Origin of the sequence: Paenibacillus sp. UMB7766-LJ446, from assembly GCF_030226665.1 — a bacterium.
GTDB classification, from domain to species: Bacteria; Bacillota; Bacilli; order Paenibacillales; family Paenibacillaceae; genus Paenibacillus; species Paenibacillus vandeheii.
The window spans coordinates 173,014-403,699 of record NZ_JASOYM010000006.1 but is presented as its reverse complement, the minus strand read 5'-3'; the positions used below and the strand labels follow the sequence as shown (position 1 = coordinate 403,699).

Below are 230,686 nucleotides of genomic sequence, written 5' to 3'. Positions count from 1 at the left end.
CGATTATCAATTGTTCTTGTCTGTGCTTTGGTATTCACATCAAGAGAGCGCTTACTGAAATTCTTATGATTTGCTCGAAGAAGGGTTTCAATGTGCTCTTCTGTTTCAGCGATGTAACGTCCGGCTAACGGCCCGCATATTAATTTGGACAATTTGTTTATGTTTCTCATTGTCTTAGAAGAAGTTTCGATGACTAAAGGATATTCGTCTAGATCAGTAAACGAATAATTAAAAGTAATTTTGCGAATCTCTGCAGAAGAAGAACCTAAGTTCCGCAAACTGAAATTTTTACCGACAAGTGTGCTCATTTTATTTATAAGTAGCTCATTCCCATCATAAGATACGAAAGTCGAAGAAGGAACAATGATTGCGTAAGCTTGATGGTGTACAGAGGAACAAAATATTTCGTTCTTAGGCAAAAGATGTTCGACACTATATGCAGAAACCGTAACAAACTTCATACATGGGTACTCCTTTACAAGTTTAATAGACCTAAGAATCCGCAACATTATTCAAATCACATCTACATAATTTTAAAAAATCAATTGCCAATCATAGATTCATATAAGATTAAAATAACATATCTTAAATTATGTATCCAATTTTACATAAAAGCAAAAAAAGCAATTTTTTTTGAAAAAAGTTGGTTTATAATATCTCCTATAGAAGAAAAATGGGAGTTATTATTCCATTATAATCAATTTTACGACAAATAACACCATTATCTGATTATAATAACAACAAGTTTTAATTAATAACTGTATATAAATAAGGGGTGTTTATATTGCTATATCCATTGTCTCATCCACAAAAAAGAGTATGGATCATAGAGAATATATATTCAAAGAGTTCTCTGTATAACTTGGGCGGCGCATTTTATTTCAAACAAGCGATGGATCTGACATTACTTAAAGATAGCATTAAGGAACTGATTGATAACAATGCTAACTTGCGTATTCGTCTGAAGCGAAGTTCTAATAACGTATATCAATATGTTGATGAAACTGAACATGAAGTCTCCTTTATCGATTTTAGAGAGAGGCAGATAGATTCTGAAACGTGGTTTACCAATCACTTTAACGAACCTTTTGAATTGATTGAAAGTTCACTCTTTTGTTTTATCGTTTTCATTGATCAGTCTGGAAATGCCGGATGTTATTTTAAAGTGCATCATCTGATTGGCGATGGTTGGTCTGTGAAGCTAATCGCAGAGTCAGTCGTTGATATATATCAAAGCAAATTTTCTGGAAAAGAAGTTAAATCAGATCAATTATTATTTACTGATTATCTACATAGGGAAGAAAAATACAAGAACTCTTCGAGATTTTTAAAGGACAAAACCTTTTGGACGAAACGTTTCGATGATTTGACCAAGGTTGCTCAATCTAAAAGCAGCGAGAACACGCAAGCTCGTAGGTTAACGACGATCATTGATGCTAACCGTTCAAACAGCATTAGGAACTATATCCAAAATCAAGCCATAACAAATGCAGCATTTTTCACCGGTGTATTGTTTCTTCACTTGTCCAAAATGGATAAGACTGAGGAGATCATATTGGGGACTCCTGTGTTTAATCGTTCTGGACGCAAGGAGAGGGCAAGCTTTGGGATGTATACCAGCACAATGCCCTTAAAAATGAACATTGATCCAGAAATTCAAGATTCGACATTTATGATTCAGGTCCACAAAGAATTAAATGATTGTTATTTTCATCAGAAATATCCTTACGATATTTTAATTGAAGATATTTTGCTCAAGCAACAAGGTAAGGATCAACTATTTCAACATTGTATCAATTACAGCAATGCAGCACTTCCTGAGCATTGTGCCGGAATTGACATTAAAACGTTGGACTTTTTCTCCGGTCATCAGATTTATTCACTTCAAGTTTTTGTTAAAGACTGGTACCAGGATGGGCATATCCGACTCGACTTTGAGTATAAGACGGACGACTATACAGATGCTCAGATTCAACACTTCTCATCTGTCTATCTATATTTGATAGAGCAGATCATCATAGATAATGGGGCAAAGGTAAAAGATTTAAGAATTATGGAGCCAGAGCTTGAAAAAGAGATTATTCATCAATGGAATGATACTGAGGATCACAAGACAGAAGGAAATAGTATTGTTGAATTATTCTACAAGCAAGCGGCACTTCATCCAGGACGAATTGCGCTTGAGTACGGTGAGACCAGGTTAACATATGAGGAGCTTAATCTAAAATCCAATGCATTAGCACGTAACCTTTCCAGATATGGCATTGGATCAGAGAAGGTTGTAGCTATTATCTCAGAGCATTCTCTGGAAGCCATTATAGCGATTTGGGCTGTATTGAAAGCTGGAGCGACATTTTTACCCATCGATCCTAAACTTCCTTCAAAAAGAAAAAGATATATGCTTGAGGATAGTAATGTTAGCGCTATCTTAACTAATTTAGGTGGAATTTATGAATGTAGTAATAATATCAATGTGATTGATATTTCTTTAGAAACAACATATGAGGGAACAACAACAAATAATTTAATGGTAATTCCAGCCAAAAACCAACTTGCTTACATTATATATACTTCTGGTTCAACGGGTGTTCCTAAAGGAGTCATGGTGGAACATGGTGGATTGTTTAATTACACGACGTGGGCTTGCTCAACATATGTAGACGAAATTGAAGTGTTTCCAGTCTATTCGTCATTTTCTTTTGATTTAACTTTAACTTCGATTTTTACACCGTTAATTTGCGGAAGCAAAGCTATTATTTACAGTGAATCTGATAGTGGATTTGTGTTGGATAAAGTCATAACGGATAACCAATCCACCGTAATTAAGCTTACTCCATCTCACTTAAGACTGCTGATTGAACATGGGCGCTATGGAAATTCACTCAGAACGTTAATCGTTGGAGGAGAAGATTTAAAAGTACAGCTTGCCGAAAATGCGCTTGGAATTTTTGGTCGGGATATCAATATATTTAATGAATATGGGCCGACAGAGACTGTAGTGGGATGTATGATTTACCGATACGATAGTGTTTCGGTTAGAGGCGGATCCGTAAGTATTGGAAAACCTATACAAAACACTCAAATCTATATTCTGGATGGTGAGTTACAACCGGTTCCTTTGTATACAAAAGGTGAAATTTTTGTTTCGGGAGCTGGTGTTGCTAGGGGGTATTTAAATCAAGGTGATTTAACAAATGAAAAGTTTCTACTTAATCCATTCTTACTCGGTCAAAGAATGTATAAAACGGGGGATATAGGTTATTACGTCGAAGACGGAAACTTATTTTATGTAGGCCGGGCAGACGATCAAGTGAAAATTAATGGTTATCGGATCGAAGTGTTGGAAATTGAAAACATCATTTGTGGACTTGAAGGCGTTAAAGAAGCGGTAGTAACGAAACATTCGTTACCCAATGGCTCAGATATGCTGATTGCACATTTGGAGTTGCTAGAATCCATTTCTACTAGTCAGTTAAAGAGATCGTTATCGCTTCTCTTGCCAAGTTATATGATTCCTTCACATTTTGAGATAATGGAACGTTTGCCTGTCACGACAAATGGAAAGATAAATCGTTCACAACTACCAATGCCTAAGTTATCACAGGGTGTTGAGAATCGCAGTGACCCATCTGAAATCGCAAAACAGGTATTGAGCGCATTGGAAGAAATCTTAAAAACAGAAAATATATCTCTGGATGACAATTTCTTTTTTATCGGAGGAGACTCCATCAAAGCCATACAAGTTTCCTCCCTGCTCAACACGCAAGGAATTGAATTGAAGGCCAAGGATATACTCTTATATCCAGTTGTTGGAGAGCATGCTGAAATGGCAGAGAAGCGTGTTACTGAAAAAACATCTCAACCAGCCCAGTGTAAGGGAAGCATTCCTCCTGCGCCGATTAATCAATGGTTTCTTAAAGGCAGAATAAGTAACAAGAATTATTACTTGCAATCCGTCCATATCAATATTAAGGAAGATATTTCTTACAACCAATTTTGCCATGCTATTTCTCAATTGGTTGATGTTCATGATTCTTTGAGAATAACGATAGACAAAGAAACAATGCAGTTAAAATATCAAGATGTTTTTCCCTTGACATCTGTGATGAAATACATGGATTTGCGATTAGAAGAAGAGGGAGATTATCTGGAAAGTATAATCAAATACGATAAGGAGATCAAAGAGAGTATTTCAATGGATTCACCCTCCTTATTTTATTGCGTTTATTACGATACTCCACAAGGTATTAAGGTATCATTCATTGCACATCATCTGATTGTAGACGGAATATCGTGGAGAATTCTATTGGAGGATCTGGATTCATTGATTAGGGAGGGGGAACAATCTCATATTTCTCAGATCTCCAAAGGAAGCTCTTATCAAGAATGGGCTGGTAAACTATCGGAATACGCTGAGAGTCCTGCTGCCAGGAAAGATAGAGAGTATTGGAACAAAGTTGTTTCCCAAGTTCACTATATAAATCTAAAAGATAAGCTACAGCCCGAACGATCTAACTCTCCAAGTGTTCAGGAACAAAGGATAGTTCAAGAAAATATAACAAAACTCATCATGTCCACGGTGAACAAAAATCTGCAGACAACATCAAAAGATTTAATTGTTGCAGCTGTTGTTCTCACCATATGGGAGCTAACGAAGGAGAGCAACATCTCTGTAATGCTGGAAGGCCATGGCAGGGAAATGTTCGATCATACGCTCGACATTAATCGTACAGTCGGATGGTTCACCAGTTTGTTTCCCGTTAATTTCTTTGTTGAATCGGGAGATTTAACAGATCAGATTATTGCTATTTCCAATGAACTGAACAGTATACCTCTCAATGGAATGGGTTACGGAATACATTATTACTTAAAAGATGTATCAGGGGTGGAAGAGAGACGATTAGTCCGACTGAACTATCTTGGTGAGATGGACAATGGCCTTGCTGGTACGTGGTTTACACCCTCAGATACAAATACTAGCGCCGATGTTTGTCCCTACAATGATTTAAACTGTTTGCTGGACATCAATATTTATGTCATGAGTGGACAATTGTATATTCAAATCAACTATAAAGAAGATGATTTTTCTGTAAATACCATTCAACTATGGATGAATAAAATACAAAATAAACTAACAGAGATTTCTCTCATCCGTTCAGTTGTAAGCGACCCTATTGTAGATCTTACAGAACATAAATTAAACCAGGAGGACTTGGATGCATTATTTTCTTGATGAGCCAATAAAAAGAGAGAGGTTCTATATATGAAATTCCGTCGTATGTTTACCTTACTAATTCTAGTTGTATTTTTGAGTAATAACTATGTTGGGTATGCTGAATCCTCAACACATAATCTTGAAAAATCTATTGATATGTTTATTAATAGGGAAATGAAAAAAATGAAAATTCCTGGATTATCAGCTTCTATTGTTCAAGATAAGTTTGAATATAGTGCAGGTTATGGATTTCGTAGTTCCGGGAACAAAGCCGTTGATGAAAGGACGCTTTTTGAACTTGGTTCCAATTCCAAAGCTTTTACCGGGCTTGCATTACTCCACATGGTTAAACAGGGCAAGCTTAGCCTGGATGATAACGTAACAGCACATTTGCCTTGGTTCACGGCCGTTTTGGATGGCACCGAATCAGACATTAACATTCGGCAATTGTTACACCATACAAGCGGAATTCCTACGGATTCCATAACTCTAATCCCTGAAAGCAATGATGCTGATGCCTTGAAGCAAATGCTGATGGAAATGGTACCTGTACAACTTGTCAACAAGCCAGGACAAATGTTCGAATACGCAACCTTGAATTACGATATTATCGGTCTCATTGTAGCAGAAGTTTCGGGGGTGAGTTACGAAGAATACATGATAGAAAATATATTCAATCCGTTGGGATTATTGAATACTTTTCCTAAGGCACAAGTTCAGTCAGAGGAAAATATGGCTTCTGGACATAAGTTAGGTTTTTTCGGTGCAGCATCCTATGACGGACCATCCTATCGCGGGAATACGCCATCTGGATACATTGTGTCCAATGCTGAGGATATGCGTCAGTGGATGAAGATCCAATTGGGGATAATCAATGTACCTGGTTTTGGTGAAGTCATTTTGGAATCACACATGAAGGATAACACTCTGGAGGGGATACAAGAAGGAGTGCCATATGCCGCTGGATGGGAGATTTATTCATTTGAAGGTGAGCAACTTGAACATTCAGGAGCAAATCCGGGATTTTCATCTTACATGTTATTGAATAAAGGAAAAAAAATAGGGGTAACCGTGATGGCCAACCTGAATTCAGAGGCTGTATTTTCAATAGCTATGGGAATTGAGCAAATTTTATTAGGGAACACGCCGACTCCATCCGAAGTAGATCTATTTCTGATATTGAATAATGTGATGAGAGTGCTTCTTGTATTGAGCTTGCTTGTGATCGCGCTGTCATTATTCTTCTGTTCTCGAATGTATAAGGACAAGCATAGATCTTTCCAAAAACCATCCTTGAATGCGGGAATTAAACTGACGTTGTTATCTGTTGGATATGCAATTTTCACTGTGGCCATCTACTTATCTCCTACTGTTTTATATCACGGGTATCCCTGGAGTTTCCTGAGCGTTTGGGCTCCTTCAAGCTTGGTTGTGGGTGCAATCTTCATGGTCGTAGCTGCAGGGGGATGTTTCCTTTGCGGGGGATATAGCATTCTATTTCCAAAAAGAAAAGATTAAGTTCTCCAAAAACGTATGAAATCAGGAGGTTTATCATTATGAAAAACATTGGTAATTCCATATTAAATTACACTGCAGGATCGCTCTACACATATACTCCCATTGATAAAGAAATCAAATTGAATCAATGGGTTACAGAGAACAAGAAGGAATTAGAAGAGGTATTGCTACAAAGAGGAGGCCTTTTGTTTCGGAATTTCCCCAAAGCATCGATATCAGAGTTTAGTGAAATCACGCAAATCTTCAGTTCAGAATTGTTAGAGTATAAGGAACGATCTACACCACGAACTGAGGTTCAGGATAATATCTATACTTCTACTGAATATCCTAAGGACCAGTGTATACCTATGCATAATGAAAGCTCTTATTCAAAAGTATGGCCTATGAAGATATGGTTTTCTTGCCAGATCAATGCCGAGGTAGGTGGGGAAACGCCGATTGCAGACAGTAGAGAGTTATTGCAGAAGCTAGATGCATCCATAAAAAAACAATTTATCGAAAAGAAAGTAATGTATGTAAGGAATTTCGACGGTATCTTGGATTTGTCTTGGCAAAATGTTTTCCAGACAGAAGACCAAAAGATCGTAGAACAGTATTGCCAAAAAAATGGGATTGCATTCGAATGGATATCTAAAGATCATTTGCGGACGCGAACCGTTCGTGATTCAGTAGCCATTCACCCCCTCACTAAGGAAAAGGTCTGGTTCAATCAAGCTAATTTATTTCATGTCTCTAGTCTGCCTTTAGAGGCCAGAGAATGGCTTATAGAAGAACGGGGTTATGACAATCTTCCTCGCAATACGTATTTCGGAGATGGTAGCAAAATTCCGGACTCTTTAATTGATGAAATCCAAGGACTGTACGAGGAAATCAGTATAGTCTTTCCATGGCAAGAGGGAGATGTCCTCATGTTGGACAATATGCTCATGGCGCACGGCAGAAAAACATTTAAGGGAGATAGAAAAATTGTCGTTGCGATGGCTGAACCCTATAACGTATAAATCCAGGACCTAATCAAAGGAGAGATGATAACAATGAACAGGTATGTTCTTTCGGCTAGTGAGCTCAATGAGATCTATGAACTCGTTGAATCTATTCCCGCAGACACGGATCTTGAGACGGACCGTTACTTAATGGAGGCAGCTCTATGGGGATATAATTTACCTTCTGAACTAAAGAAGAAATTAATCGATTTTAAACAATCGGAACAACAATCTCATCTCGTTATATCCGGATTCCCAGTTAATGATGATGATATCGGTCTGACACCCTCCCATTGGAGAGAACGGCCAGATCCTAAATTGACACGAAAGGTAGAAATCTTTTTTTCGTTATGTGGGTCAATTCTAGGAGATTTGTTTGGATGGGGGACCCAGCAACAAGGATATTACATTCACAATATACTTCCTGTAAAGGGAGATGAGAATGAGCAGTTGGGCTCAGGGAGTAATTCGTTACTTTGGTGGCATACAGAAGAAGCCTTTCATGAATATCGGGCTGATTATCTCGGTTTGTTTTGTTTACGGAATCCGGATTCAGTTGCAACAACTTATGCATCTATAGATATGTTAAATCTGGAAAAGAAGTACAAGAATGTTTTGTTTGAGCCGAGATTTTATATTTTGCCTGATGAATCTCACTTTAGCAAAAATAATGTGGGACAAGATTCATCAGAGATTTTTGATCAATTTGAAGCTAATTATTCATCGAAGCAGCCTTTGTCTATTTTATTCGGTAACTACGACTCTCCCTATATAAGGCTAGACCCGTTTTTTATGGGAGTTATAGATGAGAAAGATGACTTAGCCAGAGAAGCTATGGCACATATCGTATCCCAGATAGAAGATTCAATTATGGATATTACACTGAAACCGGGAGACATGTTGTTTGTTGATAATTATCGTGCTGTCCATGGAAGAAAACCATTCAGCCCCAAATATGCGGGCAGAGATCGTTGGCTCAAACGAATCAATATTACACGAGACCTTCGAAAGTCGAGAGATAGTAGAAAGAGTGCTGAATCTAGGTTGATACAGCCTAAAATGAAAAATAATGTAGGTGTTTCGACATGGACATGAAGATTTCCAAGCAAAATGTGGAAGCGGTCACAGATCTATCCCCTCTGCAAGAAGGGATGCTTTTTGAGCATATGATTAATCCACAGCAGCATCATGTAATATACCATTATCACATCAAAGCTACATTCCTAGACGAAGAGATTCTTCGCAGGGCATTAGATCATGTAACAGTTCAAAATGACACGTTGAGAACCGTTTTTCGATGGGGAAAAATAGAAAGACCTATACGTATAGTGTTAAAGGAGTATCATGTGCCGTTCCATTTCACCAATGTATGGAGTGACCAACTCGGTTCTCAAGATCCACAAGGTGTTGATGAACTATTAGGGTCATTGCGCGAAAAAATTGATATTATGCATGCTCCTCTTCATATAGGTCTGTTAAAAACCTGTGAGGAAGAATGGCATATCGTCGTCGCATTTCATCATATTCTGATGGATGGTTGGTCCAATATGCTCTTTATGGAGCAATGGTTAGAAATATATAAACATCTGTTAAAAGACGACACCTATTCCGTAGTTCAAGAAAAAGCAAAATACAGCCAGTTCATTGAAGCCTTAAGACATACGAGCAGTCATTCAGAAAGCGTTTACTGGACGAGCTATTTAGATGGAGCAGTTAAGACCTCTTTGTTTAAGAAACATAATCAGAATATAGATTCCTTCACAAACTACAAAATCAATCTTGGCGAAAATAATAAAGATTCGATTATGCATAACATTTCTACCATTCAAAGTACACTGGCCATGGCTGTTTATTCTACATGGGGAATCTTGCTTCAGAAATATGCACAAAGTGAAGATGTGCTGTTTGGGGTGGCTGTTTCCGGAAGAAATATGGAAGTCGAAGCTATTGATGAAACAATAGGACTTTTTATCAATACAATCCCTTTTAGGTTCAAACACAGTTCTGATGCTAATGTACAGCAGGTATTACAGGAGTGTGCCGGTCGCTTCCATGATGGCATTGCATTTGAACACACACCTTTGACTCGAATTCATGAATGGTCAGGTTTTGGGAAGATAAATCGTTTGTTTGACACCGTTGTGGTCATTGAAAACTACCCTATGAATATAGAAAGTATGGAGAAAAATCATAACATTTCTATCCTGAATTATGAGGTTCATGAGACTAATCCATACGATATTACACTAACGGTTACGCCATCGGAAAGAGATGTTGAGTTTAATTTCAGCTACAATAGAGAGATTTTTGAAGATGAATTCATAAAAGGATTATCAGATCAGTTTATCCATATATTAAACCGGATGTTGAGCAACCCTCAGATGAAGTTGGAGAAGCTCTGGTATTTACCTGATGTGACAGCAGAGAATCTGGATCAGAAACCTTTATCAGACCTAGAGTCGATTCGTGCTTACAAGGAGAAGACACTAGATACAATCTTCGATGAAATTTGCGTGGAGAAATCAGGGGATGTAGCGTTGGTATATAAGAACCATATTCTTACCTACGCAGAATTAAAAGTAAGGGTCGATTCATTTGCTAACTTTCTTCACAATCAATTGGATATTAGAGCAGATGACAGGGTAGGAATATGTTTACCACGTTCGGCTGAGTTAATTATTGCTATTTTGGGTGTGCTAAGAGCCGGTGCAGCTTATGTACCAATTGACCCGACATTGCCCGAAGAGCGCATTCAATACCTTGTTGAGGATAGTGGTATGATCGCCTTGGTAACGGATACAATCCCTGAAAATTATGACTTCCCCATGAGGCTTATTACATTAGAAGACTGGCATTCTTCTTCGAGTTCGAGTTCTATAATCATGGATTCAAGAATCCATGATGCCAGCTCACTAGCTTATGTCATCTATACGTCTGGTTCAACAGGAAAACCAAAAGGCGTTATGGTCGAGCACCGAAACGTTATTCAGTTTTTTGAGAGTTTAAATGATTACTTTAAACCGAGTACGAAGGATGCTTTACTATCGGTTACGACCGTTTCATTTGACATTTCCGTTCTGGAGTTGTTATGGACTTTATGTAACGGGATACAGGTTGTATTAAAAGTAGATGACCATGAACAATTAGAAAGTTACGACGCTTACTTAAATACGTCCCGCAAACTAGATTTCAGCCTCTACTTTTTTGGTAATGCCAATCGGGATAAGCAGCCTGAAAACGAGTATCAATTGTTACTTGAATCTTCCATTTTTGCAGATAAACATGATTTTGAAGCAGTATGGACGCCTGAACGTCACTTTCATGAGTTCGGTGGGAAGTTTCCTAATCCTGCGATAACCAGTGCTGCTATAGCAGCTGTCACTCAAAAAATCCATATTCGAGCGGGCAGCATTGTCTCCCCTTTACAAGACAGTTTGCATATCGCTGAAGACTGGGCCATGATTGACCAGCTTTCCTCTGGTCGAGTAGGAGTATCTTTTGCATCAGGATGGCATGTAGACGATTTTAGCTTGGCACCGGAACGATTTGAGAACAAAGAGGAACACATGTACAAACAAATAAAAGAAGTCAAAACATTATGGTGTGGTGGAGAGATTAGTAGAATCAATGGATTAGGTCAAACCACATCACTGCGTGTATATCCCAAGCCTGTTCAGGAAAACTTGCCGATCTGGATCACATCTGCAGGAAATCCAGATACATTTCAGAAGGCTGGGCAAATAGGTGCTAACGTACTTACACATCTACTAGGACAAGACTTGGAAACGTTAAGGAGTAATATCGATATTTACAGGAAATCCCTGTTGGAATCGGGGTTTTCTCCAGATACAGGCAAGGTAACTCTGATGATCCATACTTACTTGGGTGATGAACTTGAGGAAGTAAAGAAAATAGTTAAAGAGCCGTTTTGTAACTATTTGCGTTCTAGTGCCGGACTTGTTCAAAGATTGATTGATAAACTCCACGAGGATTTTAACATTGAGTCAGAAGATGAAATGTATGAATTTGCTTTTGAACGATATTGGAATAAAGCAGCATTGTTTGGAACGGTAGAGACATGTCGAGTCATGGTAGACGAGCTTGTTCATATCGGAGTCAATGAAATTGCAAGCCTGATTGATTTTGGAATTGATTCTGTAAAAGTCTTGGAAGGGTTAGAACGATTAAACGAATTAAGGATGAAGAGTTTCAAAGAATACGAGAAGCTTCAAGTTCATAAGGAGAAGATGAGACCCATTAATTATTTTCAAACCACTCCTTCTCGGCTACAACATATTATAAATGATTCATCATCACACGAATTTTTAAAATCTCTGACAACAATCATTATTGGCGGAGAAGCATTTCCAGTGGAAATGTTCCACAAGCTCCGCCATATTACGGATGCAAGAATCGTAAATGCTTATGGCCCTACGGAGACAACAATCTGGTCGGCGTTACTGGATGTGGAGCAGAATAAGCGTGATTTTATACCGATCGGGGACCCATTACCCGGCGAAATGATCTATGTGGTAGATGAAAAACTCAGACCTTTGCCCCCTTACATTCAAGGTGAAATTGTAATTGGTGGAGGTGGAGTTTCGAGAGGTTACTTGAACAGAGAGCAACTAACGAACGAAAAATTTATTTACCTTCCTTCTGACCTGCGACAACAACAAGGAAAGGTCTTTAGAACTGGAGATCTTGGAGTCATACGGTCCGATGGATCGCTTGAATACCTCGGAAGAAAAGATAATCAAGTGAAAATTTCTGGATATCGCATCGAGTTGGAGGAAATAGAAGCTTTCATCCGTGCGATTGAGGGAGTTGTGAAAACCGTTGTGTTCGAAGGTGAATTCCAGGAAGGATCAGATGCAGTGTTGCACGCCCTAATTGTTGTTCAACCACCTCTTAACAAAGACTATATTCGTGAAATATTATATCGGCAGTTACCACGGTATATGGTTCCAAGGAACATTGTTCTCGTTGATGATATCCCCCTCAACACAAGTGGCAAAATTGATCGGGGTGCAGCAAAAAAAATGGATTTGCGGCAATTTTATGTGGAGGAAGAGAACGTTCTTCCCCAAAGTGAGGAAGAAATATTAGTCGCTGAAGTCTGGAAGCAGGTTCTTGCCCGTGATGAAATCAGTATTTCTGATGACTTTTTCTCACTCGGTGGAGATTCTATCAAAGCTATGCGTGTTGTAGCACTATTGAAGAAAAAAGATTATGAGATTGATGTGAAAGATATATTCCAACGCTCTACCATTAAAAGTCTCATTGCGAGCAAAAACAGTATTGGACGGAGTACGATACCTAGCGTAGATACTGGCAAAAAAGTGCCTTCCAGCAAGCGGAGAAGTCATTATCAATATGGTCAATTAAATAATGAGCAATTGCAACAGGTGGAACATATCATTCAAGAAAATAAAAAAATGGGAGGTTCACATCCATGAGTGATGTTCAAAGAATAGATGTTGTCCCCCCAATACAGGCAGGATTGATGTTCCATCTTATTAACGATGAACTCCTGATGGGACATATATTGAACAGTTTGTTGTTCAGATCGAGGGACTGTTCCAATACGATAAATTTATAGAGGCTTTGCACGGCATCACGAAACGGTGTGAAGTAATGCGAACTACTTTCTTACATGAAGATCTTGATCAAGTGGTAAGGATAATCAGGAAGGAAGGATTCACAAGAGTGAATCACATGGATGCTTCCAAACTGGAGGGAGACGATGTTGAAAACCTCTTATGTAAGCTGCTGGTTGAAGACCGTACAAAGCCTTTTGTGGTATCAGAAGAAGCGCCCATACGATTTTCTATCCTCTCGACTAGCGACAACTCATTTAAACTGATTTGCAGTTATCATCATATACTCATTGATGGTTATTCCTTCAAAATTTTGTTGAGGGATCTTTTGGTTAATTATGACAATGTGTTGCATGCCCGTGGAACGGATATCCAGCTGTTGGGTATGCCAGATGCCCATTTCATTCAATGGTTGAATGAGCAAGATTGGATGGGAGCATCCGATTATTGGAATTCTTATTTGGCCAATTACGATTCCAATTATTCAATTCCAAAGAGAAATTATCAAGATGTTATATCCGAGTATAAAGAATTGAAACTTGTAGTTGATCCAGAATTGTTCAAGAACTTAAAAACCGTTGCTGCTGCATATCGTGTAACGATTAACGTAGTGTTCCAAGGAATATGGGCAATGATGTTACAACGATACGCTAATTCGGAGGACGTTGTATACGGATTGGTCACTTCACTTAGAGATCCCGGAATTGAGAATATCGAACATGCCTTAGGGGTATTCTTAAACACGATTCCAATGCGAGTGATATCAACCTCAAATACAACTCTGGTAGATTTGCTTAGAAACATTCAAAATGACATGTTCAAATCGAGAGAGTTTTCATATTATCCGCTGCACCAAATCCAGGGGGAAAGCGAAATTTCTCAGGATTTAATTGATCACATCTTAATTTTTAATAATCATGGGGATATTCCTGCTGAGGATCAACTTTCTTATGATCTGAACGATCAAATTACAGGAATGAATGTGAGTAATGTGACATTTGCTTCAAAATCACACTATCCATTAGAAATGATATTTGATATATATACTAACCATGCTGAGCTATCCATTATTTATGATCATAACCGTTATGATTCGGAGTTGCTCAACTTGTTTAAAGGCCACTTCCTTCGAATTGTCCAATTGGTAGCTGACCAAAAAACGGAATTGATCAGAGATTTTGATATGTTGACTGCTGAGGAAAAAGGGAAGTTATTGAGTAGGCAGGAGCTTACTAGCATGCCGGAGTTCTCATCCGTTTTTCATATGTTTGAACAACAGGCTAATGCTCATCCTAATGAAACTGCTGTAGTCAGTATACAACGGACTATGACCTATAGAGAACTTCTAAGGGAATCAACCAATCTCTCCAATGAAATGATTTCAATGGGGTTGCCTAAGGGAACGGCAGTGGGTTTGTTGTTTGATCGTAATGAATGGTTCATCATTGGTGCTCTGGCAATATTAAGATCTAACTTACGTTATGTTCCTTTGGATCCGGAAGCGCCTGAAGATCGAAATCTATATATTATGCAGGATAGCGGTATTCAATTATTGCTTTCGGAGAAGAAACTATGGGAAGCACAAGACAGGAATTATGAAGGAATGAACTGTCTGTTTATTGACAAAGCTTCCCTTTCCGATTCGGACCAAAAACCGAGCGCTTTAACTTATCCAGTTCTGTCTGATGACGGAGCTTACATTATCTACACTTCCGGAACAACAGGAAGGCCCAAAGGGGTTGAGATGCAGCATAAGAGTATTATCAACCTAGTAAGAGGTCTATCTCTTGAAATATATGCACCCTTTGAGAAGAAACTAAATGTGGCTCAGCTTGCGCCATTTTTCTTCGACCAATCCATAGAGGAGATTTTCGGTTCTTTATTGCTTGGTCACACCCTATTCGTTGCGACAAACGAAGAACGTTTGAATCAGGAGCAATTACTTCACTTCCTTGATAATCATGCAATTCAAATGATGAATGGCAGTCCTAGTTATATCAGATCTGTTCTTTTTGAAAACAAACAACCACGATTTTTGCGCCGCTTATTAATTGGTGGTGAAAAGGTGCCTCATCAGTTGCTGGAGGACTTGTTTCAATTATACGGGCAGGAAGATCTGGAAGTATTTAATGTATATGGTCCAACGGAATGTTGTGTGGATGCAACGTACTACAAAGTAAACCTGAATGAGATCAAGAGTTGGCAAACTACGCCTATCGGTAAACCAATGATGAATAAAACGGCATATATTCTGGACAAATATGATCGTTTGCAGCCAGTTGGCATTTCAGGAGAACTCGTAATTGGAGGAGAGGGCCTCTCCACGGGTTATATACGCTTGCCGGATATGAGCCGGTCCAGATTTGTGCCGAATCCTTTTTTGCATAATGAACACATGTATCGTACAGGAGACCAAGCTAAATGGTTATCGAGCGGTTATATTGATTTTTTAGGCCGTAACGATCGAATGGTAAAGCTGCATGGTTATCGAATTGAATTGGAAGAAATCGAAAAATGTCTGTTATCTCATAATGCTATAGAAGAAGTCGCTGTCTTATTGAAAGATACCGAAGATCGAAAATTTCTATGTGCATTTGTTGTTGTTGTTGTAACTGAGGGGAAAAAGATATTGGACCATGACTTGAAACTATGGGCCTCACGGACTTTACCTCCTTATATGGTGCCAACAAAAATAGTCTTTTTAGAGGAGTTTCCTCTCTCTGATCGTGGTAAGGTGGAACATCATCTACTAGAGCGAATGAATGTAACGGGTGGTAGTTCAGAACAAGTTACTCGAGATCCTGAAGTGATGAAAATCATTCATCTATGGGAGGGGATTTTTAAGTTTGAGGGCATTGGGCCACAGGATCACTTTTTCGAGCTTGGAGGGCATTCTCTATATGCGGCTAACTTCATTTCTAAGTTGAAAAAAGAAATGGGAATCAATGCAACACTCAAAGAGTTATTTCTATATCCTACACCCGCCGATTTTGCAAAATTAATCAAACACAAACTTGTTCAGGGTTCCTCTGTTGAAGAACTCGAACCGATGTTTGAAGCAACGTCTACGCAATATTCGTTGACACCTGCTCAGACACGTATGTTCCTAATGCACCAAATGAACATGAACAGTACAAAGTACAATATCTCTGGGAAATTTAGGATTAATAAACCGTTGGATACTAGTAGGCTTCGGACTTGTTTTCATCGTTTGTTGAAAGAACACGAGATTCTAAGAACACGCTTTTCGGTCGAGGATGGGACCATCATGGCAAGCATATTGCAGGAGTGGAATTTCAATGTACATGTGTGGCAATCTGAGCCAGCTGATGACGAATGGATAACAAGTTTTGATTTGAATGATGCTCCTTTGCTGCGAGTCTCTGTTTTTGAAGTAACCGAAGAGTGCTTTGACTTATTTATTGATATGCATCATATCATAACTGATGGCATATCAAACTTGAATTTAATCAATCAATTCATTCTTTTATATGATGGCAAGCCTGTAGAAGCAAATTACAGCTCTTATAAATATTATGCCTTATGGTTTGAAAGTTATATGAAATCGCAGAAATCTCGGGACGATCAGGCGTACTGGTATGGAAAACTAGAGGCTGAACGAACAGATTTTACTTTATTACCTGACTACTCAAGAACATCGGAACAAGATGGAAAAGCCGAGACTGTTTGGATTGAACTGAACGCTGCGATGACTGCTTCACTTCGAGAATTGGCGAAGGGTCAAGACGCGACCTTATTTAGTGTATTGCTGGCCGCTTATAACGTGATGATATACAAGTATAACGGACAAGAAGATGTATTATTGGGTACAGCTGTGTCAGGACGGACTCAGCCCGGCTTTGAAGAAAGTGTGGGCTTATTTGTAAACACCATCGCTTTAAGGAATTACCCATCTGGTGGGAAGACATTTACCGATTTTTTGAATGAAGTAACGGATTCATTAATGAATGATCTTGAACACCAGGATTATCCGTTTGATCAGCTTGTTGACGATCTCTCAATCAAGAGGGAGCGATCCCGCAATCCTATTTTTGACGTCATGTTTATTATGCAAAATAGGACACATGCAGACAATCAAATGAATGAACATGATGATATTGTTGAACACGTCGTTCCGAGCGGTGATGCCAAATTCGACTTACTGATCGAAGTGTTCGAACATACAGATGACATGTTAATTAAACTTGAGTTTAATAGCAGTCTGTATACAAAAAATACGATTGAAAAACACGGTGAATATCTCGTTCATTTAATTGCAGATATCTTGTCAAAGCCTCATGAGAAAATTGCTAATCTTAACTTTATGAGACAAGTAGAGGTGGACGAGATCATCCATGCGTTTGATCGTACACAGATGGAATTCCCTGTTGGCAAGACGATTCAGCATCTTTTTGAACAACAGGTTGCAACAGTACCTGACCATATTGCTGTTAACGATCAAGTAGAAGCGCTTACGTATCGTCAACTGAATGAACGTAGCAACCAAGTGGCCAATGCTTTACTAAACAGGGGCGTATCTGCTGGGCATTTCGTTGCCTTGCATATGGACAGATCTATCCATGCGATCGTCAGCATATTAGCCATCCTAAAGGTCGGGGCAGCATATGTCCCCATTAATACGAAGTATTCCGATGATTTGATTCGTTACATTATGGAAGATTGCGGAGCAGAATTTGTTATCGCTGACTTACCATCTGACGTATGGGATGCACTCGATACATCCGGAAAGAAAATAAGCTTGAGTGATCTGGTTGAGATCTATGAGACCGGAGATACAACAAATCCGGGGATAGCCCTTACACCTGAACATCTCGCATACCTAATCTATACATCTGGAACTACAGGCAAGCCTAAAGGAGTTATGATCACGCACGCCAATATCGTTAGATTGTTTGAGAATGAAGCGCCGTTCTTCCCATTTCATGAGCAGGAAGTCTGGACCCTTTTTCATGCATTGAGCTTTGATTACTCAGTATGGGAAATGTACGGGGCTCTTCTAAAAGGTGCCAGATTGGTCATTGTTCCAAACGAGGCTGTGTACGATAATCGTGAATTTTTGGAGTTGCTAATTCGGGAGAAGGTAACCGTGCTTAACCAGACCCCGGGAGCATTGTATGCATTAATTAAGGTCATTTTGGAGCAAGACGTGGATCTGCCTTTGAGATATGTTATTTCTTCAGCAGAAGCGGTTCACCCGATAAGATTGCTTGCTTTTCATGAAGCTTATCCCGAAATAAATATCTTAAATATTTACGGGATCACGGAAACAACCATTTTTACAACATATAAGGAACTTCGACATGAGGAGATGGCTAAGGATAATCGGAGTGTTGGAAGACCAATTCCTACTCTAAGCACGTATTTGCTGAATAAAGATGGACAGCTTTCTCCACAAGGTGGAATAGGCGAACTTTATGTGGGTGGAGCAGGTGTGGCAAGAGGTTATTTGAACCGAGAAGAACTGAACCAAGAGAGGTTCCTGGACAACCCATTCGCTGCGAACCAAAAAATGTACAGGTCCGGAGATTTAATGCGTATGTCGTCTGCGAAGGAGCTTGAGTATGTTGGTAGAATTGACGATCAAGTGAAAATAAGAGGATACCGCATAGAGTTATCAGACGTTGAAGAAAATTTAATGACGTATCCTGATATTGACGAAGCTTCGGTTCTGTCCTTGGGAGAACACCCAAATAACTACTTGTGTGCTTTTTATGTTTCGCAGAGCCAGCTGCCAATCGAGGAGCTGAAAAGTCACCTTAACCAAAAACTTCCTTCTTATAGTGTGCCCTATAAATACGTACATCTAAATACCTTTCCCCTTACATTAAACGGGAAAATAGATCGTCGAAAGCTGATTGAGTTAGCCGAATGTATGGAAGCGAATCCCATAACTCTACCAAGGAACGAAATGGAAATGAAGATATCCGTTTATTGGTCTGATCTCTTGGAGAAGCAGGGATTCGGGATTGAGGATGATTTCTTTGAATTAGGCGGAAATTCGTTACAAGCTATGCAGTTGGCGGATTTCTTGCAGAAGGAATATCAGATCTACTTCACAATCAAAGATGTATTTGATAATCCAACGATTGCTTCGTTATCAAATGAAGTTGCTAAATCGTCCAGAAGGAACAGAGAGAATCTTATAGCGACGAATGTAATTACCGGAGCTCGGTATCCATTATCTTTAGCCCAAAACAGAATATTTCTACTGAGTCAACATCCTAACATCGGGATGTCGTATAACATTGTAAGTAAGTTCGATTTGTTTGGGGCATTTGATTTTTCACGCCTTGAATCTGCTCTCAAAACAATCATAGAGCGGCATTCCGTATTGCGTTACCGTTTTGGATATCACAAAGGCATGCCTGTGCAGTTTATGGGAGATTACGATAATTTTTTATACTGGTTTGATTCGACAATCGAAACGCGAGATCAGTTGATGGCTCAGTTTTTGCAGCCTTTCGATGTTGTTGGGGAAGAACCACTCTTCTCGGTAGCAGTAATACGGATAGAGAATCATCATCATGTATTGGTTATAAATATTCACCATCTGATCAGTGATGGAATCTCTATGGGGATTTTGGAACGTGAGCTGGTGGCGTTGCTTAGGGGAGAAACATTGCCATCCATTGAATACCAGTATCATGATTATGTGAATTGGGAAACGGATCGTTACAAGCGACAAATGTTGGACATTGACAAAAACTATTGGCTTACGACCTTCAGCGATTTTAAGCCTACCATTGCCTTGAATACAAATACTCATGTTCAGTCCTTTAGAGGCGGAGCGGTTTCATATAGCCTGCCCCAATCCCTCCTCGAAGACTTGACAGCTTTATCAAACGACAAGAAAACAACCTTATTTAATGTACTGCTTACCTTATACAAATGTACCTTGCATTTGCTATGGGGATCTGAGGATATCGTTGTAGGAACACCAGTCTCAGGCAGGGTGGAGCAGGAATTTTCCGATACCATGGGCATGTTTGTTAATACATTACCTGTACGCAGCAAGCCACATGGAAGTATGAACTATAATGACTATTTGAATCAAATAAAAATGATTATGCAGGAGGCATTGAAACATCAGCTCTATCCGTTGGATAAGTTGGTGGAAGAGCTTGGGATTGCTACTGTTCCGGGACGATCACCTTTATTCCGTTTCATGTTTGCTTATGAAGTGTGTCGGCCTTCTGTGTTCTATATTGACGAATTGAAGATCGTCGCTAATGAGACTATGGATGATGGCAGCGCCATGATGGATCTTACATTTGGAATCTTGGAGAGCCCTACAGGGACGGAAATTCAGGTCGAATATGATACCTCCCAATTCAGCAAGGATATGGTCCAATATGTAGTTGAAACTTTTGTTGAGATTGCGAGCCAGGTTCGAGATGATCATGATATTAAATTGAATCAGATTAAAATTAAGCAGCAGAACGAGAGTGAAGGCGAATGGAATACGCAGCAATTCGAGTTTGATTTTTGATCAACTGACCTACTGTAATGTAACAGTCGTCGGCAATATGATTGTCGACGACTAATCAAATGGGAGAAAGCGAGTGATAATGGTGCCTACTGAAAAGAACGTAGATGAAGCAAAACAGTTTTGGGATAACGTGCTGGGGAACGAATCATATCCAGCTACGGATATAACCATGCGAGTACACCCGTATGCCTTGTCAGAAGGACAAGGATTGGTTCGAAGAACAATGGATCAACAGACAGTCGAGCTTTTGAAACAAAAATGTAAACATAATGATTCATTAATATTTACTTATCTTCTAACCATATGGAATACGATGTTTGGTCAGTATACAAGAAGTAGACGTACCGCCGTTGGTATTCCTAATATGAAATCTAATTACAGAATCCCTCAAGTGAGCCTGACGTTACCTTACTTTCAAGAATGGAAGGCCGAGACTAGTTTAAAAGAAATGTTGATCGAGGCCAAAAGTAAACTGGATACTTTGTATGAACATGCGTCAATTCCTCCATTCGTTGAAAAAAATAATCAGCCAATGGACACACTGTACAACGTAATTATCGGCTATGAACCTCTTCATGGAAGCAACAGCATAAATAGTCTCTCACAACAGTATCCGATCGTTCTTTGGATGAGTAGCGCGTTGGATGAATTCGCAATAAGCGCAGCTTATCAAGCCGATTTTAGTGAAGAGCAAGTGCGAGCGATGTTGCGTCATTATGAACAACTACTTTGTAATTCACTTAAAGGTTCATCGGACGTCAGAATAAGTGAACTGTCAATGTTATCGCAGGAAGAACATACACAAATAGCATATGTGTTCAACGAAAGAAAAATAGTGGAGGAACCAGAATTACCACTACATAAGTTGTTTGAGAAGTATGCTCTTAGGTTTTCTCAGCGGAGAGCCGTACAAGATTCAAATGAAGCATTAACTTACGAACAGCTGGCTGAACGCTCAGATCATATCGCTTATGCTTTGCTGGCTCAAGGCTTGAGACCAGGAGAGGTAGTTGCTTGTATCTGTGAACGATCTGTTAATACCGTTTCCAGTTTGTTGGGGATACTTAAAGCGGGTGGCGTTTTCTTACCCATTGACCCGTCATCTCCAGCAGGAAGAGTGGAATACATGTATAAAGATAGTGGGGCTAGAATGGCTCTTGTCTCGGCAAAAATGGTCTCCAAAACGGAGCAATTTGAATCTAAGATCCTAATCATAGAGGATGTAATACAGTTTGCTTGTGAAAAAAATCAAGAATTCCCCTCTGTTCCTGTTCATCAAGGTGCATGCATTATATACACATCTGGAACTACAGGAGAGCCGAAGGGCATTTTGTTTGAACATCAGATGTTAATACATCACACTAGTGCTTATGGTAAATATGTTGTTTCATACGAAGAGCCTAAACATATTGGTTTGATTGCACCTTACTTTTTTGATGCTTTTTTGGAAGCTGTATTCTATGGTTTGTTTAACGGACATACCCTCATTGTCATATCTGAAGAAACTCAACGAGACGGTAGATTATTAATGGAATACTTAGGGGATAACGAAGTTCATATGTTGAATTGTACACCTACACATATTCGCATATTAATGTCTTGTCCTCCTCATTTATTTCAGAATTCCCATTTAGAATTACTTTTAATTGGGGGAGAGCCTTTAAAGGAATCTTTAGTTCATGAGATTCGAGAAAATTTTAGACAAAATGCGCCAAACATTATTAATTGTTATGGACCAACAGAATGCTGCATTGAGGTAACGGCTTATAACGTGGTTGAGACATCAGACTTACCGGGGAACGCCATCCCTATAGGTAAGCCTATCAAAAACGTTGGTGCATACATTCTTGGGCCGAACAATGAAATTTTGCCTGTTGGGGTCATAGGTGAACTCTGCTTTAGTGGAGACAAACTGGCTAAAGGGTATATCGGAAAACCTGCGGAATCTGACAGGGTCTTCATGCCTTCGCCATTTGTATCAGGTGAATCATTGTACAAAACCGGTGATTTAGCGATGTGGCTCGCTGACGGTAACATTGTATTTATTAAACGCATAGATTCACAAGTCAAGGTCCGGGGTAATCGAGTTGAACTCAACGAAATTGAATGGGTTCTTCAACAGCATAGCCAGGTTAATGAAGCGGTGGTATTACATCAGAATGAGGAACTTTTTGCGTTCCTTGTTATGAAAGATAACTCTGCATTGATGGAGCTTGAAAAGGGAATTAAAGGAAAACTTCCATCATATATGCAACCTAAAAGCTTTACATTGTTAGAGTCTTTCCCCACAAATGCCAATGGAAAGTTAGATAAAAAGGCGTTATACCCGTTGGTGAAATCAGAAGTTTCGGATAATGGGCGTTCAGAACTCATAACAAATACCGAGAAAGTGCTTGGAACGATATGGAAGAATGTACTGGATATCGAAACCGTAGGCAGAGAGGATCACTTCTTTGAGCGGGGTGGACATTCTCTAAGTGCAGCTGTATTGAGCGGTCAAATATATAAACAATTTCAGACAAATGTATCGATTAAACAATTGTTTGCGACACCTGAGCTGTATCATTTGGCCAAGTTTATTGATGACAGCGAAAAGGAGCAGAATACCCCAATATTGCCGGCTCCTGTGGCAGCGTTCTATCCATTATCGCTGGTCCAAGAGAGACTATTCACCTTACACTCAGCCCATCCTGATAGTACGGCATACAATATGCCAGGGATCATTGAAATAAAAGGTGCTTTGGATCGTCAGCGGTTGGATATGGCCTTGGAAAGAATAATTCAGAAGAATGAAATACTCCGAACCAAGTTTGAGGTGCATGATTACGAACCTGTTCAGCGTATCTTGGATATTACCAAGTTCAGTTTAGACTGGCATCAGCTTAACTATGATAAGCTTCAATCTTTCATTGATTCATTTGTGAAGCCCTTCGATTTGGCGAATGCTCCGCTATTCAAGGTAAGTGTGGTCGAGTTGGATAAAGATTGGTTCTATGTACTGTTTGACATGCACCATATTATCGCAGATGGACGAACCTTCGAGATTTTAGTTCAAGAAATATTTGATTTTTATAATGGCACAGATGTTCCAGAAAAAACGATCCAATACAAAGACTTTGCATATTGGGAGAAAGAGCATACGAATAGCTCCGAGTACGTCCATTTGAAGGATTTTTGGATGAAATACATGGGTGGAGTTCTTCCCCAATTGTCTTTACCTTATGATTATGATCGTAGCGAACATCAAACGTTCACAGGCTCCGTATGTTTCAAGGAGATCAAAGGCGAGACCGTACACATGCTTAAACAGCTTTCCAAGAAAAATGAGACCACGATGTTTATGAATATCCTTGCTGCTTACTATGTATTATTGAACAAATATTCAGGAGATCAGGAATTTATCGTAGGAACAACTTCATCTATACGCGATGATAGCAATCTGGATATGGTTATGGGACCGATGATTAATGCCATACCTATTCGGCAAAACGTTGATCCCGAGGTTACATTCTCGAAGTTGCTAGATCAGGTGAAGGAAAACGTGGTGAATGTATATGAGCATAAGAGCTATCCATTCCACCAACTGGTAGAAAATATTTCATTTGATCGGATGAACAATCAGAATCCTATATTTAATACCATGGTCATTATGCATCAGTTTAAGGAAGACTTTGATACCGTAGTCGAAGAGATGACGATCAAACCTGTAGCATTCGAAAATAAAACTTCAAAGATGGATCTTTCATTGGAGTTAACAGAACATCAAGATAGCATGACAATTTGCTTTGAATATAACACGCAGTTATTTGCTCAAAGCACTATAGAGAGATTAGCCAATCATTTTATTGAACTTTTAGATCGTATTGCGCAAAAACCTGATGAATGTATCAAAACATATAGCCTTCTTTCTACAGATGAGCAAAATTGGCAAATCTACGAATTGAACCGTAACGAAGTTTCATTATCATTCGAGAGACCAATACATCATCTGATTAGAGAGCAGGCAAGGATAAATCCTGAACGAATTGCAATACGAGAAGGAAATGAAACATGGAATTACAGGGAACTGATGCAGCAAGCTGATGCTTTAACCAATCATTTGGTAATGAGGGGCGCTAGTGCTGGGAAAATTGTCGGCATCATGATGGAAAGATCCTCTGCATTGATTGCAAGTATTTTGGCGGTGCTTCAAACGGGAGCAGCCTATTTACCAATAGATCCAATGTATCCTGAAGAGAGAATCAGTTACATTTTGGAAGATAGTCAATGTTTTGCATTAATTAGCGATAAACCTGTTGAGAAATTAGTAGGTGAGTGCAAATTCAACTTGATTGTAAATTCAGAATTGGAACCTTTCGTGGAAACTCAGTGTGATGCTATACCCGAAATTAACATTCTCGAACCAGCGTACATCATTTATACATCAGGTTCTACTGGACAACCCAAAGGCGTAATGATTAGTCACCGGTCATTGTTGAATTATTCTTTATGGGCTGCCAAGGTGTATGTAAGCGGAGAAAAGGATATCGCCTTCCCTTTATATTCTTCAATCGCTTTTGATTTGACGATTACCACTTTATTTACACCATTGATCACAGGAAATAGCATTGTCGTATACAACGATCCACCCGAGGAGTCTCTCAAACGGATCATTCAGGATAACTTGGTCGATATTATCAAATTAACTCCGTCCCATCTGCGGCTAATGAAAGAAATGGAACTTGAGGGCAATCGCATTAAACGTTTCATTGTCGGGGGAGAAGCTCTGGAAACCAAGCTAGCTCGTGATATTGAGTCGATATATGGTAAGGGTACAATCAAAATATATAACGAATATGGTCCAACCGAAACAACCGTAGGTTGCATGATCTGTGAGTTGGAGTCTGATTACGATTCACCATTCGTTTCTATAGGTGTGCCAGCGGACAATACAAAAGTCTATGTTTTGGATAAGTATCTCAATCCTTGTCCTTTAAGCGTGATTGGAGAATTGTATATCTCCGGATTGGGAGTTGGGATGGGGTATATTGGAAAAGAAGAACTCACAAGAGAGCGCTTCATTCCAAATCCATTTGAAAACGGAGAATGGATGTATAGAACGGGGGATTTGGCCAAGTTAATGCCGGATGGCAATCTTGCATATGTGGGTAGGATAGATACCCAGGTCAAAGTAAGAGGATATCGGATTGAACTAGGCGAAGTGGAGCATTATTTGAATCAGAACCCAAATATTAAGGAGTCAGTAGTATTCGTTGAGAATGATTCTATTGGTGGATATGCATTAATAGCTTGTGTAGTACCGACTAAATCGAACTCTCCCGATGTACTGAAAAACGTTGAAGAAGAGTTGCAATTGTATTTACCCCGGTACATGATACCGGACCAAATATATATTATGGATGAAATTCCGTACACTTTAAATGGAAAAGTGGATCGTAAAGCTCTCGCCAGAAAACAGATTTCCACCAATCTTAAAACGAAGGAAAGCACAGATATCTCTGATCCAGAACGTATGGATACGTTGACAACAGCATTATCTGAAATGTGGGCTCCTTTATTAAATATTTCGGAGATAAGCATCAATGATAATTTCTTTGATCTAGGGGGGCACTCGCTTAAAGCAATCATGCTCCTTTCCAGAATCAAAAAGAAATTCGAAGTTGAGATTAGTTTGGAATCGTTCTTTGCCAATCCAACGATTGAGATGTTATCGGAACTTGTTGTGAGCCGCCAAAAACCAGTTATTCCAGCAATTAAACCTGTCGAGAACCAAGGTCATTACCCGTTGACATCTGCACAAGTGAGATTATATTTTCTTCAACAATTCAATAATGGAACCGTTTATAACATCGTTGAAAGCTTTGTTATTGAAGGTAACTTAGAGAAGGAAAAGTTCGAGTTTGCCTTGAGAAAAATGATTGAACGACACGAAATTTTACGAACCAGTTTTCATTTTACAGAACAGGATGGTTTGGTACAAATTGTTCATGATCCAGATCGTGTTCAACCACTTTTGGAATGGTGCAACTCGGCGTTGGATATCTCTGAATATGTACAACCGTTCGATTTGTCTGCTGCGCCATTATTTAGAACAAGAGTGGTCCGATTGGGAATTGAGCGCCATGAAATAAAATATGATTTCCATCATATTATTTTTGATGGCATTTCTATGGAATATTTCATCCGTGACTTTGTGAGTTTTTACAATGCAAAACATGAACTTCCTCCACTTAGCATTCAATATCGAGATTATTCCGTATGGCAGGAAGCGTTTTTACAAACGGAAACCTATGCTCAACAGGAGAAGTATTGGTTGGAACAATTGTCTGGAGAACTGCCTGTTCTTGCTTTTCCGACAGATTTTCCAAGGCCAATTGTAAAAAGCTTCAAAGGATCAGCTTTTCGATTCGAGGTAGATTCGTCAGTATCATCCCAGTTTTCACAGTTGTGTAAACGGAACGGAATTACATTATATATGGGACTGATTAGCCTCTTTGGATCGACCCTGTACCGCTACACTCAACAAGAAGATATTTTAATAGGGACACCTCTAGCTGGAAGAAAGCAGCAGGAATTGGAAGGCCTTATAGGGATGTTCGTAAATACGACGGTACTTCGTCTTGCACTTACAGGAGAAATGACCTTTACACAACTGATAGAAGCAGTCAAAAAAAATACTGTTCAGATGTTAGAGTACCAGGATGTTCCTTTTGAACAATTGGTTGAACGTCTCCATGTGGAGAGAGATACTTCGCGTAACCCCATTTTTGATGTTATGTTTGCTTTGCAAAATTATGATGATGGGGGCCTTGCAATTCAAGACTCCATAACGATTGTACCCATAAGTCCAGAAATGGGAAGTTCAAAATTTGATTTGACACTGTTTGCTTGGGAAGAAAATGAACAGATCTCGTTCTGTTTTGAATACAGTACTGATCTTTTCGAAGAACAAACGATTAAACGTCTCTCGACGCATTTTATGAATTTAATGCTTGATGTTATTGAACAGCCCATTGCGCCTATAGCACATTTAAATATGCTTGCAGATCATGAAAAGAGACATTTGAATGTGGATATTCTTTCTAGTGGGAAAGAAACCCAACCAATGACACTCTATCACTGGTTTGAACAGCAGTGTGAGCAGACGCCAGAGGCTGTTGCATTAATTCACGATGACATTCAACTTACGTATTCCGAATTACATCGGCGTACTCAGACGGTGGCCGGAGCGCTTGCTTTAAAAGGAGCTGAAGCAGGAACGATTGTGGGTGTGATGATGGAGCGTTCCTCAGAAATGATTATCTCGATTCTGGCGGTGCTTCAAACGGGAGCAGCTTACTTGCCATTAGATCCCGAATATCCCGATCAGCGTCTGCAATACATGCTGGATGATAGCATGACGGATGTGTTGATGACGGATAATCAAACCAGCACAAAGATGCTTGCAGATTTTCAAGGACAGCGCTTTAACGTGCAGGATATCGAATACGATTATGTATCGGAGACTCTCTCTGGAAGTTATCCGGACACCGAAGCATTAGCCTATGTCATCTATACTTCTGGATCAACAGGAAATCCAAAGGGAGTAAAAGTAAGCCATGCAGCCATTTTTAATACGCTGAAATGGAGAATAAACCATTATTCGTTTGGATTAGGTGATAATACACTTCAAGTACCTTCTTTATCCTTTGATAGTTCTGTAGAAGATATTTTCTGTGCATTATTGTCAGGAGCAACGTTGACATTAATGTCGTCGAAGGATCGATTGGATGTTACAGCACTAACCAAAATTGCAGAACGACATAAAATTACTCATTTTCTGATGGTACCTAGTATGTATGCCGCTATATTGGAAACTAAGCCGGATTTCAATTATCTTAAATCGGTAACTGTAGCTGGAGAATCAGTTCATGCGCATCTCGTAAACAATCATTTTGCATTATTCCCTGACGTGAGGTTGTTTAATGAATATGGGCCAACCGAATGCAGTGTTTGTACTACAGTTCATGAATTCAAGGCAGAAGATACACAAATTCGCATTGGAAAACCTATCGACAACATGGAAGTTTATATCCTGGATAACCATGAAAGAATAGTACCCATTGGAGTACCTGGAGAACTGTATGTAACAGGAAAGGGCCTTTCCAAAGGTTATTTGAATGACGATGTAAAAACGAGTCAACGTTTTGTTCATGTAACCGAATTGCCAAATCAATTATTGTATCGTTCGGGTGACCGGGGGAGATGGTTATCAGATGGTACACTGGAATATTGGGGTAGAACTGACAATCAGGTGAAAATCAGGGGGTATCGGGTTGAACTTGAAGAGATTGAACGCAGTGCAATGCAGATGGACTGTGTTACACAAGCTGCTGCAGTAATGAAGAAAACCGATGACAGCCAACGTCTTGTTCTTTATGTCATCATGGATGCGAGCCAACCAATAGAAGATTCACAATTAAAGAAAGAACTTGCTCAGAAATTACCTCCATTTATGACACCCGAAGATGTGATATTCCTGAATGAATTCCCTCGAACGGCTAATGGGAAGATTGATAAGTTGGAATTGTCCTTACGTGAGGATCTTACGGGTTTGATTGATCGTCAAATGGAGAATGAGTCCTTGAACCAAACGGAGGCTGTTTTGTTTGATGCATGGAATATTGTATTAAGACATCATCATATAAGTAGACACGACAACTTCTTTGAGGTTGGTGGTAACTCGCTCCTGCTAATACAGTTGCATGCCACACTAAATGAAGCATTCTCGGGATTGTTGACGATTACGGATTATTTCACTTATCCAACCATTCGAGAATTGGCTCAATATCTGGATGACACAGTTACGGGTAAGGAAAAGTCCCTAACCAATGTGGCAAGCAGAGTTACTTTGGGAAGCGACCTTGTCGCTATGGGATTATCGGATGGAGCAATGTATCGGGTGATTTTGGCCGAGGAGAAAGTAAGCATTTTGAATGAAATGGCTAAAGGCATGGCTGTGGATATTCAAGATATTACGTTTGCTGTTTGGGTATATATACTGAATCAGTATGCTCAATTGGAGAATATCTCCATTGATTTGGGGGTTTCCGAAGATTCTATCGTGCATTGTGATATTCACTTGCCTGAATTTGAAAGCTTGGAGGAATTGGTGAGCTATCTCTATGAAAAAAGACATGATTCGAAGTCAAACAAACATGACTTTGAGATGCATTATCCAGATGGAGAAGCCAGTATTTTATATACATGGAAATCGTCCAGTTCCTTGTATCAAAAATACGATATTACATTGTTAGCACAAGAAAATGAAGAAGGACTAACCATTCAATTTATCGGCAACTCCAGAATACGTGAGCAAACAATACAAGAGATTACCGAACTGTACGTCGCTATGATATCGGCTGTTTGTGACCAGGTTTCTAACAACACAACAGTTTGAGGAGGGGTTATATTGACAATTGCAGAAGAGAACACTCGTAAGTTAGTGATTACATCGACTTTTGAATCGGACCCTATTGTGCCGCATATGGAATGGTGGGCAGAAAGAATGTTACCTTTCAAACTGAACGTTACGCTCCATAAGCAGCGGATGTTGCCTGATTTGTTATACCCTAGAAGTCAGTTCATGAACTCATTCGATTATCGCGTTGTTTTTAATAGATTTGAGGATTGGATTCGTGACGATGACCACATGATGGAACCACAAAAATGCGAAAAGTTAGAGTATGCCTTTAAAGAAACATTAAATGCTATTGAGAGTGCCTCCCAAAAGGAGGCGCTCATCGTAGCCATCTTCCCTATATCCACCGAAGCAGGTTTAAGTAACACGCTATTTAGCTATATTACAGAGTTGAACCAACGATGGAGAGATGCTCTAAGTGGCATTTCCGGTGTTCACCTTGTGGATTTTGAACGCAGCCAAAAATTGTATGTCATTGAGAATCCGTTCGATTATGTCAAGGATAATCTGGCGCAGATGCCATTCTCCCAGTCGTTTGATGCAGTAATGGGGGCTTATCTCATAAGACAATTGCACGCTTTGAATAATCAGAAATTCAAAGTCATTGTCCTAGACTGTGATAATACATTATGGGAAGGTATATGTGGTGAAAACCAGTTAAATGTAGGAATAGATATGCCGTTCCAATCACTTCAGCAGACCATGATTTCCAAAATGGAAGAAGGCATGCTCTTGTGCATAACCAGCAAAAATAACGAATCAGATGTGTGGAATGTGTTCGAAAACCATAAGGATATGTTACTGCAAAAAAAACATTTCGTAAGTTGGAGGATTAACTGGAAGAGCAAGGCAGAAAATATTCGCGAGATTGCCCAAGAGTTGAACCTAGGAATGGACAGCATCATTTTCATAGATGATAGTCCACATGAGTGTTTAGAAGTTATGAATCAACTGCCTGAAGTTTTGACTCTAAAACTGCCAAAAGATAAAATGCAAATTCCTGCGTTTTTATCCCATGTATGGGCATTAGACAAGTTGTTAATTACAAATGAAGACCGAAAACGCACCCAAATGCAGCTGACCAATGTACAGCGGAAAACATTGGAAACAAAGTCGCCAGAAGATTATCTGAATGAACTGGGTCTCCAATTGTATATGGATGTGGCCGACTCTAGTATGATTCCAAGACTGGCACAATTGACTCAACGAACCAATCAGTTCAACTCAACCATTATCCGAAGGTCGGAAAAGGAAATGTATGAATTGATGCAAGATCGGAATTATGTCTGTTGGGCGATTGAAGTTACAGACCGTTTTGGATCATACGGCCTTACGGGGTTAATCATTACTAAAATGATGCATGAAGCATTGATTATTGATACCTTTTTGCTGAGTTGCCGAGTCCTTGGAAGAGGTGTCGAGGTTGCAGTATTCTCTTTGTTGAAAAAGTTTTGCTTGGAACGGCAACTAACCAAAATTGAACTTGTATTGATTAACGGAGATAAAAATAAGGCCATCCATCAATTTATACGAGATAACGATTGGATGGAACATGAGGTAGTGCATGAAGGAGAGCGAGTGATTACGATACCAGTGTCACGTATACCCGATGAAGTAAGCCATATCGTTTGTGTATATGGACAAGGTTTGGACGACGAATACTTGGAGAATGTGGAGCCAGCAAAGGAAACTGAAAGCAAAAGCGAGTGTATCGAATCTGTGGGTGAGTGGGATATATTCATTAATAATGAGAAGGAACTAACTCATGCTGAACAATATATCCCGCTCCTACATAGTCAACCAACTGAGTTGAAATTTTTGCCTATGGAATCCAGGAGAGTAGAGCACGTTCAGCAAGAGGGACTTTCTGAACTTGAAAAATTTGTAGAAAATGCCATGTACAACGTTTGGGGAGAAAATGCTGTTTCTTGGAATGACAGACTTAATCTGAATAGTGAGGAAGTTTGGCATAAGTTTGCATTCCTATCCGAAATCTATCAAAAATTCGGTGTTGTCTTGCCAGAAGAAAAATGGGAAGAGTTCATCACGCGAGGTGATATCATCGATTTTCTCAAATTGGAATTGAGAGGAATGGACCCGTATTATGTATAAAACAATGATTCTTTTTCCCGGTCAAGGAGCACAGTTTACCGGTATGGGGAGAGCCCTTTATGACCATTACCCCATTATAAAAAGAACATTTGATGAAGCAAGTGATATCCTGGATTTTTCAGTGTCTAATCTATGTTTTAGTGGAACGTCAGAACAATTAAAGAGAACAATAAATGCCCAAATTGCTATTTTTGTGTTAAGTGTCGCAGCATACCGTCAACTTCAGAACATGCATCAATTGGCCCCCGAAATTATGGGGGGCCATAGTTTAGGTGAGTATTCTGCGCTTGCATCTTCTGGAGCCGCATCGTTCGAAGACTTACTTCGCGTTGTACATTATCGCGCGCAAGTCATGGAGGAAGTAGCCGACTCGGGGAACGGAGCCATGTTTGCCTTAGAGTACGAAGCAAAAGACTTGCAGCATATTGAACAGGAGTGCGCTGATTTACGCTTAAACGATATGCAGATTTGGATTGGGGCGTACAATTCGGCTAATCAGATTGTGCTGACAGGTAAGAGAAGTGATCTTATGAGTGCAGAGACAAAATGGAAAGAGAGAGGTTATAAGGTGATTCCTCTTCAGGTTTCGGGTGCTTTTCACAGTCCATTGATGCACGAGGCAGGAGAACTTCTTGGAAGGCGTTTAAGAACAATAGAATGGAGCCCTCCACGATGCACAATTATCTCTAATGTAACGGGTCAAGCTTATACGGGCGCTGATTGTATCGTGGAAAACTTGGAAATGCAACTGACCAAACCTGTGTTATGGACAAAATCGATGGAAATGGCCGTTAGGCATGGTGTTACACACCTAACGAGTATGCCGCCTAAAAATATCTTTCAGAAGATGCTTCAATATATGGAAGGTGTAAACGTACATGCACTATCTAGCGTGGATGATTTCGAAAATTATCAAAAGAATGATGAATCAGAAATGTATAACCATCTATTGTCTATTGCAGCTGGTACTCGGAATTACAATAAAGATGTAGCTGAATATGATCGGACAGTTGTGCGAGCATACAAAGAGTTAGAGGCCATAAAATACAGCTTTTCAAGTGCACCGGGAACTGCTGAAGATCGAATCCATCGAGCGGGTCTATTGTTCTTAACGATTCTTGAAAATAAGAAGATACCTATGGAGAGGAAAACAACGATCCTCCATGCCCTCCATCGCAAATATAACTTGAGAATAGAAAGCCAGGGTTAAACATCGAGCCAGAGGAGGAAGCCACGATGATCAAATTGACTGACCTTAATATAAAACCAGCTAACGCCCCACTCAATGAAATGACCATTCAGAAAATGGACAATAAAGACATTGCGATTATTGGGATGGATGGATATTTCCCAGGCGCGGATTCCTTAGATGAATTCTGGGCAAACCTTCGTGAAGGCAAAGATCTGATCGGTGAGTTGCCGGAATGCAGAAAGAAAGATGTAGACGACTATTTAAAGTATAAGGACATCGAGAATCCCCAGTATGTAAAAGCTGGGTTTTTAAATCAAATCGATAAGTTCGATTATCCCTTTTTTGGACTATCGCCAGCTGAAGCAAAAGCAATGGACCCCAATCAACGATTGTTTCTGGAGGTAGCATGGAGAGCTATAGAAGATGCGGGGTATGGAGGAAGGAAGTTGAGAGGAAGCGAAACCGGAGTGTATCTCGGTTTTAGCGGCAACGCTGGAGGGCTATATCAAGATTTTGTGCAGGATATCGCTCCTGAATTAGAAAATGTCGCAGGTAGCCTGAATGCGATCATCGCCAGCCGAATTTCCTACGTTTTGGATTTGAAGGGACCGAGTATGGTAATTGATACCTCTTGTTCATCTTCACTAGTTGCAATTCATACTGCAGTTCGAGCGATAAGAAACGGGGATTGTACGGCCGCTATATGCGGCGGAGTGAATCTGAGTATTTTACCGACAGAAAGTCAAAGCCAGATCGGTATAGAATCCTCTACGTCCCGGGTTCGTGCTTTCGCGGAGGGGGCAGATGGAACCGTGAGTGGGGAAGGAGTAGCTGCCCTTATATTAAAGCCGTTACTTGCAGCTAAAAATGACGGTGACCATATCTATGCGATTATCAAGGGAAGCGCAACAAACCAAGATGGTAGATCCGCTGGAATAACGACGCCTAATGTAACAGCGCAGGAAGAAGTGCTGATTAAAGCGTGGAAAGATGCTCGAATCGATCCGAGTACCCTATCTTATATTGAAACTCATGGGACAGGTACAAAGATCGGAGATCCTATTGAAGTTGAAGCTTTGACAAAAGCAATGAGAAGATTCACAGATCAAAAACAATTTTGCGCCATAGGATCTTTAAAATCTAATATTGGTCATTTGGATGGAACGGCCGGAATTGCAGGAGTTATTAAAAGTGTGTTGTCTTTGAAAAGGAGAGCGATTCCTTCTTCTCTACACTTTGATTCTCCTAATGAACTGATTGATTTTATTAATTCTCCCTTCTACGTGAATCGGGATTTCTCTTTATGGGAAGCAGGTTCCGGCATCCGGCGTTGTGGAATCAGTGCCTTTGGTATGAGTGGGACGAATTGTCATCTTGTCCTTGAAGAGTATGTGGAGAACGAACAAAAGAGTGCAATTATCGAAAAAACAAGTCAAACCTCGTTTGAGTTTTTAACTATTTCTGCTCACAATTACAGTACACTAGTTGAACTGATGAACGCCTATGCTTTGTTTTTGTCTTTAAATCCAGATGTTGACTTGAAAGCGCTGTGTTATACAATTAATACGGGCAGGGGACAGTATGCGGAGCGAGTATTAATTATGTTCCATAATTATGAAGATCTTATCCAGAAATTGGAGTCGATCCGCTTAAATCCGCAAAACAACGAGATGGAGCATGTGTACTATACTAATCCTGCGGCGGAAACGCCGTTACTGTTTCATCCGTTAGCGTTATCTGACTCAGTAAGTACGCTATTGCATAGCTACTTGCAAGGTGACCAGGTTCAGCTTGAAAGTCTGTATGAGAAACCAGTGCATAAAATATCATTGCCTGTGTACCCATTTGAAAGAATTCGATGTTGGTTGGATGTAACAAACCAGCATCCACGGAATAATTCTTCCAATGCAGGAGACGCCGATACGATTCAACAAAAGGTGATCCAAATTTGGAAAGAGGTCTTAGGATACAGCGAAATCAATGTAGATGCAAATTTTTACGATTTGGGTGGAGACTCTATAATTGCTTTGAAAATCATCAATAAATTAAGAGACCAACTTCATATAGATCTTGAAATTAGCCAATTATTAGTGAGTCCGACACTTTACGAGTTCGCAAGTTATATAGAATCACAATGGGACAAGAAACAGATGGTATCCCTCGACCATATTCATCGAACCCATAAAAAAGAAGAATTTATATCTCTTACGTATGCACAGAGAGGGATATACTACGCCCTTCAAAGAACAAAGATCAATACAAGCTACAATATGCCTGGCTCCCTGGACATTTATGGGACCTTGGATGTAGAGAGAGTGGAGCGCTCTCTTCAAGAACTGGTTCTTCGACACAGCCAAATACATGCATCGTTCCACTATATTAATGATATGGCTATGCAAAGGATCGAAAAACACGATTTGGTCATTGAATACTTACATTTGGAAACCCAATCAACCATGGAGTCATTATATAGAAATTTTGTACGTCCATTTGATATTACGAGCGATTTTTTGTTTCGGGTGGCTATAGTAGAATGTGCGGAGACACATCATTGCCTCTTTTTCGATGTACATCACCTTGTATCAGACGGTGTTTCTATGAATATTCTAATGGAGGATTTTGTTGATTTATATCATGGTCGTCCGATTGAATTTAGCAGGTATACCTATGAGGATTATATAAACTGGCAGAAAGGTGAAGAAGGGAAACAGACGCTAAGGAAACAACAGCAGTTTTGGAGAGAACAATTCAAGGACGGAGTCCCTCTTCTTGATATGCCCACAGACTTTAGCCGTCCGAATGTAAGAAAGGGTACCGGGCAAGATTTACGAATGGATATACCCACCTCTTTAATTAGAAAAATTAAGGACATTGCCCATGAGGAGCAAACGACCTCGTATACTGTGTTGCTCTCAATATATGTATTGTTATTGCACAAGTACGCAGGGCAAGAAGACTTGGTTGTAGGTACACCGACTTCAGGGCGATTCCGTAGTGAGTGGGATAGAATTGTTGGAATGTTCGTTAACACGCTTGCACTTCGAATGAAAATAAATAAAGAGAATACATTTAGGGTGTTTTTGCAATCTGTTCGTAAAACAGTTCATGATGCACTCAATAATCAGAGTTACCCTTTTGAACTCTTGGTTGAAGAGATTGATTACTCTACTCCATTAAATCGAAACCCGCTATTCGATACGATGTTCATCATGCAAAACAATAAGTCTAGCATTGGAGATATCGAGGATTTATCATTCATAAGCAAACCTTTTGTCAATAATACTGCTAAATTTGATTTCAAAATGGAAATCTATGAACAAGATGAGCAGATGACGATTGTATTTGATTACAGCACAGAGTTATATCACGAAGCTACTGTGAAAGCATGGTTAGATGATTATATTTTCTTAATAAATCAAACATGCGGAAATATGGATCAACGCATTGTTGAGCTTGAGCTAACGGGAAGTGAGAAAAGTAAACAGACCATGATCAATTTTAATGACGATCTGACCTAGTCATGGGTCATAAGCAGCTACATTGGATTAGAATTCACTTCTGATTGAATCGTTCTCATTGATGTGGAAGTCTCATCGAAGAAACTATGCAGAATGTGTGGAGGGTCATATGTGCGGAATATGTGGAGTATATAACATGCGTTTTAAAGAACAAGTCATCGTTCCAGGTACGTTGGAACAAATGACGCAAGTTCTTCATCATCGGGGCCCTGACGATCATGCTAAATATATTGGGAATCGAGTTGCTTTTGGATTCACTCGCCTTAGTTTGATGGATTGGGAACATGGTCAGCAACCGTTTTTTAATGAAGACGGCACAGTTATTGCTATATGCAATGGTGAAATTTTTAACTATGAGAGCTTGAAAAGCTCCTTACAATCTGAGGGGCACGTTTTACACACAAAATGTGATATGGAAATTATTCCTCATCTATATGAAAAATATGGTATGAAGTTTATGCAATATATAAACGGGCAATTTGCTATTGCATTATATGATTCAGTTCGAGAAGAGATGTATTTGATTAGAGATCAGGCAGGAATATGCCCTGTGTTCTACACGGTGAATAACGATGACTTTATTTTTGGATCGGAGATCAAATCCATCCTCCATCACCCATCTGTGGAAAGAAAAGTAGACTTGGTTGCTTTAGATCAATTACTGACTTTTCCCAGTATTATAGCTCCCAGAACATTATTTCATGGAATTTCCAGCTTGGAAAGCGGACACTATTTACATATTACTGGTAACCGCATGGAGAAGGTTCAATATTGGGATCTCGTTTATCCCAAGTCGCACGAAATAGAAGATTCATTGTGCGAGGAGCAGGATTACATTGAAGAACTGGACCATATTTTTTCCGAGGCTGTTGGAACTCGGCTAACGGCTGACTTCCCGGTAGGACTTTATGTCAGTGGGGGGTTGGATTCTTCCATGATTGCTTTGAAAGCTTCTCAACTTTCACCATCGCCAAGGAAGTCGTTCTCCGTTACATTTGCTGATAAAAGTATGAATGAGTCTATCTATCAGAAGTTAGTTGTCGATGAGATTAAATCGGAACATTTCCAACACGAATTCGATATTCGTGATATCACTAAACATTTGAAAAGTGTGGTTTGGCATTCGGAAACAGCACTTAAGGAGAGTTATAATACAGCGTCCTATATGCTGTCCAAGCTGGTGAACCGTGAAGGTATTAAAGCGGTCTTAACCGGTGAAGGAGCAGATGAACTTTTTGCAGGCTATGTAGGCTATCGGTTTGATCAATTTAATGCCAAAAAGGGGACTCATTCCATCGCTGAAGAGGAGGTTGCCATACGAGAAAGGTTATGGGGGGATGGCAGCTTTTTCTATGAACGGGACTATAGTCAACTGAGACAATTGAAGTTAAGGCTATATGGGGAGAAAATACTTCCTGACATTGAATCCATAGATTGTCTCCGGTATCCTGTAATCTCTAAAGAGAAGATTGCGGATATCCACTTGCTGCATAAACGTTCCTACATCGATTTCAAGTTGAGACTACCGGAACATCTATTGGCAGGTCATGGCGATCGCATGGCATATGCGCATTCGGTTGAAGCACGTTACCCGTTTCTGGATTATAAGTTGATGGAATTTGTCTCCCGAAACTTGCCACCTCACTTAAAGCTTAAAGGGTTTAATGAAAAATATATTCTCAAAGAAATAGCACGAAGTATGGTTCCTAACGAGATTATCAAACGGCCGAAATTCGCTTTTGTCGCCCCCGGAAGTCCCGACTTAATTAGAGAGGCAGACGAGTATTTGATTAACCTCCTCTCTAAAGAGCGATTAACGAAGCAAGGCTACTTCAATCCAGATTTTGTGCATGAATTGGTGGAGCAGTATAGTCGTAATGATTTCAAATTAAACCTCCCTTACGAAAGTGACATACTTATCATTATAATTACTTTTTGTGTATTTTTAGATGTGTTTGATATGCCTGACTTATAAAAGAAATGGGTGATCGGATTGGATGACAAGGTTCGGAATACGATTCAGAACAGAATATCAGAAAGTTTCGCACAATATAAGGACTACTGTGCGGTGGAATATTTAAGTCGTCATATCACGTATTCAGAGTTATATAAGGACATGAATCGAATCACACAGTGGCTACACGTGAACAATGTTGAGAAAGGCACATTTGTTGGTGTGTGCTTCCAGGATCGTTATATGGTAATTGCATCTATGCTTGGAATCTGGCAAGCCGGTTGTGTATTTGTGCCGCTTGATGCAGACTATCCAGACCAAAGATTGTTGTCGATGGCGGTCGCTTCCGATTTGAAATTGGTCATTACAGATTCTATGCTTGGACTTGTTTCACTGGAGCAAGCCGGGCTTAGGGTTCTAACGCTAAATCGAAAGCAATTGGACGATTTGTTATTTTCCGAACCATTGGAATCCGTTCAATATGATGAGGATGATGCAATATATATTTACTTCACATCGGGAACAAGCGGAACTCCCCATGCCATACTCGGTAGAAACAAAGGGCTCACTCATTATGTAGAGTGGGAAACTAGTGAATTCGAGTTATATAGAAAAAAGGTAAGTCAACTCACTTCTCCAGGTCATGATCCATTCTTTAGAGATATTTTAGTGCCCTTGTTATCAGGGGGGACAATCTGCATTCCCGAATCTAGGATGACTCTTCTGAACACGAATCAGTTAATGGATTGGCTAGAAAATAGCGGAGTTCAGTTAATTCATTGTACACCAAGTTTGTTTAAGAACCTGACTGCTTTCAAGCCCAACAGAGAGCATTATAAGAATTTGGAATATATCTTTTTGGCAGGAGAAGAGATCGTTCCGCAAAAGCTGAAATCTTGGTATGAGGCCATTGGAGATCGGGTACAGCTTATTAATCTGTATGGACCTACTGAAACGACCTTGGCTAAATTGTTTTATAGAATCAAACCCCAAGATGTGTATCGAGCTAGTATACCCGTCGGTCAACCTATATCCGGAACTCGTGTCATTATATTGAATGATGATTTGCAGATTTGTCCAGTTGGAACAAAAGGTGAAATCATTATACGTACTCCGTATCGAAGTTTAGGGTATCTCCATGAGGAAGGTCTCAATCGCGAAAAATTTATACAGAATCCTTTTTCAGAGCGCGACAACGATTTGGTTTACAAAACTGGAGATATTGGAAGATCATTACCCGACGGGAATATTGAGTTTTTAGGGCGAAAAGATAGACAAGTCAAAATTAGAGGGCATCGGGTTGAATTAGCTGAGGTTGAGCGAGTGATCATGGCTTCCGGTCTTGTGAAAGACGTCGCTGTTATAGTGAAAGAAGCACCTTCCGAGGAGTTAGTTCTCATTGCTTACGTTATTCCGAATACGGAAATTAGAGCAAATGACGAACCTGTGTATCCATACGAAACCTATATCAGAAAAGTTGAGAACCATTTATTAGAACCAATGATTCCTTCGTACTTTATTGAGCTTTCTAAATTTCCTATTAACGCGAATGGAAAGATTGAGTATTCAGCTTTGCCTGAGCCTGAGATGGTCGAATATGTTTCGCCAGTCGGTCGCTTTGAACAAGAAATCTCCGAGATCTGGACGGAAATTTTGGGGGTTGAATTCATTGGAAGAGAGCATCACTTTTTACATTTGGGCGGAAACTCTATCAATATTATGAATATGATCGCTAAAGTATACGAAAAATACGAGGTGGATTTAACACTGGAAGTTATTTTTGAAAATTCTCGCCTCTCTGATATTGCTCGGTATGTAGAAGCGGAATATGTGGAAAGAAAAGAGGCGGGAGAGGAAGTTAATGGCATTAAAAATCATTAAGGAGATTAAGCCGTTCAACCAATTTTTTTACAAAAGCTGTTTTTATAACGCCCTTTTCTCCGTGCTGGAATGGATGGATAGAAGCATCTATCCACATATTTCTAATGATATTATGTTTTATAGTCAGAACGAAGAAGTGCCTGGCATGCTGGATATGACATATTATCCTTTTCGAGATCCGGAATTAATATTTAAGGAAGAAAACTATGAAGTCTGCACAAGCCGGCAACAAGAAAATATTATAGAATACCTTGTCAGTTCAATACATCAGAATAAACCTGTTATTATATGGGTCGATTGTTTTTATGAAGATATTCGATTGGATATGTATCACAAGGAACATTGGGCCCACACGTTATTGATTGTTGGTTACAACGATGATACGAGGCAGTTTGCTATTATGGAACACTCCAACAAAGAATCCCTAAATTATGGATTGAAATGGATTTCTTATGCCAGTCTTAAAGAAAGCTACGATGCTTTTTTTCAACTGGATCATGCGGATGAGAATCTTATTTCCACCTATAGGTTTGAATCGAAGCAAGAGCCTTTTGTCTCTGATTGGATCGAAACATATGAATACAACATATTTAAACATCGCGCTAAGTACACAGAGGGTATCAAACAAATGGAACAATATTCGGCTTGGTTTGGAGAAAAATGTCTAGAAGAGGGTGAGATACAGGTATATGCCGAGTCCATATTTCTAGGATTTAATCGCATTGTTGCAGCCAAACAAGTAGAGTGTGCGAGGTACTTTTATTTTGATAGTAAAGCAGATCGGCTTCAGACAATAGGAGAAATATTGGACGCATGGAAGAATATCCGGGCAATTTGGGGCAAATTATATTTTTCCGATATGTACTCTCCCAATCAATTGATGGCTTCCAAAGACATCTTAAACAGAATCGTGGAAATGGAGACGAGACTGATTAAAATTAATGGATGGGAGCACATCAATGAATACTGAAATGAAACCAATATTATTTTGCATTCCTTATGCCGGTGGAAGCTCCTCTATTTATTATAAATGGAAAAAGGAATTAGAGAGCAGTATAAAGGTTATTCCGCTGGAAATGAGTGGTCACGGAAGCCGTCTAAACGAACCACTGTATTCCAATATTGATGAAGGTGCGCAAGATTTGTTAAGCCAATTAAAGAGAGGGGATATAGATACACCTTATATTATATTTGGCCATAGTTTGGGAGGAATGTTGGCTTACGAAGTTTCTAGAAAAATTCAAATGAATGGTGATCCTCCACCAACTCGCATCATCATATCAGGATGTTTGCCACCAGGTAAATTCGGGACTTCCAGGCAAGAAAGAGTTAAAGATATGGACGACGGTCAACTAATAGAAACACTAAGGGATTTGGGAGGCACTTCGGAAATGTTGCTTGAGGAACCAGAGCTCCTTCGTTTGTTTTTACCCATTATCCGAAATGATTTCCATATAGTTGACAACTATCAGCATATACCAACAGATCCTCTTAATATTCCATTGTCGGTGTATATTGGAGAGCGGGATGCACCTTGTGACCTGAAGTCGGTGATGGAATGGCAACATTTTACTACTCTTCCTTGCACGGATGTTAAGGTTTTTCGAGGTGGTCACTTCTTCATTCATGAAGATGAGCAGTCAGTTCTCCAGCAAATCTCAGTTGAAACGAATAACTTATCATGTACAGGGAGTGAATAAATATGAAGAACATAGAGCAACGTTTTTTAAATGTGATCCAAAAAGAATTTCCGGAGGCAGATATTGAATTTTCCATGGATACTAACTTGATCGAGGCAGGAGTAAATTCAATCAGTTTTATTAAGCTTGTAATTCTCATCGAAAATGAATTTGATATTCAATTCGAAGAAACCAAATTAGACTTAAATTACTTTCCAACCATTAGAGAAATCTTAGAGTATATTGAACAACAATCCAAAAGTGAAGATACGAACTAGAGGAGCCGAGATGGGAAAGACAGCCGTGTATTCGACACGTAAAACGTTTGTCAGACTAATCAAACATTCTAAAGCCTATGTTTTTCATTACCTCTGTTTATTGCTTATCATCTCATGTTTAGCCTTTGTTAACATAGGATACCTTGAATCTATCCGTAGAATCATATCAGGTGCAACTACAAAATCCCTTGATAGCGTTTATATGGGTGCCATTTTGGCGATAGGTGCAACAATTGTACAAGTTTTGTTAGGTCTTTTACAGGGCAGAGTCATGATTCGAGTAAAAAATAAATCTGTAACCGCTATGCAACATAGTGTCCTGAATCAATTGCACGGTAAACAGCATGAATCCTTAGAAGGCTATCATAGTAGCGATCTTGTGGGTAGACTACTTCATTCTGTCGATAAAGCTCAATCAGGTGTAAATGAAAAATTTCTGGTTTTTTTCCAAAATGGCTTACAAGTAATTTTAAGCTTAGCCTATTTCAGTTGGCTTAACCTTCCACTGACGATTGGATTGATTGGCTTTACTTTACTCTACCCGATCATCACGTATCCCATTTCACGTGTTCTGCGAAAGAATTACGACCATCAGGGTGATGAGATTGCTCAAAGAGATGTAGTTTTGCAGGAAGCGGTTCAGGGAGTTGAAGAAGTTCGGACATATCAATTGCAAAATTATTTTCAAAATGTACTAGAAGGCAGGTTAAACAAGGTTCTAATGCGGACCCTTAAAATCTCCTTGTACGAGAGATCTGTCGATTCTCTGAATCGATTTGCTACCTTTGGTGGTATGATTTTCACGTTGGGTTTTGGTGGGTATCAAGTCATTCAAGGGGAGTTACTTGCAGGGACATTAGCTACATTTGTGGTCACCAGCGGTCAACTTATCAATCCTCTATTGTCCATATCCAGTTTGTGGACTGAGATGATTCAATCTATTACACAAGCACAACGAGTTTTCACCATTAGTGATCTGCCAGAGGAAAATAATAAAACTTTCACTGGAAATTCGAGCTCCGTTTCTCAAACTTCCCACTCTATTATGTTTAGTAACGTAGGTTATCGTTATTCGAACGGAAATAATGGGGTGAAGAATATATCTTTTCAAATAGAAGCAGGTCAGATGCTGGCCATTGTCGGACCAAGTGGAGCAGGAAAATCGACTTTGATGAAGTTAATGTTACGACTGTATACTCCTTCAGAAGGCGTAATAAAAAGTGGTCAAGTGTCCATAACAGATATGGATCTTAACGAATGGAGATCTAGTCTGGGTTATGTCTCCCAGGATGCAATCGTTTTTAGTGGTTCTGTTAGAGAGAATATCTGCTTTGGACTAAGCGATATATCTATGACCGAAGTGGAGAATGCAGCGAAGCTTGCACATTTGCATGATCGAATTTCAATGCTCCCTCAAGGTTATGAGACATGTATTGGAGAGCGTGGAGTTCAGCTATCTGGAGGAGAGGTTCAGCGGCTTGCACTTGCAAGGGTATATTTACGGAAATCACCTATCCTGTTATTGGATGAACCGACTTCCGCATTAGACCTTGAAAATGGAATAAAGTTCAGGGAATCACTGGATCGTTTAGTTCAAAGCTGTACAACGATTGTCATAGCTCATAATTTGGATACAATACGCTCTGCGAACAAAATTGTCTACATGAACGAAGGAACTATTGAAGAAATGGGGAGCCATGAAGAACTGATGAATAATAAAGGGAAGTATTATCGACTTATACAGAGCAAGGTTTTGTGAGGGGGAAGGTACTTGGAACTTCGTTTTAGCACACGACAGACCGTATCTCTTATATGGTCTTACACTAAGAAATACGGAATTTTGCTTGTGTTTCTTCCTTTTTTAATGTTAGTTGATGTCATTTTTGAATTAGGCGTTGCGAAAATCCAGGGATTATTTATCGACACGGCAACCAGCAGTACTAAAGAGCACTTATTTTATCTTGTTCAAATTGTGGTCGCTTTATTAGTTGCAGGTATCCTGTTATTGGCTGTGCATCGTCATATTATTGTCAAAATTTTGGGCTATGTCCATCGTGATTTAACGTTGAAGTTGTTTGCAGTACTAAATCATATGCCTTATGAAGAAATAAAGAAATATCATTCTGGCGAGCTCACTTCACGCTTAAAAGAAGATATTGAACATGGTTCGCAAATTATTGAAGCTATAATTGAATTTATCACCGTGTTGTTGCTCATTATCTTATCTTTTGTTTACTTGATTCGGATTGATCTGGTATTGGCATTGTTGGGGGCAGTGGGTTCCCCGGTTCTTTTTCTGATTGGTCGTATATTTGATCAGAGGATTCGATATCAGGCTAGTCGTGTACAGGAAGATGAAACAAAGTTAAGAGAAACATCACAAGAATTTATTCAAGGTTTGCCAGTCATCAGAATGTATGGTGCAAAATCTCTTTACCTCAACCAGTTTATGGAACAAAGAGGAACACTTAACCAATCCCAAACGAAGCTTGCCATGTCCAACGCAATGAGTCGGATTTTTACGGAAAGAAGTTTTCAGCTCGTGTATGTAACCGCTCTGATCTTTATAGCTATTGCGGCTTCCAGAAATACGTTAACGCCAGGAGCCATAGTGACATTCAGCGTTCTATTTGAATTAGTGATATGGCCCGTAATCGGGTTGTCTGATCAGTATAGTCGTTTACAAGAAGGAGTAGGAGCCTTTCAACGCATTAATAAGTTTTTAAATACAAAAACAAGCACAAATGAGAACGAAACCGTTCACTCGGATGATAGGAAACCAATTCATGAAGATACGATAATCTTTATGAGAGATGTCTCTTATCAGCCTCAAAATAGTGAACAAACGATTCTAGAACACATCAATTTTGAGTTGAAAAAAAGAGAAAAAGTTATTGTTATAGGAAGTAGTGGCTCGGGTAAATCGACATTCTCGAAAATATGCTCTGGACTTTACCAACCTACCAGTGGCGAATTCAGATCAGCAATTGATAAGTCCGTTTACGTTGGTCAATCAATATTCTTGTTCTCAGGTACAGTAGGCGAGAATATTAAATTAGCTATGGACGAAGCCACGGAACTGGATATTCTCCATGCAGCCTCCTTGGCGGGAATGAACGAAGATATTGAACGTTTGCCTCTGTCTTATGATACATCCTTAAGTGAGAAGGGAGACAATTTCTCTGGTGGGCAGAAACAGCGTTTAGGCTTGGCGAGGGCATTTATTCATCAGAATAGTCCGTTGGTAATTATGGACGAACCCACCTCAGCATTGGATCAAGGGAAAGAACAAATCATAATAAATGCCCTGGAGACTTTCCTGCAAAATAAAGCTGCAATACTGATTACCCATCGTTTGAATCTAATTCCTTTGGCAGATCGCATTATCCTCATGGAGGATGGTCGAATTGCTGAGGATGGGACTCACGACGAACTAATGAAGTTAAATGGAAAGTATCGAACACTCCATGATTTGCACCATAGTCTCGAAGATTTTATAGAGGAATGAGGATGGAAATGGGGAAAATAGAATTACCTGTTAAACCTTACAACGAATTATGGATAGATTGTGTTTCCAACAACATGTTAAGTGTTTTGAGCGCACATAACGAAGAATGGACCTATTTACCTTGCTTTTCAAAAGCTTATTATGCCAAGCGAATGTTGATTCCAGAAGTAGCGAGTGAAGAAGACTTCAAGCTTTACATGCATGAAGGATGGCTTACATTGCAGGTACAGTATCTTTTGCCAGATCTCCAGAATTTTTTTGAATTCAATAATTTACAGGTGGAATCGCAAATTGAAACATTCAATACGATAAAACGAAAATTGAATCAAGGCTACTATGTATCTATCGAACTGGATCGTTTTTATTTTTCTGGCGGTATTGAATATAACAAGAAACATTTAGTCCATCCTACTTTAATCTACGGATATGATGAAAAACAACATTCTTTCTTGCTATTAGAGGATTGTGTGCAACTCGGCCATTTACAAGAATATCGTCTATCTTATTCCGATTTCACGTTGTCTTACCAAGCTTTGGAGGTCGAACTTCAACAGAACAAGACGGTTTTTCATGCTTTTAAAATAAAGCCATTCGAGCAATCTGAATTTTTGCTAAATAATATAAGGGAGACAACTATTGAAAACTTAAACTTCTATTTGTCAGGTTGCCGTCAAGATTATGAGGATATTTTCTATGATGAATATGGTATTAATGCGATTCGATGTTATGCGGATTACGTCGAAGATATCGTTTACGCAGCACATCACAAAGAACATTTATATCATATTAGTAAAATGCCGTTTAACATGCAGAAAAGGAACTTGCTCTTAATTGAGTTAATGCATCAGTTCAATATTATTAACGACGAACAAAATAGTTTATTGAAAAAAAAATATGAAGATCTTAAAGTGCAGTGGCAACTGCTAAAGAATAAAATTTTGTATTATAGAGAGTCAACTGGTTGCAACTCCCCTACAATTATGGATTTCAGAGAAAGATTGCTTGTATTGTACCTCAAGGAGAAGGAGGCTGGTTTGATTTTTCTAGCTTGCTTAGAGAAGAATGAAATCATTTCTGGAAAAGGAGCACAACAATAATGAATAAACAACCTATTGCTATGCGATCCATACTTAATCCTAATTATCTTAAAGATGTATTAGAAAGCCAATACAACTTGGGACCATGGCTTTCCTGTGTGTATTGGTTAAGGGGGCTAAATGATACTTATCGGATACAAACGGATACTGATACTTATATTTTGAGAATTTATCGTACAGAAGTTACAGAGGACGATGTTATATATGAATTGTCGGTACTGGCTCAGTTAAAAGATATTCTACATCATTCAACACACGCGGACATCGCTGAACCCATTTGCAAAATAAATAATATGGCATATAGTGTTCTGAGAGCACCTGAGGGCGCGAGAATGGCTGTTATTTTACGATATATAGATGGGGTAGAAAATATATTAAATGATGAAGAATCCTGTTATATATTTGGTCGATCTGCTGCAGTCATTCACAACGCATTAGATCAAATCGTTGTCCCAAAAGAACGTTCAAGCCTTGATATGGGTGCTTTAATATGGAAGCCCCTTGAAAATATCATTCAGTATATTGGAGAGGACCATCCAGAGGTCGCGTTTCTCAAAGCTTATGCTGATGCATTAAGTCAGCGTGTGAAGTCAATCTCTTCACAAGGATTAGATTGGGGATTGTGTCATGGGGATATGCACGGTAATAACAATGCTTTTCAACAGGGCCAATCATTCGTACATTATGACTTCGAATGGGTCGCAACAGGATGGCGTGCATACGACCTTGCACAAGTACGTATTCGTAAGAGACAGTCAGAGGATAGGAAAGACTTGCTTTGGCAAAGATTATTGGAAGGTTATCGTTCAAAGAGACCGTTATCTGTCGGAGATGAAGAAGCTGTAGAAGTGTTCGTTTTGGTAAGACGCTTTTGGGTTATGGCTCTCGATGTCATGTTTATTCCAAGCGATGCGGGGGCATTGGATTATGGGGATGATTGGTTAAATGAGTTTATAGAAGAATTTAGAAACAATGTTATAGGTTCGTCCATTTGTACTGACAATTTTTGATTTTTTAATAAATTGTAATTTGTTCATTTTTTCTTCGGGTTATTCGGTGGTAGTGCATAATTGTTAAAACACCTACAGTTTTGTACCGCTGGCGTTTCGTGAAGCCTACTGTTTCCGTTTCCGAGAACCCTAAGGTGAACCTGATGCTTCGCCTGACAGGTATGAGCAAAGGAACCATTCACCTGAACGGACATCATCTGGGCCGACACTTGAAGATTGGTCCGCAGGAGGATTACAAGATTCCAGTAGCCTGGCTACAGGAAGAGAATGAACTACTTTTTATTCGAAGAAGAAGGTAGAATACCAGAACGGGTACGATTCGCTATCCTGGGTTATCGTGGAGAAGATCATGCATTGGACGTAGCCGTCGCACCGATTCTAGCCATGCTTGGGAAAGATAATTGAATCGAGATTGAGTTGGAGCTGCATTTTATAGGAATGAGTCCTAGTACAACCAATTCACATTAGCATGCCAGAGATAAATCAACGAGAGATGGATTAGGACTCGAAAATAGCATCATACAACGAAAAAATGTACCTTTTACCGCAGGCATATCACCTCATTTTCTTAGTCAAAATAATTCGGGTCATGAACCTTCGGATTCAATCTTGTGAGTGATTTGGGCTAAGAAAATGGGGGGACTGTGGTGAATAGATCAGTAATGAGCAGATATACGGTTTTCAGTTCATTTATTGTAATCGTTTATATAAAGAACAATTGTTCATCCCATGATCTATGAAGGGAATATTCTGATCCGTGATCCCAGCATTATGAAGCATACGGATGGGCTGTATTATGTCGTTTATACTACGAACTGGTCAGGCAATACGATCGGCATCGCATCCAGCCCGGATAAGGTGAACTGGACGTTTGTCCGCAATATTACGCTATCTGCACCCACCACGATTGCACATACCTGGGCACCGGAATGGTTCAAAGACAGCAATGGCAGTCTGAACATCATCGTGTCCATCTCCCCAGGCAACTATGAGAACTTCAAACCTTATGTCATCACGGCAACCAATGCAACGCTGTCTTCCACAACATGGTCTGCTGCCACAGAGCTTGCAGGCATTGCACCCAACTACATCGATACCTTCATCGTTAAGACCGGATCAACCTATCACGCATTTACGAAGAATGAGACCACCAAATATATCGAATATGCTACAGCTACTTCTCTCACCGGACCTTACACGTTCAAAGGAACAGGCGATTGGGCCGGCTGGGGCTCATGGGTAGAGGGACCTGCGCTCGTCCAGCTGGATAACGGTTCCTGGCGAATCTATTTTGATGCTTATTCCACGCAAAAATATTATTACAGCGACTCTGCCGAAGGGTTCCAGACCTGGAGTACAAAGCAGGAGCTTGCCGGTCTGACTGGATTGGTTCGGCACATGACTGTGTTGAAGGAGACAGGACAGCCAGGCGATATTCGAAGGTTGGAATCGTACAATGTGCCCGGCAGCTATATCCGCCATTACAACTATCAGGCCCAAATTGACACCAATGTCAGCCCCGCGGTGGATTCACAGTTTCGCATCGTTCCTGGATTGGCTGATTCATCAGGGGTATCGTTCGAGTCCATCAATTATCCGGGCTACTTCTTGAGGCATTACAACTATGACATTGTACTTGTGAAAAATGATGGCAGTGCAACCTTCAAAAGTGATGCCACGTTCAAGCGTGTTAATGGTCTTGCCAACTCTTCCTGGACTTCTTATGCATCCTTGAATTACCCTGACCGTTACTTGAGACATGTGAACAGCGTGCTTCGATTGGAACCGATCGTAACGGCAGTTGACAAGTCGGACGCCACCTTCAGGGAGATTGCACAGTAAAGCGTGAAAAGGTTCAATTAAACTCATTTTACTTCTGAAGGAGTGAATCGAATGAAATGGTTGAAACGAATGGCGGCTCTGTTGATGACAGGCAGTTTGCTCACAGGAAGTCTGGGCTTGGGTACGGAAGCATCCGCTGCGGGTTCTTATACAGCCACGGCTGATCCTTCGAAGCAATATCAGACGATCGAAGGTTGGGGAACGTCCCTTGCCTGGTGGGGGAAGGTGGTTGGAGAGTACTCCAATCGGGATGAATATGCGGAAAAGATGTTTAGCCCTACCAACGGGCTCGGTCTGAATGTTCTTCGTTATAACATTGGAGGCGGCGATAATCCTATATCGAATGTTCTGGAATATCGCAAAGCCGTGCCGGGATATCAGCCTTCCCCGGGCGTGTATGACTGGAATGCAGATGCCAATCAGAGGTATATGCTGCAAGCAGCCAAATCATATGGAGTTAACGTCGTTGAAGCCTTTGCGAACTCTGCTCCCTACTGGATGACGATTAGCGGAAGTGTATCTGGTGCGGCGAATGGCGGCAATAATCTCAAACCGGATTATTATGATGATTTTGCTGATTATCTCACAGAGGTCGTGAAGCATTTCCGGGATAACTGGGGCATCACGTTCGATACGGTAACCCCGCTTAATGAACCGATCTCCACTTGGTGGAAGCTGGGCAATAATCAGGAGGGCATGCACTTTGATCGGGCAGATCAGAACAAGATTCTGAGCCAGGTGCAATCTTCACTTACAGCAAAGGGATTGTCAACAAAGCTGAGCGCGCCGGAAGAATACAGTCTGGATGACACAACCACTTCATTCAACAGTTACAGCAGTGCTGTGAAGTCTGCGATCAGTCAGATTAACACACATACCTATGGGGGAAGTAATCGGGCAACGTTACGGAATACAGCGACTTCAGCGGGAAAACATCTCTGGACCTCAGAATATGGAGACGGGGATGCCAGTGGACTAACGATGTCACGCACGATTCTCAAGGATATACGCAACATGGGAGCGAGTGCGTGGGTGTATTGGCAGGCTGTAGATAGTGCGGATGGATGGGGATTTTTCAAAAACGTACTGAATAACACGCAAACGACCAGCTACACCGTGAATCAGAAATATTATGTCATGGGCAACTACAGCAAGTTTATTCGTCCCGGAACCAAGATCATCGGCATGAGTGATGCCAATACACTTGCCGCCTATGATGCTGCTTCCGGAAAAGTTGTGCTGGTGACTACCAATTCGGATTCGAGTGATACAGCGGTGACGTATGATTTGAGTCAGTTTACAAGTGTTGGATCGTCTGCTCAAGTGTATCGGACATCCTCTACGGAGAAGTTGCAGCAATTGACCAACATCAACATTCAGAATAAAAAGTTTACAGTGACCGCCAAGGCGGGCTCGGTTACGACCTATGTCATATCCGGTGCGACGTATAATGGCGGCACAGGATATGAATCCGGGGCGATCTATAAGCTGATCAACCGGAACAGTAGTCTCGCTCTGGATGTGAATGGGGCTTCCACTGCTGGGGGTGCAACGATTATCCAGTGGAACGACAATGGTGCAGCGAACCAGCAATGGAAGTTGGAGTCTGCGGGCAACCGTTATTATAAAATCCGTAACGTAGGCAGTGGTCTGCTGCTGGACGTGAATCAGAGCTCTACTCAAGGAGGAGCAGCCTTGATTCAGTGGCAGGATAACGGTGGCAACAATCAACAGTGGTTACCGGTGGATGTTGGAGGATATCTTGTGCTTGTGAACCGCAATAGCGGCTTAACCGTTGACATCAATCAGAGCTCTACGACCGCAGGTGCTTTAACTATCCAATGGGCGGACAATGGTGGAGCTAATCAGCAATGGAGCTTGGTCAAGGTGAATTAGAAATGAGTGTGCGGAGTGCTGAATTGAATTAAACTTTGTTAATGGTACTCCTTTCTTGATCATGGTGCTCTATCCTCACTGCATGGTTCAAGAAAGGAGTTCACCCGCTACATGGAATCGGGTTAGTTCACTTTTAATATATAACAAAGCCGGATTCCATCAGGAGTGCCGGCTTTGTGACGCTCTCAATAGGTTCTACTGTAGGGACCGGTGCTAATAAAAGGGACCTTAAGTTGTATAAGTAATTTACTTTTGATATGTTATTCAAAAGTGCAACAAATCCTACAAAAGGAAGGGGTTATTTATGTCAGTAGTTATAGCAACAGACGATTTGGAGCTCCCTTGTCCTAACTGCAATAGAGAAAAATATGTTATTACTAATGATAAAAAAGAACCTTGCACGAAATGTGATGGTAAGGGAGTTATACTAACTGCACTTGGGCAAACGTTACTTCACTTTTTCAAAAAACATTCTCAGTCATAAAGTTCTCATAGACAGAGAACGAATGTCGTATCGCAGCAAAAGGACTAGCACAACAGCGAGTCCTTTTTGTTATGCTTCAGCATAATTATGGGAATACCATAAGCCTTGGTTACCATGGTCACAAGAAAGCCGGACGATGATCTGGCTTTGTGGTGATGCGTTCTTCAAAACGGTGCATTTTCCATATGGAAATAGGTGATTCATCCATGGAAGGCAGAACCGACCTTGGATATAATCGGATACTAAAGCCGCAGCAACGAGGAGGAATACTTCATTGAGACAAGTGACGAGACATGACGGAATAGAACCGGAGGTAACTTTGCCGGGAACAGCCTTTTACCGCACGCGTGCAGAACACACTGAAAGAGAGTACGAAATCAGAGTTTGGGTGCCGGATAGCGCTCCGCCAGCTTCCGGGTATCCCGTGATCTACCTGCTGGATGCGAATGCGGTGTTTGGTACAATGGTTGAAGCCATGCGCGCACAGTCTTTGCGTCCAGAGAAGACCGGGGTTGTACCGTCAGTGATTGTTGGGATCGGGTATACAGCCAGCGAGCCCTTCCCACCGGACAGGCACTATGATTTTATGATGTCGGTTCCCGAAGAGGAATTACCCCGAAGGCCGGATGGAGCAACCTGGCCGGAGCATGGCGGCGCTGAAGCATTTACCCAATTTATCGAAGCGCAATTGAAGCCAGATATTGAACGACGATATGCCATTGACCGGAGCAGACAGTCTGTTGTGGGACACTCGCTGGGCGGGTTATTTGTTTTACAATTATTACTGGATCATCCGGGAACATTCCGAAATTATGTTGCAGGTAGTCCATCTCTTCATTGGAACTTGGCATGGATCGCCCGACAGCAAGAGACGTTTGTTTCCCGTATGACGGATAAACATTCGGAAATTCACGTTTTTCTTGCAGCAGGAGAGCTGGAGGGGAGTCATCCCAGCGGGGTTATTGAACGTTCCCGAGCTTTTACCCAATGGTTGAACCGTACTGATTCAAGGGTAGTCCGAGCTGATTTTATCTGTTTTGAAGATGAAGGTCACGTTTCTGTATTACCTGTGTTTATAGGCAGGGCACTGCGATTTGTATCCACCGATTGAATAGGTTAGTGGCATCATGAAAGAACTGGTGGATATGAGGGCCTCCGAAAATTTGATATACTGAAAATAGGTATTGAGAATGATTATCAAATGGAGGCCTATAAATAGATGATTACCCCTTACTTATACTCTAATCAAGAAGTGAATACCTCGTATCCACTCGACAGATTGACCATAAAATTACGTGATGTGGAGAAAATGAAATCCACGTCCGACTGGAATATTCCCCAGCAACATACCTCATCTTATGTGCTTGTCATGGTCACAGGTGGTGAAGCCTTATTGACATTGGATCGGGGTTCTATCCATATCCATGCACAAGGCGTATATTCCTGTGTACCCGAATCCACTTTTGGACTGACCTCTTTCGGAGATGAAGGAGCCGAAGTAACAATTGTGCGGTTTGACCTTTATCAAGAGCTTCATGATGATCCTGACATCCTGCATGTGGTTAAAGATACCCCGATGTTCAGATCTGGCAAGGAGCTTGCCGTGTCACCAACCGTTCAGCTCTCATTTATGTGCGAAGAAATACACAATATGTGGAATAGTGGCAGAGCCATGGGGCATTTTCAGGCACATGTACAGTTTCTCCAATTGCTTGCAAGCCTTACGGAAGCATCACCTCCGATCAAGGAAGATTCCCAGATGTTGATTCAGCGAACCAAAGATTATATTGATGAGCATTCCAATGAGAATCTAACTGTGGAATATCTGGCAGGCATGGCCGGACTGAGTCCGAAATACTATGTGGATCTGTTCAAGCGAAGATATGCAATGAGTACAACCGATTATATCTCTTCACTGCGCATGAACCGGGCAAAGCAACTGATGGCCGGTACTGAAATGCGTCTGCGAGACATTGCCCATCAGGTTGGATACCAGGACGAATTTTATTTCAGCCGCAAATTCAAAAAAGCCATGGGAATATCGCCTTCGGTATATATGAACAGCCGCCGCCGTAAAATTGCCGCCTATCACATTGCAATTACAGGACATTTACTGGCTCTAAACATGATTCCTTATGCGGCACCACTGCACCCGAAATGGACATCGTATTATTATCGAATGTATGGCAAGGACATCCCTGTACATCTGAGTGCCTATCGAATTGATTTGGAGTGGCAATCCAAAATTCAGGCTCTGCAAGAGCATCAGCCGGATCTGATTATTAGTTACGACCATTTACGACCTGAGGAGAAAGAAATGCTTGAAGGTATTGCGCCGGTTCATTACCTCACAGTCTCAGATCACAACTGGCGATCACAGCTTCAGATTCTGGCTGAACATCTGGGGGCACAGCAAGATGCCAAGAGTTGGCTGGAAACTTATGATCATAAGGCGGATCAGGTCAAAATGATGATGCAGCAGAAGCTTGGCAACGAAAAGGCTGTCGTTGTCCGTTTGTTAAAACATCAGTTCACCCGTTATTGTTCACCTTCCATGCTGGAAGTGTTATATGGTGATTTGGCAGTCCAACCAGCACACACCAGTGAAGAAGGGGAAATATATAACGAGCCGATTACGCTGGAACAGTTAAATGAAATGCAGACGGATTGGATATTTCTGATGGTATGTCAGGAGAGTGAGACGTTGTCCTTCTGGGAGGATGTGCAGAAAACATCCTTGTGGCAAAATATAAAGTCCGTTCAGAATAACCGCTTGTTCATCATTACGGCTGATCCCTGGCTTGAGAACTCGCCTCTCGCCAACGAACGCATCCTGGATGATCTGATGAATCGCTATCGGTGAAAAATCCATAGAGATTCAGGACAGAGTCCATGGTTCTGTCGTTCATTCTTGTTTATCATTCAATAATGATTATTATTCTCAATTAGAATAATCGAACTATTGAAGGGGGATCACCAGAGATGAAAAAGAAATTGGGGTTATGGTTGACAATGATATGTATGCTCGCTGTATTGGGAGCGTGCGGCAATAAAGAGGACACGTCAGGAAATGTGGAGAATTCGGCTTCGACCGGAAGCACGGCGACGACCAATCAAGGGGATACAGCTGAGGCAGCTGAAGGCACACGAACCATTCAATACCTTGATAAAGAATACACAGTTCCAACAGAGGTTAAACGTATTGTTATTACAGGTTCCATGGAAGCGATGGAGGATGCATTGGTTCTGGACGTACACCCGGTAGGGGCGATTACTTTTGGCGGTGAATTCCCGGAGATGTACACTTCTATCACCGATCAGGCTGAGTCCATTGGGCAGAAAATTGAGCCTAACTTTGAGACCATTCTGTCCCTGAAACCGGATATTATCCTGGGTTCCACCAAGTTCAAGCCTGAAGTGGCCGAGCAGTTAAGCAAAATCGCACCATTTATCCAGGTGTCTCATATCGCTACGGATTGGGAGGCCAACCTGAATCTGCTGGCTGAGCTGACAGGTAAGCAGGAACAGGCCAAACAGGAGATTGAACAGTATAAGGCCGCTCTGACCACTGCCCAAGCTGAACTGGGAGACAAACTGGAAAACAAAAAAGTACTGGCCGTACGTATTCGTAACGGACAAATGTATGTGTATCCAGAGTCTGTATTTGTGAATCCGATTCTGTACGGAGATCTTGGATTCCAGGCTCCGGCCGAGATCCAGGCAGCAAAAGCACAGGAAGCACTTTCGGTGGAGAAGTTTGCAGAGATGAACCCGGATTATGTGTTTGTACAATTTGAAACAACTGAGAACTCCGACACCCCGAATGCTCTGACGGACCTGCAGAACAACCCGATTATCCAGAAGACAACTGCGCTGAAGGAAAATCACGCTTTTGTGAATGTCATTGATCCATTGGCTGAGGGTGGCCCGGCATGGAGCCGTATTGAATTCCTGAAGGCAGCCGTTGAGCAATTATCCAAATAATTAGAGCAAGGCGTGTATACACCTATGCAAAAGAGAAGATTGAATCCGGTGGTGCTGTTCGCAGCAGCACCTCTGTTCATTGCTGTAACTATTCTGGCTTCCGTCATGTACGGAGCCAAGAGCATTGACGTTTCGACCATCACGGCAGCCATTTTTCATTTTGATACAGACAGCATCGATCATCAGATCATCGTGTCATCCCGGCTCCCGCGTGTTATTGGCGCTCTGTTGATCGGGGCTTTTCTGGCGGTGTCAGGTGCGCTCATGCAGGGGATGACAAGAAATTATCTTGCATCCCCTTCCATTATGGGGGTATCCGATGGGTCGGTAGTGGTCATCACCTTATGTATGGTATTTATGCCGAATACCTCATCGCTTGGTCTTATATTTTACTCTTTGGCGGGATCTGCACTTGGAGCAGGGCTGGTATTTTTCATCGCCTGGTTATTGCCGGGTGGCATGTCGCCTGTTCGGCTTGCCATTCTGGGGACAATTATCGGTACATTCCTTGGCGGTGTATCTCAGGCCGTGGCTACCTATTATCAGGTGTCCCAAACGATCAGTTTCTGGTATAACGCCAGATTGCATCAGATGGACCCGGGCATGATCAAGCTGATTATTCCATTTGCTGTGGTGGGCTTGGCGCTGGCAATCATCCTTTCGAAGTCCATTACCATTCTGTCGATGGGTGATGATGTCGCAACAAGCCTGGGGCAGCGAACGGGATGGGTTAAGGCCTTATCCATTTTGAGCGTGGTCATCCTGACGGGAATATCCGTGGCTCTGGCAGGCAAAATCGCTTTTGTCGGTTTGTTGGTTCCGCATATTGCACGATTCCTCTTCGGGGTGGATTACCGCTGGATTATTCCGTGTTCCGCTCTGCTGGGCGGGTTCTTTTTGGCCTGGTGTGACATCCTGAGCCGTTTCATTAACTCTCCGTTTGAAACGCCAATCGGAGTGGTCACCGCCTTGTTCGGCGTTCCTTTCTTCCTTTATCTGATCAAAACCAAAGGAGGGGGAAAACATGCCTGAACCTAAGCGGGGAAGATTATGGGCGGTTTTTTTCATAAGTGCAGTAATCATCGCAACAGCCGTTTATATCAGTCTGACCAACGGTGCCTTTGATATATCCGTGATGGATGTCGTCAAAACGTTATTGCGGCTGGACCCTGTCCATGAGCATGATCTGGTCATTTTTGATTTCAGGCTGCCGCGTATTGTCATTGCACTACTTCTTGGTCTGGGACTCGGGATCGCCGGAGCTGTGATTCAGGGCATTGCGCGCAATCCGCTGGCGGATCCCGGCATGCTTGGCATTAATGCAGGTGCGGGAACGGCCATGGTGCTGTTTATGCTTCTGTTTCAGGGGTCCATAACAGGTACAGGATGGTTATCCATTATGGCGATGCCGCTGTTTGGCCTGGTGGGTGGATTAACCGCAGTCGTTCTCATTTTGTGGTTTGCACAGGAGCGCGGGCAATTGGATTCCCAGAGGCTCATTCTGGTGGGGATTGCCATTGGCTCGGGATTTAGTGCAATTACGCTCTATCTTTCCCTGAAGATGAACCCCTCCGATTTTGAGATGGCAACGGTATGGCTGACAGGCAGCATCTATAATGCCAACTGGCGATATATATCAGCAATGATTCCATGGCTGGTCCTGCTGATTCCGTTGCTGTGGGCTAAATCCCGTGTACTGGATGTAATGCAACTGCAAGAGGCCAGCAGCATGGGACTCGGTGTGGATGTTCATCGGGAGAGAAAAATATTGTTGCTGGGCAGTGTTGGGCTCGTCAGTGCCTGTGTTGCCGTGTCCGGAAGTATCGGATTTGTTGGGTTAATTGCACCTCATATTGCACGGCGGCTGGTAGGGCTTCACCATAAACGGGTCATTCCGGTATCCGGCTTGGTGGGCATGGCGATGGTTGTTGTAGGGGATTTGATTGGCAAAACGGTATTTGCCCCCGCAGAGCTGCCTGTGGGCATCGTCATCTCCATCATTGGCGTTCCTTATTTCATCTTTTTGCTGCTCAAAAACCGGATGTAACAAGTCAGATCTGAAACAGGAGGGAAGGGTTCCATACATGAATAAATGGGTACAGGAGTCCGTTAATGGCTGGACGCTCCATCTGCTGCTTCCGCCATCTTACACAGAGGGAGATCGTCATTACCCGGTCGTTTATATTCAGGATGGAGGTGCGGTAGCCAAAGCCTGCAGCAATCTGCTGGATCATTCCTTTCGCTCCGGCAAACTGCCTGAATTGATTTTGGTCGGTATTGAACCTCACAATCGCAACGATGATTATACACCATGGCCTGTATCAGCGCTGAATGCATCCTTTTCGGCTTTTGGCGGTCAGGGAGGCATGTATTTGAAGGCGATCACTGAGCAGCTGAAACCATATGTGGACTCGTCTTACCGTACTCTTGCAGATGCAGAGAATACAGGTATACTCGGCTGTTCGCTCGGCGGGCTAATTTCTCTGTTTGCGGCGATGGAGTTCCCTCATGTCTTTGGGAAGGTGGGGGCGTTATCGGCCTCTATGTGGTATGAAGGCTTCCTCGATTATATGAGTGATTATTCCTGGGCTGAACGCCGCAGGTTGAAGCTGTACATGTATGTGGGTAGCCTGGAAGGTGTGTACAAAAAGAATACCCAAGCCATGATGCTGGAAAATACACGTTCAGCGTGTCGCATGATTCTGGCCCAGGGCTATCCTGCCGAACGGCTGAATTACGTGGAGGAAGAGGGCGGGACACATGATCTTTTGTTTTTTGCCAAGCATCTCCCCGAAGCGTTATCCTGGCTGTATCAGTGAGCGTATGGCTTAGAAAGCCCCAATCTGTTTGCATATCGTCACACCTCAGCTTGTCCTTCCGAATTGGCCCATGCTATATTGGGGAGATGTGAGGAGATGAGGATATGAAGCTGGTGTCCTGGAATGTGAATGGATTGCGGGCATGTGTTACGAAAGGATTCATGGATTATTATCACGAGACCCAGGCCGATATTTTCTGTGTGCAGGAGACCAAGCTGCAGGCAGGACAGATCGAGATGGATCTGGGAGAAGACGTATATCAATACTGGAATTATGCTGTTAAAAAAGGATACTCCGGCACAGCCGTATTTACCCGGATCAAGCCTTTATCTGTCTGGTACGGGATAGAGGAAGACAGCGAACCGGAAGGCCGGATGATTACGCTGGAGTTTGATCATTTTTATCTAATCAACGTATATACTCCCAATGCCAAGCGGGATCTGACTAGGCTTCCTTACCGTCTGGAATGGGAGGATCGGTTCAGGGGCTATATCCTGCAATTGGAGCAGACCAAGCCGGTTATCGTATGTGGCGACCTGAATGTAGCCCATCAGGAGATCGACCTGAAGAATCCGAAGCCCAATCTGGGCAACTCGGGATTCACGCTGGAAGAGCGAGGCAAGATGACCGATCTGCTGGCTGCCGGATATGTGGATAGCTTTCGCCATCTGTACCCGGATCGCACGGATGTGTATAGTTGGTGGTCTTATATGCCCAAGGTAAGAGAGCGTAATGTTGGATGGCGCATTGATTACTTCCTTGTATCCAATCAACTGGCTCCGACGGTGTCGGATGCGCATATTGACTGTCATGTCATGGGCAGTGACCATTGTCCGGTGGGACTTACGTTGCAACTGTAGATTGCAGCGGGGTATTTGCCTTTTTACAAAATGAATATCATCAAAACCGCAGGTTTCCGTTATCGGAGATTTGCGGTTACTTTACGTTGTCTGGACGGTTGTCTTCCCTTTGGTACAGGTCTCAATGGTATTTTTCATGCTAGGGGTGGAGGAACAGAACTAGACTTAGGTTGGGGAAAGAACTGGACCCGGGATTGTTCCGTTTCCGCTCGTACTTGGGTAGGATTGAAGAATACATATAGAAGATGATGCGGGTAAGGGGTAGAGAGTGATGAATAAGGGGTTACGGAGAGGATTAAAGGGGCTGGGAGGCCTGATGCTGGCAACGGGACTTCTGCTGCTGGCAGGTACCGCATACGAGGCGTATCAGTCGACACAAGATATGAAATCTTATACTGCACCGGGCAAGATGTATGAGGTGAGCGGACGTAATATGCATCTCTATACTACGGGAAGAGGAAATGCGACAGTCGTTCTCGCTTCAGGCTGGGGGACGCCGAATCCGTATGTTGATTTCAGCCCACTGTATAACAAGTTGAAATCCCAGGTGAAAATTGCGGTGTATGATCGGTTCGGTTACGGGTATAGCGATTATACGGATCGGCCACGTGATATCGATACCATAACGGAGGAAATCCATCAATTGTTGCGAGTATCCGGCCAACGTCCGCCATATATCATGGTAGGTCATTCTCTCGGATCGCTGGAGACCGTGCGATTTGCACAGATGTATCCTGATGAGGTAGCTGGCATGGTCATGATTGATGGAGGGAGTCCCGAATATTACAGCACTGTGGCTATGGAGCCACCGGATTGGTATTTCGATTCAGCCCGTTTTCTGGTGAAAACAGGAATTGCGCGTACATTGCTGCATTCGGATCGGATAACGGAATCTTTGGTCGTTAACCCGGATATCGTTACGGAGTCAATGAGAAAGGCAGCCACCATTTCCACCCTCAAGCATGCTTACAATGACAACGTGATTGGAGAGTTGCGCAATTCCAAGATGAACGCAGCCCATATTCTGGAGCAAAAAAAGGAATTCTCCTTCCCGCTGACCATTCTGACAGCCGGTTCAGAGAAACCAAGCGAAGGCAGCCGGGCATGGCAGGCAGATCAAGCCGATTTTGCTACATGGTCCAGTCAAGGAACACAGATCACTGTGGCACACGCCAAACACGATATTCATAACAGTCAGCCGGATATTGTCGCCAATGAAATTTTGGAGTTGGTGAAGCGGTCCGGTGAACTATGAAGAACATGATCCAGCCAAAATATAGCAAACAGGATGAGGAGGCAGGATGGATGAAAAAGCTCAGAACCGCATCAAGATTTCTTTCCATACTCCTGGCAAGTTGTCTGTTGTCTCTAACAGTGTTGTCCGTTTCCGTCTTGTTTGCTACCTCTTCCGTGGATGCCATACCTTTTATCCATTCGGTTGGACATGATTAGAATAAAAGGAATATATCAAGCCTTGCTGCTCTGCATGCAAGGTATTTTTATTTCAAACTGGAAACCTGACAATTTACATGTTATGTTATATCATTATACTAGATAAAGTAGGCAACTATAGATGAAGACAGGAGAGGATTGAACATGGTCAAAGTTGGTATCGTAGGTTACGGAAATCTGGGCAAAGGTGTAGAGAAAGCGATTACTCAAAACCCGGATATGGAGCTTGTTGCTGTATTTACACGTCGTAACCCGGAGCAAATGGTTGCAGAAGGTACAGAGGTTCGTTTCGAGCATATCTCTGCTGCTGAGCAATACATAGGCAAAATTGATGTGATGATTCTGTGTGGGGGTTCGGCGACTGATCTTCCGGAGCAAACACCTGCAATTGCAAAATGGTTCAATACGGTGGATAGCTTCGATACACATGCCAAAATCCCTGAATTCTATAAAGAAGTTAACGCTGCGGCAGAGCAAGGTGGCCACGTAAGCGTCATTTCCACAGGTTGGGACCCGGGCTTGTTCTCCATGAACCGACTGCTTGCCCAATCGATCCTGCCAGAAGGTAAAGAGTACACGTTCTGGGGTAAAGGGGTCAGCCAAGGTCACTCGGATGCCATCCGTCGTGTTCCAGGCGTTAAGGCTGGTGTACAGTACACTGTACCTGTTGAAGAAGTAATCAACAGCATTCGTGCAGGGGAGACACCAGAATTGACCACACGTGAGAAGCATCTGCGTCAATGTTATGTGGTGGCAGAAGCTGGTGCGAACCAAGACGAGATTCGTGAAACGATTGTATCCATGCCGAACTATTTCTCCGACTACGATACAACGGTAACGTTCATTACGGAAGAGCAATTGAAGGCTGAGCATGAAGGCATGCCACACGGTGGGTTTGTCATTCGCAGTGGAGTTACAGGTGCAGGCCAGAAACAAATTATTGAGTTTGGTCTGAAGCTCGACAGCAATCCTGAATTTACTGCTAGTGTACTGGTAGCTTACGCAAGAGCCGCGCAGCGTTTGAGTGTGGAAGGACATAAAGGGGCCAAGACGGTATTTGATATTCCACTCGGACACCTGTCTCCTAAATCGGCTGAGGACCTGCGTCGCGACTTGCTGTAGTCCGTTAATTCATTACCGCAGTTATAAGGCTTGATTATTCATATCTAAAATGTGATACAACACAAACAGCTCGTCCTTCTAAACAGTGGGACGAGCTGTTTGTTGTATAGACGGAATTAGTGCATATTTAATGCATATACATGGGCCATTCATATTCACTCTTACTCATTCATACGGGGATAGTTTTCCCTACAGCCAGTGTTCAGGAATGTTTAAATGACCTGACAACTTGGTAGCAGCGCTGCCTTTTGCCGAGTTGAGCTGGGATTGTGTCAGAAAGATGCTGCCTCTCAGATCCGCCCCACTCAGATCCGCATCCCGCAAATCGGCGCCGATCAGATCGGTGCTTCTCATATCTGCGTTTTGTAGGTTTGCCGCAATCATTAAGGCACCTCTGAAGCTCGCTCCCCGAAGGTCGGCCCCTTTTAGATTGGCACCCAGAAAATCTCTTCCGGTACGCTTTTTGGACTTCGAGGTGGATGGGGCCTTATCTGAAACCTTGGCTTTCGCTCGCACCATTTCGCTTGCCTGTACAAGCAGTTCGTTCACCACCGCCCGATGTGCGGGAATATCCAGATGTAATATGGCGGATGGCTCCAGATCGGTTAGTCGTTCCGTTTCCCGGTATACGTTCTGCAAAGCCAAATGGATGGATGATGTTTCCGGCAGCTGCAGCATTTCATTAACATAGCTCAACATCTCATGAAGCTGCTTCATGACAGGTAAACAATCGAACATCTCAGCAGCAGATTCGGGATGATCACGCCAATCCTTACCTCCATATGTAACTTGTGATAGTTTCTGTCCTGCCCCAAAACAGTCGTATACCGTGCATCCCTTAAAGCCCTTCTGTCGCAGCTGTGTATGGATGCCACAGCGGTTATCGGTACGGAGATTGGGACAGGGGGTGCCACTGGATTTATCAAAAGCAAAGTCAGATGACTTGCCATACGGCAAGGCGACACAGCATAGACCAAAACATTGCTCGCAGTCTGCACTTAAATGAAGGGCAGCCTGGTTGCTGCTGAATGCTTGGTTAGACATTTTTGCACACTTCCTTTAATTAAAAAACTTGCTATTTTAAGGTCATTACAACTTTACCATCACACTGGAATTCGATCAATTCCTATACTAATGTGCCGGGAACAACTCATTGGGTCGAAATGATCATAAAGCTAAATTGAATCCATAGATAATAGGAATATAAATAAACCGCCTCCCCTGATGGAAGGCGGTTAAATTTAGTTAGTTAGCAACTGTAACACAATTAGACGATACCTTGCGCGAGCATGGCATCTGCCACCTTCAGGAAGCCAGCGATGTTCGCTCCGGCAAGCAGGTTACCTGCACAGCCATACTCATCCGCTGCCTGAACACAGCTGGTGTAGATGTTAGACATAATGTCATGCAATTTGGCGTCCACTTCTTCAAATGACCAGGACAACCGCATGCTGTTCTGCGACATTTCAAGTGCGGACACGGCAACTCCGCCAGCATTAGCCGCCTTGGCTGGTCCAAACAGAACGCCTTCTTTGTGGAACACATCAATCGCCGCCAAAGTGGAAGGCATATTCGCTCCTTCACCGATCGCTTTAACTCCGCCTTGCACGAGCAATGCAGCAGCCTGTTTGTCGATTTCGTTTTGCGTTGCACAAGGCAGCGCGATATCACAAGGGATAGACCAGATGCCTTCACAGCCTTCGGTATACACGGCATGTGGATGCTCTTTGACATATTCGCTGATCCGCAGACGATCAACCTCTTTTAATCTTTTTACGGTATCCAGATTGATTCCTTGAGCATCATAAATGTAACCACCGGAGTCACTACACGCCACAACATTGGCTCCAAGCTCCTGAGCCTTCTGAATGGCATAGATGGATACATTACCCGAACCGGAGACAACCACCGTGCTGTCCTTGAAGCTCAGTCCTTTGGATGCCAGCATTTCCTTCACAAAGTACACGCATCCGAATCCGGTTGCTTCCTTACGTGCAAGACTTCCTCCGTATAGGAGCCCTTTACCTGTGAGTACGCCAGCTTCGTGTCCACCGCTGATACGTTTGTACTGTCCGAACATGTAACCGATTTCCCGTGCACCTACACCGATGTCGCCGGCAGGTACGTCCGCATCGGAACCGATATATTTGTACAGCTCGGTCATGAAGCTTTGAGTGAAACGCATGACTTCCAGATCTGATTTTCCTTTTGGATCGAAGTCGGAACCACCTTTACCACCGCCGATTGGCAGGCCAGTCAGGGCATTTTTGAAAATCTGCTCGAACCCAAGGAACTTAACAATTCCCGAGTAAACGGAAGGATGGAAGCGAAGTCCGCCTTTGTACGGACCGATTGCGCTGTTGAATTGAACACGGAATCCACGGTTTACTTGTACCTTACCTTGATCATCTACCCAAGGCACGCGGAACGTAATAACACGTTCTGGCTCAACAAGCTGTTCAAGCAAGCCATTCTCCCGATATTTCGGGTGAGCTGCAATGACAGGAATAAGCGAGTCCAGAATCTCTTTGACAGCCTGATGGAATTCACTTTCCTGTGGATTTCTGGCGATAACCGATTCGTAAACGGAATGAACATAATCTGCGGCAGATACTTGAGTTGAATCTTTAGTTATAGTCGACACTTTTTCAATGCACTCCTTTATTGTGTTAAAGTCTTGGGATGGCTATTTGTATAAATTGCATAAAAGTTTGTAGTTAAATATACAGGAAACAAAATAAAAATACGAGATGAAAATCCATAAAATGTTTTTTATGACGTTATTAAAATCTTCTATGGATCTGTCATAAGATGTAAAGGTTAAGTTTGGAAGCCGGGTAGGCTGCCCTTTTTTTGTTATACAACGTAAAGTTAACGGAATAGCTGGATTAAAAAATTAGTTTTGGTAAGATGGTAGTAAGACCGCGGGATCCGTGGTTTTTTTATCTATATGAAGGAGGAGAACAACATGATGAAGAAAAACATGCGAATCAACATGGAGAACAGGGCTTGTATAGGAGGTGAGATCTATTATGAACCATAGGTCCTCCTTTCAAAACTGCAGAGAAATGCTGGTGAACCAGCTCATTATATTCGGTGAAGAGAAAAGAACATTTCTCGACGCCTATTTTGACGTACGTGATCCGGAACGCTCACAGATGGAACGGCTGCTCGTGAATTATACGACGTGTGTGGAGAAGCTGCTTCTCGGTTCGGATGAAGCTCTGGACTCGGTGGTACTCATCGGTAGCTTGATCCGGTTTGAATACGCTGATTTTCACACATCGGATTCATTCACCATTGGTATGCCGGATGACGCGGACCCGGATGCGGGGCGTATTTCCTTCCTCTCCCCTGTGGGCCGGCAATTACTGCTTGGACTTAAGGGAGAAGTGAGGTCGATTAATATACCAGCTGGCTCCATGCGGGTACGTATTACGGATATTACGTTGAACAATGAATCCTTGAACCGGATGTCTACTGGGGGTGCAGATCATGCACTTTAAAGAAACGGATTTGCCGGGAATTGGACGCAAATACTGGCTGCACACACGCAGCGGTGAGCATTTGGTCATCGTCATCCATAATGATGAGCGACGTGACCTGTTTCACATGGAGTCAGGTGATTCGCCTGAAGAACTGGGAGACATGGTGTCACTGGTCACACTGGATGATGATGAGGCACGTGCGGTAGCGGCTATTGTTGGCGGCATGACGTACAAACCAACGTTTCAGGATGAGCGTGAAGTGATGCTGGAGGGGCTGTTAATTGAATGGCTCCGTATTGAACCGCATTCAGAGAGCATAGGAAGAACGATCGGAGAACTGAATATTCGCCAGACAACAGGTGCGGTTATTCTGGCTGTAGTGGAGAAGAACAGGACGAAGCAGTTTAATCCGGGTCCGGAATATACCTTTACTGCGGGGGCTACGGTTGTTGTGGCTGGGGAACGCGATCAGATCAAACTGTTAAAACGGTTGTTTTCCAATGGACGGCTCTAGCCTATGGATATGCTCATATTCGAAGTGGGAATTGCCGTTGCGCTGATTACACTTACGGGGCTAATATCTGCACGATTACGATTTTCAGTTATACCTTTCTATATCCTGATTGGCATGGCTGTTGGACCGCATGCACCACAGATCGGCATTGTGGATTTGCGTTTTATCGAAAGCTCGTCATTTATTGAATTTATGGGCAGGCTGGGCATTCTGTTTTTACTTTTTTATCTGGGGCTTGAATTCTCGGTATCCCGTCTGCTGAAATCAGGCAAGGCTATTCTGACCGGAGGCATGTTCTACGTTGGACTAAATTTTGCTTCCGGACTTCTACTGGGCTGGTTTATGGAGCTGCCACTCAAGGAGACGTTGGTAGTCTGTGGCATTATGACGAGTTCTTCCACAGCTATTGTGGCTAAAGTACTCGTAGATTTGAAGCGCACGGCGAACCCCGAGACGGAGATTATTATGGGTATGATCATGTTTGATGATCTGTTCATCGCCATTCATATCTCGATCCTGACGGGACTTGTACTGAGTGGGGCTACCTCATTCCTCAGCGTCTTTCTTGTATCCCTGTCTGCGCTGCTATTCATTGTACTATTTCTGATTATCGGCAGGAAATGCATCAAGTATATCGATAAAGCACTCAACATCAAATCATCGGAGTTATTTCTGCTCACGGTTATGACGCTGCTCTTTCTGGTGGCGGGTTTCTCGGAAACGCTGCATGTAGCCGAGGCGATTGGGGCTTTGATGATGGGGCTGGTTCTGGGGGAATCGAGACATGCCAGCCGAATTGAGCATCAGATTTTGCCGTTCAAAGATTTCTTTGGTGCCATTTTCTTTTTCAGCTTTGGTCTGACCATTGAACCTTCATCCCTCGGGGGTGCCGTTGGCATGACCGTGATTGCCGTTATTCTGACCATTGCCAGCAACTATGGTGCGGGCATGATCGCTGGAAGACTCTCCGGGATGTCTACACGCGCCTCTCTTAATGTGGGATTCACACTGGTGTCCCGTGGAGAGTTCTCCATCATTATGGCGAACATCGGCAAGGCCGGAGGTCTGATGGCATCCATTCAGTCTTTTGCCGTGTTATATGTGTTGATTCTGGCAGTCCTTGGCCCGATTCTGACCAAAGAATCACCCTGGATTTACAGTCAATATGCTCGCTTAAGGAAAAGAATGAAACGAAAGGAGACGGGATGAATTGTGCATCTGTTTGCCACGTCTTTACAGCGTAGGTTCGTACACAGATGCAAACACGTATTGAATCCTAATCCACTGATAAACCGTACACGCTACACTGCTTGGAGTAAATTCTCTCCTTGGTGTGGCGTTTATTGTATCGGGGAATGTACCATCCCTTTATTGACAGATGTATGAAGGCTGTTATACAAAGAAGTATACTTATGGACGTATGTTTTAATGAAGGTCGTGCAATGCACGGCCTTTTTTTTGGATATATAGGATCACGCTAATGCAATCTGAATGGGACTGATCTATGACAAGAGGAGAATGTACCGCATGGATAATCTGCCTTCATATCATTCAACATATCATTATTGGAAACAGTATCAAGCCTTCTTTCCGGAAGAATTCAGGCTAGGAGATCATGCGAATCCTGAAGAGGAGTGGTGGGAATCGAACGGGGTTCATCTGCACATCGATCGTCTTCCCGTGCCCGAGTCGCCGATCAAAATTCTGTTCATTCACGGAGCCGGAGGCAATGGCAGGTTGCTCGCTCCTTATGCCCGAATGCTGCAGCTCCAAGGCTATGAGGTAGTATCGCCAGATCTTCCACCGTATGGGTTAAGCTATGCGTCGTCTGGGACACGTCTCAATTATGACCTGTGGATCAAGCTGCTTGTTTCACTCGCTGATCGTGAATATAAGAAAGACGGCAAGCCGATCGTGGCGTTGGGAAGCAGCATCGGGGGTATGCTGGCGTATCACACGAGTGCACGCAGTGAGTACGTACAAGGCTTGATCGTAACAACATTTGTGGACACGAGTGATGCTGATATGCGTGACCAGCTTGCGCCAAACCGTGTGTTAGCCGATGGGGCAAACGCATGATGGACCAGTTCCCCGGCCTGCTTGATCGTATCCGCATCTCCGTCAAACAGGTATCGCGAATGCAACTGATTACCAATAATTCGGATTTAACCCGACTTATTATGAATGATCCACAAGCGGCAGCGACGCGTGTCCCATTGGAACTGTTAAGAACATTCCTGAATAAGAAGCCGGAGGTAGACCCGGAACAGTTTGATCAATGTCCTGTCCTGCTGGTTCACCCCGAACTGGACCCGATGACACCATTACGGTTCAGCCAATCTTTTTTTGATCGATTGAAAGTGGAGAAGGAATGTGTAGTGTTGGAAGGAGCGGGCCACTTCCCTATAGAACAGCCAGGGCTGAATCAATTGGAGGAAGCGGTGTTACGATTTTTACATAAGATTCAAGCAAAACATTCATGAAAGTTGGATTCGAATGTTCTCTATATGCACCGCGACTCCGCCCACTTGAATTTCTGTAATTTCATTGGAAATGTCCAGCGTTAATTTGGCTCGGATCTTCGAGGGACGGTTCATGGTGTATCCTTGTCTAATCGTATAGATTGTATCGTTGGGATCTGAAAGCTGGTTGTATTTATGTAAATAACAGAGTAAAGCACCGTTAGATGTACCTGTTGCGCTCTCTTCCGGAATATCGTAAAGGGGAGCAAAATTCCGGCATTCTGCCAGAGCGACCTCTGCATTTGGTTCGAGTGCAAACACGTGATAACCTACGACATGGTTAGCTTTGCTAATTTCAGCGATAAGCTGAAAGTCAGGAATGATTTTTGGCAGAACATCAACATGTTTAACCGCAATCAAGATATCTCGTAATCCGGTAGACACGATCTGCACAGGTAATTCGGCGTGCAAATCTTCTGTAGGAATACCCAGAGAATCCGCAATGGTTTGTCGTTCAACAATCTCTCCAAACTCTGGTAGCGCCTGAGACAGATAGACTTCACCATTATTCTGGACAACCACTTCGAGTATTCCGGCCAGTGTCTCCAGTGTGTACACACCTACCTCAACGATATGCTGTGCTTTCATTAAATAAAATAAAGCAATCGTTGCATGCCCGCATAGATTAACTTCATCACTAGGGGTGAAGTAACGAACTTTAAAATCAGCCTGATCCGATGGCATAACAAATGCCGTCTCTGAAAATCCAACTTGTCTGGCAATCTCCTGCATCTGGGATTCGGATAAGTGTCCTGCTTGTAAAACAACTCCTGCAGGGTTTCCGCCTAGAGGTTTATCGGAAAATGCATGTAACGTACTTACTTCAATGTCCACAATGCTACCTCGCTTGTTCGGTTATTTAGGTTCAACAGTTCTACATTATATCATGGTTCGTGATCAGGATTGTGACCCCAAACCTGCTGCGAATTCGTGAATATAGGTCAAGTGCACGATCGGGAAGGGTAATGAAGAAGGAGAGCATAACGATAATCCTATGGAAAGGCTGGTATCTCTAATGAAAGCAATTGTAATTGAAGAGTTCGGTGGAGCAGAACAATTGAAGGAAAAGGAAATGACCAAGCCGACATGTGGAGTGAATCAGGTGCTGATCCGCATTCATGCTACTTCTGTGAACCCGGTGGATTTTAAAATCAGACAAGGTCATATGAAAGAGGCTGCGGATTCTTTCCCACTCATATTGGGCGGGGATGTCGCCGGTACGGTAGAAGAAGCGGGTTCCAATGTGGCGAGGTTCAGAGCGGGAGATCGTGTATTTGCCCGTCCTCGTCATTTCGGAACCTATGCAGAATATGTGGCCGTGGATGCGGACATCATTGCCCGTATTCCAGAGAAACTGAGCTTCGAGGAAGCAGCTGCTATACCATTAGCTGCCATGACGGCCTGGCAGGCACTTGTTGACCATGGACGGCTTGCCAAAGGACAGAAGGTTCTCATTCACGCGGGAGCAGGTGGTGTAGGAACCTATGCCATTCAGATCGCCAAATATCTTGGCGCTGAAGTGGCTTCCACCGCAAGTGAATCGAATGAGGAATTGCTCCGTTCGCTGGGTGTGGATCATTTTATCAATTATAAAAAAGAAGACTTCTCGGAGATTCTCTCCGGTTATGATGTCGTGCTGGACACGATGGGTGGCGACATTCAACGTGATAGCTTCAAGGTATTAAAGCCCGGTGCACGTCTGGTATCGCTTGTGGAACAACCGGATGAAACGCTGGCTAAGGAAGCAGGTGTAACCGCCAACGTGTTCATGATGGAACCCAAAGGAGACCAACTCGATCAGTTGGCTGAGCTCGCTGCTGAGGGCAAGCTGAGACCCATTATTGATGAGACATACCCCTTGAGTGAACAAGGTCTGCGTGAAGCACACGAAAAAAGCGAAACCCATCATACACGCGGGAAACTGGTCATTCGAGTAGAATAGATGAGGATTACCGTTGAATGTTTAAGTTAGCTTTTTGTTCTGATGTACACCTCCTAAAATTGACAATGGACATACCTATATGGGGAACCGGTGAGATTTTAGGAGGTGTATTTTTTATGCGTAAAGAGAGCACACGAATAATATAATTTGAAAGAATGGAATATTACGGTATATACTTGATGTAAGTGTTGAAAGGAATGAGAACGATGTAGTCTATGGAGACTTAGATCCCAAGGCCAGATCTCCGCCTTAATTCAGATATGAGTGAGGTAGGAGTAAATAAACCTTAGGAGGATCTATAATGAAAAATAATATTTGGACAGGTCATAAAGTTAGATTACGTGCAATTCTCCCAACTGATTGGGATAAGTTCAACAATAATGATTCTGATTCTGACTGTGCTAGACTTTGCGATGTAATAAATTTCCCAAGATCGGAAGAGGGTACCAAGGCTTGGGCTGAATTCCAGGCATCTCGTGGTTCTGATGGGGATAAAATTATGCTCGCGGTCGAGACTATAGATGGAGTATTAGTAGGAAGTATAAGTTCGAATAACTGTGATACCCGAAATGGAACTTTTACGTACGGTGTTGCTATCTTCAGAGAATTCTGGCGCAATGGTTATGCTTCAGAAGCTGTAAAAATATTGTTGCGATATTACTTTGAGGAGTTACGCTATCAGAAAGTTACCGCACATGTTTATGCTTTTAATGAAGGTTCACTAGAACTTCATGAGCGTCTTGGATTTGTCCAAGAAGGGAAACTCAGAAATATGGTATTCACTAATGGACAGCATTACGATGAATATCTCTATGGTTTGACTAAAAGTGAATACTCGAAAATGAAGATATGAGAGTAGGCTACCCTAGTGGTAGCCTTTTTTCAAATAACGGGAAACGATAAATTAAATCTGAGGCGGATGTAGGCTGAATGATTTCTTCAGTTAGTGCCCCGTTTTGATGATGTTCCTTTTCAAATGCAAATCAAGTAGACAATCTGATATTGAAATACAATGGGAGGTTATCTGATGGTTGATGTTTTTGCTGTATCAGACATTATTGTTAAACATATTAAGAACCATTACCCTCAAGACGTTGCAATTGTCGGCTATTACGGATCATATTTGCAGGGGCGAGCGACTGAACGTTCGGATTTGGATTTCTTCTTCATTCCAGCGACGGCCAAGGGTAGAGAAGCGGAGTGCCAGTTTATGATCGACGGTATCAGTTTTGATTTCTGGCCCATCGGATGGGATCGTGCTGAACGGATGGCAACATCTGAAGAATGGAATACGACGATTATAGCAGACTGTGAATTGTTATATGTCCGATCAGATGATGATCTAGTCAGGTTCATGGAACTTCGCGAAACAATATCGAACATGGGGAGTAAATCCAAAACATCGGATATGATCAGCAAAGCTGAATCCGTATTAAAGGAATGCTTTATCAGCATAGCTAAAATGCGTCTTTCCAAAAATGCCAAGGATCTTTCCTATTGTCGAACCCAGGCTCAAGAGATTGCGGGAAACATTTTCATGTCGCTTGGATTTTTAAACCAAATTTACTATAAGCGCAGTTGGGGTCACTATCGTGAGCAAGTTAGCAATCTCCCCATTAAACCGGATCAACTGGACCTATACCTTGATACCATTATGTTCAGCCTTTCTCCAGATGAAATAATATCAGCGTGCGAGAAGCTGACAGCGGATACACTTTGTCTCATATCGGAGCGACAAAACAGCCAAGAAGATCTTCGCTCTTATAAAGAGCAACTGCGGGGGTACTACGAAGAGGAAAAAGGTATGATGAATAAACTGTTAACCGCGTGCGAAAAAGGCCATTACGAAACAGCTTTCTTCGTTGCTATTGGGGTGCAAGACGGGTTATCCCAAATATTGTACGCGGCAGAAAAGGGACGCTGGCCTGGCATTATTGACATGGGTGAGCATCGCGAGTTTTACGTTAATTATGGGTATCCTGATCTGGTTGCACTGTTAAATCCAAACGATTTTGAACCGTTGCGATTAGCCGTCCTGCAGCTTATAGATCAGTTGGAGAATCAGCTTAAAAGAGAAGGCTTATCTATCAACCAGTTCGACTCTGTTGCTGAGTTCGAATTATTTTACATAAACAGAGTTTGAGGACAGGGAATAATGAGGCGGAATGAATTCCAAAATAGATAATAAGAAGGCAAGTCTGTGTTTAATTATTATCAAATTTAAAAACTTTACTGACGGAAGATGTCAGTAAAGTTTTTTTATAATAGGGGTATCAAATAGAAGGGGAGTGCATTATGCATACCAAAAAAGTGTATCTTTATGTATTTAATACGATGTCAGACTGGGAGGTAGGTTATTTAATTGCTGAACTAAACTCGGGAAGATATTTTAGAAAAGGGATGGCGCCGATAGAAGTGGTTACCGTGGGTGTTGATAAAAGTCCGGTGACTACCATGGGAGGGATGGACATATTGCCTCGCGTTTCTGTGGATGAGTGTATGTTAGAAAGCACGGATGTGTTGGTTCTTCCGGGTGGAGATACTTGGATGGAAACCATTCACGAACCGATATTGAAAAAAGCTGCGACATCATTAGAACAGGGTCATATTGTTGCGGCAATTTGTGGGGCAACCGTTGGACTCGCAAGGATGGGATTGTTAGACTCCAGAAGTCATACAAGCAACGATCTGGACTATTTGAAAATGATTTGTCCACATTACATGGGAGAAAAATACTATAAGAGGGTTCCGGCCGTAACGGATGACAATTTGGTCACTGCATCAGGCATAGCACCGTTGGAGTTCGCGATGCATGTATTGAAGGTACTGGATGTATTTACACCGGAGACTTTAGATTCATGGTTCAATCTATATCAGACTCATGATCCAAAATACTTTTTCGAGTTAATGAATTCTATCAAATAGTTGGTATTTCGATATTTTCGCATAGGGTGGAATAAGATATAATAGGAGGAATTTATTCCATTCTATGTATGAGGTGATTCGGATGTCCAATGAGCTCATTCAAGCGATTCAATTATTAAAAGAAAAGAAGTGGGTGGATCTGACTCATACGTTTGGTCCGGAATCTCCACATTTCTCAGCTTTTGCTGCGGCACAATTTGATACGTTGTTTAATCACGATCAAGGTTTCTTTGCCCAGAGTTTCAGGTTTCCCGGACAATATGGTACGCATCTCGATGCGCCGATTCACTTTGTGCGTGATACTAGGTATCTGGATGAACTGGGGTTAAAGGAGCTTGTGCTACCGCTGGTTGTCATTGATCAATCTGTAGCTGTAGAGCGCAATCCGGATTTCACGCTGGATGTCGAGCATATTCTTGAGTTTGAAAAAGAGCATGGCGTTATTGAAGCTGGCAGCTTTGTAGCTCTGCGTACCGATTGGAGCAAACGCTGGCCCAGTCATGAAGCCTTCGACAACAAGGATGCTGAGGGAAATAGTCATGCACCCGGATGGTCAGTCAGTGCGCTAATGTTTTTATTCGAGGAAAGAAAAATACAGGCGATTGGTCATGAAACCTTCGATACCGATTCAGCCGTGGATTATCAAAAGAACGGGTCGCTTCTGGCGGAATATTATGTACTTGCCCAGGATACATATCAGGTAGAGCTGTTAACGAATCTGGATCAGGTACCGGCTAAAGGTGCCGTGATCTTCAATATCGTACCCAAGGCTGAAAGGGCGTCCGGTTTTCCAGTCCGTTCATTTGCCATACTGCCGTAAAATAAGGTTGAACATAGACATATCGCAATTACTCAGATGCAGTTCCTTCCGAACGATTCACATATGAGATTTTAAAAAACAGAACGCTCAGATAAATAATAAAGGAGGCATATTCCGCCTCCTTTTTATGTGGTTACTTTTGATCCGATGAGGGATCCTGATTAAACCGTTGTGAAATTTTCTTCTCTGTTTTCTTACGCCGTATCCAGCGCTTGAAAATACCTTCTTCTTTTCTTCCCTGCAGTGTTTCTTTCATGCCTTGGATCATAAATTCGGATCTTCGTCTGTCATCCCGACCAATCTCGCGCAATTCCTTAATAAATTTGTCGTCCATATCTGCCTCTCGCTCATTAAGTATATCTTCATTATACCGAACGTACGTTCTTTTATCAAGTTTTACCAAAATCGAATTTTTGGGGACGATTTAAGTGAGAAAGAGCACAGGATTCAGCCTTCTCCATATGTGAAAATGGAATAGAACTTTCAGTAAAATTTGTATAACATGTCTGGAGGGTGAGGGATGAGGAAGGGTGATGAAGGTGAAAGGAAGCTTGAATGTGGACCTGGAAGGTCGTGGGTGCTCATTATTATGCAAGGGTTACTGGGCATTGGTGCGATCATTGGAGGGGGAACACTCATTATCGATCCATCGGGAAATCTTGTCCATATGCCGGATTCATTGTTAGAGCATTCTCCGTTTGGCAGTTTTTTGATCCCGGGAATTATACTAATGTTGGTTCTTGGCATTGTGCCACTGATCATAGCCGTTTCACTCATTCGCCACACTCACTGGAAAATAGGTGAGAAAATGAATATTTACTCGAATCAATACTGGGCATGGACGTACTCGTTATATACGGGATTTGCTCTGATCATCTGGATTATGGCTCAGGTATACTGGATACAGCATGTATCTATCATCCATCTAGTCTTTTTTGCTTGGGGAGTGGGTATCCAGATCGTCACTCTGCTGCCTGGCGTACAGCGAAAATATCAAGCAGATTGCTCAACAAAAACATTCTCCTTATAAAATAAAACGGCTGTCATCCGGATCTTGGATTGATCCGGGAGGACAGCCGTTTATCAGTATTGTTACTTGGAAGCCTGATAGGCGTTCAAGAATTCTTTCACTTTTGACGGATCGGACTTCAATTCATTTCCGGTCTGAACTAGTGGGCTTACTGTGGAGTACGCTTTAAGTTTATTATTTTTGTAGAACTGCAGTATGTCATCCTGATTAATGGAGTACAGTACGGATTTTCTCAGGTCACTGCTCTTGGCAACTTCCCGATTGGCAGTGTTGAACAGCAGATAGGAAACCGCATTGCTCGGAATGCTCTGCAATTGCAATTTGCTGTCACCTTTGATGATGTCATATTTCGTTTCAGGCACCCCGTAGTATAAGTGAATTTCGCTACTGCGAAGAGCAGATAGCGCACTGTCGGCATCCGAGATGAATCGTACATTCACCTGAGAAATCTTGGGTGCATATTCAGAGCCTTTACGGTAGCCGGGATTCTGATAGAATACACCTTCATAATCATTTTTATATGCCAAGATATATGGGCCGCTGGCATACAGGGTGTTGTTGTACGAAGCACCTTCAGTCACGGTATTCTGATCGCCGTAAGGAATGTCTTTATTCACGTCAAACGAAGCTACATCATACGTATTGATGCTCTCGACCTGCTTTTTGGATACAATGCCAGCAGATTGGTGAGCCAGATAGTTCAATACTTGCGGGAAGGGTTCCGTGGTTGTGAGTTTCACAACTTGATACTTCCCGGCAGCGTTATTGGCTTTGTTTTTGTCCGTGACCAGTTCCGTAATTTTAGTGCCAAGCCCTTGTTCCAATGCTTCTTTAACCGTACCGCTGCCACTGGATTGCTGAATGGATTCCAAGGCGCCCAGATCGGTTACCAACTCGGCCTCCTTGATATGTTCGTGAAGGCTGTATGTCCGGTGATCCGGTACGGAATCTTTGTTTTTGGCGCGATCGAGAGAGAAGATGACGTCATCTGCACCGACACGTTCACCCGTATCTACAGCCTTTTTATTATCAATCTTCGCAAAGTTGATATCGTCTCTGAGAATGAAATAATACTCCGAGTTCCCCTCCGCAATGCTGAAATTGTGAGAGAGCGATCCCTCTGCTGTGAGCTGATCGTCATCTGTCAGGTTAACGAGACGTACATACATGTTGGTATTCAATTGGTTGATGGAACCGTCGTTTCCTTTGATCGGGTCAAGGGAAGTCAGGACAGAAGAACTTTGTGTCAGAATTAAGGGTTCTTTTGTATTTTTGGAGCTGTCTTTGAATTCAATAGGTTCCCATGCCATGGCGCGGGATTTGGACAAGCGAACCGTATCTACATTCAGAATGTCTTTGTTCACAGCCTGACTTTTCAGGGAAATGTACAGCGGAGCGATATAGGCTTGATCCGTTACCAAGCGGTCCTCCAATTGTTTATACGTATCCTTGTAGTCATCCGGAGTCTGAGTAGCGGCTTGGTCAATAAGTTTATCGATTTCCTCATCTGCGAGAATGCTGTAATCCCCACCCGTTTTGAAAAGAGAACGGACCGCATAATCCGGGTTTCCAGTTACGGTTGTCCAGCTGGACAACGCAATATCATAATTCCCTGCATCCTGCTGGGATTTGTAGCTGCCGTAATCCGGCTGCAGATTCAGCTTTACATTGAAGCCGTTCTTGGTGAGCTGGTCGCGGATAATATTCACGTCATTTTCGGAAGAGCTCTGAGCCAGTAATTCGATGTCTACCGGTTTTTGGTTTTGCGTGTTCTCCGATGTATCGGATGGCGCAGTCTCGGACTGCGATTCCGTCTTGGTCTTCACATTGCAACCTGAGATTACAAGGACGAGAATCAATAGTAGTGCGATCAACGTACGTTTTTTCATGAAAATACCTCCAGATAAGTTCATAGTTCATAATTATTGTTCCGAATTGAGTTGAAGGCGGTAAGTTAAGCCTTTTCCAGCTTTGGATCAAGCGCATCGCGCAGTCCGTCTCCCAGAAAGTTGAACGAGAGCACGAGCAGAATGATTGCCAGACCTGGATAGATGGCCAGATATGAATGGGTTTCCAGATACGTGCTGCCCAGCTTGAGAATGTTGCCCCATTCGGGAATATGCGGCTCCACGCCGAGCCCCAGATAACTTAAACTGCTGGTGGCGATGACCGCCCCGCCGATGGTGAGCGTGGACTTAATAATCATGGGTGCGAGTGAGTTCGGAATAATATGTTTGAAAATAATAGACCGATTGTTGTAACCCAGCGCACGTGCGGCTTCAACAAATTCAAAAGTAGATACATAGAGTACACTGGCTCTCATGGTTCGTGCATAGGTTGGGATCGAGCCCAGACTGAGCGCCAGAATAAGATTGACCGTATTGGCCCCGAACGCCGCAATGATGGCGATAGCGAGCAAAATACCCGGAATGGCATAGAGAATATCCAGCAATCGCATGATAATATTGTCTGTATGTCTTCCATAGAATCCCGAGAATGCTCCGAGAATACCGCCAATGAATACCGGAATCAGAGTTGACATGAAACCCACGATTAACGATATACGGGCACCGAATACAATCCGGGAAAATAAACACCGTCCAAAGTCATCTGTTCCCAAGGGATAGGCGAGCGATGGGGACTGAAGCAAGGCCGAGTAGTTATTTTCTACAGCCATGCTGTAATCAAAAGTAAAGAAGCTGCAAATCGATATCGAGAACAGGAAAATGATAAAAAACAAACCGGACATTGCTGTGACATTCGGAGCGAGACGCTCCCACAGATCATTCCAGAAGTTGGATTTTTGTTTGCCCTGTCTGCGAATTCGTCCAATGATGGAAATACCCAGCAGCAGTGCGAACACATTGCCTGTGACCGAAGTCAGGATGAGTATCGTACTTACGCCCAGCATCCAGCGCGGGATGATCGAGGCTGAGGTATATCGGGATACGATAAACAGCACAACCAAATCAATCACCAGGATAAACAGAAGCGCCGCCATGGCTGGCAAAAACGTATCCGCAACATACGGTTTGAATATATTGAGTGCCGAGACCCCAATAACGAACAGCTGGGTCAGCAGCATATACACCGCAAATGTATACTCAATGCTCTTTGTCTTTTTGATCAGGTGAAAAGCGGCCGTTACGATAAAGATATTGCCGGAAACGATACCCAGCAGCTGAACCCAGGCGAGTCTGCGAGTCAGCACAGAGATTGTGCCCTGCCGAATCAGGTCTCTCCGAATTCGGAGCGTCAGCACACTCTGGACCAGCGTGAAAAATAGATAGATTCCGAGTGCTGTCAGCAGAAATGGCCTGAACACCTGGAGGCTCCAGTCATAGATGTTGAATAACAGTAACATCGACAAGAGAAGGGAAGTGACCCAGGCGAAGCTCGCCTGACTGTACTCCTGTGAAGACTTAAGTCGAAAACGCATTTCCTGTGTGAGTGAACCCGATTTTGTCATCATGCACCTGCTTTAATATTGTTTCATCTTGGAACGTACCCGTGGGTCAATAAAAGCGTAGAGAAGATCTACCACCACATTAATAATGGAGATTGTAATCGCTGTGTACACTACTCCGCCCATAATACTCGGAATATCGGGTATAAATTGTTTATCCACAATGTAGCTGCCGAGCCCGCTAATATTAAACACTTTCTCTGTTACTGCCGCCCCTCCAAGCATGCCTCCGAATTGCAGGCCAACCACGGTTACAATTGGAATTAATGCATTACGTACCGCATGTTTCAGCATGACATGTCGTTCGCTTAACCCTTTTGCACGGGCAGTCATCACGTAGTCCTCATGAATAACTTCCAGCGTGGAAGAACGGGTCATACGGGCTACTGCAGCGGTTAATCCGGTTCCGAGAACTATCGTTGGCATAATAATAGAGAGCCAGTTCTGCGGATTGAAGGTAGCGGGAAGCCACTGCAGCTTGATCGAGAAATTCAGGATGAAAATAAGTCCTTGCCAGAAATTCGGAATCGATAATCCAATCAATGCAATAAACATGAATGTGTAATCAAACAGTGAATTGGGCTTGATCGCCGAGATAATCCCAATTGGCAATGCAATGACAAGGGCAAGCAGCAAGGAGATAACGGCCAGTGTTAATGTGATTGGGAACTTTCTGGCGATCGTAGCCGTGACATCTTCATTCCCTGAAAAAGATTTGCCGAGATCAAACAGTGCTATGCCCTTGATATTGTTCCAGAGTTGGACAAGGTAGGGCTGATCCAGGCCATACACATGGTTGAAAGCCGCGATCTGTTCCTGTGTCGCCGTCTCTCCGAGAATGTTGGCTGCCGGATTGAATGGAGACAGGTATAAGATGGTGAAGACAAGTGTAGCTACACCCAAGATGACGAATACCGTCATCAGAATTCTTTCAAATATGTACTTTAGATAAGGATTGCCATACAACAGCATCATGGCGTACATCAGACAGCCCGGAATAACCGATGCCGCAAGAAACCACGGTTTATCAATCAGGGATTGGAACGTATCCGCCATCGTCAGGCGCTGTTTCCCCTGTTCCTGAAGCTTGCTGAACGTTCGTTCCTTTAACTCCTTCTGAACGGATTCCTCCAGCCACTCCTCCGTCTGACGCTCAAACTCAGCCTTACTAACTTGCTGCTGAAAGAAACGGTGTTTACGCCTCAACTGTTCTTCCACGTCCGTCCGAAGTTTATCCCGATAAGAACTGGATAGCATATCACGCTCAACAGCCTGTTGAACCAAGGCCCAGCCTTCCTTTTTTTTTCTAGATTGCCAGACCAGAAGCACAATCAGATTAACGGGCAGTCCGAGAATAAATAGAACATATCGATAGGAGGGATGAAGCAGCATTTTGCCATAAATAAAACCCAGGGTGTATACAAGCTGTGACATTTTGCTGCCTTTTGCAAGATTCAAACCATGCGAGCCTCCTTTCATGTGATTTTAAATTGCATTATTCCGATTGATATAGTATATATTATTTAGAGTCTATTCAATTGTCAAGGTATGGAAGAGTATACATATGAGCACATGTGAAAATATGGATGAGGGCTGGTGATCACATGCAACCTTTGCTGAAAGTAAATGAGTTGTCTGTTTCTTTTCATTCCGGAGAGAGTGAATTTCAGGCGGTGAAGGAAGTCAGTTTTGAAGTGCGGAAAGGGGAAACCCTTGGCATTGTAGGGGAATCCGGCAGTGGGAAGAGTGTGACGGCACGTTCCATTATGAGACTGCTTGCATCTCCTCCTTCGCAGATGAAAAAGGGTGAGATTCTGTTTAAAGGGGTAGATCTGGTCCATAAAACGCAAAAAGAGATGGAGAGCATCCGTGGCCGTGACATCGGCATGATCTTTCAGGACCCTATGAGCTCTCTTAATCCGACCATTAAAATAGGGAAACAGATTACCGAAAGTTTGATTAAACATCAGAAGCTATCCAGAGGAGAAGCGAAGAAGCAGGCGATCGCCATGCTGGAGCTGGTTGGTATCACCCGGAGTGAAATACGTTTCAATCAGTATCCACATGAATTTTCCGGAGGTATGCGTCAGCGGGTGATGATTGCCATTGCTCTTGCTTGCCGGCCTGAATTGCTGATCGCAGATGAACCCACAACTGCGCTTGATGTAACCATTCAGGCCCAAATTCTTAATTTGATGAAAGATATGCAAGCACGGCTGGGCACTTCCATTATTCTGATTACCCATGATCTCGGCGTAGTGGCAGGCATGTGTGATCGGGTCGTGGTCATGAAAGATGGGCAGATTGTGGAATCCGGGACAACTACAGAGATTTTTGCAAATCCAAAGCATCCATATACATCCAGACTGCTAAATGCATTGCCTCGATTAGATGAGAAGAAAAAGCCGAAACTCGTTTCGTTGGTGCCACGCGATCTGGAGGATGATCAGCCTCTGTTGGAGGTGAAGTCGCTCAGACAGCATTTTAATCTGGGCAAAGGCAACACCTTAAAAGCTGTGAACGATATCAGTTTCGAGATTCGCCAGGGGGAGACACTTGGGGTCGTGGGCGAATCGGGCAGCGGGAAATCGACTACAGGTCGAGCCATTCTGCGACTGCATGAGCCTACAGGTGGGGATGTCCTGTTTAAGGGAGTACCACTCAATCGCCTTTCTGCCTCAGAGATGAAAACGATGAGGCGGCATATGCAGATTATTTTCCAGGACCCGTATGCGTCGCTTAATCCGAAATTTAGAATCATGGACATTATTGGGGAAGCCTTGGATATTCACGGTCTTGCCGGCAGTCCCGCTGAACGGGAAAAGCGTGTGGAGGAATTACTGGAGATGGTCGGCCTCGATCCGGCTCATGCCCAGCGTTATCCTCATGAATTTTCAGGTGGACAACGGCAGCGGATCGGAATCGCTCGTGCGCTGGCCGTGGAACCTGAATTTATTGTATGTGACGAGCCGTTGTCTGCGCTGGATGTGTCCATTCAGGCCCAGATTGTACAGCTGCTTGAAGAGTTGCAGCAGCGACTTGGTCTTACATACCTGTTCATCGCACATGACCTGTCCATGGTGAAACATATCAGTGATCGTGTTGCTGTCATGTATAACGGGAAGATTGTGGAGTTAGCAGAAAGTGAAGAGCTCTATTCGAACCCTCAGCATGCATACACAAAGGCATTGTTGTCGGCCATCCCGGTTCCGGACCCGGCTGTGGAGGCGATGAAAAAACGTCATCCTGTGAGTGAAACACCGAGAGAAACGGTAGAAGTAGAAGATCGCTATAATCTGGAACAGTCCAGGTGGGTAGAAGTAAAAGAGGGACATTGGGTGGCGATTTCCGGATAAGGTGAAACATTCAACTTCACTACAAAATGAACCCCGGCAGTGATCTGTGGAAGATCATTGCGCGGGGTTCTATTCCATGCCCGGCAGGCACGGTGGATATATTACTTGAACTGAACAGATTTTTTAATGGTATCGATCTCGGCCTTCGTTGTATCATCCAGATATGTGAAGATGAAGTTAAACGCATAGCCTTCGATAATCGTACTGTAGTAATCTTGCGTAATGGTTGAACCATTGCCCGCATCCATCGTGATTTGCATCAGGTCCATCTCTTTGCCACCGATGGTTTCGGTTGTAAATTCTTTGTATTCATAAGGGAACTGGCTGTCCACCATGAATTTCTTCGTTGCTTCTAGATAATCTTTACCTGTGCGAATGCCTTGCAGCAGGCTCACTTTTTCAGCAATCGCCATAGCGGAAGGACCAACCTGTCCTCCATCCAATGGATATTGTGAAGCCATTAACAGGTTCAATGTTTTGGTCTGAGACAGTTCAATTTGTTTTTTCTTCGTTTCATCGTCTCCAGCTATAGCCTCGGAGGAAGCGCTCGTCAGCTCGTTCATGCCGTCTGCATCCTGGAACTCCCAAGCTTTCGGGAATTTCAGTGATACCCCGAAATAGTCATTGTTATAAGAGCCTTTTTCCGTAGTTCCCAATTCAACTTCTTTGGAGTTATCTGTTTCCTTGGACTTGGAAGTGGATGCTTCAGTGCTTTCTGTGTTTTCCGTATCTTCCGTCTTGGCTGTGTCTGTATCTGTGCCGGCAGTGGTTTCCGTTGTAGTGGATTCATTCGTTTTGGCGTTGTTATCCGCTTTGTCGCCGCAAGCTGCAGCAACCAACAAAATCATAATCAACATGGCAAACAATGAAGCTTTTTTTGGAATAGACATAGTACCCTCCTGAAAATGTGTGTGTGTTCTCTTTTTCTCTCTCTAATCGTGCGTACCTAAAAAGCATAGCACAGATGTTCGTGTTTTTACCACCTATAGGAATCTATAGGGGTACCTTTATAGATAAGACAGACGGCTGGCAATTGAAACAGCTTCGGTGCTAGATTGTACACCTAATTTGTTAAAAATCACTTTTTTATGATGATTTACGGTACATTCCTTGATTTTCAATTTCAAAGCAATCGCTTTAACCGTTAGTCCGTTAGAGATCATTTTCAGGATGGTTAACTGGCGTTTGGTGAACTCTACCGATTGATGTTCTTCGACCGACGCGGCAAGGTTACACTGATAACGATTTTGCATATGAGCCGGGATCAACTTGGCGATTGCAATCAGTTCGCTCTGCATGTCCGCATTAATCGTCGAGACGTCCAGATAGCCGACATGTTGAAGTCCAACAGACAAAGGTGCAGCATAACAGTGCCAGCTACGAAAAAGAGGGTTCTCATGCTGCTCAGGTTGCAGCTGGACAGCTCCATGTGTGTCCATTGATTCGGATATGGCATTGACGCCACAGCTTCTGGCCGTAAAGATCATACCCGGACGGATGGGTAACTGCTTCACCACCTGTTTCAAATCAGGGCTGTAATCCATGGCAAGCAGGACCCCATGCGAGTCGGTGAGCAGAAAGAGATACGTGCTGGACAGATTTTCTTTGATATCCGATAGACTTTGCTGGAAGGCACTAATCAGAAAATGATTGATTTTACGAATCCTGTCCAGATTGGCTTTCGTTACATATTGGATATGTGCCGTACCGGGAGCGACTCGTTCGCTCTCGGACCAGCTCTTTCGTAAGGCAGATGTTCGTGCAGACATAAGGTGTCCTCCTTGGCTATCCATTTTCCCAATAAACATTTAAAATTAAGTCTACCTTTTCCAGAATCGGTTTCAAGCGGCTTAAGGATGAATTGCTTATCGTAGGACTTGGGGGTTACGATGTCTATTTCAGGGCGGGAATTTACATGAGTATGAAAGAGTTATATCGAACGCCCTAAGAGCAGCGATTATATGTATGCCTCAATAAGTTCAAACGGGTCAGTGAGTGGATGGAGCGGAAAGTTGATTTTGCAAAATAGATATGTTACGCTTACATTACAAAAGAAAAACAACAGAATACGCAATAACATCTTTTGATGGATTGTAACTGTGAAGACAGGCAAAACCTAAACTGATGGTGAAATGAAGGCTCTTTTTTTGCGAGCTATTTTACCTTGAGTTTAGGTTTTTCTTGTTTTTTGGCTTGAAATACAGCTGCTGTATACGGGAAAAACCCAAATAAAATTCGAAAAGAGGTTGTTCGTTATGACCACGGCAAAAAAAGGATTCCCCGAAAACTTCCTGTGGGGAGGCGCTACAGCTGCCAACCAATTGGAAGGTGCATTCGATCAGGACGGCAAAGGTCTCTCTACTGCGGATATGATTGCGCATGTTCCCAAAGAGAAGCGTACAGGTGGACATGCCATGGAAATCTCCTCTACACGAATTGAAGAGATCCTCTCCGGCGAAATTGAAGAACGTTTCCCTAAACGTTTTGGTATTGATTTCTATCATCACTATAAAGAAGATATCGCATTGTTTGCTGAAATGGGCTTTAAGGTATTCCGTTTGTCCATTCACTGGGCACGTATCTTCCCGAACGGTTATGATCAAGAGCCGAACGAAGCTGGCCTGAAATTCTATGACAACGTCTTCGACGAACTGTTGAAATACGGAATCGAACCGCTTGTGACGTTGTCTCACTATGAAACTCCGCTGGGTCTGACACAGAAATACAATGGCTGGGCAGGTCGTGAAGTGATCGGGCATTATGTGAGATATGCAGAAACCGTGTTCAATCGTTATAAAAATAAAGTGAAATACTGGCTGACGTTCAATGAAATTAACGTTATGCTGTTTAGCCCATACACTGGCGGCGGTATCCTGATCGATAAAGTGGACAACCAATTGCAAACGACGTATCAAGCGCTGCATCACCAATTTGTAGCAAGTGCACTGGTAACCAAGCTTGCCCATGAGATTGTTCCTGGTTCCCAAGTGGGCTGTATGCTCGCACGTATGGAAACGTACCCGGCGACCTGTAACCCGGTAGATGTTCGACTGGCGCAACATGAGAATCAGATTAACCTCTTCTTCACGGATATGCATGCTCGTGGTCAATACCCGAACTACATGGCTCGTTATTTTGAAGAAAACAACATCGTGATTCAGAAAGAAGCAGGCGATGATGAAATTTTGCTCAATAACACAGTGGATTTCATCTCCTTCAGCTATTACATGTCCGTAACTAAATCTGCATCCGCAGACAAAGAAGAAACAACGGGTAACCTGACTGGTGGCGTCAAAAACCCTTATCTCGAAGCTTCCGATTGGGGTTGGGAGATTGATCCAATTGGTCTGCGTGTAACGTTGAATAACTTCTGGGATCGTTACCAAAAACCACTGTTTATTGTTGAGAATGGCCTGGGCGCATATGATCGTGTGGAAGAGGATGGTTCCATTCATGACTCCTACCGCGTGGATTATCTGAAAAAACACATTGAACAAATGAAAGAAGCGATCAAAGACGGTGTAGATCTGATTGGATTTACAGCATGGGGCCCGATTGACCTCGTGAGCATGTCCACGTCAGAAATGTCCAAACGTTATGGATTCATCTATGTGGATCTGGATGACGAAGGTAACGGAACACTTAAACGTTCGAAGAAAGATTCGTTTGACTGGTACAAAAATGTAATCGCCAGCAATGGTGAGCAGCTGTAATTGGCCTGATTCCTGTATCTTATCTTGAACCCGGATTGCTTCATATCATTAGGCTATTCGGGATTGTTACCGCATAAGCGGGCAAAACCCAACATTCAAAGCAGGCTATCGGTGGAGCTCATCTGATCTGAAGCCCTTTAAGTTGGTGCATTGTCCGCTTTTTGATGTGATCACGGGCATAGGGGCAACTGTTTTAACAAAGAATGAACATAACGTAACCAGAGAGGATGACAGAGATGACAACACCATTTCCGAAGGATTTTCTATGGGGCGGCGCAGTCGCAGCCAATCAGCTCGAAGGAGCTTACAATACGGATGGCAAAGGGCTGTCTGTTCAGGATGTAATGCCGCATGGGATTACGACGCCAAGAACGGAAGGACCGACAGAGGATAACCTGAAATTGATCGGTATCGATTTCTACAACCGTTACAAAGAGGACGTTAAGCTGTTTGCTGAGATGGGATTCAAAGTGTTCCGTACCTCCATCGCCTGGTCCCGTATTTTCCCTAAAGGTGATGAGTTGGAGCCAAACGAAAAAGGTTTGCAGTTCTACGATGATCTGTTTGACGAGTGCCACAAATACGGGATTGAACCGCTCGTAACGATCTCTCATTATGAGACACCACTGCACTTGTCCAAAACATATGACGGCTGGGTTAACCGTAAAATGATCGAGTTCTACGAGCGTTATGTAACCGTCCTGTTTAACCGTTTCAAAGGCAAAGTGAAGTATTGGCTGACGTTCAATGAAATTAACTCTATTCTGGAAGAACCATTCATGAGCGGCGGGATTTACACACCCAAATCCGAACTCTCCAAACAGGATCTGTATCAGGCAATCCACCATGAGCTGGTGGCAAGTGCGCTGGCCGTCAAACTGGGACATGAGATCATGCCTGGAGCGAAAATTGGCTGTATGGTACTCAGCATGCCAACCTATCCGCTGACACCAAATCCGGATGATGTGGTAGCTGCAATGCATGCGGAACAGCGCAATGACATCTTTGCCGATATTCATGCACGTGGCTATTATCCGAAATACATCAATCGTTACTTCAAAGCGAATAATATCAACATCAAGTTTGAAGATGGCGATGCTGAAATCCTGAAACATACGGTGGACTTCATCTCGTTCAGTTACTATGTAAGTATTTGTGAGACAGGTGACCTACAGAAGCGTGTTGAAGGCAAAGGAAATCTGTTTGCAGGTGTACAGAACCCTTATCTCAAAGCAAGTGAATGGGGTTGGCAGATTGATCCGCAAGGCCTGCGCGTGACGCTGAATAAATACTGGGACCGTTATCAAAAACCGTTGTTTATTGTCGAAAATGGTTTGGGTGCAGCAGATGAGCTGATCACAGACGAAAATGGCAATAAAACGGTGAATGATGATTACCGGATTCAATATCTGAATGATCACTTGGTACAAGTGGGAGAAGCGATTGAAGACGGCGTTGAAGTTATGGGTTATACCTCATGGGGCTGCATCGATCTGGTGAGTGCATCCACAGCAGAGATGAAGAAACGTTATGGCTTTATCTATGTGGATCGCAATAACGATGGAACGGGTACACTGGTTCGTTACAAGAAAAAATCATTCCATTGGTACAAAGAAGTTATTGGTACAAACGGCGCAAGTCTAAAATCCGATAACCATTAATTTTTGGTTCTAAAGACATATGTGGGTAGCATCTTCTTGTGTCCTATTGAAGCACATTAACCGCTTTCACAAAAACATTGTCAGATAGATATTTATATGGTAAGATAGGCCTAAGGCTAATGAATACTGGATTGTTACTGTTCAATCAGGCAAAACCAGAAGCGGGCATGTATTTTATGACCTGTTTTGGTTTTGCCTTTTACTACTTTGACGGTGCAAGGTGATGTGAAGAAATGAAAATTGAGAAGGTGCTGAACAACAACGTAGTTACTGTGATTGATCCGGGAGGAAACGAACTGGTCGTCATGGGACGAGGCATAGCCTTCAAAAAGCATACTGGTGAAACGATAGACGACAGTCTGGTCGAAAAAATATTCTCATTGGAAAGCAAGGAAGTATCGCAGAAACTGAAAACGCTTCTGTCTGATATTCCAGTTGAATATGTTGAATGCTCGGATGAGATTATCCGTTACGCCGAGACCGTGTTGGGTGAGAAGCTTCATGAGAGCATCTACATTTCACTAACGGATCATATTCATTTTGCCATTGACCGGCATCGTCAGGGCTTGCAGATTCGTAACGCATTGTTCTGGGAGATTAAGCGCATGTACCGCAAGGAATATGCGATTGGACTCAAGGCGCTGCAGATTATTGAAGAAACATTGGGCGTCCTGCTTCCCGAAGACGAATGCGCATTCATCGCCATGCATCTGGTAAATGCACAGATGAATGGTGAGATGAGGGAAACCATCAGTATTACGAATATCGTTAAAGATATACTCAACATCGTACGACGCAGCTTTGTCATTGAACTGGATGAGGATTCACTGAGTTATTATCGATTCCTGACGCATTTGAAGTTCTTTGCTCAGCGCGTATTGCATGGTACAGCGATTGAAGATAAGGAAGCAGATAATCCGCTTCATGATCTGGTGAGCAAACAATATCCTGAGGCACATGCTTGTGCTGTTAAGATTAACGATTACACCCGCAAGATCTATAACCGGATCTTGTCCAAGGAAGAAATTCTATATCTGACGATTCACATTGAACGTGTTGTCAGAACGGAACAAACAATCGAATAGTATGGGATTGTTACTGCAAAAAAGGCAAAACCTAAACGTTGAATAATGATAAGCTGAAACTGCTTTGTCATTATTCAGTGTTTAGGTTTTTTTTTAACCTTCATTACACATAAAAGGAGCAAAACACAATGGATAAACAACAATTGTCCAAGGATATTCTGAAGCTTGTTGGTGGCGAAGAGAACATCGATCAAGTCACACACTGTATGACAAGACTCCGGTTCAACCTGAATGACAACAAAAAAGCGGACAAAGCGACGCTGAAAAATACACCTGGCGTTATGGGCGTTATGGAGAATGGCGGTCAGTTCCAGGTTATTATCGGGAACGATGTGCCTGTTGTATATAATGCGCTTGTAGGCAACATGTCCAAATCACCGAATGCAAACGCTGAATCAACTGGTGCTTCGGCTGAGAAGAAAAAGAAAAATCCGATAAGTGCATTGTTTGACTTTATTTCTGGAGTGTTTACGCCAATCCTGCCTGCGATTACGGGTGCAGGTATGATCAAAGGGATCGTTGCGATTCTGGTAGCTCTGAAGTGGTTGTCTGATACAAGCTCAACCTATATCATTTTGTCTGCGATCGGTGATGGCGCATTCTACTTCCTGCCGATCATCCTGGCAATCAGTGCCGCACGTAAGCTCGGTAGCAATATGTATATTGCTGCAGCGCTTGCTGCGGGGATTATGCATCCGACGATTACGGCGTTGCTGCTCAAAGGTGACACTACATTTGTAGGAATTAAGGTTATAGCAGCAACCTATTCTTCTACGGTTATTCCGATTATTCTCGCCATCTGGATTGCTTCCTATGTAGAGAAAGCGGTTGATCGTGTTACACATGCTTCGCTTAAGCTTTTGATTGTTCCAACGGTTACCCTGTTAGTTATGGTTCCTCTGACCTTGATGACGGTTGGACCATTGGGTACAGTGCTTGGTAATGGCTTGTCAGGTGGTATTTCCTGGTTGTTCGACAATATGTCTATATTCGCAAGTATCTTGATTGGTGGTACGATGTCACTACTGATTATTACAGGTATGCACTATGCACTGTTGCCAATCATCGTTGGTTCGATGACTTCACTCGGTTACGATTTTATTATTCCACTGATGTTTGCAGCTAACCTGGCACAAGGGGGTGCAGCACTTGGTGTTGGTCTGAGATCGAAAAATGCTAAAACTAAATCCCTTGCTTATTCCACAGGCCTTACGGCTGTTATGGGGATTACGGAACCGGCAATGTACGGGATCAATATGAAATTCAAAAAACCATTTATTGCAGCCCTGATCGGTGGAGCTGTTGCAGGTGGATTCATGGGGATCGTCAATGTTAAAGCTTATGTACTTACAGGTCTGGTGGGTCTGCCAAGTATCGCAGCATTTATCAGTCCGGCAATTAGCACGCTCATCTATGCTTTGGTTGGTGGTGCGATTGCAATCATCGCTGCAGCAGTACTGACGTATATCCTTGGTTTCCAAGAAGACGGTGCTCCACAATCGGCTGAAGCCGCACCAGCTGCTGAGCCTGCAGCACCAGCAGCAACGACTTCTGCTTCCGCAGTAACGGCTATTGAAGAAACCAAAGCATTGGATCAAGACGTATTTAGCCCAATTACTGGTGAAGTTAAATCGCTGAGCGAAGTTCCAGACCCTGCATTCTCGGAAGAGATTATGGGTAGAGGTTTTGCAATTCAGCCATCCGAAGGCCGTGTGGTTTCTCCAATCAACGGAACGGTATTCTCGCTGTCGAAGAGTGGACACGCTATCGGTTTGGTCAGCGACAATGGTGCTGAGATGCTGATTCATATCGGGATTGATACCGTGAAACTGAAAGGTCAATTCTTCTCCCCTAAAGTTCAAGCTGGAGCGAAGGTTGCCGTCGGTGATGTACTCATGGAATTCGATCGGGAAGAAATTGAAAAAGCTGGCTACACAACGATCACTCCGGTAATCGTTACGAACATGCATCAATACAATTCAATTGAATCTGCCGGACGTACAGCGATTAAAGAACAAGAATTGTTGTTCACGGCAAAAGCTTAACGAGCATCGAAACAAAGCAGCAGTCTCTCCGGAAGGAATTCCGGTAAGGCTGCTGCTTTGTTATGGGTATAGGCGATATTTCCATCGCTGATATCTGCTGTATCCTAAACCGAGCGGGAAGGCAGAAGCTCCCGAACCAATTGCACAAAGTGCTGCGCAGGTTTGGACAGATGACGATTGCGATGCCATACAAGCGCAGAATCTACAGTGGATTGCGCATCCTGGATACGATAAACATGGAACGGATGCTCATGATATAACTGCAATACCGTATGGGGCACGATAGAGCTTGCAAAACCGAGTCTTACCAGTTCCAGCAACATGTTAATATCCGAGCATTCGCCCGCGATGGAAGGATTTACGTGATGCTCACGGAATTTCTGCAGTATCAGTTCGAACATCCCGAGTCCTTCCGTACTGGGAAGTAAGAGATGGATGTCAGCCAGCTTTTGAAAATAAATTCCGCTCTCTTCCGCTGATTTCAGCGGTGTGGAAGAAATATAAAAGAGAGCTTCCTGCGGTAGATGCAGCACTTCATATTGCTCAGTATGGACAGGCATTCGTACACAAGCGAGCTCAATTTTGCCTTCGCTCAAGAGCTGGCAGAGCTGCGCAGATTCATTTTGCTGAATTTTATAGGTCACTTGGGGGTGTGTTGTCCGAAATTGCTGGAGCGCTTGCGGAATCAAACGATCTGAAATGGTATTAATGCCAAGCGACAGCTTACCGCGAATGCCATAGCGGAAGCTCTGCATCTCCATGACAGCTTCCTCCATGTATTTGGTCATCGTCACCGCATAATCATAGAAGCTTCGACCGGCCTGCGTCAGCTCCATACTGCGTCCTTTGCGTTCAAACAAAGCCACGCCAAGCTCATCTTCCATCAGCTTGAGCTGCTGGCTTAGAGGAGGCTGGGCCATGTGTAATCTGCGCGCTGCCGCCGTGATCTGTCTCTCCTCGGCAATCGCGATGAAATAGCGACATTGTTTGATATCCACGTGTGTTCTCCTTATGTGCAGCGATATGTTTTTCGTATGGGAAACCAACAAAACATGTATTTTTATTATACTTCCATCCTATGTTACCATACATAAGATTTAAACACTTCAAATCACACATTTGGATTATGATCTAATTAATAAATGCCGTTTGGATGACGACGAATTGGGGGTCAAGGTGCGATGCTGAACACAATACATGCAGCTGCGGAAGCTGGACATACAGATGATGTGCTGCGATTTATCTCACAAGGAGCCGGATTAAATGACCGGGATACACGCGGACGGACGGCTCTGCTGGCGGCGGTACATGGCAACAAGCCAGAAACCGCAAGGTTGCTTATTGAAGCCGGAGCGGATGTCAACATCCAGGATCAGCGACTGGACAACATGTTACTGTATGCCAGTGCGGAAGGCTTGCGGGAACTGGTGGAACTGGCTATAAAAGCTGGTGCCGATACCCGGCTTACGAATCGCTTTGGAGGTACAGCATTGATTCCTGCTGCAGATCGAGGCCATGTCGATATTGTGGAAATACTACTGACAAGCACGGATGTGGATGTAAATCATATCAACAATCTGGGCTGGACAGCCTTGCTGGAAGCGGTCATTCTGGGGGATGGCGGAACTCGTCACCAGCAGATTGTAGCATTGCTTTTGCAATATGGTGCAGATCCTCTCATTGCTGACCGGGATGGAGTTACAGCACTTGCGCATGCCCGCAGGAATCATTATATAGAAATGGAGCCAATGTTAACCCAATCATGAACAGACATCAAGAGCAATCTTTGCAAAATCATATAAAGGGCGCGTCATCGCTTGCATTGGCAGGCATTCAGTGGTTCTTCTTCCTGTTTACCAACACGGTGGTGGTGCCGTTATCTATCGGACATAATTTTCAACTTTCACCGGAGGTTATTGCTGCATCGATGCAGCATGCCTTTTTGCTTACCGGGGCGGTGTGTATATTACAGGCGTTCTTCGGACATCGTTATGCCGTAATGGATGGTCCCTCGGGATTATGGTGGGGACTGACGCTAAGCTTAACGGCCTCAGCTTCATCGGCTGGCATGAGCTTGGAGCGTATTGGAGGAGGATTGGCTGCGGGTTTTCTGTTAGCTGGTCTGACGATGATGATCCTTGGCTGGCTTGGAGCGGCGCATGTGCTTCAGAAGCTGTTTACACCTATGGTCAAGAGTGCGATGTTATTCCTGATGACGATTCAATTGACCATGAATTTCTTCAAAGGCATGATTGGATATACTGAGTTTGGCACATTCAACCTGCCTGTAGCGGCGTTGTCCGTTGCGATTGCGTTTCTTGTAGCCTTGATTCAGCTTAAGGGAAGAGGCAAGCTTGGGAACTACTCTATCCTGATTGGTATTGTGACGGGGTGGATTGCCTACAGTCTTGTGTTCCCTGGGCAGCATACGAGCGTATCCGGGCATCATGAGGTAAGCCTGTTTTCCTGGTTTCCTTGGGGGATGCCAAAGTGGGAGCCGGGCATTGTCATCACGGCTTTTTTTGTCGGGCTGGTGAATATGACGAACTCCATTACCACGTTAAGCTCCGTCGAAAAGATATATGGAGTGCAGACGACCAACCAACAATATAAACGATCATACACACTCACGGGATTGTTCACCATGTTATCTTCTTGTGTAGGGGTGCTGCCTTTCGGTTTATTTGCTTCTTCGATTGGTTTTCTGGAGAGCACCCGTATTCTGAAACGGGCTGCGTTTGTGGTTGGAGCAGGCATGTTATGTATTTTGGGACTCACACCTTCAGTGACCGCCTTTTTCGCACAAATTCCTCCAAGTGTAGGGAGTGCCGTGCTATTTGTAGCTTATTTGCAAATGTTCGGGACGGCTCTGAGAACACTTGAAGGCACCACCTTTAATTCGAAAACAATCTATCGTGTGGCGCTTCCGGTTCTAACTGGTGTTGCTGTAATGAACATTCCTGCTGAAGCCTTTCATGCTTTGCCTATGTATCTTATTCCGATCATTAGCAATGGACTCGTCATCGGGGTCGTGGTGTCACTTTTGCTCGAAACTACGGTAGATTGGTCCAAGATGGACAATACAACTCCTGCTTCCAAAGCAGCCTGAATACTTGAAATATGGAAACAGTCCGGTTTGTCGGGCTGTTTTTTTGTTAGGTTGGTTCTCCCCGGTTACTTCACCATAATTTTGCCTTGCCCCGCCAGCATCCTCATTTCTCTGAATAAACGCTCATGATTGCCTTGCTGGATCTCCAGCTGTACGCCGTAGTGCCATTGGTTATTCTCTTCATTGCCCCAACGCAGTGTTCCTTCCAAATACAAGGGGTCTTCAAAAAGCAGCAAATTCATGCCGATTCGGATGGTATTGGACTCCACATGCAGATTTAACGGAAATGAAAGCTGACAGCCGGATCGGCTGATATCGCATAATTCAGCTTGAATGGGTTTGGGTGGTGCAGAGGCGCCGTTAATGCTGAGAATAAAAATTTCGAACGATATTGGTTCCTTTAAAGTATAGCGAAAGGGTTCTCTTCTAAGGTTAATTGCCATGGTTTCCTCCACAAAATAACAAAAAGTCAGTTATGATTATATCGTCATTTTTGCTAAAAAAATGAAGAGATTAACCCTGTTGTTATCGTCTTAATTATCTACAAGTGCAGCAGGATCACAGATAGCCCTGAAGTTCCTTTAACCCATGTGTATGGCTTGATATAATGGTTGGATATGGTTCTGATCTTCTCTGCTGGATGAGAGGGGAAAGGGTGCGGGATTTATTTGAAATAAGAAAGGAAGACGGAAAATGAACGGGAAATTCCAAGTGGTTACGGATACAGCAGCACTGTGCTTGTATGATCTGGCGGCACTGAAGCATCGAATGGAAGATACACCGGACTGGTGGTCCATTCCCGAAGATGAACTGGCGGAAGTGAATGCAGGCAACGGTTTATTTCTGAACTTGGGTGAAGATGGACAGTATGAGGTGCATTGGAGTCTGGATGATTCGGTGAAGGAAGTGGAGACAGCATGGGTGTATCATTTACGTGTTCCCTCTGGTACCGTGTATCTGGGAGCTGCCGATGATGTCACCGGAGGCGAGCTGGAGCCTGATGAGTCATGCGGAGGTATGCTGCTCCAGTTGGAACCCGGAAACTACGCGTGCAGGGTGACGAAGGAAGATAAACAAATATGGATTGTCATGAAGCCCAGTTTACAAAGCGAGAACAGTTTAAGTGATTTAATTCGAATTTAGCGTTATAGATATGCGATTGAGTGAGGGTGATGGACTTGTACAAGGCCCAGTTGGAACGCATACAGGAAAAGCTGGACAAGCTCCAAGCTCTGGACCCGGAACGGAATCTGTTTGGGGCGGAAAATCATCAATATGAGTTGGCTCCCGTATGGACATTGGACGAGATTAAGGTTGGGATGTTGACTGGTACGATGACAGCAAGGAAGAGGACGAGTGGGCAGCGCTTGAACATGAGTATTATGATCCGAACTGGGAGGTGCCGTGTGGGCTGGGAATATGGCATTAGAACAACCAAACCTGCAATTTTACCTGGGGTTGTGAAGAGACTGGCGGACGCCTTAACTTTCTCCGAAATGTATAAGCTGGAGCATTATGAAGATGGTTTTGTATTGCTTCAGGAGGGTTCTTCCTGGCCTGAAGCTCTACAAGTCTCGATTGAAGTGGCATCGGGAATGGATGAGATTGTAGAGGGAGAGTTATACATATATTGTCTGTTTCATGTAGGAGGTGAATTCGCAGCAGATTGGCTGAGAGAGATGAAAACGGCTGCGAACAGGGATGACTGCGCATTGGAATGGTTTGAACTTTAACAGAGATTTGGATTGTCAATACAGAGCCTCTTCGTGATTAGATGGGGCTTTTTTTGCTGAGAAATAAATAAAACCGTTTGGATTGTTCGCCCGTCTTATACCACAGAACGAGAGAGAGGGAGGGGGTTGCGGGGTGGAAACCAAAGCCGAGATGAAAAAGATGCTGTTCGTACAGAGCGAAGATGAGACGGCATTTGTTCAGTCCATTATGGAGCATCAGGACACACTGATCTCCATTGCCTACAGTTATCTGCGCAATCGTCATGATGCACTCGAAGCGGTGCAGGAAATGACATGCCGGGCCTGGATTAAGCGTCGTTCTCTGAAAAATGAGAAGGCGTTCAAATCGTGGATTATTCGTATTCTGATCTACGTGTGCATTGATGAACAAAGGCGTCGTAAGCGGGCGACACCACTGCCCAACGAAGGGCTGGAGGAGAATATATCCGAGTCAGCAATTACAGGATTCAATGATAACAAACTTGCGATGTGGTCCATGCTTGAGAAAATCAAACCGAAATACCGCCATGTGCTACTGTTGAAATACTATAACGACATGACATTGATTGAGATCGCCTCCATTCTCGGCAAACCGGAAGGCACCATCAAGACCTGGCAGCATAAAGGGTTGGAACTGTTACGGAAGCAAATGAAGAACAGGGGGGATTGGCATGAGAACTAGTCCGGAGGAACAGGCACTTTTGGCAGATGCTTCCCAGGCTAAGCTGGAGAGACAGCAGCTGAATCCGGCGGACACGGCATTTGCGATTCAGCGAGGTCTGGCACAGGCCAGAACCCGGCGAATGACAAGTCATGTACAATTAAAGTGGATTACGGCAGTGTTGGTAACGGCTTTGGCTGCCGGATGGCTCCTGCTTGGTCCGCTTGGTAATTCTACATCACAACAGGCAATGTACAGCCCGCCTGCACAGAATTGGGGAGTTCTTGAACCTTTTCGAGAGTTGGCTGGAAAAAATGTAGACGGCAATACGATTTCATCCGCAATTAACAATGGTTATGTGCAGCTCGTGAATCGTTCTGTGAAATCAGGAATATATCAGTTAACCGTCAATGCAGTGATGGCGGATGAATACAAGATGATCGTATTGTACACAGCCCAGACGGAAGCTTCCCAGGAGATATATTCAGTTCCCAAAACGAATATGCTCAATGGCATGACGAACCAATCGCTTGGCAATGGCGGTATAAGCAGCCTGTACACCCCAAATGGTAAGTATACACTTTACGGAAGTAGCACCGTTGAAATGGATGGGAATACACCGCTTCCTGAACAAGTGAAGTTCGATTTTCGCATTTCATCTGTAGTTCCTGATCTGTTGGCTGACACGAATAAGGTTAAAAAAGATACCAAATACCAATTTTCGAAACCGATGGAAGTGAGCTTCGATCTGGACCCTAAATTTTCGCTGGCTAAGACGGAGAAGATTAAACCTAATCAGTTATTTACGATTGGGGGGTATGAGGTGATGTTATCTGAAGTAGAGATATCACCATTGGTAATACGAGCAAAATTTATCTATGAACCTAATCAAAAGATTGATTATAAAACCAAAGTCTCCATCAGTGATGTGGTCAACCCTACCGAGATTGTGTCTACAACCAAGGATGGGAAGCAAACAAAACTATCCTCAGTGTCAGGTAGTGGAACGGAAGACGGTATGATCTATTCCTTCAGCAGTAATCTGCTGGATGACCCACAATCTCTGGTATTAAAACTTCGCGGTGAACCGGGCAAAGTATATGATGATTTACAGGAAGCCGAGAAACATAAGCTGGAGCTGAAAATTAAATAGCATTCACAAGGAAAGGCGATATAAAGTCATGGTTTATGCAGATGACTTTGTGTCGTCTTTTCATTTTTCTCATACGGGGCCTGATGTTGCAAAAAAAAGAAAATCAAGACTAAAATGCAATTTTTGTATTGTCACATCCGATGTTACACGATATAATCTACTTGTCTTGCAGGATAAAATTATAAAGGATGGTGAAATTTTGAAGAAATCCTCGATTCTTTTACTCGCTGTAACGCTGTTATTGTTGACAGTCTCCACAGTCTCTACGGTGCCCGCTACATATGGTGCGGCCAGTTATCCCAACACAGGTTCGAATGGTTTAACGGGTTTTGCAGGTAACGCCAAAAATGAAAGTGGGGTGTCCAAATCAGCCACGACCGGTGGCAAAAATGGTCAGGTCATCTACATCAGCAATTTGAACGATCTGAGAACACATATGGCTGGCACTACGTCAAAAATACTGGTCATTGAACAAAATATTTCTTCCTCTACATTGCAAAAAGTCGAATTTGGATCGAACAAAACGTTGGTAGGCTCCTTTGATAAACACACGCTAACGAACATTCATTTCAGATCCACATCCAGCTCAAGCAATGTCATTTTTCAGAATCTGACTTTTGAACACGCTTCCAATATTAACGCCAACGATGATATCCAGATGTATATTACATCAGGCTCCAACTACTGGATCGATCATGTGACGTTCTCCGGCCACAGCTATAGCTCCAGCGGTAGTGATCTGGACAAGCTTCTGTATATTGGGGATCGCGCAGATTATATTACGATTAGTAATTCCAAATTTGCAAACCACAAATACGGAATTATTCTCGGGTATCCGAATGATGGCAACAGCAGCTATAATGGTGTACCTCATGTAACCATGGCAAATAACTATTTTGAAAACCTGTATGTACGTGGTCCTGGTCTCATGAGATACGGTTATTTCCATATCAAAAACAATTACGCCAACAACTTTAACCAGGCCATTACGATAGGTGAAAAAGCACGCATTTATTCTGAAAACAATTACTTTGGTGCAGGCGCTGAAAAAGGCGGCATTCTGGATGATAAAGGGAACGGTGAATTTACGGATACAGGCAGTATACCTGCGTTAAGCAGTCCATCCTCTCCTCAAACAAGCTGGAGACCAAGCACCAACTACAGCTATGAAGTTCAGACAGCCAGTTATGCACGTGAGTTTGTCACCAAGTATTCAGGTTCGTCTAACAACACGCTTGTATTCGGAAAATAAGCTGGATTGTCCAAAAAAGCCCGTATCAGTGATACGGGCTTTTTTGGACAGGCTCGTGAGAACGGCTATCTGCTGCATGAGAGTGCTGGTGCTGCGCAGTTCAAGCGCAACCGTGGCGCTGTGTCGGATTTCGAATGTTCCGCCGTGTATGAGCGCCATCTACCCTTGGGCAGACGCTGGTGCTGGATGCTGCTTGATCGGCTTTTGAACCGTGTGGGTGTGCCGATGATTCGTCGGATGAAGTTGTAAACATGTACAATCAGCGCACGGATGCTGTCTTATACGGGGGGTGCGTGCAGAGTTGTCTCCCCACACAACTGGTCAGTCATCGTGAAGCGTACACTTAATTAGACTCGCCTTCCTACATAAAGGTGCCTGATCAGATATGTTCGGCCAGCTGCACTTCGAAGCCATCGGGGTCGGTAATGTAAATAAACCGCAGATGCGGATTAGGTTGGACGGGGCCACGTGCAATCGGGATGCCTAATGCGGCGAGCTGCTCCATGGCTTCGTCCAATGACCTTACCTCATAGCCGATGGACACACCAGCGTCTGGCTTGAGGAGGGTATCGCTGCCTTCGATTAGTTCCAGCTTCGTTTCATTTTCCGGACCTAGCATGGCAATCTGCCGCCCCCGGCTTTCGAATCTGCGCTGGATCGGAAGTCCGAGCATGCCGTGGTAGAAACGGAGCGATGCTTCCAGATCGCGTACCCGCAGTGTAATCCAGTTTAATCTGATCAACATAGGTGAATCTCTCCTTTTTGCCGTCATATTCATTAACGTTATGTTTATTATACGATAAGCTTGTGTATGGGCCTATAATGGCAATGAAAGGTTTAAGCAGTTGAGTTCTTCCACGCAATGAGGATTACGAGCGGCCAGAATCAGAACTTCCCGAGAGAAGTTGCATGTAAAAGTGAATTCGAAAAAAACTGCCCGAGAATATTCTCGGGCAGTTTTACGGAGCGTACCGTTCAATGAACGGGCTCTTTTTTTATTTAATCAGGTCAATCGCATCCTGTGGAACAAAGGCTTCTACGCCATTGTAGACAATTACGCCATCCAGGGTAGTCTTTTTGCCATTAACGAGCGCGACATTTTTGTAGATTTGCAGTTCAAGCTTGGTGCTGCCCTTGGTTACGAGGATTTTCGGATTTTTGGCATCCGTCAAATCCAGCTTGTACGTTGCCCCTTTGGCAGTGAAAGCCTTTTTCGCGGGTACAAACAATTGTTTGCTCACGCTATCGAGATCAAGGTTCATCACACGTGCCATGTATTTGGCTACGTCCGTATTGTCGATGACACCGAAAGGTCGATCATTATTTGGAGCGTACGTATACAGGACAACATCTCCGCCTGTGTGACCGCCAGTGGTCCAGCCAATTCCGGAACGTTTGCTGATCATCGGTCCAACCGTATAATTGAGGCTGCCCGGGCTGGCCGCTTTAATGGCAGCGATTTCCTCCGAAGTCAGGTCGGTAATGCCATAGTATTGCTTCATCACCGCTTTGATGTTGGTACGTTTGGCATTCAGCTTGGATTCCAAACCTTCGCCTGTTAGCTTGGCCTTTTTCAGAGGTCCGATAAAGGTAGACAGCTGCTCTTTATCATAAGTGCCTGTAGTTGAGGCGTTACCAATAGTCAATCCACCGTTTTGGTGGTCCGTAACAGCGACAACGACGGTTTCTTTATCTTTTTTGGCAAAATCCATGGCTACTTTAACAGCATCGTCAAATGCCAGCACATCACTGATAATGCCGACTGGATCGTTGGCATGCGCTGCCCAGTCCACTTTGCTGCCTTCGACCATCAGGAAGAAGCCGTCTTCGTCTTTGGAGAGAACTTCAATGGCTTTAGAAGTCATCTCGGCGAGGCTTGGTTGCTTCGCTGGATCACGATCCATGTTATAGGCCATGCCTGCCGGTGCAAACATACCCCACAGCTTGCCTGATGTGGAAGCTTTCATCGCTGCCGGAGTCGTTACGTAATCATAGCCCAGTGCTTTGATAGATGAGACGAGATTCTCGCCATCCTTGCGTCCCGCAGGCTCCAAATAACTGCTTCCTCCGCCAAGCACAACATCCATACCGTTATAAACCTGTTGTTTGCTCAGTGCATCATAGTTTTTGCGATCCGGATAGTGAGCCGAGAAGTCAGCTGGTGTGGCGTGCATAATTTCGGATGTCGCAATAATACCCGTTGCTTTGCCTGCCAGTCTGGATGCTTCCAGGATGGAAGCGACCGGTTTCTTGGCATCTCCCGGAGCGATGGCCTTTTGTCCAGGCATTGTCGCTTTATCCGGCAGTACGCCGACATATCCTGTATGTGATTTGTGACCTGTAGCAAAGGCTGTTCCCGCAGGTGCCGAGTCCGCAATCGGCGCATCCGCAGAGTGTGTACGAACCATGCCACTGGCCATGGAGTCCAATGTCAGAGAGGATCCCTTATACCAGCGAGCCAAAGCTGTTGCGTCGTTCGCCATACCGTCCGGGATCAGGATGATAACATTTTTGATCGGTGAAGCAGATGAGGTGGTGTCTTCCACAGCCCAAGCTGCACTACTGCCTCCCAGCGTAGCCGTAACAATCGTCGTTACCGCGAGCATCATTTTGGCTGCACGGGTATTGAATCGGTTTAACATGAACACATCCTCCTAAATAATATGTATAGTTTGGTATCCAAGACCAGTGTATACAATGAATGCTAAACGAGCGTATGTATTGCATTAACTAAATGTAAATTTTACGATTAGAGAAGAACTGGACAGACTGCAGCATCCTCTTGTATGTTAGGGGAAAATCAGGCGGCACAGGTAGTTCATTATTCCATTGATCAGAATAAGTTCTAGAGTGGTCAGCTTATCCTATTGTTAGGTGGGTGAAGATGCTTGGAGCAGGATCGGATGAAACATAGACAGGTTCGAACATTTCAACCTCAAACGCTGCAACAGACAACATATGGGCCAATTGACGGCAGAACCTACGAGCAATTCGGTACGCTCGGTTGGCTTGGTGTTCCTTATGCCTCTCCTCCGGTAGGTGAATTGCGCTGGAAAGCTCCGCGTGAACCGGAGGCATGGATGGAAACAAGATCAGCCAAGGAATTCGCTGCAAGCAGTTTGCAATTATCCGGTATAGATACTACAGGCAGTGAGGACTCGCTATATCTGAACATTTGGCGTCCGGATACAATCAGTTCTAAGCTTCCGGTTATGGTGTTTCTGCATGGCGGCGGAAATATGACGGGATCAGGCAAAGATTTTCAGGGGGAACAGCTTGCGCGTAACACGAACAGCATTATTGTTTCGGTAAACTATCGATTGGGAGCCCTTGGATTCTTTCAACATGCTGCATTGAAAACTGGAAATGCCCTAGATGATTCGGGCAATTATGGTTTGCTGGATGCATTACGTGCCTTACAGTGGGTTCAGGATAATATAGAAGGTTTCGGTGGAGATACTGCCAATGTTACGTTGGCCGGACAGTCTGCGGGAGCACGTGACGTCCTGGCAGCGATGATCTCACCGCTTAGTAAAGGGCTGTTTCAGAAGGCAGCTGCTTTCAGCGGCGGCCTGACCACTGCTGGCCCAGAAAAAGGAGAGCAGAAATCCGAGGATGCCCTCGTTAAAATACTCGTGGGAGAAGGGATAGCGACTTCTGTGCAAGAAGCGAAAACATGGGTCGGCATTCAGTCTAAGTCACAGCTGGAGAGTTATCTGCGTGAATTGCCTGCGGACAAACTTGTCACTGCATTTGGTTCAACGGCAATCCGGATGGAGTCATTCCCGCATCTGTTTCGTGATGGGTCGGTCATTCCAAAAGAAGGTTTCGAGGCTATTGACAGCGGCAACTATGTACAAGTGCCTGTATTGCTCGGCAGTCTGGAAACGGAGTTCTCCAGCTTTGCTTTAGGTGATGAGAACTTTACACCCTCGATTAACGATGAAACGCTGTTCACCGATGAGACCAAGGCAGAGCAGTATGCTGCAGCCCTGAAATACGGTAGTGAGGTTTATGCTGGTTTTAATGCAGAGCGGGTGGCTGAACGCTTGACAAGTAAAGCAGGGCAGCCGCCAGTATATGCCTATCATTTTGCTTGGGGTACACAGCCAAGAGTTATCTCGGAAAGACTGCAAACGTTGCTGGGCGCACCCCATGGAGCGGACATGGATTTCTACACAGGACACGCAGACGGGGTAGCCGCCTCTTTCTCTGAAGGCTATTTTAGCGAAACCAATAAACCAGGCCGTGAGGCGTTGTCTGCCGCGATGACAGCATATCTGAAACAGTTTCTGTACACTGGTAACCCAGGCAATGGCGGATCTTCGGAACTAGCGACATGGACACCTTGGACCAAAGATGCCAAAACACCAATCATGCGTTTGGACGCAAGCAATACTACTACAGAGATTGGAATGTCCACACAGTACAATGGAGGCAAAGAAGCCGTGATGGCAAAAATGAAGAATGAATTGTCTGATGAGACTTACTAGCTGCTGACAGAGAGTGTATTTGCGGGACGTTTCTTCTGGGAATAAAGGCTGCATAGCTAGATATGTCTATCGTTAAAAGGATTGGTGTCCTACAGTAGTTGAGTCACGTAAAAGGACGCGAGAGAATGATCTCTCGCGTCCTTTTCTAGTTCTAGGAGAATACCTAATTTAGTTGTTCAGAAGACATCTGATCTATTTTTTTGCAAAAAAACTAAGTGTTCCCGTACTCTCATCTGCACTCACAAACAGGTCGCGTCCATGGACACGATGAATTCCTTCCGGTGACTCTCCAGCAGTGGGGATAAGCCCCAGATATGCAGGATTTACTGGATCAGCAAGATCGAAGAACAAAATGGCATCTGCTCGTTCGGAAGCGACCGCTGCATAAGTTTTGCCTTTAATCGTAGCAACCGTCAGATTCTCGACTTCACTACCTTTGTTTGGACTGCGATCATCCGGGTATAAGCCAACCTGGGCTGTTGCTTCATCGATAAGGTTCTGGCTGTCATACAGCCGTTTGCCCTGCAAATCCCACACAGCGATGTTGCGTCCGCCTGCTTTTACACCATCATCAAATTCATTTTTACCCAAATCACCTTCATTGGCGGTCAGCAGATATTTACCGTCAGCAGAGAAAGCAATGCCATCCGGTTCGTAACGAGCAGTCAATTTCTCGGTAAACTTGACTACGCCATCATCTTTCAAATCGGCAAGATGTGAAGTAGTCCCCAGCGCAAAGATGGAGGTAATCTGCTTCGTTTGCAGATCGACGATGGCAATGGCATTGTTTTCCTGTAACGTAATGGCCGCTGTTTTGCTGTCCGGACTAATTGCAACATACTCCGGTTGTGGATCATGCGGATAACTGACTCCAGCTACATGATCCAGAGAAACGGGCAAGTTGGTGATCTCACCTTCCAATACGTTTCCGCCTGCAAAAGAGACAATCATAATGCTGCCTGGACGTTTCGCATTCGCATAATCAATTTCATCGGCTGCTTTGTTAATCTCTTCATCTTCAATGGCGATAACCGCATGCAGGCCATCAGGGGACAGGGCAATGGAGTCAGGTCCTATACCAAGTTCATACGTCTTGACTGTTTTGTAAGTTGTGAGGTCGACAACCGCCAGCAATCCCTGACTTGCTTCCGTGTCTGTATCACCTGTACGTATGACCGCCAGTCCATATTTGCCATCCTTGGATACCGTTACGCTCGTTACTTCCGCTTTGGCGGAGAGTTCATGGAAGCTGATAGTACGCAGTACGTGGATATTATTCAAATCGGCAATATCCACGACGGAAATGCTGCCATTGTCCGCTTCGGTTACGAGCAGCCGTTGTCCATCCGGAGTGGATGCTGATATTTCAGCTTTGCCGCCGGGCATTTGAAAGGAAGCTGTACGTTCAAATCCGGTTTTATTTTGTTCGAGGATCAATTGATCCGTAATCAGCTTTATTGTTTTTGGAGATACATAGGTTGTTCCTTTGGTGATGTAGCTTTTACTATCGAGGGAAGTGTTCACACCATTAATGGTAGCTGAGGATGTCCCTACTGGGATTTGTACTTTAGTGCTTCCAACCTGAATATCGACACTGCGACGTTTTCCGTCCCAAGTGACCGTTCCTTGCATATTTTCGATAGCGGTACGTAAAATCACATGATCGTTGACGGGTCCAGATGCGTTAGCCGCACTGACCATGGATGTGTAACTTGTTGCTCCTGCCGTTAAGATGGCTGTCATAGACAGGACGGCTAGCCACTGATTTCTCTTTTTCAATGTAACAGATCCCCTTTACCGTTTCGTATGTGATGACATGTACTGTTTTAGTATAGATTTGAAATGTTATGAAAAGGTAAAAGTATAAAGGGACTTGTGTAAACTGAATATGGATTTAGGTCGGGGACTGGTGGAAAAGAAGAAATTGAGGTAGAATCAAGTGAGAATAATTCTCAATTGCTCATCCTTTTTATGAGGATCATGATTAAGATATAGACGAGGTGAATACACATGGGCTTTGATTCGTTAGCCGTTGTATACCAGCATTACTTAACGCAGGAACCATTCAGTCAGCAGGATGAAAACACGTACCTGCTCTCTGCTAAAGCGGGCAGTGGCAATATTAAAAGAGTAACCACGTATAGTGGTATCGAAATTGTGTATTCTCAGATTCATTATAGTGAGCCGTGTTCTACGTTCTTTGCATCGAATATTCCTATCATTGAGCTGCAGTTTGCCTTGTCAGGTGCGCGTTATGTAGACATATCCGGTCAGGAATATACGCTGTCCACTGGACAGGGAGCACTTCTGATGATGCGTGATTTTGAAGCCTGGTTCCATCCGCCTGCGCAGGAGAATTATACTTCTTTTGCTCTCGGGATTCCGATCTCGTTGTTCAATTATGCGGGTGCACATTTGGCAACAAGCCAATGCATTCGGTTTCAGGACATTTTGGGACATCGTATTTTCAAACCCATCGTATTTCAGTTGGATCACAGAATACGAACGATGATTGACAGTCTGATTGTGGAATTGAATAACCCCTATAGATCGTCTTTGATGATGGAAGCGACAGCATTGGAAATATTGAATCGGTTTATGATTCAGCTGTTTGATCTGGCGCCGATTCCGGCGGGGTTCTCCAGAGAGGATATACGGAAGCTGCATACCGCTCGGGAGATCATGGAGGCTTGCATGGTGGACCCGCCATCCTTGTTGGCATTATCCAAACAGGTGGGCTTGAATGATTTCAAGTTAAAAAAAGGCTTCAAGGCGCTGTTCGGTACCACCGTCTTTGAATATTTACGCCAGATTCGTCTGGATAACGCCATGAAATTGCTGCGCAACCAGGAGAACAACGTCACCGAGGCAGCGATAGCGGTTGGTTACAGTAATATCAGTGCCTTTTCCCAGCAATTCTATCGCAAATTCGGCGTTAAGCCTTCGGAAATGAAAAAAATATATTAATAATCCGTCTTACCGTCAATTGTTCCGTATGGAGGCAGTCGAGATACACAGAGCCTTGTATACTCCAGGTACAGTGGATACTGTACTGATAAATAAAGGAGTGTATGAGCGTGAACAGAATTAGAGGAAGTATCTTTTTTAGCGTGTTTGCAGCTATGTTGGGTCTTATGCTTATTGCTCCCATTATGCCGCCGCTTATTCGCGAACTGGGGATGAAAGAAAGTCATTCCGGGCTTATTATTTCGCTCGGATCGATTGCAATGGCTGTAATGGCTCCGGTGTGGGGCAGATTGAGTGATTTGAAAGGCAGAAAACCAATTATTTTAATTGGATTCATAGGTATGTCCATAAGTTGCGCTTTGTTCGCTTTGGCCTTGTATGGTGGATTGAATGCTTGGATGGGAGGGGGGCTCCTGCTAACCCTTCTGATTGTGACGCGTAGCTTGATTGGGGCATTCATACCGGCGGTGCTGTCTTCTTCCCAGGCATATATGGGAGATGTGACAGAAGGGGAAGATCGAGGAAGCGGCATGGCTATTATTAGTGCAGCGAATGGACTCGGGCTTGTATTTGGTCCTGCGATTGCAGGGGCTTTTACCATCATAGGTCTGCTGTGGCCGCTATATTTTGGCATCTTTATTGCCATTGCTGCCTTTATCATCGCGTTGTTGCTTATTCCAGCAGCCAGACCCGTCATTCAGGATAAACCGCCGAAGGTCAACCCGTTCCAACGCGGATTACGAATGTACCTTGCTGCAGGATTGGTGACTATGGTTGGCATTATGACGCTGCAAGTCATTGGTGGATTTTATTTTCAGGATCAACTCAGTCTATCTCCAGCCGCAACAGCCAGAATGGTTTCGTTTGGGCTCATGTTCTCCGGGGCAGCGATGCTGATCATGCAGGTGATTCAGATGAAGTGGCTCAAATGGCGGCCGCGGCCCATGATTCTGCTCGGTTCTCTTTTTCTGATGGGAAGCATGGTTCTGTTTCTGGTCTCTACTCAGCTGTCCATCTATTATTTCTCGTTTTTCCTGTTCGGTATGGGCTCGGGTCTGATGATGCCTGGTTTTATGGCGGGAGCTTCTCTCTCTGTCAGCAAAGAACAGCAGGGCGGTGCAGCCGGATTGGTTGCAGCGATTCAAGGCATATCGGCCGTGATTACCCCATTGCTGACAACAACGCTGTATCAGGTAGATAAACATATTCCGTTTATGCTGGTAGCCCTATTGGTTGTTGTCATGAGTATCATCATGCTGGGGATGAAAACGAATCAACCGAGTTCAGTAACCGGGTAAATTAGGAAGGGGCTAGTATACAGCTGGACCGATTTTGGGCCGCATTCTATTGCAGTTCCAATAAATGCGGCCCGCCAGCTGCTCCAAACCCACCAACCGTTATCCAAAATCTGATCTTGAGCACACGCACGCAGCTACTTCGAGATCGTTGGAAGTGCACTGGGAAAAGCCTGTGCTTGCACCTGAAAACATAAGACTTCACTTGGCCTTGATCATCTCTCAGCCGCAGCCTGCATCAGCTTGTAAATCTGGCGGGTCGTGTTTACGTTCCGGACCGTCATATATTTGTACACCTTGGAGCCTATGAGCTTGCTCATACCACTCTTGGTGACAAGTTCTTTACTGACGGAATACAAAATGGCTCCGGGAACATATAGCAATGTGCCGATTTCCGGTTTGATGGGCAGCTTGTCCAGCACTGAAACGTCATTCACCTCATCCCAGAGGAACATGACATCACTTTTAGCCATCGCATCATTGGTCCATTCCTCCGGCAGTGCCTGAACAACAGTCCGGACTTCATCCAGATTACGTACCATCACCTTGATCTGTAAGCCAAAATCGACAGTTATGGCTTGTTCAAGAATCTGGGCTAATTCCGCATTCGCATTGACGCGATCCTGATGATCGGCAAAGATAATATTGCCTGAGTTGATATACGTCACCACATCCAGCAAGCCTGCTTGTTCAAACGTTTCTTTCAACTCTTTCATATTGATTTTATTGTTCCCGCCTACATTGATGCCTCGAAGCAAAGCAACATAAATCATATTCACGCCTCCATATCCCTGGTTGGGTCCTGTACTCTTGGGACCTTGTAAGTGTATGTTTTATTTCTAACCATTAGCGAAACGACAAATACTCCAATACATGCTCCACATGTTTTTCTCCCAGCAAATCATTCAATCGAGGTTCCACAAGCTCCAGATATTCGGGTTTGGTTTCGTAAGATTCCTCATCCTTCAATTCTCCACCATAAGTCCGTGCAGCTTCTATCAGGATAGCGACTGCGGTAAAAAAGTCAGACAATGACTCAGCGACCCGTGTTGGTTCGCCGCCTTCAAAGGCTGCATACACAGGCGAGTCAGGTGCTGCTGTGTCCACAATCAAGGGATCATCATTCACATTGGCGATGACAACATGACCTGGTTTCCATGAGGCAGCTTCCTCATAAGGCTCGTTCATGCCGACCCATCGATAGCCTAACTGCTGCCGATACAGATGTTCAGGTGCAACGAAGAAGATCACGGCTGCATCACCGATTTCGACAGCCGCATTTTTCAACTTGAGTGTACCTTCGGCCTTCGCATCGACCATCTCATAGTGACTGTATAGATATTGAAGCTCTGGGGAGAGAGGAATTCGTTCGTCCACTTCCGGTTGATGATGTTGTGTGAGAGGACGAAGATCATTGTTTTTGAAAAGTCCATAAGCTTCATTATATAAGTTCTGCTGTTCCACAAAACGGGTTAAGGCAGCTTCCAGTTGTTGCATGGGATTGATTCCTCCTGGTCTTCTGGTATGTGTTCTTGCCTAAGTAGCTACTCCGTTGATCATAAGAATTATACTATATCAGAATGGGAAAGGCTTACAGATTTATTCAGTCTCAACGGGCATCGGATGGAGGATGGGCTGAGCTACAGCAGGAAAATTAATATTTATTATTCATCTCCCAGCATTTTCCGATATAATAACTTAATAGAACGAAAGCAAGAGGATACTACCTCAGAGAGGTGATTGGAATGACGGTTGACGTCCTAGTACGCAACAATGTAAAGGTACTTGGTACCGGCGGGCAAACCATTGTGTTTGCTCATGGGTTTGGATGTGATCAGGATATGTGGCGCTATATCGTTCCGAGTTTTATGGATAACTACCGTGTCGTTTTGTTTGATTACGTAGGCTCGGGCCAATCTCAAATTGACTATTATGATGCTGACAAGTACAGCAGTCTGCAAGGATACGCACAGGATGTGCTTGAAATTATGGAAGCGCTCAATCTGAGAGACGTCGTATTTGTCGGGCACTCTGTAAGCAGCATGATTGGCATGCTTGCATCCATTCAGGCAGCCGAATATTTTAGACGTATTGTAATGCTGGGGCCTTCTCCCCGTTACGTAAATGATCTTCCGAATTATTACGGCGGTTTTGACCGACGCGACATAGATGAGCTGCTGGAGATGATGCAGATGAATTTTGTTGGTTGGGCGAGTTATCTTGCTCCAATCGTGATGCAGAATCCCGAGCGCAAAGAGCTGACAGAGGAGTTGGAAAAAAGCTTTTGTTCAAGGGACCCGCATATTGCGAGGCAATTTGCCGAGGTGACGTTTTTCTCGGATTGTCGGGATGATCTGGAGCGGGCTTCTGTACCCACGTTGATTCTCCAATGCTCAGACGATAGCATCGCTCCAGTTGAAGTGGGGGATTACTTGCATGCCCATCTGAAGAACAGCAGACTTCTACAGATGACGGCGAAGGGACATTACCCTCATTTGAGTCAGCCAGAAGAAACAAGTCGTTTCATTAAAAACTATTTGCAGAGCGTGTAAAGTATAAGGAGAGGAAAGTGCAATTAATCCATGGACCTACAATTAGATCTGGCACCTTGCGGATACTTCTCCATCTCTGACTCGGGCATCATTCAATCCATTAATCAAACGATGCTGGGCATGCTGAAATATGAACGCACCGATTTGTTAGGGAAGCATATTGAGTCGACGATGTCGGTGACCAACAAGTTGTTTTTTCACACGTATTTTTATCCATACATTCAGCTATATGGTCATGTGGATGAGATGTATTTCTCCTTTCGCACCAGTGATCAGCAGGATGTTCCGGTTCTTCTGAACGGGGTTCGCCAGACTCGCAACGGAGAAAGCATAATTGACTGTGTCGTGGTGATCATGCGCAAGCGAATTGAGCATGAGAAGGATATATTGCAGACCAAAACAAAGCTGCAGGAATTATATCAAGCTACGAATGAGGCGAATAAGGAGCTTGAGCGATTGCATGAGGAGTACAAGGTAAAACAGCAGGCATTAATCAAAGTGAATGATCAGTTGGAGACGATGGCTTCTACGGATTTGCTTACCGGACTGAAGAACCGCAGATATTTCCAGGACAAAATGGTTGAAAGCCTGACGTTTTTTCGGGACTCCCAACGTTGTTTTTCCCTGCTGGTCGTTGATATTGATCATTTCAAAAATATTAATGATACGTACGGGCATCCGATCGGGGATTCGGTGCTCGGCAATCTGGCGGGCCTGCTGCAATCGGTGTCACGCAGTACGGATGTGGTCGCGCGTTATGGCGGAGAGGAATTTGTCATTATTCTTGCGGATTGTGATCAGGAGCAGGCGATGCATACAGCAGAGCAATACCGTTCACAAGTCGCTTCCGCTGATTGGGGCGAGTATAACATCACGGTGAGTATCGGTGCAGCTACGGCTGCGGAGGAAGACACGGAGCAGTCCCTGTTCCAAAAAGCTGATAAGGCGCTGTATGCCTCCAAAACCGGAGGAAGAAATCGGGTGACACATGCGTCAGAAGCAGAGCGTAACGACTCAAACCTTCATAATTAAATGATAACTGTCGATATAGTATTTAATGCTATTATCCAAATTAGAGGAAGTGAGCACATCATTATGAATCAGGTTGAGGCTGTTTTGGCTGCAATGCCGTTCATTCGGGAAGCTGCACGTCAGGATGTATCCATCTCGGTAATGGACAGGGAGAAGTTTTTGTTTTTCCAATCTGGGAATGCCTTGAAATATGATTTCAAGGCAGGAGATCCGCTCCCGGATATCCACAGGGATTTTAAGATGTTACAGAATGAGTCGAAAACAAGGGAGCATTATCCGGCCGAACTATTCGGTATCGCTGCGGATTCTTATTTCCATCCCATCAAGAACGAGCAAAATGAAATAGAAGCAGTGATTTGCATTACATACAGTATGGATACGCAGGATCAATTGAAAAAGCTGATGAATCAGGCTGACGAAGTTACCGGCCGACTGATTGAGGGCATTCAGCACGTTGCTGCTCATTCCGAGGAATTGAGTGCGACTTCGGAAGAAATCTTGAGTAATACGAAACGGGCCGTTGAGGATTCCGGAAACGTTAATGAGGTCGTTCTATACATTAAAGAGATTTCGGAGCAGACCAACCTGCTTGGCTTGAATGCTGCAATTGAAGCAGCGCGGGTCGGTGAGGCCGGGGCAGGATTCGGGGTGGTCGCCACCGAAATTCGTAAAATGTCCACGGGGACCAAAGAAGCTACCGGACGGATTGAGCAGTCGCTTGACGCTGTAAAAAAATCCGTATTGAGCATGGAGCAAGAGATTGCCCAGATTTCAGTTTCTTCGCAAGAGCAGGCGAAGCTGGTCACAGAGTTTATGAATGTGATCGATCAATTGAATGAAACAAATCACGGCTTGCGCAGGCTGGTCGAAAAAATAACGGATGACGTGGAATAATTCCGTCGATACATGAACGAAACGCTCAACCACAGATGTGGTTGAGCGTTTTCTTATTTGCTTCAGGATGAACTTGGGTCAGCTTCCTTTTAGGAATACTGTTTATTCAGCAAAGCGGTATCGTAGTATTCTTCAAATGACTTGATCTTGTTGTGTTCAAATTTGAAGATTTGCACGTAAATGCCGTTATACTTGATTTTTTTGTTGTTACCCCAGGGTCCGTTGGCAGTGATGTCGATGTTGCTCCGTGTTTTGGTAACAATGGTATCCGGATTTTCGCCGACTATAAACTCGTCAATCGTCCATTCGAATGTACCTTTCATATCAGTGAAAATCGGATTGAAGAAGCTTTTAACAGCGTCCCAGCCTTCTTGAACAGCATTGTGCAGGACGGCGACATCTGCTGTAACAAACGGTGTAATCACAGCCGGGTTTTCCTCAACCCACAGTGAATAAAATTGGTCGGTATCACCCAGATACAGCGAGAAAAATTCTATAATGACATCCATGTTTTTGCGGGCGTCTTCATTTGCAGTATCCATTGACGCGTTAACGGTTACATTTTTGATCGTTTTGGAATCCATATATTCCACTCCCCTTTCACATCAAAGTATAAATTAAAGAATCTCAAATCATAATAGACTGTTTCAGTAGAGTGTAAAAAAACTGTACAAATACGTCGATATGTAAAGAGAATGGCCAAGACACCATAGCAGCGTTAGAACCTCAGGAGGGAGATACCTATGCTTAGAAAAATCACGCCCAAAGAACTCCTGGCTGAATCCCTGATTGATTTGGCCAAACGGAACCCGATTCAATCCATTACTGTCACCAACATCACGGATCATTGTCAGGTAAGCAGACAGATGTTCTATTATCATTTTTCGAGCAAGTACGATCTGATTGCCTGGATCTATAGTGACAAAGCGGATAAAATCATCAATCAATATATAGAGAAGGAGCCTTGGGGGCGCGTGGCCGGAAGAATTGTAGCGTTTATTAAAGAGGACTATCTCTATTTCAAAAAAGTATTTGACGACGATACACATTTATCATTCTATAATATTATTTTTCAATATACGGTCGAGTGCCATACCAAGCATATCCAGAAAAAATTGGGTCTTGCCTCATTGCCACAGGATATTGCTTTTGCGATCCAGTTTAATGCCTACGGAGGAGTCAATGTCACCAAAGACTGGCTTGAAAACGGCATGAGGGAATCCCCCGCCGAATTGGGGGAATTAATTTTTTCCGCCATGCCTCAGCCTATTAAAACGTATTTTAACAACGAATCGTAGAATCACTTTACCGGCATTATCCTGGTCACTCTTTCCGGTTACTCGTGGCTCATAAATCCATATCCCTTGGCAGGGGAACTGGCTTGGAGAGTGAAGTCTTCGTTGGCGTCATCCATAAACTTCGGATTCACATACAATGAATGAGCATCATTTCCTGATCCCTCGACGTAGGAGGTGAAGCCGGTATACTCCCTGTTTTTCCAGATCCATATCGCATCTTCTTGTGGTGCAGGGGAGTAGTACACGTTATGATCAAACACATTCCCCGAATTACTGGTGTATTCATTGTAAATGAGCACGTCAGAGCTATTCGATACGAGAATGTTCCGCTTGAACGTATTGTTCTTCGTTTGGGCTTGCATGAACAGTTGCCCATTGCCAGCATCCAGCAGGTCGTTATCAACTATTGTATTGTACATAATCGTACTGTCCACGGTAGAACCGCGTTCCTCATCATAGCCGCCCATGGCGATACCTGTCAGCCTGTTATGAAAAATGAGATTATCCTGCAACGTAATGTTGCTCGTTGAACGTCCGGCGTGCTCCGAAGCAATCTCGATCCCGATATCGTTGCGGTATACCCGATTATGGTCAATGATATGATTTTTGCCTCCATCTACATAGATTCCCCCGGCAGAATTGCTGTCATTGGGGAGGTTCGTTCCATAGGACGGATTGAGATTGGAAGAAATATTATAGATTTCGTTTCCTCGTACAATGCCGTTTCGCGCCTGATCATACGTGTCATCCTCGGATGTACCTTCATAACCGATCAGATCAATACCAATGTTGTCGCTGTCATGAATGGTGTTGTCCAAGATGGCAAACGTATCCACATTCCCGTTGACTGCAAGTGACTCACTTGAACCGAGCATGAGATCATACAGTTCATTATCCTTGATCATAATGTCCCGCAAGGCTTGGGGATGCTCCGTACCATAGATTGCAATTCCATGGGCATCTCTACCCTGCAAATCCGGTCCTGAAGGGTTGGCATCATTTACAATGGAATGAACGGTGTTGCCCAGGACTTGAATGTGTTCCCCGGCTCCGTGAATATAGATGCCAGTAGGCACTTGACCCCGAAGAGAGGTTGTAAAGTTGCGGATTTCGAGATTTTGAATCGTAATAAAGCTGGCATTTTCGACTTCAATCAAACCCTCCAGGCCGCGTACAGACAGACCTTCACCATCAATGATGACTTTCTCCTGTGGATAACTGGAGAACAGGGTGGGATTGCCGGAGGCATTTCCGCTCCGGGTTATTTTCACCTTTTGATGATATACCCCTTCCCGTAAATAAACGATACTGCCTGGATTGGCATGATCTGCAGCATGCTGTAGCGTTCTCCAGGGTTCTTTAATGGTTCCTGTATTCTGGTCGTTTCCATCGGGTGCTATGTAATAAATTTCTTTGGTGGCGGGTGTTTGAACCGAATCTGGTGAAGGCATGGAAGAGCCCTCATCCTGACAACCTGTTGCGAGAAGCATTAGAATCAGGGCCAGAACGTATTGTGTGACTGTACGAAGCAAAAGTGTTTCCTCCCCTTATAAGTAGCGTTGAATTTCGATTATAACAGATTTGAATGGAGGAATAGGGGCGTGATATGTTCATAGAAAACTAGCATGAGTGGAAGAATGGAGGATTAAGATGTGGAATGGTATTTTTGAACGGGAATGGATAAATCCATAGGGGGGGAGCAAGCAGAATGTAAAGTAGGCTGAAGGGAGCAATAATTATGCATAAATTAACTGCAAATGAATTAGTGGATCGGGAGAATCATGCTTGGGAGGAACTCAAGGAACTGTTGGACCATGGACAAAATAAATACATCTATGTTCCTGCACAGCGAGAGGTCGGAGAGGACGCGCTTTATCGCCTACAAGTAAGCACTAAATCCTATTTGGGGGCTGTTGCCTATGAGACAGCGGGCATTGTGCTGGATGATGGCTGGATTACGTTGCTTGGATCGGGAGGTGACCAAATCTTTGGGAGTCTGACCAGTTGGAATGGTGTGGCTGACAAGCCTTGTGTACCCGCACTGGAAGGCATGATGGTCGTCGCTTATGATGCTGCGGGTGGATTTTTCGGAATGGATATGGGTAAGTATGGCCGTACAGGACATGTATACTATTTTGCCCCTGACACGCTGGAATGGGAATCGACGGAACTGGCTTATTCGGGCTTCATCAACTGGTTAGCTAATGGTGATCTGGAGCAGTATTACCAGACCTTTCGCTGGAAGGGTTGGCAGAACGACATAGTACAGCTTCAGATAGGACAAGTATTCGCGTATTATCCACCGCTTTGGACGGAAGAGGGCAGCGGTGAGAGCAGCAGCAAAGCTCCTGTAGCTGTGGAAGAAGCCTGGAAGTCAGCATTGGGTGGGAAATGATGTGCTATGACAGGACTGTACGGAGGGGGTGTATGAATAACTTGAATATCGATAACATTCAGAAGCATTACGGCATTTTGTTTCCGCATGAATATCTGGAGTTTCAACGGGAGTCTGGAGGTAAAGCATTTGATATGATTGAAAATGGAGAGGTCATCGATTGGGAAATTCGTTTCTCTGTTCTCGATGATCTATTCATTGCGAATAACATCAATCTGGTAGACGACGTGAATCCCGATCCACGCCGGATTATTCCGTTTGCTTGGAGTGTCAGCAGCGGCAACAACTACTTATTGGATTACCGAAAGAATTCAGAATCTCCTGCCGTACTGGTTATGGACCATGAAGAAGCGATGGTACGTGAAGATGCCGAGAGCGAATCAGAGACGCCGGAGGAAGCCCAGCAACTGCTGGAGGAAAATGTACGAGAGATCGCTGCCAATTTCAATGCATTCATAGCTTGTTTAAAAGCCAGACCGAGTGATCCAGTTGAGTGATTCACCGTTTGAATATCCTCGTGAACGACAAAAGGCTCGCGCTATTCGCGGGCCTTTTACTTAATCGAATACATGAATGTTTTGATTGAATGATATAGAATACATTCTAACTTACAGCCTATCCAGTCTCAGTCATCGTAACCGCAGAAGTCGATCGTGCAGCTTTGTTATGCCAGACCACGATGACTAGCGAGATCAGACAGACTAAAAGCAGACATCCATATACAACATGATAAGCTTCCTCTACTGGAACACCCGGAATGCTATGCAGCAGCAGCCCACAGACAGCCACAGATACGGAACCGCCAAAAAACTGGATCAGCTGTAACAAGCCCATACCGGAGCCGATTTGCGCTTTGGGCAGCACCCGAGACGCTTCGTTATTCAGGGAAGCTATGGAGGCGGAGAGTGCGGGGGAGAAAAAGAGATATCCTCCGGTGATGATCAAAGCAGACTGATTCAGTCCCAGCATAAACAGAGCTAACACTCCGGCAAGCAAAATGTGTCCGATCATTAGAAAACGCATATTGCCATAACGGTCAATCCACCGACCTACGAAACGGGTACAGAATGCCGAGACGATGGCTCCAGGAGCAATCAGCAGACCAATAGCCAGTGACGAACGTCCAAACAGATCAGCGAGCACTAGCGGCATCAGGAACAGATTGCCCAGATTTACGACCAGAACGCAGAAGCCGATGATCAGTAGCCGGGTAAACCCGGGTGTTCGGAATACATGTGGATTCACAAAAGGCAGGCTTGCCCTGCGGATATACACGATGTGCACAATAAGTGAAATGACACCGATGGACAGCCATAACCATGACTGCTGAGTGATGGCAACCAGAAGGGTAGTTGCATTAATCACGGTTAATGCTGCACCGATCATATCAAATGGATTCTCCGGCTTGGGCGTTTCACGCGGGAGAAAATAGAGCAGTACGGGCAGTGCAAACAGGACAAGCACCGTAATAGCGAAAAGTCCATTCCAGCCCCAGTACTCACTAATGAGTCCACCCACAATGGGCCCAAGCCCAAATGCCATGGCACTGCCTGATGAAATAAGGGCAATGGCAGCTCCGCGGCGCTCCAGCGGAATGTAACGGCTTGCGATGACAAGCCCAAGCCCGGCCATGACTCCAGCACCCGCAGATTGCAGAATACGTGTCAGCAAAAGGATCGCAAAGCTATGCGCAAATAATCCGAATAATGAAGATAAGCCCAGGATCATCAATCCCACCGTCAGCAGTTTGCGCACCGGGATACGGTCAGATAATCGACTGTAAATCACCGTCGACAAGGCGTAACCAATGGAGTAGCTTGAGATGACCCAGGATCCGAGATCAGATGTAATCTGAAGATCATGGATAATAACAGGTAAAGAGACGTTAAACATGGTGGTATTCATCACAACGATGAACAGGCAGCAAGTCCAGAGGGGCATAACAATTTTATCTTTCACGTGACCATTCCTGTCTATTCATTCAATAATTATTGAAATTCAATATTATATTTTACGCTTAATCATATCATATGGCAATAATGTCATAAAAATAATATCGGCTTATATTGTTACTTAACACTTGTATCGTGATTAGTCTGAGAATGATTTTAACCAAAATATTTCAAGTGATAGCCAAAAACAGGCGCCACTTCAAGGGCCGCCTGTCTTGGTATGCTGATCTATTTTTCTTATGAAGCAGTGGCTTGTTTCCCTCGATTGCGAATCCATTTGATGACATCCATCAGAATGACGGCGGCGAGAGCGAGTCCTCCTGCGATCAGGAACTCATTCCAGCCAAACGCAGCCGGGATGGCAAAGATGCCACGTACACCCGGGATCAGCGTGATTGCGTAAAGGCAGAGACAAACCAGGATGGAACCAAGAACTAATTTGTTGGTGGTGAAGCCGACCTGGAAAATCGTCTGTGTATTGGAGCGGGCTGCAAAAGTTTGCAAACTCCGTGCCAGAATCAAGGTTGTAAAGGCCATGGCCACGCTTATTTCCTCCGAGATTCCAAGTCCGATATATTGGGAAACGATGACCGCCACCCCGATCAGGACGCCGCGAGTAATGACGGCCTGTAACGTTCCGCCGGCAAAGATGCCTTCGTTAATATCTCGCGGTTTGCGTCGCATGACATCCGGTTCAGCTTTTTCGGTACCGAGTGCAATGGCTGGCAGCGAGTCATTCACCAGATTGATAAAGAGCAGTTGCAGCGCTGTAAAAGGGTTCACCCAACCGACCACAAGTGCAAACAAAATGGCGATAATCGCCCCGAGGTTTCCTGCAAACAGGTACGCAATAGCTTTTTTGATATTATCAAATACCATACGTCCCACACTGACTGCATTCACGATGGACACAAAGTTATCATCCGTCAAAATCATGGCTGCCGCATCTTTGGCGACATCCGTCCCGCTGCCCATCGCTACGCCGATGTCGGCCTGTTTCAATGCAGGTGCATCGTTGACCCCATCTCCGGTCATGGCTGCAATCTTGCCTTTGCGCTGCCACGCACGCACGATGCGGATTTTATTTTCAGGAGATACACGTGCGTACACCGAGATATGTTCGAGCTGCTGGTCGAGTTCTTCATCCGACAGTTTGTCGAGCTCCGCTCCGGTAAGGGCCAGGTCGTCCGGGCCAGCAAGTCCGATATCAATACCGATCGCTTGGGCTGTTGTTTTGTGGTCGCCGGTGATCATAATGGTGCGAATGCCCGCCTTCTTGGACTCTTCGATGGAACCATATACCGCTTCACGCGGTGGATCGATCATGGCCGTCAGACCAACGAGTGTTAAATCATATTCGTCCTCTACCGTGACCTGATTTTTGTCATCAAACTTTTTGTAGGCGTAAGCCAGCACACGGAAGGCACGTTTGGAGAACGCTTCGTTCTTCTCTTCAAACTGCGTTCGAATCTCAGGCGTTAACGGTTGAACTTCACCGTTTATGAAAACATGACTACAGCGACTGAACAGGACGTCCGGGCCACCTTTTGTCAGCAAAGCGGTCTGTCCCTCAAACGTATGCACCGTACTCATCAATTTCCGATCCGAGTCAAAAGGAAGCTCGGCTTCACGCGGAAACTGGTCACGAATTTCATTGTAATCCTTGTTCACCCGGTTACTGAAGGCAATCAGCGCCACCTCTGTGGGATCACCGAGTTCCTTGCCTTCCTGGTTAATATTAGAATCATTGCAGAGCACTGCAATATGTAACAAGCGCCGTTCCTCTGCAGACCACTGTTTGGGATCATCGGGGAATTGGTCTTTCGTACCATGGGGGATATAATAGTCCACCACGGTCATTTTGTTTTGGGTAAGGGTTCCTGTTTTGTCGGTACAGATAATGCTGGCAGAACCCAAAGCTTCCACGGCAGGAAGACGTCTGATAATGGCGTGCTGCTTGGCCATTTTATTCGTTCCGAGAGATAATACGATCGTTACAATGGAGGAAAGGGCTTCAGGTATGGCTGCCACGGCTACGGCAACTGCGAACATTAGGGCATTCACAATGGATGGCCCGATATTTTCGGTTCCTTCCGTTAACCAGACACGACCTGCTTCGATGGCGAAAATGATAATCGATAGGCCCAGGATGAAAAAGCCCAGCTTTTTGCTGAACGATTCCAATTTGCGTTGTAACGGTGTTTCTTTGGCTTCGGCATTTTCAATTAATTCGGCTATTTTGCCGATTTCCGTTTTCAGTGCGGTGCCTGTAATAACGAGCATGCCACGACCATACACGACCAGTGAACCACTAAATGCCATGTTTCGACGGTCCCCGATCGGTGCTTCCTCGGGAATGGCATGCGCATGTTTCTCCGCTGCTTCGGATTCTCCGGTCAGCATGCCTTCATTGATTCGGAGACTTCCTGATTCCAATATGCGTCCATCTGCAGGCACGTAATCTCCCGCATCGAGCAGGACAATATCGCCGGGAACGAGTTCCCTGGCCGGAATCGTCTTTTTCTGACCATCACGAATGACCTTGGCTTCGGGTGCAGACATTTGCCGCAGTGCATCAAGCGAGCTTTCGGCTTTTTTGGTCTGTACGACACTAATGACGGCATTTAACAGAATGACGAGAAAGATAATCAGCGATTCAATCAGGTGTCCGAGTACAATCTGGACAGCCGCTGCAATGAGAAGCACGATAACCATGGGATCTTTAAAATTTTCAATAAATAGCTTCCAGATGGGGGTTGCAGCTTTTCCTTTTAACTCGTTATAGCCTTCCGTCTCAAGTCTTTTTGCAGCTTCGGAGGTGGTGAGCCCGTCCGTGGAACTCTGAACGTCCTGAAGTGTCTCCTCTGCACTGTGTCTGTAATGTTGCAAATGACCAGCTCCTTGGATCATAGATTTCGGATATTAGATTTCTTTGTGTATATAACCTTGCAGGCGTCTAAGAATCAGTAAAACTTCATCAAATTTATGAACTCCATAGGTAGAATCTCCGCGTCTGGTGAATCTCATTCGTTTGCTATGATTGCGCATTGTATATTACAGCTACTTCGTTGCCGAATGACACGGTTATACTGATTACGTTGTGGGACAAATTTCGTTTTATAGATGTGGTTTAAACTATAGTGGGGATACGGTGTGTTCACCTACTGGATGTTAGGAAAAGAACGGAAACACGTATAAATTAAGAAAAGCCCGTACCTGATGGTGCGGATTTTCGGGTATTGTAGAGTTAATAACACGACTTCAATTAAATATATTTTTGATGTAGTAACACTTAAAACTATGGATTCTTCAGCCACAGAAAGGATTACAATATGTCCAACAACATAGATTGGGTGGCACAATGGAAGTCAACCAAGCCACTGACAGACCAATGGATGACTGCGGGCAAGCTGCATCACTTTTCAAGTCATGCCTTGCTGCTCATCCTCGATGGGAAAGCGATCTGGAATATTAATAGTCAAAGGGTTCAGGTATCTTATGGAGAGTTGATTGCTGTGCAAGAAAACTCTGTGATTGAAGTGATTGAGGGTGGCAATCTGGATTTGGCCGGATGGCATATTCAGTTTGATACATATGCGATGTTTCCTGACCGAGGTGAAATGGAGAAATATCAATGGCATGTACCGTCAGGAGATACGTATCAAAAAGTACAATTAACCGGTGGCACGCTGGCGATTCTCAGTCAGCAATGGAGTGAACACAGTTCTCCTGATTGGAATGCCACCCGGGTTGGAAATCAGTATCTGATATATGAATTGCTGCAACATGTATATCGTGAGCAGCCGGAAGAGCAGTCGACCGTTGAGCAAGGTATTCTCCGCTCTGTGGATTACATGCAGCAGCATTATGACCAGGTCATCACACGAAAGCAATTGGCTGAGATCGCAGGCATCACTCCCTGGCATTATTCCCGCAAATTCAGTGAGCGATATGGAAAGCCACCTCTGGATTACCTGGCTCATTACCGAATCTATCGTGCTCAAGAGGAGCTGTTGTTAACAACGGCGACCTCTCAGGACATTGCCAAGAAGACCGGATTCGAGGATGCTCATTATTTCAGTCGTCGTTTCAAACAGCTAACAGGCGTTTCCCCGAGAAATTATAGACAAACGTTGCCCCTGCGTAAAATCGTATGTCTTTCCCCGCTTTGTGGGGAAGTGTTGATTCACTTGGGGGTTATTCCACATGCCGTTATAGTGACACCCTTGCTTTTGCCTGAACATCAGTATGAATTATTTGAATTGCATCAGGTGAAGATGCTGGAAGTCCCGCAATATGAGCTGGATGTGGAACGGATTCGGCAAGTTCAGCCTGAATGGATTATAGGAAACGTATGGACAGAAGAGATCAAGCAAAGACTGCGCACCATTGCACCCATCTTAACGGGTCTAAATAACGATGTGGAGACCCTGCTCCATCAACTAGCCGGTTTGTTTCACCGTGAAGATACAGCCTATGAACTTCATTTGCAGCTTCAATTGGAAGTGAACGCAGCACAGCGACAACTGCAGCATCTTGTCCAATCTTCCTCCACTGTGATGGTACTGAGGGTAGAACCGTTTGGTTATCGATACATGGGTGGTCACTCTAATGGGGTATCCCATGTGCTGTATGAACAGCTCCAATTAACTTTGCCACAGCCGCTGCAAGCAGGGGAGGGGTGGTTTAATCCTTGCTCACTCGACTTATTGGCCAAAGCTAATCCAGATTACCTGTTTGTTGAGAAACGGGTCATGCAGCACTTTAGTGCTGAAGAAAATATGAAGAAGTTAGTGGAGAACTCTCAATGGAATGACTTGGAGGCTGTAAAAAACAACAGAGTATTTCTCGTGGATACTCGCCTGTGGGTGGATGGTCGCGGAATTATCGGACACAAAATGATTTTGAATGAAATTGTGAATAGTCTGGTCACCAATGTATTGTAGAGCACAATAATCCAACTGAATACGCACCATCTCCTATGGAAGGATCTCTTCCTATTTGCTAGTATTCGATAATAATAATCATTATCAATATTACATAAGGGGCGAGTAGATCATGTCACGAAGGTTTAAGAGTTTTGGAATGGTGCTGTTGGTGTTAAGTTTGGTACTTTCAGCCTGTTCCGGTACTTCCAATAAGGAAGCAGGAGCTTCAACTGAAGATAGAGGGAGCAATGAAACGAAGGTTGTTCGGGATCAGTTCGGTGAAGTGACGATTCCTGCACATCCCCAGAATATGCTAGTCTTCGATTCGATCTATGCCGAGTATCTCATTGAGATGGGTGTGATACCGCAAATGGTTATATTCGTTCCGGAGGTTGAACGGGAATATCGTGCTTCTTATTTTGAAGAACACGGCGTGCAAATGATAGAAGCAGAACAATATCAATATAATTATGAACAATTGCTTGCGTTGTCACCGGATATGATTATTACCGTAGGCGAAGGTATGGATAAGGGAGCATATGACGAATTGACCAAAATTGCTCCAACGGTGGCTCTGGAATCCAACAGTGAAATGAAGCAAGCGATGCCGAAGCTGGCTACCCTATTTGACAAAACAGAGGAATCTGTCAAAGTGCTGGCAGAGTTTGATGAGAAGGCGAAGCAGGCACAGCAGAAAATTGCTCAGGCCATCGGCGACAAAACTGTGCTGGTCCTTCGAGTGGAGCACAATCGATATCGTTTCATGGGCCCCAAAGGAGGAAGCAGCAGTGTCTTTTTCTATGATATTTTGGGTCTGAACAGTCCAGAAGTCATCAAAGACTCTACAGACTGGTTTAGCCAGTTTTCCCTGGAATTTTTGCCTGAAATGAATCCGGATTATATTTTTCTAGAAGACAGAACACTGAAAGGCTATGATACGAAAGAATCTATGGATAACCTGAAAGCAAGCAAAGTATGGGCAAGTCTGAATGCGGTCAAAGACAATCATGTCTTTCCGCTGAAAACGAGTGATTTTGTAACAGGTGTAGGCCCTATCGGATCGGCCAAGTTATTGGATTATGTCGTTGGAAAGTTGGTGCCCTAGATGAATACTGGAGCGAAGCAGCCATTGGATATTTACGATATAACGATTGTTGGTGGTGGACCTGCAGGAATGTATGCTGCATTTTACAGCGGGATGAGAGCAATGCGTACCAAAATTATTGAAGCCAAAGAGGAATTGGGTGGATTTATGCGTACGTACCCGGAGAAGCTGGTCTGGGATGTGGGCGGGGTTGATCCGGTTCGTTGTGAGAAATTGATTGATTATCTGGAAAGACAGGCAAGAACCTTTGACCCAACAATTGTGTTCGGCCAGGAAATTGATCAGATGGAACGAGGTGAGGACGATATATTCGTGCTTACTTCGAAGACGGGTGAGCGTCATTATACACGGACTATCTTATTATGTGCAGGTAGAGGCATGACGCAGGTTCAGAAGCTGGATATCGAGGGTTCCAATCGGTATGAGCTGACGAATCTTCACTATACCATTACCGATCTGTCGAGATTCAAGGATAAGCGTGTGCTGATCTCCGGAGGCGGGGATTCTGCGATAGATTGGGCGAATGAAATGGAGGGATTGGCGCAGGAAGTCATTGTGGTTCACAGACGACATGAATTTACGGCACATGAGCTGCCGGTTGCCCAGATGAAAGCTTTTGCCCAAGTCTTGACCCCTTACAGCATCTCTCGCTTATATGGTTCAGGAGATAAAATAGGCCGTGTTGACCTCGTGCATGTAGACAACGGGGAAATCCTGCCAATTGAAGTGGATGAAGTGGTAGTCAGTCATGGATACGATCGCGATTTCGGTAACCTGGTCCACTGGGGACTCGAACGTGAAGATTACGGTATCTCGGTTGATCCGCGAATGTGCACGAGTCAGCCAGGTATATTCGGCGCCGGTGATTTCATCACCTATGGCAGTAAGGTTCGGCTGATTGCTGGTGCCTTCAACGATGCAGTACTGGCGGTAAACAGTGCGAAATTGTATATGGAACCTAGCGCTTCCGATATGGCTGGGGTATCTTCCCATAATGCCCGTTTCTTCGAGAAAAACAAAGCTATTTCTACTTTGTGAATAAACATGTGCAGAACGGGAAAATAAGTAAGGAGCCCGGCCCGTGTCGAGAATTTCTCGAACATGAGTCGGGCTTTTTTTAATAAAACTTCCATGCTCAACTAACCATAAGTTAACCCTGTGGTTCTTGATACAAATCAATATATGTCATGAGTTCCTTCACTCCTGCAAATTGCAGGGCTAGTTGGGTGTTCAGCTTTTGCAGTGCAATCTGGAAGGCTTTATTAATCTGTGAGTAATCCTGCGTGCCGACGGTATTTAATAATTCTTTCATATGCTCAATGTAGTAGACTGATTTTCTTAAGCTGCTAATGACTAATATCTTTCTTAATTCTGCTCGGGTATACATTCGGTACCCATTCAGAGGGTCTCTTTCCGAGCGAATTAAGCCTTCGGTTTCCCAATGCCTGATCGCAGAAGTGTTGACCCCGGCAATATCAGCCGCTTTACCAATCGTTATGGCCTCCGTAGATTTAACCTTTGAATCGTCTGCAAAATCCACTTGTTGTACCATCTTCCATATGTCTTCCATTCGTTGCTTCTCCAGTTGGCTGTTGTACAGCTGGTGGTTCATCAGCCAGAGAGCATCAATTGTATCGCCCTGTTTTACTTGTCTCATGACCTCATATACAACGGGAATCTCGTATCCTTTCAATAATGAACGAATGGCAACGAACGCCTGAAGATGAACAGGGGTGTAGTACCTGTGATTGCTTAGGGTTCGTGGAACGTCAGGGATCAGGTTTTCCTTTTCATAGCGTCGAAGTGTTGTCGTACTGACCTCCAGCCTAGTGGCAATTTGCCCAGGTGTATACGTAGGGTTCATCTGCTTCTGCTCCTCATACTCAAGTAAAACCTTCAAGTGCTACACTAACATATAACGAACCAAGTCTATATTTTATCCACATCTTATAATGAAAACCGAAAGATTGCATCAATGTTATACACTGAGGATATCAACTGTAAAGGACTGGTTCAATTGAAGAAAATAATTACATTGTTAAATGGCTCACAGCTTGAAGCGGGTCTGACGGGAGCGCAAGATCGTCGCGTCATTATGCTGCCCATAGCCAAAAAATCCGTGACCGGACAAGAAGCGGAAACCCTGAGGTTGTGGGGTGTTGATCCTGAATTGGGTGCAAAGTTTATCGCTGGACTTTCGGATGAATTTCAGATTCTGCATTTTGATTATGAAGGCCACTACATGGCACATCCCCATCCGGAACATTTTACGCCCGAATATATAGCTCAGGATTTGTTACGAATTGCAGATCAGATGAATGTGAATCGATTTAGTTATTATGGATACTCCTGGCTGGCTCTCGTCGGGTTGCAGCTCGCCCTTCGGACCGAGCGGATGGAAAGTCTCATTATGGGAGGGTTCCCGCCTTACGAGGGCCCGTATGAGGAAATGCGAGTAGTTACCACAAAGACATATGAGGGAGCATTGAAGCAGCATGAAGAATCGGGAGATATACACTCAGCAGAAGCTCTAAACAAAACAGAAGAATTGAGCCCGGATGAGGTCGATTGGGACAATATGGATTTAAAAATTGATCCGGCTCAAACGAAACAATTTGCGACCTTGTATCAAGATTTAATTGATTTTGATGACCAACATATTCAAACTCAGTTGAAGATTCCCAGATTGGCTTTTGCAGGGGAGAGGGATACGATTGTATACGGTGAGAAATTCGGCAGTGTGACGGTGGATATCGCTGGACGGCTGCAAAAGAATAAAACCATTCTTGAAAACTTCGGTTGGACCGTCGAAATCATTAAGGGAGCGGATATGGATCACACCAAAGCGATGCAGCCAAGTACCGTTCTCCCCATTATTCATCCCTGGTTAAAAGCTCATTTAAGCTGAGGATCGGCAGGAACAAAGTTGGTAAAGTTGGTATTACTGTATGACATCGTCCAAAGCTCTTAGTTTGCGCTGCTGATAATCCAGAATGGATTCATATAACAACTGTTCGTTGAAATCAGGCCACATCACATCCGTAAACCAGAGCTCGGAATACGCGGCTTGCCATAATAGAAAATTGCTTAACCGTTTCTCCCCACTTGTTCGGATCAGCAGATCGGGGGCAGGATTTAGTCCGGTATACAAAAACCTTTCGAATTCCGCCTCGGAGATTTCCGAGGTTTCGTTGTTTTCTTCTTTGTTTTCCTCAATGTACGTTTTGATGGCTTGTACAATATCGTTCTTTCCTCCATAATTCATCGCAAAATAAACAGCCATCCCGCTGTTGGTTTGAGTTAGTTCTACCACTTTGCGCATCGCTTCCTGGGTTTCTTCTGGGAATTTGGAGATATCACCAATAAAATTAACTTTGATATTATTCTGATTCAGCTCCTGGACCGTTGTATCCTGTACAAATTCGACCACCAGACTAATGATGTAATCGACCTCTTCCTTGGGCCTTTTCCAGTTTTCCGTAGAGAAGGCGTACAGCGTGAGAGAGGCGATTCCGTTTTTATGGCACATGCTTATCGTTTCCCGCATCGTCTGCATTCCTGCATAGTGTCCGGCACTTCGAGGTAACCCTCTTCTTGTCGCCCAACGGCCATTACCATCCATCATAATTGCGATATGTTTAGGTACAAACCCGTTCCAGTCGATGCAATCTTTAACATTTGGTTTTTCTTTAACTACTCGGTGCCACTTCAATGAATGTTCCTCCCGCTCCTCAAGCTAAAATGGGTAAGACATGTATAATGGATTTAATTTGTTCGGGTTGATTTCCAGAATTTATATATATTATATAGGATTGTATAGGAACAGTCATGACTGGCTTATAAACTCACCAATACGCAGAATGAGCCTTTCAATGTTTAAAAAAAACATGCTGCGAAGGAATCATACAAATATGTGAATTTATGGTGAATTCCATGCGCTTTCAGTCCATGATGGTTCGTTCTCCATTATAATAAATCAAAACGGACGAGGAGATGAACTCCAGATGAAAAAACAAATGTGGGTCATTGCCGGCTTAGTGATTGTAATTGTGTTGGGAGCTTATCTGATTGCAAGCAATGGAGGGAAGGAAGAAGCAGGTAACGCCGAAGCACCCAATGTCAAAAAAATGGTTGAAGATATCAGTACACGCAAGGAGACACCCGAATCGGCCTCCATTAATGCCACCCAGTTAATTGTCACGGATAAAGGCAACCAAACGACAACCTACGACTTGCCTGAAAATGAATTTTTCCTTTCCATTGCGCCCTACGTGGAGCAGACCCATCCATGTGCAATTCATAGCCTGACCGGTTGTCAGGGCGAAATGGAAAATAAGAAGTTCATAGTGACGATCCATGACTCCGAAGGGAATACGCTCATGAAGGATGCTGAGATAAAGTCCGGCTCCAACGGTTTTATGGATTTCTGGTTACCCAGGGATAGGTCATATCTTATTCGTGTGGTCCATGATGGAAAGGTGGCAGAGACCCAGCTATCTACATATGAAGAAGATAATACGTGCATCACAACGATGCAGTTGAGTTAAAATGTGAAAATGCGTATTTATGCAGTTGTTTGATGCAGTGGAAAAATAGGCTACGTGTTGTAGCGAACGTATCCATAGTTGGGAACAGGATGTCTCCTTTGTTCTGGATGAATTGATCCACGGCGATTTTGACGAAGCTTATCTTCGTAATCAAACCATTCAGAAACCGGGTGCATATACGGCCACTATTCCCAAAACCAATCACGGGAGCTATACCGATCTGGCTGGCGTATCTCCAATCATTAATGAAGCAGGCTCCGATGTAGCAGTCAATTTCAAGCTTATTAATGAACTGTCGCTGAGCTTCTTTGATCAGCATCTCAAAGGAATAACCGACCATACCCTGGATGACATTCGGACTGCACATCCTGAAATAAACTGATCAAGTATTAGACTAACAAGTGTTAAGAGAGCCCGCCTTGAATGCGGGTTCTTTTAATTTTGAATTGACAAAATGGCATTCCTACGGGATAATCCATTAGTGATAATGATAATTGTTATCATATAAATACATATAAATAGGGGAGAATTAGGATATGAAAAAAAGATTAAACGGATTTTTATTGCTGACGGTTCTGGCACTTGCTCTGACAGGTTGCGGTAAGGCCAACAGCACAACAGATACAAATGAAAATGTTTCTTCCGGCAGCACACCGACTGAAGAGACCGCAGGTCCAGTTACAGTTAAGCATAGTGGTGGTGAGCTCAAGCTGGACAAACCAGCTAAGAGAGTTGTTACGCTGGAATGGACATATACGGAAGATGTAGTTGCACTGGGTGTTCAGCCAGTAGGTAGTGCGGACAACGCCAACTATAAAGTCTATGTGACTCCCGAAGCAGCTTTGGATGACACGGTGACGGATGTTGGAACACGTGACGAGCCAAATTTGGAGGCGATTGCAGCTTTGAAGCCAGATCTGATTATCGCCAATTCCAATTCGAATATCTATGATCAGCTCAATGCCATTGCACCAACGCTTGAATATGACCTGTATACGGGTGATGGCTATACTTATGACAAAATGACGGAAACGTTTAATAATATCGCGGTGGCTCTTGGCAAAGAAGACCAAGCGAAGAAGGTGCTTGATGAACTCGATCAGCATTATGCAGAAGCCAAAGATAAACTTGCTGCTGCGGATAAATCGGAGTTCCATTATGTACTGACACAAGCATTTACGTATCAAAATGCAGCAAGTCTTCGTATGTTTACCGATAACGCTGTCGTTATTGGCACATTGGCGAAGGTTGGATTGATTAACGATTGGCAGCCGGACAAGATCGAGGGGTATGGTTTTTCAACGGTAGGTATTGAATCCCTGCCTGCTGTTCAAGACAGTAACTTTATCTACATCACACAGCCGGACGATGACGTTTTTGGCACAGCGATGAAAGACAATTCGGTATGGAAAGGACTGAATTTTGTCAAAGATAAACGCACCTATCAACTGGATAGTACAACCTGGACGTTCGGTGGACCTATCTCGTCCAAAGCTCTGGTTGATGGGGTTGTCGGGGCGATTATCCAATGAGTTCGATCCAACATTCCCGACCAGTGTTTAACTGGCGCACAATAAGCATTTATGGGGGCGGTCTAACCGCTCTCATCGTGCTTTTTTTTGTAAGTCTGTGTTATGGTGAAGCTTCAATTCAACTCCATACGGTTGTGGACTCACTTACGGGCAGGCAGGATACACTGGAACATAATATGATCTGGGATCTGCGCATGCCGCGTACGGTAATCGGTATACTCGCTGGAGGGGCGCTTGCTGTTGCTGGTTCGTTGTTACAGACCATTACACGCAATCCGCTTGCGGCGTCCGACACACTCGGCATTAATGCGGGGGCCTATTTTGTCGTGGTGTTGGGAACGATTTTTTTCCCAGGCTTGATGCACCAATCGCCTTTCCTTTTCGCCGTACTCGGTGGATTACTGGCAGCTGCCGCAGCGTACTTCATGGGCGGGGGAAGAACGTCTAGCCCGGTACGACTTGCGTTGTCCGGCATGATTGTTTCGATGGTGCTTGGTTCTTTTACAAGCGCGCTGCATATTTTCTTCTCTCAGGAGACTCAGGCATTATTTCTGTGGGGCTCCGGAACGCTCGTTCAAAATGACTGGAGCGGTGTGGTGTACGCATGGCCTTGGGTTGTTGGAATTACGATCGTTGCCCTGGTGTTATCCCGTCAGTGGGATATGCTGGAACTGGATGAATCAACTGCTTCCTCACTAGGACAAAAAGTAGGCATGGCGCGTGCCACTGGATTAATTATTGCTGTGTTACTGGCTGCGGTGATTGTCAGTGTAATTGGACCGATTGGCTTCGTGGGACTGGTGGCACCTCATCTGGTTCGATTGAGTGGAATTCGTTCCAACCGATTACTGCTGCCAGGTGTTTTCTTATGGGGTGCAGCACTGCTGGTAGGTGCAGATGTACTTGCCAAGATGGTTCATAACTCCAGTATGGAGTTGCCGACAGGAGCCGTGATGGCGATCATTGGTGCACCATGGCTGATCTGGCTTGTACTTACACGCATGAAAGCAGCGAATGGATCAGGCATGTCTACCTCAATGAGCACAGGAGCACGTTCACGTCGCTGGGCATTCGGCCCTATCGCTGTGATCTTTGCTGTACTAACGTTAGCATTGGTTCTGCTCAGTACGATGTTTGGCGGAATGCGCATTCCTATGGCTGATCTTCTGCCAAGCCTGTTTCAATCGGATGGGCTATTTTCTGCCATTATTCAGCTTCGCATTCCGCGTACGCTTGTCGCCGCTGGTGCAGGTGCTGCGCTGGCGATTAGCGGTGTGCTTATTCAGATGGCCGTTCGCAACCCGCTGGCTGATGCGTCCATCGTAGGCGTGTCGTCAGGCGCAGGACTGGGTGCGATGATGGTCATCATCCTGTGGCCGGGTCTTCCGGTGTTCTTGCTACCCATTGCAGCGATTGTTGGTGCAGGGATCGCCGCAGCAATCGTATTCTCCTTGTCCTGGAAGAAGGGACTGAATCCTTCTGCAGTTGTATTACTGGGTATTGCCATGTCTGCGATTGCAGGCGCAGGCATTCAGGTTCTCATCGTTCGCGGCGCTGTATACGGCAGTAGCGGCTTTATCTGGCTGACAGGAAGTACCTATGCACGCACGTGGGATCAAGTGAAGATCATTGGGGTGTTCCTGTTGATTTTGATCCCGCTTGCGTGGTGGCTGGCACGAAGATTCGAACTGTTGGTATTTGACGATAACAGTGCTTCGGGGCTTGGCTTGAATGTTCGCCGGACGCGTCTGTTGGCTATGACGGTTGGTGTTCTGCTCGCCGCAGGTGCAGTGGCCTGTGTGGGAACGGTTGGTTTTATCGGGCTAATCGCTCCACATATGGTCCGCCTGTTGACGGGAAACAAGTTAAGACGGTCGATGTTTCTGTCAGCATTGGTCGGTGCAGTGATGCTGGTGCTGGCGGATACGATCGGGAGGACGGTTATGGCACCAACCGAGATTCCATCCGGGTTGTTGATTGCGATCATTGGAACGCCGTATTTCCTCTATTTAATGTACCGTTCCAACTGGCGCAAATCGGCCTAAATATTCGATCCTAAATAGTAAAATCCCCTCTGGTTATCAGTGTTGAGTTCATGTAGACATGTTCTCTTTATTCACTGATTACCTTGAGGGGATATTTTCGTATGAGAGCTTTATTTCATGTTATACATGAGTTGTTTTTCTTAGAATTCCACTGTTGTCTACGGATAGGATCGCTTGCTGCAATGTCTCTTTATCCTGAACCAAAGCAAGTCTTACATATCCTTCACCCGAAGGGCCGAAAGCACTCCCGGGCGTTACGATTACCCCGGCTTGGGTAACCAGATCCATGGCAAACTGTTCTGAAGTATCGTAGTGGTCTGGAATCCGACTCCAGATGAACATGGTGGCTTCGGGTTTGGCGATAGGCCAACCGAGGTTGGTGAAGCCATCGCACAGCACGTCTCTACGCTCCTCATAGGTATCTCTGACCTGCTCAATTTGGCTCTGATCCCCTGTAATTGCAGCAATGGCTGCCTTCTGAATCGGCAGAAACATGCCGTAATCCATGTTGGATTTCAACTTCTTAAGCACGGATACGATATCCGGGTTCCCTACACAAAAGCCGATCCGTGCCCCGGCCAATCCATAGGTTTTGGATAACGAGTTGAATTCAATGCCAACATCCAGCGCGCCGGGATAAGCAAGGAAACTTCCGCATGTTTTTTCATCGAACACCAGCTCGCTGTATGCATTGTCATGGAGAATGATAATGTCATATTTCTTGGCAAACTCAATCAGATCCAGATAGAACTGCTCGGGTGCCATCGCTGTCGTGGGATTGTTGGGATAGGATACAAGCATGAATTTTGCTTTGCGAGCAATATGCTCCGGTATGTCCTGAAGTTGAATGACATATCCGTGTTCTTCTTTTTGGGGCATATAATACAGCTCGGCTCCTGCGAGAAGAGGTCCATCGGCAAAGACGGGATAACAAGGATCGGGTACCAGAACCAGATCTCCTTCATCCACGATGGCTAAAGAGATATGCGCAAGTCCTTCCTGTGATCCAAGCAAGGAGCATATTTGGGTTTTCGGGTTCAGTTCAACCTGGTAACGGCGCTTGTACCATTCACTGACCGCTTGCAGCAATTCACTCTGATCATTTACAGCATATGTATAGTTTGAAGCATCTGCTGCTGCCTCGCACAAAGCCGTCATGATATGCTGGGCCGGGGGAATATTGGGTGTGCCAACACTTAGATCGATGACCGCGTCTCCGTTCTCCAGCCGCTTGCGCTTGATTTCCAGCAAACGGGTAAAAATCCCTTCACTAAAGTGTTCCATACGTTTAGCAAACTTCATGATGATTTATCCTCCATCCTTATAACCCCTTGGGGAATAACACTTGGAGGTATTATAGCAAAGTTTTCAGGTGATAAGTAAGCGCGAAATGCGCTTTGAAGCTGTTTGCATCTGTTATCTGTACTTAAGCCAAAATTCTAATGTAAACAAAACACCAAGGCCCGCTTCCGAGCGGGCGTTGGTGTATTTACAATCTTCGGCTCTTGCCCTCTAACGCCTGGTTAGCCATGGCTGGAGGAGATGAATGGCTCATCACCCGCATGACGCTTGCGGTATTCTCCGGGGGTCAGCCCGTACCGACGCTTGAACATGCGGATAAACGAGTTTACATTTTGATAACCGACCTGTGTCGCAATGTCCTGAATTCGCAGATCCACATTCACAAGCAGTTCCTTGGCCCGCTCAACCCGCAGATTGTTCAGATATTCGCTGAAGTTGATGTTCGTCTTTTCCTTGAAAATACTGGAGAGGTACCCCGATGTTAAATTCAACTTGTCGGCGACAATATTCAAATTAATATCTTCCCCATAATGATGATCCAGGTAGTCCAGCACAAAGCTGATAACCGGATCACGCGTTTCCAGCTGGCTGCGTACTGCCTCCAGTACAGGTTGAGCTTGAGTCTGAAGCCATTCTCTATATTGCTGCATGGAATGGAAACCATCAAATAACTCTCTCGGAGAAGAAGAGCGAAGCTCTGATTCGATGTGCGTTAGATTCAGCTTCATCACCGTCTTGCCAATTTGTTCTACGGCGCCGATTGCAAAGGTGCGGAAGTCTTCTGCGGCTGCATCCTTGTGCTGCAGTTGTTCCAGCTGGCGATCCAGCCAAGCGAATACGGCCTCATCATTGCCAGATTGCAAGAGGTTGTGCAGATCCTCCCCATAGGATACCTTCACATGGAAGGCATTCGAAGAAGAAGCACGTGGCTCTACAATAACCTGTGTCTCCCCGTTCAGCCTTCGTTCTTTCAACAGCATGGACAGATTGCTGTACGCATCGGTAAACGGAATCTCCCCGGAATAAACCGGACTTACCGCGATCGTCAGATAGAGCGTTTCTTCGACAGCCAGCAACTCCTTCAGTGTATCCAGCGCCTGCAAAATACCGCTCTGCGGACCAGGATCGAACAGCAGCAGAAGCAGTTGGTCCTGCTCGGGCTGAATGGCAACGCTATTGGTTTTGCTGCTGGTGAACAGGCTCTGAATCAGCTTCCACAATAACAGGGTATGCTGCCCGAATTCATCCGGCTGGGATTTGAAGCCCACCTTGAACAGAATGGAGACATAGGGCTGCTCGGATTGCTGGGCATCCTCAAGCTCCGCCAGATAGGAGCTGAGCGGGATATTTTTTACTTTATGGATATAAGCGTACTGGCGTACGAGAGAGTTCTTCTGCGCAAGATCGCTTTGAATGAAACGGTTATTCTCCAGAATGGAGCTCAGACGGTCGCCGATCATGGCGAATTCTTTTACACTGCTCCATTTATCAGGCCCGCTGTCCGAATTTCGGTCCAGAGCGGCAATAAGGCGCTGGAGCGGCTGGTTTAATCGTAAGCTGAAAAACAGGGAGGAAAGCAGGCTAATCAGTATAGCAGCGCCGAGCAGGACAGCCAACAGTAGCTGCATACCTCGCATTTCCGCGGCAATCACTGCGGCTTGGGTAACCCGGACATAGGTAAACCCGGTTTGCTTACCTTTTTCATAGAAGTAATACTGATCGCCGATACGTTCATGTTTGCTTCCATCTGCGGGTAGCTGCGTATTCAGCATCTCCCCCTCCATTGTAGTGAACAGCAGGCGTCCCTCATTGTCCAGAATGTAGAACGGATTATTGCCGGCATCGCCATACGTGTCCTGCATACGCTGTGGATTCAGCATAACAATGCCGTACACATCCTCGTAAGGAATGGCTTTCATCATGATTGGCATCAGTTGACCGAGGGAGCGGGAGGAATGAAGAGTGTTTTCCGTAAAAGCTGCGGCAGGCATCACTTTCAGGAACTGGTTGTTCATCGTTTGAGTTTTCCAGTAATCCGGCGGATATTCTTTACTATAATAATATTTACCGAACATATCGCTGGCACTGCTAAGTCCTTCCTTTTCCAGGACATAGTCTTCTTGCTTGAAATAAAGAATGAAATTGTCGATATGCAAAAAAGGATTGGCATACAGCGTGGAGAGGTCCGACTTGACCTCAGCGGGAATATCGTAACGGCGGTTTTCCTTAATGTGGCTCAAAATGCCTAGGTTGGCTGTCCAGGTATCCGATTGAGTGAGGGCCAGAATCATATTTTGGGTCAGTCGAAAGTGATTCTCATACCCTTCAACGGTCTGAGCAAGGCCCAATTCATTTTGTCTGACCATCTCCTGATATACTTTGTTGCTTAAGTACAGATGGGAGAACAGGTTAAATGAAGCCAAAATTAGGATGACACTGAGGAAGCTCAGCATTAGCTTGACAAACAGTCCATTCAGCGCAAATTTGCTTGTAAGCAGTCCCTTCATTATGACATTCCCCCTTGTAGTACAGCCCCGGATCGAGTGATTTAGTCCTATCATAGCGGCATAAAGCTGACACAAACAATATACACTTTTACTGAATTATACGCAGATATCTGGAAAAAAGGTGTAAAGGCGAAAAGTTATATAACATGTAGATAGCGCTTTCTAAAGGATTGCAGCTATAATTCGGAGACCAACCCGGAATCACCAGGGTAAGTTATCTGACATGTGAGTCGATTACAATCATCTAAGCAAGAGGGGGCATGCCGATGGCTGATGCTGGCGTAACGCAACGTACACTGCAAAAGAAAGCGCACCGGCCGCCTCGGCGAAAATCGCGTTTGATCAGAACCTGGAACAGGAACAAGGCGCTATGGCTGCTCTTCCTGCCATGCCTCTTGTATTATTTGATCTTCCGCTATGCGCCGATGTTTGGTCTGGTCATCACGTTCAAGGATTACAATCTCTTTAAAGGAATATGGGCCAGCGATTGGGTGGGATTCAAATATTACCGGATGTTTCTGGAGAATCCCGATTTTTGGCCGCTGATGAAGAATACGTTTCTGCTGGGACTGTATAAGCTGGTGTTTGGCTTCCCGGCACCAATCCTACTGGCCATTTTGCTCAATGAGGTGCGCAGGGCGGCATTCAAGCGTTTTGTACAGACGGTCAGCTATCTGCCGCATTTCATCTCGAATGTAATCGTGGCGAGTATGGTGATTATGTTCCTCTCCCCAACCGGAGGGCTGATTAACAATTTGCTGGCTGGGATCGGCATCGGACCGATCAATTTCATGAATGAACCCGGGCTGTTCCGAGGCATCTATGTCCTGTCGGAGATCTGGCAGCATATCGGCTGGGAGACCATTATTTATCTGGCTGCGCTGACGGCCATCGATCCTCAGTTGTACGAAGCGGCGGATATGGACGGAGCAAGCCGATTACGAAAAATCTGGCATGTCACGCTGCCCGGTATATCTCCTGCCATCGTCATCACGCTGATTCTAAATATCGGCAAAGTGCTGGAGATTGGCTTCGAGAAGGTCTTCCTGATGCAGAATCCGGCGATCTACGATACGGCGGATATTATCAGCACGTATGTTTACAGGGTGGGCATGGTACAGGGGAATTTCAGCTATGGTGCGTCCATTGATTTGTTCATGGGAGTCATCAGTCTGATCTTCATCTACACGGCCAACTGGCTCAGCCGCCGATTAAGTGAGACCAGTCTATGGTAGAAAGAGGTGTGGCGTGAAATCACTCCGATTTTCCTGGTTTAACGTTGTGGCATCCCTGATTCTGCTATTTGTTGTGGTGGTCACACTCTATCCGTTCCTTCATATGCTGGCGGTTTCCCTCAGCAGCAATGTGAATGTCATGCAAAACAATATTTCCTTCTGGCCCAAGGGCTTCAATCTGAGCATGTACAAACTGGTGCTGGGCGATCCGCAAATCTGGACGGCTTACCGCAATACAATCATTTACACCGTGCTTGGTACACTAATCTCACTGGTGGTTACCTCGACTGGAGCCTACGCATTGTCCAGAAAAGACATGGCACTACGCAATAGCTTCACCGTCCTGATTGTCATTACGATGTTCTTCAGCGGCGGGATGATTCCGACCTTCCTGGTGGTCCGTTCCCTGAATCTGGTGGACACCGTATGGGGCATGGTTCTCCCGGGGGCAGTCAGCACCTGGAACCTGATTTTGATGCGCACGTTCTTCTCGGGCATCCCCAAAGAGCTGGAGGAATCGGGCCGGATGGATGGCCTGAACGATATCGGCATCTTCATCCGTATTATTGTGCCGCTGTCCAAGGCATCCTTTGCCACGATTGCCCTTTTCTATGCCGTGGGCATGTGGAATAACTTTATCTTTCCACTGCTCTATCTAAGGTCTCCCGATCTGTTTCCGCTCCAGGTGCTGCTGCGTAATCTGGTGCTGGCTGGAAGTGCAAGTTCAGGTGACGTAACGTCCATTGGAGGAGATAACCTGGTGGTGGAGGAATCCCTCAAATATGCGACCATCATGGTCTCAACGCTGCCTATTCTGGTCATTTATCCGTTTGTACAGAAGTATTTCGTCAAGGGAGCCATGGTAGGTGCGGTCAAAGGCTAAAGTCTATAGGCGAACAAGGAATGCATCGCAAATTCACATTTAGGGAGAGAAGCTTATGGGCAAATGGAAATCGGTAATACTTCCCCTGCTGATCGCAGTAACGATGGTGGCAGGGTGCAGTGGCGGCAATGGTGCTGATCCTCAAACGAATACCAAGGGGAACAGTACCGGAATCACCGATAACTCCACTGGGGCGGAAAAGACCTTCACGGCGCTGCTGGACAATAATGCCACGTTCCCTTATTCCAAGAGTTGGCCCGTTTGGAGCTGGTTAAAAGAAAAGACTGGCGCAACGCTGGAAGTGCAGACACCTTCCGGCAAGCTGGATGAGAGCCTGGAACCTGGCGATTGCCTCCAAAACGCTGCCTGATCTGATGTATATGCCCAATCGCAAGGATTCGAACAAGTTCGGTCAGCAGGGCGCACTGGTGGATCTGAAGGAGCATATGGACAGTATGCCGAATCTGAAAGCATGGATGAAGGAATATCCTGAAGAGGCGAAGGCTGCCCTGTCCGCTGACGGCAAAATGTATATGTTCCCCAACCAGGGCTTCGGCGAGACGAATCGTATGATCTGGATGTACCGGAAAGATGTTTTTGACAAGGAAGGTATTCAGGTTCCGACAACCTATGAAGAGCTGCATGCGGCCCTGAAGACGTTGAAGGAGAAATACCCGGACAGTTACCCGCTCTCGATCCGCTACGGCCAGATCCCGGATGAGATGAATGCGAATATGACGGTGAACTACGGAACCGGTGAAGGTGCCTACTATGATTTTGATCAGAAGGAATGGCGCTATGGACCGACAGAAGATAATTACAAGGCCATGGTGGGGATGTGGAAAAGTTTTTACGATGAAGGGTTGGTTCCACCCGACTTCTTATCCCTGCAAACCAAGCAGTGGCAGGACATGGTCTCTACTGGAAAATCGTTCGTGACCATTGATTATATCAGCCGGATTGATTTTTTTAATAATGCTATGCAGCCGGAGAATCCGGAGTTCAATATGCAATTTATGGCCCCTCCGGCAGGCATTTCGGGCGGCAAACAGCTGAATCCGTATTTTCATTATATGGAAGGCGGACTGACGGTGGCTTCCACCTCCAAGAATATTGATGATGTGATGAAGTATATGGACTTTTTCTATTCCGAGGAAGGGCGTACGCTCAGCAGCTGGGGTGTAGAGGGCGAGACCTTTATAAAAGAAGGCGATACGATCAAGTTCAAGCCGGAGTATAACGATGTCATTGAGATGCGCAAACAGACAGGGCTTCAGACCAGCGGAACCTATACCTGGATTGATTTTAACGCCCATTTGTCGCTGTTCTCGGACGATCTAAAACATGCTTATGAAGAAGTGGTCAAATATGATCCACCCGCCATGCAGCCAAGACCTGCTTTTACGGAAGTAGAAAATGAGGTCATATCCATTACGGGTCAGGCAATCAAGAAGCACCGGGACGAGAGCTTTGCCAAATTTGTCACCGGCTCCCGGAGTCTGGCGGATTGGGAGAAGTATGTGGAGGAAATCAACAATCTTGGCGTAGATAAGCTTCTGAACACCTATAAGGAAGCGTATGATCGTGTTCAGAATGTACAGCTGAGCGCGAAATGAGCGAATGTACGGCACAGGAATCCTAGACCATTACAGAATGGCAAAGGGAGGCTTCGCTTATGAAAAAGCAGCATCTGCGTGTGTACTCCGGATTCAGACTGGGATTGTTTCTGTTGATCTGGTTGGTGACGATTGGAATAGCTGTTCCTGGAAAGGCAGAAGCGGCGGGTTCAATTTCACTGGACGCGCCTGCGGGCGGATATGTGTCGGATGGAGGGCTGGTGGAAATTGGGGGCAGTTATACCGATTTGTATGACATTCGGTTATTTGTGGACGGAACGGCCCAATTCGAAGTGGTACTAAATGATCCGGATGGGGATGACAGCGGTACCTGGTCTTATATGCTGGATACCTCAGGCTATAACGGTACGGTGGAACTGGTGGTCCGTGGACTGGATACGTCCACTCGTTACGGGGTGTGGGGCCAGCCAGCCATTCTTACCGTTAATAACCCGGCAGGTGCTGTTCCCGTTGTAACCATTACCGGACCATCTGAGGGTGTGGCTCTTAGCGGTCAGGTTGAAATCTCTGTCGAGACCAGTGCTCCACTTCCAATCATGCTGGTAGAGGTTCGGGTGAACCGTGGACCATGGGAAGAGGCTGTTCAGCAAGGCTCTGCGTATGTATATACCTGGGACACGGTGGGACTTGGCGATCGAACGGTCAGCTTGGAGGCTAGAGCGGCCAGTACGCCGGAGCGTTATGGTTATAGTCCAACGGTGTACGCCCAGGTTGGAATCGGGACGCATGAGACAGCCGTTCCCCTACCTGTACAGGAGCGCGCCATGTGGATCTGGGAACCGGAGAGTTACAAGCTGCTGCTGAACCCTGGATCTCGCCAGGTGCTGGAGTCATTCATCACCGATACGCAAACATTCGGTCAAACGCCAGTCCAGACACTCTATCTCGCAGTGGGCGGTTATGCGGGATACGATGCGCTGGAAGCGCAGGAAGTGGAACTGCGTTCTTTTGTGAGCTGGGCGCACAGCAAAAATTTACAGGTGCACGCGCTAATTGCAGGTGGAACTACACCGGCCTATATGGGCGCTTACGAGAAATATCACCATCATGCCGTGCAGGAAATGGAGCAGGTGATCAATTACAATCTTGCAGCAGGGAATACGGAGAAATTTGACGGGATCAATGTGGATATTGAGCCGTATATCTCTCCCGACTTTAAAGATCCAAGCCATTTCCTGCAGAAGGAATACTTGGATGGCCTGCAAAAGATGATTGGACGCCGGGATACCGCAGGCATTCGTCTTCCATTCGGCCCTGCGGTACCCAAGTGGTATGACACATCGGACCAGGCGGCAAATATTGTGTGGAAGGGCTCCAGCAAATGGCTCTCCGAGCATGTTCAGGATATCTCCGACTATATCTCCATTATGGATTACCGGGATACGGCGGATGGCTCCGCTGGCATTATTGCCGGGGCTGCTGGAGAACTGGCCTATGCGGATCATATTGGCAAGCCGCATTCCGTGGTCATTGGTGTGGAAACGCTGGATATTGCCAATAGCGGCGACCCGGAGACCATTACCTTCTGGGAGGAGGGCCGCATCCACATGGAAGCAGAGCTGGATAAGGTGTATGCAGCTTACGGGCAGAGCAGCAGCTTCGGCGGTATTGCTGTCCATCACTATGACTCCTACCGGGCACTTCCTTCTTATTGGGGACCAGGCGGTGTAGTGTGGACAGCACCGGATGACCAGGAAGCCCCTTCAGCCCTTCCAGGGGTTCCGTCTATTCAGGCCACTGATTATCAGACTGTACATCTGAATTATGGAATGGCTTCAGATAACATGGAAGTGGAGCGATACGTGATCTACCGAAGCACCGTGCAGGGTTTCACGCCTGTTGCTGCGGATATCGTCGGATTCGCCCGCGCCCTGAATTACCAGGACAAAGGACTGCTGCCGGATACGACATATTATTACCGTATTGCGGCCCGCGATCTGAGCGGAAATATCGGGCCACTCACCGATGAAGTGTCGGCAATCACCAATAGTACCCCATTGAAGCCTATAATTGTCACAGATATGAATCTGGTTTATAGCGGATCAGGAGTATCCGTCACTCTGAAGGTCAGAGATTATGATACAGGCGCGGTACTGACGGGGGCGACAGTGGAGGGGAGATTTACTTATGCGGCGGGACGTTACAGCAGCGGGACAACGGGAGTGAATGGAAGTGTGACGCTTGGCTCAGAAGCGGTGGTAACGGGCAGGCAGGTTGGTTTTGAGCCGCGCAGAATCCGTTACAACGGCTATTATTATGCAGCGGGTCATGATTCGCCGCATACAACGCTGCTGATGCTGAATGCTGGCAATTGATCAAGCAGGCTAGAAGGAGGAGGAAGCACATGAATGCGGATGAATTGGTGGAACCGCTCAAGACTCATATCGTTGACCACATGTCAGTACAGGTTTATGCTGATCGGGATCAGATGGGGGCAGCGGCTGCCGCTACGGTTGGGGCAAGATTAAGACATCTGCTTCAGGATACAGAGCGCCAGGTTCGCATGGTTTTCGCTGCGGCCCCTTCGCAAAACGAATTGTATGAGGGTCTGGTACGAGAGCAAGGCATCGATTGGTCGCGGATCTGTGCCTTTCATATGGATGAGTATATGGGTCTGGAGGATACGGCTCCACAGCGATTCGGACGATATTTAACGGATCGGCTGTTCAGTCGGGTGCAGCCTGGGCGTGTGGAGCTGTTGGATGGGCTACACGATGTGGAGCAGGAGTGTCTGAGATATGGAGACCTGTTGCGTGAAGCTCCTATTGATATCGTATGCCTAGGGATTGGAGAAAATGGGCACATCGCCTTCAATGATCCGCCAGTTGCCGATTTTGAAGATCCGAGAGTCGTCAAAGCAGTGGAGCTGGAGGAAGCCTGCCGCCGTCAGCAGGTGAACGATGGGTGCTTTACTCGACTGGAAGATGTGCCTGCAGAGGCGTTGACCATGACTGTTCCGGCGTTAATGGCTGGAAGGGAGCTGTTTGTGATTGTGCCAGGGGCTTCCAAGCGGAATGCGCTTGCAGCAGCTTTACATGATCCGATTAGCACGGCATGTCCCGCTACCATCCTGCGTACACATCCCGGAATCACGATGTTCACAGACCGGGAAGCCTATGGCCTGTGAATATGAAAATGATCGGGAAGCATTACAGAACGGGGATGCCCATTGAGGTGAAAGTCAGAGATGGACGTATCACTGTTGTTACTGAAATTGAAATATCGCCTTCCGTAGATTGCCTGCCCTGGCTTGCGCCTGGACTTGTGGATTTACAGGTGAACGGCGGATGGGGGCTGGATCTGAACACGGCCCCGCTATGTCCAGATACGGTATTGCAGCTGACCCGGAAGCTGCAAAGCCAAGGTGTAACAAGCTATTGCCCGACGTTGATTACAAACAGTTCAGTACAGCTGGTTGAGGCGGCTTCCACCATTGCAAAAGCCGTTCGTCTTAACCGGGATGCGGCCGAGGGAATTGTGGGCATTCATCTGGAAGGTCCATTCCTCTCGCCGGAGGATGGCCCACGCGGCGCCCACCCAAGGCAGCATATTGTTCCGCCTGATTGGGAGGCGCTGAGCCGTTGGCAGGATGCCGCCGATGGGTTGATTCGCATCATTACCCTTTCCCCGGAGTGGCCTGGTGCCGCTTCATTTATTTCCCAGTGCAGGGAATCCGGTATTCTGGTCTCCATTGGACATACGGCAGCAACGCCAGAGCAGATCAGGGAAGCGGTCTCCGCAGGAGCAGTGATGTCTACACATCTTGGCAACGGCGCGCATCTGATGCTTCCCCGTCATCCTAACTATTTGTGGGAACAACTGGCGGCCGATGAGCTGTATGGCTGCATGATAGCGGATGGTCACCATCTTCCACTGTCCGTGCTGGTCGTAATTCTACGGATGAAACGAAACCGTGCCATTCTGGTCAGCGATGCTGTCTCGCTGAGTGGTATGCCGCCAGGTTCCTACCACCTGCATATCGGTGGAGATGTGGTATTGACGGCGGAAGGTCGGCTGCACCTTGCTGGCCAGCCTGAGCTGTTGGCTGGCTCGGCGATGATGCTGCCGGATCAGGTGGGGTATCTTGTTGATGCGGGGCTGTCCGGGCTTCCCGATGCTTGGGATTGTGCATCGGTGCATCCTGCCCGGCTGCTTGGGCTTGAACAGGCCTCAGGACTTGCGATCGGAGCTCCTGCAGATATCGTTAGCTTCAATATGGACGATGGAAAGTTGAGTGTTTTGCAGTGCTGGAAGAATGGCCGAATCAGTGCACAGAGCCGAGAATAGGGGGAGAGCGATGCAGAGCTTAATACCACAACCGAAGCAGATTGCAGCGACCGAGGGAGGTCCCTTACGTCTGAATGGTGAGGAAAGGCTGAGCCTTTTCATGGAGCAGGATGATCCCAGATTGGAAATTCATTGCCGCCGGGCTTTTCCGGGGATGGGATATACATGCTCCAGGGTAAAAAAGGGTTATTTGCTAGTAATCGAAGGTCTTTCAGGACAGGAAACGCAGCAAGAAGTCCATGGGGTTCAAGAAGCCTATGCAATTCATGAAGTCCAAGAAGTCCAAGAAGCTCAAACAGTTCATGAAGCTCCTGAAGCTATGGGAGCACAACCGAAAGGCCTAATCATCTCTGATGTTAGTTCATTCATCGGAAAAGACGAGACAGACCCGTCCGGGCTGGATCTACATCATCCACAAGGATATAAGCTGGAGGTATCGACCGGAAGGGCTGAGGTTTACGCACTGGATGCTGCGGGTCTGTTTTACGGATTACAGACATTGGTTCAGCTGCGCGGACCGGATGGTGTCATCCCGGCGGTGTGCATAACCGACTGGCCGGATACACCTTTGCGGGCCATGAATTTCGACCTGCGTCAGACGTTCTCGAAGCCGGAACTGCTGACGGGGTATTTGGCTGAATTCGCCCGTTATAAGACGAATGCAATTTTAATTGAATACGAGGATAAATTTCCATTCAGGACCTATCCCGAGTTCACACATCCCCGGCATGCGTTAAGTCTTTCACAGCTGGAAGAATTAAAGCGGAACGCCCATGAGCATTTTATAGAGATTATTCCGCTCCAGCAGAGCTTTGGACATCTGGAATATGTATTGCGTCACGAAGGTTGGCGGCATCTTCGCGAGACAGAGCAGTCCATCGGGGAGATCTGCCCGTCGCATCCGGAAACCTTTGCGTTGATTACTACGCTGCTCGGGGAGATGATTGATGCCCATCCGGACTCACGTTATATCCACCTCGGCTGTGATGAGGTCTACAGCCTATGCGAATGCGAACGCTGCAAAATCGAGTTTGGAGGCGTGCGGGAACGCGCGTTTATCGCCTTTTTGAACCGTCTGATTGCATTTACGTCAGAACGGGGGAAACAGCCGATTTTCTGGCATGACATGCTGGATAAATGTCCGCCAGAGGAATTGGCTAAGCTGGATCAGCGAAGTATCGCCATGATCTGGATCTACAACGGGCGCAATATCGAAGCGGAGGTTAGTTCGCATGCGGATAAATTCAGGTCGTTCGGCATTGAAGTTATGGGAGCGCCGGCAGTCCGCAGCTTTGACTGGGCTGAGCATCAGAATTATCCGGTACTGCTGAACCGGACAGACAACTTGCTACAGTGGGCAGAGACGGCCGACAAGCTGAATCTTGGCTGCGTGGTTGCGACCAACTGGACTGGGCCTTTCAGCCTCGGTGTTCCGTATGGTATTTTTGAAACCACCTGGTACCCGATGCTGCTGCATGCGGATTTGGCCTGGAATCGCAAAGCGGATGCGGCTACCTTCATCGACCGTTTTCTGGAACGGTTTCATGGCATTGATCCTGTTACCGGACACAATCTTCTCGGCAATTACAGGGTGGAGGATTATTACGATGTGATCTGGAAGCTGATGGACGAAGTGCGACTGCATAAGGAAGAAGCGGAACTGATTGCGATCATGCATGATTTTGAGGTGGCAACAGATCGTTCGCGGGCCATTCACAAATATGCCTACCGCTGGGAGCTCTATCCCGGCGACGATGCGGAGTGGCGCTCGCTCCATAACAATTATACGAGAAACCGCCGCGGCCGTGATGGTGTCCTCCCTCGGATGAAGGCTGCGCTGGAGCGTTACCAGCCCTCTGATATGGCGGAGCATTTTGTGAAATCCAGGTTCTATCTGCATGATTATCTGGAGCGCACACTCTATCAAGAACTAGGTCTAAATAAAATTCCGACACCATTCGAACTAACAGCAATGAGTCTGGAAGACAAAGTAGCCATGATGTGCGTAGTAGGCACTCCATCGACTCGGGCCGAGCCGGATTTTCGTGGCAGAATGACAGAGCACCGATTCGGGGGCATCGGCATCTTTCCTCATAATATTGAGAGTGAGCAGCAGACATATGCGCTGCTTGAAGAAGTAAAGAACATAGCCCAAGATAACGGCAGCCCTTTGCCTTATTATGTTTCGGTAGATGAAGAGGGCGGCACTTTGTCCAAATTTAAGTCCTTTTTTCCCTATATCCCTGGCAACCGGGCAGTTGGGTTAAGTGAAGACCCGGAAGCCGCCCGGCTGCTCGGTAAACTCATCGGCAGTGAGCTGCACTCCCTGGGCATTCCCATGAACTGGGCACCGGTGCTGGATGTGAACACGAATATAGACAATCCGGTTGTTGGTGTTCGCTCCTTCGGAGAGGACCCGCAGTTGGTAGCTCGGTTCGGCCGAGCCTATATAGAGGGAATGCATGAAGCAGGTGTGGCGGTAACGGCAAAGCATTTTCCCGGCCACGGGCAAGTGAGCGGAGACTCGCATATTGTTTTGCCTGAATGTGAACTCACGTTTGAGCAGTTAATGGAGGGGCCGCTACTTCCCTTTGTTGAAGCCATTGAAGCCGGGGCGGATTCAATTATGATGGGGCATCTGGTGTTTCCCAACATTCCGGAATCCGGTGGACTTCCAGCCTCCCTAAGTCCTTTCTTTGCCACGGAACTGCTGCGTAAGAAGTTGGGCTTCGCGGGGGTGATCTGCACTGATGATATCGAAATGGGGGCAATTCGCAAAAATTTCAGTCCGGAAGACGTGGGTGTGCTGGCCGTTCAGGCAGGGAACGATATGATCCTGATGTGTCATACGCCAGAATTTCAGAGTCAGGTGATCGCAGGTATTCTAGCCGCTGTACGGGATGGGCGCATCAACGAGGCGCAAATCGACGAGTCGGTTCTTCGTATCCGGCAGCTTTATGCCCAATTCCAGCAGTACCAGGCGGCTGCACAGCCGATTGTAAGAGAGCAGTGGGCGGATGAGGCACTGAAACTGGCTCGTATGACTGTAAAAGTTAGCCGGGACCCGGACAGCTTGCTGCCACTCAAGGATTCGCTGAAATATTTGCTGATTCTACCGCAGCAGGAGCAGCTGACCCGAGCCGATAATAGTGGGTCTGCCGAGATTAGGCTGGCCTCCTTGTTAAAGGCGAAAGGCATGGCTGTGGAGACGCGCTACTGTGCGATGAAGCCGGATGCGGAGGAGATAGAATTCCTGGTACAGCAAGCTGCTGATGCGGATGTCGTTATCCAGGGCACCCTTAATGCTCATCTGTTCACAGGTCAGCTGGCACTGTCCGAGGGCTTGGCTGCGGTTAAACCACTGCTGAATCTGGTGCTGCGCAATCCCTATGATGACGCCGTACTGCCGCAGGCGGCCGGAAGCATATTGCTGTGCTCAACCTCCGATTATTCACTGCAGGCACTGGTGGAATATATGACAGACTCAACGTGACATGTCAGTAATGAGCTGCTCAACAGGGTAATGAAACATATATATAGCCAAAAAGCACAAAAGCACAAAAGCTCAAAAGCTCATATGTACTTGTCAACCTTTAATCTCAAAACACCCCCCGCTGATCTAGCCTGGAAATCACTGGGTCCAGGGGGGAAATCCAAAAAGCCCGCTGCTGTGCGGGCTTTTGGTCAATCTTTAGACTTTGGTTTTCTTCCCCAGGCAACCGTTTTCATCTTAGCTCTGAATTCCGTCACCCACGTCTGTTTCAAAGACGTTATTGGGCCATTGGGCTATACCCAGTGGCTAACTAGACTGAAATACAACAACATCGTCTTCTCAAAAAAGTTTTATACATTACCTATAACAATAGCATTTGTTTAAAGCTGTCTCATGACAAGTGGCTTTCTCGACATCACCCATGCTGCAATGAGCAAGGCGAGAGCCACTAATATTCCTGATTCTCCAGTCCATAGCAGAACGTTCTTGCCACTGGAAGATATATCGAAGGCATCCTGAATCACGGCATTCCAACATGCATGGAGTAGAATCGCGGGCCATATGCTGCCCGTTGTTAAGCGCAGGCGGCTGATCATATAGCTGAAAGAGGTTACTGAAATCATAAACAGGACAACCGATAAGGCTGGATATGGACCGGAATAATAAATTCCTAAAAGCATTACAGGAAGATGCCATACACCCCAAATAATTCCGCTCGTCAGCACGGGTCTAGGTACACGGGCGTTGATTAGTCGAGTGAGCATATATCCCCTCCAGCCAAGTTCTTCTCCTGAACTGCTGATCACACCTATTGCAGTACCCACAAACATCTGAAAAAGTATAGTTCCTGCAAGGATAACGCCAGATGGGCCTTGAATGAACGAATCCGGTGTGACGTACTGGACCAGTCCCGTAATCCAGGCAATTGCATAAGCAAACAAACCAATGACGACTGGAAACAGCAAAATGAAAGGTAACGATTTCAATGTCTGCTTCCCCCCAATCCGCAGGGAAATGTCTGAGATGCCTTCACGTAGGACGATACGGGCGAAGATGGAGGACAAGCCCGGTGTCCACATAAGCAGCAGGCCAAAAATCGGTGCTTTCGTGATCAGTACATAACTGAGGATGGAGAGCGGGATGAGCATGGCGAAGTATACATACAGCCCCCGCCTGGCCGATTGAATCTGAGCCTTTTCCTCGTCTGGACCTGTGTTAGGGTTGGTGCTAAGATTTGTTCTCATTGTGATAGCTCCTTTATTCAAAATATGTATATCGCTTTGCAGTATAACAGTGGGTCTATGCTAATCAGAACAAACTCCAGCCCAGTTTTTGATCAAGATTCTAGCCCAGTAGGGACAGGACTAAAGTATAGCAACGAGGTTTGAAAAATGAGGTGAACCGAGGCAATCCCTAAACAGTATAAATTCGCACAACACCTTGTTGCCAGCACAAAGAGCACGTTTCAAACGCGCTCTTTGTGTGTTTATTTTTCTCTGGCTGCCATATTTTTTTATAATCGCGCTGGCAATTCGATTCGATTATGCGTTTATATCCGTGATTGCCGGAATATTGATCTCTTTTACACAGGCTGCTTTGGACAGGCTGACGATGCATTTTACGATAGAAACCATATCCTGAAGAGGGATGCGTGTACCATTATATTCGGAAAGAGCGCGGTCGATGCCATCTTTATACGGAACTTCCGCTGCAAGCTCCCCCGGGTTAATACACGTAACCGCGATCCTGTCGTGTCTTGTATGTTCTCTCAAGGCCTCCGTAACCCCTCGAATGGCAAATTTGGAGGCTACAAAAGAAACTTGGCTACTGTTTGCATTGCTTAGACCTGCAGTCGAGCCGATCAGAATTATTTTGCCAGCTGTGGATTGTCTGAGATGGGGCAATAATGCCTGAATGCAAACAATAGCGGATGTTATATTCACATGAATCAGATTACTGATGTCGGCAGGGGTGTCCTTATCGAACGTATAGTGGTCCTCAAACCCCTCTTTTTCCCAAATGCCTACATTGTAAATGAGAACATCCAGTGCCTCGTTCTGGAGTTTATCGACTACAAGTGTGGCTGCATTGAGATCAGACAGATCTGCCTGTATCCATATTCGTTCTACACCATCGTTAAGCTTCAAATTATCAGGTTCGGTTCGAGACACTACCCATACTTTATCGCCTTGATCGGGCACCCCTCTCACAAATGCATCTCCTAATCCTTTGCTAGCACCAAATACGAGATAGGTTTTCAATTAAATTGCTCCTTCTTTTTAAAGTGTCAGTCTATGGGTACCCGCTCAAAAAGCAGGCTCTTTATTTTCCACCAGTATAATTTCTTCTCCTTGTTGTTGCCTTAATGCTATATTTTCCCGCCCCCATGTACACATTACATCCATAATCTTATTGGCGGTAACTCCATACTCTGTAAGGCTGTATTCGACTTTAGGGGGCATCTGTTGGTACACATGTCTTCTGACAAGGCCATCCCTCTCAAGCTCGCGTAATTGCATTTGCCGCCAATAATTTCGAGTGTCGCTTCGATTCCCAGGTTATATTGCTTCATGACATATCACCTCGTTCATGTTACTCCTTGTTGATACGGTATAACTATTCATTTTCTCACAATATGGCAGATGAAGTCCATACACACTTTGAAGTAACCATCTTACTTTCGGGTGTGTGTTTTCTTTTTTGGGGGGCTTATATGATAATGGCCGTATTCGCAAAAGAAGTCTGTAGTTGAACCGAGAAAGGAATGTTAATCATGAAAACACTTGTCATTTTGGCACATCCGAATATTGAAGTTTCAAAAGTGAATCAACGCTGGAAAGAGGAGTTGCTGCACACTCAAGCGATATTACAATTCATGAGATTTATAAAGCCTATCCTGACTGGAACATTGATGTTTCCAGAGAACAGAAGTTGCTGGAGGCATTTGATCATATTATTCGTATGGATCATCAGGAAACAAGCTGCAAGGGAAAAAGCTGGGCTTGGCCATGTCCATTTGGTGATAAGCAGGAAAATTACACGCGGGATGGTTCAGTGTCCTTTACTGTAGAGGAGGTAGTCACACCATTCAAAGCCAGCATCAATCATGTTGGCGCCATAGCGTTACCGTATTTTGCAGTGTTTGGTGCCTCATTTCAAGCTACTGATGAAGAAATTAACCAAAGTGCACAAGAGTATATCCGTTATATCCATAAGTATCAGAGTGAATTAATTGAAGCGTTCATTGCAACCCCCGATGATTGCATGTAAGATTCCAGTCTGGCACGAAGGTTAGTAACCTCTGAAAGTCTCTTTGTGTATAAAATAGTATAGTATACTAGAGAAAACGTGTGGTCTCATTTTAGTCTCAACTCTAAGAGAAAGAGGTATAAACGCAGCATGTACCCGCTATCGGTTAACCAAAATGATTATGCAGCGCGAATCATCGGATTCGCTCGGGAAAAGCAGGATTTCGCCAGCTGGTTAAACTTGTCGGAGGCCGATTCACGGATCTTTTCCGTCTCCGGAATCGGAGGTATTGGGAAAACGACGCTTCTGACCGAGCTTGCCCATATGGCAAGAATGGCTGATGTGCGGACCATCTGGATGGATGGAAGAATTTCCATGCAGACGACAGGGGCGTTTTTGACGCATCTGGAAATGAGCCTGGAGGTGGAATACGGCCGATTGCGCAGTGTAGACGTGCCCCAGCTTGCACATGTCCTAGAGGAATTGACGGGACAGCGAACGGTGCTCCTGATTGATAACTGTGAGCATCTGGAACGGATCGAAAGCTGGCTTCTGTCCAGCTTCCTTCCAAGACTGGTTGGAGCACAGTGTCTGTTCGTGTTTGCTTCACGGATCGGTCTGCCCGTGACGTGGCAGGCAAATCCGATATGGGGACAACGAATCGATAGTTTCCCGTTAGAGTTGTTCTCCCGCAAAGAGGTGTTTGATTACGTGCAGGCAAGCGGATTGCCTGTTTCCGTGCAACGGGAGCTTGAGTACCGGACAAGCGGTCATCCGCTGCTGCTTGCACTGACCGTCGACATGCTTCGGCGGCAAGACGGGGAACCGCGGTTGTCACAGCTTCCGGGCATACTAAGCGCGGAGTTTTTGAAGGAAGCGGCTTTGCCCTGGATGGTAGAGGCTTTGCAGGTGATGTCCATTCTCCCCTCCGCTGATCAAACGATCCTCAATCAGTTGTTAGAAAAACCGCTTACAGCCTCGGAGTATATGGACCTCGGCAGACTATCCTGCGTTCGAAGAGAATCGGACGGCTTGAGTCTCCATCAGTTGGTCTCCTGTATGCTGCGCGAGGATTATGAAAAGCGCGACCCGGGACAGTATCAATCCATGCGCTCCAGGGTATTGGAACTGCTGGCGGAGAGATATCCAGCAGCAACTAAGCTGGGACAGATGCAGATCGCAGCGCATGTGCTGGAGCTGTACCGGGAACAACTGCCTGCTGTTCATGCCTATGCTGATTTTTCTGGCATACGTCAGCAGCATTATGAGCAACAAGCATCCTTGAATCCGAACGAACTGCCCCTGCTGCACCGCTATCTGGAGGCCTCGCTGGCCAGAGCCGATTGGCAGTCGGAACTGGTGGAGAGCGGGCAGCATCATGCACTGCTGGACGATATTGCACGCGTTGCTCCCGAAGGGCTTCGCTTAATTCGCAACGGTGACGGCAAGCCGCTGGCGTTCTGCGCGGGTTTGTGGCTGAGTGAACGCACATGGCCGTTGATCGAACGTTATGCGCCTGCTTTGGCTGAACTCATGCCCAAACTAGCTGATGATAACGGGTATGATGCGAGACGTGATGGAGATACAGTATGTGTATTGCTGGCTGCGGTGGATGTGGAGCAGCCGTATTATCGCCCGGAGGAGCTGGGGGCCATGCTGTTCCAGAACTGGCTCATTGATACGGCAAACGGCCTACGTGCGATCATCCCCGCGGCAGACCCGCAACTCGGCACACTCCTCTCGCAGTTGGGCTTTGACAGAGGGGGCAGTATTCCGGATGAGCGCGTGCCATCTAGACGCAGCGGGGGAGAGAAGGTAACGTTGTGGGAGCTGGATTTTCGCCAAATCACGTTCGAGATATGGGTCAAACGATTGCTGCAACAAAGCTTGCACGATAGCGGACGAGTGGAGGGGGCGCTGCGTGCCGTTCCCTGGAGTGAAATGAAGCAAATGGTCCAGCATATGTATGATGACTCGTTTTTGGAAGCCCTACCCTCTCTGAAAGCGGCCGGTTGTGAGCCAACGTCGGCAAGGGAACTAATTCTGTGCCTGCTTACAGAAGTGACACCGCGGTATCCGCTCACGGAGTTCGAGCAGCGCATTCTGAGGGATGGCTACCTTCAGCGGAATTTCCGCAAATCGCAGTTGGCTGAAGCCTTACATATGAGCCGTGCGACCTTCTACCGCCATGTACGGCAGGCATTCCAGCATCTGGGTTATGCCTTCACGGAGGGTTGGACGGAATCGAAAGGATAGGGATTTTGCAACGAAGCGATGTAATATTGGACTGGTTCCAATGCTTGATTCCGACTCAGCAGGAGCTTCCCCTCGGGGGAAGCTCCTGCCCTGTATGAATTCCCTTTGGGAGGAAATGGCCCACTGATTCTGGCGGAGTTGCAGCCAACATCGTTATGACGTCTGAGTATCATATCGCCTATGTTACATGGTGAAAAGGAGGAGTCATTATTGAATAAACAAAAAATTGTGATTATTGGCGCTGGGATTGTCGGGGCGTCCATGGCCTATCATCTGGCCAAACGAAACCAGGATGTAACCCTTATTGAACGACACCCCACCGCGGCGTGTGAAGTCACGGATAAATCTTTTGCCTGGATACATACTTCTCATAGAGTGGCTCCCGAATACTGGCATTTGTACGATGCAGCTTTGGAAGAATATCATGCGCTTCAGCAGGAGATACCCGAATTGAAAATTCATTGGCATGGAGCGCTGACTTGGGACACTCCGCCCCTAAGGGAGCAACTACACTTTCAAAAATTAAATCGGGAGCAGCTTGAAGCATTGGAGCCAAATCTGAAGGAATATCCGGATGAAGCGATGTATGTTAGCGAAGAAGGTGCAGTAGACCCTATAGTGTTAACGGAGCTGTTGTTGAACAAAGCACAGGAGTACGGAGCAAAGGTTCAGTTCGGTACCAACGTTACACAACTGCAGCAAGAAGATTCCCGCCTGGTTGGCGTCCATACGTCCAAAGGTTTTCTGGAGTCGGATGTCGTGGTATTGGCCGCAGGTACAGGTGTCTCCGAACTTTTCAACCCGTTAGGTTGTTCCGTGCCGGTAACGTCGTCGCCCTCCATTCTGATTCGGATGAAAACGACGAATAAACTGATCCATACATTGATCTCGAATGCGCAATTTGAAGCGCGTCAACTGACAGATTATACGCTGCTGGCTGCGGAAGATTATATCGACGAGTCGGAGGAAAACGGACCAGAGGCTGTTGGTAAGCGAGCATTCGACACGTTGCGTCGCAGTCTGAAGGACGGGAATCAACTGGAACTGGAAAGCATAAAGGTCGGTCTGAGACCTATGCCTGAAGACGGCTATCCAATCGTAGGCTTCCAAGATCACATAAAGGGACTTTATCTGACAGTGATGCATTCTGCAATTACGCTGGCTCCGCTTATTGCACGTTTGGCTGCAAGTGAAATTATTGATCGGGAATCAAGAAGTGAATTAAAACCTTGTCGAATCTCCCGATTTTAGGACCATACGAAAAATAAAAGAGTACATCGCGAAATGATCGATGTACTCCGACTTACCTACTGGACCGGCTCATCCACCGGGAGGTAACTATTTTTTATACTAAATAATGAAAAGCAAACTTGGAATTGAGAGGGAAATGATTGTGTTATATGTAAATACAATTTACAATAACAACTGTAGAAAAATACATATTTTAGGGAGCGTAAGATGAGAAGAAAATGGATGTTGGCGTTATTAAGTGTGATTATATTGTTTGGAGTTGTACCTGCATATGGGGCTGAAGCTTCTAGAAATTCTTTAGTATGGTACGGTTATAATGACGATGGAAAATTGGTTGGTATTAATGTTACGACATTCACAGGCAATAAAAGCATAACAAAATCTATTTTTCCTAAGGAAGTTTCAAATTTAAAATTGGTTGGAGAGTGGATATATTTTCTGGTTGTAGACGATAGAGACGAGTGGACTTATCAGATCGCTAAAATTAAGAAAGATGGTTCAGCGTTTACTTATGTAAACAAAGATGCAGATTTTGCAAGTTTTGATGTTCTAGGGAACATGCTTTATTTTGTCAAAAAGGAAAAGCGCGAGAGTATGCCCGATGCGTTGTCTTTCGGCTCAATGAGAATAGATGGCACAAGCGAACAGACGATATTATCTAAATCTCCTTTTTATAGTTTTGAGATAAACAACGGGTACATATACTATAGAAACCGTGATAATTACAAATTTTATCGTATGAAGACTGATGGTACAGGTGCTAAGGCATTGTCCTCAAAAGGTGTATCGACATACGCGTTTTTTGGCGACGTTTTGTTTTTCTCGGAGATGGTGGATGGAGGCTATAGTTATCTAGGTGTCTTTGCAGATCAGAATGGAACCAGAAAAAAAACATTTGCTTCATATCCTTATATTCATCCTATAGCATATGTAAATAATAAGTTATTTTATAGAAGTAATATGGTAGACAAAAATGGCTATAATAAGAGTGATATGTATGTTTATAATCGATATACAGGTAAAAAGAATAAGTTGCTTTCTTTAGATGCTAATGATCGATTTTTGGGAAAAGTAGGGGATGGTCTTGCATTCCTGTCTTTTAAGGAAGGCACTGTATATAAGCTTGGATATGATGGGAAAGTGAAAAAATAAATAATTAGCCCTGGTTCAAAATAGATATACCATCGCAACAAAGATTTCGAGACTAGTAAAAGCCCACGGTGATCGTGGGCTTTTTGTGTACTTAACTTTACTTATTTTTTATTCTTCCCCCGTCGCCACCGGATTCTCCTCATAACTAATCCAGTCGCTCCAGCTCCCTGAATACAATTTCACATTTGTATATCCCGCTTCTTCCAGTGCAATCACGTTCGGGCAAGCTGATACGCCGGAGCCACAATACACGATAATCTCTCCATCCTTGTCCAGCTTACTGAAACGCTCTTCTAACACCCCAGTATCTGTCCAACGTCCATCCCAATCCAACACATCTTTCCAAAAATAATTCACCGCACCCGGAATATGTCCGGCCTTGGCATCAATCGGTTCCTCGAGCCCCGCATAACGGCGGGCATCGCGGGAGTCGATCAACACAGAGCTGCCAGTTACCGAGGCTTGTTGCGCATCTTGCACACTTGCCAGCATTTGTGGCTGCACATTCACTTCAAACGAAGCCGGAATCTGGACAGGCACATCCGTAGTCACTGGAAACTTGGCATTCTGCCAGGCAGAAAACCCTTCGTCCATAACATACACCTGTTCATGTCCCAGATATCGTAGTAACCACCACAACCGCGAAGCGTTCATGCCTCCCTGATCATCGTAGGCAATAATGCGTGCATTCGAGCCGATGCCAGCTTTGGAGAGGCGATTTGCCAGTTCAGCCGGATCTGGAAGCGGGTGACGGCCTCCGTGGGTAGATACAGGAGCGGACAGATCCTTTTCCAGATCCAGATAAACTGCACTTGGAATATGCCCCGCTTCATAAGCTTCTCTCCCGGTATTGGGTTGACCAAGCAGGAATCGGCAATCGGCAATGACGACATCCGGTTCGTACATTCTGGCGAGCAGCCAGCGCATGGATACAATATTTTTCATGAAAACACACCGCCTTATATGTAATGGGATGGATTCAACCGGAACCTGCGTGATGCAGGTCCCAGTTGTTTTTTCAAATATTCGAATACAAACGCAAGTTACACCACTGTAGGTTCAACAGGCCCTTTTCCAGCTACAGGAGCATCTGAGAGAATGGGCTGTGGTTTGGTTTTGCCATACCGGATGAAGATCCATACCCCGAAAATAATGACAACTCCGGCAGACATCTGAAGCCCATTGAGAGATTCGCCTAGCAGCATCCAGGCCAACAGTGAAGAAAATACAGGTTCCCCCAGTACACCCATGGATACCGTCGTAGCATTCATATATTGAAGCAGCCAATTAAAGAGATAATGACCAAAGATCGTTGGCACGATGGCGAGCAGCAGGAAAATTCCCCACTCGGAAGCCGCATAACCGCCAAACGGGTGACCATTAACCAGATTATATACCGCAAGTGTACAGGCAGCTACGAAAAATACCCAGAAGTTATAGGAGAAGGCACTTAGCCCAGCACGCAAAAACTGTCCTAGCAGCATGTGTACCGCCACAGCAATTGTCCCGAGCAAAGAAAGAATGTCCCCTCGCAGCGCTGTGCCTGCCAACTGGAAATCTCCAGCACCAATAGCGATTGATCCGAGCAGGGCGATGCCCATACCGATGATCATCATACGGTTAATCTTGGCTTTGAAGAGCCAGACGGAACCGGCGAGAATCAATATAGGCTCCAAAGCGAGAATGACCGTTGAACTGGCTACACTCGTGAGCCGAAGCGATCCCATCCAGAGCAGGAAATGGAGGGCCAGCATGACACCGGATGCGAGCAGCAAAGCCCACTGTCTGAAATTCAAACGCATCATCTCATGCCGGAATTTCCAGATAAAAGGCAGCATGAGCAGATTGGTGAGAAACAGTCGGTACATCGCAATGACGGCGACATCGGCTGTGGACCAACGTACAAAGATGGAAGAAAATGAAATGGCAATAATGCCGACAAAGAATAGCAGAAAAATCGATCTGCCGGCACGGTTCAAGCTAGTCATGGATGTAGCTCCTTCTTGAAGTCAAATGTCGTAAATCAATTTATTATACAGGACAATGCATCCGCAGGAAAAGTATAAGAGAAGAAATAGATAAGTAGATTGTAACCGGGCTTGTAACTATTCTGTCATTCTCCAGGACCATTTTTCTATTAATCTTCTATATAGAGACATGAAACGATATAATGTACCAATAATCGGGAAAAAATGAAAGTAAGGAAGTGGCCTGGAAGTGAGAGTTCAACAACAGAGAGCGGGAGAGAGTGGCGGCATTCCGCATAGAACAAGCCGAACCAAGACGCATGGACGAAGAAGAATCCGGTATGGGAGACTGAGTGCTGCACTGGCGCTTCTGGCACTGCTCATTATCGGTTTAACATATGCATTCATTGGCATGACGCACTGGATCAAGGATTATGTAGCACCCCCTCCAGTAGCTGCAATTGAACAGCCAACCAAGCTTGGCATGATTGAAATGACTCCGGAGACCAAAGAGGAGCCTGCGCGGTTCCAGGGTCAGGTGCGCAAGCTGGCATACATAACTTTTGATGATGGACCAAGTGAATATACCGATCAACTGCTGGATATTTTGAAGCAGCACGAGGCAAAGGCAACCTTTTTCATGATTGGGCGCCAGTTGAATCAACACAAGGAAGCGGTGGAGCGGCTCGTCAAAGAGGGCAGTTATCCGGGTCTTCACAGCATGACACATAACTATAACAAATTGTATAAGAGCGGAAACTCCGCTAATTTTGTGAAGGAGTTCAAGAAGGAGCAGAAGATGGTCCATGACCTCATTGGCTTCACACCACACCTGATTCGTGCTCCGTATGGCAGCAGTCCACAGATCGGAGAAGACTTCAGGGGCGACATTGCCGCGGCCGGATTCAAAATGTGGGATTGGACCACGATTCTCTCGATTGGAATTTACCGGGTCAGCCGGACAAAATCGTGGAACGTGTCAGCAGCAGTGTGCACCGGGATAAGGAAGTGATCCTGATGCATGAGCGGGAACAGACCGTAGAGGCGCTACCGCTCATTTTAAAACTTCTTGAAGATCGGGGCTATGAGTTTGAGGTCTACGATCCGAGCGCCCATTGGGTGGCTAATTTTAGCGGGGATACCCGGCTATAAGCAATAAGCAGGCATTTTGCATAAATACTGAAATAAGCGATAAGTCATCAAGTGATAGATGCAAGAGAGGAGGCACCCCGAGGTGCTTAGAAGAAAAAAGATAGCTCTGGCCGGGGTCAGCATATTGCTGGCTCTGCTTGTCAGTGCTTGCGGTCAGCCGCAGGAACCGGCGGCCAATCAAGTCAATCAACTAATTCTTACCGATCAGGAGATGAACCAGAGCCTGAAGGAGATTGTCCGTCATGAACGGAAAGACATGGAGTTGTACGGATCGATTTTGAGTAAAGGAAAGAATAGAAACAGTAACCTGGAGGCTCTACTGGATCAGGCGGACGGACATATTTCCGAGCGAAGAACTCTGCTTGAACAGGCTGAAGCGGTAATGAGCAGGACAAAAGAACAGATGGAAGAACTGCGAACTTCGCTGGATGAGTTATCTTTTGAAAAAGAAGAGAACCTTGCTCAGGCTCACACGGTATTGGATCAATATGAGCAAAGAGCTGCGTCGTTTGCAGCGTTTGTTGCTTCCTACAGACAGAGTCTTGATGCGGACGAGCAATTATATGCATTGATGAGAGGCAGCGTGGAGCCTAATCTGGTCAAGATCAAACGTGCGATTCGGGAACGGAACAGCCAATATGCCAAAGTGGCCGAGTTAAGACAACAGTTCAACAAGCAGACGAAAGCGTTCAACGGAGCCAACGCAAAGCTTGTGCAAATGGAGCAAGCCGGCTGATTACTCATGGTGTCAACGGGCTATTGAACATTTGCATGATTGATCGTCTTGTCAGCCGTGTAAGTAATACTAAGCTGTCAAGTTAACAAGTCAGGCAACATGGACAAGCATCATTGCGTATAAGCTAACGGAGGTGTTCATATGCGAAATACTATGAATATTAGTGCATCATTACTTGTTTTGGTTATGGGATTCTCACTTGTGGCCTGCGGCAACAGTAGCCCTACTGCTCAGCCACCCGCGAATAATACAGAAGAACAGACGACGGCACCAGGGAAGCAGCCTGAGGAGAGTGCTGTGATCGAAGCTGAAGGCATTTTGACCGGATGGGCAGACCCGCACACGGTTGAAATTCGTGTGAATGAGAAACCAATGTCTTTCCAGGTGGGTGAGGATGTGCAGAAGTCTTTTGATGACATTGACGATGAAGATTCCGTTCAATTCAAATATGTAGAGAAGGCCATTGAAGGCGACACGACGGTCAAACAATTGGTGCTTACGGAAATTGCCAAGGTCAAGTCCGATGATGACAATAACGGTTCGAATGCACGCGGTAATGTTACCTCGGATCGTCCAAAGACGTCTGAGTTGGAAGTGACTGTAGAAGGCATGACCGAAAAGCGCCCGGTTACATTGGCTCAAGCCAAAGGATACTCGTTATATGTTTTTGAACCAATGACATTTGATGCGGGAGATCATGAATTGACCATGAAGATTGATCCGGATTACGAGGTAGAGATTGAAAAACTGCCTTCGGATTATAACCTGAATGAACTGAAGGTGGATGCGAAGAAAGAACTGACAGAAACCGGAGCGGTCGAGCAATTAAGTGAGGAAAAGCTTAGCAATGGCCCGATGAAAGAGGCAAAATTGTTCATGATGTCTCAAAATAATAAGAAAACAGAGTATTTCATCGTAAAAGAGCTGGATGGTACTGGCTTTGCTTTCCATATCCATGCACCGGTTGGCGAACCATTAGAAGGCTTCCTGCCAATGGTTTATGCCTCCGTCAATTCCATCATGAACGAGTAAGCGTGCTTGGATAATGAATATGTATGCCGTGAGTTTTGGAATAAGTAAATTTTAAATCACAGGTGATATGAGGCAGTCTGTTCCTTGGAAACAAGAGAGCAGGCTGCTTTTATGTATCGTATCATTTCATTTTATTTTATCTGTTTATCTGTTTAGTTCCTCGTCCAATTGTATTTTTCTTGTCAATCAATGCAAAAATGAATTACCATTTAATTCAGTTGTATCAGATCCTGAGTGAATGAGGGGTTATTGAAATGCGAGAAAGAAAGATAAGGGATATCCGGGTGACAGATGTTCATGATATTTATTTGCTGAATCAGGAATTTAACCCGAATTTGCAAGCATTCTCCGAGCAGCAGGTTAAGGCAAAGATTGAAGTCATTACAACGAAAACCAATGATAAGATTTTGGTGTGTGAGCAGGATAACGAAGTCATTGGCTACATCCATGGAAGTCCATATGAGTTGCTTTTTGCCGACTCTCTACTGAATATTTTGGGCTTTGTTGTGAAGGAAAAGGTTAGAAATCAGGGTACAGGCAGCCTGTTGATCGAGTCTCTGGAGCAATGGGGAAAGAATAACGGCTACTCCGGAATTAAACTACTGTCACATCCAAGTCGAATCCCGGCTCACCAATTTTATGAACATCGTGGATATGTATTTACAAAGGATCAGAAAAATTTTATTAAAACATTTCAATAGATCATCTTTTTAAAAGAGTCGGAAGGAACGATGCGATAGGCATAGTCCCTCCCGGCTTTCTTGCCGTATGTCTATTCAGTTTGCTGGGCCAAACCCATTTGGCCTATTCTGTGTCAGGTTAAATTTGCAATCGACTTACGTATTAAACTTCTTTACGCCATATTAGGCCATGTGGGAGAATGGAGGAAGTTATTTGAGTCGTTCAATCGCAGAGGAGGGGTCGATGATGCTGCTAAAGGATCGTTTCCAAGGTTGTTTCATTGGACTTGCCGCGGGAGATGCACTGGGAACTACAGTGGAATTCAGCAGTCCTGGCACGTTTGAGCCTGTTACCGATATTGTGGGCGGAGGTGTATTTGATCTGGCTCCGGGACAATGGACGGATGATACGTCGATGGCCCTCTGTCTGGCCGAAAGCCTGGTGAGAAAAGAGAGCTTCGATCCCGCGGACCAGATGCGCAGATATACGAATTGGTACCAGGTCGGTTATATGAGCAGTACGGGAACCTGCTTTGATATTGGCGGTGCTACTCGCAATGCACTTGAGCGGTTTGCGGCAACCGGTGAAGCGTATAGTGGCTCAACCGACCCGATGACCGCGGGCAATGGTTCGATCATGAGGCTTGCACCCGTAGCCATGGCCTATGCCAACGAGCCGGATCAGGCAGTGCGGTATGCTCGGTTGAGTTCCAAAACGACACATGCCGCTGTTGAAAGTATGGAAGCATGCGAAGTGCTGACGGCGATATTGGTTGCAGGACTGCGCGGAGCGGACAAGGACGTCATGCTGCAGCCTCAAACCTGTCGTCAGTGGAGGGACGAAAAATCTTTTTCACCCGCGATTGAAGAAGTTGTCCAAGGATCATACCGCCATAAAGCACCGCCTGAAATTCAGGGGAGCGGTTATGTTGTTCGTTCACTTGAAGCAGCGTTATGGGCATTCCACCAATCCTCGACCTTCGAGGAAGGTGCGCTTCTGGCAGTGAATCTGGGTGATGATGCGGACACCACGGGAGCGGTGTATGGGCAAATTGCCGGAGCCTATTATGGATTGAGTGGTATCCCGGCACACTGGCAAGAGAAGCTGGCCATGCGAGATACGCTGATTCAATTGACGGAGGCATTGTGGTCAAAGGCGGAAACAAGATAGAAGAGACAGGAGAAGAGAACATCATATGCGTAAGTCAGAATCATCACAAACGGAATTGGGAGTTTCGAAATCCGCTAAGCGAGGGGCGTTTCCCTTATCCCTTTTGTGCCTGACGGTAGGGGCTTTTGCTATTGGCATGACGGAATTTATTATTATGGGGCTGCTGCCCAATGTAGCAACGGATTTGAATGTGAGCATTCCGCAGGCTGGACAACTGATTACGGGCTATGCGCTTGGCGTGGCAGTTGGTGCGCCTATACTGACTGTGTTCACCCACAAGATTCCGCAGAAAAAACTGCTGGTGCTGCTGATGTGTATTTTTATCATCGGTAACGCGTTGTCTGTTATTGCTCCAACTTATGGGCTGCTTATCTCGGCACGTATTCTGACGGCATTTGCCCATGGTACGTTTCTGGGAGTAGGCTCGCTGATGGCAACACGGCTGGTTGCACCGGAGAGAAGGGCAGGGGCGGTATCCGTTGTACTGGCTGGATTAACGATTGCCAACATTATTGGTGTGCCTTTTGGAACATTTATCGGGCAACAGCTCGGGTGGCGTTCATCGTTTGGGGCCATTACCATTCTAGGTATCATCTCATTGATTGGCATCATTCGTTTCATTCCGGTGATCCAGCAGGGACCCCCAGCAAATCTGGGCCAGCAATTCCGGAATCTGGTTCGACCACAGGTGTTATTGATACTACTGATTGGTGCGCTGGGTTGTGGAAGTCTGTTCGCTGTGTTCACCTATATTACACCGATGCTAGTCGATATTAGTGGTTTTGCTGAGCAAAGCGTGACCTGGATTCTGGTGCTGTTCGGTGTCGGGGTTACTTTGGGCAATATGCTTGGGGGCCGTCTGGCGGACTGGAAGCTGATGCCTTCCCTGATGGTTAACTTCGGTATACTGGCAGTTCTGTTAGCAGCATTAACGCTGACGCTGGACAATCCGTATCTGGCGGTAATCACCATATTTTGTTGGGGCGTTGCGGCTTTTGGTATTATGCCAGGGCTGCAAATTCGAATTATGAATATGACCCGTGAAGCGCCGCTGCTGGCGACAACGTCGAGTCACTCAGCCTTTAATCTGGGCAACGCAGGCGGTGCCTATTTGGGCGGGTTTGCAATTACGCATACGGGGCTCATCTCGGTACCGTTATATGCAGCAGTTATTGCGGCATGTGGATTGCTGGGACTACTCATTAGTGTGACAATGGAACGCAAAACTAGATTACCGGAAATCGCCGATGCTGTAGAGCCGGCACCAGTGAATTAACTATAGACAGGTAGATGCAGCCTTCACTCCGCATTAACGTGTGGGATGGGGGCTGTTCTATGGATGGATTACAGTTTCAACTAGAAAAAGACAAACCAGCCAAGTTACAGTATTATTGGTATATCATAATAATTAGAAAGGATAGAATTCAATTTGAATAAAACATTTGCAATGTTAATAAGCTTCTTATTGATGTTTCTATTTATAATCCCAATAAGTGATGCGAATGCAGCCGGGTCGAGCACAGTAAAGACAAAAATATACTCGTATAAAGGCCAAAAGTATGTTCAAATTATTGGCGGCGAACAAAAGGTCAGGGATAAAATAAATAAAACACTCAAAATCCATGCCGTAAATGCTTCTATACAGAATACATATCTAAAAAAACAGCAAGATTACTTTTACTGGAATACCACTGCACAGACTAAATACAATCAAAACAATTTACTTTCTATCGTATATACAGATTATTATTTCAGAGGCGGCGCACACGGGTATGAAGAAGTAACGACTTATAATTATGATCTAACAACAGGAAAACGTCTCTACTTAAACCAGGTGGTTCAAACTAATAAACAAGCTGTTAATCTAGCTGAGGGTATTGAATCGGGCCTAAAGAGTAATGAGGATGTCTTCCCGGACAGTTTTTATAACTTTCCTTTGTCTAATACATCTAGCTTTTACTACCAAAACACAGGAATTGTCATAGTATTTAATCCATATGAAGTTGGGCCTTATGCGGCGGGATTTATTGAGGTAAAAGTTCCTTTCTCCAAAATTCAGTCTGAACTGAGCAGGCCATTTTTTGATTTAAATAAAAACTCCATTCAAGAGTTGAAGAGTGGGAGAATACCGGGGTTTGAAAATATAAGTTTTGGACAAACGAAAGCAGAAGTATCGAAAGCGCTGAAAAGTTCAGATCGTGAACCCTATTATGAACCGGAAATGGGAGGACTTTTCTGGATATTTGAAGGGCTAGAGTATGCTTCCTTTAATTTTGGGGAGGGAGACACAGACCGTCTTGACCATATTTATTTGAGTTGGAAAACCCTCCCTATGAAAACCTTCAGTGACATTGAGAAGATATTGGGAAAAGATCAAAAGGGTGAGAACCCTGATATTCCAGGAGAATATTTACTCTCCTATCGTTTTGGGGACACCCGGGTCCATTTCGCCTCCAGTTCAACCGAGGGACTTATTCACGGCATTACAATCTCACATTACTAAGAAAAGATGCTGACTTTGTAATTTCCAAGTGGCGGGGCGGAAACATTGTACCATAGAAAGTCGCTAATCTAGCGGCTTTTTTACTTTCGTTGTAGGAGCTGCTATTTATTATTTCCTGTTTCCACTCGGACTTGAAAGGATCGTTATTGTGAGAAAAAACATTAATTATATTCTGATCTTGCTGATCATTTGGGTAGCGCTACTGTATCCTATTCGTTCTGCGTGGTTTGAAGGTCTAAATCAGATTCCTGAAGATCTTCATGGTATTTATTTACTATTCTTGTTCTTTGGATATCTTATTTGTTCATCTGGCATGGGGCTTATGCTTTACAAGGTGTGTTTTAAACGAAAAGAATAGTAATTACAGAAGTTGAAATCATTCATTTTTCCAAGGAGAAGGTGACAACTTGTACTACTACAAAGGTGCGTTCAGAGAAACGGACAATTTTATTTATTTCAAAAGCGATGTTCAATTAGCCGAGAATGATGTCGTGATATTTGGTGAGAAGAAGTACTTTATTGATAGTGTCGAGAAAGAATTCCTCATCCTTCAGAAAGTGGGCTCCATCGTTTCAGTGAGTGTATAAATCTTCGCGAATAACTTCCCTTTTTCAAGTGTACGTGCACTTCTGGGCACACGCCTACATACAATAAATCGACCCTGTTCCCACATGTGCTCAGGCCAGATCGTTGTAAAACTGCAGGAGGTGTCATCTGTGCCCGGATTATTTACCGCAATTGCCCTTTTCATCAAAGAGTTAACGTTACTCGTCTCGTATGTCAAAAATAATGCATTTCCCCAGCCACTTGCTGAGGATGATGAAGCCAAACATTTACGCCTTATGGCTGAAGGCAACGCACATTCACGTAATTTGCTTATCGAACACAATCTGCGCCTCGTCGCGCATATCGTCAAGATGTTGTGATCAAACTCCAACGTCAAATGTACGCGGTAAAAAGCGAGGCAATTATACGTGTTAAGCACCGTGGTGAAAAGCAGCTTCTGCCACTTGAAGATACTGCACTCCCCCATACAAAAGTGGGATTGTAACAAGCTTATTTAGCCAATCATTTTCTTCTCTTATCCAATCATGTTTTAACGATTAGCTGTCAGCTTTAATGCTTCTTATCCCACTATTTTTGATTCAAACAGGTTATTTTAGAGGTGAATATTGGGACAAGTTGAAGTGATTGAAACAAGTACTTTTAACATTTAGAAAAATCCGTTTACAAGTCAAACATGAACATCATTTTTTTATATCCTAAATGTTTGCAACAATAGTTAACTTTCATTTGTATATATCCGCTTATAAAAATACATTAATTTCTATATGTTGTAAAAAAGTTGAAAAGCAACAGAATATGAGCCTCGCTTTTTTTTGATAATATTGACACACTAGTGGGCTTCCCATTAAGAAGAAGTGTATAACCTGCCCAATACTATCGGATATCACCCTACTGTTAGTGGTGCTTTTACTCTTTCGAAATTATCTTATAATAGATATAATACAAAACTGGGGGGAAGAAGAAGGTGAGAGAATTACCTAAGGTAAATGGGCTCTATGATGCGGTCCAAACCGTAATAAAAAGTAATATAAGGGATGGCTATCCTCCAAATTACTTTCGACGTGAGGTTTCAAACATGTCAACTAGTCAGGAATTGATCGATTTTTGCACAGCTTTAATAAAGAAAAAAGATACACTCCAAGAGATGTATTTTGCCATCGAAAAATATAAAAATCTCTTGACGATTGAGGATTTCATTACGGTTCATGGAACCGAATGGGGTTTTTCTGAAGAAATAGTGCGAACCGCTACTGAGAGAGTGATTTTGTTTGACAATGCAGCTAATAGAACACGATATGCATAAATCTCTGCATCGTCCCCCTAAGCAAAAAAACAAAGCTGCTTCACACGAGCGAATCTTTAATATTACGTTTCCAATCAACGCTTCTAGTTCCCTGCACATCACCATTGTGAAGTTAAAATAAAGAATTTATTTATAGTTGTCCCTCTATATCATATCTAGCCACGACATGGAACGATCGTTAAGCCTATATTTGAAATAGAAAGCACCTCCCTTCAGAAGGGAGGTACTTTAGTATGTAACAGTACTTGTACAATCAATTTATAAATAATCGAAACAGACGTTTAACAGAACCAGTGTCAGATACCGGATTAGCTTTTTTGATACAATGCTGGTCTAATACCACCCCTTTCTTCATATTTCATTGGACCTATTCTACCATCACTGAATATGCATCGGTAAGCTCCTTTTCCACCGCCACCTGCTAATACCAAAGCAATTTTGCCCAATATAATCACCTCTAATGCGATTAACCGAAGTTATCAATTTAGTTTTTACTATTCTAAAAATTAAAATGTTTTTTTCAATCAAACTGACGACTCTGGGAGAACAAAAAATCTTCAAGAAAGCATCACATACATTGTTGGAGGTAAATAAAAATAAGGAAAAACCTTGAAATATCTATCTGAAATTCTGTTAATGTGTCAGTTTGACGGTCTAACTCATGAGAAATGAATGAAATCCCTCCCAAGAGAGGTATGTACGCTTCAAACATAAATATCATCTTGCTTGTTACAAGCCTGGTTCTATTTTTTTATCTTGTTCATACACTAGTCATGAAAGGATGAAAAATTGTGAGAAGCTCAAAAAAGATACCACCTACAAAGTTAATTACGGTTAGATACATAAAGAACTTCGGCAAAGAACTCGTTACCTTTTGTGGAACCCCACAAGAAGTCGACGCCAAATTCTTTGGGTCAGAGAAAGATAATGTTAAAGTGTTGTGGGTGGGTTTTGATTGAGGAAAAGTGATTATCTGCTATTATTAAGGCTGGCACAACTGGCAATCGAGAACAAAATTAAATGGCTTAAAACACAAAAGGAATATAACTATGCGCTTTTTAATGCCGGGCAAATGAAAGCTTATCATGATGTTTTGCAGATGTTACAGTTGGATTCTCGTGATTTGAAATCGAAAATTCAAAAAGAAGAAGGCGCATAATTTAAGATTCCATTTTAGCAGTCGAACAAAAGATAAAACATAAAATTAACCCTACGAGATGGATCCTTTGAAAAAGGGAACATCTTATAGGGTCAATTTTACTTTTGTTTCCACTTCCTAAGGAAGTGGAAAACTTTTTTCTATTTATTATATAGAATTGAGTCTACATTATATCCGTACTTAGAATAAAAAGTGTCGATTGCTTTTATGAGCAATTATATTTAACACCTACTTTCTTCTTCTAACAGAATATTCCCGCCTCACTTTACTCATCTTTCAGTGATGCCTTTCGTGAATAAGTATTGTGGATATTATCGCCGTATTCTTGCTTTCTTGACCACAGCAGTGTAATTCTCATATTACTCAAAAATAGAAAGCCAGCTCTTCTATATCGATAGGTCATTCAAAATCAAAATGAGTAACTGCCTAAACTACATATCCAACTTGAATGCTAATGTACTTTGTGTACTCCATTATTTTTGTACTACAGGGCTGTAGTACTGAATATATGTCATCCATATGGACCTTACTATCACTATATGAAGAAAAAGGAGCGAATCACATGACTGAAGAACAAGAAGAAATTAAATCTGATCGAGCAAAGAAACTGCAAGTGCGATCAGATGTCGAAACGGAAAAAGAGTTCGCTCAGTTATTCAAGCTCTCTGGTTATAAAACGAAGGGCGAGCTCATGAAGAAGCTTATTCAACTTGGGTTTATGGAGCAAATTAAGGAACGGCAATTTCAGGAAATTGAACTTGATTCTCAAAGTGACACCGTTGGCACATCGATTCTCAAGCTTCAACATCTTCTTGATGGTATTGCGAAGGTGTTTGTGGATCAACAAGAAATTATGACAGAAAGTTTGATCTCTGTTCATGAAAAAAAACAAGAAGAAACGGAAGTTTTAAAAATTGAAAACGACACTTTAAAACGGCGAACTCAAGCCATTGAAAAAGAACTTGGAACCTTAAATGGGAAATTGACGGCACTTGAGGATGCGGCAACAACGAACGCGGAGGTTCTAGCTTCTTATGAAAACTACAAAAGATTAACTCAGCCTAAAGTGGAAGAATTGGAACAAAAACTTCACTTCTTTGAAAAGCAAAAAAAAGAAGAACTTGAAGACTCGCAGCAAACGATACAGCGTTTGGAAGAAGAACTACGTTTGGAGAAAAACAAAGGTAGCGATCATGAACTCGCCAATAAACAACTTGTCATTAACTACGAAACCAAGTTATTAGAGGAGCGTGGTCGATCCAGCGAAGCCCAAGATAAAATTCGTAGAGAAATGCAGATGGAAATAGATGCGGTTCGTGAACAACTATGGAAAGCAAGAACGGAGAAATCGCCTGGTCGTCCACCTAAGCAAGCTAAAGATTCCATCGATAAAACATGAATTCAACTGACCTTACAAGAAGCTTAGAACCTGTTTAAAAAAAGAGACCTTATTAGCCTTATTCAGTTATGGTGGAAAAACCTTGGGGACCCTGTCATTTATGAATTCTTAACTTCTCTGTTATACTAACTCGATGGAAGTTGCAGAATCTTATTTGTTACAATTGCAAAAATGGGCTACAGAACGGTAAATTTGTTATCAGAGAGTGCACCGATTCCAAATAAGGCTCTCGATTGGTAAAACAATCATTGACTTAAAAATCAATGATTGTGATTATGAATTTTACTTATTTGTAAACGATTTACCCAAGAGAATATTTGAGAAACCTGGGGAAATTCAGCCCTGGATTGAAGAAGAATTCTCACATCAATTAAGTAACCAGCGGAAGGACTCAGACTAACTTTTCATTGCAAAGGCAATACCCAATCCGATGTTGGGATTGGGCAAGAAAATACAAACTATTTTTTTTTGTCGTTGTTGTTATCGTCTTTTTCTTCAAAGTGATTTTTAATGTCACTCATAGCATCTCGCAAATCTTTACCTTTTGTCACTTCCATAAATTCGTCAAATCCTTTAGACATCCCATCCTGGAATTTTTCCCAATTACTCATTTAAATGCTCCTCTCAACTTTTTTGGCGATATTATTTCCAGCAATCGCACCACCTGCAGTTCCACCGATTGCTCCCACTCCAAAACCAATAGCAGCACCAACAGGTCCAAGAGCAACCAAACCAATTCCAGTTAGAATTGCTGAACCAGCTGTACCACCTACTAGACCACCGCTTGCTCCGCCCAAGATTCTATTGAACATAAGCATCACTCTTTCTTTTTAATAGGTAATTATACCTTCATAATTATAAGAAAATTTACCCAATTTGTGAAGAAGAAATAATTTGATTTGAGTTTTACCCGAATTCTCTCAAGAATGGTGACCGCGGCAGAAAAACTCATGCTCAATATAATCCTGCATTTGGTGATTTTGGGTATGAAATGATAATTGAGCTAGCATTCATGACTCCCTGCAGCGCATTCCAAGGGAAGTCAGACGGAGGAAAAACGAATTGGATATGTATAACACTGTTTTGTTGGTGTATTCAGTAAATGGATCTAAAAAGGTGTATATGGCGGCAGCGGATTGGCAGCTCAAATTCTTCATGGTATAGAACAAGATGTGGATTAAATCCACGAAGTGATACGAATAAAGTATCACTTTTTTTGTATCATAAACGGTGACTTTTAAGGGGGATTAGACAGTGGCGTTTTACTCATAAATGGATAAAAAGGGGTATCAAATGGTGTGAATCAAAAAATTATGGTGTGCCCTTCTCGGGTTTCGAGCTAATAATAAAGGACTAACCTTAGCGCTCTCCAAAGCCACAGCAAATCGACGTCGTATTAAAGTATGATTGATCTTCTAAAATCCGTATGGCTTGATTGCTTTATTAAAGGATAAAAGTAACAATTTGTGGACATAATAACACTGTACGGACATAAGGAGGGATGGAAGTGGACATGGACATGGAAAGAAAGCTAGGTTTGACTCCGAAGCTCAATTCACCATTCAACGAGATACCAGACGATGCTATTTTGACACCGGAAGACATATCAGACTATATCGGCATTTCTGTTCGTCAAGTAAGACGTTATTGCGAAAGTGGGAAGATCACATCTAATTGTTTCGGTCGAAAATATATTGTGTTTGGCAGCGATTTTAAAGATTTCTTGGTTAATACGAGGGTTAGAGCCAAAAGTGTACGAGAGCTGTTAATATGATGGGACGGGTAAGATATCCTAAAAAGCTGGAGTTAGTTGCGCTGTCATTTTTTAAAAGTAAAAGAATTGAATATTTTTTGGATAAAGGTAAGAAAGAAATCACATTTCCGTGTTTTAAGTGCCATCAACCAGCAATAATGGCTAGTATCACTACCGATTGGAATTGTGCGCAATGTTCTAGTAAAGGCAATCTCTCGACTCTTGTCAATTGGACAAATTCAAGCATTACCTCATCCCCTATCGGAATCAAAATCTTCAATCCAAATAAAGAATTTGATGACATCTGTAAAAGGATATCACATCTCATTAATATTACAGCTGACGACAAACTGAAATTTAAGTTAAACGAGATTTTGATTAAAAGTCAAAAACTTTATAAACATTATAATTGAGGATTAATCCAATTTGCATTTTTAATTGGTTTAATCTTTTTTTATTTTTATTCTTTATAACTTTTGGTCAAAATTTGTTTAAACATATAATTCTATTTTAAAACGTTCATCTAGTCAAGGTTTATCCAGAATTTACATATGGATCATCTACTGATATTATGCGAAGATATTTGAAGTGAAAAAGTTCTTGACAATTGACTTTTGGTCATTATGGACATAATGACCGTTTAAACATAAAAGGTTCCGCCCAAACTGTTTCATTTAACTGGTCATTATGTCCGTTATGACCGAAAGCAAAAATACAAGGGAGTGTGCAAAATATGTTGTATCCACTAGAAACTATAAAATTGCCATCGGCAACAAAAACTATAAATCAACTAAAAAATGCAGGTTTTACTGATTGGAACTCCGTCGCTGAATTTATACAAATCAATGGACCAACCGCATTAGTCGGAGTAGGCATAAAAAACAGGGGGATATTTCGTAATAAAATTAGACCCAAACTAGTTGAATTAGAGTTATTGCCCCAACTTCCAATCATAGAAGAACTTGAAAAAAAAATGACGATAAAGTTGGTTAATATGGTGGAAGCCGCAGCCATTCTTAATGTATCCTTCGAAACATTAAAAAGTCTTGTTGCAAAGGAATGCTTGAATAGTGAGTTTTATTATTCGGCTGGTGAAGATTTTGAACCTACACATGTTAACCAAAAATACGTCTTTAATCAGGAGCTTGTTCAAGGCTTTTCCCGACAATTTACGACGTTGGTGAAAATAGCAGATGAATTAGGTGTCGAGTCTCTTCATTTAGGCATCCTGTTAAGAAAGGTTCTCACTAAAGAAGAAAATGAAAAATACAAGTTGTCACGTCGAAACTATCATCGCCAGTATATTGTTGATAATTATCAACAATTTCTCGATAGAAGAGCTGAACTTCGTTCTGAAGTGCAACAGTTCAAGCACTATTATGAATTGTTACACCCTTCTATCCAAAGGTTCATCGATGATTATTTTCATTATCGCTTCAATTCCGAAGAAATCACTTTTGATAGCGTCCATTATGCCAATGTGAAATTAGTTCCAGGACCTACTGTCGATCACTACCGCGAAAATCTGGTTAGAATCCTCTATCGGATTATCTGCGGAAGGATCGGCATTGAAAAATTTACTGAGATAGAAAAGAACAGAGCCTATCGAAACCTGACTGAAGATGAGGAAGAAATGATATCCAAATACGAACTTGATATTGGTAGCATTTCTCCGAAAGATACTGCCTTTATGGTTTCTGGTCTTCAAAGCGAAACTTATAAGTATAGGTTAAGTAAAGCATTCAAACCGTTTTTGTTCTACTTCCTTATGAAGAAAGAAGAAGATTATAACGAGAAACTTGAACAAGCATTGACAAATAACGATATGCAATTCAATGGTCAGCGAGAATGGGAGAAATTGCGACTCATAAAAAATCGCTTCGACAAAATGTTGAAAAACGGGATTGCAATAAAGCAACCTAAAGTTCCAAAAGACAAAAAGCGAAGAAAAGTTTTCGCCACAAGAAGTCAATTGGTTAATTGTATTAATGCCATATTGACTAATAATGTTATCGGCAGTCGTGGGATACGCAGTCCATTGAAGTTTTCTGTTCAGTTTATGATTGGATTTTTTGCAGGAATTCGTCCAATTGAGCTTTTTCGCATGGAAATCGACAAACACCTGGACATTGAAACAAAGCCTGATCATCCCGATTTTGGATTAATGAAAAAATATCGCATTGAAACGAAATGCGAAGAAGGTGCTTTTGTACGCACTTCCATCGATGATGAAAATGGATGGGGCAGAATAATTATTACGGAGGATATTAGCAAAGGTAACTATTCCCCCTCGCCAGAGTGTGGTACTCTTGCTGTGCCTGCATTAGTAGACCATATCAATTTGTACCTTAAACAGTTGTATGAAAGGTATCCAAAACAAAAAAAAGCAATAGGGTTCTTATTTCGAGCTGAAGATCGAAATCAGTTCAGGGGCTACCGGAAGCCAACAGGATTAACGAATTGGATTTGGAGATATCGTGACTCCTTCTTAGGAATTTTAACCGAAGAAGAGATAAGGAGCTTTAGTTATTATGAGACAAGGCACACGGTAAACAATTTAATTGTAAACCGGACTCGATATCAAGATTCTGCTGTCAGTCAGTGGCGGTTACGTGTAGCAGAAACACATTGTCGTCATGAAATTTCTGATGACGATCTAGATGTCTTAAGCGCAAAAGGAAAAACAAACCGGGAACATTATCAGCAATCGGTTCCATTAAAAATATACTACCTCGGCTTAAAAGCCGCTCTTGTATATCCATTCGATTCTAATGAGCTTGATAACTGGGAAAGACAAAATAATCCGATGTATCAACAAACATTTGGTGAGGTCGAAATGGATCAAGCAAATATAGCACCAGAATCAAGTCAACTGAGCGAACAAGAGCATCGGGAACTGGAGGTAATAAATGATGAGTTAATCAAATTAAACGAGAAAAGAGCCATATTACGTGTCCCTGCAAGAGCAGCCCGAGTTTACAATTTAACCGGAAAGGATAGATTATCCGAGCTTGCCCATATAAACATCCAACTTCAAACTCTTGAATCGAAAAAACAAAAACTTGAGTACGGAGGAAAGTGAACCAATGATGACGTTAGATTTCTTCATGAACCAATGCAAGAGAATGGGAATCGACCCCTTCTCTTGCCTTATCCCAGCATCAATCTTTGCTGAAATTGATAATGAAGCAGAATATCTTATTTCAGATGTTGCGATTCTCTTGGGAAAATCAACTCGACAAATCCGCAGGCGATTTGAAAAGGGCGAAATTGCAGCATTTCGGAAACGCCCTTACAGTTGTCTTGGAATCGATTTGAAAAGATTTCTCTTCAAAGAATTCTATCATCAAATTATCTCTAAATCAGCAATGAACAAGTACTAATTCTAATTATAATTTTCCTCTTAAAACAAGCCTTTCATTGATTAAATTGAAAGGCTTATTTTTTGTTGAAATGCAAAAATTTTGAACGTGAGCTCCCAATTCCCATCATACTTTATTCTTTCGGCTTTGTTGAAATCTCCAAAAATCGCATATAAGGTTGTCCGTACATTGTGAAATATAAATCACCTATTTTCGTTTCAAAAATTTCCCCTTGTTTTGTTGCCTTGGAAGCATTCGAATCCACCCATGCGGTCAAGGTTTCAAATTCTTCTGAATTCTTACTAAAGAACGGGAACTTGTACACTTGCGCTGTCGCTTTCGTTGTTGCTTCAACTACTTTTGGGTTAGGTGCATCAAGATTATTTAGATCAATATATCCTGATGCATCCACAAAAATTTCAATCCAATCTATCTGGTCATCATCGCGTGTATGATAAATGTCGAATCGAACTTCAAACTTGTCTTGTTGATAGGTCCCGACATAGGAATCAAGTGTTTTTAAGCGCTCATTTCGAACTTCATAACCACCATCTTCTAATGCATTCTTCATGGCACTGGCGGTAAACTTAAATGGCATTAGTGCGGGCGCGTTTGACACAGAGGAAGAAGCATCTTCTTTATATGCAGAAATACCATATCCGACGACGATGGCTAAAATAATAACGATAACTATATGCGACATTCTGATCTTATGATCCATATTAATAATTCCCCTCACAATCTGACGAGTGAAAAGAAAGACGACTATAAAGTAAAGTCCTTTAATGTCGTCCCGTATATAGCCTACAAACGTTTATTGTTAAACTTACCAGCCAGTGCTTGCAATAGATCCTCTTTCTTACGTTCTTCTTTATGTTTTTGATAATGATGTTCCATTCGTTTACTTTCACTTTCGACTCGTTTATGGACATCAATTCTTTCTCTAGGATTGCTTACAATCTCTTCCACGACAGCGTACCAGTTTTTGATTACGAGTTCGGGATACTCTCGGGCGCCTATTCCGCCTTCTTGAAAAGCATTATCATTTGTTTTAAAGAAGGGCATCCGGAAATGGTCCGCATATATAGCAGATACAAATTCGCCTTTATTCTTTTCCGGAGGCTTGTTTTTAAAATCATGCTTAAATCCTAAATCATAAAGGATCTGCTCCAGGATAATTCGATTTTCGGCTTCGATATGAACGTCATGTTCGATAACGAGAACATGTCCGCTTTCTTTAAGAGAAATGAACTCTTTAGCAACATGATCAAAGCGGGGTTCTTTCAACCAAGACATAATTTCACCTTCGACTACATCTGCAAAAACGATTTTTTCATATTTCCTAAAGAGCGATGGCAGCAAATCCCCCAAACACAAATTGACCCAAATATCCGTATCGCAAATAGGATATTTTGAAAAATCAGGATTCATAATCTTCCCTGAACGTTTCTAACATTTCCAAAATGGAATGTGCTTTATCGGGCGAAATACGATCCTGACTTAGGTTGCTATGAAGTTTTTCATAAAACCGCTGCGAAACGGTGAAATTGTTTGTAGGGAGGATAAGCGTTTGATCTCCATCAACTTGTTCGATTAGATTCTTCATTTCTTCAATTCTGTTTGGATGCGAAATAGAAAATCGGTTCGCAAGAGCTTTCTTTTTTTCAGGAAAGATCTGAATAATACGTGTAAGTAGGGCATTTAGGCTGACTCTGAAATAATTTTGCATTTTGATGAGCTGATTATATTTGGTGTAATTTAAGTTGATCCGATGTTTACGAATATATTCACGAATCATGTTTTCAGGCATTAAAATACAGCCTGCAAAACATTCTGCTTTAAATTCGATCTCATTATACTCGATATTATCTTTAAGACTGACCCCTCCACCTTCACCGGTATAAGCGTGATAGCACTCATGCCATGCCGAGAAATACTGTCGCGCTAGCGGTTGAGCACTGTTTACAAAAATACAGTCAAATCCACTTTTTTTGATATGAAATCCAGACAAATTATTATCGGTGGGAAAACGAACAATAAAATAACCCAATTGTTCAAGAGTAAGGAACGTGTCCTTTACAGGCTCGTTCTCATCAAGGAATTTCTTCCTGTACTCCGAAGCAATTGGGGCTATTTGTCGATGGAGCTCTTGTGCTCTTTCGGGACTTACTTTTCGTGATGCCAAAGAATTCACCTCAGAACTAATTCACACTGATTTTTTCTTGCATAACCATTTCGTCAAAGATCAAATTAGCAATTTGAACTGTTTTATTGATTTCTTCGTTTGTTTCTTTAGCGCGAAAACTAATTCCTTCGATGATGTCCACATCCTTTGAAGTTAATTCCTCGATGGACATACCTAAAAAAGCACCGATTACTGTATAGACACGCACATTGAAAGCACGAGAAGCCGCCTCAATACTTTCCCACAAATCTTCATCGCCTCCATATTGGGAGGAGAGATAACTGTAAGACAGATCATGTTTGACTCTTTTATCGCGCACCAACTTTGCTAGTTCAAAGCGCGTATACTTTGGACGTTCTGACGGATTAAACTGTACAGATTCCCATATATTCGCCATATTGTCAACCTCCAATTCACATACATTATAATCAATTTTCAATTCGATTGTAAATAGAACGTAGAAAGAAAATAAGATGGCACTATCATAGTATTGATCCGAAAAATTAAAATTACTTCTTCAAATGGAAAAAAAACGACCTGGTATCCAGATCGTTAATATAGACTTTATTTTTTTAGCAAATTATAAACAATTTTTCCGACAGCATCGCTAATCATTTTGCAACCTTCATCGCTTGAAGAGACGAATTGAACTAGTTTATTAAGCTGGTCATTCTCATTTTCAAGTTGTTCTCGTTGCTCTTCGAATGAATCGACGATACCATCAATGAACTGATTTTCGAAAGGATATTTGAAATCTTCGTATGAATTGTTAACCACCTGTTCTTCCATACCAGGTGTGCTTACGAACTTTTCAGCCACTTCATAGAGTTGTCCACTAATAATTTCCCCATCGAGTTCCGTACCAAAAAGGTCATTAATCTGTTTGACGATTTCAGATAAGTATTTATAGTCCTCTTTCTTTTTCCCACCGACGCCGGAGCCTCCTGTAAGAGGTGCGTCAGCTCCCTTTTCAAGCTCAATGTGTGCTTCTTCAATTTTTTTGATACGGTAGTATTCCAATTCAACAAGGTCACCGTCAAAATCCCAACCTGTTTGTCCCATTGGATCACTTATTTTTTTATAAAGCAAACGAATGAATGTAAAATAGCGTTTCATATCTTCTTCGTACTCCACCATCTGTGAGAGAAATAAGTACATCGATACGAATTTCTTCATCATGGACTTTACATCTTCTTGCTGGTCCTGTGAGAGCGCCCTGAACCGTTTTTCCGGCGTCTGCAGTATTTTATAGATCTTGGCTTGATCCATCGCAGATTGCTTCATTTTAGGTTGAAAGAATACGTCACAGAGTGCATGAACCTCGTTTTCCTCATATACACGCGTTTCATCAAGTTGTCTTCGGTATTCGTAAAGCAAATTTGGATCCGTTTCTTCGTCGATCGTAGTCTGCTCGTAATACGGTTGAAACGCCTTCTGAATCGTTTCACGATCATTAACAAAGTCCAGTACAAATGTATCACTTTTCTCTGGGTGCGTTCGATTAAGACGTGACAGTGTTTGAACGGCTTTGATACCTGTTAACTTTTTATCGACGTACATCGTATGTAGCAGTGGTTGATCAAATCCCGTTTGATATTTATCCGCTACAATCATAATTTTGAACTCATCTTCTTCAAATACTTCGGCGGTTTGCGTGTCTGGGAAACCATTCATGCCAGCTTCCGTGACGACTTCATCCATTTCTTGATCTTCAACATTTCCGGAGAAAGCGACGAGCACACGGAGGTCAGTATATGCTTTTTGAGACAGATATACTTTAAATGCGTCCATATAACGCTTCGCATGAAGCCTAGAAGATGTAACAACCATCGCTTTGGCTTGTCCGCCAATTTTATCTTTCGTGAACGTACGGAAATGTTCAATAATGATTTCGGCTTTCTGTGATAAATTGGTCGGATGAAGGGAGACAAAACGGGCAATAGCTCGTTTTGTTTTTTTTGAATCCACTTCGGGATCCTCGATTGCCGATTTAGTAATTTTAAAGTACGTATCATACGTCGTATAGTGCTTGAGGACATCGTGAATAAATCCTTCTTCAATTGCTTGACGCATGGAATAAAGATGGAATGCGTGATAGTCACCATCTTCGTCTTTACTACCAAATGTTTGCATCGTTTTCTTCTTCGGTGTTGCCGTAAAAGCGAAAAGACTCAAGTTTTGACGTCTCTCATAAGCAGCAAGCACTTCAGCGATTTGATCATCTACATCGAGAAGCTCTTCGCCACGTTCGTCTACGCTTTCAGCTTCTTCGAGTGACTTATACGTAAGCATATCCTTCATTTTGGTCGAAGTCATACCGGTTTGTGAGCTATGAGCCTCGTCCATGATAATCGCATATTTAGATCCTTTGGGCATTCCGTTCAATTTCCCCATGACAAACGGAAACTTTTGAAGGGTGGTTACGATCACCTTCGCGCCTCGGCTAAGCGCATCAGCTAGTTGTTGTGAGCCTTTATCGATATAAGCAACAAAACCAGGTGTGGAATCAAACTGGCGGATAGTATCTTGGATTTGCGAATCAAGTACAATACGGTCTGTAATCACAACCACTGTATTAAAAATCGCTTTTCCAGTTTGATCCGCGAGCGAAGCCAGTCGGTGGGCTGTCCATGCAATGGTGTTACTTTTTCCGCTACCTGCGGAATGCTGAATCAAATAACGATTTCCTGCCCCGTTGTCGAAAACGTGAGCGGCGATTTTTCGAACAGCAGCAAGCTGATGATAACGTGGAAAAATAAGCTGTTTCTTTTTCTTTTTTTTATCTTTTTTGTTTTCTTCTATTTTAAGTTCTATAAAACGCTGCAAGATATCAAAAAGACTATCTTTTGCAAGAATTTCTTCCCAGAGGTAGGTTGTCTTATAACCTGTTTCATGAATGGGGTTACCTTTACCAAAATCATCACCTTTATTAAAGGGTAAGAAGTACGTCTTTTCTTTTTTTAACTCCGTGGTCATATGTATCTCATCTGGATCAAGCGCGAAATGTACGAGTGAACGTTCATTAAACTTGAAAATGGGCTCAGCCGGATCCCGATCCTTCTTGTATTGACGGATTGCATGTTCAAAGGTTTGATCTGTTAATGGGTTCTTTAACTCCATTGTGATAAGTGGAAAGCCATTTAAATCAATGACAACATCAAGGGAGTTGTTATTCTTGATACTGTAATAAACTTGACGCGTCACGGAAAGTCGGTTCATTTTGTAATTTGAGACTGCTTCAGGATTGAAATTGTTATCGGGCTTCATGAAAAACATCCGTAGCTCGATTCCACGATCTTTATATTTACCTTGTGCACTGTCACGAAGGAATCCAATAAGCCCCTTAGGATGCGTTTGTATGGCTCTTGAGATGGACTGAATTACACTATTCTCGACAGATGCACCGTAAATGGTTTTAAGCGCAGCCCAATGTTTGGGCTGCGTTTCTTGTAAAAATGAAATGAGTCGTGAGCGGAATAAACCAAGTTTAGCATCGAACTCGCCAGGGATACCTTTTAGGTATCCCTGACGAAGAAGGGATTGTTCGATAGCCGATTCAAATACGATTTCACGAAAATCTATGGTCATTGTAAGACTCCTTTCTTTATTCTCCAATATCAATTTTACCTGTGACCGCTTCACTTATGAGCGACTGGCGGTATTCTTGAAGTTGTTTTATTTGTTTTATTATCTTTAATTCAATGTTTGCTAAGCTGATCAATTTTTTTTCTAAAAATAAAGATATTTTTTTTTGTTCATTAATAGGAGGCAGGGGTAATGGCATATTTGCAACAACATCAAGATTAATATTTGGATCCTTGCGTGATCCTTCAGCATAAATCATCCAATGGGGTCTTAAAAAATTCAGTACGCGAAGTAAGTACCTTGGATAAAAATACTTTTCATTCGGTAAAATTGAAGCTATTGCTTGATTAGTCGTCGATTCAATTTCTAAAATACCTGACTTCCCAATTGTTCCACCTCCGCCATACATTGCTATCAATAATGTATTCACAGGGAGCATTTTGCAGTTACTGTTCATTAGCGCTTCTTCGGTTAGTTTTTCAGATGTATCAAAAACGCTATCTTCAGTTAGATCTAATGTCCGAACCCAATCTATATCTCCATTTTCAAAATAATCGACATTATTATTTCTTTTTGGTGTTCCACCGCTTGTTAATTTAGAAATGTATTTAAATTTGCTTATTCTCCAATGTGCAGGCACATTGCCTAGCCATTCGATTCCTGAATCTTTCATCGGGACGTTTTTAGCGAGACCCTTCGTGACGGCTTCGGTTATGAAAGCTTGTCGTTTTTCTTGCAGCAACTCTACGAGTTTCTTTTTTTTGGAAATCAAAAGATTGATCTTTGATATTTCTGAATCTAAATAGACCACAATCCTTGACTGTTCCATCAATGGAGGAACCAGAAAAGTTAATTTTTTTAAATCGACATAGTTCATCGATTGACGAACACCACTACCGAGATTATAAAAAATTTTAGAAATATCATAATTATGAAGAAGATAGTATGCATATCTTGGAAGTAATTTGTTTCCAGGACGCAAACTAACATATGCCGATGTAATTATGCCTCTTTCTTCAACAAGTCCCACTCTTAAGCTTTTCTTATCATTCTGGAGGTCTGTTAGCCGTAAGATGATATCATTAGGCTCAACTATCTGATAAGTTTCAAATGATTCTGGCAAAAGTCCATAATTGCTTTCAATGTCTCGTCGTACGATTTTACCGTAACTAAGCGAAAGAACATTGTTCTCTAAATTCCCAATGTTTTTATTTTGTATATTTCGAAATAGCGTAAATAAAGGCTTAACATCCCAATTAGTCGGAACGTCACCAATCCATTCTTCACCAGAATAATTTTTAGAATTATGATCTAGTTCTTTCATAGCGTAACCCCCTTGAGCAATTCAAGGATTTCGCTTTCAAGAGCTTTTATTTCAACGTTAATATCTTCAGACGAACGAAGTTGCTGATATTTATAAAAATGTCTTGTAAACGGAATTTCGTAGCCTACTTTACCAACTTCTCCATCCTTTTCGTCTCGAACATCTTCGTTAATCCAAGCATCTTCCACATGTGGGCGAACTGCATTATCAAAATAGTCGTAAATGCTCTGCTTCAGAGGTACATTTTCGAAATCGCGAAGTTCAGCATCCGCTTCTTTATTGCCTTTGTTGTCATAGCAACTTTCAGCATTTTCGTCACGCTCGGCTAAAGCGGCTAATACTGCTTTATAAACTGGAGCTTTCATTGCAATTCCAGCTTGTTTAATTTGCTTCTTTAACACTTTTTCAAATTCATCTCGATTCACATACAAATGATCTGAAACAATACCTTTAATAACAACTTTGATCGCTTCTTGCTCTGCTGCAGTAAGCTTGGCAAAAGCGGTTTGGTCGTATAGTTTTTCAATTCTCTCGGACGTAGTCTGAAAATTCAAACGTAACGGACGTTCAATTGTAATTCTTCGATAACCGAAATCTTCATTATCAAAAACTTTGCTGTTTTCATCTTCTTCGAAATAGCTATATAACTTCAAGATATCATCAATATGTTCTTGCCCAAGTTCATTTCGCTTGCTACCAAGGTTTTTTCGCATTTTTTGATAAAAATCAATCGCATTAATCAGTTGCACTTTTCCTTGACGGTTAGCGGATTTATGATTGCTGAGCACCCAGATGTAGGTGGAAATTCCCGTGTTGTAGAACAAGTCAGTAGGGAGCGCAATAATCGCTTCAAGCAAATCATTTTCAATGATCCAACGGCGAATCTCACTTTCACCAGATCCTGCACCTCCCGTAAAGAGAGGACTGCCGTTCAAAACAATCGCAATACGTCCTTCACCCGGCTTCATCTTTGAAATCATATGTTGAAGGAACAAAAGCGAACCGTCGCTAACACGTGGAAGCCCCGCGCCGAAACGACCATTGAATCCTTTTTTGTTATGTTCCTCTGTAATATCTTTCTGCGTCTTTTTCCAGTCTACACCAAACGGTGGATTAGAGAGGAAGTAATGAAACTCTTCATTCTCAAGTCCGTCCTGAGTAAAGCTGTTGCCATATTTGATGTTTGATACATTGAGTCCCTTGAGCAACATGTCCGATTTACAAATCGCATATGACTCGCCGTTAAGCTCTTGTCCAAACACTTCAACATTCATCGTGGGATTGAATTTACGAAGATATTCATAAGCCACTGCAAGCATTCCACCTGTGCCGCAAGCTGGGTCGTAAATCTTACGTACAACCTTCGCACCGGTAAGAGCCGTTTTTTCAGCATCAAACAAAATATTAACCATGAGCTGAATGACTTCGCGAGGTGTAAAGTGCTCCCCGGCAGTTTCGTTGGATTGCTCTGAGAAACGGCGAATGAGTTCTTCAAAGATATAGCCCATTTCGATATTTGTAACGACCTCTGGGTGCAAATCTATTTTTAACATCTCTTCAAGAACGTTGAACAAAATATTGGCGTCTTGAAGCTTGTTAATTTGCGCTTCAAAGTCAAAATATCGAATAATCTCACGAGCGTTTTCGGAAAAGCCTTGAATATACTGCTTAAGATTATCAGCAAGCATTCCCGGAAAATCGCGCATAGAACGTAGAGTGAAGGGACTAGTATTATAAAATGTGGAACCAGACGCTCGCTCAAGCATACGCTTCTGGATCGTGGATAGTGGCTCGTTCATCGTTTTGTAGGTATCCAATACCTTTTCTTTGCTATCTTCAAGTGCGCAGTCCAAACGTCTTAGTACCGTAAAAGGTAGAATTACCTTACCGTAATCGGATTGTTTATAATCACCGCGCAAAAGCTCCGCAATGTTCCAAATCAAACTCACTTTATCTGAAAAATTCATGTTACATCTCCCTTATCTCTCTCTGTATATCATCATTAAATTTCTACGTACTTGTTCATGAATCCTGCATTTTCGACAAGATCTGAGCAATTATTTATCTCTTTGAATCATAAAATACTTTGTTTATCTATACGTAATGTAATTATAAAAAGCCTCGGAATGAAACCCAACCCGAGACTGATTGATCTTTGTAATGATGTTTTGTAATCAAGGATTTAATTTTAGATTCTTATCTCTGTCATTCCAACCGGTAACTTTATCATTTGAAAACGAAATGGTTGAATTTTCGTAATACCAGGTACTTAAGGGACCGATATCCATGATTTGAGTTGGAATGCCCATGACCGATTTAACCTCATCTAATGATGCACCTAAAAAAATGTTCCCTTCAGAAAGAGGGGATTGTTCTAAATTCAGATTATTGCTTCTATCGTTCCAACCCGTTACCTTTTCATTAGTAAACGAAATGGTTGAGTTATCGTAATACCACGTACTTAACGGACCGACAACCATAATTTGAGTCGGAGTTCCCATCGCTGATTTAACATCTTCAAGGGAGGTTTCTAAGAAAAACTTCTCCCCTTCCGTAAGAGGTAGTTGTTCTAGCTTCAGATTATTATCTCTATTGTTCCAGCCAGTTACTTGTCCATCAGTAAACGAAATGGTTGAATTGCCATAATACCAGGTAGTTAACGGACCGACATTCATAACTTGAGTTGGAGTGCCCATGATGGATTGAATCTCATCGATTGAAGTAGCAAGAAAAAAAGAACTTTCACTGGGATTAGATTGTACAGTTTTTACATTGTCTGATCCTGCTTGTTCTTCATTTTGAATCATCGGTTCAATTGCTGATAATGATGCAGAAGAATCATATTCAGTATTTGAAGGTTCATCATCTATTGAATACAATTCATTTGGATCAGCGTAATCATACAAATCCGTTTCGGCTTCCTGGGATGGCTCTTCGACGTCTTCATCAACAACGCTAATTTGTTCTTGCAAATCATATTGATAAGCGGATTGATCGGTTTGAGAAACTGTATTGCTATTCAAATTAAATATTTTTAAACATAACAAGATTAAAATAACAGAACTAAGAACTGATAAATATGCCTTCCATTTAAATTGAATTTTAAATCCGGCTTTTCTAGGGGTTTGTTCCGGGTGTATTAGTTTATTAAGGATAAAGCCGCTTAGGAAAAAATCATATGTGAGTTCATTTTGGTAAGACTGGTATTTGATATCGTAATTTGCTCTTTGTTCAACAGACATCAAGGTTTCATATGCCTGTAACAATAACTTGAATGATTCTTCATTCCCTCCAACATCAGGATGTTCCTTCTTAGCCTTTGTACGGTAAGCTCTTTTAATATCATCAGACTTTGCCGTCTGCTCTATGCCTAATATTGAATAATAATCAGTAAATTGTTTCAAACCTAAAACGTCTTCTGGCTCTCCATAGGGTTCTAGTTTAATTCCATATTTCAACTCATAAATCAGTTTCGAAATTTGCAGTTGCATATGGTGGTAAGTGCATTGATTATACAAATGATGATTATTACTCTGTTCAAGTTGTGGAAGAAGAACGAAAGTTAGATGATGAAACAGGAAATTCAACCTATCCTTAATTTGATCTTCTTTAAGATCACGAAACATGTCAACAATCCAATTAATTAGAGAATCCGTTATTTCGTTATCAACCCATAAGTTATAGTTTAGAGCCGGATTCTTTTTTAAATACCACTTAGCTATTCTAGGTATAGATTCAATCCCTTTATATTGAAGTAACACTAAGATCACATCTCCCATGATCAAGATTATTCAGTTAGGGCAATTGTACCATTATTGGGTAGATATTCACATACAATAACAAAGTCCGCTTCATATTGATGTATATAATGTATCTATGGTCATAGGACATGCCGTTACTCACATATGCCTTTAACGAGGTGACGGCTATTGAAAAAAAAGGCATAAAGCATCTTACAATCATCTACAAGCCACAGGAATATGCGTATAGTGAAACAGAGTTATCAAAAGCACAGGAAAGTTTAAGCCGGGTTATTCAGTATATTAGCAGTGAATTGCTCCCCACCAAAGAGACCAGCTCTCCATGATGAGTCGGTCTCTTTGGTTTACGTTCAGGAGTGAATTGTCTATAATAAAATTTGAATTGTTATGGTCAAAGGAGGTCGGGATGTTTGACCCTTAATGTAAAACGAAAATTTCTTGCTATTTATGTACGCGTATCTACTGCTCTTCAGGTGGATAATACGAGCTTAGATGAGCAAGTATCGCTCTGTGAAAAACGAGCATTGGAGCTTGGCTACTTGAAAGATAGCTTCCGCATATACCGAGAAGAAGGAGCCACAGGAGAAGATATAGATGTTCGTCCTGTCATGACACGTCTGCGTGAAGATGTTGCCGAAGGAATTATCTCGCATGTCGTATGTACCCATCCAGATCGTTTCAGCCGTGATCTCACGGATAAATTAATTGTTGTACGAGAACTTGAAAAAAACGGTGCAGATCTCTCGTTTACGGATACGGAATTTGAAAAATCACCTGAAGGTATATTGTTCTTTAATATCATCTCTGCCATTGCCAGCTACGAGCTTGCCTTAATCAAGAAGCGTACCGTTCGCGGGCGAGAACGGGCTGTCCGGGAAAAGCACAAGATTATGCCCATGCGCGTGGCTCCATTTGGTTATGACAAGGATGAAAATGGACAACTTGTCATCAATACCAAGGAAGCATCCTATGTGAGAATGATTTATGAGTGGTATATCTTTGAACAGCTAACCACACGGGAAATAGGCGAAAAACTTTACAGTGCTGGTATTATGCCGAAGCGCGGTGAATCTAAGAGCTGGAGCGCTTCCAGCATTGGACGGATTCTAACGTCTGAAATATATATTGGAAAATATTATTACAACAGAAGAAAAACCAAAAAGGTGAAAGGCAAGACCACAAAATCAGGCAAGCCTCAGCGTTCTATTTCCTATCGTGAGCAAGATGAATGGATCGAAGTTCCAGTGCCTGCTATTGTAGATGAACATATTTATGCGCTTGCTCAAAATCAAAAAAATAAAAACACAACAAATAAACATATTGGAAATCCAAAATATAAATTTCTACTTAAAACGATTTTAAAATGTGGACATTGCGGACGTACTTGGGACGCCACGACCTACTCGGGGCGCATGGACAAAGAAACAGGTGAACGTGTAAAGTATCGTTGTTACCGTTGTCCTAACATCGTACCAAAACGATACGGCGCAGAAATTGAGAAATGCCCAAGTCAATCGCTCCGTGCTGAAATTCTTGAGGACTATATCTGGGACCAGGTCGTTAAACTTGTCGATGATCCAAGTCTTTTCGTGGAGCAAATGAACAAAGAGAACGGTGCTGGAACTGAGGAACTTGAAATGCGGCTTCAAATGTTTCAAGCACAAGCCGAACTTTGTGAGAAAGAAAAAGATAAAGTGAAAATTATGTTCCGCCGAGAGGTCATCTCCGAAGATGAAATGGTCAATGATATCGGCAAGCTAAATGCATCACTTGAGACGCTTTCCAGTGAAATCGATAAATATCAGATGCAGCTTGATAACCGTCAGCAAAGCGAGATGACCCTGGAACTTGTCAAAGGAATGGTTGCTTCTATTCAATCCCGGCTTCGTAGCCCAGAGACCCTTACATTCGATTTTAAACGCCATATCATCACCACACTTTTTGATGAGATCATGGTTCGATTTGAGCCAGGACCAGACGGAGACACCAAGCTTGTTGTAAGTTCCATCGGTACGTTTGATAAGCTGTTTAGTCAAAATCAAAACCCTGAAATTGCAGCCAGTATTGACATCGGAGTTCGAACACAACGTCAAGAAATTTGACAATACTGGCGAAGACCAGGAAGATTTGATTTCGATTGGAACGATTGGTTTGATTAAGGCGATCGAAAGTTTTCAACAAGGCAAAGGGACCAAACTCGCTACGTTTGCTGCCCGCTGTATTGAAAACGAAATACTTATGCATTTGCGTTCCCTGAAGAAAACACGCAAAGACGTATCTCTACATGATCCAATCGGAACGGACAAAGAGGGCAATGAAATTACATTAATCGATATTCTCGGAACAGAAGCCGACGACGTTGTAGATAAGGTGCAACTCAAGATTGAAAAAAGTAAGATTTACCGCAATCTCGACATCTTAGATGATCGGGAGAAGGAAGTTGTTATCGGCCGATTCGGCCTTGAGGCAGGCGGGGAAGAGCGCACCCAACGCGAGATAGCCAAGGAACTTGGCATCTCACGCTCCTATGTTTCACGGATTGAGAAGAGGGCGCTAATGAAGCTTTATCACGAGTTTTATAAGCAAAAATAATCGTTGACCAGATCAGAGGGCGCCTTATACAATAGGTGGCCTCTTTGCAGTGCGAAAAATATCTAAAAGAAGGATACTTTAAAAAGTCTCTCTAAGGGTGTTTTTGTTGTATACCAAGAAAAGAGAACGGAACTGAGATACTTCAATGAGTAAAAAATTCAGATCTAGAAGTGAAACAAACTTACCGCCAACCCATATGTGAAATCCGTATCTACGAAAGGAAACACGTATAAAGACGAGTTCAAACAACTCTTTATTGCATCGAATCAGCAAGGAAAGCTACCCAGAGATATTTTTGAGGCTTGTGGATTCGACTTTTAGATCATGGGGAATGACTCGCATCAAAGCTGCTGAAACACAGTGGAGAGCCAGTTACAGAGCACAATGCAAGAGGCAAGCGTTCCGGGGAAAACCTCTTACGCAGGAATTAACCTCGTAAGAGAAAAATGCGAGGCTCGAAGAACAGATATACCTGCACCAAACAGAGAATGAATTTTAAAAATGATTCGCTTGGCCGAACGGGGGTGGAACCATGAGTAAACACAGGCAGCGAGCTGTACCTCTATCCAATCATTCGAACCGTGATCCAGAAATACCATCTAAGGCGGGTGATGAGTTATCTTTGCGAGGTTGCAGTTGCCTCCAAAAGAGTACTATCGGTACTGGTCGGCGGCCATCCACAGACGCACTCAGGATGAACAGGCCGATGAATAGTTGCGCGTCCACATCAGCCGGGTCTTTCATTTTAAAAAGCGTAACAAGGGGGCTCGCTTCATCAAAATGACACTGGAGGGCCAGTTTCAGATCATCTGGAACCTCCGAATCAGAAGAATCATAAACGGCCCATACGTACAAGCCAATGATGAAGAAGACCCACGAACATCGGATCCTGCCTAACTTTTACAACGTCACTTCAAACAGGGCGTGCCTAGCAAAGTGCTACTAAGCACTATTACCTCCTTAGCTCTGGCAAAGGAAATCGAGCTATTCTGTCTACGATCAAGGACAGCTCCATTAATGAAATTCTGGCTTAACATGTGTCGGAACGAATCACCATGGATCTCGTGAAAAATACCTTGCTTCACTTACAGAAGAATCGAAGATTGAAGAAGACCAAGAATGTCTTCATTCTGATCAAGGTTTCCGCTATATAAATCTACATTTTAATAATAAAGTTAAATTTATGTTATTGATTTAATGAATTACAATTAAAGAGTGGTTTATGGGATTATTCTCCGCAGGAATCGTTCTTTGGTCATTTCAAGAATGAATTTTCACTGAAGAACTACACGACATTAATTGAGGTTAAACGAGAAATCAAAGTATATATGACCTACTAGAACCCCTACAGATACCAATGGAACTTCCCCTGTAAAGTACAGAGATGACCTTCTTCAAGCAGGTAGGTCTTTTTTTAGAAATGTCTTTTACATAGGGAACAGTTTATTTAAGGGGATTTTATTGGCGAAAAATGTATGGATCAGGAAAAGACAGAGCTCGAACGTCCCGAAGATCCAGAGGTTAAGCTTAAATGCCTTGAAGCGGAAAGTGAAAATGCTAAAAAAGCTCTTACAGATGTAAAGGAAAAATTTACGCTGTATCTAGTAGCCATCATAATAAGCATTGAAGCCTAAGATAATCGTATGAATGCTAACATTATCATATGGATCTTATATATCTCAGGTGTTAGAATATGGAATATATTGATTATTATTATTATTGTGAAATGTTAATCCTAATCAAATAAATGGAAATACCCCTAAAAGGAGTGATATTTGTGAATAAGAAAGTGCTTCCTATACAATATCCAATTGTTTCGAATTACCCGCAACATGCCTATTACTTTTCAATCATATCAGCTAATGAGAATTGCCTTCCATGGATTTATAGCAATTATTTAAATATGTGTTTAATGCAATCTGGGAAAGATTGCTTTTTAGATTATTATGCACAATCCCCTGAACATCATTTTCATCCGTGTTTTACAGATACTCAAAGAATATTAAGGTCAACAATATTGAAATTTATTCCAGATATAGTTGAGTTCTTAAAAGAACAAGTCCAACAAGATAATTACATATGGCTTCATGTAAATGAATATTACATTCCAGGCTCGCCAGCTTATCAAAGGTTCACATTTCCACATGCAATATTTATATACGGATTTGATGATAACGAAAGACGTTTTAATATTTCTGGTTTTTTAGAAAATGGAAAATATAAAACTACCTACGCTTCTTATTCAGATATAGAGAAGTCATTTTATGATTTTGGGAAAACTCATATAGATAATGACGTTACTCAACATGTTAACTATATGCACTTGCTAAAATTATACCCAGAACATCATAAAGGATTGCCATATCAATTTGATATGAAATTTGTTGCGGAACAAATCAAAGAATATTATGAATCAAAAAATCTATCCTTAAATTATCAATCCTTTTATAGTCACAAATCATATTCAGAGTGGACTTACGGAATAGACATTTTACCAAAATTAATAGAATATTATTCTTTGCACTTGGAAGATAGTGCTCAATTTGATGTAAGACCACTTTATACGCTTTATGATTATAAAAAACTCATGGTATCAAGAATAAGATATATAGAAGAAAACAAACTTTATGATCTTAACCCTGTGTTCTTAGAAGGTTTTATTAAGATTAAGGAAAAAAGTCAAAATATACTTAATCTATATATAAAATATGCATTAACGCGAGATAAGAAATGTTCTCATAAATTGATGATTCTCTTTAATGAATTGTATCTTAATGAGCAAGTACTTCTAGAACAATTGCTTAACGATTTCTCTAAGGAGTCTCTATTGTAAAAATACTTGACCTTAATCAAGCTAATAAAATTATCAAAAGCGTCTTTTTATACATGGCGGATTGAACCGTGGGGCAGTTCCTCTGTAAATGATTCGTATGTTATCCTCATAACAGTCATGTATATGTTCAAAAGAAAAATGCGTAGCAAGGAAAACTCTATCAGCATTGCTTTGAATTATTTGGGGATTTGTCGGTGAATGTTGTTCTATCTTCAGGATGATACACGAATTTGGAGCCACGGGCTGATCGAATTCCTAATAATTTTATCGTCAAGCCATACAATACACAGTTGGATATGTAACAGCGTACGGATGTTTTTGTTACACATGCCGGAATGAACAGTACTAGTAAGGAACTTTATTACAATGTTTCGTTGGTAATGATTCAATTAACGTTGGATTAGCCTCTTGTAGCCATTCGGGTACAGGAGTTGGAAGCGAGTATCACTTTAAATTAGCATAGCCTCGATACAACTGATCTGAGAGAGGCATTAGCAGAAGTAGTAAGCAACCCTGCCTTATATACAGCAAGCTTGCCTCATCGGTGAATCTTTACGGCAGGCCGGCGGTTATAAGCGGGCCGCCAAAATGATAATGAATCATTTTGCTAAGGTTTAATCTCCTATTCCATTAATTGAATACACTTCTTTTGGAATCCAGTGGTGGCCACTCGGTCATAAGTGACTCATCGTACGCACAGCGTAAAAGCAAATGAGCAGTGAGAATGTCTTCTCCTACTCATTTGCTTTTATTTCATTACATTACAATATCACAAGCCAAAGCCCTGCAAATTACTTCTCGGATTTGCTTTCATTTCCTGTTCCATCTTCTCAATGCCGTCCAGAATTTGATATCCATAACCCCAGAACTGACTGTTACGTAAATTTGTTTGTTTTTGATGGCATTCATGCTTTGCAGTGCAGGGTCGGCATACAGATTCTGAATCAGATTGTCGATGTCCGGGGAACCGGCATAGGCGGATAAGAGCAAGTAATCCGGGTTTGCCGTGATTAGCTGTTCCACACTGACTTCGCGTTGCACGCCATCAAACGTACTTTTAAGTTTCAACAGGCTCAGTGCATCCAACTGATACGTATCATTCTGCATGCTGCTCACAGTAATCGTGTATTCCGTAGCAGGAACGATATAGGTAAAACGATGCTCAGATTGATCCGCCACACTTGACTTGATGGCTTCAACACGAGCTTTCAGGCTTTCTGTGAATTTTGCGGCGTTGTCCTGTACATCGAAGATTTGACCCAACTGTGCAATATCATTATAAAGGCTGTCCAATGTCTCTTGATGATTCGTAGTTTGCAGGAAGGTGCGGATGTTCATGTCATTCAAGCCATCTACGGTACCTACACCCCAGTCTGCGTCTGCGAAGAGGTCGTCACGTCCAAGCACCAGATCAGGACTTGCGCCTACAACGAGCTCTATACCCACATAATTCCGCAAAATCATCTGCGACATCAGGAGTAATCGTGCCATACAATGAGGCGACTCCAACTATTTTATCGGTCAGCCCAAGCTTGATTAGCATCTCTGCAGCAGATTGGGTATTCGCTACGACACGCTCGGGAGCTTTCTCGAATGTTTGTGATTTCGGTTTCCACTCGCCACCTTCACCTGATATGGTAAAGTTCTCAATCGTGAGCGGATAGGATGTTTTGCTTGTATTTTCTACTTGTTGATGAATTGCTTTTCTCCATAGCGGGGGTGGTAGGGTGGAAGAGGATGAATTGGAACATGCTATAGCTATATTTTTATTATTCAAATTCAAGTGGAATTGATGGGGGAAGAGATGGCACAGACGGCCCAGATTCAGAAGCAGCGTATAAACGAAAAGGGAGTCCTTAATTCACAGCAAATCCGGTTCGGCTCGGCGCCGATTTAGGCGGGGTCATTTACGAATATCATCTGGGAGATTCGCTTTCCGCGTGTACTGATGGCCATGTTTATCGGAGCCGGGCTTGCTTTGTGCGGTGCAGTCATGCAGGCTGCCGTGCAGAATCCGCTCGCAGACCCGTATATATTGGGTATTTCCTCAGGAGCTTCGCTCGGGGGACGTTTGCCATTCTGATCGGATTCGGGGCCATTGGCTGGCTTGGCCAGACCCGGGGTGGCTTTCTGGGCATTTGCCGGTGCAATGGGTGCTTCCTTGCTGGTGCTGGCGCTGGCAGGATTCGGGGGGAAATGACGTCGGTCAAGCTGGTGCTTGCCGGGATGGTCATTAATGCACTGTGCAGTGCCTTTTCGAACTTTATCATTTATTTTGCCAACAATGCAGAAGGGCGGTAACATTCTGGACCATGGGTAGTCTTGCCTCAACAGGGTGGAACAAGCTCCCGCTGATCAGCATCGTTGTGCTCGTAGCCATTCTGTTCTTCCTTTTGCAGTCCCGGGTTCTTAATACCATGTTGCTGGGTGACAAAGCTGCGGTTATGCTGGGCATTAATCTTAGTGTATATCATAGGTTATATATGCTATTAACGGCTCTCGTAACCGGGGTAATGGTGGCAAGCTGCAGTATGATCGGTTTTGTCGGGTTGATTATTCCGCATATCGTGAGAGGTCTGGTTGGTTCTGACCATCGAAAAGCGATGCCTGTATCCGTATTGGTTCGGTGCCATCTTCCTGATCTGGACGGATGTTATTGCACGATCACTGATTTCCAGCGTTGAACTTCCAATCGGGATCATAACAGAGATGATTGGTGCGCCGATGTTTATGTATATGTTAGTCAAAAAAGGCTACGGTTTTGGAGGAAATTAAACATGAAACTGAATGTAGAAAATGTATCCATATCGGTGCTGAATACGGATATTATCCGGGACATTTCATTACAGGTCAATGGCAAGCAATTCGTCGGCCTGATTGGCCCGAACGGTTGTGGCAAATCAACGCTGCTCAAGAGCATTTATAAAGTGATCAAACCACAGCAAGGCAAGGTATTTCTCGATGATACAGACATTCTGAAATCCAGTCCCAAGGTCGTGTCCCGGCATATGGGCGTTGTGGGACAGTTTAACGAATCGAGCTTTGATTTTACGGTGTGTGAAACGGTGATGATGGGTCGAACTCCCCACAAGAAGCTGCTGGAGACAGTAATGTACGGGATCATGAAATCGTGGAGCAGGCGTTGGAAAAGGTACATCTGACCGGACATGCGGACCGTAATTACGTATCTTTGTCCGGCGGGGAGAAGCAACGTGTGGTCCTCGCCCGAGTGCTGGCGCAACAGCCGGAATTTCTGATTTTGGACGAGCCTACCAACCATTTGGATATCAAATATCAGCTTCAGATCCTCAACATTGTAGCGGAGTTTGGACATTGGCATATTGGCTGCGCTCCATGATCTTGAACTCGCTGCAGCGTATTGCGATTATCTCTATGTCGTGAAGAAGGGTCAGATTGTGGTTCATGGCAAACCTGCCGATATCCTGACCCGCGAGATGATTGGTGAAGTATTCGATGTGGAGTGTGAGATCTACGAGAATCCGGTTACTGGCGGCTTGGGTATTGCATACCTGAGTACCCGGTGAGACAAGGAACTGTCTTAGTGAATGAAGGTACACTACCCCATTTGGAGAAATCATTGCCAATACCAACATTCCAGATCGCGTGGCCAAAACAGAATTTACCTCCAAATCCTAATGTCATGCCGGATCGCCGGATTGCCAAATTAGACGATTAAAGACACTGAGGGTATTCAGGTTTCTTTTTACATGATATAAAAAGTTTTACATGTGCTTGAAAGGAGCTGCCTGCAGCCAGCCCAGTCTATATTTTCTTCAACTATTTCATTTACTGTATCTTGGAATCAATCGGACGTGAGTGTCCATCCTGGATGACCTCTTGAAACAGTTCTTTGGATTCCGTAGGCCATGTACCCTGCTTCAAAAGTGCTTCCAAATCGCCTATGGTTACCGGGCGTGCGTGTCGTTTGAGCACGTATCCGAGCTGCCCGTTTGGTTCCATCGTGGCTGTTTCCAGATCGGCAATACTTGTAATTCCTTTTTCCCGCAACTGCATCTCCAATTGATCTACCGAATAGCGCATGCGTTTCAAATTCGGCAGATTTAACTTCCCGTCCTCCACGACAACCTTCGATTTTCCACTCATCAGTTTTTCAAACCAATTAAACTTCACTTGCAATTGTTCAACGATCAGGAGCATGAGAATAAATACCGCAGCTGACCCGATTGCTTTGCCAAGCTCATGGTTCGCGATAGGCTGCACAATCGTGGTCCCGATCGAGATAATGATAACGGTGGTAGCGACACTCATCTGCGTGATTGATTTGCGTCCAGCAATCCGCAGTAAAATCATGCCAATTAGAACAAGTAAGATGGATTTCCAGATCCAGTCCATTGGTTGTATTCCTTTCTGCACCAAATCATCTGTTTATTTCTTAGCCTGTTCTTGATTTGGTTGAAATATACAATTGATTAGGAGGAGAGATATATAAATTGAACTAAACATTTACACGAGAATGGAGAGGACAGAAATAACCTGAAGAAGCGAAGTGTTCGCCTTTATCACCGGATTTTACCCTTTGAAAAAGATAATCCAAAAAAATCTGGGGATAACAGCGATCGGAAGGTTGTTCTGTCATCGGAGTGGCAAGTGTAAATATTCTTTAGTTCTATTTATATTAGATAAGGAAAATAGTCCCGATATTATAAGGACCATTATACTACATCCTAAAATAAGGAAATGGCCGATATTATGATGGAGAGCTTTTTTCTAGCAAAATGAGGAGTGATACAGCGTACAATGTATACGAACCTAATACAAAAACACCTTTCCCAAGGAGATATTGAAGGAGCAATGAAGCAAGTAGCAACGATTGGTCAAAAAAAGGATACATCACAATTGTCTTCCCTGATTGATCTACTGAAATCTACGGAAAACAAAGACCTTCGCAACGAAATTGCGATCGCTTTATCTGACATTGGAGATGATCGGGCAGTCGAACCTTTAATTGAAGTCATCACAGACTCCAAGACATCAGGAAGCAGAGGCACGTTGCTGTCCGCTCTTGAAAACCTGAATTACATAGTACATATAGAGAATATTATTCCATTTATCGGTGATTCCAGTCTGGAAGTGAGTGCGCAGTCTTTCATGCTGCTGGAGCAAATGATGGATAGGTTATCGGATTCACAAAACCTTAGGTGTCAACAACGAATTGAAATCCAAATCTCAAATAACCAAAGCAAGCTTTTGGAAGTTGCATTGGACATGTTGAAGAAATGGAGGGAATCCGCTGTAGGAACAATAGGAACAAGATGAATCCACTCCTTTCAATCTCACCTCCCTATCGTTTACAATAAGGAATTGAATGCAGCAAATGAAGGAGCGGGTCATATTGGCAAAGCAGAAATACTATGTCGTCTGGGCAGGTAAGCAGCCTGGGATATACAGCACCTGGGCGGAATGCAAGGCACAGACGGATCATTTTACCGGAGCAAAATATAAATCGTATGAATCGAAAGCTGCTGCCGAAGAGGCGTATCGTGCGGGATGGAAAGGAAACTGGGGTACGGGAGCAAGCGGATCAGGCAGTGCTTCGAAGACGAAGTCTGGCAGTAGCGGAAGAAGCGCAGGCATGGAAACCTCAGCAGAAATCGACTATGACAGCATCTCGGTGGATGTGGGTACACGCGGGAATCCAGGGCCGGTGGAATATAAAGGTGTGGATACCCGCACGGGTGAGATTATTTTCTCCGTTGGGCCAATCTCCAAAGGTACAAACAACCTTGGGGAATTTCTGGCCATCGTACATGCCTTGGCGTATCTCAAAAAAGAGGGAAGCACCAAGACAGTCTATACAGACTCCGTCAATGCGATGAAATGGTTAAAGCAAAAAGCGGTGTCCACGACACTCGCAAGGGATGCTTCCACGGAAGAGATTTGGCTGATGATTGACCGTGCGGAGCAGTGGCTCCGGACGAATACGTACAGCAATAAAGTGCTAAAATGGCAGACCAAGCAGTGGGGAGAAATCAAGGCAGACTACGGCCGAAAATAGCCCTATTTCTCTACAATTTCTGTATTATTAATTTTCTATGAGAAACGATGTTTACAATTTCCAGTTTCCATTCTATAATCAGTTCATTATGATAAGTTACACATATGAAGGAGCCTGTCATCAGCGGGCTCTTTTATATTTATGGACCATTAAATCCATAGATTGTTAAAAGAGTATACTTTGCAGGAGGCAGACATGAGTTCCATTTATAGAAGTGAAGAAGGCAAGAGCAGCATACTTGAGGAATACGAAGCGTATGTTGAGCAATTGGGCGATGGTTTTACACGAGAGTACGTCGAGACACGTTTTGGACAAACGCATGTTTTATTAACAGGTCCAGAAGACGGTAAGCCGTTATTTATTCTCCAAGGCGGAAATTGTGTGAATCCGATGACGTTGTCATGGTTCTCTTCCCTATTCAAAGAATACCGGATCATCGCGCCGGATACGATCGGTCATCCAGGCTACAGTGAAGAAACACGAATTTCGGCAAGGTTTGATAGTTTGGCTTTGTGGATTTCTGATTTGCTGGACCACTACAAGATCGAAAAAAGTGCGTTTATCGGACCTTCCTTTGGAGGCGGAATTATCCTAAGATTGGCAACCTACATTCCGGACCGAATTGCATGTTCTGTTCTGGTAGCACCCGCTGGCTTGGCCGTGGGATCCAAAATTAAAATGGCTCAGGATATCGTGCTGCCACTCGTCACGTACAGAATGACTTCTTCTCCTACTTCTTTGCAAAAGATCGCGGATATCATGTCATGCAGCTGTATGAAAGAAATAGATAAAAATATTATCGGGAAAATCTTCAAATACGTCAGTTTGGAGCAGGATATGCCGAAGCTTACAGAGCAGGAGGAACTGGTGAATTATACATCGCCAACACTGCTGCTGGTGGGAGAGAAGGATGTCTTTTTCCCGGCAGATAAGGTCATTGAAAGAGCTCAGAAGATTATTCCGAATGTCAAAGCAATCAAATACGATACAGGGCATTTTCCATCTCAAGATGTGTTAATCCAGATGAACCAGGAAATTCAGCAATTTTTACAGAAGAATTATTAAATTTATAATTTTTTCAATATTTCCGCATGAATGTGATTCAAATTGCATCATTTGGTTTATATAGATGGTTGGCGATGAAACGCCTGTCTGTTGGAACCGAATGATGCAACATGCGGCAAGTCTTCCGATCGACAAGGTTGAAAAGAGGGTCTGTTATGAAAAAGGACAATTGCAAAATGGCATTGCAGCGCAATGTAATTTTAAATGATACATATCAGGTAAGACATCTTATGGCTAGTAGCGAGCTGGCTATTGTATATGCAGGAAGAGATCGAAATACAGGGGCGAAGGTAGCGATCAAGGAGTTTTTCCCGCAGAGACTGGCAGCACGGCAGACCGACAAGCGGGGAGTGTTCTGTTCTTCCCGAGGGTTCAATGGTCAGTATCAGGAACTTCTTGCCGCATTTTTGGTAGAAGGAGAGCTGCTATCCACGCTGGAGCATCCTCATATTGTTCCGTATGTGGACCATTTTGAAGAAAATGACACAGGGTATCTTGTAATGGAGTACTGCCCAGGCATAACCCTGACCGAATATCTGATTGAGCGAAATCATGCGCTGGATGCTGCATTTATTACGGAGACGCTGCTTCCGCTGGTAGATACACTGGACTATATTCATAAGCAGGGAATTCTTCATCGCGATGTGAAGCCATCCAATATTATGGTGATGGAAGACGGTACGCCCAAACTACTGGATTTCGGCTCGGCAGCTCGCTGGCCTGTACAATCCGGAGAAAAGCAGGCGATCTTTACCTCGGCAGGGTATTCACCGCTTGAGTTCTATTCCGAGAAATCCAGTCAGGGACCGATGTCAGACATATATAGCCTGGCAGCGTTGCTTCATTATTGGACATGCGGGCAGCCTCCCATGGATGTAAAGCAGCGATTGTTCCGCGATGAATTACCGTCGGTGCGTTCTCATAATGAGTATGTGAACCGATGGCTCGCACGTGTGATTCACTGGGGATTGTCGGTCCGTTCCGAGCAACGCTGCGCGTCCCTCGCTTGGATTAAGAGATCGCTTCAAGTACAAGCCTGGATGTGGAAAATACGCAAGCCTGGCACGGTAGAATGGGCCTTATCAGAAAATGAACATACCCAGATTTACGAAGCGGAGCCGAAGAAACAACATGAGACGGCTTGAATTCAGCATGGTTTTACCAATATAGTGAAGCTTAACATACGAGTCAGTTTGGTCCTTCCACGGATCGAACTGACTTATTTTTTTTGCAGCAAAACGCTGGAGCATAAAAGAAAAATTATTTCTTTTTTTTATTTATTTATGGAAGAATACTTCATTCTAATTCCAAAGTCTGCATATACTCCATTGGAAAGATGGAGTGATAAGCCAGGAAACTGACATAAGCGCCGACTCCCGTCTTACACCAAACTGAGGGGGAATGTTGTGTGACCACCAACAGAAAGGGCTTCACAGTATCTTTGCTGCTAGTCGTCATGATGTCTTTGCTGCTTGCCGCCTGCGGAGGAAATGGCAATACGGCGGGAACGCCGAGTCCGGGAAGCACTGGGGATACGGGAACGGAAGCTGGGAAGCCGGTGACGTTGGAGTTCTGGACGATTGCGCTACAGCCTACCTTCAACGATTACTTCAATGATTTGATATCTGCCTATGAGAGCAGCCACCCCGGGGTAACGGTGGAGTGGAAGGACTATCCTTATGATGCAATCTCCCAGCGTTTGTTGACCAGCACAGCCAGTGGCAAAAGCCCTGATGTTGTGAATCTCAATACCGAATTTGCCAGTCAATTGGGAAGCAAGGGAGCGCTGCTGAATCTGAACGAATACCTGACAGAGGAGGAATCGAAGAGTTACTTTGAAGGCATTTATAATTCTACGGTTTTGGATGGCAAAGCATATGCGCTTCCATGGTACACAGGTATCGAAGTGCTGTTCATGAATACAAAGCTGGTGAAGGAAGCCGGCCTTGATCCGGCAAATCCCCCTCAGACCCGAGAGGAGCTGGTGGAGTGGGCTCGTCAGGTCCATGAGAAGACTGGAGTGGCCGGATATGCGCAGCAGCTCGTCTCCAAGCTGTTTCCAATTGACGGCATCCCGATTCTAAATGAGGACAAAACGGCCGCGGCTTTTAATACACCGGAAGCAGAGGCGATGATCGCTCATATGCGCGACTTGATGGCCGAAGGCGTGGTATTGAAGGAGGATGCGGAATTCAGCAAACAGATCCAGTATTTTTCCGGAGAGCAGGTAGCCTTCCAATTGTCGGGTCCGACGTTTATCAACTTCATCAAGAAGTCGGCGCCGGATGTTTACAAGAATACAATTGCGGTAACGCTTCCAACGGGCAAAGCGAACCTGCGGCTCTCCAATTCAATGGATCTCGTCGTTCCACAGAAATCCAAAAATCCCGAGCAAGCAGTGGAATTTGCCGCCTTTATCACCAATGCAGCGAATCAGACCGCTTTCTCTAAGGTAGCCAACACGCTCCCGTCAAGCAAAGTCTCCATTGAAGATCCGTTCTTTACGGAATCCGACGGTTCACTGGAAGCTGAAGCCAAGGTAGCTTCCTCTCAAAGTCTCGATAAAGCTACGGATTACATGGTCGGTGTGCCGAATGCAGGGGATATCAACTCGGCGCTTGCACGGGGCTTACAGGAAATTCTGATGAACGGGGCAGATATCAAAGAAACGCTCAATACGGTGGAGAAGGAAGTTAACCGTATTCTTAGCCAGGATTCCTGATTTTTGGTGTATAACTTGATGAGGGGGAGCACTCCCCCTCGATCCTGAAGGAGAGGGAGGCGTAGTGGTGTACAAGGCGATTCGATCTGAATCTTTTGCTGCATGGGCGTTTATGGCACCGGGATTGTTGTGTCTGGCGGTTTTTACCTTTTGGCCGATTATTTACGGGATACCCCTCTCATTAACGGATTATTCTGTCATCACGGAGACGCATTTTGTCGGTCTGGATAACTTCACCCGGGCCTTCCAAGATCACAATTTCCTGATATCGCTGTGGAACTCGCTGGTGTATGTACTGATTGTACCGGTGATCCAAATCATCTCGATCCTCATGGCCATTCTGGTCAACAGCCGCATTCCGGGAGTCAAAATGTTCAGGGCCGCCTATTACATCCCCGTTGTAACCTCCATGGTTGCGGTGGCGCTGATCTGGAGCTGGCTGTTGGGCAATAACGGAGTGGTCAATTATCTTCTGATGAAGGTTGGCATTCTCAGTGAGCAGGTCTCCTGGCTTTCCACGAGCAGTACGGCGCTGTATGTTCTGATGTTCATCACCATGTGGAAAGGTCTCGGTTATTACATGATGCTCTATCTGGCAGGACTCCAGAACATTCCGGCAGATCTGTACGAAGCTGCAAGGGTGGACGGTGCAGGACCACTGAGACTGATTGTTCATGTGACCCTTCCGCTACTGCGGCCTCATATTCTCTTTTGCACTGTAATTTCGGTGATGGGTGCCGTTCGTGTGTTCGATGAGGTCTATATTCTGACCAAGGGCGGGCCGGGAACGTCCACATTGACCTCAAGTGTTTATATATTTCAAAAAGGGCTGGAGCAGTTCAATTTCGGTTATGCCTCGGCGCTTGGACTGATCGTCAGTGTGATGATAGCAGCGCTCAGTGTGTTGGTGTTCCGGCTGAACCGGAAAGGCGGGGTGAATACCTATTGATGCGGAGTACGCTATCGTCTAAAAAAATGAAAAAAGGCCTTCGTTATTTGATCACTTACGTATTGCTGATCCTGCTTGCCCTGTTTATGATGGGCCCTTTTCTGTGGCTGCTCAGCGTATCGCTGATGCCTGGCCGTAATGTGTTTGCGAATCCGCCGGCGATCCTCCCGACCTTCATCGCGTTTGATAACTACGTACAGGTGTGGGCGTTCATGGATTTTCCACGCTATATCATAAATACGGTGGTGATTACGCTCCTTGGAGTGGTATTCAACATCTTCTTGTCCTGTCTGACGGCGTATCCACTCGCAACCTTTCGGTTCAAGGGACGTAATCTGGTTTTCACGTTGCTCATCTCGACCATGATTATTCCGTCCGCGACGGCGATGATTGTGCATTATTTAACCATTCAGGCCTTTCATTTGGGAAATACGTTTCTTGGGGTTGTGCTTCCGGCTGCGGTGTCGGTATTTAACATCTTTCTGATGCGGCAAACGTTTCTGGGCATACCGACGGATATTCGGGATTCTGGCAAAATGGATGGGGCCTCTGAGTTCCGTATCTTCGTGCAGCTTGTCATGCCATTGGTGAAACCGGGGGTTGCCGTCATCGGTTTGCTTGAGGTCATGGCATTCTGGAACAATTTCCTGTGGCCGATTGTGGTGCTGGATGATCCGCAGAAATATCCGCTGGCTGCGGCCCTGACGTACCTGAACGGGCAGTTCTCGTATAACTTCGGCTGGATTGCCGCGGGAACTATGATCTCGGTGCTGCCGATTATCGTTGTGTTCCTGTTCACCCAAAAATATTATATGGAGGGCATTGCGGGTGCGATTAAAGGATAAGAAACACAGAAAGGGTGATGGCATTCATGCCGAAGCAGTTTAAGCTAACATTTGTCCCGCTGGATGAGAGGCCTTGCAATTATGAGTTTCCGTATTTATTGGCGCAAGGAACGGAATTTACATTGGAGCGTCCCCCGCTTGAACTTATGGGCCTGAAAAAGCGTCCGGGCGATGTGGAGCAGTTGTGGACCTGGTTTGAGGAGAACTGTGCCGGGGCGGACGGAGCAGTCGTTGCACTGGATACGCTGCTCTATGGCGGGATCATTCCTTCCCGGCTGCACCAGCTGCAGCTGGATGAGTTGACTGCCCGTCTGGAGCGGCTGCGGGGCATTAAGCAGCGGTATCCGCAGCTAACCCTGTATGCGTTTCAACTGATTATGCGCTGCCCGCAATATTCTCTGTCAGATGAGGAGCCGGATTATTACGCCGACTGGGGACGGGAGATTTTTCGTAAAGGTTTCATCAGCCATCGGCTGGAACTGGGGATGGCGACTGAAGAGGAGATCCGCGAGCTGGCTGATATCGATAACCGTCTACCAACGGAAGTGCTGGAGGATTACCTTGGACGCAGGGCGATCAATATTGAAGCGAACAAGCAAGTGCTGGCCCTGGTGAAAGAAGGAATTATCGAGTTCATGATTGTGCCGCAGGATGATTCAGCGCCTTATGGACATACAGCCAAGGATCAGGAGAAGGTGCGAGCAAGTATTACCGCCCTTGATCTGGAACTTAAAGTGTATATGTATCCTGGTGCGGACGAAGTTGGTTGCGTATTACTCACCAGAATGATGAACAAAGCTTGTGGCAAGATGCCGTTGATATATCCGCGATTATCATCTATTCAGGGAGCGTTTGTTACCCCGCTGTTCGAGGACCGTTTTTTCTATGAGACGCTGAAATATCAGATTTTGGCCGCAGGTGGGCTGATTGTACCCAGTGCGACTGAAGCGGATCTGGTGCTGTTAATTAGCACACCGGGGGAAACGATGGCGGAGGCGGTATCGCAGCAGCATTCTTTTTACAGCTATGATGTATACCGGAATCTGATGGAACTAGTTGAATATGGACATTTTCTACTGAGGAGCAAGGAGAAGCCAGTCGCTGTAGCGGATGTCGGATATGCCAATGGTGGGGATCAGAAGCTGGTCAAGATGCTGCGGCAAAAAGACATGTTGTTTAATCTGGCTGGATACGCGGCCTGGAATACCAGCTCCAACTCGCTTGGAACCGTCATTTCGCAGGCCATGATTTATCTGCTCTATGGTCGTACACCGTCGCATCTTGATTTCCTGGCCCTCCGGTATGCTGAAGATGTCTGCTATTGTTCAGTCGTTCGGGGAGAACTTAGCAATGGCCCGGTGCAGGAGATGGGCTATGGCAAATATATGTTGGATGGGTCTCGCGGACGAGTTGCTGCCCGAGTAGAGGAAAGGCTGCGGCAAGAGCTTGCTGTGCGGATCGATAGTGCAGCGGGGAGCATCCAGATTACGGACTGTTATATGCCGTGGAACCGGATGTTCGAAGTCGGCTTGTCTGTACGATTTGTACCATCCAAGTCTGGTAAGGAAAGCAGAATATAAGAGAGAGGGTGAGAACCCTGACAAAGGTAGTGCTGGAGAAACTGCATTGGGGTCTGATTGTTTCCTGCCAGGCGTTGGCTGACGAACCGCTGCATGGCGCGGCGATAATGGCCCGGATGGCTGCGGCTGCGGAGGAAGGTGGGGCCGCTGGCATCCGGGCGAACGGGGCAGCTGATGTGCGTGCGATCAAGCATGCGGTTTCGCTGCCGGTTATTGGCATCGTGAAGCGCAATTACCCGGACTCTGCTGTATATATAACGCCAACCCTCAGAGAAATTGACGAGCTGCTGGAGGCCGGCGCAGATATCATTGCATTTGATGCGACCCGCCAGAACAGACCGGAAAATCATACATTGGAGCAAATCACCACTTATCTGAACGCAAGTGGGGCAACTTCCATGGCCGACATCTCCATTCTGGAGGAAGCTTTATACGCTGAATCGCTTGGAGTGAGCTGTGTTTCCACCACCCTATCAGGTTATACACCGTATTCCCGGCAGCAGGAAGGGCCCAATTTGGAGCTGCTGGAGATGTCTGCCCAGCAGTTGAAGATTCCGGTCATTGCCGAAGGACGGATCAGTCAGCCCTCTCAGGTGGAAGAGGCGTTTAATCTGGGGGCATACGCTGTTGTGGTAGGCTCTGCGATTACCCGGCCACAGCTGATCACCCGGCGGTTTGCAGCAGTGACCAGAAAAGTGAGGATGAAGAGTAATGGAAATGAACGACCGAATTAATACGTATTATCCTTCCATGACCAGATCAGAGCAGAAAGTGGCCCGTTGCGTACTGGAAAACCCGGACAATATCATCTATTTTTCTGTGACCGAGCTGGCTGATTTTGCTGGTACAGGAGAGACCACGGTGATGCGATTCTGCCGCAAAATCGGGTTCAAAGGCTACCAGGATTTCAAGCTAATGCTGGCCCAAGGGCTGCCGAAAAGGCAATACCAGTCAGACGGCGAGCAGGGAGAGGACGATTACGCTGACCATCTCTATGCCTCGATGGTTGGTGTGCTGCAATCCAGCTTGGGTATGCTGGATCGGGAGCAGTTGGAGCAGGCGGTGAAGTGCCTGGATGGCGCACGTCATGTGCAATTTTTCGGTGTAGGCTCGTCAGGCATTACCGCTATGGATGCCAAGAATCGCTTTCTGCGCATCGGGCGGCGTGCGGAAGCGAATTCCGACAGTCATATCCAGTCCATGATGGCGGTAACGATGGGAGAAGGTGATGTGGCTTTTGGTATCAGCGTGTCCGGCAGTACGCTGGATACCAACGATATGCTGATGAAGGCCAAACAAAACGGGGCTAAGGTGATTGCCATGACCAACTATGCCAAATCTCCGATTGCTTCCATTGCGGATATCCTGCTCTTGACCGCCGGGAAGGAGTCTCCCCTTGAAGGCGGCTCTGTAGGCGCTAAAATTTCTCAGCTGTTCATTATTGACCTGCTCTGCCAGGGACTGGAGCGCCAGCATGGCGAAGAGACCAAAAAGATGAAGGAATTAACGGCGAGGGCGGTTATCGACCGTATTTATTGAATTGTTGATGTGAATAGGGGGAAAGCAGATGGCGCAGGTCATTGGCGTGGATGTAGGAGGCACAGGCATCAAAGGGCTTGTGGTCAATGAAGCCGGAGTCGTTCTGGCGGAGACTACGTATGCAACAGAGGCCCGGCTGGGGCGGAACGCTATACTTGGTCAGCTCTGTGGGTTAGTAGGTGAACTGCTGTCTAGCTATGGAGAAGTAGAGGCACTGGGTATTGCCTCGGCAGGAAGGGTGAATGTGGAAACGGGTGCAGTGATTCACGCAACGAACAATTTACCTGGCTGGCAGGGAATGCCACTGACACAGTGGGCAACAGCGGAATTTGGCCTGCCTTCGACTGCAGATAACGACGCCAATGCTGCACTGCTCGGCGAGGCGTGGCTTGGTACCGGCCGCGGTAAGCAGAACCTGGTGATGCTGACACTCGGAACCGGGGTTGGTGGGGCCAATATGGCATGTGGCAGGATGTTACGGGGAGTAGACTGGCGAGGCGGGGACTGGGGGCACAGTGTGCTAGTGCCTGACGGTCGGCCTTGCAATTGTGGTAAACGCGGCTGCATGGAGCAATACATTTCCGGTAGTGCACTGATGCGGCTGGCGCGGGAACAGGAGGGCAACACGTATACTCACGGCCGAGAGATTATGACGGCTGCAGACCAGGGAGAAGCAGCGGCACTGTACATTTTGGAGCGTTACATAGCTGATTTGGCTTTGGTTGTTGAGAATATCGCTGCCTCGGTAGATCCCGAATTGATTATTCTTGGCGGCGGAGTGACCCAAGATCAGGCTATATGGTGGCCGATGCTTACCGCTAAGCTATCCAATGTCGGGTTAGCAGACCGGGTTTCGGTAGCTGAACTCGGTAACTGGGCAGGCTGTTTCGGGGCGGCGCAGCTGGCATTGGAACGCCTGCGCGAGGAGGGTGTTGGCTGGTCTGGCGGCAGTGAAGGGGAGGAGACAAAGCATGAGAGTTGAACAGGAGAAACGCAGTGACATCATCATTATTGGTGGAGGTCTTGGTGGGACGGCGGCTGCGCTGGCTGCAGCGAAGGCAGGGCAGAGGGTGCTTTTGACGGAAGAGACGGACTGGCTTGGCGGTCAATTAACCTCACAGGCAGTGCCGCCGGATGAGCACCGCTGGATTGAACAATCTGGCAGCACAGCATCGTACCGCGAGTTCCGCAGCAGGGTCAGAGATTACTATAAACGGAACTACCCGCTTACGGATGCTGCCAAGAGCAATCCTGTTCTCAATCCCGGTAATGGCTGGGTGAGCCGCTTGGCGCATGAGCCGAAGGTCGCGCTTGCCGTTTTGCATGAAATGCTGGCCCCTTACGTGAATACTGGCCGGATCGAAGTCCTCTATCATACCGTGCCAGTTCATGTGGATACAGCAGGTGAGCGGGTGACCGGTGTGACTGTGCGTGAAGGGCGAAGCGGGAGATTGATTAAGCTCCAGGGTGCCTATTATCTGGATGCCACAGAATGCGGCGATCTGCTCCCTCTTGCCGGAGTAGAGCATGTAAGTGGGGCAGAATCTCGGCGGGATACGGGTGAGCCGCATGCCCTGGAAGATGCGGACCCGCTAGACATGCAGTCGATTACCCATGTGGCGGCGGTGGATTATGTACCGGGTGGAGACTTCACGATCCCCCGCCCCCAGAATTATGATTACTGGCGTCAGTATGTTCCTTCGTTCTCACTGTATCCAATCCTGAGCTGGTACGCTTCGGATGCCAATGATACCTCCAAGCTGAAGGAGTTCACGATGTTCCCGAATGATCAGGGCATTGTCTCCTTGTGGGATTATCGGCGGATCGTTGACCCGGATATCTGGACAGAGCCACTGAATGATGGTGAAGTCACGTTGCTTAACTGGGCACTGAACGATTATTACGCCGGGCCGATCATTGGCGTATCGCCGGAGGAACGTGAGCAGCATCTGGAAGGGGCGAGGCAGCTCACCCTTTCCTTAGTATACTGGCTTCAGACCGAGGCTCCCCGTCTGGACGGCGGACAGGGTTATCCGGGCGTAAGGCTGCGTGGAGATGTGCTCGGTACGGAGGACGGTCTTGCGAAAGCCCCGTATATTCGGGAATCACGGCGAATCCGAGGATTATATACCATTACCGAGCATGATGTGAGCAAGGAGTTGCGCGGAGTAGAGGGGGCCAAACGTTACCAGGACAGTGTGGGGGTAGGAAGTTATCATCTCGATCTCCATCCGACAACCGTGAGCCAGCGGACCTTTTATATCCCAAACCATCCCTATGAGATCCCGCTGGGTGCACTCATCCCGGTGCGAGTTAAGAACTTGCTCCCAGCTTGCAAAAATATCTCCATGACCCAGATTGCGAACGGTTGTTACCGTCTGCATCCCACCGAATGGAATATTGGCGAGGCTGCCGGAACCCTTGCCGCTTATGCGATTGCACAGCAAGTTGAACCTTCTGAGGTGAGGGCTTCGACGGAGCATCTTCACGCTTATCAGGAGCAGCTAATTCGGCAGGGTGTTCAGCTTCATTGGACAGATGCGGAGCTGGAAGGGGAGTGTTAGACCTACTTTTAGTAGAAGAATGGAAGGAACTCCTTATACTATTTAATCATTATATTTGAACTCATGACCCTAACTCCGATACAATGTTCTCATAGAGTCTGAGAGAATGGATTCAATATAGCTCAGAAATGGAGAATTACAATATGACTGATTTTATTAACGCTGAAGATATTAATGACATGATTCTGGCTGCGGCTGCTTCAGAGCTGGAGCAGATGGTGGATAAGATATGCGACCTGTTGGGTACGCCCTTGGAACAAACGACTGAACTGGAGCGGCAGGTCATGGCTGCATTTGGTTTTGGGGCGGTATACGGCATTACTCATCGGGATCAACTTAAGGAACCACAGGCTCATGCACTGAGCATCCGGATGCTAATCAAGCCGTTTAACTACAGTGAGCAGCAGGCTGTGGATTTCGCCGATGATCTGATCCGGGTGGCTTCAGACCGTGAGGCTCATCCGGTAATGAACACGATTATTCATCGTGGAATTGATGGACACCGTCAATTTAACCAGGAGGACGACGAAGGGCTGGCCCGCAACATTCAAGAGATTTTGGCAGCGGTACAACCGGAGAGAAACTGAAGAAGCAGAGCGTACACCTTTTAAAGTAATGGTACTGTCATTATATATGTCTACTGAATTGTTTAACTTGAGTGGGGAGATGATGGCAATGGATTGGATGAAATTAAGTAAAGAGCTCTCATACGCCTTGCGTCACGCCCCTTGGGAGTATGAGCTGGAGCTGGACGAAGAGGGCTGGGTAGGGATTCCGCAATTGCTGGTGGCTTTACATGAGAGTCCACAGTGGAAGGACTTCACGGAAGCGGATCTGGAGCAGATGATTCAAGCTTCTGAGAAAAAGAGACATGAGATTCGTTCTGGCCGCATCCGGGCTTTATATGGTCATTCGACTCCGCAAAAGATATCCAAAGTACCTGCCAATCCACCGGAAATACTCTATCATGGCACGCCACTGCGGTCGGTTGCTTCCATTATGGAGCAAGGTTTGCAGCCGCGGCAAAGGCAGTATGTTCATCTGTCCGCAGATATGGATACCGCCAATCAGGTGGGACGAAGACGTGATGACCAGCCAGTAATACTGAAAATTAATGCAGCTCAAGCGGCCAAAGAAGGTATTCTCTTCTATCATGGGAATGAAAATATATGGCTGGCTGATCACATTCCGGCACGTTACATCGAGCAATAAGCACGATCTTGAAGTCCAAGCCGGCTGATCCCGGCTGGCGAATAGTAGACTATTTCTAAGGAACTCAGGACGTCTTATTTCGCCTTCAGATGCTCTTTCTAATAAGTAAAGGAACCTCAGACACGTTATTTCCTGAAATCCCTGTCAAAATCGCTGTAAAACGCTGTTTATTCTGATATAGCGTGTCTCAGGTTTCTTAGATTTCCGCGGTCACTTCAAATCCCTGAATAAGACGCCTCCGATTCGTTAGTGCGCGCTTGCTTGTACATTCAAGATACCATGCGCTGACACGTTCAGGTTGGCTTCTGCTTTCCGTGGGTTTGAAGACACGCACTAGTATAAGTAATCTGTTCAGCTTCCATATCGTGTTATAGTCTTAGCTACACCAAAAGGGACACATCCAACATTCGCTGGTGTGTCCCTTTTTAATTTTTCCATTATTCTCTTCTTCATTGTTTATAAAGCAGAGAGAATTCAGATATCTGGAAAGCTCTAGTAACCAAAAACTTACTTGCCTAAAATCGCCTTAACACCCTCGCTCAATGGTTGAGCCGGACGGCCAAGCAATTTCTCCAATGTATCACTTTCTACAGCCAGTGCGCCTTCACGGATGGCACTTTGCATTTCTACAAGCATCGATACCACAAAGTCAGGCAGACCTGCACCTTTCATAATGTCAGCGTATGCGGCATCGTCCACATTTTGCACGTTAATGTCCTGTCCAAGCACTTGCCCAACAATAGCGGCGAGTTCAGCTTGGGTATGCAGTTTGCCAGACAACTCATATACGGAATTTTCATGTCCCTCACCTGTAAGTACTGCAGCAGCAGCATGTGCATAATCACTGCGAGTAGCCCAGCCTACTTGGCTGGAGTTCGTTGCATGCACCCACGGTGCGCCTTGGGTAACTGCTTGAACGCTTCCTGCTTCATTCTCCAGGTACCAGTTGTTACGCAGGAAGGAATAAGGGATGCCTGATTCACGGATAGCCTGTTCCGTGGCGCGATGTACTTCAGCCAAGGAAAGGGTGTTTTTCTCTGCATTCACAACGCTGGTATAAGCGATGAATCCAACGCCTGCTTTCTTGGCAGCATTCACGGCAGCAAGATGTTGGCGAATACGCGTCTCGTTGTCACCGTCGGTGGAGATCAGCAGCAGCCGATCTACCCCTGCAAATGCTTTTTCCAGCGTTTCGGGTTGATCGAAATCACCGTGACGAACGTCAACGCCTTGAGCACGAAGGGTGTCAGCTTTCTCCGGGGTGCGTACACTTACAGCTAGATCTCCAGCAGATACCGTTTTTAACAGAGCCTCTACGACCAGTGAACCCAAGTGACCTGTTGCGCCAGTAACCAAAATTTTCATTGTTTTTTCCTCCTAGGGGATATGTTTTGTTTTGATATTCGGTGATACACCAATTGAAAACATAAGGATGTAATCGTATGTGTTATAACAGGTGTGATTACAACGAAAGGTTTAAAAAAAGCTCGCAATGAGCTTTTTTATTCAGAGACTTTAACCTGATCCATCATCTGCTGTATCGTTACACGATTCAAGCGCTGCTCCATCGCTGTCTGAGCCTCAATCAGCTCAGCACGCAAGGTTTGTTCGATCATGCTGCCAACAGGACAATTCGGATTCGGATGTTTGTGAAAGTTAAACAACGCACCGTCCTCCACGACCTCAAGAGCACGGTATACGTCCAGAAGTGTGATGTCTGCCGGGTCCTTTAGTAAGGAGGCACCGCCCACGCCGGGTCTGACCTCAATCAAGCGTGCTTGTTTGAGTTTGGACATAATCCGACGGATAATGACGGGATTGGTATTCACACTTTGCGCGATAAAATCTCCCGTGCACTCGTTGGGTACAACAGCGATGAGTGACAGCGTATGAACCGCAATGGAAAAGCGACTGCTGATTTGTTTCATTTGTGATCACCACCGTTGTAACTATAATAGTTACAAATAAACTCGATGTCAATTATAAATTTAGAAGCAGCTAGGTGTATTGAGTTTACATTTGAATAGGTCTCAACCTTTAACAGCCCCTGAAGTCAGACCACCCACAATATATTTTTGCCCAATCAGGAACACAATCAACACAGGCAGGGAGGTAAGCACGATATCCGCACTGACCAGATTCCACTGAGCACTGAATTGTCCGAAGAAGTTATATACAGCGAGGGTCATTGGCCACATCTCGACGGTATTGAGCATGTAGAGTGGTTGGTAAACTCATTCCAGACGCTCAGGAAATTAAGAACAAAAACCGTAACCAGTACCGAGGTTAACAAAGGCACAATAATTCTGAGAAACAGCTTGAACCCGTTGCATCCGTCCATAATAGCCGCTTCATCCAGTTCTTTCGGAATATTGGATACAAACGCGTACGTTATAAATAGTGAGATCGGAATGCCCATGGCTGTATAGAGCAGGATCATGCCCACATGCGAATTAATCATGCCCAGCGACTTCATGACCTCCATTAATGGAATGTAGTTTAAGGGCAGTGTAATGCCCAGAATGAGAAAGAAGTACAGGAACTTGCTTAGCTTCGAATAATTACGCGACAGGGTGAAGGCCGAGAACGCCACAACAAACACCAGTAGCAGGGAAGAAGCAGTTGAATGCAGCAGACTGTTGAAAAAGGAACCACCCAAGTGTCCCTGCTCATAGACGATTCTATAATTTTCAAAAATAAACTTTTCGGGAAGCGTCAGTTTCAGCACTTTGGCTTCGGCATCGGATTTGAATGAATTCAGTACAATGACGACAAAAGGAATCAGTACCACCAGGCTAAGCAGCCAGGCGAGTATATTCAACCCGATGGAAACCAGCCGTTTCTTCATTCGCATCTAGTATTCCACCTTTCGGTTCATCAAGCGGATGATGAAGAAGGAGATGATCGCCATAATGACAAACAGAATCGTGGATAATGCACTGCCGAGTCCCCAATAGCCTTTGGCAAAAGAGGAATACACCGCCGTGTTAATCACATCTGTCGCGTTGCCTGGCCCACCATTGGTTAGTACATATACCGCATCAAATACCCTCAGCCCGTACGTAATATTGAGCACCGTGGCGATCGTGATTGTAGGCATCAGCATCGGAATCGTGATCCGAAACAGCTTCTGCCAGAAGCCGGCACCGTCAATTGATGCCGCTTCGTAATAATCGCGAGGAATGGCGAGCAGTCCGGCGATAAATAGCACCATGATATACCCCATGCCTTTCCACGTATCCACCGCCATGATGGATGGCATGGCCCAGGTCAGGGAACCCAGCCAGTTTTGGGCCAGAGCGTCCAGCCCCAATGAACGCAGGGTTACGTTAACGAAGCCGTTGTTGGGATCGAGCAGGCTTTTGAAAACCAGGCCGACAATCAGGAACGACAGGACTTGGGGTGAAAATATGATCATCCGGTGCAGATTGGCGGCCTTTACACCGCTGACCAGCAGCAGAGCCAGGAACAAGCCCAGTACGGTCTTGGCGATGGATGTAATCAGGGTGAACAGAACAGTATTCTTGATAAAAAGTAAATACGTTGGATCACCCGCCAGAATGGTGCGGAAATGCTCAAGTCCAACAAAGTTCTTCTCTGAGCTGTAGCTGTTCCAGTCGGTGAAGGAATAATAAATGCCTAGCAGGGCGGGAGCGACGATGAACAGCACATACAGCACAATCGCTCCGGAGGAGAAATACCAGGGATAGATTTTGTTCGCATTCATAAGTTGTACCAACCGTCCTTCCTGCCAGAATGGCATGAGCGAGGGTTGCCTCGCTGCATGTCAATGGTGGTCAGCTTCATAAGTTTGCCGAGATATGCGTTGTTATTGCCAGGCTTCATCTTTTAGTACCTTGGCTTGTTCGGCTCGGCGTTTGTCAATATTTTGAAGAATCTGATCAGGGGTCATCGCTCCGGCGAACATGCCGGAAAGATCCTTGCCAATATCCATCCATTGCGGATCAATGTACTTCACAGCTGCCTGCATGACCGTACCTTTCTCATGAGTTTTCTCATAATCGATGTAATCCTGCGTCAGCTTCGGTTCAATTTCCGGCCAGCAGATGGTCAGGTTGCCTTCTCCGCCATCGAATACACGCTGCAGATGATCATGCTCCGTAATCCACCGGAAAAACTTTAACACCTCTTCCGGGTGTTTACTGTTTTTGTTGCCAAACATTGCAGCCGAACCACCCGGGTTCACACCAATGGTCTGATTATCACCCCATGGCATTACGAAAAATCCCATATTGTCTTTCATGTCTGGATAAGCTTCGGACACTTCCTTTTCGGTACCCGGAACCCGGAGCAGCATCGCTGCCTTCTCCTGACCAAAGGCTTCAATTCCAGCCTCCACTGTATTGGACAGAAAATCCTTGCCGAAGTAACCAAGATCCGCAAACTCCTTCAGCTGTTCAATGACCGTTTTGAGCTGCGTCAAATCCGCGACGTTCATCTCATTGTTGTTTAGCTTCTCGTACGTTCCCGGCGTGGCCTGCTCATAGTTCGGTCCGGTTTCGAATAATGGCAGCACCTGATACCATCCGCTGGCAGGCGCCTGATAGAATGGAATGATGTCCTTGTCCTTGATTTTCTGGCTGATCGCTTTAAACTCGGCGTAGGACGTTGGCGGCTCAATGCCAAGCTCTTCGAAGATGCGTTTGTTATAGTACACATACCATATTTTCGATGGTGCAAAAGAAACCCCGTACACCTTGTCGTTATGGCTAACCGTTGGCAAAATCTCCTCGGACATGCGTCCTGTAAATTCCTCATTGGTCAGATCGATGGCATTTTCCTCCGGTCTAACATTGGCGGGCATGCTAAGCGGGTCTACATCCACATTAAAAATATCGGGTGCTTCACCAGAAGCAAGCTTGACCTTAATCAGGTCGCGCCACTGGGCGTCAGGGACCACCTGAAAGTCAATTTTCACACCCGTTTCCTGTTCATACTCCTTCGCCATCGTCTGCATGATTCCCGTACGTGGAATGCCGCTCTGGCTTGTTCCGAAGGTTAGCGTAACCTTGCCTGTGCCTTCATAATTTTCACTGGTGCTGCACCCGGCAAAAAGCAGGCTGGACAGCAACAGTACACCTACAAGGGATAATAGAAATCGTTTTCTCATCAATGAACCTCCCAAGGAATAAAGAATATTGGCTCTTGCAGAAACGCTTTATGTAAGCGTATTCTTATGTGGATAACTTTACGCGGAAGGAAGAATGCGCTCAATAGACAAAAGCGTCCTGTTGGGTGGACATTTTCGAGTAAGTTGCAAGATATCAACCCATAACGAGGTGTGAAATGGTTAAGTACCGATTCAGGACGCTTCAGCAAAGCTTGTTTGCCTACTACTCTGCGGTATTCATTGTTTTTTCACTGATTGTAGCAAGCATCTTGTATGTTTTTCTTGCCAATGACATTCGTAATCGCAGTGCCGAACAGCAGAAACAGCTGGGAAACTCGATGGTGGGCAATCTGGATCAGGAAATCGTCAAAATGAACAATTTCTCCATGAACATCGTATATTCCAACCTGGTCAAGGAGCATTTCAGTCACTATTTATCTCCAGCGGAAGACAATGAACAGATGATGACCAGTGACCCGGCATTTTACAAGGATACAACGACACTGATTGATGTCATTCTGGCGATTATTAGCAGTTCTAACACAGCCAAACAAGCCAATATCTATGATGTGAACGGTAACATGCTGGGTGCGGGCGCGTTCAATGGACAGCTGTCGGTAGATTTGACCCAAAGACCGTGGTACGAGGAAACGTGGACGCGCAATGGCTGGCGTGTCATAAGTGTACTGGATGGTGGTGCTTTACCGATGCCAACAGGGCAGGGGGAATCAGGTAAACGATATCTCTCCCTTACCCGGGTGTATAAGGATGGGAATTATGTCTCGCAAGGAGTCGTCGAAATTTTGCAGGATGCCGGAACCCTGTTCCAGCATTTGAACGATGTGCAAGCCGGGAACGAAGAACTGAGCGTGTATGTATTGAATGAACGAAATGAGCTTTTATATCCTTTGTTGTCCCATGAGCAGCGGTTAAAGGCAATAGATTCCGACGTTGTAAACTTGATTCGGAACAATCTCTATCCCTCAGGAACGATGCAGGAAGTGGTGGCTCCCAAGGGGAATTCGAAGCAAATGATGACCTACACCACCTCCCAAGAAACGGGATGGACAGTTATCGTCATGCAGTCCAAACAATCCCTTTTCGCAAATCTGAATCGCATGGCTCTTCTGTTCATAGGGGCTACTTTAGTGACCTTGATGCTTATTCTGCTTCTCTCATATCTGATATCCAAACGCGTTACTTTGCCGCTCCATCGTTTGCAGCGTATTATTCAGAAAACAGGCGTCCATGATCTGACTACAGGCCAGGACTCTGGTCAGTTGTTCAAGCTGGAATATCCGGGTTCCATCCGTGAGATGGATGAGCTGAATGATACGTTTATCCAATTGAATCAACAGCTTGTGCAGTCCTTCCAGGACATGCTGGCGATCAAATCCCAGGAAACGGATGCCAGGTTGCTGGCGTTGCAGTCTCAGATGAATCCTCACTTTCTGTATAACAACATTACGAACATCAGCATTATGGCAGAGGAGGGCATGAATGAACAGATCGTTGTGTTCTGCGGTCACATCGCATCCATGCTGCGTTACATCTCGGCTCCGAACAAAAACGGTGTTCCGTTGGAAAAAGAAATCGACTATTGCGAACGGTATTTGGAGTGTATGAAAATTCGGTTCGAGGATGATCTGCTTTACGAATTCCATGTTCCTGACTCGATGAAAAGCCTTCAGGTTCCCATGCTGCTGATTCAGCCTTTGCTGGAAAATGCCATGAAATATGGACTGCGTGATAATCCGCCCTGGAAGCTGCATATCATTGGAGAGCTGGACAGCATGCAGGAAACATGGCGCATGACTGTCGAAGATAACGGCCCGGGCATGGAACCCGAGGCACTTACGCTCATCCAGCAGTACATACAACAATCACAGGAATGGGAGCGTATGCCTGAACTTGAGATTAACGGTATGGGCTTGAAAAACATCTGGATCAGGCTCAAATTATGGTATGGTTCTGCGGCTCTTATGCATATTACAAATCATTCTTCTGGCGGGGTCAGCATCACGATTGGCGGTTCCATTCGAAAGGGGCACAGTGAGTCTCATGGTCATGACATATAGAACCATTATTGTGGAGGATGAGGCGTTAATTCGTCGCAATGTATCCCGGAAATTCAGTGAGCTGAGCACACGGTTTGAGGTTATAGGTGAAGCAAGGAATGGACAGGAAGCATTGGAACTGATTGAACATACCGTGCCTGATCTGGTTGTTACCGATATTCAGATGCCCGTCATGAATGGGCTGGAACTGGCGAAGCATCTGTATTTTGCCTATCCGCATGTCAAGATCGTGATTCTGAGCGGTCACCATGAGTTTGAATATGCGCGTCAGGCGATCAGTTACAAGGTGGAGGATTATCTGCTTAAACCCCTAACGGAAGGACAGCTTCGGACGCTGCTGGATGCGATGGAATTAAAGCTCGGCAGTGCAGGAGACTCACTGGCACATGTTAGTGCAATGCTGGATGAACAGGTGAAGCCGGAGGATATTGCAGAGGCAGTGAAGCTGTATTTGAAACAGAATTATATGCATGAAATTACGTTGCAAGACATGGCAGGACAGATGCATTTTAGCGTGGATTACCTGGGGAAGTGTTTCAAAAAGGTGACGGGTGAAACCCCGCTCAAATATATGACTGGGCTTCGAATCAACGAAGCAAAGCGCATGCTAGTGACCTTTAAAGAAATGGATATCAAGGCTGTAGGCAAAGCGGTGGGGTATAGCGACTCCCATTATTTTAGCCGTATTTTCAAAAACAAAACAGGACTGTATCCCAGCGAGTATCGCCAACAGCTGCAATAACGAAAAAAAGCCCTGTCCATGGTTCTTGAAGAACCACGATGACTGGAGCTGATTATTGTGACAAAGCATCTTCCGTGATTTGGCGGATATCGAATGGGGAGCGGTTGCCTTCCTCTATGATGTCGGGGAGAATATGTTCGAGGAAATAGTGTACACAGTGGAGATCAATATTTTTGATTTTGATCAGGGCATATCGATACATGACGATAAATTCCTTTTCGGTATTGCCACGCTGCAGTTCAGCAAACGCTTCGTACACCTGATCCATTTTGTCGGCTACTTCCAGAATGAGTCCTTCAACCGAGTTGTCTTTGCCTTCACGCAGCTGTCTGCGGAATATGGGTTGGAATTCCTCAGGAATATTTTCGTTAATAAAATGCGCAACCATGCCTTCTTCCACCTGCTGCAGCATGGAACGAAGCTCCAGTGAATAATGTTTGACTGGTGTTTTGATATCACCGATGAAGATTTCGCCATAATCATGACTGCTGGTGATTTCGTAAAGTTTCTTCCAATCAATAGCGACCCCATGCTGTTCCTCAATATCGGCAAGTGTTTTGGCATACTGCACGACTTTCCAGGAGTGAGCGGATACGCTGTGTTCCTCGAATTTGAATTTTCCCGGGGTACGAATAATGCGTTCAAGATCGTTGAGTGATCTAAAGTACGTATGAATTCCCATGTGTGCGATCATCCTTTTTAGTTTAAGTATGCGCTGATTATAACAAAGTTATGTCAAATCCGGATTAACCCTGATGAAGTCTAAGGTAAAGTAGAAGACGAATCGCCAAACAGCAAAAAACCATCCTGTCCTCCTAATTGTAGAATCAGAGAGCGGATGGTCTTTTGCGTTTATTCACTTCCGTTTATTTAAGATCTTGCGGGTGTGACAAGGATGGGAATTGGGCTAGCTTTTCTTCTTCACGGGCGAAACAAACCAGTATGCCATACCTACAAACAGCGCACCGCCGATAATATTGCCGAGCGTGACCGGAATCATGTTATGGATCCAGCCTGCCAGAGTAATTGTATCCGGGTGGTTTGGCAACAACCAGGACAAGGATAGCAAGGTCATATTGGCGACGCTGTGCTCATATCCACTCGCGATAAAGGCGTACAGACACCACCAGATGAGGACGAGTTTGGCAATATCTTCTTTTGAACGGGCCGCCATCCAGATCGCCAGACAGACCAACCAGTTACAAAGAATGCCTCGAAAGAACAGTTCGCTAACGGGAGCGGCCATCTTTTTGGCAGAGACGACAAACAGCAGATGTTCCGGTGTAGCCGTTTTGAAGAGGCCGCTGCCCAAAATGAGTAGGCTGAGCAGAATGGCACCGATCAGATTGCCGAGGAAGACGAGCCCCCAGTTTTTGAGGGTATCCCGAACAGTAGTCCGACCTGCCAAGGTGCTCATTGTGAAGAACATGTTGTTACCTGTAAACAGCTCCGATCCGGCAAAGATGACGAGGGTGAGGGCAAGTCCAAAAGACATGCCCATCAGCATCATTTGCAGTGGGGACTGAGCAGCAAGCAGTGGGGCACCGATACTGAATATCAGAATGATGCCAAGGCCTACATATGCGCCAGCCATCAAAGCTGCAACCATGTAACGTGGCAGGCTTGCGTTCATTTGATCTCGTTTTTTAACCGCAGCTTCAATAATTCCTTCAACATTTGACGTATACATGACGATTTCCCCCATTATGGTGCATCTTTAGCTGACAGTGAAAATCTTACAAACTATAAAGCGATCCAGATCTGCCCGTTCTCGATCTTCACGGGATACATCTGCACTTGTCCCTGATCGGGGGCCTGAACAAGACCTGTGTTTAAGTCGATTTTCCAATCATACAGCGGATCGTACAGATAATACCCGGAGACAATCCCTTCCGCCAGCGGTCCGCCCTTGGGATGAGGATTTTTGTTTTCTGCAGCGAAGATGCTATCATCCGAGGTGCGAAATACGGCCAGTTGATGGCCTTCAATATCAACCACTCTGCCAATCTGCGGCAGGAATTCTTCGATCTCTCCGGCAGGATAGTAGATGGCAGATTGCTGTGTTGTCATATGAACATCTCCTTCATTTTCAGATTACGTTAGAGGCTCAATATCTATTATAATGGCCGAGACAGGGTACTATGGTCGAGCAGAAACTTCTATGCCATGGAATAATTTGTTCTGGCCTTCCTCATTACGCAGTGCTTTTTTCCAAGGATCTTCCACTTGCTCAAGAGCGAATTCGATTCGTTCCATAAGCGCCTTACGCTCTTTTACGTCATCGACAACAACGGCTCGAATCTGCTCCAGACCTATGCGTTCCACCCATTCGGAAGTCCGCTCCAGGTAGTTGGCTGTCTCCCGATAGTGCTGCATAATCGCTCCACAAAGCTCAACTAATTCTTCATCGGTCTTCACCTTGCACAGGGAGTCAGCCAGTCTAGCCTTGATGCCACCGTTGCCTCCAATAAATATTTCCCAGCCGCCGTCGTTGCCCACGATACCAATATCTTTCGTACACGACTCCGCACAGTTACGAGGGCAACCGTTTACGGCATATTTAAACTTGGCAGGCAAATCCAGACGTTCAAACTTGCGCTCTAGCAGAGCGCCCATCGCCATGGAATCCTGCGTGCCAAAGCGGCAAAATTGTGAGCCGACACATGTTTTGACTGTACGCAGCGATTTGGCGTATGCATAGCCAGAAGGCATATCCAATTCAGCCCAGACTTTGGGCAGATCTTCTTTTTTGACTCCAATCAGATCTAGCCGCTGACCTCCAGTTACTTTGACAGCTTTTACATCGTATTTGACCGAAATGTCGGCAATGCGTTTCAGGTCTTCCGGAGTTGTGACTCCGCCATACATGCGCGGTACAACCGTATACGTGCCGTCTTTTTGAATATTGGCGTTCATGCGTTCGTTGACAAAACGGGATTCCTTTTCATCCACATGGGCATCTGGTGCAATCATGCCAAGGTAATAGTTAATGGCCGGGCGGCATTTGGAACACCCTTCGGGTTGACTCCATCCCAGAACATGCATGACCTCTTTGGTCGTTTGCAGTCCTTTCTGTCTGATCTCGGCTACGATTTCATCCCGGCTGAGGGAGGTACAGCCACAGATTCCCTGTTTGGCACCCGCTGTAAAGTTGTCTCCAAGCACATATTGCAAAATCTGTTCAACAACCGGCTTGCAGCCACCGCAGGAGCGCGTTGCCCCCGTACAGGCTTTGATTTCGTCTACATTGGTCAATCCCTCACTTGTAATGGCACTGATAATGGATCCTTTGGTTACCCCGTTACATCCACAGACAATTTCGTCTTCTGCTATGGTTTCCACGGATGCAGCTTTTTTGTTCCCACCGCAGCCTGTACCCATCAGTGAAGCATATAGTTCATCGGTCATCTCAGCTTGTTGTTTGATCAATTTCTGTAATTCGGCAGAATCCGTGATATCACCAAAGAGTACAGCGCCAACCATGATATTATCCCGAAGCAGAATTTTTTTGTATGTGCGTTTCCAGTCGTCCTTATGTGCAATGACCGTATGTTCGGGACTGTCAATAAATTCACCGGTCGAAAAGACATCTACGCCCGAAATTTTCAATTTCGTGGATACCACAGAACCTTCATAAGGAGCTGTCTCAACACCGCATATATGTTTGGCCAGAATCATGCCCTGTTCAAATAGTGGGGCAACAAGGCCATAGCATACACCACGATGTTCGGTACATTCTCCGACGGAATATACATTATCCAGTGACGTCTGCATATAGTCATCCACTACAATGCCCCGGTTAACTTCTATGCCACTATCCCGGGCTACACCCGTATTGGGTTTGATGCCTACGGCCATGACAACAAAATCAGTGTTCAGCACGGAATCGTCCGTAAAACGGATACCTTCTACCCGTTCGCCACCGAGAAGCTCTGCAGTTTGTGCGCCCATCTTGAGCCGGATGCCCTGTCGCTCAAGTTCGGCTTTTAACATCATGGACGCCTGTGGGTCAAGCTGGCGTTCCATCAGATCCTCCATCAGATGCACGACAGTGACTTCCATGCCGAGTTGTACCAAGCCTTTGGCAGCTTCGAGGCCGAGAAGACCACCTCCAATGACAGCGGCTTTTTTATATTGTTTCGCGGCTTCCAGCATGACGTTACAGTCCGCGATATCCCTGAAGCCGACGACTCCTTGTTTGTCATGACCCGGTACGGGAAGAATGAAGGAGCTGGAGCCGGTTGCAATGATGGCTTTGTCATAAGGGAAGCGTGCGCCTTCCGCAGTTACGACTTCACGGGTCTTGGAATCAATCCGTGTTACGGTTGTACCCGTATGGAGGGTGATACCATAATCTTCATACCAATGCAGATCATTGAGCACAATATCATCAACTGTTTTGCTGCCTTCCAATACATAGGACAGCATAATCCGGTTGTAATTGGGATAGGGCTCTGTGCCAAAGACGGTAATGTCGAACCGGGAACTCAATTTTAAAATTTGTTCAACTGTACTGATACCTGCCATACCGTTTCCGATTATAACCAGTTTTTCCTTATTTCCGTTCATGTGTATATGCCTCCTTGAATGGACACTTTACATTACCATCATTTTTAGTGGTTTATATTTGAATCATAACGTTCAATGCAGACATAAAATGTGATTATTTTCACTAACGACTATAGTTGAATCACAAATTTAAAAGTGTGATCTCTATCACGGATTCTTTTTTATTTTTTTTGGATACAGGGTAAAACTTAAATGAAATGAGAAATGCGAACCATTGTTCTTATATTGTTTTCGTTGTAATATCTGGAGTGGACGGTTTATGTTCCCTATTTCTTCGAAAGGAAGTTTTTGCATCATGATGGGAAGATCCCACCTCATTATTGGGACCACTGTATCCCTCTCTGTTCTGCAATTGGCAGGTATGCCCGTGACTGCACCGGCGGTTACTGTGGCTCTGATCGGTTCGCTGCTGCCAGACATCGATGAACCAAATTCGCTATTGGTATCCAAGGCATTGCCGAACAGCCTGATTCGACTGCTGCAGACCATCCTGCTGCCTGTCGCTGTATTTGTGTACTTCTATGTTCAGGCGAAACCATGGAATCTGCTGCTTGCCATTCTGATTGCGATGGTATCTTTCCTGCCGTCCCGTTCGCTGCGCAAAGTGTTGATGTTTGCGATTGGATTAGGACTCGTATTTTATGGCCATGCATTTGCACCATGGAATCTGATCGCGGGCAGTCTGTTAATGCTGTGCACGACGCTAACTCACCGGGGATTGACGCATACCCTCTATGGAACCGCCGTATGGGCAGGATTGCTCTACAGTACGACTCATTTGCAAGGGCCTGAGATCTGGGTAGCTGGAGGTACGGCATATGCCATGCATCTGCTGGCTGATTCGTTGACGAATCGGGGCATTCGTCCATTGCCGCCAATCAAGTGGCGTATACGGTTCAATCTCATGAGTACAGGCACGAAACATGGGGCCGTTGTGGAGAATGTCTGCATTGTGCTGGCACTTATTTTGGCCTGGATTGCGTTTTCGCCTTTATTTCTCTAACCACCAAATCATGCCAGTCTTTGCTTCTGCAGAGGCTGGCATTGTACTATTCAATTCTATTTCTCACCTTAACCTGATGATTGTGAATGTCCTGTTCTGAATATAAAAAAGATGCCCTCAAAATCAGGGCATCTCTTAATGGTAGTTACGCGTTTTCGATTATTGTGTTCAGTGTTGTCTGATCCAGACCCTTCACCAGCTTCACGAGCAACTCTTTTGCTGCATCATAGTCATCCGTATGAATAATGGAAGAAGAGGTATGAATGTAACGTGCGCAGATGCCAATTACTGTTGAAGGCACACCAATTCCGCTCAGATGAACCGCTCCGGCATCCGTACCCCCAGGGGAGATGAAATATTGCATTTTGATCTGATTGGATGATGCTGTGTCCTGAACATACTCAACAATACCTCGATGGGTGAACATGCCCGGATCGAAGATGCGCAGCAGGGCCCCCTGACCAATATGTCCGAATGATTGTTTATCTCCGGTCATATCATTCGCGGCACTGCAGTCCAGTGCAAAGAAAATATCCGGCTCAATTAGATTGGCAGCCGTGCGTGCACCACGGAGTCCCAATTCCTCTTGAACGGTTGCACCGCAATAGAGGGTGTTTGGCAACTTTTCCTTATGTAGTGCTTCAACCAGCTCAAGCGCAAGCCCTACTCCGTAACGGTTATCCCAAGCCTTTGCCATAATTTTCTTCGGATTGGCCATCGGTGTGAACTCACAGATCGGTACGATCTGCATACCAGGATGAATACCCCAAGATTCTGCTTCTGCACGGTTATCCGCCCCAACATCCAAGTACATATGGTTGAGATCAACCGGTTTATTACGCTGGGATTCATCGAGTAAATGAGTAGGTGTTGAACCGACAACCCCGGGAATCCGGCGTTCTGGAGTGATGAGTTCCAGACGTTGAGACAGTACAGCCTGACTCCACCATCCACCGAGTGGACGGAATTTGATCATGCCTGTTTCCGTAATGCCTGTAGTCATGAAGCCAACTTCGTCGAAGTGACCTGCAACCATGACTTTGGGTCCGGACGCCTCTCCTCGCAATACGCCAAAAAGGCTGCCCAACCGATCCTGGACAAATTCATCCGTATAAGGAGACATTTGTTCCTTCATCCATCCGCGAAGTTCGCGTTCAAACCCGGAAACGGAAGGGAATTCCGTCAACGTTCGAAACATTTCCAACGTTTTTTGATTCATGTGTCGACAACTCCTCTGCTTGTATGTAGATCAGGTCTCAGCAGAACGGCTGCCGGACTGTTGTCCTTCGAAAGAGAAGAACGTTTATTTAACCACTGGTCACACTACAGTATGAACCTTGCGCAAGTAATTGTCCATGGTTATGTCACGTATCTCAGGCATGAATGATTGTGCGTTTGATGCTTCATCGGGCTATTAAATCCGCACCAAACACAGTCGCGAGGCGGCTGCATTGAATATGCATATAGTGAGGAACAGTTTTGCTTAACCTTTATTTTTAATAAACCCGTCATTTCACTTGCCTAACAACAGGAAGGAGCTTGGACAATAGATGATTCCACCCGATGAAGGCAATGAAACCATCCTTTGTATCGTCCTTTTTATTTTGCTCGTGATCATTCTGCTTTATTTATAAATTTCATCAGACCTCTGATCCGGCGCTGAGCGACTCATCTGATTCGGCTGCTTCATCGTGCTGGAAACAAATGCTGTCTTCCGCCGGATACATAACTTTCCCAACCTTAACAAACAATGAAGACAGGATTACACACAGTACATGCAGTCACATCAGTTGACTCATTTTCACTAAGGGAGGTTCTGTATATTGCCAGCTCAATCTAAGGGTAGTGGAAAAAAATCATCATCATCCCTGTCCATCAGTGAACAGGAATATAAAAAAGTCGCCAAAAAACACGAGCCTGCCCGTCCAATCTGGGCGAACTGTATTAAAGCATTCTTCGTTGGCGGATTCATCTGCGTCATTGGACAGGCTATCCAGGAAGCGTTTATGGCCGGGTTCCACATGACATCCAAGGAAGCTGCTAGTCCAACCGTTGCGGTCATGATTCTCATTTCAGTCATTCTGACTTGTATGGGTGTCTACGATAAAATGGCGCAATGGGCTGGGGCCGGGACGGCTGTCCCTGTCACCGGGTTTGCCAACTCCATGTGCTCGGCAGCACTGGAGCATCGTGCCGAAGGGCTGGTACTTGGTGTCGGTGCGAACATGTTCAAGCTGGCAGGCTCGGTCATCGTGTTTGGTGTCGTTGCTGCCTTCATCGTGGGGATCGTGTATGCCATTCTCGGCTTCGGAGGTGGACATCTATGAAACGCTTGGGCCAACAAACCTGGCAATTTGAGAACCGTCCACGCATTATTGGCAGGTCAGCAGTCGGAGGACCGGATGAAGGCCAAGGGCCTCTTGCATCTGATTTTGATTATGTATATGACAATTTGGAGATTGGGGAGAAAACCTGGGAAAAGGCAGAGCGCAAGCTCCTTGAACAGGCCTCCCAAATGGCGTTGATCAATGCCAATATCACGAAGGAAGAGCTTCAATTCTTTGTTGGCGGGGATCTGATGAACCAGATTATCAGCAGTTCCTTTTCTGCCCGCAAGTTGGGTGTACCCTATCTGGGGGTATTTGGTGCTTGTTCAACCTCAATGGAGACCTTGGCTCTGGCCTCACTCATAGTGGATTCTGGTGCAGGGGATTATGTACTGGCAGGTACGGTGAGTCATAACTGTACGGTCGAAAAGCAATTTCGTTATCCAACAGAGTACGGTTCTCAGAAGCCGCCATATGCGCAGTATACCGTTACGGGGTCGGGTTGCAGTGTGATATCCCGTACAGGTCAGGGCCCGGTAGTCACCAAAGCGACAATTGGCCGAATTATGGATATGGGCATTAAAGATCCGTTTAACATGGGAGCTGCAATGGCTCCTGCGGCAGCAGATACCATTGTTTCGCATTTCCGGGATACAGGCCTGGAACCCGGTTATTATGATCTGATTGTTACAGGTGATCTTGCTTCGGTTGGATTGCCCATCGTTAAGGAGCTTTTGCATAAAGAGGGTGTTCCGATGGAACAAACGGTCTTCAATGATTGTGGCCTGATGATATATAACCTGGAAAAGCAGCCTCAGGTTGTGGCTGGGGGAAGCGGCTGTGGATGTTCAGCGACCGTGACCTACGGTCATATTTTGAACCGGATGCAAAAGGGTGAACTCAATAAGGTATTGGTGGTCGCTACCGGTGCATTATTATCTCCACTTTCATACCAGCAGGGCGAGAGCATTCCTTGTATTGCGCATGCTGTAGCCATAGAAAAGGAGGGATAAAGGATGCAGTTTTTGTGGGCATTTATTGTTGGCGGGTTGATCTGTGTTGTGGGACAGCTTCTGATGGATGGTGTCAAGCTGACTCCTGCACATACGATGAGTACACTTGTTGTGGCCGGTGCGGTTGCGGATGCGTTTGGATTATATGATCCACTCGTCAAATTCGCTGGGGCAGGAGCCTCCATTCCCATTACCAGTTTTGGTAACTCCCTTGTGCACGGGGCATTGACGGAGCTGGAGAAAGAGGGATGGATCGGTGTTATTACGGGGATATTCGATTTGACCGCGGCGGGTATTTCCTCAGCGATTATCTTTTCTTTTCTCGCGGCATTGGTGGTTCGACCCAAAGGATAACAAACAAAGCATGCAGAGCTAAACATTATATAAGGATCCAGCAGAGGCTTCGGATAACTTCTATCCGGGCCTCTTTTTGTCGTAATCATGCGATAACTGCGGTGAATCTGACGGCTGGAAACAAAATATGAGTTCCTTCGAGTGTACTCGCGCCCGTGGATCATGTACAATAAAAGGAAATCTGTATGCTTTTTTAGGAGGTTAGACCACATGCCTGTGCGCAAAGAGTCGATCCAAATCATATCAGCAGTTCGTTCTAATCTGGAATCATGCATAATGGGGAAATCCTTTGAAATTCAACTTTTGCTCACAGCTTTGCTTGCAGGCGGACACGTTCTGATTGAAGACGTACCGGGAACAGGCAAAACGCAGTTGGTTAAAGCGTTATCGAAATCCATGCGCGGAGAGTACCGCCGCATTCAATGTAATCCTGATATTTTGCCGAGTGACATTACAGGGGTATCCGTTTTCCATCCGCGGGACGAGCGCTTTTACTTCCGCCCGGGTCCGGTTATGACCAACATTTTGCTGGCAGATGAGATTAACCGGGCTACAACGAAAACGCAGTCTGCATTGCTGGAAGTCATGGAGGAGCGGAGTGTAACGGTAGATGGTGATACGTATGATCTGCCCCATCCATTTATGCTCTGTGCAACCCAGAATCCAATCGATTTTGAAGGAACGTACACATTGCCGGAAGCGCAACTGGACCGGTTCATGTTGAAAATAAGTCTGGGTTATCCCGACAAAGATATCGAGAAAACGCTACTGAAACAGCATCAGTCCGGTCAGCCTGTGGATCGGCTTGAATCCGTAACCCACATGGATCAGATATCTGCCATTCAACAGGAAATTAAGGAAGTATTCCTCGGTGATCCAGTCATGGATTATCTGCTTGATGTGGTTCGCAAAACACGCTCCCATCCTTCCGTATTGCTGGGCGCCAGCCCAAGGGCAGCCATTTCATTTATGATGGCCGTGAAGGCTTTTGCCTTCTTGCAGGAACGTGACTACGTGCTTCCGGATGACGTGAAAACGATGGCACCTTACGTAATCTCTCATCGGATCGTGCTGCGTCCCGAATCGAGACTGGACAGCATGAGCTCCGAAGCTGTATTAAATTCCGTACTTCAGCAGGTTCGTGTGCCCGTCTCCATGGGGCAATAATTGATGAAGCCGCTTTTGAGTACAGTCCGAAGGGGAATACGCCACCCTCGCGTATGGAGCATCGCGGCGGTGTGGATGTGCTGCTTGGCTTACGTTTTATTCCAGGGCGGTAAGACCTCTCTGATGTTGCTGTCGATGGTCACTCTGCTTTGTCTTTACCTTGCGATTGCTGGTTTTAGCGGTGTACGGCGTACTCAAGGCGTGCGCAAGCTCTCTTCCGGTCAGGATCATGAAGAGCTGCTGCATGCCGGTGATCAGGTACAGGTGCAGTTAAGTCTGAACATCCCGGGATTTTTGCCACTCCCTTATGTGGTTGTGCGTGAAATGCTGCATCGGCATAACGGCGAATCCTGGTCTTTCAAAGAAAGCCTTATTCCGAGCATGCGTGGGTATGGTGAATTGTCATTTCAGACCCCACCGTTGGAGCGAGGCAAGTATGTCTTTTCAGAAACGGAATGTGCCAGCGAGGACATCTTTGGGCTGATTGAGCATCGGGGGACGTTCAAAGCGAAAGGGGAATTCCGAGTTCTGCCGCGGACGGTATTTATTCCGTACTGGCAGCTATATGACCGCAAATCGCGGTTATCTGGCCCGCAGACAGCCCTGACCCGCTCGCGCAGGGAAACGACCCAGATCAATGGTGTGCGTGATTATGTGTACGGCGACCGTCTTTCCCGGATTCACTGGAACGCTACTGCGAAGACGGGCGCGTGGAAATCGAAGGAATTCGAACATGAGTCGGTGCCGAAAACGATTCTGGTGCTGGATGCGCTGGCAGGCAGCTATGAACACGGTGAGGCCTTTGAACTGGCTGTGTCCACGGCTGCTTCCCTCCTGGAGTATGGCACAAGAGAACGAATGGGTATGGGACTGCTGACACTGTCCGAGAAGACTTCATTTTTTGCTCCCAGCGAAAGTTCGCTGGAACGGCAAAAGATGATTCATCATCTGGTGGATATCCAATATAACGGCCAGGAGAATCGTTTGCTGCCTGGTGTCGAGAAGATGTCGCGTCAGTTTCCTCAAGGCGCTTATTTTGTAGTGATTTCTCCCCAGAAAGATGAAAAAGTTCTGGAGCTGCTTCGATGGGCTGACACACGCGGAATGACTCCTTGTCATATTCTAATTGAACCCAGTGATTCCCGCCGGAGTTCTGAGTGGAATGCGATGCTGCGCGGAAGAGGCACAAGATCCTTCACTGTTTCCCATTTGCAGGAGCTTCCAACGGTTATGGGGGGAGGTAGTGTATGAGTACTAAAGGCAAAGAGCTGGCAGCGGGGAGAAGATCCTGGTATCATGCAGCTTCGTTGCTCTGGATTTTCCTGATTGGGATGCAGTGGATATCATTTACACAGGAAACCTGGTATACCGAGACAACTTCATTAGTGCTGTGGACGCTCGCAGCGGTCAGTATTCTGGAAGTGATTCTGCCTTTCAAAATTATGGTTCGAACTATAATCAAGGCGGTAGTCCTTGTATATATTTTGCATAAGACATTAATCGATTATACGGTTTATATCCCTTACGGCACGTTAACGGAGCGCACAGAGCAGTTCATAATGCACCTGACACCTTACATCTGGTTCACTCTGTGCGCGTGGGTCATGCTCGAAGCTGCCCTTCGCCTGGTGAACACGACACGCCGAATTCTTGTTTTTCTGGGCATCAACATTATTTCGATGGGAATTCTGGATTCCTTTACCCAGATTCCACTCTGGATTGAAATTGCCTGGGTCATGTTTGCGGGAATGGGATGGTTGGTATGCCAGCACTTCCGTAATTTTCAACTGCAATATCCACAAGGCTGGAAGCGAATCATTCGGTATCCTTACAAAATTCTGGCGAACATTGCAATCATATTTTCTTTAATCATCGTAGCCAGTGTGAACATGCCGGAAGTTCCTCCTACCTTGACGGACCCGTATACCGCGTGGCGTAATTATACCGGAAGTTCGACGAATCAGGCAGGGAACGGAACACTGGACATTCCGGCAGCAACCGAGTCGGGATACAGCAGGGAAGACAACCAGCTTGGCGGAGGATTTAACTTCGACTATACACCTGTCATGTCCGTCACCACCAATGAGCGCAGTTACTGGCGTGGGGAGACACGCGCTGAGTATACGGGAACAGGCTGGGATGATCGCGGACGAAGTGCGACAGAGGATGTTGAGGCGGGACAGGCTCTGGAGAATGACGAAACCGGAAATGTGAGCACCAAACAAGTCACTCAGAAAGTGACGATGTTGAATGACAACGTGTATCCAATCCTCTTCGGAGCCTATTCTATTTCGGAAGTAACGTCTGTCAATGGGGAAGCTAATTCGGAACGGATGTTATGGAATCCGGAGCAGGCAGAACTGCATGTCGTTACAGACCGCCAGCAGCCGCAATATCCGAAGACGTATACGATTGTATCCGAGGCGCCCGTCATTGTGGAAGATGAACTTCGCACCAAATCTTTTGATGATCTGTATACGAGCAATCCGACAGATGATATGTACCTGCAGCTGCCATCCCGATTTCCTGATCGGGTGACGGACCTGGCTGCTGAAATTACAGCATCGGCAAATACACCGTATGAAAAAGTAGCATTACTGCAAAACTATTTACAACATAATTTTGATTACACAAACAATCCGGATTTATCCCGAAAAGTAAGCAGTGACTTTGTCGAAGGATTTTTATTTGACATTCGTGAAGGGTATTGTGATTATTTCTCGACTGCGCTGGTTATGATGGCGCGCTCCGAAGGCATTCCTGCCCGCTGGGTGAAAGGGTACGCGCCTGGTCAGCTGTCGCTGAATTCGGACATGCAGGCCCCTCGTCAACCTGGGGCTGAGATCGAGACGACCTACACCGTAACGAATGCAGATGCGCATTCTTGGGCTGAAGTTTATTTTGGCGAGTATGGCTGGATTCCGGTTGAAGCGACTCCGGGCTTTGATATGCCATTGCTCACGGAACAACCGGATGTACAACCTGTAGA

Annotated in this window: 185 protein-coding genes and 4 pseudogenes (2 of these 189 running past the window's edge); 136 read left to right on the top strand and 53 right to left on the bottom strand. The window is 44.5% G+C overall.

From position 1 onward, the window contains the following. Positions 1-461: the 5' portion of a helix-turn-helix domain-containing protein gene (locus tag QP794_RS17805; protein ID WP_285078302.1), read on the bottom strand. Its footprint begins 343 nt before the window's first position; only the first 461 of its 804 coding nucleotides appear in the window; it begins with the start codon at positions 459-461; its stop codon lies beyond the left edge, outside the window. Positions 462-775: 314 nt separating this feature from the next. Between QP794_RS17805 and QP794_RS17800 the strand changes: the two genes are divergently transcribed. From QP794_RS17800 to QP794_RS17640, 34 genes are all read left to right on the top strand, one after another. After that, on the top strand, positions 776-5,233 hold the full coding sequence (locus QP794_RS17800; RefSeq protein ID WP_285078301.1) for an amino acid adenylation domain-containing protein: 4,458 nt from the start codon (positions 776-778) through the stop codon (positions 5,231-5,233). A 30-nt stretch (positions 5,234-5,263) separates the two neighbouring features. Beyond that, entirely contained in the window at positions 5,264-6,733 is a 1,470-nt protein-coding gene (locus QP794_RS17795) for a serine hydrolase domain-containing protein (RefSeq protein ID WP_285078300.1), read from the top strand. A 38-nt stretch (positions 6,734-6,771) separates the two neighbouring features. Beyond that, the gene (locus tag QP794_RS17790) at positions 6,772-7,734 is read left to right on the top strand and encodes a TauD/TfdA family dioxygenase (protein WP_285078299.1); all 963 of its coding nucleotides are present in this window, start codon (positions 6,772-6,774) and stop codon (positions 7,732-7,734) included. A 33-nt stretch (positions 7,735-7,767) separates the two neighbouring features. Beyond that, positions 7,768-8,811: a guanitoxin biosynthesis L-enduracididine beta-hydroxylase GntD gene (gene gntD, locus QP794_RS17785; protein WP_285078298.1), complete on the top strand. Its 1,044-nt coding sequence runs from the start codon at positions 7,768-7,770 to the stop codon at positions 8,809-8,811. Beyond that, positions 8,802-13,175 (top strand): MupA/Atu3671 family FMN-dependent luciferase-like monooxygenase, encoded by a 4,374-nt coding sequence (locus QP794_RS17780; protein WP_285078297.1) that lies wholly within the window; start codon positions 8,802-8,804, stop codon positions 13,173-13,175. The genes gntD and QP794_RS17780 overlap by 10 nt, the downstream gene beginning before the upstream one ends. An 88-nt stretch (positions 13,176-13,263) precedes the next feature. Further along, the gene (locus QP794_RS17775; protein WP_285078320.1) at positions 13,264-20,826 is read left to right on the top strand and encodes a non-ribosomal peptide synthetase; all 7,563 of its coding nucleotides are present in this window, start codon (positions 13,264-13,266) and stop codon (positions 20,824-20,826) included. A gap of 79 nt (positions 20,827-20,905) precedes the next feature. Beyond that, positions 20,906-30,265, top strand: a complete 9,360-nt coding sequence (locus QP794_RS17770) for a non-ribosomal peptide synthetase (RefSeq protein WP_285078296.1) — start codon at positions 20,906-20,908, stop codon at positions 30,263-30,265. A 12-nt stretch (positions 30,266-30,277) separates the two neighbouring features. After that, positions 30,278-32,398: an HAD-IIIC family phosphatase gene (locus tag QP794_RS17765; protein ID WP_285078295.1), complete on the top strand. Its 2,121-nt coding sequence runs from the start codon at positions 30,278-30,280 to the stop codon at positions 32,396-32,398. Beyond that, complete coding sequence (locus QP794_RS17760; RefSeq protein WP_285078294.1) at positions 32,391-33,608, top strand: ACP S-malonyltransferase; 1,218 nt, start codon at positions 32,391-32,393, stop codon at positions 33,606-33,608. The genes QP794_RS17765 and QP794_RS17760 overlap by 8 nt, the downstream gene beginning before the upstream one ends. A gap of 26 nt (positions 33,609-33,634) precedes the next feature. Beyond that, a complete protein-coding gene (locus QP794_RS17755; protein WP_285078293.1) occupies positions 33,635-37,108 on the top strand; it encodes a condensation domain-containing protein in 3,474 nt (1,157 codons plus the stop codon). 61 nt (positions 37,109-37,169) lie between these two features. Next, entirely contained in the window at positions 37,170-39,083 is a 1,914-nt protein-coding gene (asnB, locus tag QP794_RS17750; RefSeq protein ID WP_350338878.1) for an asparagine synthase (glutamine-hydrolyzing), read from the top strand. A gap of 9 nt (positions 39,084-39,092) precedes the next feature. Beyond that, positions 39,093-40,943, top strand: coding sequence for a non-ribosomal peptide synthetase (locus tag QP794_RS17745; protein WP_285078291.1), 1,851 nt, complete (start codon positions 39,093-39,095; stop codon positions 40,941-40,943). After that, a complete protein-coding gene (locus QP794_RS17740) occupies positions 40,924-41,913 on the top strand; it encodes a C39 family peptidase (RefSeq protein ID WP_285078290.1) in 990 nt (329 codons plus the stop codon). The genes QP794_RS17745 and QP794_RS17740 overlap by 20 nt, the downstream gene beginning before the upstream one ends. Continuing rightward, the gene (locus tag QP794_RS17735; protein ID WP_285078289.1) at positions 41,903-42,643 is read left to right on the top strand and encodes a thioesterase II family protein; all 741 of its coding nucleotides are present in this window, start codon (positions 41,903-41,905) and stop codon (positions 42,641-42,643) included. Before QP794_RS17740 ends, QP794_RS17735 begins: the two co-directional genes overlap by 11 nt. A 2-nt stretch (positions 42,644-42,645) precedes the next feature. After that, a complete protein-coding gene (locus QP794_RS17730; RefSeq protein WP_285078288.1) occupies positions 42,646-42,900 on the top strand; it encodes an acyl carrier protein in 255 nt (84 codons plus the stop codon). Between the two features lie 10 nt (positions 42,901-42,910). Further along, positions 42,911-44,659: an ABC transporter ATP-binding protein gene (locus QP794_RS17725; protein WP_285078287.1), complete on the top strand. Its 1,749-nt coding sequence runs from the start codon at positions 42,911-42,913 to the stop codon at positions 44,657-44,659. A 12-nt stretch (positions 44,660-44,671) separates the two neighbouring features. Then, entirely contained in the window at positions 44,672-46,408 is a 1,737-nt protein-coding gene (locus QP794_RS17720; RefSeq protein WP_285078286.1) for an ABC transporter ATP-binding protein, read from the top strand. A gap of 2 nt (positions 46,409-46,410) precedes the next feature. Next, a complete protein-coding gene (locus QP794_RS17715) occupies positions 46,411-47,505 on the top strand; it encodes a hypothetical protein (protein ID WP_285078285.1) in 1,095 nt (364 codons plus the stop codon). Further along, the gene (locus QP794_RS17710) at positions 47,505-48,515 is read left to right on the top strand and encodes a phosphotransferase (RefSeq protein ID WP_285078284.1); all 1,011 of its coding nucleotides are present in this window, start codon (positions 47,505-47,507) and stop codon (positions 48,513-48,515) included. The genes QP794_RS17715 and QP794_RS17710 overlap by 1 nt, the downstream gene beginning before the upstream one ends. A gap of 143 nt (positions 48,516-48,658) precedes the next feature. After that, positions 48,659-48,814, top strand: coding sequence for a hypothetical protein (locus QP794_RS33185; protein WP_350338879.1), 156 nt, complete (start codon positions 48,659-48,661; stop codon positions 48,812-48,814). Then, entirely contained in the window at positions 48,783-48,920 is a 138-nt protein-coding gene (locus QP794_RS17705) for a hypothetical protein (protein ID WP_285078283.1), read from the top strand. The genes QP794_RS33185 and QP794_RS17705 overlap by 32 nt, the downstream gene beginning before the upstream one ends. A 324-nt stretch (positions 48,921-49,244) precedes the next feature. Further along, positions 49,245-50,357, top strand: coding sequence for a glycoside hydrolase family 43 protein (locus QP794_RS17700; protein WP_285078282.1), 1,113 nt, complete (start codon positions 49,245-49,247; stop codon positions 50,355-50,357). 51 nt (positions 50,358-50,408) lie between these two features. Beyond that, the gene (locus QP794_RS17695; RefSeq protein ID WP_285078281.1) at positions 50,409-52,253 is read left to right on the top strand and encodes an RICIN domain-containing protein; all 1,845 of its coding nucleotides are present in this window, start codon (positions 50,409-50,411) and stop codon (positions 52,251-52,253) included. 304 nt (positions 52,254-52,557) lie between these two features. Further along, positions 52,558-52,737, top strand: coding sequence for a tryptophan RNA-binding attenuation protein (locus QP794_RS17690; protein WP_285078280.1), 180 nt, complete (start codon positions 52,558-52,560; stop codon positions 52,735-52,737). A gap of 274 nt (positions 52,738-53,011) precedes the next feature. Continuing rightward, positions 53,012-53,848, top strand: a complete 837-nt coding sequence (locus QP794_RS17685) for an alpha/beta hydrolase (protein ID WP_483311922.1) — start codon at positions 53,012-53,014, stop codon at positions 53,846-53,848. A 168-nt stretch (positions 53,849-54,016) separates the two neighbouring features. Beyond that, entirely contained in the window at positions 54,017-55,600 is a 1,584-nt protein-coding gene (locus tag QP794_RS17680) for an AraC family transcriptional regulator (RefSeq protein WP_285078279.1), read from the top strand. Positions 55,601-55,719: 119 nt separating this feature from the next. Next, entirely contained in the window at positions 55,720-56,721 is a 1,002-nt protein-coding gene (locus QP794_RS17675; RefSeq protein ID WP_285078278.1) for an ABC transporter substrate-binding protein, read from the top strand. Positions 56,722-56,745: 24 nt separating this feature from the next. After that, positions 56,746-57,753, top strand: a complete 1,008-nt coding sequence (locus tag QP794_RS17670; RefSeq protein WP_285078277.1) for a FecCD family ABC transporter permease — start codon at positions 56,746-56,748, stop codon at positions 57,751-57,753. Next, complete coding sequence (locus QP794_RS17665; RefSeq protein WP_053781462.1) at positions 57,746-58,768, top strand: FecCD family ABC transporter permease; 1,023 nt, start codon at positions 57,746-57,748, stop codon at positions 58,766-58,768. Before QP794_RS17670 ends, QP794_RS17665 begins: the two co-directional genes overlap by 8 nt. A 37-nt stretch (positions 58,769-58,805) precedes the next feature. After that, positions 58,806-59,540: an alpha/beta hydrolase gene (locus QP794_RS17660; RefSeq protein ID WP_285078276.1), complete on the top strand. Its 735-nt coding sequence runs from the start codon at positions 58,806-58,808 to the stop codon at positions 59,538-59,540. 104 nt (positions 59,541-59,644) lie between these two features. Beyond that, positions 59,645-60,400 (top strand): exodeoxyribonuclease III, encoded by a 756-nt coding sequence (locus QP794_RS17655; protein WP_285078275.1) that lies wholly within the window; start codon positions 59,645-59,647, stop codon positions 60,398-60,400. 271 nt (positions 60,401-60,671) lie between these two features. After that, entirely contained in the window at positions 60,672-61,655 is a 984-nt protein-coding gene (locus tag QP794_RS17650) for an alpha/beta fold hydrolase (protein WP_285078274.1), read from the top strand. A 50-nt stretch (positions 61,656-61,705) separates the two neighbouring features. Beyond that, positions 61,706-61,852, top strand: a complete 147-nt coding sequence (locus QP794_RS17645; RefSeq protein WP_179282948.1) for a hypothetical protein — start codon at positions 61,706-61,708, stop codon at positions 61,850-61,852. A 144-nt stretch (positions 61,853-61,996) separates the two neighbouring features. Beyond that, positions 61,997-62,974, top strand: coding sequence for a diaminopimelate dehydrogenase (locus tag QP794_RS17640; RefSeq protein WP_483311921.1), 978 nt, complete (start codon positions 61,997-61,999; stop codon positions 62,972-62,974). Positions 62,975-63,163: 189 nt separating this feature from the next. On the opposite strand, the gene QP794_RS17635 is transcribed toward QP794_RS17640, so the two are convergent. Together QP794_RS17635 and gdhA are read right to left on the bottom strand one after the other, a co-directional pair. Next, positions 63,164-64,018 carry a pentapeptide repeat-containing protein gene (locus QP794_RS17635; protein WP_285078272.1) on the bottom strand — a complete coding sequence of 285 codons (855 nt, stop codon included), beginning with the start codon at positions 64,016-64,018 and terminating at the stop codon, positions 63,164-63,166. A 223-nt stretch (positions 64,019-64,241) separates the two neighbouring features. After that, positions 64,242-65,618 (bottom strand): NADP-specific glutamate dehydrogenase, encoded by a 1,377-nt coding sequence (gdhA, locus tag QP794_RS17630; protein WP_285078271.1) that lies wholly within the window; start codon positions 65,616-65,618, stop codon positions 64,242-64,244. Positions 65,619-66,006: 388 nt separating this feature from the next. Here gdhA and QP794_RS17625 point away from each other — a divergent pair, with 388 nt between their 5' ends. The 5 genes from QP794_RS17625 (at position 66,007) to QP794_RS17605 (ending at position 69,459) form a co-directional block, all read left to right on the top strand. After that, a complete protein-coding gene (locus tag QP794_RS17625; RefSeq protein ID WP_285078270.1) occupies positions 66,007-66,480 on the top strand; it encodes a GreA/GreB family elongation factor in 474 nt (157 codons plus the stop codon). Further along, positions 66,470-66,976: a cation:proton antiporter regulatory subunit gene (locus tag QP794_RS17620; RefSeq protein WP_285078269.1), complete on the top strand. Its 507-nt coding sequence runs from the start codon at positions 66,470-66,472 to the stop codon at positions 66,974-66,976. The genes QP794_RS17625 and QP794_RS17620 overlap by 11 nt, the downstream gene beginning before the upstream one ends. Positions 66,977-66,979: 3 nt before the next feature. Next, the gene (locus tag QP794_RS17615) at positions 66,980-68,185 is read left to right on the top strand and encodes a cation:proton antiporter (RefSeq protein ID WP_285078268.1); all 1,206 of its coding nucleotides are present in this window, start codon (positions 66,980-66,982) and stop codon (positions 68,183-68,185) included. Between the two features lie 318 nt (positions 68,186-68,503). Further along, entirely contained in the window at positions 68,504-69,055 is a 552-nt protein-coding gene (locus tag QP794_RS17610) for an alpha/beta hydrolase (protein ID WP_285078267.1), read from the top strand. Next, positions 69,052-69,459 (top strand): alpha/beta hydrolase, encoded by a 408-nt coding sequence (locus QP794_RS17605; RefSeq protein WP_285078266.1) that lies wholly within the window; start codon positions 69,052-69,054, stop codon positions 69,457-69,459. The genes QP794_RS17610 and QP794_RS17605 overlap by 4 nt, the downstream gene beginning before the upstream one ends. Here QP794_RS17605 and QP794_RS17600 read toward each other — a convergent pair. Continuing rightward, complete coding sequence (locus QP794_RS17600; protein ID WP_285078265.1) at positions 69,454-70,332, bottom strand: PhzF family phenazine biosynthesis protein; 879 nt, start codon at positions 70,330-70,332, stop codon at positions 69,454-69,456. The genes QP794_RS17605 and QP794_RS17600 overlap by 6 nt on opposite strands. Positions 70,333-70,513: 181 nt before the next feature. Between QP794_RS17600 and QP794_RS17595 the strand changes: the two genes are divergently transcribed. The 5 genes from QP794_RS17595 to QP794_RS17575 all read left to right on the top strand — a co-directional run bounded on the left by QP794_RS17595 (position 70,514) and on the right by QP794_RS17575 (position 75,185). After that, positions 70,514-71,440: an NADP-dependent oxidoreductase gene (locus QP794_RS17595; protein WP_285078264.1), complete on the top strand. Its 927-nt coding sequence runs from the start codon at positions 70,514-70,516 to the stop codon at positions 71,438-71,440. A 301-nt stretch (positions 71,441-71,741) separates the two neighbouring features. After that, positions 71,742-72,293 (top strand): GNAT family N-acetyltransferase, encoded by a 552-nt coding sequence (locus QP794_RS17590; protein ID WP_285078263.1) that lies wholly within the window; start codon positions 71,742-71,744, stop codon positions 72,291-72,293. A 174-nt stretch (positions 72,294-72,467) separates the two neighbouring features. Then, entirely contained in the window at positions 72,468-73,583 is a 1,116-nt protein-coding gene (locus QP794_RS17585; protein WP_285078262.1) for a hypothetical protein, read from the top strand. A 152-nt stretch (positions 73,584-73,735) separates the two neighbouring features. Next, complete coding sequence (locus QP794_RS17580) at positions 73,736-74,365, top strand: type 1 glutamine amidotransferase family protein (protein ID WP_285078261.1); 630 nt, start codon at positions 73,736-73,738, stop codon at positions 74,363-74,365. An 82-nt stretch (positions 74,366-74,447) separates the two neighbouring features. Next, a complete protein-coding gene (locus tag QP794_RS17575) occupies positions 74,448-75,185 on the top strand; it encodes a cyclase family protein (RefSeq protein ID WP_285078260.1) in 738 nt (245 codons plus the stop codon). 133 nt (positions 75,186-75,318) lie between these two features. Here QP794_RS17575 and QP794_RS17570 read toward each other — a convergent pair whose 3' ends face one another. Next, entirely contained in the window at positions 75,319-75,519 is a 201-nt protein-coding gene (locus QP794_RS17570) for a hypothetical protein (RefSeq protein WP_094936863.1), read from the bottom strand. Between the two features lie 186 nt (positions 75,520-75,705). On the opposite strand from QP794_RS17570, the gene QP794_RS17565 reads away from it, so the two are divergent. Next, positions 75,706-76,215 (top strand): hypothetical protein, encoded by a 510-nt coding sequence (locus QP794_RS17565; protein ID WP_285078259.1) that lies wholly within the window; start codon positions 75,706-75,708, stop codon positions 76,213-76,215. Positions 76,216-76,277: 62 nt separating this feature from the next. On the opposite strand, the gene QP794_RS17560 is transcribed toward QP794_RS17565, so the two are convergent. The 3 genes from QP794_RS17560 to QP794_RS17550 form a co-directional block, all read right to left on the bottom strand. Beyond that, a complete protein-coding gene (locus QP794_RS17560) occupies positions 76,278-78,104 on the bottom strand; it encodes an ABC transporter substrate-binding protein (RefSeq protein ID WP_285078258.1) in 1,827 nt (608 codons plus the stop codon). A gap of 65 nt (positions 78,105-78,169) precedes the next feature. Then, positions 78,170-79,684 (bottom strand): ABC transporter permease, encoded by a 1,515-nt coding sequence (locus QP794_RS17555; RefSeq protein ID WP_024628633.1) that lies wholly within the window; start codon positions 79,682-79,684, stop codon positions 78,170-78,172. A gap of 12 nt (positions 79,685-79,696) precedes the next feature. Next, positions 79,697-81,139 (bottom strand): ABC transporter permease, encoded by a 1,443-nt coding sequence (locus tag QP794_RS17550; protein ID WP_285078257.1) that lies wholly within the window; start codon positions 81,137-81,139, stop codon positions 79,697-79,699. Positions 81,140-81,285: 146 nt separating this feature from the next. Between QP794_RS17550 and QP794_RS17545 the strand changes: the two genes are divergently transcribed. Beyond that, the gene (locus QP794_RS17545; protein WP_024628631.1) at positions 81,286-83,037 is read left to right on the top strand and encodes an ABC transporter ATP-binding protein; all 1,752 of its coding nucleotides are present in this window, start codon (positions 81,286-81,288) and stop codon (positions 83,035-83,037) included. 101 nt (positions 83,038-83,138) lie between these two features. On the opposite strand, the gene QP794_RS17540 is transcribed toward QP794_RS17545, so the two are convergent. Both QP794_RS17540 and QP794_RS17535 read right to left on the bottom strand, forming a co-directional pair. After that, positions 83,139-83,927 (bottom strand): hypothetical protein, encoded by a 789-nt coding sequence (locus QP794_RS17540; protein WP_285078256.1) that lies wholly within the window; start codon positions 83,925-83,927, stop codon positions 83,139-83,141. A 117-nt stretch (positions 83,928-84,044) separates the two neighbouring features. Beyond that, entirely contained in the window at positions 84,045-84,806 is a 762-nt protein-coding gene (locus QP794_RS17535; RefSeq protein ID WP_285078255.1) for a LuxR C-terminal-related transcriptional regulator, read from the bottom strand. Between the two features lie 486 nt (positions 84,807-85,292). Between QP794_RS17535 and QP794_RS17530 the strand changes: the two genes are divergently transcribed. From QP794_RS17530 to QP794_RS17515, 4 genes are all read left to right on the top strand, one after another. Next, positions 85,293-86,750: a glycoside hydrolase family 1 protein gene (locus QP794_RS17530; RefSeq protein WP_285078254.1), complete on the top strand. Its 1,458-nt coding sequence runs from the start codon at positions 85,293-85,295 to the stop codon at positions 86,748-86,750. A 236-nt stretch (positions 86,751-86,986) separates the two neighbouring features. Further along, positions 86,987-88,411 carry a glycoside hydrolase family 1 protein gene (locus tag QP794_RS17525; RefSeq protein ID WP_285078253.1) on the top strand — a complete coding sequence of 475 codons (1,425 nt, stop codon included), beginning with the start codon at positions 86,987-86,989 and terminating at the stop codon, positions 88,409-88,411. A gap of 233 nt (positions 88,412-88,644) precedes the next feature. Then, positions 88,645-89,496, top strand: coding sequence for a BglG family transcription antiterminator LicT (gene licT, locus QP794_RS17520; protein ID WP_024628626.1), 852 nt, complete (start codon positions 88,645-88,647; stop codon positions 89,494-89,496). A gap of 128 nt (positions 89,497-89,624) precedes the next feature. Further along, complete coding sequence (locus tag QP794_RS17515) at positions 89,625-91,541, top strand: beta-glucoside-specific PTS transporter subunit IIABC (RefSeq protein ID WP_285078252.1); 1,917 nt, start codon at positions 89,625-89,627, stop codon at positions 91,539-91,541. 104 nt (positions 91,542-91,645) lie between these two features. Here the strand turns inward: QP794_RS17515 and QP794_RS17510 are convergent, their stop codons facing one another. Next, complete coding sequence (locus QP794_RS17510; protein ID WP_285078251.1) at positions 91,646-92,539, bottom strand: LysR family transcriptional regulator; 894 nt, start codon at positions 92,537-92,539, stop codon at positions 91,646-91,648. Between the two features lie 183 nt (positions 92,540-92,722). On the opposite strand from QP794_RS17510, the gene QP794_RS17505 reads away from it, so the two are divergent. Both QP794_RS17505 and QP794_RS17500 read left to right on the top strand, forming a co-directional pair. Beyond that, positions 92,723-93,307, top strand: coding sequence for an ankyrin repeat domain-containing protein (locus QP794_RS17505; protein WP_285078250.1), 585 nt, complete (start codon positions 92,723-92,725; stop codon positions 93,305-93,307). Continuing rightward, a complete protein-coding gene (locus QP794_RS17500) occupies positions 93,304-94,650 on the top strand; it encodes a uracil/xanthine transporter (protein ID WP_285078249.1) in 1,347 nt (448 codons plus the stop codon). The genes QP794_RS17505 and QP794_RS17500 overlap by 4 nt, the downstream gene beginning before the upstream one ends. Positions 94,651-94,715: 65 nt before the next feature. On the opposite strand, the gene QP794_RS17495 is transcribed toward QP794_RS17500, so the two are convergent. Then, positions 94,716-95,093 carry a PilZ domain-containing protein gene (locus QP794_RS17495; RefSeq protein ID WP_285078248.1) on the bottom strand — a complete coding sequence of 126 codons (378 nt, stop codon included), beginning with the start codon at positions 95,091-95,093 and terminating at the stop codon, positions 94,716-94,718. Between the two features lie 250 nt (positions 95,094-95,343). Here QP794_RS17495 and QP794_RS17490 point away from each other — a divergent pair, with 250 nt between their 5' ends. From QP794_RS17490 to QP794_RS17465, 6 genes are all read left to right on the top strand, one after another. Further along, complete coding sequence (locus QP794_RS17490) at positions 95,344-95,793, top strand: DUF6386 family protein (protein ID WP_079351168.1); 450 nt, start codon at positions 95,344-95,346, stop codon at positions 95,791-95,793. Positions 95,794-95,822: 29 nt separating this feature from the next. Next, positions 95,823-96,383 carry a hypothetical protein gene (locus QP794_RS17485; protein ID WP_285078247.1) on the top strand — a complete coding sequence of 187 codons (561 nt, stop codon included), beginning with the start codon at positions 95,823-95,825 and terminating at the stop codon, positions 96,381-96,383. Positions 96,384-96,516: 133 nt separating this feature from the next. Next, complete coding sequence (locus QP794_RS17480; protein WP_285078246.1) at positions 96,517-97,065, top strand: RNA polymerase sigma factor; 549 nt, start codon at positions 96,517-96,519, stop codon at positions 97,063-97,065. Further along, entirely contained in the window at positions 97,055-98,197 is a 1,143-nt protein-coding gene (locus QP794_RS17475) for a DUF4179 domain-containing protein (RefSeq protein WP_285078245.1), read from the top strand. The genes QP794_RS17480 and QP794_RS17475 overlap by 11 nt, the downstream gene beginning before the upstream one ends. A 235-nt stretch (positions 98,198-98,432) precedes the next feature. Beyond that, positions 98,433-99,449, top strand: coding sequence for a pectate lyase family protein (locus QP794_RS17470; protein WP_285078318.1), 1,017 nt, complete (start codon positions 98,433-98,435; stop codon positions 99,447-99,449). A 6-nt stretch (positions 99,450-99,455) separates the two neighbouring features. After that, positions 99,456-99,698 carry a hypothetical protein gene (locus tag QP794_RS17465; protein ID WP_285078244.1) on the top strand — a complete coding sequence of 81 codons (243 nt, stop codon included), beginning with the start codon at positions 99,456-99,458 and terminating at the stop codon, positions 99,696-99,698. Positions 99,699-99,828: 130 nt separating this feature from the next. On the opposite strand, the gene QP794_RS17460 is transcribed toward QP794_RS17465, so the two are convergent. Together QP794_RS17460 and QP794_RS17455 are read right to left on the bottom strand one after the other, a co-directional pair. Next, complete coding sequence (locus QP794_RS17460; RefSeq protein ID WP_094936845.1) at positions 99,829-100,194, bottom strand: VOC family protein; 366 nt, start codon at positions 100,192-100,194, stop codon at positions 99,829-99,831. 250 nt (positions 100,195-100,444) lie between these two features. Beyond that, positions 100,445-102,091, bottom strand: coding sequence for an alkaline phosphatase (locus tag QP794_RS17455; RefSeq protein ID WP_079351174.1), 1,647 nt, complete (start codon positions 102,089-102,091; stop codon positions 100,445-100,447). A 261-nt stretch (positions 102,092-102,352) separates the two neighbouring features. On the opposite strand from QP794_RS17455, the gene QP794_RS17450 reads away from it, so the two are divergent. Further along, on the top strand, positions 102,353-103,942 hold the full coding sequence (locus QP794_RS17450) for a carboxylesterase/lipase family protein (RefSeq protein WP_285078243.1): 1,590 nt from the start codon (positions 102,353-102,355) through the stop codon (positions 103,940-103,942). 192 nt (positions 103,943-104,134) lie between these two features. Here the strand turns inward: QP794_RS17450 and QP794_RS17445 are convergent, their stop codons facing one another. Next, a complete protein-coding gene (locus QP794_RS17445) occupies positions 104,135-105,721 on the bottom strand; it encodes a choice-of-anchor I domain-containing protein (RefSeq protein ID WP_285078242.1) in 1,587 nt (528 codons plus the stop codon). Between the two features lie 231 nt (positions 105,722-105,952). Between QP794_RS17445 and QP794_RS17440 the strand changes: the two genes are divergently transcribed. Together QP794_RS17440 and QP794_RS17435 are read left to right on the top strand one after the other, a co-directional pair. Next, complete coding sequence (locus tag QP794_RS17440) at positions 105,953-106,909, top strand: helix-turn-helix transcriptional regulator (RefSeq protein ID WP_079351176.1); 957 nt, start codon at positions 105,953-105,955, stop codon at positions 106,907-106,909. A gap of 110 nt (positions 106,910-107,019) precedes the next feature. Next, the gene (locus tag QP794_RS17435) at positions 107,020-108,207 is read left to right on the top strand and encodes an MFS transporter (protein ID WP_285078241.1); all 1,188 of its coding nucleotides are present in this window, start codon (positions 107,020-107,022) and stop codon (positions 108,205-108,207) included. Positions 108,208-108,419: 212 nt separating this feature from the next. On the opposite strand, the gene QP794_RS17430 is transcribed toward QP794_RS17435, so the two are convergent. Both QP794_RS17430 and QP794_RS17425 read right to left on the bottom strand, forming a co-directional pair. Then, on the bottom strand, positions 108,420-108,977 hold the full coding sequence (locus tag QP794_RS17430) for a DUF1697 domain-containing protein (protein WP_285078240.1): 558 nt from the start codon (positions 108,975-108,977) through the stop codon (positions 108,420-108,422). 73 nt (positions 108,978-109,050) lie between these two features. Beyond that, positions 109,051-109,701 (bottom strand): hypothetical protein, encoded by a 651-nt coding sequence (locus tag QP794_RS17425; protein WP_285078239.1) that lies wholly within the window; start codon positions 109,699-109,701, stop codon positions 109,051-109,053. A gap of 248 nt (positions 109,702-109,949) precedes the next feature. Between QP794_RS17425 and QP794_RS17420 the strand changes: the two genes are divergently transcribed. From QP794_RS17420 to QP794_RS17410, 3 genes are all read left to right on the top strand, one after another. Beyond that, positions 109,950-110,756 carry an alpha/beta fold hydrolase gene (locus tag QP794_RS17420; protein ID WP_285078238.1) on the top strand — a complete coding sequence of 269 codons (807 nt, stop codon included), beginning with the start codon at positions 109,950-109,952 and terminating at the stop codon, positions 110,754-110,756. A 30-nt stretch (positions 110,757-110,786) separates the two neighbouring features. Further along, entirely contained in the window at positions 110,787-111,788 is a 1,002-nt protein-coding gene (locus tag QP794_RS17415) for a sensor domain-containing diguanylate cyclase (protein ID WP_285078237.1), read from the top strand. A 63-nt stretch (positions 111,789-111,851) separates the two neighbouring features. Next, positions 111,852-112,682 carry a methyl-accepting chemotaxis protein gene (locus QP794_RS17410; protein WP_094936838.1) on the top strand — a complete coding sequence of 277 codons (831 nt, stop codon included), beginning with the start codon at positions 111,852-111,854 and terminating at the stop codon, positions 112,680-112,682. Positions 112,683-112,771: 89 nt separating this feature from the next. Here the strand turns inward: QP794_RS17410 and QP794_RS17405 are convergent, their stop codons facing one another. Next, complete coding sequence (locus QP794_RS17405) at positions 112,772-113,266, bottom strand: nuclear transport factor 2 family protein (RefSeq protein WP_285078236.1); 495 nt, start codon at positions 113,264-113,266, stop codon at positions 112,772-112,774. A gap of 159 nt (positions 113,267-113,425) precedes the next feature. On the opposite strand from QP794_RS17405, the gene QP794_RS17400 reads away from it, so the two are divergent. After that, positions 113,426-113,980, top strand: a complete 555-nt coding sequence (locus tag QP794_RS17400) for a TetR/AcrR family transcriptional regulator C-terminal domain-containing protein (RefSeq protein ID WP_285078235.1) — start codon at positions 113,426-113,428, stop codon at positions 113,978-113,980. A gap of 38 nt (positions 113,981-114,018) precedes the next feature. Here QP794_RS17400 and QP794_RS17395 read toward each other — a convergent pair whose 3' ends face one another. Next, positions 114,019-115,512: a right-handed parallel beta-helix repeat-containing protein gene (locus QP794_RS17395; RefSeq protein ID WP_285078234.1), complete on the bottom strand. Its 1,494-nt coding sequence runs from the start codon at positions 115,510-115,512 to the stop codon at positions 114,019-114,021. Between the two features lie 206 nt (positions 115,513-115,718). Between QP794_RS17395 and QP794_RS17390 the strand changes: the two genes are divergently transcribed. Next, positions 115,719-116,375: a DUF2625 family protein gene (locus tag QP794_RS17390; protein ID WP_285078233.1), complete on the top strand. Its 657-nt coding sequence runs from the start codon at positions 115,719-115,721 to the stop codon at positions 116,373-116,375. Between the two features lie 32 nt (positions 116,376-116,407). Further along, positions 116,408-116,872 (top strand): SMI1/KNR4 family protein, encoded by a 465-nt coding sequence (locus tag QP794_RS17385; RefSeq protein ID WP_285078232.1) that lies wholly within the window; start codon positions 116,408-116,410, stop codon positions 116,870-116,872. Positions 116,873-116,990: 118 nt separating this feature from the next. Here QP794_RS17385 and QP794_RS17380 read toward each other — a convergent pair whose 3' ends face one another. Beyond that, the gene (locus tag QP794_RS17380) at positions 116,991-118,334 is read right to left on the bottom strand and encodes an MFS transporter (protein ID WP_285078231.1); all 1,344 of its coding nucleotides are present in this window, start codon (positions 118,332-118,334) and stop codon (positions 116,991-116,993) included. A 230-nt stretch (positions 118,335-118,564) separates the two neighbouring features. Beyond that, on the bottom strand, positions 118,565-121,216 hold the full coding sequence (locus QP794_RS17375; RefSeq protein WP_285078230.1) for a cation-translocating P-type ATPase: 2,652 nt from the start codon (positions 121,214-121,216) through the stop codon (positions 118,565-118,567). A gap of 443 nt (positions 121,217-121,659) precedes the next feature. On the opposite strand from QP794_RS17375, the gene QP794_RS17370 reads away from it, so the two are divergent. The 3 genes from QP794_RS17370 to QP794_RS17360 all read left to right on the top strand — a co-directional run bounded on the left by QP794_RS17370 (position 121,660) and on the right by QP794_RS17360 (position 125,398). Then, positions 121,660-123,273, top strand: a complete 1,614-nt coding sequence (locus QP794_RS17370; protein WP_285078229.1) for a helix-turn-helix domain-containing protein — start codon at positions 121,660-121,662, stop codon at positions 123,271-123,273. A 112-nt stretch (positions 123,274-123,385) separates the two neighbouring features. Continuing rightward, entirely contained in the window at positions 123,386-124,360 is a 975-nt protein-coding gene (locus QP794_RS17365; RefSeq protein ID WP_285078228.1) for an ABC transporter substrate-binding protein, read from the top strand. Further along, on the top strand, positions 124,361-125,398 hold the full coding sequence (locus tag QP794_RS17360) for an NAD(P)/FAD-dependent oxidoreductase (protein ID WP_285078227.1): 1,038 nt from the start codon (positions 124,361-124,363) through the stop codon (positions 125,396-125,398). It abuts the gene before it with no gap. 112 nt (positions 125,399-125,510) lie between these two features. On the opposite strand, the gene QP794_RS17355 is transcribed toward QP794_RS17360, so the two are convergent. After that, entirely contained in the window at positions 125,511-126,224 is a 714-nt protein-coding gene (locus QP794_RS17355) for a MerR family transcriptional regulator (protein ID WP_285078226.1), read from the bottom strand. A 153-nt stretch (positions 126,225-126,377) separates the two neighbouring features. On the opposite strand from QP794_RS17355, the gene QP794_RS17350 reads away from it, so the two are divergent. Beyond that, positions 126,378-127,268, top strand: a complete 891-nt coding sequence (locus tag QP794_RS17350; protein WP_285078225.1) for an alpha/beta fold hydrolase — start codon at positions 126,378-126,380, stop codon at positions 127,266-127,268. A 33-nt stretch (positions 127,269-127,301) separates the two neighbouring features. On the opposite strand, the gene QP794_RS17345 is transcribed toward QP794_RS17350, so the two are convergent. Continuing rightward, on the bottom strand, positions 127,302-128,072 hold the full coding sequence (locus QP794_RS17345; protein ID WP_285078224.1) for an undecaprenyl pyrophosphate synthase: 771 nt from the start codon (positions 128,070-128,072) through the stop codon (positions 127,302-127,304). Positions 128,073-128,364: 292 nt separating this feature from the next. Between QP794_RS17345 and QP794_RS17340 the strand changes: the two genes are divergently transcribed. The 4 genes from QP794_RS17340 to QP794_RS17325 all read left to right on the top strand — a co-directional run bounded on the left by QP794_RS17340 (position 128,365) and on the right by QP794_RS17325 (position 132,484). Beyond that, positions 128,365-128,907: a CueP family metal-binding protein gene (locus QP794_RS17340; RefSeq protein WP_285078223.1), complete on the top strand. Its 543-nt coding sequence runs from the start codon at positions 128,365-128,367 to the stop codon at positions 128,905-128,907. Positions 128,908-129,019: 112 nt separating this feature from the next. Continuing rightward, the gene (locus QP794_RS17335; protein ID WP_285078222.1) at positions 129,020-129,289 is read left to right on the top strand and encodes a hypothetical protein; all 270 of its coding nucleotides are present in this window, start codon (positions 129,020-129,022) and stop codon (positions 129,287-129,289) included. Positions 129,290-129,443: 154 nt separating this feature from the next. Next, the gene (locus QP794_RS17330) at positions 129,444-130,439 is read left to right on the top strand and encodes an ABC transporter substrate-binding protein (protein WP_285078221.1); all 996 of its coding nucleotides are present in this window, start codon (positions 129,444-129,446) and stop codon (positions 130,437-130,439) included. Then, complete coding sequence (locus QP794_RS17325; protein ID WP_285078220.1) at positions 130,436-132,484, top strand: iron ABC transporter permease; 2,049 nt, start codon at positions 130,436-130,438, stop codon at positions 132,482-132,484. Before QP794_RS17330 ends, QP794_RS17325 begins: the two co-directional genes overlap by 4 nt. Before the next feature lie 120 nt (positions 132,485-132,604). On the opposite strand, the gene QP794_RS17320 is transcribed toward QP794_RS17325, so the two are convergent. After that, a complete protein-coding gene (locus tag QP794_RS17320; RefSeq protein ID WP_285078219.1) occupies positions 132,605-133,786 on the bottom strand; it encodes an aminotransferase class I/II-fold pyridoxal phosphate-dependent enzyme in 1,182 nt (393 codons plus the stop codon). A gap of 221 nt (positions 133,787-134,007) precedes the next feature. Continuing rightward, positions 134,008-136,293, bottom strand: coding sequence for a helix-turn-helix domain-containing protein (locus QP794_RS17315; protein ID WP_285078218.1), 2,286 nt, complete (start codon positions 136,291-136,293; stop codon positions 134,008-134,010). A 266-nt stretch (positions 136,294-136,559) separates the two neighbouring features. On the opposite strand from QP794_RS17315, the gene QP794_RS17310 reads away from it, so the two are divergent. From QP794_RS17310 to QP794_RS17270, 9 genes are read left to right on the top strand one after another with little or no spacing between them, the layout of a single operon-like run. Beyond that, the gene (locus tag QP794_RS17310; protein ID WP_285078217.1) at positions 136,560-137,528 is read left to right on the top strand and encodes an ABC transporter permease; all 969 of its coding nucleotides are present in this window, start codon (positions 136,560-136,562) and stop codon (positions 137,526-137,528) included. 13 nt (positions 137,529-137,541) lie between these two features. Next, complete coding sequence (locus QP794_RS17305) at positions 137,542-138,411, top strand: carbohydrate ABC transporter permease (RefSeq protein WP_024628582.1); 870 nt, start codon at positions 137,542-137,544, stop codon at positions 138,409-138,411. A 55-nt stretch (positions 138,412-138,466) separates the two neighbouring features. Further along, positions 138,467-138,781, top strand: coding sequence for a hypothetical protein (locus QP794_RS17300; RefSeq protein WP_285078216.1), 315 nt, complete (start codon positions 138,467-138,469; stop codon positions 138,779-138,781). Beyond that, positions 138,738-140,027 (top strand): extracellular solute-binding protein, encoded by a 1,290-nt coding sequence (locus QP794_RS17295; protein WP_285078215.1) that lies wholly within the window; start codon positions 138,738-138,740, stop codon positions 140,025-140,027. Before QP794_RS17300 ends, QP794_RS17295 begins: the two co-directional genes overlap by 44 nt. Before the next feature lie 59 nt (positions 140,028-140,086). Further along, positions 140,087-142,363 (top strand): Ig-like domain-containing protein, encoded by a 2,277-nt coding sequence (locus tag QP794_RS17290; protein ID WP_285078214.1) that lies wholly within the window; start codon positions 140,087-140,089, stop codon positions 142,361-142,363. A 29-nt stretch (positions 142,364-142,392) separates the two neighbouring features. Then, entirely contained in the window at positions 142,393-143,175 is a 783-nt protein-coding gene (locus QP794_RS17285; protein ID WP_285078213.1) for a glucosamine-6-phosphate deaminase, read from the top strand. Positions 143,176-143,177: 2 nt separating this feature from the next. After that, the gene (locus QP794_RS17280) at positions 143,178-144,335 is read left to right on the top strand and encodes an N-acetylglucosamine-6-phosphate deacetylase (protein WP_285078317.1); all 1,158 of its coding nucleotides are present in this window, start codon (positions 143,178-143,180) and stop codon (positions 144,333-144,335) included. A gap of 10 nt (positions 144,336-144,345) precedes the next feature. Beyond that, the gene (nagZ, locus tag QP794_RS17275; protein WP_285078212.1) at positions 144,346-147,828 is read left to right on the top strand and encodes a beta-N-acetylhexosaminidase; all 3,483 of its coding nucleotides are present in this window, start codon (positions 144,346-144,348) and stop codon (positions 147,826-147,828) included. 30 nt (positions 147,829-147,858) lie between these two features. Next, positions 147,859-148,212 (top strand): hypothetical protein, encoded by a 354-nt coding sequence (locus QP794_RS17270; RefSeq protein WP_285078211.1) that lies wholly within the window; start codon positions 147,859-147,861, stop codon positions 148,210-148,212. Here the strand turns inward: QP794_RS17270 and QP794_RS17265 are convergent. The 3 genes and pseudogenes from QP794_RS17265 to QP794_RS17255 all read right to left on the bottom strand — a co-directional run bounded on the left by QP794_RS17265 (position 148,209) and on the right by QP794_RS17255 (position 150,400). Next, a complete protein-coding gene (locus QP794_RS17265; protein WP_285078210.1) occupies positions 148,209-149,072 on the bottom strand; it encodes a type II CAAX endopeptidase family protein in 864 nt (287 codons plus the stop codon). The two genes, QP794_RS17270 and QP794_RS17265, sit on opposite strands and share 4 nt — an antisense overlap. A gap of 297 nt (positions 149,073-149,369) precedes the next feature. Continuing rightward, positions 149,370-150,089, bottom strand: coding sequence for an SDR family NAD(P)-dependent oxidoreductase (locus tag QP794_RS17260; protein WP_285078209.1), 720 nt, complete (start codon positions 150,087-150,089; stop codon positions 149,370-149,372). Between the two features lie 45 nt (positions 150,090-150,134). Further along, positions 150,135-150,400: pseudogene (locus tag QP794_RS17255) on the bottom strand (winged helix-turn-helix transcriptional regulator). Positions 150,401-150,759: 359 nt separating this feature from the next. Between QP794_RS17255 and QP794_RS17250 the strand changes: the two are divergent. The 4 genes from QP794_RS17250 (at position 150,760) to QP794_RS17235 (ending at position 155,736) form a co-directional block, all read left to right on the top strand. Further along, on the top strand, positions 150,760-151,098 hold the full coding sequence (locus QP794_RS17250; RefSeq protein WP_350338877.1) for an NAD(P)H-dependent oxidoreductase: 339 nt from the start codon (positions 150,760-150,762) through the stop codon (positions 151,096-151,098). A gap of 129 nt (positions 151,099-151,227) precedes the next feature. After that, a complete protein-coding gene (locus QP794_RS17245) occupies positions 151,228-153,333 on the top strand; it encodes an AAA family ATPase (RefSeq protein WP_285078208.1) in 2,106 nt (701 codons plus the stop codon). Between the two features lie 210 nt (positions 153,334-153,543). Next, on the top strand, positions 153,544-154,584 hold the full coding sequence (locus QP794_RS17240; protein ID WP_285078207.1) for an NAD(P)/FAD-dependent oxidoreductase: 1,041 nt from the start codon (positions 153,544-153,546) through the stop codon (positions 154,582-154,584). 207 nt (positions 154,585-154,791) lie between these two features. Beyond that, entirely contained in the window at positions 154,792-155,736 is a 945-nt protein-coding gene (locus tag QP794_RS17235; RefSeq protein WP_285078206.1) for a DUF5050 domain-containing protein, read from the top strand. 108 nt (positions 155,737-155,844) lie between these two features. Here the strand turns inward: QP794_RS17235 and QP794_RS17230 are convergent, their stop codons facing one another. Further along, the gene (locus QP794_RS17230) at positions 155,845-156,681 is read right to left on the bottom strand and encodes a sulfurtransferase (RefSeq protein WP_285078205.1); all 837 of its coding nucleotides are present in this window, start codon (positions 156,679-156,681) and stop codon (positions 155,845-155,847) included. A 98-nt stretch (positions 156,682-156,779) separates the two neighbouring features. Continuing rightward, on the bottom strand, positions 156,780-157,724 hold the full coding sequence (locus QP794_RS17225; protein ID WP_285078204.1) for a DMT family transporter: 945 nt from the start codon (positions 157,722-157,724) through the stop codon (positions 156,780-156,782). Between the two features lie 229 nt (positions 157,725-157,953). Between QP794_RS17225 and QP794_RS17220 the strand changes: the two genes are divergently transcribed. The 13 genes and pseudogenes from QP794_RS17220 (at position 157,954) to QP794_RS17160 (ending at position 169,405) form a co-directional block, all read left to right on the top strand. After that, on the top strand, positions 157,954-158,715 hold the full coding sequence (locus QP794_RS17220; protein WP_285078203.1) for a polysaccharide deacetylase family protein: 762 nt from the start codon (positions 157,954-157,956) through the stop codon (positions 158,713-158,715). Then, the gene (locus QP794_RS17215; RefSeq protein ID WP_285078202.1) at positions 158,673-158,855 is read left to right on the top strand and encodes a polysaccharide deacetylase family protein; all 183 of its coding nucleotides are present in this window, start codon (positions 158,673-158,675) and stop codon (positions 158,853-158,855) included. Before QP794_RS17220 ends, QP794_RS17215 begins: the two co-directional genes overlap by 43 nt. An 82-nt stretch (positions 158,856-158,937) precedes the next feature. Further along, positions 158,938-159,591, top strand: coding sequence for a YkyA family protein (locus QP794_RS17210; protein WP_285078201.1), 654 nt, complete (start codon positions 158,938-158,940; stop codon positions 159,589-159,591). Between the two features lie 141 nt (positions 159,592-159,732). Then, entirely contained in the window at positions 159,733-160,623 is an 891-nt protein-coding gene (locus QP794_RS17205) for a hypothetical protein (RefSeq protein WP_285078200.1), read from the top strand. 254 nt (positions 160,624-160,877) lie between these two features. Continuing rightward, positions 160,878-161,324, top strand: a complete 447-nt coding sequence (locus tag QP794_RS17200) for a GNAT family N-acetyltransferase (protein ID WP_285078199.1) — start codon at positions 160,878-160,880, stop codon at positions 161,322-161,324. A gap of 223 nt (positions 161,325-161,547) precedes the next feature. Continuing rightward, positions 161,548-162,474: an ADP-ribosylglycohydrolase family protein gene (locus QP794_RS17195; protein WP_285078316.1), complete on the top strand. Its 927-nt coding sequence runs from the start codon at positions 161,548-161,550 to the stop codon at positions 162,472-162,474. Positions 162,475-162,499: 25 nt separating this feature from the next. Then, complete coding sequence (locus QP794_RS17190) at positions 162,500-163,750, top strand: MFS transporter (protein WP_285078198.1); 1,251 nt, start codon at positions 162,500-162,502, stop codon at positions 163,748-163,750. A gap of 153 nt (positions 163,751-163,903) precedes the next feature. After that, on the top strand, positions 163,904-164,977 hold the full coding sequence (locus tag QP794_RS17185; protein WP_285078197.1) for a DUF3298 and DUF4163 domain-containing protein: 1,074 nt from the start codon (positions 163,904-163,906) through the stop codon (positions 164,975-164,977). Between the two features lie 407 nt (positions 164,978-165,384). Next, complete coding sequence (locus tag QP794_RS17180; RefSeq protein WP_063565447.1) at positions 165,385-165,564, top strand: hypothetical protein; 180 nt, start codon at positions 165,385-165,387, stop codon at positions 165,562-165,564. A 129-nt stretch (positions 165,565-165,693) separates the two neighbouring features. Beyond that, a pseudogene (locus QP794_RS17175) lies at positions 165,694-165,894 on the top strand (RNA polymerase subunit sigma-70); the annotation flags it as partial. A 614-nt stretch (positions 165,895-166,508) separates the two neighbouring features. Then, positions 166,509-166,847 carry a hypothetical protein gene (locus tag QP794_RS17170; protein WP_285078196.1) on the top strand — a complete coding sequence of 113 codons (339 nt, stop codon included), beginning with the start codon at positions 166,509-166,511 and terminating at the stop codon, positions 166,845-166,847. Between the two features lie 955 nt (positions 166,848-167,802). Further along, entirely contained in the window at positions 167,803-168,006 is a 204-nt protein-coding gene (locus tag QP794_RS17165; protein WP_285078195.1) for a hypothetical protein, read from the top strand. A gap of 562 nt (positions 168,007-168,568) precedes the next feature. Beyond that, positions 168,569-169,405 carry a coiled-coil domain-containing protein gene (locus QP794_RS17160; protein ID WP_285078194.1) on the top strand — a complete coding sequence of 279 codons (837 nt, stop codon included), beginning with the start codon at positions 168,569-168,571 and terminating at the stop codon, positions 169,403-169,405. A gap of 458 nt (positions 169,406-169,863) precedes the next feature. Here the strand turns inward: QP794_RS17160 and QP794_RS17155 are convergent, their stop codons facing one another. After that, positions 169,864-170,016, bottom strand: a complete 153-nt coding sequence (locus QP794_RS17155; RefSeq protein ID WP_285078193.1) for a hypothetical protein — start codon at positions 170,014-170,016, stop codon at positions 169,864-169,866. Further along, positions 170,017-170,217, bottom strand: coding sequence for a glycine zipper family protein (locus QP794_RS17150; protein WP_285078192.1), 201 nt, complete (start codon positions 170,215-170,217; stop codon positions 170,017-170,019). Positions 170,218-170,918: 701 nt separating this feature from the next. Here QP794_RS17150 and QP794_RS17145 point away from each other — a divergent pair. The 3 genes from QP794_RS17145 to QP794_RS17135 all read left to right on the top strand — a co-directional run bounded on the left by QP794_RS17145 (position 170,919) and on the right by QP794_RS17135 (position 174,541). Then, positions 170,919-171,179 (top strand): helix-turn-helix domain-containing protein, encoded by a 261-nt coding sequence (locus QP794_RS17145; protein WP_285078315.1) that lies wholly within the window; start codon positions 170,919-170,921, stop codon positions 171,177-171,179. Between the two features lie 712 nt (positions 171,180-171,891). Next, on the top strand, positions 171,892-174,240 hold the full coding sequence (locus tag QP794_RS17140) for a hypothetical protein (RefSeq protein WP_285078191.1): 2,349 nt from the start codon (positions 171,892-171,894) through the stop codon (positions 174,238-174,240). A gap of 4 nt (positions 174,241-174,244) precedes the next feature. Continuing rightward, entirely contained in the window at positions 174,245-174,541 is a 297-nt protein-coding gene (locus QP794_RS17135; protein WP_285078190.1) for a hypothetical protein, read from the top strand. A gap of 112 nt (positions 174,542-174,653) precedes the next feature. Here QP794_RS17135 and QP794_RS17130 read toward each other — a convergent pair whose 3' ends face one another. The 8 genes from QP794_RS17130 to QP794_RS17095 form a co-directional block, all read right to left on the bottom strand. Then, on the bottom strand, positions 174,654-175,241 hold the full coding sequence (locus tag QP794_RS17130) for a hypothetical protein (protein ID WP_285078189.1): 588 nt from the start codon (positions 175,239-175,241) through the stop codon (positions 174,654-174,656). Between the two features lie 83 nt (positions 175,242-175,324). Continuing rightward, the gene (locus QP794_RS17125; RefSeq protein ID WP_285078188.1) at positions 175,325-175,951 is read right to left on the bottom strand and encodes a hypothetical protein; all 627 of its coding nucleotides are present in this window, start codon (positions 175,949-175,951) and stop codon (positions 175,325-175,327) included. Next, positions 175,941-176,714, bottom strand: coding sequence for an ImmA/IrrE family metallo-endopeptidase (locus QP794_RS17120; protein ID WP_483311920.1), 774 nt, complete (start codon positions 176,712-176,714; stop codon positions 175,941-175,943). Before QP794_RS17120 ends, QP794_RS17125 begins: the two co-directional genes overlap by 11 nt. Before the next feature lie 7 nt (positions 176,715-176,721). After that, positions 176,722-177,102, bottom strand: a complete 381-nt coding sequence (locus tag QP794_RS17115; protein WP_285078186.1) for an XRE family transcriptional regulator — start codon at positions 177,100-177,102, stop codon at positions 176,722-176,724. A gap of 167 nt (positions 177,103-177,269) precedes the next feature. Next, a complete protein-coding gene (locus QP794_RS17110; protein ID WP_285078185.1) occupies positions 177,270-180,293 on the bottom strand; it encodes a type I restriction endonuclease subunit R in 3,024 nt (1,007 codons plus the stop codon). 16 nt (positions 180,294-180,309) lie between these two features. After that, on the bottom strand, positions 180,310-181,614 hold the full coding sequence (locus QP794_RS17105; RefSeq protein ID WP_285078184.1) for a restriction endonuclease subunit S: 1,305 nt from the start codon (positions 181,612-181,614) through the stop codon (positions 180,310-180,312). Next, the gene (locus tag QP794_RS17100; protein ID WP_285078183.1) at positions 181,611-183,581 is read right to left on the bottom strand and encodes a type I restriction-modification system subunit M; all 1,971 of its coding nucleotides are present in this window, start codon (positions 183,579-183,581) and stop codon (positions 181,611-181,613) included. The genes QP794_RS17105 and QP794_RS17100 overlap by 4 nt, the downstream gene beginning before the upstream one ends. Positions 183,582-183,788: 207 nt before the next feature. Further along, positions 183,789-185,375, bottom strand: coding sequence for a J domain-containing protein (locus tag QP794_RS17095; RefSeq protein ID WP_285078182.1), 1,587 nt, complete (start codon positions 185,373-185,375; stop codon positions 183,789-183,791). A 410-nt stretch (positions 185,376-185,785) separates the two neighbouring features. On the opposite strand from QP794_RS17095, the gene QP794_RS17090 reads away from it, so the two are divergent. From QP794_RS17090 to QP794_RS17075, 5 genes and pseudogenes are all read left to right on the top strand, one after another. Then, positions 185,786-187,477, top strand: a complete 1,692-nt coding sequence (locus tag QP794_RS17090; protein WP_285078181.1) for a recombinase family protein — start codon at positions 185,786-185,788, stop codon at positions 187,475-187,477. Next, on the top strand, positions 187,413-187,967 hold the full coding sequence (gene sigK, locus QP794_RS17085) for an RNA polymerase sporulation sigma factor SigK (protein WP_285078314.1): 555 nt from the start codon (positions 187,413-187,415) through the stop codon (positions 187,965-187,967). The genes QP794_RS17090 and sigK overlap by 65 nt, the downstream gene beginning before the upstream one ends. 186 nt (positions 187,968-188,153) lie before the next feature. Beyond that, positions 188,154-188,288 (top strand): annotated as a pseudogene (locus QP794_RS33180) (hypothetical protein); the annotation flags it as partial. A 1,154-nt stretch (positions 188,289-189,442) separates the two neighbouring features. Beyond that, positions 189,443-189,601, top strand: a complete 159-nt coding sequence (locus tag QP794_RS17080) for a hypothetical protein (protein WP_285078180.1) — start codon at positions 189,443-189,445, stop codon at positions 189,599-189,601. Between the two features lie 143 nt (positions 189,602-189,744). After that, positions 189,745-190,800 (top strand): cysteine peptidase family C39 domain-containing protein, encoded by a 1,056-nt coding sequence (locus QP794_RS17075; RefSeq protein WP_285078179.1) that lies wholly within the window; start codon positions 189,745-189,747, stop codon positions 190,798-190,800. Positions 190,801-191,610: 810 nt separating this feature from the next. Here QP794_RS17075 and QP794_RS17070 read toward each other — a convergent pair. Then, positions 191,611-192,291 carry an ABC transporter substrate-binding protein gene (locus tag QP794_RS17070; RefSeq protein ID WP_285078178.1) on the bottom strand — a complete coding sequence of 227 codons (681 nt, stop codon included), beginning with the start codon at positions 192,289-192,291 and terminating at the stop codon, positions 191,611-191,613. Positions 192,292-192,748: 457 nt separating this feature from the next. Between QP794_RS17070 and QP794_RS33345 the strand changes: the two genes are divergently transcribed. The 4 genes and pseudogenes from QP794_RS33345 (at position 192,749) to QP794_RS17045 (ending at position 194,345) form a co-directional block, all read left to right on the top strand. After that, positions 192,749-192,883: an iron chelate uptake ABC transporter family permease subunit gene (locus QP794_RS33345; protein ID WP_285078177.1), complete on the top strand. Its 135-nt coding sequence runs from the start codon at positions 192,749-192,751 to the stop codon at positions 192,881-192,883. Positions 192,884-193,112: 229 nt separating this feature from the next. Next, positions 193,113-193,484, top strand: coding sequence for an iron chelate uptake ABC transporter family permease subunit (locus QP794_RS33340; RefSeq protein ID WP_285078176.1), 372 nt, complete (start codon positions 193,113-193,115; stop codon positions 193,482-193,484). Further along, positions 193,408-193,575 carry an iron chelate uptake ABC transporter family permease subunit gene (locus QP794_RS33335; protein ID WP_285078312.1) on the top strand — a complete coding sequence of 56 codons (168 nt, stop codon included), beginning with the start codon at positions 193,408-193,410 and terminating at the stop codon, positions 193,573-193,575. The genes QP794_RS33340 and QP794_RS33335 overlap by 77 nt, the downstream gene beginning before the upstream one ends. A 2-nt stretch (positions 193,576-193,577) precedes the next feature. Further along, positions 193,578-194,345: pseudogene (locus QP794_RS17045) on the top strand (ABC transporter ATP-binding protein). 262 nt (positions 194,346-194,607) lie between these two features. On the opposite strand, the gene QP794_RS17040 reads toward QP794_RS17045, so the two are convergent. Then, complete coding sequence (locus tag QP794_RS17040) at positions 194,608-195,174, bottom strand: DUF421 domain-containing protein (RefSeq protein ID WP_094936807.1); 567 nt, start codon at positions 195,172-195,174, stop codon at positions 194,608-194,610. A 405-nt stretch (positions 195,175-195,579) separates the two neighbouring features. Here QP794_RS17040 and QP794_RS17035 point away from each other — a divergent pair, with 405 nt between their 5' ends. The 14 genes from QP794_RS17035 (at position 195,580) to QP794_RS16970 (ending at position 209,313) form a co-directional block, all read left to right on the top strand. After that, positions 195,580-196,098, top strand: coding sequence for a HEAT repeat domain-containing protein (locus QP794_RS17035; RefSeq protein ID WP_350338876.1), 519 nt, complete (start codon positions 195,580-195,582; stop codon positions 196,096-196,098). Between the two features lie 76 nt (positions 196,099-196,174). Continuing rightward, a complete protein-coding gene (rnhA, locus tag QP794_RS17030; RefSeq protein ID WP_024628557.1) occupies positions 196,175-196,837 on the top strand; it encodes a ribonuclease H in 663 nt (220 codons plus the stop codon). Positions 196,838-197,032: 195 nt separating this feature from the next. Next, complete coding sequence (locus QP794_RS17025; RefSeq protein WP_285078174.1) at positions 197,033-197,902, top strand: alpha/beta fold hydrolase; 870 nt, start codon at positions 197,033-197,035, stop codon at positions 197,900-197,902. 155 nt (positions 197,903-198,057) lie between these two features. After that, entirely contained in the window at positions 198,058-199,047 is a 990-nt protein-coding gene (locus tag QP794_RS17020; RefSeq protein ID WP_285078173.1) for a serine/threonine protein kinase, read from the top strand. Positions 199,048-199,310: 263 nt separating this feature from the next. Continuing rightward, positions 199,311-200,624: an ABC transporter substrate-binding protein gene (locus tag QP794_RS17015; RefSeq protein ID WP_285078172.1), complete on the top strand. Its 1,314-nt coding sequence runs from the start codon at positions 199,311-199,313 to the stop codon at positions 200,622-200,624. A gap of 67 nt (positions 200,625-200,691) precedes the next feature. Beyond that, entirely contained in the window at positions 200,692-201,573 is an 882-nt protein-coding gene (locus QP794_RS17010; protein ID WP_285078171.1) for a carbohydrate ABC transporter permease, read from the top strand. Positions 201,574-201,599: 26 nt separating this feature from the next. After that, entirely contained in the window at positions 201,600-202,418 is an 819-nt protein-coding gene (locus tag QP794_RS17005; RefSeq protein ID WP_350338875.1) for a carbohydrate ABC transporter permease, read from the top strand. A 26-nt stretch (positions 202,419-202,444) separates the two neighbouring features. Next, positions 202,445-203,998, top strand: coding sequence for a DUF4127 family protein (locus QP794_RS17000; RefSeq protein WP_285078170.1), 1,554 nt, complete (start codon positions 202,445-202,447; stop codon positions 203,996-203,998). A gap of 17 nt (positions 203,999-204,015) precedes the next feature. Then, the gene (locus tag QP794_RS16995; protein WP_285078311.1) at positions 204,016-204,732 is read left to right on the top strand and encodes an N-acetylmannosamine-6-phosphate 2-epimerase; all 717 of its coding nucleotides are present in this window, start codon (positions 204,016-204,018) and stop codon (positions 204,730-204,732) included. Further along, complete coding sequence (locus QP794_RS16990) at positions 204,710-205,537, top strand: MurR/RpiR family transcriptional regulator (RefSeq protein ID WP_285078169.1); 828 nt, start codon at positions 204,710-204,712, stop codon at positions 205,535-205,537. Before QP794_RS16995 ends, QP794_RS16990 begins: the two co-directional genes overlap by 23 nt. Positions 205,538-205,565: 28 nt before the next feature. Beyond that, positions 205,566-206,519 carry an ROK family protein gene (locus QP794_RS16985; RefSeq protein ID WP_285078168.1) on the top strand — a complete coding sequence of 318 codons (954 nt, stop codon included), beginning with the start codon at positions 205,566-205,568 and terminating at the stop codon, positions 206,517-206,519. Next, positions 206,509-208,101 (top strand): FAD-dependent oxidoreductase, encoded by a 1,593-nt coding sequence (locus QP794_RS16980; RefSeq protein WP_285078167.1) that lies wholly within the window; start codon positions 206,509-206,511, stop codon positions 208,099-208,101. The genes QP794_RS16985 and QP794_RS16980 overlap by 11 nt, the downstream gene beginning before the upstream one ends. Positions 208,102-208,244: 143 nt before the next feature. After that, the gene (imm48, locus tag QP794_RS16975) at positions 208,245-208,688 is read left to right on the top strand and encodes an Imm48 family immunity protein (protein ID WP_024628546.1); all 444 of its coding nucleotides are present in this window, start codon (positions 208,245-208,247) and stop codon (positions 208,686-208,688) included. Between the two features lie 88 nt (positions 208,689-208,776). After that, positions 208,777-209,313, top strand: a complete 537-nt coding sequence (locus tag QP794_RS16970; protein WP_285078310.1) for an RNA 2'-phosphotransferase — start codon at positions 208,777-208,779, stop codon at positions 209,311-209,313. A gap of 507 nt (positions 209,314-209,820) precedes the next feature. Here the strand turns inward: QP794_RS16970 and QP794_RS16965 are convergent. The 6 genes from QP794_RS16965 to QP794_RS16940 all read right to left on the bottom strand — a co-directional run bounded on the left by QP794_RS16965 (position 209,821) and on the right by QP794_RS16940 (position 214,444). Further along, positions 209,821-210,678 (bottom strand): SDR family oxidoreductase, encoded by an 858-nt coding sequence (locus tag QP794_RS16965; protein WP_285078166.1) that lies wholly within the window; start codon positions 210,676-210,678, stop codon positions 209,821-209,823. 137 nt (positions 210,679-210,815) lie between these two features. Then, a complete protein-coding gene (locus tag QP794_RS16960) occupies positions 210,816-211,241 on the bottom strand; it encodes an Rrf2 family transcriptional regulator (protein ID WP_024628542.1) in 426 nt (141 codons plus the stop codon). Between the two features lie 102 nt (positions 211,242-211,343). Further along, positions 211,344-211,529 (bottom strand): ABC transporter permease family protein, encoded by a 186-nt coding sequence (locus QP794_RS16955; RefSeq protein ID WP_285078165.1) that lies wholly within the window; start codon positions 211,527-211,529, stop codon positions 211,344-211,346. Then, positions 211,499-212,167 (bottom strand): carbohydrate ABC transporter permease, encoded by a 669-nt coding sequence (locus QP794_RS16950; protein ID WP_285078164.1) that lies wholly within the window; start codon positions 212,165-212,167, stop codon positions 211,499-211,501. The genes QP794_RS16955 and QP794_RS16950 overlap by 31 nt, the downstream gene beginning before the upstream one ends. After that, on the bottom strand, positions 212,168-213,076 hold the full coding sequence (locus tag QP794_RS16945; RefSeq protein ID WP_236642201.1) for a carbohydrate ABC transporter permease: 909 nt from the start codon (positions 213,074-213,076) through the stop codon (positions 212,168-212,170). Positions 213,077-213,142: 66 nt separating this feature from the next. Further along, complete coding sequence (locus tag QP794_RS16940) at positions 213,143-214,444, bottom strand: ABC transporter substrate-binding protein (RefSeq protein WP_285078163.1); 1,302 nt, start codon at positions 214,442-214,444, stop codon at positions 213,143-213,145. 176 nt (positions 214,445-214,620) lie between these two features. Here QP794_RS16940 and QP794_RS16935 point away from each other — a divergent pair, with 176 nt between their 5' ends. Both QP794_RS16935 and QP794_RS16930 read left to right on the top strand, forming a co-directional pair. Then, on the top strand, positions 214,621-216,522 hold the full coding sequence (locus QP794_RS16935) for a cache domain-containing sensor histidine kinase (RefSeq protein WP_285078162.1): 1,902 nt from the start codon (positions 214,621-214,623) through the stop codon (positions 216,520-216,522). After that, the gene (locus QP794_RS16930; RefSeq protein ID WP_285078161.1) at positions 216,512-217,264 is read left to right on the top strand and encodes a response regulator transcription factor; all 753 of its coding nucleotides are present in this window, start codon (positions 216,512-216,514) and stop codon (positions 217,262-217,264) included. The genes QP794_RS16935 and QP794_RS16930 overlap by 11 nt, the downstream gene beginning before the upstream one ends. Positions 217,265-217,316: 52 nt before the next feature. Here QP794_RS16930 and QP794_RS16925 read toward each other — a convergent pair whose 3' ends face one another. The 4 genes from QP794_RS16925 to nirB all read right to left on the bottom strand — a co-directional run bounded on the left by QP794_RS16925 (position 217,317) and on the right by nirB (position 221,833). Continuing rightward, complete coding sequence (locus QP794_RS16925) at positions 217,317-217,946, bottom strand: YfbR-like 5'-deoxynucleotidase (RefSeq protein ID WP_024628536.1); 630 nt, start codon at positions 217,944-217,946, stop codon at positions 217,317-217,319. A gap of 225 nt (positions 217,947-218,171) precedes the next feature. Then, complete coding sequence (locus QP794_RS16920) at positions 218,172-218,954, bottom strand: formate/nitrite transporter family protein (RefSeq protein WP_285078160.1); 783 nt, start codon at positions 218,952-218,954, stop codon at positions 218,172-218,174. A gap of 53 nt (positions 218,955-219,007) precedes the next feature. Continuing rightward, positions 219,008-219,334 (bottom strand): nitrite reductase small subunit NirD, encoded by a 327-nt coding sequence (gene nirD / locus QP794_RS16915; RefSeq protein WP_053781321.1) that lies wholly within the window; start codon positions 219,332-219,334, stop codon positions 219,008-219,010. Between the two features lie 69 nt (positions 219,335-219,403). Beyond that, positions 219,404-221,833: a nitrite reductase large subunit NirB gene (gene nirB / locus QP794_RS16910; protein WP_285078159.1), complete on the bottom strand. Its 2,430-nt coding sequence runs from the start codon at positions 221,831-221,833 to the stop codon at positions 219,404-219,406. 295 nt (positions 221,834-222,128) lie between these two features. Here nirB and QP794_RS16905 point away from each other — a divergent pair, with 295 nt between their 5' ends. Next, positions 222,129-222,836 carry a metal-dependent hydrolase gene (locus tag QP794_RS16905; protein ID WP_285078158.1) on the top strand — a complete coding sequence of 236 codons (708 nt, stop codon included), beginning with the start codon at positions 222,129-222,131 and terminating at the stop codon, positions 222,834-222,836. Between the two features lie 145 nt (positions 222,837-222,981). Here QP794_RS16905 and QP794_RS16900 read toward each other — a convergent pair whose 3' ends face one another. Further along, on the bottom strand, positions 222,982-224,055 hold the full coding sequence (locus QP794_RS16900) for a M42 family metallopeptidase (RefSeq protein ID WP_285078157.1): 1,074 nt from the start codon (positions 224,053-224,055) through the stop codon (positions 222,982-222,984). 604 nt (positions 224,056-224,659) lie between these two features. Between QP794_RS16900 and spoVAC the strand changes: the two genes are divergently transcribed. From spoVAC to QP794_RS16870, 6 genes are all read left to right on the top strand, one after another. Then, positions 224,660-225,163 (top strand): stage V sporulation protein AC, encoded by a 504-nt coding sequence (spoVAC, locus tag QP794_RS16895; protein ID WP_285078156.1) that lies wholly within the window; start codon positions 224,660-224,662, stop codon positions 225,161-225,163. Then, on the top strand, positions 225,160-226,176 hold the full coding sequence (gene spoVAD, locus QP794_RS16890) for a stage V sporulation protein AD (protein ID WP_024628528.1): 1,017 nt from the start codon (positions 225,160-225,162) through the stop codon (positions 226,174-226,176). The genes spoVAC and spoVAD overlap by 4 nt, the downstream gene beginning before the upstream one ends. A gap of 3 nt (positions 226,177-226,179) precedes the next feature. Next, positions 226,180-226,530 carry a stage V sporulation protein AE gene (spoVAE, locus tag QP794_RS16885; RefSeq protein ID WP_053781314.1) on the top strand — a complete coding sequence of 117 codons (351 nt, stop codon included), beginning with the start codon at positions 226,180-226,182 and terminating at the stop codon, positions 226,528-226,530. 210 nt (positions 226,531-226,740) lie between these two features. Beyond that, positions 226,741-227,697 (top strand): AAA family ATPase, encoded by a 957-nt coding sequence (locus QP794_RS16880; protein WP_024628526.1) that lies wholly within the window; start codon positions 226,741-226,743, stop codon positions 227,695-227,697. A gap of 3 nt (positions 227,698-227,700) precedes the next feature. Then, the gene (locus tag QP794_RS16875; RefSeq protein ID WP_094937957.1) at positions 227,701-228,948 is read left to right on the top strand and encodes a DUF58 domain-containing protein; all 1,248 of its coding nucleotides are present in this window, start codon (positions 227,701-227,703) and stop codon (positions 228,946-228,948) included. Continuing rightward, on the top strand, positions 228,945-230,686 hold the 5' portion of the coding sequence (locus QP794_RS16870; protein WP_285078155.1) for a DUF4129 domain-containing transglutaminase family protein. Its footprint extends 472 nt past the window's final position; the window shows 1,742 of its 2,214 coding nt (coding positions 1-1,742); the start codon lies at positions 228,945-228,947; its stop codon lies off the right edge, out of view. The genes QP794_RS16875 and QP794_RS16870 overlap by 4 nt, the downstream gene beginning before the upstream one ends.

Bases quoted from the DNA above. Each gene is read 5' to 3' on its own strand.
- QP794_RS17795 (WP_285078300.1), top strand. From the start codon at position 5,264: ATGAAATTCCGTCGTATGTTTACCTTACTAATTCTAGTTGTATTTTTG.
- QP794_RS17790 (WP_285078299.1), top strand. From the start codon at position 6,772: ATGAAAAACATTGGTAATTCCATATTAAATTACACTGCAGGATCGCTC.
- gntD (WP_285078298.1), top strand. From the start codon at position 7,768: ATGAACAGGTATGTTCTTTCGGCTAGTGAGCTCAATGAGATCTATGAA.
- QP794_RS17780 (WP_285078297.1), top strand. From the start codon at position 8,802: ATGGACATGAAGATTTCCAAGCAAAATGTGGAAGCGGTCACAGATCTA.
- QP794_RS17770 (WP_285078296.1), top strand. From the start codon at position 20,906: ATGGTGCCTACTGAAAAGAACGTAGATGAAGCAAAACAGTTTTGGGAT.
- QP794_RS17760 (WP_285078294.1), top strand. From the start codon at position 32,391: ATGTATAAAACAATGATTCTTTTTCCCGGTCAAGGAGCACAGTTTACC.
- QP794_RS17755 (WP_285078293.1), top strand. From the start codon at position 33,635: ATGATCAAATTGACTGACCTTAATATAAAACCAGCTAACGCCCCACTC.
- asnB (WP_350338878.1), top strand. From the start codon at position 37,170: ATGTGGAAGTCTCATCGAAGAAACTATGCAGAATGTGTGGAGGGTCAT.
- QP794_RS17740 (WP_285078290.1), top strand. From the start codon at position 40,924: ATGGCATTAAAAATCATTAAGGAGATTAAGCCGTTCAACCAATTTTTT.
- QP794_RS17735 (WP_285078289.1), top strand. From the start codon at position 41,903: ATGAATACTGAAATGAAACCAATATTATTTTGCATTCCTTATGCCGGT.
- QP794_RS17730 (WP_285078288.1), top strand. From the start codon at position 42,646: ATGAAGAACATAGAGCAACGTTTTTTAAATGTGATCCAAAAAGAATTT.
- QP794_RS17725 (WP_285078287.1), top strand. From the start codon at position 42,911: ATGGGAAAGACAGCCGTGTATTCGACACGTAAAACGTTTGTCAGACTA.
- QP794_RS17715 (WP_285078285.1), top strand. From the start codon at position 46,411: ATGGAAATGGGGAAAATAGAATTACCTGTTAAACCTTACAACGAATTA.
- QP794_RS17710 (WP_285078284.1), top strand. From the start codon at position 47,505: ATGAATAAACAACCTATTGCTATGCGATCCATACTTAATCCTAATTAT.
- QP794_RS33185 (WP_350338879.1), top strand. From the start codon at position 48,659: ATGCTTCGCCTGACAGGTATGAGCAAAGGAACCATTCACCTGAACGGA.
- QP794_RS17705 (WP_285078283.1), top strand. From the start codon at position 48,783: ATGAACTACTTTTTATTCGAAGAAGAAGGTAGAATACCAGAACGGGTA.
- QP794_RS17700 (WP_285078282.1), top strand. From the start codon at position 49,245: ATGATCTATGAAGGGAATATTCTGATCCGTGATCCCAGCATTATGAAG.
- QP794_RS17695 (WP_285078281.1), top strand. From the start codon at position 50,409: ATGAAATGGTTGAAACGAATGGCGGCTCTGTTGATGACAGGCAGTTTG.
- QP794_RS17690 (WP_285078280.1), top strand. From the start codon at position 52,558: ATGTCAGTAGTTATAGCAACAGACGATTTGGAGCTCCCTTGTCCTAAC.
- QP794_RS17675 (WP_285078278.1), top strand. From the start codon at position 55,720: ATGAAAAAGAAATTGGGGTTATGGTTGACAATGATATGTATGCTCGCT.
- QP794_RS17670 (WP_285078277.1), top strand. From the start codon at position 56,746: ATGCAAAAGAGAAGATTGAATCCGGTGGTGCTGTTCGCAGCAGCACCT.
- QP794_RS17665 (WP_053781462.1), top strand. From the start codon at position 57,746: ATGCCTGAACCTAAGCGGGGAAGATTATGGGCGGTTTTTTTCATAAGT.
- QP794_RS17660 (WP_285078276.1), top strand. From the start codon at position 58,806: ATGAATAAATGGGTACAGGAGTCCGTTAATGGCTGGACGCTCCATCTG.
- QP794_RS17655 (WP_285078275.1), top strand. From the start codon at position 59,645: ATGAAGCTGGTGTCCTGGAATGTGAATGGATTGCGGGCATGTGTTACG.
- QP794_RS17650 (WP_285078274.1), top strand. From the start codon at position 60,672: ATGAATAAGGGGTTACGGAGAGGATTAAAGGGGCTGGGAGGCCTGATG.
- QP794_RS17645 (WP_179282948.1), top strand. From the start codon at position 61,706: ATGAAAAAGCTCAGAACCGCATCAAGATTTCTTTCCATACTCCTGGCA.
- QP794_RS17640 (WP_483311921.1), top strand. From the start codon at position 61,997: ATGGTCAAAGTTGGTATCGTAGGTTACGGAAATCTGGGCAAAGGTGTA.
- QP794_RS17635 (WP_285078272.1), bottom strand. From the start codon at position 64,018: ATGTCTAACCAAGCATTCAGCAGCAACCAGGCTGCCCTTCATTTAAGT.
- QP794_RS17625 (WP_285078270.1), top strand. From the start codon at position 66,007: ATGAACCATAGGTCCTCCTTTCAAAACTGCAGAGAAATGCTGGTGAAC.
- QP794_RS17620 (WP_285078269.1), top strand. From the start codon at position 66,470: ATGCACTTTAAAGAAACGGATTTGCCGGGAATTGGACGCAAATACTGG.
- QP794_RS17615 (WP_285078268.1), top strand. From the start codon at position 66,980: ATGGATATGCTCATATTCGAAGTGGGAATTGCCGTTGCGCTGATTACA.
- QP794_RS17610 (WP_285078267.1), top strand. From the start codon at position 68,504: ATGGATAATCTGCCTTCATATCATTCAACATATCATTATTGGAAACAG.
- QP794_RS17605 (WP_285078266.1), top strand. From the start codon at position 69,052: ATGATGGACCAGTTCCCCGGCCTGCTTGATCGTATCCGCATCTCCGTC.
- QP794_RS17595 (WP_285078264.1), top strand. From the start codon at position 70,514: ATGAAAGCAATTGTAATTGAAGAGTTCGGTGGAGCAGAACAATTGAAG.
- QP794_RS17590 (WP_285078263.1), top strand. From the start codon at position 71,742: ATGAAAAATAATATTTGGACAGGTCATAAAGTTAGATTACGTGCAATT.
- QP794_RS17585 (WP_285078262.1), top strand. From the start codon at position 72,468: ATGGTTGATGTTTTTGCTGTATCAGACATTATTGTTAAACATATTAAG.
- QP794_RS17580 (WP_285078261.1), top strand. From the start codon at position 73,736: ATGCATACCAAAAAAGTGTATCTTTATGTATTTAATACGATGTCAGAC.
- QP794_RS17575 (WP_285078260.1), top strand. From the start codon at position 74,448: ATGTCCAATGAGCTCATTCAAGCGATTCAATTATTAAAAGAAAAGAAG.
- QP794_RS17570 (WP_094936863.1), bottom strand. From the start codon at position 75,519: ATGGACGACAAATTTATTAAGGAATTGCGCGAGATTGGTCGGGATGAC.
- QP794_RS17565 (WP_285078259.1), top strand. From the start codon at position 75,706: ATGAGGAAGGGTGATGAAGGTGAAAGGAAGCTTGAATGTGGACCTGGA.
- QP794_RS17560 (WP_285078258.1), bottom strand. From the start codon at position 78,104: ATGAAAAAACGTACGTTGATCGCACTACTATTGATTCTCGTCCTTGTA.
- QP794_RS17555 (WP_024628633.1), bottom strand. From the start codon at position 79,684: ATGACAAAATCGGGTTCACTCACACAGGAAATGCGTTTTCGACTTAAG.
- QP794_RS17545 (WP_024628631.1), top strand. From the start codon at position 81,286: ATGCAACCTTTGCTGAAAGTAAATGAGTTGTCTGTTTCTTTTCATTCC.
- QP794_RS17540 (WP_285078256.1), bottom strand. From the start codon at position 83,927: ATGTCTATTCCAAAAAAAGCTTCATTGTTTGCCATGTTGATTATGATT.
- QP794_RS17535 (WP_285078255.1), bottom strand. From the start codon at position 84,806: ATGTCTGCACGAACATCTGCCTTACGAAAGAGCTGGTCCGAGAGCGAA.
- QP794_RS17530 (WP_285078254.1), top strand. From the start codon at position 85,293: ATGACCACGGCAAAAAAAGGATTCCCCGAAAACTTCCTGTGGGGAGGC.
- QP794_RS17525 (WP_285078253.1), top strand. From the start codon at position 86,987: ATGACAACACCATTTCCGAAGGATTTTCTATGGGGCGGCGCAGTCGCA.
- licT (WP_024628626.1), top strand. From the start codon at position 88,645: ATGAAAATTGAGAAGGTGCTGAACAACAACGTAGTTACTGTGATTGAT.
- QP794_RS17515 (WP_285078252.1), top strand. From the start codon at position 89,625: ATGGATAAACAACAATTGTCCAAGGATATTCTGAAGCTTGTTGGTGGC.
- QP794_RS17505 (WP_285078250.1), top strand. From the start codon at position 92,723: ATGCTGAACACAATACATGCAGCTGCGGAAGCTGGACATACAGATGAT.
- QP794_RS17500 (WP_285078249.1), top strand. From the start codon at position 93,304: ATGAACAGACATCAAGAGCAATCTTTGCAAAATCATATAAAGGGCGCG.
- QP794_RS17495 (WP_285078248.1), bottom strand. From the start codon at position 95,093: ATGGCAATTAACCTTAGAAGAGAACCCTTTCGCTATACTTTAAAGGAA.
- QP794_RS17490 (WP_079351168.1), top strand. From the start codon at position 95,344: ATGAACGGGAAATTCCAAGTGGTTACGGATACAGCAGCACTGTGCTTG.
- QP794_RS17485 (WP_285078247.1), top strand. From the start codon at position 95,823: ATGGACTTGTACAAGGCCCAGTTGGAACGCATACAGGAAAAGCTGGAC.
- QP794_RS17475 (WP_285078245.1), top strand. From the start codon at position 97,055: ATGAGAACTAGTCCGGAGGAACAGGCACTTTTGGCAGATGCTTCCCAG.
- QP794_RS17460 (WP_094936845.1), bottom strand. From the start codon at position 100,194: ATGTTGATCAGATTAAACTGGATTACACTGCGGGTACGCGATCTGGAA.
- QP794_RS17455 (WP_079351174.1), bottom strand. From the start codon at position 102,091: ATGTTAAACCGATTCAATACCCGTGCAGCCAAAATGATGCTCGCGGTA.
- QP794_RS17450 (WP_285078243.1), top strand. From the start codon at position 102,353: ATGAAACATAGACAGGTTCGAACATTTCAACCTCAAACGCTGCAACAG.
- QP794_RS17440 (WP_079351176.1), top strand. From the start codon at position 105,953: ATGGGCTTTGATTCGTTAGCCGTTGTATACCAGCATTACTTAACGCAG.
- QP794_RS17430 (WP_285078240.1), bottom strand. From the start codon at position 108,977: ATGATTTATGTTGCTTTGCTTCGAGGCATCAATGTAGGCGGGAACAAT.
- QP794_RS17425 (WP_285078239.1), bottom strand. From the start codon at position 109,701: ATGCAACAACTGGAAGCTGCCTTAACCCGTTTTGTGGAACAGCAGAAC.
- QP794_RS17420 (WP_285078238.1), top strand. From the start codon at position 109,950: ATGACGGTTGACGTCCTAGTACGCAACAATGTAAAGGTACTTGGTACC.
- QP794_RS17415 (WP_285078237.1), top strand. From the start codon at position 110,787: ATGGACCTACAATTAGATCTGGCACCTTGCGGATACTTCTCCATCTCT.
- QP794_RS17410 (WP_094936838.1), top strand. From the start codon at position 111,852: ATGAATCAGGTTGAGGCTGTTTTGGCTGCAATGCCGTTCATTCGGGAA.
- QP794_RS17405 (WP_285078236.1), bottom strand. From the start codon at position 113,266: ATGGATTCCAAAACGATCAAAAATGTAACCGTTAACGCGTCAATGGAT.
- QP794_RS17400 (WP_285078235.1), top strand. From the start codon at position 113,426: ATGCTTAGAAAAATCACGCCCAAAGAACTCCTGGCTGAATCCCTGATT.
- QP794_RS17390 (WP_285078233.1), top strand. From the start codon at position 115,719: ATGCATAAATTAACTGCAAATGAATTAGTGGATCGGGAGAATCATGCT.
- QP794_RS17385 (WP_285078232.1), top strand. From the start codon at position 116,408: ATGAATAACTTGAATATCGATAACATTCAGAAGCATTACGGCATTTTG.
- QP794_RS17370 (WP_285078229.1), top strand. From the start codon at position 121,660: ATGTCCAACAACATAGATTGGGTGGCACAATGGAAGTCAACCAAGCCA.
- QP794_RS17365 (WP_285078228.1), top strand. From the start codon at position 123,386: ATGTCACGAAGGTTTAAGAGTTTTGGAATGGTGCTGTTGGTGTTAAGT.
- QP794_RS17360 (WP_285078227.1), top strand. From the start codon at position 124,361: ATGAATACTGGAGCGAAGCAGCCATTGGATATTTACGATATAACGATT.
- QP794_RS17355 (WP_285078226.1), bottom strand. From the start codon at position 126,224: ATGAACCCTACGTATACACCTGGGCAAATTGCCACTAGGCTGGAGGTC.
- QP794_RS17340 (WP_285078223.1), top strand. From the start codon at position 128,365: ATGAAAAAACAAATGTGGGTCATTGCCGGCTTAGTGATTGTAATTGTG.
- QP794_RS17330 (WP_285078221.1), top strand. From the start codon at position 129,444: ATGAAAAAAAGATTAAACGGATTTTTATTGCTGACGGTTCTGGCACTT.
- QP794_RS17325 (WP_285078220.1), top strand. From the start codon at position 130,436: ATGAGTTCGATCCAACATTCCCGACCAGTGTTTAACTGGCGCACAATA.
- QP794_RS17320 (WP_285078219.1), bottom strand. From the start codon at position 133,786: ATGAAGTTTGCTAAACGTATGGAACACTTTAGTGAAGGGATTTTTACC.
- QP794_RS17315 (WP_285078218.1), bottom strand. From the start codon at position 136,293: ATGAAGGGACTGCTTACAAGCAAATTTGCGCTGAATGGACTGTTTGTC.
- QP794_RS17310 (WP_285078217.1), top strand. From the start codon at position 136,560: ATGGCTGATGCTGGCGTAACGCAACGTACACTGCAAAAGAAAGCGCAC.
- QP794_RS17300 (WP_285078216.1), top strand. From the start codon at position 138,467: ATGGGCAAATGGAAATCGGTAATACTTCCCCTGCTGATCGCAGTAACG.
- QP794_RS17295 (WP_285078215.1), top strand. From the start codon at position 138,738: ATGAGAGCCTGGAACCTGGCGATTGCCTCCAAAACGCTGCCTGATCTG.
- QP794_RS17290 (WP_285078214.1), top strand. From the start codon at position 140,087: ATGAAAAAGCAGCATCTGCGTGTGTACTCCGGATTCAGACTGGGATTG.
- QP794_RS17285 (WP_285078213.1), top strand. From the start codon at position 142,393: ATGAATGCGGATGAATTGGTGGAACCGCTCAAGACTCATATCGTTGAC.
- QP794_RS17280 (WP_285078317.1), top strand. From the start codon at position 143,178: ATGAAAATGATCGGGAAGCATTACAGAACGGGGATGCCCATTGAGGTG.
- nagZ (WP_285078212.1), top strand. From the start codon at position 144,346: ATGCAGAGCTTAATACCACAACCGAAGCAGATTGCAGCGACCGAGGGA.
- QP794_RS17270 (WP_285078211.1), top strand. From the start codon at position 147,859: ATGAAACATATATATAGCCAAAAAGCACAAAAGCACAAAAGCTCAAAA.
- QP794_RS17265 (WP_285078210.1), bottom strand. From the start codon at position 149,072: ATGAGAACAAATCTTAGCACCAACCCTAACACAGGTCCAGACGAGGAA.
- QP794_RS17245 (WP_285078208.1), top strand. From the start codon at position 151,228: ATGTACCCGCTATCGGTTAACCAAAATGATTATGCAGCGCGAATCATC.
- QP794_RS17235 (WP_285078206.1), top strand. From the start codon at position 154,792: ATGAGAAGAAAATGGATGTTGGCGTTATTAAGTGTGATTATATTGTTT.
- QP794_RS17230 (WP_285078205.1), bottom strand. From the start codon at position 156,681: ATGAAAAATATTGTATCCATGCGCTGGCTGCTCGCCAGAATGTACGAA.
- QP794_RS17225 (WP_285078204.1), bottom strand. From the start codon at position 157,724: ATGACTAGCTTGAACCGTGCCGGCAGATCGATTTTTCTGCTATTCTTT.
- QP794_RS17205 (WP_285078200.1), top strand. From the start codon at position 159,733: ATGCGAAATACTATGAATATTAGTGCATCATTACTTGTTTTGGTTATG.
- QP794_RS17200 (WP_285078199.1), top strand. From the start codon at position 160,878: ATGCGAGAAAGAAAGATAAGGGATATCCGGGTGACAGATGTTCATGAT.
- QP794_RS17195 (WP_285078316.1), top strand. From the start codon at position 161,548: ATGATGCTGCTAAAGGATCGTTTCCAAGGTTGTTTCATTGGACTTGCC.
- QP794_RS17190 (WP_285078198.1), top strand. From the start codon at position 162,500: ATGCGTAAGTCAGAATCATCACAAACGGAATTGGGAGTTTCGAAATCC.
- QP794_RS17160 (WP_285078194.1), top strand. From the start codon at position 168,569: ATGACTGAAGAACAAGAAGAAATTAAATCTGATCGAGCAAAGAAACTG.
- QP794_RS17155 (WP_285078193.1), bottom strand. From the start codon at position 170,016: ATGAGTAATTGGGAAAAATTCCAGGATGGGATGTCTAAAGGATTTGAC.
- QP794_RS17150 (WP_285078192.1), bottom strand. From the start codon at position 170,217: ATGTTCAATAGAATCTTGGGCGGAGCAAGCGGTGGTCTAGTAGGTGGT.
- QP794_RS17145 (WP_285078315.1), top strand. From the start codon at position 170,919: ATGGACATGGAAAGAAAGCTAGGTTTGACTCCGAAGCTCAATTCACCA.
- QP794_RS17140 (WP_285078191.1), top strand. From the start codon at position 171,892: ATGTTGTATCCACTAGAAACTATAAAATTGCCATCGGCAACAAAAACT.
- QP794_RS17135 (WP_285078190.1), top strand. From the start codon at position 174,245: ATGATGACGTTAGATTTCTTCATGAACCAATGCAAGAGAATGGGAATC.
- QP794_RS17130 (WP_285078189.1), bottom strand. From the start codon at position 175,241: ATGGATCATAAGATCAGAATGTCGCATATAGTTATCGTTATTATTTTA.
- QP794_RS17125 (WP_285078188.1), bottom strand. From the start codon at position 175,951: ATGAATCCTGATTTTTCAAAATATCCTATTTGCGATACGGATATTTGG.
- QP794_RS17115 (WP_285078186.1), bottom strand. From the start codon at position 177,102: ATGGCGAATATATGGGAATCTGTACAGTTTAATCCGTCAGAACGTCCA.
- QP794_RS17110 (WP_285078185.1), bottom strand. From the start codon at position 180,293: ATGACCATAGATTTTCGTGAAATCGTATTTGAATCGGCTATCGAACAA.
- QP794_RS17105 (WP_285078184.1), bottom strand. From the start codon at position 181,614: ATGAAAGAACTAGATCATAATTCTAAAAATTATTCTGGTGAAGAATGG.
- QP794_RS17100 (WP_285078183.1), bottom strand. From the start codon at position 183,581: ATGAATTTTTCAGATAAAGTGAGTTTGATTTGGAACATTGCGGAGCTT.
- QP794_RS17080 (WP_285078180.1), top strand. From the start codon at position 189,443: ATGGATCAGGAAAAGACAGAGCTCGAACGTCCCGAAGATCCAGAGGTT.
- QP794_RS17070 (WP_285078178.1), bottom strand. From the start codon at position 192,291: ATGGCACGATTACTCCTGATGTCGCAGATGATTTTGCGGAATTATGTG.
- QP794_RS33345 (WP_285078177.1), top strand. From the start codon at position 192,749: ATGGCCATGTTTATCGGAGCCGGGCTTGCTTTGTGCGGTGCAGTCATG.
- QP794_RS33340 (WP_285078176.1), top strand. From the start codon at position 193,113: ATGGGTAGTCTTGCCTCAACAGGGTGGAACAAGCTCCCGCTGATCAGC.
- QP794_RS17040 (WP_094936807.1), bottom strand. From the start codon at position 195,174: ATGGACTGGATCTGGAAATCCATCTTACTTGTTCTAATTGGCATGATT.
- QP794_RS17035 (WP_350338876.1), top strand. From the start codon at position 195,580: ATGTATACGAACCTAATACAAAAACACCTTTCCCAAGGAGATATTGAA.
- QP794_RS17025 (WP_285078174.1), top strand. From the start codon at position 197,033: ATGAGTTCCATTTATAGAAGTGAAGAAGGCAAGAGCAGCATACTTGAG.
- QP794_RS17020 (WP_285078173.1), top strand. From the start codon at position 198,058: ATGAAAAAGGACAATTGCAAAATGGCATTGCAGCGCAATGTAATTTTA.
- QP794_RS17005 (WP_350338875.1), top strand. From the start codon at position 201,600: ATGAAAAAAGGCCTTCGTTATTTGATCACTTACGTATTGCTGATCCTG.
- QP794_RS17000 (WP_285078170.1), top strand. From the start codon at position 202,445: ATGCCGAAGCAGTTTAAGCTAACATTTGTCCCGCTGGATGAGAGGCCT.
- QP794_RS16990 (WP_285078169.1), top strand. From the start codon at position 204,710: ATGGAAATGAACGACCGAATTAATACGTATTATCCTTCCATGACCAGA.
- QP794_RS16985 (WP_285078168.1), top strand. From the start codon at position 205,566: ATGGCGCAGGTCATTGGCGTGGATGTAGGAGGCACAGGCATCAAAGGG.
- QP794_RS16980 (WP_285078167.1), top strand. From the start codon at position 206,509: ATGAGAGTTGAACAGGAGAAACGCAGTGACATCATCATTATTGGTGGA.
- imm48 (WP_024628546.1), top strand. From the start codon at position 208,245: ATGACTGATTTTATTAACGCTGAAGATATTAATGACATGATTCTGGCT.
- QP794_RS16970 (WP_285078310.1), top strand. From the start codon at position 208,777: ATGGATTGGATGAAATTAAGTAAAGAGCTCTCATACGCCTTGCGTCAC.
- QP794_RS16965 (WP_285078166.1), bottom strand. From the start codon at position 210,678: ATGAAAATTTTGGTTACTGGCGCAACAGGTCACTTGGGTTCACTGGTC.
- QP794_RS16960 (WP_024628542.1), bottom strand. From the start codon at position 211,241: ATGAAACAAATCAGCAGTCGCTTTTCCATTGCGGTTCATACGCTGTCA.
- QP794_RS16955 (WP_285078165.1), bottom strand. From the start codon at position 211,529: ATGCTCAATACCGTCGAGATGTGGCCAATGACCCTCGCTGTATATAAC.
- QP794_RS16950 (WP_285078164.1), bottom strand. From the start codon at position 212,167: ATGCGAATGAAGAAACGGCTGGTTTCCATCGGGTTGAATATACTCGCC.
- QP794_RS16945 (WP_236642201.1), bottom strand. From the start codon at position 213,076: ATGCCATTCTGGCAGGAAGGACGGTTGGTACAACTTATGAATGCGAAC.
- QP794_RS16940 (WP_285078163.1), bottom strand. From the start codon at position 214,444: ATGAGAAAACGATTTCTATTATCCCTTGTAGGTGTACTGTTGCTGTCC.
- QP794_RS16935 (WP_285078162.1), top strand. From the start codon at position 214,621: ATGGTTAAGTACCGATTCAGGACGCTTCAGCAAAGCTTGTTTGCCTAC.
- QP794_RS16930 (WP_285078161.1), top strand. From the start codon at position 216,512: ATGACATATAGAACCATTATTGTGGAGGATGAGGCGTTAATTCGTCGC.
- QP794_RS16925 (WP_024628536.1), bottom strand. From the start codon at position 217,946: ATGGGAATTCATACGTACTTTAGATCACTCAACGATCTTGAACGCATT.
- QP794_RS16920 (WP_285078160.1), bottom strand. From the start codon at position 218,954: ATGTATACGTCAAATGTTGAAGGAATTATTGAAGCTGCGGTTAAAAAA.
- nirD (WP_053781321.1), bottom strand. From the start codon at position 219,334: ATGACAACACAGCAATCTGCCATCTACTATCCTGCCGGAGAGATCGAA.
- nirB (WP_285078159.1), bottom strand. From the start codon at position 221,833: ATGAACGGAAATAAGGAAAAACTGGTTATAATCGGAAACGGTATGGCA.
- QP794_RS16905 (WP_285078158.1), top strand. From the start codon at position 222,129: ATGATGGGAAGATCCCACCTCATTATTGGGACCACTGTATCCCTCTCT.
- QP794_RS16900 (WP_285078157.1), bottom strand. From the start codon at position 224,055: ATGAATCAAAAAACGTTGGAAATGTTTCGAACGTTGACGGAATTCCCT.
- spoVAD (WP_024628528.1), top strand. From the start codon at position 225,160: ATGAAACGCTTGGGCCAACAAACCTGGCAATTTGAGAACCGTCCACGC.
- spoVAE (WP_053781314.1), top strand. From the start codon at position 226,180: ATGCAGTTTTTGTGGGCATTTATTGTTGGCGGGTTGATCTGTGTTGTG.
- QP794_RS16880 (WP_024628526.1), top strand. From the start codon at position 226,741: ATGCCTGTGCGCAAAGAGTCGATCCAAATCATATCAGCAGTTCGTTCT.
- QP794_RS16875 (WP_094937957.1), top strand. From the start codon at position 227,701: ATGAAGCCGCTTTTGAGTACAGTCCGAAGGGGAATACGCCACCCTCGC.